176 protein-coding genes, 3 tRNA genes and 1 riboswitch are annotated in these 212,745 nt (G+C 73.8%); of the genes, 108 read left to right on the top strand and 71 right to left on the bottom strand.

Going from position 1 to position 212,745, the window contains the following annotated elements; translation table 11 throughout:
- A partial coding sequence (locus ACIQCH_RS09040) for an alpha/beta fold hydrolase (RefSeq protein ID WP_402579506.1) occupies nt 1-1,410 on the top strand: 1,410 nt, incomplete at its 5' end.
- 2 nt (nt 1,411-1,412) lie between these two features.
- Nucleotides 1,413-1,751 carry a hydroxyisourate hydrolase gene (locus ACIQCH_RS09035; RefSeq protein WP_402579504.1) on the top strand — a complete coding sequence of 113 codons (339 nt, stop codon included), beginning with the start codon at nt 1,413-1,415 and terminating at the stop codon, nt 1,749-1,751.
- Here the strand turns inward: ACIQCH_RS09035 and ACIQCH_RS09030 are convergent.
- The gene (locus tag ACIQCH_RS09030; RefSeq protein WP_402579502.1) at nt 1,738-4,881 is read right to left on the bottom strand and encodes a BTAD domain-containing putative transcriptional regulator; all 3,144 of its coding nucleotides are present in this window, start codon (nt 4,879-4,881) and stop codon (nt 1,738-1,740) included. The two genes, ACIQCH_RS09035 and ACIQCH_RS09030, sit on opposite strands and share 14 nt — an antisense overlap.
- A 256-nt stretch (nt 4,882-5,137) precedes the next feature.
- Here ACIQCH_RS09030 and ACIQCH_RS09025 point away from each other — a divergent pair, with 256 nt between their 5' ends.
- Nucleotides 5,138-6,373 (top strand): MFS transporter, encoded by a 1,236-nt coding sequence (locus ACIQCH_RS09025; protein WP_402579500.1) that lies wholly within the window; start codon nt 5,138-5,140, stop codon nt 6,371-6,373.
- A gap of 82 nt (nt 6,374-6,455) precedes the next feature.
- Here the strand turns inward: ACIQCH_RS09025 and ACIQCH_RS09020 are convergent, their stop codons facing one another.
- From ACIQCH_RS09020 to ACIQCH_RS09005, 4 genes are all read right to left on the bottom strand, one after another.
- Entirely contained in the window at nt 6,456-7,739 is a 1,284-nt protein-coding gene (locus ACIQCH_RS09020; protein WP_402579498.1) for a cation:proton antiporter, read from the bottom strand.
- 134 nt (nt 7,740-7,873) lie between these two features.
- Complete coding sequence (locus ACIQCH_RS09015) at nt 7,874-8,059, bottom strand: hypothetical protein (RefSeq protein ID WP_030206953.1); 186 nt, start codon at nt 8,057-8,059, stop codon at nt 7,874-7,876.
- Between the two features lie 108 nt (nt 8,060-8,167).
- A complete protein-coding gene (locus tag ACIQCH_RS09010; protein ID WP_402579496.1) occupies nt 8,168-9,094 on the bottom strand; it encodes a class I SAM-dependent methyltransferase in 927 nt (308 codons plus the stop codon).
- Nucleotides 9,091-10,368, bottom strand: a complete 1,278-nt coding sequence (locus tag ACIQCH_RS09005) for a cytochrome P450 (RefSeq protein WP_402579494.1) — start codon at nt 10,366-10,368, stop codon at nt 9,091-9,093. The genes ACIQCH_RS09010 and ACIQCH_RS09005 overlap by 4 nt, the downstream gene beginning before the upstream one ends.
- 507 nt (nt 10,369-10,875) lie before the next feature.
- Here ACIQCH_RS09005 and ACIQCH_RS09000 point away from each other — a divergent pair.
- From ACIQCH_RS09000 to ACIQCH_RS08955, 10 genes are all read left to right on the top strand, one after another.
- Complete coding sequence (locus tag ACIQCH_RS09000) at nt 10,876-11,244, top strand: hypothetical protein (protein WP_030206962.1); 369 nt, start codon at nt 10,876-10,878, stop codon at nt 11,242-11,244.
- 40 nt (nt 11,245-11,284) lie between these two features.
- A complete protein-coding gene (locus ACIQCH_RS08995; RefSeq protein WP_402579492.1) occupies nt 11,285-12,232 on the top strand; it encodes an ABC transporter ATP-binding protein in 948 nt (315 codons plus the stop codon).
- Nucleotides 12,229-13,125 carry an ABC transporter permease gene (locus tag ACIQCH_RS08990; RefSeq protein ID WP_402579490.1) on the top strand — a complete coding sequence of 299 codons (897 nt, stop codon included), beginning with the start codon at nt 12,229-12,231 and terminating at the stop codon, nt 13,123-13,125. Before ACIQCH_RS08995 ends, ACIQCH_RS08990 begins: the two co-directional genes overlap by 4 nt.
- Before the next feature lie 62 nt (nt 13,126-13,187).
- On the top strand, nt 13,188-14,474 hold the full coding sequence (locus ACIQCH_RS08985) for a cytochrome P450 (RefSeq protein ID WP_402579488.1): 1,287 nt from the start codon (nt 13,188-13,190) through the stop codon (nt 14,472-14,474).
- Complete coding sequence (locus tag ACIQCH_RS08980; RefSeq protein ID WP_402579486.1) at nt 14,467-15,753, top strand: flavin monoamine oxidase family protein; 1,287 nt, start codon at nt 14,467-14,469, stop codon at nt 15,751-15,753. Before ACIQCH_RS08985 ends, ACIQCH_RS08980 begins: the two co-directional genes overlap by 8 nt.
- A 4-nt stretch (nt 15,754-15,757) precedes the next feature.
- The gene (locus ACIQCH_RS08975) at nt 15,758-16,696 is read left to right on the top strand and encodes a Rieske 2Fe-2S domain-containing protein (RefSeq protein ID WP_402579484.1); all 939 of its coding nucleotides are present in this window, start codon (nt 15,758-15,760) and stop codon (nt 16,694-16,696) included.
- Nucleotides 16,693-17,565, top strand: coding sequence for an alpha/beta fold hydrolase (locus ACIQCH_RS08970; protein ID WP_402579482.1), 873 nt, complete (start codon nt 16,693-16,695; stop codon nt 17,563-17,565). Before ACIQCH_RS08975 ends, ACIQCH_RS08970 begins: the two co-directional genes overlap by 4 nt.
- An 82-nt stretch (nt 17,566-17,647) precedes the next feature.
- Complete coding sequence (locus ACIQCH_RS08965) at nt 17,648-18,589, top strand: hypothetical protein (protein WP_402579480.1); 942 nt, start codon at nt 17,648-17,650, stop codon at nt 18,587-18,589.
- Nucleotides 18,499-19,107, top strand: coding sequence for a VOC family protein (locus ACIQCH_RS08960; protein ID WP_402579478.1), 609 nt, complete (start codon nt 18,499-18,501; stop codon nt 19,105-19,107). The genes ACIQCH_RS08965 and ACIQCH_RS08960 overlap by 91 nt, the downstream gene beginning before the upstream one ends.
- Nucleotides 19,108-19,286: 179 nt before the next feature.
- Nucleotides 19,287-20,693: an NAD(P)/FAD-dependent oxidoreductase gene (locus tag ACIQCH_RS08955; RefSeq protein ID WP_402579476.1), complete on the top strand. Its 1,407-nt coding sequence runs from the start codon at nt 19,287-19,289 to the stop codon at nt 20,691-20,693.
- Between the two features lie 117 nt (nt 20,694-20,810).
- Here the strand turns inward: ACIQCH_RS08955 and ACIQCH_RS08950 are convergent, their stop codons facing one another.
- Complete coding sequence (locus ACIQCH_RS08950) at nt 20,811-23,324, bottom strand: AAA family ATPase (RefSeq protein ID WP_402579474.1); 2,514 nt, start codon at nt 23,322-23,324, stop codon at nt 20,811-20,813.
- 277 nt (nt 23,325-23,601) lie between these two features.
- Here ACIQCH_RS08950 and ACIQCH_RS08945 point away from each other — a divergent pair, with 277 nt between their 5' ends.
- From ACIQCH_RS08945 to ACIQCH_RS08920, 6 genes are all read left to right on the top strand, one after another.
- The gene (locus ACIQCH_RS08945; RefSeq protein ID WP_402579472.1) at nt 23,602-25,854 is read left to right on the top strand and encodes a TOMM precursor leader peptide-binding protein; all 2,253 of its coding nucleotides are present in this window, start codon (nt 23,602-23,604) and stop codon (nt 25,852-25,854) included.
- A gap of 84 nt (nt 25,855-25,938) precedes the next feature.
- Entirely contained in the window at nt 25,939-27,417 is a 1,479-nt protein-coding gene (locus tag ACIQCH_RS08940) for a SagB family peptide dehydrogenase (protein ID WP_402579470.1), read from the top strand.
- A gap of 24 nt (nt 27,418-27,441) precedes the next feature.
- Nucleotides 27,442-28,254 carry an HlyD family efflux transporter periplasmic adaptor subunit gene (locus ACIQCH_RS08935; RefSeq protein WP_402579468.1) on the top strand — a complete coding sequence of 271 codons (813 nt, stop codon included), beginning with the start codon at nt 27,442-27,444 and terminating at the stop codon, nt 28,252-28,254.
- Between the two features lie 4 nt (nt 28,255-28,258).
- The gene (locus tag ACIQCH_RS08930; RefSeq protein WP_402579466.1) at nt 28,259-30,547 is read left to right on the top strand and encodes an NHLP family bacteriocin export ABC transporter peptidase/permease/ATPase subunit; all 2,289 of its coding nucleotides are present in this window, start codon (nt 28,259-28,261) and stop codon (nt 30,545-30,547) included.
- Nucleotides 30,544-33,528 (top strand): NHLP bacteriocin export ABC transporter permease/ATPase subunit, encoded by a 2,985-nt coding sequence (locus tag ACIQCH_RS08925; protein WP_402579464.1) that lies wholly within the window; start codon nt 30,544-30,546, stop codon nt 33,526-33,528. Before ACIQCH_RS08930 ends, ACIQCH_RS08925 begins: the two co-directional genes overlap by 4 nt.
- Before the next feature lie 152 nt (nt 33,529-33,680).
- Nucleotides 33,681-33,869 carry a hypothetical protein gene (locus ACIQCH_RS08920; protein WP_402579462.1) on the top strand — a complete coding sequence of 63 codons (189 nt, stop codon included), beginning with the start codon at nt 33,681-33,683 and terminating at the stop codon, nt 33,867-33,869.
- Between the two features lie 83 nt (nt 33,870-33,952).
- On the opposite strand, the gene ACIQCH_RS08915 is transcribed toward ACIQCH_RS08920, so the two are convergent.
- A complete protein-coding gene (locus ACIQCH_RS08915; RefSeq protein WP_402579460.1) occupies nt 33,953-35,233 on the bottom strand; it encodes a M6 family metalloprotease domain-containing protein in 1,281 nt (426 codons plus the stop codon).
- 268 nt (nt 35,234-35,501) lie between these two features.
- On the opposite strand from ACIQCH_RS08915, the gene ACIQCH_RS08910 reads away from it, so the two are divergent.
- From ACIQCH_RS08910 to ACIQCH_RS08900, 3 genes are all read left to right on the top strand, one after another.
- The gene (locus tag ACIQCH_RS08910; protein ID WP_402579458.1) at nt 35,502-36,179 is read left to right on the top strand and encodes a TetR/AcrR family transcriptional regulator; all 678 of its coding nucleotides are present in this window, start codon (nt 35,502-35,504) and stop codon (nt 36,177-36,179) included.
- 273 nt (nt 36,180-36,452) lie between these two features.
- Nucleotides 36,453-38,003: an MFS transporter gene (locus ACIQCH_RS08905; RefSeq protein WP_402579456.1), complete on the top strand. Its 1,551-nt coding sequence runs from the start codon at nt 36,453-36,455 to the stop codon at nt 38,001-38,003.
- Between the two features lie 145 nt (nt 38,004-38,148).
- Entirely contained in the window at nt 38,149-38,937 is a 789-nt protein-coding gene (locus ACIQCH_RS08900; protein ID WP_402579454.1) for a dioxygenase, read from the top strand.
- Between the two features lie 11 nt (nt 38,938-38,948).
- Here ACIQCH_RS08900 and ACIQCH_RS08895 read toward each other — a convergent pair whose 3' ends face one another.
- Nucleotides 38,949-39,584 (bottom strand): Uma2 family endonuclease, encoded by a 636-nt coding sequence (locus ACIQCH_RS08895; RefSeq protein ID WP_402579452.1) that lies wholly within the window; start codon nt 39,582-39,584, stop codon nt 38,949-38,951.
- A gap of 502 nt (nt 39,585-40,086) precedes the next feature.
- On the opposite strand from ACIQCH_RS08895, the gene ACIQCH_RS08890 reads away from it, so the two are divergent.
- Nucleotides 40,087-41,085, top strand: coding sequence for an RNA polymerase sigma factor RpoD/SigA (locus ACIQCH_RS08890; protein ID WP_402579451.1), 999 nt, complete (start codon nt 40,087-40,089; stop codon nt 41,083-41,085).
- 79 nt (nt 41,086-41,164) lie between these two features.
- Here the strand turns inward: ACIQCH_RS08890 and ACIQCH_RS08885 are convergent, their stop codons facing one another.
- Nucleotides 41,165-42,166, bottom strand: a complete 1,002-nt coding sequence (locus tag ACIQCH_RS08885; protein WP_402579449.1) for a helix-turn-helix transcriptional regulator — start codon at nt 42,164-42,166, stop codon at nt 41,165-41,167.
- A gap of 61 nt (nt 42,167-42,227) precedes the next feature.
- Between ACIQCH_RS08885 and ACIQCH_RS08880 the strand changes: the two genes are divergently transcribed.
- Entirely contained in the window at nt 42,228-43,787 is a 1,560-nt protein-coding gene (locus ACIQCH_RS08880; protein ID WP_402579447.1) for an MFS transporter, read from the top strand.
- Between the two features lie 270 nt (nt 43,788-44,057).
- On the top strand, nt 44,058-45,080 hold the full coding sequence (gene pfkB / locus ACIQCH_RS08875) for a 1-phosphofructokinase (protein ID WP_402579445.1): 1,023 nt from the start codon (nt 44,058-44,060) through the stop codon (nt 45,078-45,080).
- Nucleotides 45,081-45,142: 62 nt separating this feature from the next.
- Here the strand turns inward: pfkB and ACIQCH_RS08870 are convergent, their stop codons facing one another.
- Both ACIQCH_RS08870 and ACIQCH_RS08865 read right to left on the bottom strand, forming a co-directional pair.
- Complete coding sequence (locus ACIQCH_RS08870) at nt 45,143-45,922, bottom strand: DUF6227 family protein (protein WP_402579536.1); 780 nt, start codon at nt 45,920-45,922, stop codon at nt 45,143-45,145.
- Between the two features lie 171 nt (nt 45,923-46,093).
- Nucleotides 46,094-47,131, bottom strand: coding sequence for a P1 family peptidase (locus ACIQCH_RS08865; RefSeq protein WP_402579443.1), 1,038 nt, complete (start codon nt 47,129-47,131; stop codon nt 46,094-46,096).
- Nucleotides 47,132-47,218: 87 nt separating this feature from the next.
- Between ACIQCH_RS08865 and ACIQCH_RS08860 the strand changes: the two genes are divergently transcribed.
- Nucleotides 47,219-47,866 carry a vitamin K epoxide reductase family protein gene (locus ACIQCH_RS08860; protein WP_402579441.1) on the top strand — a complete coding sequence of 216 codons (648 nt, stop codon included), beginning with the start codon at nt 47,219-47,221 and terminating at the stop codon, nt 47,864-47,866.
- Nucleotides 47,867-47,998: 132 nt separating this feature from the next.
- Here ACIQCH_RS08860 and ACIQCH_RS08855 read toward each other — a convergent pair whose 3' ends face one another.
- Entirely contained in the window at nt 47,999-48,409 is a 411-nt protein-coding gene (locus ACIQCH_RS08855; RefSeq protein WP_402579439.1) for a rodlin, read from the bottom strand.
- Nucleotides 48,410-48,590: 181 nt separating this feature from the next.
- Between ACIQCH_RS08855 and ACIQCH_RS08850 the strand changes: the two genes are divergently transcribed.
- Entirely contained in the window at nt 48,591-49,220 is a 630-nt protein-coding gene (locus tag ACIQCH_RS08850; protein WP_402579437.1) for a hypothetical protein, read from the top strand.
- 180 nt (nt 49,221-49,400) lie between these two features.
- A complete protein-coding gene (locus ACIQCH_RS08845) occupies nt 49,401-49,640 on the top strand; it encodes a chaplin (protein ID WP_402579436.1) in 240 nt (79 codons plus the stop codon).
- Between the two features lie 226 nt (nt 49,641-49,866).
- On the opposite strand, the gene ACIQCH_RS08840 is transcribed toward ACIQCH_RS08845, so the two are convergent.
- The 5 genes from ACIQCH_RS08840 to ACIQCH_RS08820 all read right to left on the bottom strand — a co-directional run bounded on the left by ACIQCH_RS08840 (nt 49,867) and on the right by ACIQCH_RS08820 (nt 53,312).
- The gene (locus tag ACIQCH_RS08840) at nt 49,867-50,211 is read right to left on the bottom strand and encodes a hypothetical protein (protein ID WP_030207059.1); all 345 of its coding nucleotides are present in this window, start codon (nt 50,209-50,211) and stop codon (nt 49,867-49,869) included.
- 199 nt (nt 50,212-50,410) lie between these two features.
- Nucleotides 50,411-51,760, bottom strand: a complete 1,350-nt coding sequence (locus tag ACIQCH_RS08835) for a chaplin (RefSeq protein WP_402579434.1) — start codon at nt 51,758-51,760, stop codon at nt 50,411-50,413.
- 127 nt (nt 51,761-51,887) lie between these two features.
- The gene (locus ACIQCH_RS08830) at nt 51,888-52,121 is read right to left on the bottom strand and encodes a chaplin (RefSeq protein WP_402579432.1); all 234 of its coding nucleotides are present in this window, start codon (nt 52,119-52,121) and stop codon (nt 51,888-51,890) included.
- Nucleotides 52,122-52,465: 344 nt separating this feature from the next.
- Entirely contained in the window at nt 52,466-52,876 is a 411-nt protein-coding gene (locus tag ACIQCH_RS08825) for a rodlin (RefSeq protein ID WP_402579534.1), read from the bottom strand.
- A gap of 175 nt (nt 52,877-53,051) precedes the next feature.
- Entirely contained in the window at nt 53,052-53,312 is a 261-nt protein-coding gene (locus ACIQCH_RS08820) for a chaplin (protein ID WP_402579430.1), read from the bottom strand.
- Between the two features lie 175 nt (nt 53,313-53,487).
- Here ACIQCH_RS08820 and ACIQCH_RS08815 point away from each other — a divergent pair, with 175 nt between their 5' ends.
- The 9 genes from ACIQCH_RS08815 to ACIQCH_RS08775 all read left to right on the top strand — a co-directional run bounded on the left by ACIQCH_RS08815 (nt 53,488) and on the right by ACIQCH_RS08775 (nt 64,867).
- Nucleotides 53,488-54,654 (top strand): DUF3344 domain-containing protein, encoded by a 1,167-nt coding sequence (locus ACIQCH_RS08815; protein ID WP_402579428.1) that lies wholly within the window; start codon nt 53,488-53,490, stop codon nt 54,652-54,654.
- Nucleotides 54,655-54,675: 21 nt separating this feature from the next.
- Complete coding sequence (locus ACIQCH_RS08810) at nt 54,676-55,857, top strand: glycosyltransferase (protein WP_402579426.1); 1,182 nt, start codon at nt 54,676-54,678, stop codon at nt 55,855-55,857.
- Nucleotides 55,854-57,425 carry an exopolysaccharide biosynthesis polyprenyl glycosylphosphotransferase gene (locus ACIQCH_RS08805; protein WP_402579424.1) on the top strand — a complete coding sequence of 524 codons (1,572 nt, stop codon included), beginning with the start codon at nt 55,854-55,856 and terminating at the stop codon, nt 57,423-57,425. The genes ACIQCH_RS08810 and ACIQCH_RS08805 overlap by 4 nt, the downstream gene beginning before the upstream one ends.
- A gap of 2 nt (nt 57,426-57,427) precedes the next feature.
- The gene (locus tag ACIQCH_RS08800; protein ID WP_402579422.1) at nt 57,428-58,882 is read left to right on the top strand and encodes an O-antigen ligase family protein; all 1,455 of its coding nucleotides are present in this window, start codon (nt 57,428-57,430) and stop codon (nt 58,880-58,882) included.
- Between the two features lie 158 nt (nt 58,883-59,040).
- Complete coding sequence (locus tag ACIQCH_RS08795; RefSeq protein WP_402579532.1) at nt 59,041-60,750, top strand: lipid II flippase MurJ; 1,710 nt, start codon at nt 59,041-59,043, stop codon at nt 60,748-60,750.
- The gene (locus tag ACIQCH_RS08790; protein ID WP_402579420.1) at nt 60,740-61,537 is read left to right on the top strand and encodes a polysaccharide deacetylase family protein; all 798 of its coding nucleotides are present in this window, start codon (nt 60,740-60,742) and stop codon (nt 61,535-61,537) included. The genes ACIQCH_RS08795 and ACIQCH_RS08790 overlap by 11 nt, the downstream gene beginning before the upstream one ends.
- Complete coding sequence (locus ACIQCH_RS08785) at nt 61,534-62,883, top strand: glycosyltransferase (RefSeq protein WP_402579418.1); 1,350 nt, start codon at nt 61,534-61,536, stop codon at nt 62,881-62,883. The genes ACIQCH_RS08790 and ACIQCH_RS08785 overlap by 4 nt, the downstream gene beginning before the upstream one ends.
- 8 nt (nt 62,884-62,891) lie before the next feature.
- Nucleotides 62,892-63,692: a lipopolysaccharide biosynthesis protein gene (locus ACIQCH_RS08780; protein ID WP_402579416.1), complete on the top strand. Its 801-nt coding sequence runs from the start codon at nt 62,892-62,894 to the stop codon at nt 63,690-63,692.
- Nucleotides 63,689-64,867, top strand: a complete 1,179-nt coding sequence (locus ACIQCH_RS08775) for a GNAT family N-acetyltransferase (protein ID WP_402579414.1) — start codon at nt 63,689-63,691, stop codon at nt 64,865-64,867. The genes ACIQCH_RS08780 and ACIQCH_RS08775 overlap by 4 nt, the downstream gene beginning before the upstream one ends.
- An 89-nt stretch (nt 64,868-64,956) precedes the next feature.
- On the opposite strand, the gene ACIQCH_RS08770 is transcribed toward ACIQCH_RS08775, so the two are convergent.
- Nucleotides 64,957-66,387 carry a glycoside hydrolase family 26 protein gene (locus ACIQCH_RS08770; protein WP_402579412.1) on the bottom strand — a complete coding sequence of 477 codons (1,431 nt, stop codon included), beginning with the start codon at nt 66,385-66,387 and terminating at the stop codon, nt 64,957-64,959.
- A gap of 212 nt (nt 66,388-66,599) precedes the next feature.
- Here ACIQCH_RS08770 and ACIQCH_RS08765 point away from each other — a divergent pair, with 212 nt between their 5' ends.
- The 4 genes from ACIQCH_RS08765 (at nt 66,600) to ACIQCH_RS08750 (ending at nt 72,159) form a co-directional block, all read left to right on the top strand.
- Nucleotides 66,600-68,027 (top strand): ATP-grasp domain-containing protein, encoded by a 1,428-nt coding sequence (locus ACIQCH_RS08765; protein WP_402579410.1) that lies wholly within the window; start codon nt 66,600-66,602, stop codon nt 68,025-68,027.
- A gap of 99 nt (nt 68,028-68,126) precedes the next feature.
- Nucleotides 68,127-69,404, top strand: a complete 1,278-nt coding sequence (locus ACIQCH_RS08760; protein ID WP_402579530.1) for an NAD(P)-binding domain-containing protein — start codon at nt 68,127-68,129, stop codon at nt 69,402-69,404.
- 417 nt (nt 69,405-69,821) lie between these two features.
- The gene (locus tag ACIQCH_RS08755; RefSeq protein ID WP_402579408.1) at nt 69,822-71,885 is read left to right on the top strand and encodes a SpoIIE family protein phosphatase; all 2,064 of its coding nucleotides are present in this window, start codon (nt 69,822-69,824) and stop codon (nt 71,883-71,885) included.
- Between the two features lie 106 nt (nt 71,886-71,991).
- On the top strand, nt 71,992-72,159 hold the full coding sequence (locus ACIQCH_RS08750; RefSeq protein WP_158939543.1) for a hypothetical protein: 168 nt from the start codon (nt 71,992-71,994) through the stop codon (nt 72,157-72,159).
- 9 nt (nt 72,160-72,168) lie between these two features.
- Here the strand turns inward: ACIQCH_RS08750 and ACIQCH_RS08745 are convergent, their stop codons facing one another.
- Entirely contained in the window at nt 72,169-72,627 is a 459-nt protein-coding gene (locus ACIQCH_RS08745) for a DUF6299 family protein (RefSeq protein ID WP_402579405.1), read from the bottom strand.
- A gap of 182 nt (nt 72,628-72,809) precedes the next feature.
- Between ACIQCH_RS08745 and ACIQCH_RS08740 the strand changes: the two genes are divergently transcribed.
- Both ACIQCH_RS08740 and ACIQCH_RS08735 read left to right on the top strand, forming a co-directional pair.
- Complete coding sequence (locus ACIQCH_RS08740) at nt 72,810-73,463, top strand: hypothetical protein (protein WP_402579403.1); 654 nt, start codon at nt 72,810-72,812, stop codon at nt 73,461-73,463.
- A 56-nt stretch (nt 73,464-73,519) separates the two neighbouring features.
- The gene (locus tag ACIQCH_RS08735) at nt 73,520-74,017 is read left to right on the top strand and encodes a DUF5949 family protein (RefSeq protein WP_402579401.1); all 498 of its coding nucleotides are present in this window, start codon (nt 73,520-73,522) and stop codon (nt 74,015-74,017) included.
- A gap of 104 nt (nt 74,018-74,121) precedes the next feature.
- On the opposite strand, the gene ACIQCH_RS08730 is transcribed toward ACIQCH_RS08735, so the two are convergent.
- Entirely contained in the window at nt 74,122-75,390 is a 1,269-nt protein-coding gene (locus tag ACIQCH_RS08730) for a cytochrome P450 (RefSeq protein ID WP_402579399.1), read from the bottom strand.
- 139 nt (nt 75,391-75,529) lie between these two features.
- Entirely contained in the window at nt 75,530-76,708 is a 1,179-nt protein-coding gene (locus tag ACIQCH_RS08725; RefSeq protein ID WP_402579397.1) for a low temperature requirement protein A, read from the bottom strand.
- Nucleotides 76,709-76,975: 267 nt separating this feature from the next.
- On the opposite strand from ACIQCH_RS08725, the gene ACIQCH_RS08720 reads away from it, so the two are divergent.
- Nucleotides 76,976-77,179 (top strand): hypothetical protein, encoded by a 204-nt coding sequence (locus tag ACIQCH_RS08720; protein ID WP_402579395.1) that lies wholly within the window; start codon nt 76,976-76,978, stop codon nt 77,177-77,179.
- 1 nt (nt 77,180) lies between these two features.
- On the opposite strand, the gene mscL is transcribed toward ACIQCH_RS08720, so the two are convergent.
- The 6 genes from mscL to ACIQCH_RS08690 all read right to left on the bottom strand — a co-directional run bounded on the left by mscL (nt 77,181) and on the right by ACIQCH_RS08690 (nt 83,148).
- Nucleotides 77,181-77,690: a large conductance mechanosensitive channel protein MscL gene (gene mscL, locus ACIQCH_RS08715; protein WP_402579393.1), complete on the bottom strand. Its 510-nt coding sequence runs from the start codon at nt 77,688-77,690 to the stop codon at nt 77,181-77,183.
- A 138-nt stretch (nt 77,691-77,828) separates the two neighbouring features.
- Entirely contained in the window at nt 77,829-78,374 is a 546-nt protein-coding gene (locus tag ACIQCH_RS08710; protein ID WP_402579391.1) for a hypothetical protein, read from the bottom strand.
- Nucleotides 78,375-78,544: 170 nt separating this feature from the next.
- Entirely contained in the window at nt 78,545-79,378 is an 834-nt protein-coding gene (locus ACIQCH_RS08705; RefSeq protein ID WP_402579389.1) for an S-methyl-5'-thioadenosine phosphorylase, read from the bottom strand.
- 193 nt (nt 79,379-79,571) lie between these two features.
- The gene (locus tag ACIQCH_RS08700) at nt 79,572-79,865 is read right to left on the bottom strand and encodes an FmdB family zinc ribbon protein (RefSeq protein ID WP_402579387.1); all 294 of its coding nucleotides are present in this window, start codon (nt 79,863-79,865) and stop codon (nt 79,572-79,574) included.
- Between the two features lie 67 nt (nt 79,866-79,932).
- On the bottom strand, nt 79,933-81,282 hold the full coding sequence (locus ACIQCH_RS08695; RefSeq protein WP_402579385.1) for an MFS transporter: 1,350 nt from the start codon (nt 81,280-81,282) through the stop codon (nt 79,933-79,935).
- Nucleotides 81,283-81,558: 276 nt separating this feature from the next.
- Nucleotides 81,559-83,148 (bottom strand): potassium/proton antiporter, encoded by a 1,590-nt coding sequence (locus ACIQCH_RS08690; RefSeq protein ID WP_402579528.1) that lies wholly within the window; start codon nt 83,146-83,148, stop codon nt 81,559-81,561.
- Nucleotides 83,149-83,341: 193 nt separating this feature from the next.
- Here ACIQCH_RS08690 and ACIQCH_RS08685 point away from each other — a divergent pair, with 193 nt between their 5' ends.
- Nucleotides 83,342-86,152: a penicillin acylase family protein gene (locus ACIQCH_RS08685; protein WP_402579383.1), complete on the top strand. Its 2,811-nt coding sequence runs from the start codon at nt 83,342-83,344 to the stop codon at nt 86,150-86,152.
- Between the two features lie 104 nt (nt 86,153-86,256).
- Here the strand turns inward: ACIQCH_RS08685 and ACIQCH_RS08680 are convergent, their stop codons facing one another.
- Nucleotides 86,257-86,856 carry a 5-formyltetrahydrofolate cyclo-ligase gene (locus ACIQCH_RS08680; protein WP_402579381.1) on the bottom strand — a complete coding sequence of 200 codons (600 nt, stop codon included), beginning with the start codon at nt 86,854-86,856 and terminating at the stop codon, nt 86,257-86,259.
- Nucleotides 86,857-86,939: 83 nt separating this feature from the next.
- On the opposite strand from ACIQCH_RS08680, the gene galU reads away from it, so the two are divergent.
- From galU to ACIQCH_RS08640, 8 genes are all read left to right on the top strand, one after another.
- The gene (gene galU, locus ACIQCH_RS08675) at nt 86,940-87,842 is read left to right on the top strand and encodes a UTP--glucose-1-phosphate uridylyltransferase GalU (protein ID WP_402579379.1); all 903 of its coding nucleotides are present in this window, start codon (nt 86,940-86,942) and stop codon (nt 87,840-87,842) included.
- A 4-nt stretch (nt 87,843-87,846) separates the two neighbouring features.
- Entirely contained in the window at nt 87,847-89,181 is a 1,335-nt protein-coding gene (gene glp, locus ACIQCH_RS08670; protein ID WP_402579377.1) for a gephyrin-like molybdotransferase Glp, read from the top strand.
- A 71-nt stretch (nt 89,182-89,252) separates the two neighbouring features.
- Nucleotides 89,253-89,732 (top strand): cyclic pyranopterin monophosphate synthase MoaC, encoded by a 480-nt coding sequence (gene moaC / locus ACIQCH_RS08665; RefSeq protein WP_402579375.1) that lies wholly within the window; start codon nt 89,253-89,255, stop codon nt 89,730-89,732.
- A gap of 119 nt (nt 89,733-89,851) precedes the next feature.
- Nucleotides 89,852-90,340, top strand: a complete 489-nt coding sequence (locus ACIQCH_RS08660) for a molybdenum cofactor biosynthesis protein B (RefSeq protein ID WP_402579526.1) — start codon at nt 89,852-89,854, stop codon at nt 90,338-90,340.
- 17 nt (nt 90,341-90,357) lie between these two features.
- Nucleotides 90,358-90,963, top strand: a complete 606-nt coding sequence (locus ACIQCH_RS08655; RefSeq protein ID WP_402579373.1) for a GNAT family N-acetyltransferase — start codon at nt 90,358-90,360, stop codon at nt 90,961-90,963.
- A gap of 152 nt (nt 90,964-91,115) precedes the next feature.
- Nucleotides 91,116-92,198, top strand: coding sequence for a hypothetical protein (locus ACIQCH_RS08650; protein ID WP_402579371.1), 1,083 nt, complete (start codon nt 91,116-91,118; stop codon nt 92,196-92,198).
- Nucleotides 92,199-92,335: 137 nt separating this feature from the next.
- A tRNA-Ala gene (locus tag ACIQCH_RS08645) sits at nt 92,336-92,409 on the top strand.
- A gap of 98 nt (nt 92,410-92,507) precedes the next feature.
- Nucleotides 92,508-93,242: a maleylpyruvate isomerase family mycothiol-dependent enzyme gene (locus ACIQCH_RS08640; protein ID WP_402579369.1), complete on the top strand. Its 735-nt coding sequence runs from the start codon at nt 92,508-92,510 to the stop codon at nt 93,240-93,242.
- Nucleotides 93,243-93,257: 15 nt separating this feature from the next.
- On the opposite strand, the gene ACIQCH_RS08635 is transcribed toward ACIQCH_RS08640, so the two are convergent.
- Complete coding sequence (locus ACIQCH_RS08635) at nt 93,258-93,779, bottom strand: GNAT family N-acetyltransferase (RefSeq protein WP_402579367.1); 522 nt, start codon at nt 93,777-93,779, stop codon at nt 93,258-93,260.
- A gap of 112 nt (nt 93,780-93,891) precedes the next feature.
- Between ACIQCH_RS08635 and ACIQCH_RS08630 the strand changes: the two genes are divergently transcribed.
- A complete protein-coding gene (locus ACIQCH_RS08630; protein ID WP_402579366.1) occupies nt 93,892-94,689 on the top strand; it encodes an exodeoxyribonuclease III in 798 nt (265 codons plus the stop codon).
- Nucleotides 94,690-94,720: 31 nt separating this feature from the next.
- On the opposite strand, the gene ACIQCH_RS08625 is transcribed toward ACIQCH_RS08630, so the two are convergent.
- Complete coding sequence (locus ACIQCH_RS08625) at nt 94,721-95,479, bottom strand: MerR family transcriptional regulator (protein WP_402579364.1); 759 nt, start codon at nt 95,477-95,479, stop codon at nt 94,721-94,723.
- A gap of 155 nt (nt 95,480-95,634) precedes the next feature.
- Here ACIQCH_RS08625 and ACIQCH_RS08620 point away from each other — a divergent pair, with 155 nt between their 5' ends.
- The 3 genes from ACIQCH_RS08620 to ACIQCH_RS08610 are packed head-to-tail and all read left to right on the top strand — an operon-like array spanning nt 95,635 to nt 99,010.
- A complete protein-coding gene (locus ACIQCH_RS08620) occupies nt 95,635-97,206 on the top strand; it encodes a flavin-containing monooxygenase (RefSeq protein ID WP_402579362.1) in 1,572 nt (523 codons plus the stop codon).
- Nucleotides 97,203-98,129: an alpha/beta fold hydrolase gene (locus tag ACIQCH_RS08615; RefSeq protein ID WP_402579360.1), complete on the top strand. Its 927-nt coding sequence runs from the start codon at nt 97,203-97,205 to the stop codon at nt 98,127-98,129. The genes ACIQCH_RS08620 and ACIQCH_RS08615 overlap by 4 nt, the downstream gene beginning before the upstream one ends.
- Nucleotides 98,126-99,010 carry an SDR family oxidoreductase gene (locus ACIQCH_RS08610; RefSeq protein WP_402579358.1) on the top strand — a complete coding sequence of 295 codons (885 nt, stop codon included), beginning with the start codon at nt 98,126-98,128 and terminating at the stop codon, nt 99,008-99,010. Before ACIQCH_RS08615 ends, ACIQCH_RS08610 begins: the two co-directional genes overlap by 4 nt.
- A gap of 175 nt (nt 99,011-99,185) precedes the next feature.
- On the opposite strand, the gene ACIQCH_RS08605 is transcribed toward ACIQCH_RS08610, so the two are convergent.
- On the bottom strand, nt 99,186-102,458 hold the full coding sequence (locus tag ACIQCH_RS08605; protein WP_402579356.1) for a S41 family peptidase: 3,273 nt from the start codon (nt 102,456-102,458) through the stop codon (nt 99,186-99,188).
- 262 nt (nt 102,459-102,720) lie between these two features.
- Between ACIQCH_RS08605 and ACIQCH_RS08600 the strand changes: the two genes are divergently transcribed.
- Both ACIQCH_RS08600 and ACIQCH_RS08595 read left to right on the top strand, forming a co-directional pair.
- Nucleotides 102,721-103,311: a TetR/AcrR family transcriptional regulator gene (locus ACIQCH_RS08600; RefSeq protein WP_402579354.1), complete on the top strand. Its 591-nt coding sequence runs from the start codon at nt 102,721-102,723 to the stop codon at nt 103,309-103,311.
- 151 nt (nt 103,312-103,462) lie between these two features.
- Entirely contained in the window at nt 103,463-105,685 is a 2,223-nt protein-coding gene (locus ACIQCH_RS08595; RefSeq protein WP_402579352.1) for an MMPL family transporter, read from the top strand.
- Between the two features lie 7 nt (nt 105,686-105,692).
- On the opposite strand, the gene ACIQCH_RS08590 is transcribed toward ACIQCH_RS08595, so the two are convergent.
- Nucleotides 105,693-106,097: an SsgA family sporulation/cell division regulator gene (locus ACIQCH_RS08590; RefSeq protein WP_402579350.1), complete on the bottom strand. Its 405-nt coding sequence runs from the start codon at nt 106,095-106,097 to the stop codon at nt 105,693-105,695.
- Between the two features lie 168 nt (nt 106,098-106,265).
- Here ACIQCH_RS08590 and ACIQCH_RS08585 point away from each other — a divergent pair, with 168 nt between their 5' ends.
- The 4 genes from ACIQCH_RS08585 to ACIQCH_RS08570 all read left to right on the top strand — a co-directional run bounded on the left by ACIQCH_RS08585 (nt 106,266) and on the right by ACIQCH_RS08570 (nt 110,242).
- Nucleotides 106,266-107,318: an energy-coupling factor ABC transporter permease gene (locus ACIQCH_RS08585; protein ID WP_402579348.1), complete on the top strand. Its 1,053-nt coding sequence runs from the start codon at nt 106,266-106,268 to the stop codon at nt 107,316-107,318.
- Nucleotide 107,319: 1 nt separating this feature from the next.
- The gene (gene cbiQ, locus ACIQCH_RS08580; RefSeq protein WP_402579346.1) at nt 107,320-108,081 is read left to right on the top strand and encodes a cobalt ECF transporter T component CbiQ; all 762 of its coding nucleotides are present in this window, start codon (nt 107,320-107,322) and stop codon (nt 108,079-108,081) included.
- Entirely contained in the window at nt 108,069-108,869 is an 801-nt protein-coding gene (locus ACIQCH_RS08575) for an energy-coupling factor ABC transporter ATP-binding protein (RefSeq protein WP_402579344.1), read from the top strand. Before cbiQ ends, ACIQCH_RS08575 begins: the two co-directional genes overlap by 13 nt.
- 191 nt (nt 108,870-109,060) lie before the next feature.
- Complete coding sequence (locus tag ACIQCH_RS08570) at nt 109,061-110,242, top strand: serine hydrolase domain-containing protein (RefSeq protein WP_402579343.1); 1,182 nt, start codon at nt 109,061-109,063, stop codon at nt 110,240-110,242.
- Between the two features lie 113 nt (nt 110,243-110,355).
- Here the strand turns inward: ACIQCH_RS08570 and ACIQCH_RS08565 are convergent, their stop codons facing one another.
- From ACIQCH_RS08565 to ACIQCH_RS08555, 3 genes are all read right to left on the bottom strand, one after another.
- Nucleotides 110,356-111,978, bottom strand: coding sequence for a penicillin-binding transpeptidase domain-containing protein (locus ACIQCH_RS08565; RefSeq protein WP_402579341.1), 1,623 nt, complete (start codon nt 111,976-111,978; stop codon nt 110,356-110,358).
- A gap of 196 nt (nt 111,979-112,174) precedes the next feature.
- Nucleotides 112,175-112,945 (bottom strand): hypothetical protein, encoded by a 771-nt coding sequence (locus ACIQCH_RS08560; RefSeq protein ID WP_402579339.1) that lies wholly within the window; start codon nt 112,943-112,945, stop codon nt 112,175-112,177.
- Nucleotides 112,946-113,212: 267 nt separating this feature from the next.
- The gene (locus tag ACIQCH_RS08555) at nt 113,213-114,955 is read right to left on the bottom strand and encodes a dolichyl-phosphate-mannose--protein mannosyltransferase (protein WP_402579337.1); all 1,743 of its coding nucleotides are present in this window, start codon (nt 114,953-114,955) and stop codon (nt 113,213-113,215) included.
- A gap of 61 nt (nt 114,956-115,016) precedes the next feature.
- On the opposite strand from ACIQCH_RS08555, the gene rsmI reads away from it, so the two are divergent.
- The 12 genes from rsmI (at nt 115,017) to ACIQCH_RS08495 (ending at nt 129,298) form a co-directional block, all read left to right on the top strand.
- Complete coding sequence (gene rsmI / locus ACIQCH_RS08550; protein WP_402579335.1) at nt 115,017-115,937, top strand: 16S rRNA (cytidine(1402)-2'-O)-methyltransferase; 921 nt, start codon at nt 115,017-115,019, stop codon at nt 115,935-115,937.
- A gap of 139 nt (nt 115,938-116,076) precedes the next feature.
- The gene (locus tag ACIQCH_RS08545) at nt 116,077-116,592 is read left to right on the top strand and encodes a hypothetical protein (RefSeq protein WP_402579333.1); all 516 of its coding nucleotides are present in this window, start codon (nt 116,077-116,079) and stop codon (nt 116,590-116,592) included.
- Nucleotides 116,593-116,694: 102 nt separating this feature from the next.
- The gene (locus ACIQCH_RS08540; protein WP_402579331.1) at nt 116,695-117,570 is read left to right on the top strand and encodes a TatD family hydrolase; all 876 of its coding nucleotides are present in this window, start codon (nt 116,695-116,697) and stop codon (nt 117,568-117,570) included.
- A gap of 410 nt (nt 117,571-117,980) precedes the next feature.
- Nucleotides 117,981-119,555 (top strand): ubiquitin-like domain-containing protein, encoded by a 1,575-nt coding sequence (locus ACIQCH_RS08535; RefSeq protein WP_402579524.1) that lies wholly within the window; start codon nt 117,981-117,983, stop codon nt 119,553-119,555.
- A 182-nt stretch (nt 119,556-119,737) separates the two neighbouring features.
- A complete protein-coding gene (gene rsmA, locus ACIQCH_RS08530; RefSeq protein ID WP_402579522.1) occupies nt 119,738-120,574 on the top strand; it encodes a 16S rRNA (adenine(1518)-N(6)/adenine(1519)-N(6))-dimethyltransferase RsmA in 837 nt (278 codons plus the stop codon).
- Nucleotides 120,571-121,485 carry a 4-(cytidine 5'-diphospho)-2-C-methyl-D-erythritol kinase gene (locus tag ACIQCH_RS08525; protein ID WP_402579329.1) on the top strand — a complete coding sequence of 305 codons (915 nt, stop codon included), beginning with the start codon at nt 120,571-120,573 and terminating at the stop codon, nt 121,483-121,485. Before rsmA ends, ACIQCH_RS08525 begins: the two co-directional genes overlap by 4 nt.
- Nucleotides 121,486-121,571: 86 nt before the next feature.
- Nucleotides 121,572-121,910 carry a hypothetical protein gene (locus ACIQCH_RS08520; RefSeq protein WP_402579327.1) on the top strand — a complete coding sequence of 113 codons (339 nt, stop codon included), beginning with the start codon at nt 121,572-121,574 and terminating at the stop codon, nt 121,908-121,910.
- Complete coding sequence (locus tag ACIQCH_RS08515) at nt 121,907-122,170, top strand: hypothetical protein (protein WP_402579325.1); 264 nt, start codon at nt 121,907-121,909, stop codon at nt 122,168-122,170. Before ACIQCH_RS08520 ends, ACIQCH_RS08515 begins: the two co-directional genes overlap by 4 nt.
- 121 nt (nt 122,171-122,291) lie before the next feature.
- A complete protein-coding gene (locus ACIQCH_RS08510) occupies nt 122,292-123,626 on the top strand; it encodes an acyltransferase family protein (RefSeq protein WP_402579323.1) in 1,335 nt (444 codons plus the stop codon).
- A gap of 27 nt (nt 123,627-123,653) precedes the next feature.
- Nucleotides 123,654-125,453: an ABC-F family ATP-binding cassette domain-containing protein gene (locus ACIQCH_RS08505; RefSeq protein WP_402579321.1), complete on the top strand. Its 1,800-nt coding sequence runs from the start codon at nt 123,654-123,656 to the stop codon at nt 125,451-125,453.
- 175 nt (nt 125,454-125,628) lie between these two features.
- Nucleotides 125,629-127,422 (top strand): PQQ-binding-like beta-propeller repeat protein, encoded by a 1,794-nt coding sequence (locus ACIQCH_RS08500; RefSeq protein ID WP_402579319.1) that lies wholly within the window; start codon nt 125,629-125,631, stop codon nt 127,420-127,422.
- 58 nt (nt 127,423-127,480) lie between these two features.
- A complete protein-coding gene (locus tag ACIQCH_RS08495) occupies nt 127,481-129,298 on the top strand; it encodes a PQQ-binding-like beta-propeller repeat protein (protein ID WP_402579317.1) in 1,818 nt (605 codons plus the stop codon).
- A 56-nt stretch (nt 129,299-129,354) separates the two neighbouring features.
- Here the strand turns inward: ACIQCH_RS08495 and ACIQCH_RS08490 are convergent, their stop codons facing one another.
- Nucleotides 129,355-129,801: a hypothetical protein gene (locus ACIQCH_RS08490; RefSeq protein ID WP_402579316.1), complete on the bottom strand. Its 447-nt coding sequence runs from the start codon at nt 129,799-129,801 to the stop codon at nt 129,355-129,357.
- 213 nt (nt 129,802-130,014) lie between these two features.
- Between ACIQCH_RS08490 and ACIQCH_RS08485 the strand changes: the two genes are divergently transcribed.
- From ACIQCH_RS08485 to ACIQCH_RS08475, 3 genes are all read left to right on the top strand, one after another.
- Entirely contained in the window at nt 130,015-130,731 is a 717-nt protein-coding gene (locus ACIQCH_RS08485; protein ID WP_402579314.1) for a response regulator transcription factor, read from the top strand.
- Between the two features lie 165 nt (nt 130,732-130,896).
- Entirely contained in the window at nt 130,897-131,874 is a 978-nt protein-coding gene (gene galE, locus ACIQCH_RS08480; protein ID WP_402579312.1) for a UDP-glucose 4-epimerase GalE, read from the top strand.
- A 552-nt stretch (nt 131,875-132,426) separates the two neighbouring features.
- Complete coding sequence (locus ACIQCH_RS08475; RefSeq protein WP_402579310.1) at nt 132,427-133,227, top strand: LuxR C-terminal-related transcriptional regulator; 801 nt, start codon at nt 132,427-132,429, stop codon at nt 133,225-133,227.
- On the opposite strand, the gene ACIQCH_RS08470 is transcribed toward ACIQCH_RS08475, so the two are convergent.
- Entirely contained in the window at nt 133,186-133,683 is a 498-nt protein-coding gene (locus ACIQCH_RS08470) for a MarR family winged helix-turn-helix transcriptional regulator (protein WP_030193845.1), read from the bottom strand. The two genes, ACIQCH_RS08475 and ACIQCH_RS08470, sit on opposite strands and share 42 nt — an antisense overlap.
- 130 nt (nt 133,684-133,813) lie before the next feature.
- Here ACIQCH_RS08470 and ACIQCH_RS08465 point away from each other — a divergent pair, with 130 nt between their 5' ends.
- Both ACIQCH_RS08465 and ACIQCH_RS08460 read left to right on the top strand, forming a co-directional pair.
- Nucleotides 133,814-134,692, top strand: a complete 879-nt coding sequence (locus tag ACIQCH_RS08465; protein WP_402579308.1) for a trans-aconitate 2-methyltransferase — start codon at nt 133,814-133,816, stop codon at nt 134,690-134,692.
- The gene (locus ACIQCH_RS08460; RefSeq protein ID WP_402579306.1) at nt 134,693-135,055 is read left to right on the top strand and encodes a VOC family protein; all 363 of its coding nucleotides are present in this window, start codon (nt 134,693-134,695) and stop codon (nt 135,053-135,055) included. It abuts the gene before it with no gap.
- A 132-nt stretch (nt 135,056-135,187) separates the two neighbouring features.
- On the opposite strand, the gene ACIQCH_RS08455 is transcribed toward ACIQCH_RS08460, so the two are convergent.
- The 6 genes from ACIQCH_RS08455 to ACIQCH_RS08430 all read right to left on the bottom strand — a co-directional run bounded on the left by ACIQCH_RS08455 (nt 135,188) and on the right by ACIQCH_RS08430 (nt 144,482).
- Nucleotides 135,188-136,975, bottom strand: coding sequence for an FG-GAP repeat domain-containing protein (locus tag ACIQCH_RS08455; RefSeq protein ID WP_402579304.1), 1,788 nt, complete (start codon nt 136,973-136,975; stop codon nt 135,188-135,190).
- Nucleotides 136,976-137,104: 129 nt separating this feature from the next.
- The gene (locus ACIQCH_RS08450) at nt 137,105-138,829 is read right to left on the bottom strand and encodes an FG-GAP repeat domain-containing protein (RefSeq protein WP_402579302.1); all 1,725 of its coding nucleotides are present in this window, start codon (nt 138,827-138,829) and stop codon (nt 137,105-137,107) included.
- Nucleotides 138,830-138,885: 56 nt separating this feature from the next.
- Nucleotides 138,886-140,619 (bottom strand): FG-GAP repeat domain-containing protein, encoded by a 1,734-nt coding sequence (locus ACIQCH_RS08445; protein WP_402579300.1) that lies wholly within the window; start codon nt 140,617-140,619, stop codon nt 138,886-138,888.
- 165 nt (nt 140,620-140,784) lie between these two features.
- Entirely contained in the window at nt 140,785-142,560 is a 1,776-nt protein-coding gene (locus ACIQCH_RS08440) for an FG-GAP repeat domain-containing protein (RefSeq protein WP_402579298.1), read from the bottom strand.
- Between the two features lie 252 nt (nt 142,561-142,812).
- Nucleotides 142,813-143,502 carry a TetR family transcriptional regulator gene (locus ACIQCH_RS08435; RefSeq protein ID WP_402579296.1) on the bottom strand — a complete coding sequence of 230 codons (690 nt, stop codon included), beginning with the start codon at nt 143,500-143,502 and terminating at the stop codon, nt 142,813-142,815.
- Nucleotides 143,499-144,482, bottom strand: a complete 984-nt coding sequence (locus ACIQCH_RS08430) for an acyl-CoA desaturase (RefSeq protein WP_402579294.1) — start codon at nt 144,480-144,482, stop codon at nt 143,499-143,501. Before ACIQCH_RS08430 ends, ACIQCH_RS08435 begins: the two co-directional genes overlap by 4 nt.
- Nucleotides 144,483-144,945: 463 nt before the next feature.
- Between ACIQCH_RS08430 and ppc the strand changes: the two genes are divergently transcribed.
- Together ppc and ACIQCH_RS08420 are read left to right on the top strand one after the other, a co-directional pair.
- Nucleotides 144,946-147,678 (top strand): phosphoenolpyruvate carboxylase, encoded by a 2,733-nt coding sequence (gene ppc, locus ACIQCH_RS08425; RefSeq protein ID WP_402579292.1) that lies wholly within the window; start codon nt 144,946-144,948, stop codon nt 147,676-147,678.
- Nucleotides 147,679-147,795: 117 nt separating this feature from the next.
- The gene (locus tag ACIQCH_RS08420) at nt 147,796-148,383 is read left to right on the top strand and encodes a Uma2 family endonuclease (RefSeq protein ID WP_402579290.1); all 588 of its coding nucleotides are present in this window, start codon (nt 147,796-147,798) and stop codon (nt 148,381-148,383) included.
- A 6-nt stretch (nt 148,384-148,389) separates the two neighbouring features.
- On the opposite strand, the gene pth is transcribed toward ACIQCH_RS08420, so the two are convergent.
- The 6 genes from pth to ACIQCH_RS08390 all read right to left on the bottom strand — a co-directional run bounded on the left by pth (nt 148,390) and on the right by ACIQCH_RS08390 (nt 153,496).
- Nucleotides 148,390-148,980, bottom strand: coding sequence for an aminoacyl-tRNA hydrolase (gene pth, locus ACIQCH_RS08415; RefSeq protein WP_402579288.1), 591 nt, complete (start codon nt 148,978-148,980; stop codon nt 148,390-148,392).
- Between the two features lie 117 nt (nt 148,981-149,097).
- Entirely contained in the window at nt 149,098-149,685 is a 588-nt protein-coding gene (locus tag ACIQCH_RS08410; protein ID WP_402579286.1) for a 50S ribosomal protein L25/general stress protein Ctc, read from the bottom strand.
- A 202-nt stretch (nt 149,686-149,887) separates the two neighbouring features.
- Nucleotides 149,888-150,865, bottom strand: coding sequence for a ribose-phosphate diphosphokinase (locus tag ACIQCH_RS08405; RefSeq protein WP_030193871.1), 978 nt, complete (start codon nt 150,863-150,865; stop codon nt 149,888-149,890).
- A gap of 134 nt (nt 150,866-150,999) precedes the next feature.
- Nucleotides 151,000-152,445, bottom strand: coding sequence for a bifunctional UDP-N-acetylglucosamine diphosphorylase/glucosamine-1-phosphate N-acetyltransferase GlmU (gene glmU, locus ACIQCH_RS08400; protein ID WP_402579284.1), 1,446 nt, complete (start codon nt 152,443-152,445; stop codon nt 151,000-151,002).
- Nucleotides 152,446-152,555: 110 nt separating this feature from the next.
- Nucleotides 152,556-152,626: transfer RNA gene (locus tag ACIQCH_RS08395), tRNA-Gln, on the bottom strand.
- Nucleotides 152,627-152,632: 6 nt separating this feature from the next.
- Nucleotides 152,633-153,496 carry a hypothetical protein gene (locus tag ACIQCH_RS08390; protein WP_402579282.1) on the bottom strand — a complete coding sequence of 288 codons (864 nt, stop codon included), beginning with the start codon at nt 153,494-153,496 and terminating at the stop codon, nt 152,633-152,635.
- 138 nt (nt 153,497-153,634) lie between these two features.
- Between ACIQCH_RS08390 and ACIQCH_RS08385 the strand changes: the two genes are divergently transcribed.
- Entirely contained in the window at nt 153,635-154,936 is a 1,302-nt protein-coding gene (locus ACIQCH_RS08385; protein WP_402579280.1) for a sensor histidine kinase, read from the top strand.
- A gap of 34 nt (nt 154,937-154,970) precedes the next feature.
- Here the strand turns inward: ACIQCH_RS08385 and ACIQCH_RS08380 are convergent, their stop codons facing one another.
- On the bottom strand, nt 154,971-155,477 hold the full coding sequence (locus ACIQCH_RS08380; protein ID WP_402579278.1) for an SUKH-3 domain-containing protein: 507 nt from the start codon (nt 155,475-155,477) through the stop codon (nt 154,971-154,973).
- A gap of 7 nt (nt 155,478-155,484) precedes the next feature.
- Nucleotides 155,485-156,090: a YwqJ-related putative deaminase gene (locus ACIQCH_RS08375; RefSeq protein WP_402579276.1), complete on the bottom strand. Its 606-nt coding sequence runs from the start codon at nt 156,088-156,090 to the stop codon at nt 155,485-155,487.
- Between the two features lie 279 nt (nt 156,091-156,369).
- Between ACIQCH_RS08375 and ACIQCH_RS08370 the strand changes: the two genes are divergently transcribed.
- The 3 genes from ACIQCH_RS08370 (at nt 156,370) to ACIQCH_RS08360 (ending at nt 161,208) form a co-directional block, all read left to right on the top strand.
- Complete coding sequence (locus ACIQCH_RS08370; RefSeq protein ID WP_402579274.1) at nt 156,370-157,347, top strand: SMI1/KNR4 family protein; 978 nt, start codon at nt 156,370-156,372, stop codon at nt 157,345-157,347.
- A gap of 10 nt (nt 157,348-157,357) precedes the next feature.
- On the top strand, nt 157,358-160,000 hold the full coding sequence (locus ACIQCH_RS08365; RefSeq protein ID WP_402579272.1) for an SUKH-4 family immunity protein: 2,643 nt from the start codon (nt 157,358-157,360) through the stop codon (nt 159,998-160,000).
- Nucleotides 160,001-160,320: 320 nt separating this feature from the next.
- A complete protein-coding gene (locus tag ACIQCH_RS08360) occupies nt 160,321-161,208 on the top strand; it encodes a cellulose-binding protein (RefSeq protein WP_402579270.1) in 888 nt (295 codons plus the stop codon).
- A 99-nt stretch (nt 161,209-161,307) separates the two neighbouring features.
- Here the strand turns inward: ACIQCH_RS08360 and ACIQCH_RS08355 are convergent, their stop codons facing one another.
- Nucleotides 161,308-162,132, bottom strand: a complete 825-nt coding sequence (locus ACIQCH_RS08355; RefSeq protein WP_402579268.1) for a hypothetical protein — start codon at nt 162,130-162,132, stop codon at nt 161,308-161,310.
- A 164-nt stretch (nt 162,133-162,296) separates the two neighbouring features.
- Entirely contained in the window at nt 162,297-163,784 is a 1,488-nt protein-coding gene (locus tag ACIQCH_RS08350; protein WP_402579520.1) for an MFS transporter, read from the bottom strand.
- 480 nt (nt 163,785-164,264) lie between these two features.
- Between ACIQCH_RS08350 and ACIQCH_RS08345 the strand changes: the two genes are divergently transcribed.
- Both ACIQCH_RS08345 and ACIQCH_RS08340 read left to right on the top strand, forming a co-directional pair.
- Nucleotides 164,265-165,053, top strand: coding sequence for an ABC transporter ATP-binding protein (locus ACIQCH_RS08345; RefSeq protein WP_402579266.1), 789 nt, complete (start codon nt 164,265-164,267; stop codon nt 165,051-165,053).
- Nucleotides 165,050-167,626 carry an ABC transporter permease gene (locus ACIQCH_RS08340; RefSeq protein ID WP_402579264.1) on the top strand — a complete coding sequence of 859 codons (2,577 nt, stop codon included), beginning with the start codon at nt 165,050-165,052 and terminating at the stop codon, nt 167,624-167,626. Before ACIQCH_RS08345 ends, ACIQCH_RS08340 begins: the two co-directional genes overlap by 4 nt.
- Nucleotides 167,627-167,681: 55 nt before the next feature.
- Here the strand turns inward: ACIQCH_RS08340 and ACIQCH_RS08335 are convergent, their stop codons facing one another.
- Nucleotides 167,682-169,982, bottom strand: coding sequence for a hypothetical protein (locus tag ACIQCH_RS08335; RefSeq protein WP_402579262.1), 2,301 nt, complete (start codon nt 169,980-169,982; stop codon nt 167,682-167,684).
- Nucleotides 169,983-170,080: 98 nt separating this feature from the next.
- On the opposite strand from ACIQCH_RS08335, the gene ACIQCH_RS08330 reads away from it, so the two are divergent.
- The gene (locus ACIQCH_RS08330; protein WP_402579260.1) at nt 170,081-170,413 is read left to right on the top strand and encodes a hypothetical protein; all 333 of its coding nucleotides are present in this window, start codon (nt 170,081-170,083) and stop codon (nt 170,411-170,413) included.
- A gap of 116 nt (nt 170,414-170,529) precedes the next feature.
- On the opposite strand, the gene ACIQCH_RS08325 is transcribed toward ACIQCH_RS08330, so the two are convergent.
- From ACIQCH_RS08325 to ACIQCH_RS08315, 3 genes are all read right to left on the bottom strand, one after another.
- Nucleotides 170,530-172,002: a DUF2079 domain-containing protein gene (locus ACIQCH_RS08325; protein WP_402579258.1), complete on the bottom strand. Its 1,473-nt coding sequence runs from the start codon at nt 172,000-172,002 to the stop codon at nt 170,530-170,532.
- A 94-nt stretch (nt 172,003-172,096) separates the two neighbouring features.
- Entirely contained in the window at nt 172,097-172,471 is a 375-nt protein-coding gene (locus tag ACIQCH_RS08320; protein WP_402579256.1) for a type II toxin-antitoxin system VapC family toxin, read from the bottom strand.
- Nucleotides 172,468-172,725, bottom strand: coding sequence for a type II toxin-antitoxin system Phd/YefM family antitoxin (locus tag ACIQCH_RS08315; RefSeq protein WP_402579254.1), 258 nt, complete (start codon nt 172,723-172,725; stop codon nt 172,468-172,470). Before ACIQCH_RS08315 ends, ACIQCH_RS08320 begins: the two co-directional genes overlap by 4 nt.
- Nucleotides 172,726-172,971: 246 nt before the next feature.
- Here ACIQCH_RS08315 and mfd point away from each other — a divergent pair, with 246 nt between their 5' ends.
- A complete protein-coding gene (gene mfd / locus ACIQCH_RS08310) occupies nt 172,972-176,502 on the top strand; it encodes a transcription-repair coupling factor (protein ID WP_402579252.1) in 3,531 nt (1,176 codons plus the stop codon).
- A 155-nt stretch (nt 176,503-176,657) separates the two neighbouring features.
- On the opposite strand, the gene ACIQCH_RS08305 is transcribed toward mfd, so the two are convergent.
- A complete protein-coding gene (locus ACIQCH_RS08305; protein ID WP_402579250.1) occupies nt 176,658-176,834 on the bottom strand; it encodes an antitoxin in 177 nt (58 codons plus the stop codon).
- An 87-nt stretch (nt 176,835-176,921) separates the two neighbouring features.
- Here ACIQCH_RS08305 and ACIQCH_RS08300 point away from each other — a divergent pair, with 87 nt between their 5' ends.
- The 3 genes from ACIQCH_RS08300 (at nt 176,922) to ACIQCH_RS08290 (ending at nt 180,064) form a co-directional block, all read left to right on the top strand.
- Nucleotides 176,922-177,632 (top strand): HNH endonuclease family protein, encoded by a 711-nt coding sequence (locus tag ACIQCH_RS08300; RefSeq protein ID WP_402579248.1) that lies wholly within the window; start codon nt 176,922-176,924, stop codon nt 177,630-177,632.
- A gap of 213 nt (nt 177,633-177,845) precedes the next feature.
- Nucleotides 177,846-178,517 carry a hypothetical protein gene (locus tag ACIQCH_RS08295; RefSeq protein ID WP_402579246.1) on the top strand — a complete coding sequence of 224 codons (672 nt, stop codon included), beginning with the start codon at nt 177,846-177,848 and terminating at the stop codon, nt 178,515-178,517.
- A complete protein-coding gene (locus ACIQCH_RS08290) occupies nt 178,514-180,064 on the top strand; it encodes a protein kinase (RefSeq protein ID WP_402579244.1) in 1,551 nt (516 codons plus the stop codon). The genes ACIQCH_RS08295 and ACIQCH_RS08290 overlap by 4 nt, the downstream gene beginning before the upstream one ends.
- A gap of 61 nt (nt 180,065-180,125) precedes the next feature.
- On the opposite strand, the gene ACIQCH_RS08285 is transcribed toward ACIQCH_RS08290, so the two are convergent.
- Both ACIQCH_RS08285 and ACIQCH_RS08280 read right to left on the bottom strand, forming a co-directional pair.
- A complete protein-coding gene (locus tag ACIQCH_RS08285) occupies nt 180,126-180,749 on the bottom strand; it encodes a hypothetical protein (RefSeq protein ID WP_402579242.1) in 624 nt (207 codons plus the stop codon).
- A gap of 148 nt (nt 180,750-180,897) precedes the next feature.
- Nucleotides 180,898-183,396 carry a YfhO family protein gene (locus ACIQCH_RS08280; RefSeq protein WP_402579240.1) on the bottom strand — a complete coding sequence of 833 codons (2,499 nt, stop codon included), beginning with the start codon at nt 183,394-183,396 and terminating at the stop codon, nt 180,898-180,900.
- A 158-nt stretch (nt 183,397-183,554) separates the two neighbouring features.
- Here ACIQCH_RS08280 and ACIQCH_RS08275 point away from each other — a divergent pair, with 158 nt between their 5' ends.
- On the top strand, nt 183,555-184,175 hold the full coding sequence (locus ACIQCH_RS08275) for a SurA N-terminal domain-containing protein (protein WP_402579239.1): 621 nt from the start codon (nt 183,555-183,557) through the stop codon (nt 184,173-184,175).
- A 170-nt stretch (nt 184,176-184,345) separates the two neighbouring features.
- Nucleotides 184,346-185,341 (top strand): nucleoside triphosphate pyrophosphohydrolase, encoded by a 996-nt coding sequence (locus ACIQCH_RS08270; protein ID WP_402579237.1) that lies wholly within the window; start codon nt 184,346-184,348, stop codon nt 185,339-185,341.
- A gap of 18 nt (nt 185,342-185,359) precedes the next feature.
- On the opposite strand, the gene ACIQCH_RS08265 is transcribed toward ACIQCH_RS08270, so the two are convergent.
- The gene (locus ACIQCH_RS08265) at nt 185,360-186,757 is read right to left on the bottom strand and encodes a globin domain-containing protein (RefSeq protein ID WP_402579235.1); all 1,398 of its coding nucleotides are present in this window, start codon (nt 186,755-186,757) and stop codon (nt 185,360-185,362) included.
- A gap of 330 nt (nt 186,758-187,087) precedes the next feature.
- Entirely contained in the window at nt 187,088-187,756 is a 669-nt protein-coding gene (locus tag ACIQCH_RS08260; protein WP_402579233.1) for a hypothetical protein, read from the bottom strand.
- Nucleotides 187,757-187,944: 188 nt separating this feature from the next.
- On the opposite strand from ACIQCH_RS08260, the gene ACIQCH_RS08255 reads away from it, so the two are divergent.
- From ACIQCH_RS08255 to ACIQCH_RS08225, 7 genes are all read left to right on the top strand, one after another.
- Entirely contained in the window at nt 187,945-189,198 is a 1,254-nt protein-coding gene (locus ACIQCH_RS08255; RefSeq protein ID WP_402579231.1) for a cytochrome P450, read from the top strand.
- Nucleotides 189,199-189,444: 246 nt separating this feature from the next.
- On the top strand, nt 189,445-190,557 hold the full coding sequence (locus tag ACIQCH_RS08250; protein WP_402579229.1) for a transglycosylase family protein: 1,113 nt from the start codon (nt 189,445-189,447) through the stop codon (nt 190,555-190,557).
- Between the two features lie 287 nt (nt 190,558-190,844).
- Nucleotides 190,845-191,017: riboswitch (cyclic di-AMP (ydaO/yuaA leader) on the top strand.
- A 3-nt stretch (nt 191,018-191,020) separates the two neighbouring features.
- The gene (locus tag ACIQCH_RS08245; RefSeq protein WP_402579227.1) at nt 191,021-191,719 is read left to right on the top strand and encodes a transglycosylase family protein; all 699 of its coding nucleotides are present in this window, start codon (nt 191,021-191,023) and stop codon (nt 191,717-191,719) included.
- Nucleotides 191,720-192,055: 336 nt separating this feature from the next.
- Nucleotides 192,056-193,342: a phosphopyruvate hydratase gene (gene eno / locus ACIQCH_RS08240; protein ID WP_402579225.1), complete on the top strand. Its 1,287-nt coding sequence runs from the start codon at nt 192,056-192,058 to the stop codon at nt 193,340-193,342.
- Between the two features lie 187 nt (nt 193,343-193,529).
- Nucleotides 193,530-194,006: a septum formation initiator family protein gene (locus tag ACIQCH_RS08235; protein WP_402579223.1), complete on the top strand. Its 477-nt coding sequence runs from the start codon at nt 193,530-193,532 to the stop codon at nt 194,004-194,006.
- Between the two features lie 76 nt (nt 194,007-194,082).
- Nucleotides 194,083-194,634, top strand: a complete 552-nt coding sequence (locus ACIQCH_RS08230) for a DUF501 domain-containing protein (RefSeq protein ID WP_402579221.1) — start codon at nt 194,083-194,085, stop codon at nt 194,632-194,634.
- On the top strand, nt 194,631-195,605 hold the full coding sequence (locus ACIQCH_RS08225) for an exopolyphosphatase (protein ID WP_402579219.1): 975 nt from the start codon (nt 194,631-194,633) through the stop codon (nt 195,603-195,605). Before ACIQCH_RS08230 ends, ACIQCH_RS08225 begins: the two co-directional genes overlap by 4 nt.
- Before the next feature lie 54 nt (nt 195,606-195,659).
- On the opposite strand, the gene ACIQCH_RS08220 is transcribed toward ACIQCH_RS08225, so the two are convergent.
- Nucleotides 195,660-195,929 (bottom strand): type II toxin-antitoxin system RelE/ParE family toxin, encoded by a 270-nt coding sequence (locus ACIQCH_RS08220; protein ID WP_402579217.1) that lies wholly within the window; start codon nt 195,927-195,929, stop codon nt 195,660-195,662.
- Nucleotides 195,926-196,198 (bottom strand): type II toxin-antitoxin system Phd/YefM family antitoxin, encoded by a 273-nt coding sequence (locus ACIQCH_RS08215; protein ID WP_134073792.1) that lies wholly within the window; start codon nt 196,196-196,198, stop codon nt 195,926-195,928. Before ACIQCH_RS08215 ends, ACIQCH_RS08220 begins: the two co-directional genes overlap by 4 nt.
- A 610-nt stretch (nt 196,199-196,808) precedes the next feature.
- Here ACIQCH_RS08215 and ACIQCH_RS08210 point away from each other — a divergent pair.
- Both ACIQCH_RS08210 and ACIQCH_RS08205 read left to right on the top strand, forming a co-directional pair.
- The gene (locus tag ACIQCH_RS08210; RefSeq protein WP_402579215.1) at nt 196,809-198,197 is read left to right on the top strand and encodes an NAD(P)/FAD-dependent oxidoreductase; all 1,389 of its coding nucleotides are present in this window, start codon (nt 196,809-196,811) and stop codon (nt 198,195-198,197) included.
- 124 nt (nt 198,198-198,321) lie between these two features.
- Entirely contained in the window at nt 198,322-199,812 is a 1,491-nt protein-coding gene (locus tag ACIQCH_RS08205; RefSeq protein ID WP_402579213.1) for a class I SAM-dependent methyltransferase, read from the top strand.
- 72 nt (nt 199,813-199,884) lie between these two features.
- Here the strand turns inward: ACIQCH_RS08205 and ACIQCH_RS08200 are convergent, their stop codons facing one another.
- Nucleotides 199,885-202,422 carry an ABC transporter permease gene (locus ACIQCH_RS08200; RefSeq protein WP_402579211.1) on the bottom strand — a complete coding sequence of 846 codons (2,538 nt, stop codon included), beginning with the start codon at nt 202,420-202,422 and terminating at the stop codon, nt 199,885-199,887.
- Nucleotides 202,423-202,493: 71 nt separating this feature from the next.
- Complete coding sequence (locus tag ACIQCH_RS08195; protein WP_402579518.1) at nt 202,494-203,255, bottom strand: ABC transporter ATP-binding protein; 762 nt, start codon at nt 203,253-203,255, stop codon at nt 202,494-202,496.
- Between the two features lie 416 nt (nt 203,256-203,671).
- On the opposite strand from ACIQCH_RS08195, the gene ACIQCH_RS08190 reads away from it, so the two are divergent.
- Nucleotides 203,672-203,754, top strand: a tRNA-Leu gene (locus ACIQCH_RS08190).
- A 115-nt stretch (nt 203,755-203,869) separates the two neighbouring features.
- Here ACIQCH_RS08190 and ACIQCH_RS08185 read toward each other — a convergent pair.
- A complete protein-coding gene (locus ACIQCH_RS08185; RefSeq protein ID WP_402579209.1) occupies nt 203,870-205,039 on the bottom strand; it encodes an FG-GAP repeat domain-containing protein in 1,170 nt (389 codons plus the stop codon).
- 223 nt (nt 205,040-205,262) lie between these two features.
- Here ACIQCH_RS08185 and ACIQCH_RS08180 point away from each other — a divergent pair, with 223 nt between their 5' ends.
- Complete coding sequence (locus ACIQCH_RS08180; RefSeq protein ID WP_402579208.1) at nt 205,263-206,114, top strand: Bax inhibitor-1/YccA family protein; 852 nt, start codon at nt 205,263-205,265, stop codon at nt 206,112-206,114.
- A 113-nt stretch (nt 206,115-206,227) separates the two neighbouring features.
- On the opposite strand, the gene ACIQCH_RS08175 is transcribed toward ACIQCH_RS08180, so the two are convergent.
- On the bottom strand, nt 206,228-206,458 hold the full coding sequence (locus ACIQCH_RS08175) for a DUF4287 domain-containing protein (protein ID WP_402579206.1): 231 nt from the start codon (nt 206,456-206,458) through the stop codon (nt 206,228-206,230).
- 103 nt (nt 206,459-206,561) lie between these two features.
- Here ACIQCH_RS08175 and ACIQCH_RS08170 point away from each other — a divergent pair, with 103 nt between their 5' ends.
- Complete coding sequence (locus ACIQCH_RS08170) at nt 206,562-206,894, top strand: hypothetical protein (RefSeq protein WP_402579204.1); 333 nt, start codon at nt 206,562-206,564, stop codon at nt 206,892-206,894.
- Nucleotides 206,895-206,930: 36 nt separating this feature from the next.
- Here ACIQCH_RS08170 and ACIQCH_RS08165 read toward each other — a convergent pair whose 3' ends face one another.
- The 3 genes from ACIQCH_RS08165 to ACIQCH_RS08155 all read right to left on the bottom strand — a co-directional run bounded on the left by ACIQCH_RS08165 (nt 206,931) and on the right by ACIQCH_RS08155 (nt 210,573).
- On the bottom strand, nt 206,931-207,737 hold the full coding sequence (locus tag ACIQCH_RS08165) for a hypothetical protein (protein ID WP_402579516.1): 807 nt from the start codon (nt 207,735-207,737) through the stop codon (nt 206,931-206,933).
- 405 nt (nt 207,738-208,142) lie between these two features.
- Nucleotides 208,143-209,363, bottom strand: coding sequence for an acetyl-CoA C-acetyltransferase (locus ACIQCH_RS08160; protein WP_402579202.1), 1,221 nt, complete (start codon nt 209,361-209,363; stop codon nt 208,143-208,145).
- 73 nt (nt 209,364-209,436) lie between these two features.
- Nucleotides 209,437-210,573 carry an SGNH/GDSL hydrolase family protein gene (locus ACIQCH_RS08155; RefSeq protein WP_402579200.1) on the bottom strand — a complete coding sequence of 379 codons (1,137 nt, stop codon included), beginning with the start codon at nt 210,571-210,573 and terminating at the stop codon, nt 209,437-209,439.
- A 136-nt stretch (nt 210,574-210,709) separates the two neighbouring features.
- On the opposite strand from ACIQCH_RS08155, the gene ACIQCH_RS08150 reads away from it, so the two are divergent.
- Nucleotides 210,710-212,098, top strand: a complete 1,389-nt coding sequence (locus ACIQCH_RS08150; protein ID WP_402579514.1) for a cystathionine beta-synthase — start codon at nt 210,710-210,712, stop codon at nt 212,096-212,098.
- Nucleotides 212,099-212,745 lie beyond the last annotated feature (647 nt).

Genomic DNA, 212,745 nt, shown 5'->3' with positions numbered 1-212,745 from the left:
ATCGCCCTCACCACCGTGATCGTCCGCGAGGACACTCCCGGCGACAAGCGCCTCACCGCCTACTACACCACGCACTCCGCAGCCGCGCACACCTCGGCAGACCTGCGCACGCACTGCCGCCGCCACCTGCCCGACTACATGGTCCCCAACCACTTCGTACACCTCGACAAGATCCCCACCACACCCAACGGAAAGGTCGACCGACGCGCCCTGCCCATCCCCACGCAGGCCGCCCCCACCACCACACACACCCCGCCCCGCACCCCGCTCGAAGCCACCATCACCGCCGTCTGGGCCGAGCTCCTCCAGTCCCCCGGCCTCGGCGTCCACGACAACTTCTTCGACCTCGGCGGCCACAGCCTCCTCGCCACGAAGACGGCCAAGCGCCTGCGCAGCACCGGCCTCGACGTCACCGTGCGTCAGATCATGCAGTGGCAGACGGTCGCCGAACTCGCCGCCGCCCTCGACGCGGGCGCGGACGGGACGGACGGGGCCGGGACCGACCCGCTCGTGTACCGGCTGTCCTCCGGGGAGGCGGACCCGGCACTGCCCAACGTGTTCTGCGTCCACGCCAGTGGCGGCACCCCGAACGCGTACGGGCAGCTGGCCCGCCTGCTCCGGGCCGACTGCACCACGTACGGCATCCAGGCCGTGGGCATGGACCGTTCCGAGCTGCCGCTGCGCGACGTCGCGGACATGGCCGAGCGGTACTGGAAGGCCATCCGCTCCGTCCAGCCCGAGGGTCCCTACCACCTCCTCGGCTGGTCGCTCGGCGGGGTCCTCGCGCATGAGATCGCCCGCCAGGGCGCGGCCGACACGGCCACCGTCTTCCTGGTGGAACCGCCGGTGCACGGGCCGCGTCTGGAGCAGAGGCTGCGTCCCGGCGTGGAACTGTACGGGCGGGCGGCCGGGCTCTGGGAACGCGGCCAGGAGGCCGACCCGTACACCCGTGAGGAGCTCACCGCCGAGCTGCGTCGCATCAGTGCACCGCTGGAGGTCCCCTCGGACGCGGTCGGCCTCGACGAGTGGCTCCCCTACGAGACGCTCGGGCTCCTCCTGGACGCGATGCTCCGGCACCGCCCCGGGGTGTCCGCGGCTCCGGCGGTGCTCTTCGTGAGCGACGAAGTCGCCCACAGCCGGGAGGGATCCGTGGTGAACGAGCGCGACCTCGCCGAATACCTGGACCACTGGGGGGCGCTCCACGAGAGCACTCCGCCGATGGAGCGGACCCCGGGCGACCACGGCGCGATGATGACGGAGCTGCCGGCCATCGAGAAGGTCGCCGAGGTCGTCCGGGCGACCCTCACCGGCTTCCGGCCGGGGACGGGGACGGGGACGGGGACGGAGGCAGGTTCCGGCGACGGCGACGGCGCCGGCAGCAGCGGCAACACGAACGAGCAGGTGGTCTGATCATGGTGAAAGTCATCGCCGAGGCGCTGGAGAGCGACCACGGGCACAGCGTCGTCGGCCTGCGGGCGCGACTGGAGACGTTGGTCGACGACGGGTGGGAGCTCCTCGCCGAGCGCAGCACGGACGGGACCGGCCGGATCGAGGAGTGGGGCGAGGCCCTCGCCCACAAGGGCCTCTACCGGATCGTCTTCGACATCGACCGGTACTTCGCGGGCCTCGGCACCACCCCGGGCTACCCCGAGGTGACGGCCACCTTCCGCGCCTCGGAGGAGGGGGTGGGGCACCGGCTGAGCCTGACCTTCTCGCCCCACCACTACGCGGCGGTGTTCACCTCCGAGTAGCCGCCCGGGCCGCCTCGTCGGCCTCGTCCGCCTCCGCCTCCGCGAGGCGGGCGAGGACGGGGCCGGCCACCTCGGGGGCCAGGGAGCCGGCCAGCTCCCGCAGCTCACCCAGGATCCGTCCGGCGGCCTCCGGGTCGCCGGCCAGCAGATGGGTGGTGCGCAGCACGGCCAGCGCCCGGGCCTCCTGGGCCGGGGTCTTCATGACCCGGAACAGCGGCAGGGCCCGTCGCAGATGGGTCACGGCCCGGTCGAAGTCCTCGGTGGCGAGCGACAGTTCGCCGAGCGCCACCAGGGTCCTGCCCATGACCAGCCGCTCGTCGCTGGTCTCGGCGAGGACGAGGGCGCGGTGCAGGGCCTCGGCGGCCTCCTCGAAGTCGCCGCGGTGGAAGCGGGCGGAGCCGATGCCCTGCAGGGCGTAGGCCTCCCCGGTGTGGTCGCCGATGAGCCGTACGACGTCCAGCACCTGGGAGAAGGACTCCAGGGCCTCGCCGTACTCGCCCCGCTCCAGGTGGCTTTGGCCCATCCGGTGCAGCACCTGGGCTTCGACGCGTCGGCCGCGGCCCTCCCGGCTGAGCCGCAGGGCCTCGTCCAGCAGGGGGCCGGCGGCGTCCTCGTCACCCGTGCTCAGCCGCAGCTGGGCCAGGTTGTGCAGGACGTAGGCCACTGCGACGGTGCCGTCCCCCTCCCGGAACACCCTGAGGGCGGACTCGTAGTGAGCGGCTGCCTCGTCGAACCGACCGTGCACGCGGGCCAGGTAGCCGAGGCCCCTGGAAGCGAGCGCGGCACCCGGCTCGTCGCCGATCTCCTCGAAGATCGCGGCGGACCGTTGGAAGCGGGTCTCGGCGCCGGCGAAGTCCTGCTTCGTCACGGCGAGCGAGCCCAGGGAATGGAGCAGGGCCGCCTGGCCGAGCCGGTCGCCGCCCCTACGGGCCGCCGCGAGGGCGATCTCATGGGTGTCGCGCCAGTCGTCCAGCCGTACGTGGGTCTCCAGGAACGTCACTGCGGTGACGGCGAGGCCCCAGCAATGCTCGGTGAGCCCCATCATGGCGGCCTGCCGGACACTGGGAAGCAGCATCTGGCGTTCCCGTGAGAACCATTGGAGAGGCTCGGCCAGGACCCGGTCCACGGTCCGGTCGGGCAGGGGATGAAGGGGAACGCCATGGCTGCGGATCAGCACGTCGCGCCCGTACTCGCGGTGCCTCGCCTCGGTCAGCAGGAACAGGAAGCAACCGAGCACCCGGGCCAGCGCGGCCTCGCGCTCCGCCACGCCCTCCTCGCCGACCAGCCGCTCGCGCGCGAACACCCTGATGAGGTTGTGCAGCCGGTACTGGCCGTGGCGGCCGGTGCCGGTACCGGCGGAGTCCAGCAGCTGGGCGTCGGAGAGCTCGTCGATCAGGTCGCGCACCACCGCCTCGGGCAGCTCCAGCAGCGCCATGCACGCCCAGACGGAGAACGGTCCCTCCTCGATGACCGCGAGCCGCCGGAAGAGCCGGCGCGCGTCCTCGCTGACGCTGTCGTACGTGAGCGAGAGGCTGGCCCGGATGCCCACGTCCGCGTACTTCAGTTCGTCGAGGCGGCGGGTCTCGTCCTCCAGCCGCTCCACCAGCTCGGTGATCTCCCAGTGCGGCCGGGCGGCCAGCCGGGCGCCCGCGATCCGCAGCGCCAGCGGCAGGTGGCCGCAGAGCTCGGCGAGCGCTTCGGTGGCCTCCGGTTCGGCCGCCACGCGATCGGGGCCGGTGATGCGGCCCAGCAGCTCGGCCGACTGTGCCGGAGGGAACGTGGTGACGTCGACGCGGACCGCACCCGCCAGGCTCCCGATGTGCCGGCGACTGGTGACGATCACGGCCGAGGTGGGTTTGCCCGGCAGCAGTGGCTTGATCTGGCTCTCACCGGCCACGTTGTCGAGGATGATCAGCATCCGGCGCTCGGCGAGCAGCGCCCGGTACATCTCGGCCCGCTCCTCCAGGCCGTCGGGGATCGCGGTGCCGCTGACGCCGAGGGCGCGCAGGAAGCGTTCGAGGACCTGGGCCGGGCCGACCACCTCGGGGGCGCCGCCGTGCAGGTCGGCGAAGAGCTGCCCGCCGGGGAAGTGCGCGGCGATCTCGTGCGCCACGTGGACGGCCATGGCGGTCTTGCCGACGCCCGGCTTGCCGACCACGGACACGATGGGCACCGCGAGCCGGGACTGGTCGTGGGAGGCGAGCAGCAGTCGGTCCCGGATGTCGGCGACCAGGTCGTCGCGGCCGGTGAAGTCGGCGATGTCGGCCGGGAGCATCTCCGGCACGACGGGTGCGGGAGCGGCCGCGGGTACCGGGGCGGGAGTGCTGCGGGTGCCCGGCGGGTCGAGGCGGGGGTCGGTGGCCAGGATGGAGTGCTCGAGCCGTTTGAGCCGGGGGTCCGGCTCCACCCCGAGCTCGTCGATCATCCACTGCCGGGTGTCCCGGTACACCTGGAGGGCCTCCGCCTGGCGGCCGGAGCGGTAGAGCGCCAGCATGAGTTGCCCGCGCAGCCGCTCGCGCAGCGGGAACTCGTCCACGAGGCCGATGAGTTCGCCGACCAGCGCGCTGTGATTGCCGAGCGCGAGCTCCAGTTGGACGCACTCCTCGGTGGCGGCGATCCGGTGCTCGGTGAGCTCGTCGGCGCCGGACCGGATGACCTCGCTGAACATGCCGCCCAGCGCGGCGCCCCGCCACAGTCCGAGGGCCTGCCGGTACGCCGCGGCGGCGTCCTCCCGCTGTCCCGCGTCGCGCAGCTTGCGCGCCCTGCCGACGAGGCCGCGGAAGTGCAGGGCGTCGAGGTCCTCCTCGGTCGCCCGCACCATGTACCCCTGCGGGTGGGTCGTGATGACGTCCGAGATGCCGTGGTTGCCGAACAGGCGGCGCAGGGACGAGACGCTGATCTGGAGCTGCGCCCGGGCGGTGGCCGGGGGCGCCTCCTCGTAGATGGCGCGGACGAGCCGATCGACGCTGACGACGCGGTTGGCGTCGAGGAGGAGCGTGGCCAGAACCGTCTGCTGGCGGACCCCGCCGAGGTTCAGCGGTGCGGAGTCGACGCTCGCCTCGAGCGGGCTCAGGATGCGGTAGCCGACCCGGGGCGCGTGCGCCCGGCGGTCGTCGTGGTGTGTGCCCATCACCGGTCGCTGCCCCACGTTTTCGAGTCCCCCCCAGGAATACGCGCAGGTCGACGGGAACTCTATGGATGTTTGAGGCAACCGGTCAACAGAGATCGACTATGGCGCCCACCTGCGACGCGGCACGCGCGAGCTCCCGGCGGGACGGCCTCACCCGTGATGTGACACCCCGTCGTGAACTGCCGGGCGTGCCCGAAATCCGATCATTGCGCACCGAATTCCGACCATTGTCGAAAGAACGATCAGAGGGGGAGACATGGCTGCCGACCTGGTGACCGCGCCGGCGTCCGAGGAGGCCGCGCCGCTGCGGAGGAACCGGGACTTCACACTGCTGTGGGGAGGCCAGACCGTCTCGCAGGTGGGCTCCGCGGTGTCCGTCCTGGCGTTCCCGCTGCTCGTGCTGTCGCTCCACGGGTCGGCCGTGCAGGCCGGCGCGCTCGGCACCCTCCAGGCCGTGATCCGGGTGGTCTGCCAGCTGCCCGCGGGGGCCTTCGCCGACCGCTGGAACAGGAAGCGCGTCATGCAGGTCTGCGACGCGTGCCGGGTCACGCTGTTCCTGGCCCTGGGGACCGCCGTACTGCTCGGATGCGCCCCGCTCGCGGCCGTCTTCGCGATCGCCGGTGCGGCCGCCGTCGCGGACGTGCTCTTCACGGCGGCCGAGACCTCGATCGTCAGCCAGCTCGTCCACCGGTCCCAGCTGCCGGAGGCGTTCGCCAAGAACGAGGCGCGCTCGTACGGGGCGTCGCTGGCCGGCCCGCCGCTGGGTGGCTTCCTCTACGCCGTGGGCCGGTCCGTGCCGTTCCTCTTCGACGCCCTGAGCTACCTCTGCTCCTTCCTCGCCGTCTCGTTCATCCGCAGGCCGGCCGACCCCCAGCAGGAGGACTCCGCCCCGACCTCGCTGCGCCACGACATGGCCGAGGGCGTGCGGCACGTCGTGGCGAGCCCGTTCCTGCGGGCCGTGATCCTCATGGCCGCCCCCGTCAACTTCGCGCTGAGCGGCGTCCAGTTCTCCGCCGTCCTCGTGCTCACCGACGCCGGCCACAGTCCTCGTACCGTGGGCCTTGCCCAGGGCTGCATCGCCGTCGGTGGTCTGCTCGGTGCCCTCGTCGCGGCCCGTGTGCAGCGGCTGCTGCCCTTCCACCGGCTCCTCATCGCCGCGGTGGCCGTGCTCCTGACGCTGGTCACCGCGAGCACGCTGCTGGCCGGCCGGACGTTCATGGTCGCGCCGGTCGCGCTGGGCCTGTTCCTGGCCCCCGCCGTGAACTCGGCCCTGTTCGGCAAGATCGCCTCGGTGACGGCCGCCCGCATCCAGGGCCGTGTGATCAGCGTCGTCGCCCTCTCCGCCACCGCGGCCGCCTCGATGGCCCCGGTGATCGTCGGCGTGGTCGTGGAGCATGGTGGCGGTCGGGCGGCCATGGCCACGACGGTCGCAGCGACGGCGCTCTCGCTGCTGGCGGTGCTCGCCTCCCGCCGCACCCTCAGGACGGCCTGATCCGCCCGCGCGGTGCGTGCGGAAGGCGAAGGGGCGGTGACCGGATCGGTCACCGCCCCTTCGCCGTGTGGTGCGGGGTGCGTCAGGGAGTCGTGGCCGGCTCGCGGGTGGGGGTGGGCGGGGCGGCAGGGGTGTCGGCGGTGGGGACGCCGGTGAGTTTGAGGAGGGGGCCCGTCATCAGGGTGGTGATCAGGGCCACCAGGGTCAGGATGGCGAACAGGGGGGCCGTCAGGAGGTGGGACTCGTGGCCGATCTGGAGGACGACCAGTTCCGTCAGGCCGCGGGTGTTGAGGAGGGCGCCGAGGCTGAGGGACTCGCGCCAGGGCAGGCCCGTGGAGCGGGCGGCCAGACCGGTGCCGAAGATCTTGGTGAGGACGGCCACGGCGAGGAGGGCGGCCAGGACGAGGACGGCGCCGCCGGTGAAGGTCAGGGTGGACAGGTCGACGTTCAGGCCGTAGCCCAGGAAGAAGAAGGGCAGCAGGACGGACTTCGCCGTGGTGGTGAGGGGGCTCGTGGCCGTCGTGGCGGCGGCGGAGGGGGGCCAGACCAGGCCGACCAGGAAGGCGCCGATCAGCTGGTGGACGCCGAGCGCCGCGGTGAGGGCCGCCGAGGCGCCGACCGCGCCGACCAGGGCGATGCGGAGGGTGGTCGGGTTCGCGGTGGCGGCGTGGCGGTCGGACCAGCGGGCGGCGAGCTTGCGTACGGGCCCCAGGTAGAGGGCGATCAGGGCGGCGACGGCGAGGGTGCGCAGGGCGGCGCCGACCGGGTCCGAGCCCTGGGCGAGGGCGAGGATCGCGGAGAGGGCGAGCCAGCTGCCGCCGTCCCCGATGGCCGCGGCCAGCAGGCTCAGCCGGCCCGGCCGGGTGCGGGCGATGCCGAGGTCGTCCAGCATGCGGGCGAGTACGGGGAACGCGGTGATGCTGACGGCGCACCCGACGAAGAGGACGAAGACGAGGGGCGAGAGGCCCGGCGGCGCGTACCGGTCGGCGAGCGGGATGGCCACCAGCGAGCCCGCCGCGAAGGGGATGAGGAGCGACGCCTGGCTGATGACCAGGCCCTGGCGGGCGGTGCCCCGTACGCGCAGCGAGCACAGTTCCTGACCGGTGGCGAACATGAAGACCGCCAGGCCGAGTTGGGCCAGGCCGTTGAACATCGGGAGGATCGCGGAGGGGAAGAGCCAGGCGGTGGCCTCGGGCGCCATGGAGCCCAGGAGCGAGGGGCCCAGGGCGATGCCGGCGATGACCTCGCCCATGACGCGTGGCTGGCCCAGGCGCGTGAACAGGGTCCCCGCGAGGTGGGACAGCGCCAGCACGACGGCCGCCCCGAGGAAGAAGTGACCGGTCGTGTCGAGGGTGAGCATGTTCATGCTCCGGGACTCCGTTCGTCCGTCGTGCGGCGTGCGCGTCGCGACGTGCGGGACGCGTCTCGTCCGTCGTTCCGCCGTTTCGCCGTGATCAACGCGCGGGGCCGGGTCCGGGCGCGGCCCCGGCCCCGGCGTGATCAGTGGCGGGGGCGGCGGCCGAGGGCCATGCCGGCGAACAGGAAGAAGACGCCGATGGCGCCGGCGATGACGGCGGCGGTGGTCTGCGCGGGCTTGTCACTGGCGTTCAGGACGGCGGTCACGACGCCCATCACACCGCTGATGTAGCAGAAGATCGTCAGGAAGATCTTGAGGTTCGGGTTCATGGGGTGATCGGTCCAATCGGTCTGGTGCTGATGCTGGGGCTGGTGCGGGTGGTCCGGAGCGGTGGGGGCGCAGGGGTAAGTACGCCGTCGGCCGGCCCGCCGGGCCGATCACGGTGCCACCGGAGCCCGGCCCGCGGCCGTGAAGCCGAGCAGCATGACGTAGGCGTCCGGGTCGGCGCGGAAGCGGTTCCAGCGGTCCGCCGCCAGGGCGAACTCCGGCAGCGTCACCACACCCGAGGCCACCAGCGGCTGCAGCCGGCCGGGGCCCAGGTGCGGGGCGAAGGCCTCGACCGGGTGGTCGTCGTTGGTGCTGGCGAAGGGGCGCAGCACGACGTCGGCGCAGCCGGCGGTGCGCAGGATCCGCGTCAGACGGCGGCCGAGGGTGCGGTCGCCGCCGGCAGAGGCCTGGGCCTGCGTCAGCTTGCCGTGGATGCCGGCCAGTTCGGGGTACGAGGGTTCGGCCAGGCCCCAGCAGGAGGCGTCCACCTCGGTGGCGACGAGCAGCCCGCCGGGCCGCAGGATGCGCAGTGCCTCGGCCAGGACGGCCTGCGGGTCGGCGAGGTGCTGAAGCACGTAGCGCAGCAGGACGACGCCGGCCGAGTCGTCGGGCAGCGGCAGGGCGGCGCCGTCGGCGACCACCAGTTCGGCGCCGGACCCGGCGGCGTGCGCCAGCAGGTCGCCGTCGATGTCGACCGCGGTGAGGGGGAGGGCGGGGAAGGCGGCGCGCAGGCGGCGGGTGACGGCGCCGGAGCCGGCGCCGATCTCGACGAGCGGGCCGGACCCCTCCGTCACGCCGAGCTCGCGCAGGATGCGCAGTTCGGCGTCGAAGGACAGCGCGGCCTGCGCCTCCAGGCGGGCCAGCTCGCCCGCCAGGCCGCCGGCGGTGGTGGCGGCCGGGTCGTACGAGCCGCCGACCGGTCCGCCGCCGGGCGTACCGACCCGTCCCGTGGCGGGTGTGTCGACCGGTCCGGTGGCGGTGTCCTGGTGGGTGCCGGTACCGGTGCCCCGGTCCGTGCGGGCGGGGGACGTGGTCATCGGTTCCTCGCAGTCATCCGCATGCCGTGCTTGGGGCGCAGGGTCACCAGCGCCTCCGGCTCCACCGTGAAGCCGGGTTCGAGTTCGAGCCGGGTCGCGCGCATCAGGACGGCCAGCACCAGCGTGGCCTCGACCATCGCGAGGTGCTGGCCGATGCAGATGCGCTCGCCGCCGCCGAAGGGCAGGTACAGGTGGTGGGGCGGGGCCCCGTCGGCGAACCGGTCGGGTACGTACTCCTCCGGCCGGTCCCAGTGGTCCGGGTGCCGGTGCAGGACCCACTGGCTGACGCAGACCAGCGCGCCGGCCGGGATCTCGTAGCCGTCGACGACGTCGGGGCCGACGGCGCGCCGCGAGACCAGCCACACCGGCGGGTAGAGCCGCATGGCCTCCTCGATCGCGCGCCGGCAGTGCACCAGGTCCGGCAGGTCGGCGGCGGTGGGGGTGCGGTCTCCGAGGACGGCGTCGATCTCCGCGCGGACCCGGTCGGCCTCCGCCGGGTGCCGGTCGAGCAGGTACAGCGTCCACGTCAGGGCCTTGGCGGTGGTCTCGTGGCCCGCCATGACCAGGGTGAGCACCTGGTCGCGCAGCGCCTCGTCGTCCAGCTCGCCGATCATCGCGTCCAGCAGCGAGGGCGAGGCGTGCGCGGCCCCGCCGCCCGCGGCCCGCCGCGAGGCGATCACCGTACGGGCGATCAACTGCAGGAACGTACGGGCCTGTACGTACCCCTTGCGGCGCAGCGCCGTGTCGATGGGATCCGGGTCCGGGTCGGGTACGTAGTGCCCCATGAAGCGGTTGGTCGCGTCCACGGCGCGGCCGAAGCCCTCGCCCGCCGCCCCCATGTCCACGCCGAGCACGGCGCGCGTGAGGATCGAGAGGGTCAGCGAGGTGAGGTGGTGCTCGACGGGCAGCGGGGTGCCGGACTCCATGGCCGGCCGCCAGCGCTCCAGCAGGGCCTCGGTCTCCTCGGTGATGATGCCGTCGAAGGTGGTGACGGCGGTGCGCCGGAAGGCCGGGGCGCACAGCTTGCGCTGCCGGGCCCACTCGTCGCCGTTGCTGGTCAGCAGCCCGTTGCCGAGCAGCGGGCGGAGCATCGCGTCGTCGGGGGTGTCGGCCTTGGTGTAGTTGGCGACGTTGTCCTTGAGCACGTGCCGGACCAGGTCGGGCCGGTGCAGCATGTAGATGCGCTCGCCGTCGCCGACGTGGCTGGTGATGTCGCCGTAGCGGCGGTTCATCTCCGTTACGAACGCCAGCGGGTCGGCACGCATCTCAGCCATGTCCACGGGTGCGTCGGGCCCCGGTGGGACGGTGCCCGCCGGTGCGGTGGTGGGTGTCACGTGAACCTCCGTGGATGGCTGGATCTTGGCCGGATTCTCAGTGGCTGAATCCGCATTACGTACGCCCCCTACGCAATGGCCGGTGCGTATGCCCGGCGCGTACGTACCGGCCGTCGGTAATTCCGTAATCCCCGTGGGAATTCCGGCGGGCGCGGTCCGGGCACGCGCCGGGAGGCGTCCGGCGTGAGAGCATGCTTGCGCGGGTGGGGGCAACCGACCTGCGGGCGCGGGTGGTTGGGCAACGATATCCGGGGGAGGGAATCGGCTCAATGCTTAGTCCGAGCGGCTCGATACTCACTCCCGGGCGGCCCGTTACTCACGATCGGACGGCCCGCGGATTACGTTCCTTTACGTCTTGGCGGCACGCTTCCGGTCATGTGAATCTTTTCCTCGTCGCCGGCACAACGACCGAATCGAATCCGCAGGAATCGTGAAAGGAGTGTTCACATGGCACTCGACCCGCAGCAGCGCGCTGAGTTCGTGAACGCCTACACCCGCGTTCTCATCAGCTCCTGGTCCGACGAGGCGTTCGCCGCCAAGCTCCGCTCGGAGCCGCGCACCGCGCTCGCCGAGTCCGGCATCGAGCTCCCCGCCGACGCCCAGGTCGTCATCGTGACCGAGGCGCCCGAGGGCCACGAGGAGGGCAACCTGGACGTCCAGGTCAACCTCTGGGAGCAGGGTCTGGCCACCGGCCGCTACGAGTTCCACATCCCGGCCAGCCCGACGGTCGACGCCGCCGAGCTGAGCGAGGGCGACCTGTCCGACGTCGCCGCCGGTTGCAACTACTGCTGCTGCCCCTGCTGCTGCTGCACCTGATCGGCGCCCCGCAAACATTCCCACTTCGCTGGAGCGTTCCATGCCCACTGCGCAGACGGCGCATCCGGTTTCCGTCCGCGGACTTTCCAAGCACTACGGTGACGTGCGGGCCGTGCGCGACATAAGCCTCGATATCCATCAGGGCGAGGTGTTCGCACTGCTCGGGCCGAACGGCGCGGGAAAGACCACGACCGTCGACATTCTGACGGGCGTGCAGCGGCGCACCGGTGGAGATGTGCGGGTCCTCGGCCAAGACCCGGCCGAGGACCCGCGGGAATGGCGGGCGAGAATAGGCGTCGTACCCCAGACGACCGGCGCCTACGCGGACCTCACCGTGAAAGAGGTCGTCAGGCATTTCGCCGCGATGTACCCGGCCCCGCTGCCGGTCGGCGAAGTGCTGGACATGGTGGGCCTCGGGGCCCTCCACAACCGGCAGGCCACGGCGCTCTCCGGCGGCCAGCAGCGCCGCCTGGACGTCGCGGTCGGCGTGATCGGCGATCCCGAGCTGATCTTCCTGGACGAGCCGACCACGGGCCTGGACCCGGTGGCCCGGCGCGAGGCCTGGGAGCTGGTCCGCTACTTCGCCGACCGCGGCCGTACGACCGTACTGACCACCCACTACCTCGACGAGGCCGAGGAACTGGCCCAGCGCGCCGGTGTCGTCATCGGCGGCCGGCTCGTCGAGTGCGGCCCCCTGGAGTCCCTCGGCGGCCGCGACCGCACCCCGGCCACCATCACGTTCCGCCGCTGCGAGGCCCTCGCGGACCGCGCCCTGCCGCCGCTGCCCCCGGGCACCGAGGTCGTGCCGGCCGGGAGGGTCACCGTCACGCTGCGCACCGCCGCGCCGTCGCGGGCCCTGGAGGTCCTGCTGCCCTGGGCGCGCGAGGCGGGCGCGCCCGAGCTCGCCGAGCTGCGCGTGCACCGGCCCACCCTCGAAGACATCTACCTGCACCTGATCGACAGGGAGAACAGGGAGACCGCCGCATGACCGTGACCGACGCCGTAGAGCCGGTGAAGCCGGCGGACCTCCGGCCGGCCGGACCCGCTCCCACCATCGTGGTCGTGAGGCCCCCCGCGCGCGGCGCCCGGGCGCTGCTGCGCGCCTGCGCGGCGCGCTCGTCCGTCGAGCTGCGCGCCTTCTTCCGCAACAAGCAGTCGCTCGTCTTCACCCTCTTCTTCCCGGTGATCCTGCTCCTCGTCTTCGGCTCGATCTTCGAGGGCAAGGTCGAGGGCACGAACGTCGACTTCCGCCAGGTCTTCATGGCCGGCGTGATCGCCGCCGGCGTCATGAGCACCGCGTTCTCGGGCCTGGCCATCAACGTGGCCATCGAGCGCGACACGGGCACGGTCCGCCGCCTGGCGCTGACCCCGATGCCCAAGTCCGCCTACTTCGTGGGCAAGCTGGTCCGCGTCGTGGTCACCACCGTCCTCGAGACGGTGCTGCTCATCGGCATCGCCGTGGCCGCCTTCGACCTGCCGCTGCCGTCCACCGCGGAACGGTGGAGCACGCTGGTCTGGTGCCTCGCGCTGGGTACGGCGGCCTGCGCGCTCGCCGGGACGGCGTACAGCGCCGTGATCCCCAACAGCCGGTCCGCCGCGGCGGTGGTGACCCCGGTCTTCATGGTCCTGCAGTTCATCTCCGGCGTCTTCTACCCCTTCGACAAGCTGCCGCTGTGGATGCAGAACACCGCCGCCCTGTTCCCCGTCAAGTGGATGGCGCAGGGCTTCCGTTCGGTGTTCCTGCCGGACTCCTTCACGGCGGTGGAGCCGGCCGGCTCCTGGGAGCTGGGGCGCATCGCGCTGGTGCTCGCGGCCTGGGCCGTGGGCGGTCTGCTGGCCACGATGCTGACGTTCGGCTGGCGCGGACCGCGGGTGCGCTGAGACCCCGCGCGCGGGTGGAGACCGCGCGCGGAGGACCGCGCGCCGACAAGGAGAACGCCTACATGACCAAGCCGACCGGGCTGCCCGCCCACCTGGCGCACCCCTTCAGCCCCGCCGGGCGGGTCGACCCGTACCCGGCGTACGACTGGCTGCGCGCCCACGAGCCCGTGCACCGCGACCCGATGACCGGCATGTGGCTGGTCACCGGGTACGAGGACTGCACGGCGCTGCTCAAGGACCCGGCCTTCTCCGCGGCCGCCGGGCAGCGCGAGCGGTCCCGGGACGACGACCTGCCGGTGTCCATGCTGACCACCGACGGCGCCGACCACGCCCGGCTGCGCGCCCCCGGCTCGCTGCTGCTCGGCACGGCCGCACTGGCCTCCGTCGCCGACGGCATCGCCGCCGACGCCGACGCCCTGCTGGAGCGGGCCGCCGCGCGCGGGGTGCTCGGCGACGCCGTCGAGGAGCTCGGCGCGCCGCTGGCCACCGCCGTCCTGGCCCGCCTGTTCGGCCTGGGCCCGCAGGACCACGGCACGCTGGCCCAGCTGGCCCGCGCCGCCTCGGTCAACCTCGACCCGCTCGCCCCGCCGCACGTCGCCCGCCTGGGCCGGGCCGCGATGGGCGAGCTGACGCGTTTCCTCGACGCGCACACCGACGCCCTCGTCGCCCGGGGCGCCGACGACAGCCCGCTCGCCCGACTGGCCGCCGACCCCCGGCTGACCCGCCGCGAGATGCTCGGCATCCTCGGCCTGGCCGTCGTCGGCGGGTGGCAGCCGCTCGCCGAGGCCGTCGGGAACGCCCTGTACTGGCTGCTGCCCCGCCCCGAGGCGCGCGAGGCGCTGCGCGCCGGCGGCCCGGACGCGGCCGAGACGGCCGTGGACGAGCTGCTGCGCCTGGAGGCGCCGATCCCGTTCACCGCCCGCGTCACCGTCCGCGACGCCGAGCTCCCGGGCGGCCGGATCCCCGCCGGGCAGCGGGTGCTGGCGGTGCTCGCCGCAGCCAACCGGGACCCCGCCGTCTTCGCCGATCCCGACGCCCTCGTGTGGGACCGCACCCCCAACCCGCACCTCGCCTTCGGCGGCGGCCCGCACTTCTGCCTCGCCGCCCGTCTGGTCAAGCAGTCCGGCGGGATCCTGCTCGGCCGCATCGTGCACCGCTTCCCCGAGGCGGCCCTGGCCGGCCCCGAGCCGCGCTGGGCCCCGACCCTCATCCCGCGCCGGCTCACCCGCCTGGGCCTGGACCTGGGTACGGACGCCAAGGCCACCGACTCGCCCGCGGCCGCCCCGACCCCGACCCCGACCGCGGCCGCCGCCCCGCCCGTGGACGCCCCGGAGGCCGCCCGTGCCTGACGTCGTCGTGATCGGGGCCGGGATCGCCGGCCTGGCCTGTGCCGCCCGGCTGGCGGAGGCCGGCACCGACGCCCTCGTCCTCGAGGCCCGGCCCCGCATCGGCGGCCGGATCCGCACGTTCCGCCCGGCCGACGGCGGGCCCGCCCTCGAACTCGGGGCGCAGATCGTCCACGGGGACCGCAACCCCGCCCACACCGTGCTCGGCCCGCAGCCCGCCGCCCCGCGCCCGGAGGCGGCGTACGTCGTGGCGGGCCGCGTCGCCCGCCCGATGGGCGCCCTCGCCCGCGGCGGTCACCCACCCTGGCTGCTGGAGGCCCGGCTCGCCGGCTACGCCCCGCAGCCGGCACGGGCCCCGGCCACCGGTGCCCCGCAGCCGCCGGCCCACGACGCCCCGCTGCCGGCGCCGGGCCCGACCGTCGGCGCCTGGCTGGCCGCCAGCGGCGCAGCCCCGGCCGAGGTGGCCACCGCGCGCGAGTGGGTCCGCCAGACCTGGGCCGCCGACCCCGACCGGCTCTCCGCCGCCGAGGTCGCCGCCGCCGTGCGCCAGGACCCCGGGGGCCGCGGCGAGTTCACCGTGCCCGGCGGACTGGACCTGCTGCCGGCCCGGCTCGCCGAGGGGCTGCGGGTGCGCACCGCCAGCCCCGTCCGCCGGATCGAGGCGGCCGCCGACGGGGCCGGCGTGCGACTGCTCACCGAGGACGGCGAGCTGACCGCGGGCCGCGTGGTCGTCGCCGTACCGCCCGCCGTGGTGGCCGGCGGGCTGCTCGGCATCGCCGGGCTCGGCCCGGAGCGGAGCGCCGCGGCCCGGACCCTGGCGCCCGGCGACGGCTTCTGCGCCGTGGTCACCCTGGACCGGCCCGCCCCCGAGACCGCCTCCGTCTTCGACGCCGACGGCGTCGGCGGGTTCCTCTCGTGCCGGCGCGGCCGGCCCGAGGTGCTGGTCGTCGCCAAGGACGCGGCCGCCGCGTGCGTCCGCGAGGCGGTCGGCTCCGCGACCCACCTCGGCGCGCTGCTGGCGGTGGCGCTGCCCTGGACGGCGGGGGCGGAGGTGCTCGGCGCCGAGACGGCCGACTGGGCGGCCGACCCCTACAGCGGTGGCGCCTTCTGCGCCCCGCGGCCCGGTGCGGTCCGGGCGGCCGGGGAGTGGGCGCGACCGCTGGACGGGCGGGTGTTCTTCGCGGGCGAGGCCGCGGCGACCGGCCGGGCGCTGCCCTGGCTGCAGGGGGCGTACGCCGACGGGCGGCGCGCCGCGGAAGAGGTTCTGGAAGCAAGGAAGTAGCGAGATGAACGTGCACTCGGGGTGGTACCTGGCCGCCTTCGCGTCCGAACTGGACGGCGAGGTGGTCCCGTTGGACATCGGTACGCGGCGGCTGGTGGCCGTGCGCGGCGCGGACGGGGAGCTGCGGGCGTACGACGCCGACTGCCCGCACCGGGGCGCGCACCTCGGCCACGGCGGCCGCGTGGAGCGCGGTTGCCTGGTCTGCCCGTTCCACGGCCGGCGCATCGGGCTCGGGGAGCCCGCGGGGGAGGGCAGCCGGCCCTGGGTGCGCGAGCACGAGGTGGTCGTGTGCGGCGACGCGGTGTTCGTGCGGCTGACCGACGGTCCCGAGGACGACCGCGGCATGCGGGCGCTGCTCAAGGAGCTGTCCGCGACCAAGCCGCTGGTCAAGGCCGTGGAGCAGCCGGTCGCCGCGGCCGCGGACCTGATCGTGGAGAACGCCTTCGACACGGATCACTTCACCGCGCTGCACAAGGTCCACCGGGTGCGCGGGATGCACCACCGCGCGGGTGCGCACGGCGAGCTGGTGATGGACGGCGAGTTCCCGATGCCGGCCTCGCCGTGGCGCGGCAAGGCCGCGGGGCAGGGGCAGGTCGCCGCGCCGTCGTACGTACCCCGCTTCCACGCGCGGGCGTTCAGCCCGGCCGTCGTGGTCACCGAGTTCGGGCCGAGCAGCGAGGTGCACGTCATCGTCACCGGTGCGGTGCCCGACGGGCGCGGCGGCTGCGTCGCGCGCGTCGCGGTGGGCGTGGGCGAGGGCCGCGAGGACCAGCTGCCGATGCTGATCGCCGGCAGCCGGCGGGCGCTGGCCGAGGACGTCGTCGTCTGGGAGCACCTCAACCCCCGCGTGACGCCCCGCTACGACGCCGCGGACGCGGCCGTGGTCGCGTACCGGGAGTTCTGCGCGGGCTTCACCGAGCTCGACCCGCAGGAGGCGTCGTGACGTGCCACGCATCCCGAGAGCCGCTGCCGGGCGAGCGCACCGGGGAGTGCGCGGGCCTGCGCACGTACGCGTACGGAACCGGCCCCACCGTGCTGTGGGTGCACGGCTACACCATGGACGCCACCCTCTGGCGTCCCCTGTGGCGCCTGCTGCCCGGCCTGCGCCACGTCGGCGTCGACCTCCCCGGTCACGGCGGCTCCGCGCCGCTGCGCCCCGGCACCACCCTGCCCGAGGTCGCGGAACAGGTGGCGGAGGTGGCCCGGGCCGAGGGGGCCCGGCGCTGGGTGGGCCTGTCCTTCGGCTCCACCGTCGTCCTCCAGATGGCCCTCGCGCGGCCGGACGCGGTCGACCGCCTCGTCCTCGGCGCGCCCACGCCGGCCGGCGGCCCGCCCGACCCGGCAGCGCGCAAGCGCTACATCGAGCTGCTCATGCTGCGCCGGATGCGCGGCGCGGCCGCCGCCGAGCAGCTGGCCGACCTGTGGATGGCCGCACCCCCGGACATCTTCAAGGGGACCGAGGACCACCCCGAACTCCGCGCGGAGATACGGGAGGTGGTGGCGCGTCACTCCTGGGCCGAGCTCTCCGACGGGTCGATGGCCGGACTCAGCGCCCACGTGCACACGGAGGACGCCCTGGCGGCCGTCACCGCTCGTACGTTCGTACTGACGGGCAGCGACGACATGCCCGTGTTCCACGCCAACGCCGCGATGTTGTCCCGCGTGCTCCCCGCATGCGTGGCTCAACTCGTACCTAGCGCAGGGCACTTGCCTCTACTAGAACAGCCATGGACCGTTGCCGCGCCACTGCTCGACCACCTTTCGGCGCCCCGGACCGACGACGGGCAACCGGTCGAACGCGCGCCCGTATAAAGTGATCAACCTAAGCAAAACGGGGGGCTGGGGGGACATGCCGGTATTTGCGCTGGAGTTCTTTGGGGCGATCCTCCAAGTGATGGGGGTGGTGGAGCAGGCCGACCTGTCGTTCTTCTTCGGACCCCATCTCTTGGAAGAAGGGGCGGGACTCGAACGGGCGGCACTCGTCGTGCATTTCGCCCAGCGGACCGGTTCGGGGGCCACCGGAAACGAGGTGCGGGTCGTCGACGGCGAGGGCCGACTGCTGCGCCGACTGCCCTACCACGGCATCGGCGGGATCCCGCCGGTGCTGCCGCCCTTCGCCGCCATGAACCAGCGCTACGCCGTCGTCCAGGCCGCCGTACTGACCCGGAAGGACAGCGTCGTCGCGCTCGTCGGCGGTATCGGCTCGCCCCGCAACTCGGTGGCCCTCGCCCTCGGCGGGCGCGGCTGGCGCATGGTCTCCGCGCAGTACCTGGTCGTCGACCGCGTCACCGGCCACACCCTGCCCTTCCAGCTGCCGCTCGCGCTGCGCGGCCCCGCCCTGGAGACGGCCCGCGCCGCCGGCCTCGTCGACGGCTCGCCCGACGTGCGGCCCGCCCGGTCGCCGCTGACCGGTGACTTCGTCCGGGTCCGCCCCGAGCGGCTGATCGAGACCGTGGGCATCGGGGAGCGGCTGGGCCCGGCCACGCTGGTGCGGCTGTGCACCACCGGCGGCCAGCGGTGCCACCTGGAGGAGCGGGACTTCGCCCTCTCGGTGTGGCCGCCCGACGCCGGCGCCGATCCCGCGTTCGCCGTCGCCCCGCGCCTGCGCCTGCTGCTGCCCGAGTCCGGCGGGGCCGAGGAGGCCGCCGACCTGCTCGACGACCGACTGACCGTGCTCACGAAGGGAGCCGTGCCGTGCCCCGCCGTACCGCCTACACCGAGGGAACGCCCTGCTGGGTCGACCACGTGGGGGTCGACCCCACCGGTGCAAAGGACTTCTACGCTGCTGTCTTCGGCTGGGAGTTCCGACGCGAGGGCGGCCGCGGCTACCACCTGATCCTGCTCGGCGGCGAGATCGTCGGGGGCCTCGGGCCGAGCCCGGCGGGCCCCCGGTTCGGCTCGGCGTGGAGCGTGTACCTCGCGGCCAAGGACCTCGACGCGGCCGGGCGGCGGGCCGAGCAGCACGGTGCCCGCCTCCTGGTCCGGGCCGTCCCGGCGGGCGGGAACGGCCGGCTCAGCCTCGCCGTCGACCCGGTCGGCGCCCCCTTCGGGCTCTGGCAGGGCGCCCATGACGAGGGCGTGGTCCTCGTCGACGAGCCCGGCGCCCTGACCGGCGCCGCCCTGCAGACCCCCCGGCCGGAGGAGTCGGCCGCCTTCTATCACGGGGTGAGCGGTACGCACCCGGCGACCGAGCGGGCGGACGCACCGCGCTGGGTGCCGAGCTTCGGGGTGACCGACGTCGGCGCCTTCGAGGACCTCGCCCGGGCCGCGGGCGCCCGGAGCCCGGCGCCCGGCCTGCTCGCCGACCCCTGGGGCGCGGCGTTCGCCGTGACGGAGCTCCCCGCCGCCGGTTAAGCATGCGGCGGGATACGTAATTCCGTTACTGCGCATCTCCGCCTGTTCATCCGAACTCACCTACCGTGCAAGGGTTTCTCCCGGAAGAAAAACCCCCGCTGCGACGAATTCCCCGGCCGACCCGGCCGCGCGGAATGCGGCGGATTCCACCGGGGGAACGGGTGGGGAAAGGTGAACCGATGGCATCCGAGATCGTGGTCATGGGCGGCGGGCCGGCAGGCTCGATCGCCGCGGCGCTGCTGGCCCGGCAGGGCGCGCGCGTGAAACTGCTGGAGCGCGCGCATTTCCCCCGCTACCACATCGGGGAATCCGTGGCGACCTCCTGCCGCTCCATCATCGAACTGGCCGGCGCCCTCGACAAGGTGGCCGAGCGCGGCTACATGGTCAAGGAGGGCCTCCTGCTGCGCTGGGGCGCCGAGCGCGACTGGGTGGTGGACTGGCCCGAGATCTTCGGCACCACCGCCCAGACCTCCTGGCAGGTCGACCGCGCGGACTTCGACGAGGTCCTGCTGCGGCACGCCGCCTCCCAGGGCGTCGAGGTCATCGAGGGCGCCCAGGCCCGCAAGGTGCTCTTCGAGGACGGCCGCGCCGCGGGCGTGGAGTGGACCCACGAGGGCCAGGAGCACACCACCCGCGCCGACCACGTCATCGACGCCACCGGCCGCGCCGGCCTGATCTCCGTGCGCCACCTCGCCAACCGCACCCCGCACGACGTGTTCCGCAACGTCGCGGTCTGGGGCTACTACAAGGGCGGCGAGCTGCTGCCCCGCACCCCCAAGGGCGGGATCAACGTCATCTCCGCGCCCGAGGGCTGGTACTGGGTCATCCCGCTGGCCGACGACGTGTACAGCGTCGGCTTCGTGACCCACCAGGACCACTTCCTCAAGCGCAAGCAGCGGTACGCGGACATGGAGTCCCTGTTCCTCGACGCGGTGCAGGAGTCGGAGACCGTTCGCGACCTGGTGGCGCACGGCGAGTTCCAGCACGACGTCCGGGTCGAGCAGGACTTCTCGTACACGGCGGAGAGCTTCTGCGGGCCCGGCTACTTCCTCGCCGGCGACTCCGCCTGCTTCCTCGACCCGCTGCTGTCCACCGGCGTCCACCTCGCCATGTACAGCGGGATGCTGGCGGCCGCCTCGATCCTCGCGCAGGACGCGGGCGAGGTGACCGAGGAGGAGGCGCTGTCCTTCTACGAGTCGCTCTACCGCAACGCGTACGCCCGCATGTTCTCGATGGTGGCCGGCTTCTACGAGCAGTACCGCGGCAAGTCCACGTACTTCTGGCTCGCCCAGCGGCTCGCCCGCGGCCGCCACCCGGAGCTGATGAACCAGCGCCCCGCCCCCGAGCCGATGCGCTCCGCGCCCGACAGCGAGGCCTTCGCCGCGCTCACGGCCGGCGTCCTCGACCTCGACGACGCGGCGCGGGCGGGCGGCGCGACGCCGCTGCCGCAGGACGTGCTGGCCGCCCGGATGTCCCGGCAGCACGACCTCGACAGCCACGACGCGGCCACCGGGCTGTACCTGAAGACCACTCCGCGGCTGGGCATCGGCCGGGCCGGCCGGGCCGCGGAGACGGCGCACGCCTGAGCCCCCGAGGGCGGTGCGCACGGGTGGGCGGGGCCGCAAGGCCCCGCCCACGACCGGATCGGGGGGCGTCGGCGTACGTCCCCCCACGGGAGAACGGAGCATCCGGACCCCATGCGATCAGACCAGTACCTCCACCTCCTCGCCGAGCGCCCCGGCGAGCTCGTGCCGGCTGTGGATGCCGAGCTTGCGGTAGATGCGGCCCAGGTGCGTGTCGACCGTGCGCTTGCTGAGGAACAGCTTCTCGGCGACCTCCAGGCTGGAGCAGCCGCGTACGACGAGCCCGGCCACCCGCAGCTCCGCGGGGCTGAGCAGGGTCCGCTCCGGCGCCGGGGCGGCGGGCCGGTCCGTGCCGGCCGGCTCCTGCGGCGCGCCGTTCAGGATGGTCTCGGCGGCCGAGACCTCGCCGAGCGCAAGGTACGACTGCGCGGCCTGCGCCCGCCACGTCACGCACGCGGGATTGGTGATGCCGCGCAGCGCGAGCCGGTGCCCGCAGTCCAGGAACAGCCCCACCGCCTCGGCGTGCCGGCCGCGAGCCGCGGCGACCGTGCCGTGCGCCTGCAGCGAGAGGGCCTTGATGAACGGGTGGGCGTCCCCGGCCGACGGTTCGTCGGCCAGCAGCGCCGCCGCCTCGCCGACCTTGCCCAGCACCACCAGGGCGCGGGCGGCGCTCGAAACCGCCGCGCAGGCCAGTGCCGACGTGCCCAGCCGACGGGCCAGCCGCAGTGCGGTCTCGGCGTCGGCGAGCGCGGAGGTCGCCTCGCCCCTCCGGTGGTGGATCTCGCCGCAGATCAGGTGGCCCAGCAGCACGCTGGCCAGGTCGTCGGCCGCCCGCGCGGTGCTGATCAGCCGGTCGGCCAGGACGGCCGCCACGCCGAGGTCGCCGGTCCAGGTCAGTGCCAGCGCGGCGCCCACCAGGCCGGCCGTCGTGGCGGGCGCCGCCCCGTCGGCCGCGCTGCTGGGGCCGGCCGCGACCCGGTGGGCCATCCGGCGGGCGGTGCCGAAGCGGCCGCTGGCCGCCGCGGCCGCGGCGAGCGCCCCGCCGAAGGAGAGCGCGGCCGTGTCCCAGGGGACGCCGGCGGCCAGTCGGGCAGCCCGGCGCAGCCCCGCCCGGTGCCCGGTCAGCAGGCTCTGGGCGGTCAGCCGCAGCAGGTGCTCGCGCGGCGGCGCGGCCAGCGCGGCCAGCTCGCCGCAGACCCGGACGAAGGGCTGGGCGCCCTCGACGCGGGCGACCAGCGCGGGGGAGGCGAGCCGGGCCAGCGCCTCGGCTCGCCGGACCGGGCCGAGCGGGCTGTCGGCGGCCGCCGAGGCCTGCCGGACGCAGGCGTCCAGGTCGCGGTGCAGCTCGACGGCCCCGAGCCGCACGGTCAGGTCGAGAAACGATTCAGCACGCTCCTGCGCGTCCTCGTCGGCGCCGTCGCCCGGCTCGTCCAGCAGGGCCAGCGCCCGCCGCAGGTAGCGGGCCGCGGACTCGTGGTCGCCGACGCCGGCCGCCTGGGCGCCCGCGCCGCGCAGCACGTCGAGCCCCCACCCGCAGCCCGCCTTGAGCAGGTGCTCCGCGGTCTGCCGGGCCGGCGCGCCCAGGCGGGCCAGGACGGCGGCCGCCCGCCCGTGCAGCTCCAGCCGCTCGTGGGCGGGCACCCGGGCCAGGACCGCCGGCCGTACCGCGCAGTGCGCGAACCGGGCGGCCGGGCCGGCCTCCAGGAGCCCGGCCCGGACGAGCGTCTCGCGGGCCTGCTGCTCGTGCACCTCGCCGCGCTGCGAGAGCGCCCCGCACACGGCCGGGTCGGTGTCGGGCCCGAGCACGGCCAGCTGGGTCAGCAGCTCGCTCGCGGCCGGGTCGTCCTCGTCGAGCCAGGCCAGCACGGTCTCCGACAGCGCCTGCGAGCCGATCGGCAGCACCTGGTCCGGGTCGGGTGCGCCCGGCGGCACGTGCGTACGGCGCAGCCGCGTCACCAGGTCGTGCAGGACCAGCGGGTTGCCGTGCGCGAGGGTGTGGCAGAGCGCGGCCAGCTCCTGGTCGACCGGGCTGTCGAAGGAGCGGTCCACCAGTTCGGTCGTGCAGGTCTCGCACAGCGGCTCCGGCCACAGGCGCAGCAGGTACGGCAGCGGGCCGAGCTCGTCCGTCACCTGCGCGGCGGCGCTGGCGGGCAGCGTGGCCACCAGCAGGACCGGCAGGTCGTCCAGCCGGCGCGCGATGTAGGAGAACCAGCGCAGCGAGGGCTCGTCGGCGTAGATCAGGTCGTCGACGAGGATGGCCACCGGCCGGTCCACGGCCAGCGAACGGGTCGCGCGCAGCAGCGTCAGCAGCGCCTCGTGGGTGGGCCGGCCCTCCTGCTCGGGACCGGGTACGGGCGCCTCGCCGCCGACGGCTCCGCCGAGCACCGGGTCGAAGAGCTGGCTCACCATGCTGTACGGGAACTGGCTCTCGCTGGGATGGCAGCGCGCCCGCAGGACCAGGGTGTGAGGGGGAAGCATCCCGGGAATGGCGTTCAGCAAAGCGGACTTGCCGATACCGCGCGTCCCGTGCACGGTGGCCACGGTCGGGCGTCCCAGGGCGAGTTCGTCAACGGCCTCCCGGAGAAGTGCTGTCTCACGTTCACGGTGGTACAGGTCCCCGTTGGGTGAATGCATTGGGTCAATGTCGCATTCCGTAGGGTGCAGATCAAGCCAATGGACGTGACCTCGGGCTCTGTTGGTTCCCGCGGTAACCCTGGTAGCCGGACTGTTCAACTCCGCACCATCCGCCGTACGCCCGACAGCTTCTCGATACGTACGAATCGCGGCCTCCCGGTACGTATTTCAGGGTTGCTCTGCGTATCAGGTGAAGCATTTACCCCCGGCTGTCCCCGTGTTTGGGTGGGGAGCGTGATGCCACGTCAGGGCTGATCGTGAGAACAGAGGGGGACAGATGGAAAAGCCGCGGCTCAAGGCCCATTTCCACGTCGAGGTGCTGGACGGGGAGCGGGTCTTCCTCTATGCGGAGGGCCAGGACTACCTGGTGCCCGGCAAGGCGGCCGCGGCGGTGGTGCCGTACCTCGACGGACGGCACACCGTCATGGAGATCGTGCAGGCGCTGGCCGGCACGCTGCCCATCCCCGCCGTGTTCCAGGCGATCACCCGCTTCAAGGCCGCCGGGCACCTGGCCGAGGGCCGTCCGGACCTGCCGGAGGGCACCCTCGCCTACTGGGACGCCCTCGGCATCGACCCCGCCGCCACCCTCGGCACCGCCCCGGTCACCGTCTCCGCGGCGCCCGGCGTGGACCCCGAGCCGGTCCTCGCCGCGGTGCGCGCGCTCGGACTGGCCGCCCGTACCGGCGCGTTCGACGAGGTCCCCGAGGAGGGCGTGGCCGTCGTCCTCGTCGACGACTACCTCGACCCGGCGCTCGAGCGCCGCAACGAGCTCCAGCTGGCCGCCGCCCGGCCCTGGCTGCTGGCCCGCACCGGCGGCGTCGCCCCCTGGATCGGCCCCTTCCTCGACCCGGACCACACCGGCTGCTGGTCCTGCCTGGCCCAGCGCCTGTCCGGCAACCGGCAGTTGGAGCGCTACCTGGCCGGCAAGCGCGGCGAGACCGTGCCCCGCCACCCGGCCCTCGCCGGCATCGCGGCCGGCCCGCTGGCCGCCGCCGGCCTCATCGCCGCCGAGGCCGCGCGCATCGCCGCCACCGGCGAACCCGGCGCCCTGTGCGGGCAGATGGTCACCCTCGACCTCGCCACCCTGACCACCGAGCGCCACCGGCTGATCCGCCAGCCGCAGTGCCGCTCCTGCGGCAACCCCGCCCTGGTCAGCGAGCGCAGCCCGAAGATCGTCCTGGCGCCGGAGGAGGCCCGCCACACCAGCGACGGCGGCTACCGCGTCACCAGCCCCGAGGCCACCCTGGCCCGCCTGGAGAAGCACATCAGCCCCTACCTGGGCGCCATCACCAAGCTGACGTCGCACACCCCCGAGAACAACACGCTGACCTACAGCTTCGCGGCCGGCCACAACTTCGCGATGGTCAACGACAGCATGGACCTGCTGCGCCGCAACCTGCGCGGCCAGAGCGGCGGCAAGGGCCGCTCCGAGATCCAGGCCAAGGTCAGCGCCGTCTGCGAGGCCATCGAGCGCTACGTCGGCGTCTGGCGCGGCGACGAGCCCGTGCTGCGCGCCGCCTACCAGGACCTCGACCCGAAGTCGGCCGTCCACCCCAGCCGCCTGCTGCACTTCTCCGAGGCGCAGGTCGCCGGCCGCGAGCAGTGGAACCAGGACCCCGCCAACCGGCTGCACAAGGTCCCGGACCCGTTCCCCGAGGACGCCGCGATCGACTGGACCCGCGGCTGGTCGCTCACCCACGACGAGGAGCGCCTGGTCCCGGCCGCCTACTCCTGGTACGGCCACCCGGACCTGAAGGACCACTTCTTCTGCATCGCCGACTCCAACGGCAGCGCCGCCGGCAACACCCTCGAGGAAGCGATCCTGCAGGGCCTGTGCGAGCTGACCGAGCGCGACGCCGTCGCCCTGTGGTGGTACAACCGGCTGCGCCGCCCCGCCTTCGACATGGACTCGCTCCAGGACCCGTACGTCGACCAGCTGCGCGCCTACTACGACGCCCAGGACCGCGACCTGTGGATGATGGACCTCAGCTTCGACCTCGGGATGCCGGTGTACGTCGCCGCCTCCCGGCGCCGCCACAGCGTCGAGGACGTCATGGTCGGCTTCGGTGCCCACCCCGACCCGCGCGTCGCCGCCTTCCGGGCCCTCACCGAGCTCAACCAGTTCCTGCCGATGATCGAGAACCGCGACGCCGACGGGAACACCGCCTACCTCGTCGACGACCTCGAGACCATGACCTGGCTGAAGGAGGCCACGGTCGAGAAGGAGCCCTGGCTCCTGCCCGACCCGGACCTGCCCGCCACCAAGGTCGGTCCGCCGGCCGGCTTCGACCTCGCCGCCCGCATCCGCGACCAGGTCGACCGCATCAGGGAGGCCGGCTCCGAGGTCATCGTCATCGACCAGACCCGCCCCGACCTCGAACTCAACGTCGTCAAGGTGATCGCCCCCGGCCTGCGCCACTTCTGGCGCCGGGTCGGTCCCGGCCGGCTGTACGACGCCCCGGTCCGTCTCGGGATCCTCGACGAGCCCACCGCCGAGGCCGACCTGAACAGCTGGAACGTCTTCTTCTAAAGGCGCCCCACCACCCGTCCGACCCGCGGGCCAGGGCTTGCACGCACTCGCCCTGGCCCGCGCCCCTACCCCAGGGCTGGAGCCATGACCAGTACGACCATCAACCCGGGCGGGGCGCCGGAGACCGCTGCCGGCGCGTACACCCTCACCAGCCGGCTGGCCCGGGGCGCGGCCTTCGAGGACGGCCGCATCACCACCCGCTCCGGCGGCTCCGTGGCCCTGAAGCTCACGCCGGGCGCGACCGCCGCGCTGCACGCCCTCGCCAAGGACGACCAGGACGAGGCCGCGGTCACCGCCCACGTCGTGGCCCACGACGGCGAAACGGGCCTGCTGCGCTGGCAGATGCTGCGCGCCCGGCTGGAGGCGGCCGGCCTGCTGGAGCACGCCGTGACCGGCCCCGACGGCTCGACCTTCGCCCGCCTGGTCACCGTGGGCCGCGGCGGCACCACCCTCAGGCCCGCCCCGCGGGGCCCCGTACGCGTCAGCCGGCACGCGCTCCTCCTGCCCGCCGACGGCACCCTCGCCCTGCGCGCCCCCGGCAGCCCGCTCGCCGTGGAACTCGGCACCGCGGCCGCCGCACTGCTCCCGGCCCTGACCACCTGGACCGACCCGGCCGACCGGGTCCCCGCGCCGCTGCTGCGGCTGCTGGCCACGGCCGGCGCCCTGGCGCCCGGAGGCCCCGACGCCGATCCCGAGGCCGAGGACCGCGGCAGCCTCCAGTGGGACCCGCTCGACCGGGCCTTCCACGCCCGCACCCGCACCCCCGCCAGCGCCCCCGGCTACGGCGGTACGTACCCGCTCGGCGACCGCTTCGCCCCCGAGCCGGTGGCGGCGCCCGTCGGCGACGGACCCCGCGTCGCACTGCCCGTACCCGACCTCGAGGAGATCGTCTCCCGGGACCTCACCCTGACCGAGGCCATCGAGCGGCGCACCTCCGTCCGCGCCCACGACCCCGCGGCCCCGATCACCCTCGCCCAGCTCGCCGAGCTGCTCTACCGGACCGTCCGCATCCGCTCCACCTTCACCGGCAGCGACGGCCAGGAGCTCGCGGACCGCCCGCTGCCCAGCGGCGGAGCCGTCCACGAGCTGGAGGTCTACCCGCTGGTGACCCGGTGCGAGGGCCTGGAGCCGGGGCTCTACCGCTACGCGCCCGACCGCCACGAGCTGGAGCTGGTCGCCGCCCCGGGCCCGGCCACCGGCGCCCTCGTCAAGGAAGCCCGCGACGCGACGATGATGCAGGACGACCCGCAGGTCGTCCTGCTGGTCGCGGCCCGCTTCGGCCGCGTCATGTGGAAGTACGAGACGGTCGCCTACCCGCTCGTGCTCAAGCACGTCGGCGTGCTCTACCAGACCGTCTACCTCGTCGCCACGGCCATGGGCCTGGCGGTGTGCGGCCTCGGCGGCGGCGACACCGCCGCGTTCGCCGCCGCGAGCGGCCGCGACCCGCTGCTGGAGGGCACCGTCGGCGAACTCGTCCTCGGCAGCAGGCCACCCGCCGAGCCCGCCGGGGGCACTCCCGCGCAGACCACCACCGAGGGCAGCAGACCCTCCATCGACGACTGACGGCAGGAAGAGGGGGGAAGCACCGTGAAGTTCCGCTACCAGGCGCTGCAGCGCAAGCGCGAGCCCGACGAGCTCGACGCCGCCGTGATGCTCGCGGCACCACGCGGCTGGATCGCCGTCTTCGTCGTCCTCATCGTCATGGCCGGCGCCGTCGGCTGGGCCCTGGTGGCCCGGCTCGACGTCACCGTCGACGCACCGGGCGTGCTCACCCACCCCGGCGGCACCAGCCAGGTGCAGAGCCCGTACACCGGCATGGCCAAGGAGCTGCTGGTGCGCCCCGCCGAGGAGGTCAAGGCCGGCCAGGCCATCGCCCGCCTCACCGACCCGGCCGGACAGGTCCGCACGATCACCAGTCCGTTCACCGGCAAGGTCATCAGCGCCCCGCTCAACACCGGCCAGTACGTCCGCACCGGCGCCACCGTCGCCACCGTCGAGCGCACCGACCTGCCCGAAGACCGCCTCGTGGCCCTGGTGTTCGTACCGGCCGAACGGGCGGCCCGGCTGGTGCCCGGCCGGCCCGTCGACCTGTCGGTGTCCACCGCGCCCCCGGCCGCCTTCGGCCTGCTGCGCGGCCGCGTCACCAGCGTCGACCCCTACCCGCTCACCCGCGAGGCCCTCGCCGCCATCGTCGGCGGCGACCTGGCGGTCGACAACTTCGACCACGGCCAGGCCCCCCGCCTCGTCACCGTCGACCTGATCCCCGACGCGGACTCCGCCTCCGGCTACGCCTGGAGCTCCGCCAAGACCCCGCCGGTCCGGCTCGGCTCGCAGACCACCGTGTCCGCCTCGATCGAACTGCGCAGCCAGTCGCCCTTCGACCTGGTGCTGGGGCGCTGAGCCCATGAGCGACACGAAGACCCGGCCCGCCGAGACGACCTCCCGCCGCGAGGCCCGCCGCCGCAAGCGGGGTGCGGCCCGCACCCGCCGCTGGGCCCGCCGGCGCGCGCACCGCGTGCCCACCGTCCTCCAGATGGAGTCGGTGGAGTGCGGGGCCGCCAGCCTGTCGATGATCCTCGCCCACTACGGCCGGCACGTCCCTCTGGAGGAGCTGCGCGCCCTGTGCGGCGTCTCCCGGGACGGCGCCAAGGCCAGCTCCGTGCTGGCCGCCGCCCGCTCCTTCGGGATGGTCGCCCGCGGCTTCCAGGCCGAGACCGACCAGCTCGCCGAGAAGCTCCGGACCGGCCCGGTCATCATCTTCTGGGCCTTCCAGCACTTCATGGTCGTCGAGGGCATCACCACCCGCTTCGGCCGCACCCAGGTCGCCGTCAACGACCCGGCCGCCGGCCCCCGGCTGATGGAGTGGTCCGAGTTCGACTCCGGCTACACCGGCATCGTCCTCACCTTCGAACCCGGCCCCGACTTCACCCGCGGCGGCCGCCGCAGCTCCACCGCGGCGGCCCTCGTCGACCGCCGCCTGCCCTCCGGGCGGGCGCTCCCGCTGGTCCTGCTGGCCAGCCTGCTCCTGGTCGTACCGGGCATCATCGGCGCCGCGTACTCCCGGGTCTTCGTCGACCGGGTGCTCACCTCGGACTCGCCCACGGCCGTGCTGCCGCTGGCCGCCGCGATGGCCGTCACCGCCCTGATGGTCTTCGTCCTGACCTCCGTGCAGCAGCACTACCTGCTGCGCATGGAGATCCGCACCGGCCTGGTGGCCTCCGCACGGTTCTTCCGACACCTGCTGCGGCTGCCCATCGAGTTCTTCCTGCAACGCCGCCCGGCCGAGGTGGCCAAACGCGTGGCGAGCAACGACACCGTCGCGATGATCCTCTCCCGCGACGTCGCCGCCACCACCATCAACCTCGTCCTGGTCGTCTTCTACGGCGGCCTGATGATCCGCTACGACGTCCTGCTCGGCGTCCTCGGCCTGTCCACCGCCGCCCTCAACGTCCTGGTCCTGCAACTCGTCGCCCGCTCCCGCAAGGACGCCGTCGACGCGCTGCGCGCCGACCGCGGCAACCTCGTCGGCACCACCTTCGCCACCCTCTCCACCATCGAGTCCGTCAAGGCCACCGGCGCCGAGCCCGACGCCTTCACCCGCTGGGCCGGCTTCCTCGCCAAGGTCACCACCGCGCAGCAGCGCCTCGGTCAGACCACGGCGGTCCTGACCGTGCTGCCGCCCCTGCTGGCCGTGGTCAACATCGGCGTCCTGCTGCTCGTCGGCGGTCTGCGGGTGGCCGACGGCGCGCTGAGCATCGGCATCCTCGTCACCTTCCAGACCCTGCTCGCCGCCCTCAGCCGCCCGGTCACCCAGCTCACCAACCTGGGCAGCCGCCTGCAGGACATGAACGCCGACCTCAAGCGCATCCACGACGTCGAGAAGTACCCGCAGGCCCGCTGCTTCGAGCCCGGCCTCGAGCGCCCCGACGACGACGCCCCGGTGGGCCGGCTCGGCGGCGAACTCGCCCTGCGCGACGTGACCTTCGGCTACGGCCCGCTGGCCGACCCGGTCGTCACCGGCCTCACCCTCACCGTCAGCCCCGGCTCGCGCACCGCGATCGTCGGCGGCTCCGGCAGCGGCAAGTCCACCGTCGGCCGCCTCGTGACCGGCCTGTACGAGCCGCGCTCCGGCCAGGTGCTGATCAGCGGCCGGCCCCGCGACGAGGTGCCCCGCACCGTCCTCGCGGCCTCCATGGCGTACGTCGACCAGGACGTGGCCCTGTTCGCCGGCACCGTGCGCGACAACCTGACCCTGTGGGACGACACCGTCCCCGACGAGGTCGTCCTCGCCGCCCTCCAGGACGCCGCGGTCTTCGACGAGGTCATGTCCCGCCCCGGCGGCCTCAACGCCCGCGTGTGGGAGCACGGCAGCAACTTCAGCGGCGGCCAGCGCCAGCGCCTGGAACTGGCCCGCGCGCTCGCGGCCCGCCCCACGCTGCTCGTCCTCGACGAGGCCACCAGCGCCCTCGACCCGGCCACCGAGCGCACCGTCATGGACAACCTGCGCCGCCGCGGCTGCGCCTGCCTGATCATCGCCCACCGGCTGTCCACCGTCCGCGACGCCGACGAGATCATCGTCCTCGACCGCGGCACGATCGCCGAACGCGGCAGCCACGACGAACTCCTCGCCGCCCAGGGCCCCTACGCCGCGCTGTTCGAGTCCAGCCGCTCCGAGGAGAAGGACACACTATGACGACGCCCCTCGCCGCGGCCGCGCCGGCGCGGACCGTGTGCCTCGACGACCCCGGGACCCTGCTGTACGTGGAGTCGGGTGCGGCCGACCTGTTCGCCGTGGACCGCGGCGCCGACGAGGCGGCGGCCCCGGGCTGCGAGGTGGACGAGGGCCACGGCCGGCGCTACTTCCTGTGCCGGGCCGAGGCCGGGATGCTGGTGGTCTGCGGCACGGCGGACGACAGCCGGCACACGGTCGTCGCCCGCCCCGTCCTCGACGCCCGCCTCACCACCCTGCCGCTGTCCCTGCTCGACGAGGTCCGGCAGGGCCGGGCCACCCTGCCCCAGCCCGCCACCGGCGGCGCCGGACTCGACCACGCCCGCGTCCTCGACGGTCTGACCGCCGGACTCACCGCCCTCGCCGAGGCACTGCCCGGCGCCCTGCCGCCCCGCCAGTTCACCTCGCTGGCCACCACCGGCAGCACGGAGCTCGACGCCGGCGGCGTCGCCCGTTCCGTGGACGGCGTGCGCTTCGTGCGCGTGGAGTCCGGCCTGCTCGAGCAGGGCGACCCGGCCACCGAGGGCGGCGCCCCCGGCGCCGACGCGGACGCCGGCACGGGCGCACTGGCCCCGGTCGGCCCCGGCGCCGAGCTGGTGCTCACCGAAGGGGACTGGCTGCGGGCCCGGGAGACCTCCCGGCTGGCCACCGCCTCCCTGCTGGACGTCTACCGGCAGGGCCGGCTGACCGCCGCGCTCGCCGAGCACGCGGCCCGGCTGCGCGCCACCGTCGACCACCGCATCGCCCACCACCGGGCCCGCGAACGCGCGGAGCTGGCCGCCCGCCGGGACCAGGACGGCAAGGTTCTCGCCCTGGCCGTCCGCAGCTTCGACGCGGTCCTGCACGACACCGGTACCCGGGTGCGGCTCGCCGACGTCGCCGCCGACCCGCCGCTGCTCGCCGCGGTGCGCCTGGTCGCCTCCCGCCAGGGCTTCTCCGTCCGGCCGCCGGTCCGCGGCCGGGGCCGCGGCCGCGTCGTGGACGACCTGCGCGCCATCGCCCTGGCCTCCGGCTTCCGCACCCGCGGCATCCGGCTGGAGGGCCGCTGGTGGACCGGCGACCTCGGTCCGCTCCTCGGCTACCACGTCACGGGCCGGCCGGTCGCGGTGCTACCGCTCGGCCACGGGTACGTCATGGTCGACGACGGCGAGGTCGTCCCGCTCACCGCCGAGACCGCGGCCCGGCTGCGGAACACGGCCGTGGCCCTGTACCGGCCGCTGCCCGACAAGGTGCGCGACGTCCGCGGCCTGCTGCGGTTCGGCTTCTCGCCGTCCCTCGGGCACGGCCGGGACCTGGCCCGGTTCGCCGCCACCGGCGTGCTGGTCGCCCTGCTGGGGCTGATCATCCCGGTGATGACCGGCAAGGTGCTCGCCGAGTTCGTCGCCGACGCCGACCGCAACCTGATCGTGCAGGGCTCGCTCGTCGTCATCGGCTCCGGCCTGGTGACGGCCGCACTGTCCGTCGTGCAGAACCTCGCGGTGCTCCGCCTGGAGAGCCGCTCGGGCGCCGCCATGCAGGCCGGCCTGTGGAACAGGCTGCTGTCCCTGCCCGCCGCGTTCTTCACCCGCTACTCCACCGGCGAGCTGGGCACCACCGTGCTCGGTGTCACCGCGGCCCAGGAGCTGCTCTCCGGCATGCTCACCACGGCCACCCTCGCGCTGCTGACGGGCCTGGCCAACCTGGTGCTGGTCTTCTGCTACGACCTGACGCTGGCCTTCGTCGCCACCGGCCTGACCGCCGTCGGCATCGGGTTCGCCGCGGTGGCCGGCCGGCTCCAACTGCGCTGGGCGAGGCGCGAGTACGTGCACGAGCAGGCCATGTCCGCGATGGTCTTCCAGATGCTCACCGCCATGCCGAAGCTGCGGGTGGCGGCGGCCGAGGAGCGCGCGTTCGCCGAGTGGACCCGGCTGGCCGCCCGCGGCCACGGCCTGTCGGCGCGGGTGCGCCGGGTGCAGAACTCCGTGACCACCTTCAACGCCGGTTTCCCGCTGGTGTGTTCGGCCGTGGTGTTCGCGGTGACGGCGGGGCCGCTGCACGGCGAGGTGCCGCTCGCCACGTTCCTGCCGTTCTTCGCGGCCTTCAACCTGCTGCTCTCGGCGGGCCTGCAGTTCACCGCCTCCGCGGTCACCGCGGTGGGCACCGTGCCCATGCTGGAGCGGCTCGCGCCGATCCTCGAGGCGGAGCCGGAGAACGACGGCACCAAGGTCGACCCCGGCGACCTGTCCGGCCGCATCAAGGTCTCGCACCTGTCGTTCCGGTACGGCCAGGACGGCCCGGTCGTCCTCGACGACATCAGCCTCAGCGTGCACCCGGGCGAGTTCGTGGCCGTCGTCGGGGCCTCGGGCAGCGGAAAGTCCACCCTGCTGCGGCTGCTGCTGGGCTTCGAGTCCCCGCTGTCCGGCAGCGTCCTGTACGACGGCCAGGACCTCGCGGAGCTCGACGTCTCGGCGGTGCGCCGGCAGTGCGGCGTGGTGCTCCAGAACGGCGCGCTGCAGGCCGGCGACATCCTCGCCAACATCGTCGGCACCAGCGGCCACACCCTCGACGACGCATGGGCGGCGGCCGAGATGACCGGCCTCGCCGACGACATCCGGGCCATGCCGATGGGCATGAACACCGTCCTGTCGGAGGGCACCAACACCCTCTCCGGCGGGCAGCGCCAGCGCCTGATGATCGCGCGGGCCCTGGTGGCCCGGCCCCGCATGGTCTTCTTCGACGAGGCGACCAGCGCCCTCGACAACCCCACGCAGGGCCTGGTCGCCGAGAGCACCCGGCGGCTGAACGCCACCCGGGTCGTCATCGCGCACCGGCTGTCCACCGTCGTCGACGCCGACCGCATCGTCGTCATGGACCGCGGCAGGATCGTCCAGCAGGGCACGTACGAGGAGCTGATCGCGGACGCCGACGGTGTCTTCGCACGTCTGGCGGGGCCTCAGATGTCGTGACCGGCAAGGTAGTCGGCGGCATCCGCAATCCGGCGTACCGTACCTCGAGGCCGGTTGCGGATGAGATGATCCGACCGGACCTCACATGTCCACCCCCCCGTGCCCACGGCGCTCCGACCGGCGCCGGGCACCTCACGAAGAGCAGGGAAACCATGTCGCAGGCTCCCAAGTCCGCCCTCTCCAACCTCAACGTCGTGCTGCCCATGGTGTACGCGGCGGCCATCGTCGTCTCCGCCGCCTTCGGAAACGGCAAGGTGACCGGCGTGGTCGCCGCGGCCGGGGGCATGCTGCTCGGCGCGTTCTACGCCTTCCGCGGCCGCAACCGCGACTCCGGCGTCTGACGGGTGGCTCCACGCCGCGCGGCGCGCCCGGCGGGCCCCGACGGGCGGGCCCGCGGGGCGTACGTGCTCGGCGCGGGGCGGCCCTACGGTCGCGTGACGCGGACCTGATAGGCGCCCGTGCGCAGCTGGCCGACGACCGAGACGGAGATGCCCGCGTCGTCGTCCTGGAAGGTCTCGCCGGGCGAGAAGGTCGCGTCGGACAGGTCCGCGTGCACGTTCGGCCGCCGGGTGCAGCCCCCGCTGCCGCGGGTGCTGTCGGAGACGGTGACGGGGCCGTGGCCGGTGTCCACGTCGGAGTCCACCTTGTAGATCAGCACGCCGGGCTTGCACACCTCCTCGTCGTTGCCGGCCGGGGTGCGGACCTCGATCGCGTACCCGGCCTTGTCGGAGACCGGCACGAACGCCAGCTTCTTGCCGCCCCCGACCGCCAGGGGCGAGAGCACGTGGTCGCTCACCCCGGGCTTGGAGGCGCAGCTGATCTGGCTGCTGTCGAGCCAGCCCAGCTTCCACTTGTGCCAGCCCAGCAGGTCGTTGTTGGCGCCCCAGTCCTCGCTCATGATGTCCCAGTGCCCGACCGCGCCCCCGCCGTCCGAGGTGTAGAGGTCGGGCAGTCCGAAGACGTGCCCGTTCTCGTGGGGGAGGACCCGGAAGCCGGTCTCGCGGTAGGACCCGGAGCCGTCGTCCTGGCGGCTGTACACGAAGGACGTGTTCGCCAGCGGCACCCCGTCGGCCACCGGCGCCTCGGCGTTGCCGGAGAAGGTCACGGAGAGCACGGTGTCCAGTGCGGAGGGGCCTGCGTTCGGGGTCACCAGGACGTTGACCAGGTCGTACCGGCTGAAGTCCACCTCGGGGTCGGCGGCCGCGACGATGTGCTGCACCAGCTGCCGGTACCCCGGGTCGTACGGGGAGCCGCGCTCGATCCCGTACGCGGCGAACGGCATCGGCATCCGCAGCCAGGTCCGTATCGGCGCCTCGGCGTGGTAGACCAGCCGCCCGTACGAGCTGGTGCGGAACCAGTTCGCGGTCTGCGGGAAGAACTCGGCCAGCCGGTCGGCCGCCGCGCCCTCCCCCTTGGCGTCCGGGAAGTCGATCATCAGGTTGAGGGCCCGGACCTCGCCCGTGGAGCGCGCGTACCCGGGGGCCGTGGGCAGCCCCTCCGACATCTGTACGCCCATGGCCCCGGAGATCCGACAGGGCGCGAGCCCGGCCTCGGCCTGGGCGGCGGAGACCGGCCCGGAGGCGGAGTGGGTGCGGGAGCTGAAACCCGTGCTCGCGGTGGCGGTGACGCCGAGGGCCAGCGCCGTCAGGCCGATGTAGGCCCTGGTGCGGCGGTGCCGGCATATGCCGTGACGGGTGTGCGCCATGCGATCGCCCTCGGGGTCCCGGGGCAGCCGGCCTGGCCCGGGCTGCACTCTGTGCGATCACCCTCTGCCGGGACGTCGGGGTGCGCCCGTCGGGGGAGGCCGAACGAGGAACGCCTGTGACTCAGGTCACACGAGCGGATGAAATAACCGGGGACGCCCTCCCCGTTTGCACCTACGTCGCCGGAAAACGGGGACGCCCTCCCCGCTTCGGCGGGACGGGGCCCGGCCATCGAAGGCCGGACGGAACGAGAGGAAAGCAGGGACCGTGATGGGCGCGACAGACGTGATCGACACGACGGGCACCGCCCGGCGCGTGCCGCGCCCGCGCGCCGACGCCGTGCGCAACCGCGAGCGGATCCTCGCCGCGGCCCGCGAGGCGTTCGTCGAGCACGGTGCCGACGCCGTCCTCGACGACATCGCCCGGCGCGCCGGGGTCGGCAACGCCACGCTGTACCGGCACTTCCCGGACCGCGCGGCCCTCGTCCACCACGTCGTCCTCTACGTGATGGACCAGGTCGCCGAGCGGGCCGAGGAGGCGCTGGCGGGGGAGTCCGACTCCGCCGCCGCCCTGGACCGCTTCGCGCACGCCGCCACGGACGAGCGCATCGGCGCCCTCTGTCCCATGCTCTCCGGGGACTTCGACCACCTGCACCCCGAACTGCTCGCCGCGCGCGACCGGTTGGAGGTCCTGGTGACCGAGCTCATGGAGCGCGGGCAGCGGGACGGCTCGATCCGCCCCGACGTGGCGGCCGGCGACCTGATGATGGCGCTCTCCCAGCTCAGCCGGCCGCTGCCGGGCACCGCGTGCCCGCAGGTCGACCGGTACGCGCACCGCCACCTCCAGCTGTTCCTCGACGGCCTGCGCGCCCCGGCGCGCACCGCCCTCCCGGGGGCACCGGCCACCCTCGACGACCTCAGGAAGTACCGGACGGACACCGGTGCCTGACGGCCGACGTCACAAACCGCGCGCCTGAAGCGTCATCTCTTCACGGACACCGCAGGCACGCGACCCAGCACGTCCCGCACGGCAGCACCTCCCGCACGCCAGCACACCGAGCACCTCCCGCACACCGGCACACCGAGCACGTCCCGCACGTCCCGCACAGCAGTCACGCCGGCGCGTCAGGCGAGCCGGCACCCCAGCTCCACCGAAACGTCAGGTACACCAGCCCGGCCGCCGCGCCGTCCGGGCTGCCACGCATCACGAACGGGGAACCCCATGCCCAAGTCCGCCGAGTCGGCGGCGCTCGCCCAGCCGACGGCCGATCCGAGCCGCTGGAAGGCGCTCGTCTTCATCGCCCTCGCCCAGCTGATGGTCGTCCTCGACGCGACCATCGTGAACATCGCACTGCCCTCCGCCCAGCAGGACCTGGGCATCTCGGACGGCAACCGGCAGTGGGTCATCACCGCCTACGCCCTCGCCTTCGGCGGTCTGCTCCTCTTCGGCGGCCGCATCGCCGACCTCTGGGGCCGCAAGAACACCTTCATCACCGGCCTCCTGGGCTTCGCCGCCGCCTCCGCACTCGGCGGCGCCGCCACGGGCGAGGCCATGATGCTCGGGGCCCGCGCCCTCCAGGGCGCCTTCGGCGCGCTGCTCGCGCCGGCCGCCCTGTCGCTGCTGGCCGTCATGTTCACCGACGGCAAGGAGCGCGCCAAGGCCTTCGGCATCTACGGTGCCATCGCGGGCGGCGGCGGCGCCGTCGGCCTGATCCTCGGCGGCTTCCTGACCGAGTACCTCAACTGGCGCTGGACGTTCTTCGTCAACATCCCGTTCGCGATCGTGGCCGCCGTCGGCGCCTTCCTCGTCATCCGCGAGCCCGCCGGCGCCCGCAACCGCTCCTCCCTCGACATCCCGGGCGTGGTCCTGTCCACCCTGGGCCTGGTCTCCCTGGTGTACGGCTTCACGCGCGCCGAGTCCGACGGCTGGAACGACCCGGTGACGCTGGGCCTGTTCGTGGCCTCCGCCGTGCTGCTGCTCGCGTTCGTGTGGACCGAGTCCAAGGTGCGCTCGCCGCTGCTGCCCCTGCGCGTGATCACCAACCGCAACCGCGGCGGTGTCTACCTCTCGCTGGGCCTCGCGGTCATCTCGATGTTCGGCCTGTTCCTCTTCCTCACCTACTACCTGCAGGTCGTGAAGGGGTACTCCCCGGTCAAGACCGGCTTCGCCTTCCTGCCGATGATCGCGGGAATGATCACGGGCTCGACCCAGATCGGCGCCCGCCTCATGACCCGGGTCGCGCCCCGCTACCTGATGGCGCCGGGCTTCCTGCTGGCCTCCCTCGGCATGCTGCTGCTGACCCAGATCGAGGTCGGCTCCTCGTACCCGGCGCTGATCCTGCCGGCCCAGCTGCTGCTCGGCCTCGGCATGGGTACGGCCTTCATGCCGGCCATGTCGCTGGCGACCATCGGGGTCGACCCGGCCGACGCCGGTGTCGCCTCCGCCATGGTCAACACCTCGCAGCAGGTCGGCGGCGCGATCGGCACCGCCCTGCTGAACACCATCGCCGCGTCCGCCACCACCGAGTTCCTGGTCTCGCACGCCGCCGAGGCCTCGCGCGGCAAGGAGGCCGCGACGGCGGTCCAGGCCCAGGCCATGGTGCACGGCTACTCGTCCGCCATCTGGTGGGCGGTCGGCATCCTGGTGACCTCCGCGGTCATCGCGTTCACCTTCATCACCACGGGTCGCCCGCAGCCGGGCCCGGCCGTCGCCGGTTCGGACGGCGCGGCGGGCGCGGAGGCCGAGACCCCCGTCCCGGTCATCGCTCACTGACCTCGCGTCCCCCGGGACCCGGGCCCCGGTCGCGCACGCCGCGCGGCCGGGGCCTTCCCGTACCTGCCCCACCCCCGGCCGCATCCGTTCAAATTCGAACGAAAAACTCCTTCAAATTTGAACCATTCGGGGTTACGCTCGAAACATGACCACGCCCAGCCCGGCCCGCATGCCCGCCCTGTACCTCAGCCACGGCGCCCCGCCCCTGGCCGACGACCCGGTCTGGCCCGGCGAACTCGCCGCCTGGTCCGCGGGCCTGCCCCGCCCCCGCGCGATCCTCATGGTCTCCGCCCACTGGGAGGAGGCCCCGCTCGCCCTCGGCGCCGTCGAGCCCGTTCCGCTCGTCTACGACTTCTGGGGCTTCCCCGAGCACTACTACCGCGTCCGGTACGACGCCCCCGGCGCGCCCGAGCTCGCCGAGAGCGTGCGCAAGCTGCTGCGCGCCCCCGGCACGCCGGTGCAGGACATCCCCGACCGGGGCCTCGACCACGGTGCGTACGTCCCGCTCGTCGAGATGTACCCCGACGCCGACATCCCGGTCCTCCAGGTGTCCATGCCCACCCTCGACCCGCAGGCCCTGATGGACATCGGCCGCCGGCTCGCCCCGCTGCGCGACGAGGGGGTCCTGATCGTCGGCAGCGGCTTCTTCACCCACAACCTGGCCGCCCTGCGCCACGCCGGCGGCGTGCCCGGCTGGTCGGCGGAGTTCGACGCGTGGGGCCGCGAGGCGCTCGCCGCCGCCGACGTCGACGCCCTCCTCGACTTCGAGCACCGCTCCCCGGCCGGCCGCCTCGCCCACCCCCGCACCGAGCACTTCGCCCCGCTGTTCGTCACCCTCGGCGCCGCCGACGCCGCCGGCGACCTCACCGCCCACCGCGACGTCATCGACGGCTTCTGGATGGGCCTCGCCAAGCGCTCGCTCCAGTTCGGCTGACGCCGATCCCCTCACGCGGAGGCGTTCCGCGCGGGCCCGGTGATCTCCTCCCCGATCGCGAAACCCTTGGCGGGGCCCTCCGGGATCACCACCTCGCGCCCGTACTGGACGCGCACCTCGCCGGCGTAGACGGCCTCGCCCGGACTCGGGGCGGTGAGTACGCTCACCGTGCCGTGCCCGTCGTAGTCGTCGATCAGCACGTAGACGGGGATCCCCGCGCGGGCGTACTCGCGTCGCTTGCGCGCTCGGTCGCGCGTCGTGCCGTCGTGTCCGGGGGAGACCACTTCGACGACGAGGCGGACGGCTGATGCCTTGATCCCGATGCCGTCCTCGGTGGCGTCCTCTTCCTCGTCCTCCAGGGCGACGAAGAGGTCCGGAATCCATGCCTTGCGGCCGTGGATCACGTTCATGTCCTGGAAGGCGGCGTATTCTCCGCCGCCGAGGAAGGCGTCAACGGCCCGGCGCAGGCGATTGACGATCCGACCGTGCGAGTAGCGACCCGTGGGCGACACCTCGATGAACCCCTCGATGATCTCGGCGCGGTAGCCCTCGGGGAGTTCCATGGCCCTCCATGCCTGCCACAAGACCTCATCCAGTCCGTCGTGGGGCGACTCCGCCTCCGGAGCCTCGTGGGCGAGAGCGGTCATGGGTGCAACACCTCCTCCTCGAAGTCTGGGCGTCGGCAGCCCGGTGACACAAGCGACGCCCTGACGCTAGGGAAAAGTCGCTGCATATGCCGGAGGAATGTCTTCCCGTCATTCGAAAGGGTGGCTCGAGCCGCTGTCCGGGCAACCGAACCGGGCGGCGGAGCGTCTCCGGGGGTGAGGGTGTGGCGCCGTGGGTACGCGAGGGTGGTCACGCGGGGTGTGACGGCGGTCTCGCGGGGTCGCCGTCGCTGACGCGGACCGGGCGGCCGCCCGCCGCCCAGGGGCGTCCTGACCTGCGGATCCGTCGTCGGCGGCCGGGTCGGGCGCAGTCGACCGCGGGGCGCGGCGGGCAGGATACTGCAAGATCGCGAAATTCGGGACGCCGCGTGGGAATTCTGTCCCGATTGCGGTCGTTGTCTCCTTCGGATGCGGGGCGCTCGCGAGAGGGTCCCGACAGCCGCACGAGCCGCACCGCGACCGAACTCATCGCAAGGGAGCACGCATGGCAACCCGCGCCGTCGCCCGTCGTCAGTCCGACACGGCCAGCACCGGTACCTCCGGCACCGTTCGCGCCGTCAGCGGGGAGATCGCAGACCGCGACCTGGTCGGCATGTACCTGGACGAGATCGCGCGCACCCCGCTGCTCGACGCCGCGAAGGAGGTGGAGCTCTCGCAGATCATCGAGGCGGGCGTGTTCGCCCGGCAGATCCTCGACGGCGAGCTGGAGAGCGCCTCCGCCGGCGCCACGCACGAGGAGCTCCGGCAGCTGGCCGCCGCCGGTGACCGGGCCAAGGAGGTCTTCATCCGGTCCAACCTGCGCCTGGTCGTGGCGGTCGCACGCCGCTACCCGCGCAGCGGACTGCCCCTGCTCGACCTGATCCAGGAGGGCAACGCCGGCCTGGTCAGGGCCGTGGAGAAGTTCGACTACACCAAGGGCTTCAAGTTCTCCACGTACGCCACCTGGTGGATCCGCCAGGCCATCACCCGCTCCATCGCCGACCAGTCCCGCACCATCCGGCTCCCCGTCCACCTCGTCGAGGAGCTCGGCCGGATCCGCCGCGTGCAGCGCGAGTTCAACCGCGAGCACGGCCGCGACCCGGAGCACGCGGAGATCGCCGCCGAGCTCGGCTCCACCGAGCAGCGGGTGGGCGACGTCCTCGACTGGGCCCGCGACCCGGTGAGCCTCAACATGTCCGTGGACGACGAGGGCGACACCCAGTTCGGCGACCTGCTGGAGGACACCTCCGCGATCTCGCCCGAGCAGTCGGTGCTCTCGCTGCTGCGCACCGAGGAGCTCGAGGACCTGATCGGCAAGCTCGACGACCGCACCGCCTCGATCATCAAGATGCGGTACGGCATCGACGACGGCCGCGAGCGGACCCTGACCGAGGTCGGCAAGGAGCACGGCCTGACCCGCGAGCGGATCCGCCAGATCGAGAAGCACGCGCTGCTCGAGCTCAAGCGGATGGCCCGCGACACGGGCTTCGACGCCGCCGCCTGACGCCGCGGGGCGCCCACCCGGTCCGCGGGCGCCCGCCCGTGCACTCCCCCGCCCGCCCACCCTCCCCACCCGCGTGCGCTCACGCTCCCGGCACGGCATCCGCGCCGCCGGCCACCGCCGCGGCGCTGAGGCGGGCGCCGAGCACCGCGGCGGCGTCCGCCAGGACCGCCGGGGAGCGCACCTCGAACGGCACGCCCGCCAGCGCCAGCCGCATCGCCACCCAGTCGGGCTGGTCGGAGGTCGTGAACCGGAGCCGGCTGCGCCCGGGATCCCCGGGCTCCGGCTCCGGCGTGCCCACCCAGTACGGCACCACCGCGGCCACCCGCTCCGCCGGCGCCCCGAACACGACCTCCGCCCCGTACGGCGCCTGCCCCCGCCCCGACCGCATCGCCCGCTCCACGAACGCCAGCGCGTCCCCCATGGGTAGCTCCCGCGCCGCGAACCGGGCCCCCGTCGCGAACGGCTCGCGCACCCGGTCCACCCGGAAGGTCCGCCAGTCCGCCCGCTCCAGGTCGTACGCCACCAGGTACCAGCGGCGCCCCGTCGAGACCAGGCGGTACGGCTCCACCAGCCGCTTCGAGCTCCGCCCGTCCCCCGCCTCGTAGGCGAACCGCAGCCGCTCCCGCCCCGTCGCCGCGGCCGCGATGGCCGTGAGCGTGCGCGGGTCGATGCTCGCCCCGTCGCCGCGCGACAGCGCCGACGTGGCGGACTGCAAGGTGCTCACCCGGTGCCGCAGCCGCGACGGCAGCACCTGCTCGAGCTTGGCCAGGGCCCGTACGGACGCCTCCTCGACGCCCTCGATCGCGTGCCCGGCGCCGGCCCGCAGCCCCACCGCGATCGCCACCGCCTCCTCGTCGTCCAGCACCAGCGGCGGCAGCGCGGCCCCCGCCACCAGCCGGTACCCGCCGACGGCACCCTTGGACGCCTCCACCGGATACCCCAGCTCGCGCAGCCGGTCGATGTCCCGCCGGATCGTGCGGGCGCTCACCCCGAGCCGCTCGGCCAGCTCGCTGCCGGGCCATTCCCGGGGCGTCTGCAGGAGGGACAGCAGGGTCAGGAGCCGTGCGGGAGTGTCGGTCATGGACCCATTCTCGCGGTAAATAGGTCACGATCTGACCTACTGCCGGGCTAGCGTTCCTCCCATGACCAGCACCCACAAGGAACAGCAGCCCGCCGCGCCCGGGCCCGACCGCGATCCCGCCGACCCCATAGCAACCGCGGCCTCCGCCGACCGGCGCCGCTGGTTCGCCCTGGCGATCGTCATGACCGCGGCGTTCATGGACCTCGTCGACGTCACGATCGTCAACATCGCCCTGCCCAGCATGCAGGCGGACATGGGCGCGTCCGACACGGCGATCCAGTGGATCACCGCGGGCTACGCGCTGGCCTTCGCCGCAGCCCTGATCACCGGCGGCCGCCTCGGTGACATCTACGGACGCAAGCGCCTCTTCCTCGTCGGCATCGCGGGCTTCACCGCCGCCTCCGCGCTGTGCGGCCTGGCCGCCAACCCCGAGATGCTCGTCGCCTCCCGCCTCCTCCAGGGCGGCATGGCGGCCATGATGGTCCCGCAGGTGCTCGCGATCATCCACGTCACCTTCCCCGCCGAGGAGCGCGGCAAGGTGTTCGGCATGTTCGGCGCGATCGTCGGCCTCGGTGCCGTCTCCGGCCCGATGCTCGGCGCACTGCTCACCGAGTGGAACCTCTTCGGCCTCGAGTGGCGCCCGATCTTCCTGATCAACCTGCCCGTCGGCATCGCCGGTCTGCTGCTCGGCGCGAAGTTCATCCGGGAGTCCAAGGCCCCCGTCGCGCTGCGCCTCGACCTCGTCGGCGTCGTCCTGGTCAGCCTGGGCCTGGTCATGCTGATCTACCCGCTGACGCACGGCCGCGAGGCCGGCTGGCCGACGTGGGGCTTCGTCTCGATGGGCGCCACGCCGCTCGTCTTCGCCGCCTTCATCGCGTACGAGAAGTACAAGACCCGGAAGGACGGCTCCCCGCTGGTCGAGCTCTCGCTCTTCCGCATCAAGAGCTTCGCGGGCGGCATCGCGGTCCAGCTGACCTTCGGCATCGCGACCGGCATCTTCTTCCTCTGCTGGACGCTGTACATGCAGCTCGGCCTCGGCTGGACCCCGCTGCACGCCGGTCTGACGGGCATCCCGTTCTCCCTGGCCGTCTCGGCCGCGGCCGGCCTGTCGGTGCAGAAGCTCGTGCCGCGCTTCGGCCGCGGGGTGCTGCAGGCCGGTGCGCTGGTCATGGCCCTGGGCGTGCTCCTCTACATCTGGGAGGCCAACCGCTACGGCCTCGGGATCGCCTCCTGGCAGATGGCGCTGCCGCTGGCCGTGATGGGCGTGGGCATGGGCCTGATCGTGGCGCCGCTGACCGACGCCGTGCTCTCCGAGGTGCCGCGCGAGCACGCCGGCTCCGCGTCCGGGCTGATCAACACCACCGGCCAGATGGGCAACGCGCTCGGTCTCGGCCTGGTCTCCGTCGTCTACTTCACGATCGTCGACGACCGGCTTCCCGAGGCCGGCCCCGCCCTGGCCTTCACGGACGCCTTCGAGAACGCGCTCTGGTACGTCATCGCCGTCCTCGCCGTGATCTTCGCGGTGATGTTCTTCCTCCCCCGCCACCAGCGCCGTCCCGCCCCCGAGTCGGCCGACGCCCCGCTGGACGCCGCGGACACCCCCACGAAGGTCCCGGCGTAACCGCCGCCGGCGAGGCTGGAAGCGCCCCTTCGCCGCCGGGCCTGGAGTTGCCCGCGGCGGGGCGACTCCAGCCCGCGCGGCGTTCGGGACGGGCCGGAATCCAGCCCGCGCGGCGTTCGAGCGCCCCCGGTGCGCAGCGCCGGGGGTTCCCGGGCGGAACCCGAGCCGACCCACCGGCGACACGGCCCCCCGGCGCCCCCACTGGCGGCGCACCGGCGTCACGGAGACGCTGGGGCAGGAGAAGCCCACCGGCACGGGAGCCGCACACGCATGATCCTCACCGTCACGCCCAACCCCTCCCTGGACCGCACCTACGAGGTGCCGGCCCTGACCCGTGGCGCCCTGCACCGCGCCACCGCCGAGCGGGTCGAGCCCGGAGGCAAGGGCGTCAACGTCTCCCGCGCCGTCGCCGCCGCGGGCGGCCGTACCATCGCCGTCCTCCCGCTCGGCGGTGCCCCCGGCGCGCTCGTCGGGGAACTCCTCGGCGCCCAGGGCATCGACGTGACCGCGGTGAGCGTCGCCGGCAGCACCCGCTCCAACATCGCCGTCGTCGAACCCGACGCCACCCTCACCAAGATCAACGCACTGGGTCCGGAGCTGACCCCCGTCGAGGCCGCCCTGCTCCTCGACACGGTGCGGGCCCAGGCGCCCGCCGCGGACTGGATCGCCTGTTGCGGCAGCCTCCCGCGCGGCCTGCCGCATGAGTGGTACGCCGACCTCATCGCCTGCGCCCATGAGGCGGGCGCACGCGTCGCACTGGACACCTCGGGCCCCGCGCTGCTGGCGGCCCTCCCGGCCGGGCCCGACCTGGTCAAGCCGAACGCCACGGAGCTCGCGGAGGCGGTCGGCCGCCCGCTGGCCACCGTGGGCGAGGCGGCCGAGGCCGCGCGCGAGCTCCGGCACCGGGGCGCCGGGGCGGTGCTCGCCAGCCTCGGCGCCGCCGGCCAGCTGCTCGTCGACGCGACGGGCACGTACTACGGGTACGCCCGCGTGGGCACCGTCCGCAGCGTCGTCGGCGCCGGCGACGCGGCCCTGGCCGGCTTCCTGCTCGCGACCGCCGCCCCCGCCGCCGCGACCGCTACCCCCGCCACCGCCGGGACCGACACCGGGCCCGCCGGACCGGGGCCGGGCTCCGGCCCGGCCGCACTCGCCTCCGCCCTCGCGCACGGCGCCGCCGCGGTCGGGCTGCCGGGCAGCGCGATGCCCACTCCCGCCGACCTCGACCCGTCCGCCGTCACCGTCGTGACGACCCCGGACGACGTCCCGGCAGACCGCCCCCTACCGGACCACTGACCCGCACCGCACCCGCACCCGCACCCGCGAGCACCAGCACCACCCCTCGCCCCGCCAACCCCCTACCGCACCCGGGCCCGCACCTCCATCGCCTCCCGGGCCGCCCGCTCGCTCGCGTAGACCTCGCACATGTGCCGCCCGTCGGGCGTGGCCGTGTGCTCCACCTCCCACAGGCTGCACTCCGTACCGTCCAGCAGCACGAAGGCGTGCTCGTACAGCGTGAACCCGGCGTCGCGGCCGTCCGACAGGCACTGCCGGCTCCCGAAGGCCTGCGTGATCTGGTGCGCGTAGGCCGAGGTCAGCAGCCGGGCGACCGCGGGCCCCGGCCGGTCCGCGTTCTCCGCCCGGCGCAGGACCCGGCGGGCGTGGTCCGCCGAGTCGTCCACCGCGTACGTCCGGCGCTGCCGCGGCAGGGTCGGCCGCGCGAACAGGGCGCCCAGCACCGCCAGATCGTGCTCCGGGCCGTCGTCGTCCGCCAGCGCCGCGTACGACGCGAGCTCCGCCGCCGAGAGGTCGTACTCCTCGCCGAACAGCCGGTCCACGGCCAGGCCCAGCTCCTCCTTGTCCGCGAACACCTCGTGCCGCAGGGCGCTCGCCCCCGGCGCGCGGTGGGCCAGCTCCCACAGCGAGACCGCCTCGCCGTCCGCCAGCAGGTAGGTGTGCCGGTACGTCTCGTGGTGCAGCCCGGTGACGGAGCTGTGGTGCGAGGAATGCAGCGCGGAGCTGTGGGCGAGCGCCGTGCCGATGCGCTCGACCAGCTGGTCGGGGAGGTCGAAGGAGTTCAGGGCGCGGCCCAGGAGTCGCTCGAGGTGGGCCTCGGTTGTCTCGTACGGATCGCTCAACGTGGTCTCCAGGCCGTCGCAGCTAGTCACTTCGCGGATGCTCAACGTAGCCCCTGGGGCCGACATCCCGCCCGGGTAATCGAAAGACGTACGGCGCCCCCGCCGGGTTCCCGCCACCCGGGCGCACCGTCCCGGCCACCGTCGCCGCAGGTCGCCGCCCCGCCGCCGGCGTCAGTACAGGTCCCGGTACGCCGGGAACACCCCGCCCGGCCCGTCCACCCCCTCGGCCGCCAGCACCGCCCGCACCACCGCCCGCGCCAGCACGTCCGCGCCCGCCGCGAGCACCGCGTTGTACTCGTCCAGGTCCTCCGCCGGCCGTTCGCCGGCCGACAGGGCGAAGACCGTGTCCCCGTCGTGCATCAGGTGCACCGGACGCACCGCCCGCGCCAGGCCGTCGTGCGCGGTGCCCGCCACCTTGCGGGCCTGCGCCCGGGTCAGCCGGGCGTCCGTGCCGACCACGGCGAGCGTCGTGTTCAGCGGCGGCCGCACGAACCCGGCGGCGCGCTCCCGCGTCTCCTCCCGGGCCCGCTCCAGCCGGGCCAGGGCCGCCGCGTGCACCGCCTCGGCCGGGTACGCGATCCGCCCTTCGTGCAGGCGCCCGTACAGCACCCCGGTCGCCGGATCGAGCACCGAGCCGACCGCGTTGACGACCACCAGCGCGCCCACGGTCGTCCCGGACGCCAGCCGCACGCTCGCCGACCCGGTGCCGCCCTTCAGTCCGCCGGCCACCGCCCCGGCGCCCGCGCCCACCGAGCCCTGCGCCACCCGCGCGCCCACGGCGGAGGCGGCCGCCGCCGTCACCGCGGCCCGCCCCAGGGCGGCGTCGGGCCGGGCCCGCCAGTCGCCGCCGCGGCCGAGGTCGAACAGCGCCGCGGCGGGCACCACCGGCACCACCTGCCCCGGCTCCGGTCCGACCGGCACCCCTCGCCCCTGTTCTTCCAGCCAGGCCATCACCCCGGAGGCCGCGTCCAGTCCGTACGCGCTGCCGCCGGTCAGCACCACCGCGTCCACCCGCTGCACCAGGGCCAGCGGGTCGAGGGCGTCCGTCTCGCGGGTGCCGGGCCCGCCGCCGCGCACGTCCACGGCGGCCACCGCGCCGCCCTCGGGCGCGAGGACCACCGTGGTCCCCGACAGCGCGCCCGGCCCGGCCAGTTCGGCGTGCCCGACCCGCAGCCCCGCCACATCCGTCAGTGCGTCTACTCGGTCCATGCGTCATCCGTACCAGTTCTCGTCAACTTCGGCCCCGACGCGCAGGTTTGGCGGGGGTTCATCATGGAATGCGGGAGTATGAGGTGCATGGCAACGAACACGACAAACGAGGCCATCCCGCGCCAGCAGGGCCGGCCCCGCACCCGACCCGACAGCGAAGAGCCTCCTGCGGAACGGGGGTTGGCCTGGCTGCTGGCCACCACCGGCGCGGCCGGGGTACTGGCCTCCTGGGTGATCACCCTCGACAAGTTCCTGCTGCTGGAGGACCCGGACTTCAAGCCGGCCTGCAGCCTGAATCCCGTGGTCTCCTGCGGCAGCGTCATGCAGAGCGAGCAGGCCGCGGCCTTCGGCTTCCCCAACCCGATGCTGGGCCTGGTCGCGTACGGCGTGGTCGTCTGCATCGCCGTGGGGATGCTGGCCGGCGCCCGCTACCGGGGCTGGTTCTGGCTGGGCCTGTCCGCCGGCCAGCTCTTCGGGACGTCCTTCTGCGCGTGGCTCATGTTCCAGTCCCTGTACCGGATCAACGCCCTGTGCCTGTGGTGCTGCCTGGCCTGGGTGGCGACCCTGCTGATGTTCTGGTTCACGCTCGCCCGGAACGTCCGCACCGGGGTGCTGCCCGCTCCGCGCTGGCTCCGGGGCTTCTTCGGGGAGTTCCCCTGGGTCGCGCCGGTCCTGCACGTCGGGGTCATCGGGATGCTGGTCCTGACCCGGTGGTGGGACTTCTGGACCAGCTGAACCGCCCGTCCCCTTCCCCCGCTCACCCTCCTTCCCCCACAACGACGGGACCCCCGGCGGCTGGCGGCCGCCGGGGGTCCTGCACGTCGCTCCACGGGCGTCACGGGCCCGGACGGGGAGAGGGAGCGGAGATCAGCTGCCCACAGCGCCGTTGCCGGAGAGCACCGGGATGTTGTCCAGGATGTGCGAGAGCGGCTCGTCGCCCTTGGCCTGGGTGGAGTTCTCGGTGCACTGCTGGGTCTGCGGCGCGGACAGGACCGGGATGTCCTGGACACCGACGTTGAGCAGGGCGACCAGCGACTGGGCGTTGACCTTGGCCGGGATGCCGATGCAGGGCTTGTTCAGGGTGCCCTGGACGACGGAGAGCTGCGGGCTCTGGTCGCCGGCGGTCTTCTGGTTGCCGTAGATCTGCTGGGCACCGTTGCCGTTGACGGTGTTGATCCCGTTGTCGTTGCCGATGGCCATCGCCGGGGCGGCGACGGCGGCGCCGGCGCCGACCACGGCGGCGGTGGCGGCGGCGGTGGCCATAATCTTCTTGAGCATGGGGTGATCCTTTTGTCGCACGAGTGCCCGCTAGTGGAGCGCCCTGATCAACTGGGCCCGGCGGGGGTTGGTTCCGCTGCTTCACTCAAACGGCCCGTGCGCATTGCGCTCGGTAGACGCGGATCTCACGGTGGGTGATGGGGGATTCGTCCCGATCCCGCAGTCCATCGAAGGAACACCCATGCACCCCAAGAAGGCGCCCCGCGTCCTGGTCCCGTCCGCGCTGTGCGCCGCCCTGTTGTTCGGCGCGGCCGCGCCCGCGGGCGCGGCGTCCGGTGACGACTCCGCCGCCGCGTTCCGCAGCCGCCTCACCAACTCCACCGCCCACCAACGCCTGACGGCCGACGCGGTCCACCAACGCCTCGCGGCCGTACGGGAGGTGGAGGACCGGATCGAGCGGCGGATCGAGCAGAAGGCCGACGAACGCCCCGAGCGGAGTGCGGAGGACCGGTCGGCGGCGGCCGTCCAGGCCGGCCCGATCGACGACCTGCTCGCCGGCCTGACGAAGACCCTCGGCGACCTGCTCGGCTCCCTCACCGGCCTGCTCGGGGGGATCAAGCTCCCGGCGATCGAGCTGCCGAAGCTGCCCGATCTGCCCATCGAGCTGCCGAAGCTCCCGATCGAGCTGCCCAAGCTCCCCGACCTCCCGGTGGAGGTCCCGAAGCTCCCCGTCGACCCGCCCGCGCTCCCGGACCTCCCCGTCGATCCGCCGAAGCTCCCGGACCTTCCGGTGGACGTCCCGGACCTTCCGGTGGACCTCCCGGAACTGCCGGTGGAGGCGCCGGCCTTGGAGGTGCCCGAGCTCCCGTGAGCCCGCCCGGTCGCGGGCTCCCGGACCGGCTCCGGAGCCCGCGACCGGGCACGCGGTTACGACAAATGGGCTGAACAGGGCGAGTTGTGGACCGACCCGTGTCGTTTCGCCGCGCCGCACCGTTTCGCTCGGTGTGAGCCCCGGATCGGGGCGGATCATCGAACAGAAGGTGCACTTCCCATGAACTCTGCCAAGAAGGCCGCTCTGGTCCTGGCCTCCGCCGGTCTCGCCGCGGGTGCGGCCGCCGGCTCCGCCGTCGCCGACTCCCAGGCGGATGGCGCTGCCGTGGGGTCCCCCGGCGTGCTGTCGGGCAACCTGGTCCAGGTCCCGGTCCACGTCCCGGTCAACGTCTGCGGCAACTCCGTGAACGTCATCGCGCTGCTGAACCCGGCCTTCGGCAACGTCTGCGTCAACGACTGACGCAGCGGCCCGCTCGGCTCCCCGAGGCGCCCCCGGCTTCCGGCCGGGGGCGCCTCGACGTGTGCGGGGGGTGTGCGCGTACGGGTACGGGAGGCCGCGCCCGCCGTCGTGCCGGGGACGGCCCGGGGGGTGACGCGCCTCCGCCCGCGCCGCCGGTGGGGTCCGGGCGGCGCGGGCGGAGACGGGGGAGCGGAGCGGGGAGCGGAGCGGGGAGGGAGGCGTGGGCTCAGCCGCCGTTGACGTGCAGGCCGCCGAGCATGGGGGCCACCGCGGGCAGGGTGTCGGTCGCGCCGGAGACGGCGCCCATGACCTTGTCGGGGGCGTGGTTGCGGAAGTCGTTCACGCCCTCGACGCCCTGCACGGCGGAGTTGACCGCGGAGCCCTGCTCGGTCACGGCGTTCTCGAGGTGCAGCGGCAGGTCCGAGGTGGGCGCGGAGGCGGCGGCGAGGACGTCCATCGCCCCGCCGTTCAGGCTCATGGGGGCGGGGCCGTCGGCGGCGAAGGCGGGGGAGGCCGCTCCGAGCGCGGCCACGGAGCCGGCGACGACAGCGGCGACCTTCGAGAACTTCATTTCGAATCCCTTTCTCCGGCGGCGACCGTCGCGCCACTCTCGTCCTGCTCAACGATTCCTCCGCACAACGGAAACCCCGTCGCCGTCGGTTTCTTGCGGGACGCTCGGACATGCGCTCGGGCAAACGCTCGGCCGGAGAATCCCAGAGGGATCTCCGGCCGATATTTCTTAGTTTTTTCGATTCCCCCGATTACCTCTCCTACGCCGACATGCTCCGGGAGCGCCGGTACAGGACGGCGCCGCCGAGCAGCAGGCCCGCGCTCAGCGCGGCCGCGGGCACGAGCGGCCCGCCGGCACCGGTGGCGGCGAGGACGGGCACCTGCCGGGCCGGCAGCGGGGCCGGGGCGGGGGAGGGGGCCTCGGGCGCGGGCGCCGGGGCGGCGGCCGGGGGGCTCACCGGGGCCGGTGCGGGCGCCGGGGTGAGGTCGACCGGGCGGTCCTCCTCCGGGTTGGCCGGGGGCTGGTCCACGGCCGGCGCGGCCGGAGCCGGTGCGGCCGGGGGCGCCTCGACGACCGGGGCCGGGGCGGGCGCGGCCGGCGCCGGCGGTACCACCGGGGGAGCCGCCGGGACGGGAGCCGGGAGCTCGGCCGCCGGGGCCGGCGCCGGCTGGGCCGGTGCGGGGGCCGGGAGCGGCGCGGGGGCCGGGACGACCGGGGGCAGGTCCTCCTGGTGGCCCTGCCGCGGCCGCGGCTCGGGCACCTCGTGGGGAGCCGGGGCCGGGGCCGGGGCGGGGAGCGGCGTGGCCTCGTGCACCGGCGGTGCCGGGTGCGGCTTCGGGGCCGGGTGCGGCTTGGCCGGGACGTGCGGCTTGGGCCGGGGTCCGGCCTCGTGCACCGGTGGTGCCGGGTGCGGCTTCGGCCCGGGCTGCGCGTGGGGCTTGGGGGCCGGGTGCGGCGTGGGCTGCGGGGGGACGTGCGTCGCGGGCCGGGGCGGCGGGGCGCCTTCCTCGTCGCAGTCCTCGTCGTGGCCGCCGTAACCCGGGCCGCGGTCCTCCTCGGCGCCGGGGCCGTACGCCCCCTCGTCCCCGTGCGCGTGGCGGCCGGGTCCCGCGGGGCCGCGGTCGGCGTGGCGCCCGTACCCGGGTCCGCGGTCCTCCTCGTACCGCCCGCGGTCCCCCTCGCCGCCGTCGGGGCGGCGGTGCCGGCCGCGGCCTGGTCCGGCGTCCTCGTCGTGCGAGGGCCGCAGGTAGCGCTCGTAGTCCCGGGCCTCGGGGGCGAGGTGGCGCTCGTAGTCGTATCCGCCGCCGTAGCCCTCGCCGCCGCCGTAGTAGTGGTGGTGGACCTCGTGGCCGGAGCCGTTCTCGCAGTGGTTCCCGAACGAGGGGTTGAGGGCCCCGCCCGGGTCCACGGTGTTGCCGCACACGTTCGGGGAGAGCGTGACGGGTACCGAGACGGCGTTGCCGGACAGTACGCCCGGGGAGTGCGAGGCCTCGGCGGTGGCCGCCGGGTGCGCGAACGCGACCCCGGTGCCGAGGGAGAGCAGACTTGAGGCCGCCGCGGCGGTGAGTACGCCCTTGCTCAGTACTTGTCGGCTCAGTACCTGTCGCATGGGTCCTTCCCTGTCTACCGGCGCGCGGCCGGTGCGGTAATTCAAGGTGGCCTCGGAGTGCACCGCCGTGCACTCCGAGGCCACCCCGAGGAGGTTCGCCCTAGTGGGCGGCAGACGCGGCGTTGCGTCAGTCGTTGAGGCAGACGTTGCCGAACGCCGGGTTGAGCAGCGCGATGACGTTGACGGTGTTGCCGCAGACGTTGATCGGGACGTGGACCGGGACCTGGACCAGGTTGCCGGAGAGCACGCCGGGGGAGCCGACGGCCGCACCGTTGGCCTCGGAGTCGGCCATCGCGGGGGCGGCGGCACCGGCGGCCATCAGGACACCGGCGACGACGGCGGCTGCCTTCGTGAGCTTCATTTTCTGTCCTTTCCCGCAGCGGTGTTCACCGCATACACGACCCTCGTGCTGCGCACACAGTTTCCTGTCCGTACAACACCACTGCGAGCTGAGTAACGAGCTGTCCGTGAAAAAGAAACCGAGAATCCTGGGCGGGTCGCGGGGCTTTCACTCCAATGCCTCCGTGAAAGGATCCTGAAGAAACCTTCCGGAGGATATCCGCGTCGGTTTTCGACGGTTATTCGCGGGCGTCGGCGGAGTCGGCGCGGGGGTATTCCACCGGTGGGCGGCGGGGCCGGCGCGCAGACGACGAGGCCGCCGCGACCCGGAGGGTGCGGCGGCCTCGTGGCGCGGGGCGGTCGGGACTAGCTGTTGACCGCGCCGTTGCCGGAGAGCACCGGGATGTTGTCCAGGATGTGCGAGAGCGGCTCGTCGCCCTTGGCCTGGGTCGAGTTCTCGGTGCACTGCTGGGTCTGCGGCGCGGACAGGATCGGGATGTCCTGGACGCCGACGTTGACCAGGGCCAGGACCGACTGCACGTTGGCCTTCGCCGGCAGGGCGACACAGGGCTTGTTGAGGGAGCCCTGGATCAGCGCCATCTGCGGGCTCATGTTCCCGTACGTGGCCTGGTTGCCGTAGACCTGGGAGGCGCCGTTGCCGTTCACGGTGTTGACGCCGTTGTCGTTGCCGATCGCCATCGCCTGCGGGGCCATCGCAGCTCCGACGCCCACGACCGAAGCCGCGACCGCCGCCGTGGCCATCATCTTCTTGATCACTGTCATCCCTTTTCTGAGGATTGCCCGGTACAGGAGCATCCGGATCAACGGTCGGCGCCTGGTTTGGGTTGCGACCCTTCACTCGTTCGGCCGAGCGCCCCCGGGTGCCCGAGGGTCGGATCCGGTCGCGCCGACCGCGTGGGGCCCGGTGGGGCCGCCAAGTGGGGCGCGGGTCCTAGGCGTTGACGCAGGTGTTGCCGAACGCCGGGTTGAGCAGGGCGATGACGTTGACGGTGTTGCCGCAGAGGTTGACCGGGACGTGCACCGGGACCTGGACCAGGTTGCCCGACAGGACGCCGGGGGAGTGGGCCGCGGCACCCTGGGCGAAGGCGCCGTTGCCGCCCTCGCCGTGGGCGGAGGCCAGGCCCGCCCCACCCATGATCATCGCGACGCCCGCGACGGCCAGGGTCGAGGTGCGGATCAGCGTCTTCTTCATCTCGGTTTTTCCTTTCGGTTCGAACAATGGTGCACCCGCATAACGACGCTCGACCGTCAAGGGTGCGCACCGTCGCCCGAAAGGCCGTACAAGCGAGTCCGACGTGATTTCCACCCCGATTTCTGACAAAGTGCACTCCTGTTTTGTCGCCTTGATCGAAATTGGAGACCGGGTCATGTCGGAGGCTTCGAAGTCGACGGGGCGCGGGACCTTCCGCACCCTCGGCACGCTGTCCGGCCTGGGGCTTTCCCTCGCCCTTCCGGCCGCCACAGCGGTCTCGGCGCCGGCGGAAATGCCCGAGATTCCATTCACCCACCGTTACCAGGCGGTCCAGCACGGCGGATTCGTACGGGCGTCCAACTCCGGCATCAGCTGCTGGCGCCGCGTCGATCCCGACGTCGAGCCCTGCGCCGACGTCAGACGCGGCGCCGCCGCGGTCAACTCGAACTTCGACATGCTCTACAGCGACGTCGACCGGGACCCGAACACGTACAACGCGACCCGTGCCGAGCTCCTGCTCCCGCCCGGCGCGCGGGTCACGTACGCCCGCCTCTACTGGGGCGGCAACCTGCGGGTCGGGGAGCAGAAGCCGCCGGAGGACAACGGCCGGGTCCTGGTCGCCGAGCCGGGCGGCTCGTACAAGGACGTGCTGGCCGACACCAAGGTGGGCCACCGCGACGGCGACGAGAGCGACGCCTACCAGGCCTCGGCCGACGTGACCCCCCTGGTGCGGAGGTTCGGCGGCGGCCTGTGGACGGTGGCGCAGCTGAACATCGCCAAGGGCAGCTCGGACGTGGGTGCCTGGGGCGGCTGGACCCTCGTGGTCGCGTACGAGAAGGCCGACGAGCCGCTGCGCCAGCTCTCGCTCTGGGACGGGTTCACCGCCCTGGGCGAGGACCCCGAGGCGGACGTGGACGCGGGCGACGACGATGACCTGGACGCGGACGACGCCCGGCCGGCGGACACCGGCCGGACGGTCGAGCTGACCGGTCTGGACGTCCCGGCGCGGGGCGCGGGCCGGGTGGGGGTGGTCGGCTACGACGGGGACCGGGGGGTGCGGGGCGACTCGCTGACCGTGACGGCCAGTAGCGGTCGTCGAACGAACATCGGCGACGCCGAAAACCCGTTCAACGACGTACTGAATTCCACGATCACGGATTTCGGGCGTTCTGTTTTCAAGCGACAGCCAGATTATATGAACAATCTCGGATATGACGCGGACGTCTTCGACCTCGGTCCCGCGCTGTCCGAAGGCGCCCGCAGCCTGCGCTTCAGGTTCGGTGCGGAAAACCAGGGTCAGTTCCTCGGCGTGCTCTTCGTACAGGCAGACGCGCGCCGCTGAATCGTACGGAGACCACTCCACGTGCAGTCAGACCACGCGACCGACGGCGCCAGCCCGACGGTCCTCCACCTCGTCCAGCCCGTGGAGGGCGGAGTGGCCCGGGTCGTCACCGACCTGGTCCGCGCCCAGACCCGGGAAGGCCTCCGCGCCGTCGTCGCCTGCCCGCCCGGCGGCACCCTCGCCGACACCGCGCGGGAGGCCGGGGCCGACGTACTGACCTGGCGGGCCACCCGTGGCCCCGGTCCCACCCTCGCCACCGAGACCGCGGCGGCCGCCCGCCTGCTGGCCCGGGTACGGCCCGACATCCTGCACGCCCACAGCGCCAAGGCCGGCCTCGCCGGCCGGCTCGCGGCCCGCGGCCGGCCGCGCACCGTCTTCCAGCCGCACGCCTGGTCCTTCGACGCGGTCAGCGGCACCACGGCCGCCCTCGCCCTGCGCTGGGAGCGGATCGGCGCCCGCTGGGCCGACCGGGTGCTCTGCGTCAGCGAGTCCGAGCGGCGCGAGGGCGAGTCCGCGGGCATCGCCGGCCGCTGGGCCGTGATCCGCAACGGCGTCGACCTCGACCACTTCCGGCCCGGTGACGGCGACGAGAAGGCCGTCGCCCGGGCCGGACTGCCGCTGCTGTCCCGCTCCGCACCCCAGGGGCAACTCGTGGTGTGCGTCGGCCGGCTGTGCCACCAGAAGGGCCAGGACCTCCTGCTGCGCGCCTGGCGAGAGGTGACCGCGACCGCCCCGGGCGCCCGGCTCGTCCTGGTGGGCGACGGCCCCGACGCGCTCCGGCTGAAGCACGCGGCCCCGCCCGGCGTGCTCTTCACGGGGGCGGCCGCCGACATCAGGCCGTGGCTTCGGGCCGCCGATCTCGTTGTACTGCCGTCGCGCTGGGAGGGCATGGCGCTCGCCCCGCTCGAAGCCATGGCCTGTGGCCGCCCGGTCGTGGTGTCCGACGTCAGCGGGGCCCGCGAGAGCCTGCCCCCCGGCCAGGCGCCCCTGTGCCTCGTGCCGCCGGAGGACCCGACGGCCCTGGCCAAGGCGCTCGGCCGGCTGCTGGCCGAACCGGAGCTGCTCGACTCGCTGGGGCGCCAGGCCCAGGAGCACGCGCGTGCGGAGTTCGACGTACGGCGGACCACCGCCGCGGTCACCGGTCTGTACCACGAACTGCTGGGCCTGCCCCGGCTCTTGAACCAGGAGCGCAACAGCCGATGACGATGGAGAGCGCACACGCGCCGCACGCCGGGCGGAAGGGCGCCGCACCCACGGCCCTCCGCCGCTCGGCGACCTCGATCCACCCGCCGCGCCGGCCCCGGGCCGAGCGGGTCCGCCCGGCCGTGCGGCCGCGGCGGACCCGCCGCCACCCCGGCGCGGCACCGCTGCTCGCCGTCGACGTGCTGGCCGCCCTGGCCGGCACCGCCGCCCTGCCCGCCCTCGCCCCCGCCGGCGGGGCCGCGGACGCCCTCACCACCGGCCCGCTCGCCGCGGCCGGCCCGCTCGTGCTCGCCGGTCCGGTCGTCGCGGGCCTGACGGTGCTGCACGCCCGGGCCGGGCTGTACCGGCCCAGGCTCGCCCCCTCCGCGCTCTTCGAACTCCCCGCCCTGCTGGGCCGGTCCGCCGTCGTGTGGTGCGCCGCGGCCGCCGCCGTCGCCGCGGCCGCCCCCCGCCACGCCCTCGGCTGGGCCGCGCTGGCCACCGCCGTCTGCCTCCAGGTCGTACTGACGTGCGCGGGACGCGGGTTCGTCAACCAGCTGCGCCGCCGGGCCGCGGTCCGCCACCCCCGTTCCACCCTCGTCGTCGGCCCGCTGGCCGGCGCCCGCCAGGTGGCCACCGCCCTCCAGGGCCGGCAGGAGTACGGGCTGCGCCCGGTCGGCCTCGCCGACCCCGGCCAGGACCCCGAGGCCGCCACCGGCCCGCTCCCGGTGCTGACCAGCCACGAGGACGTCCGCCGCGCGGTGATCCAGAACGCCGTCCGGGTCGCGGTCTTCACCCGGCCCCCCGAGGCCGACGAGCGTACCGCGGCCCTGCTGCGGCTCTGCCACGACCACGGCTGCCGGCTCTGGCTCGCCGACCCGGCCGGCACCGCCCGGGTCACCGGCATGCGGGTGGCCCGGACCTCCGGAGGCGCGGACGGCCCGGCCGGTGCCGACCACGTGTGGGGCTACGCCGCCCAGCTGCTGCTGCCCCGCCCCGCCCGGCCCGTGGAGCGCGCGGTCAAGCGCCTCATGGACGGCCTGCTGGCGCTGGTCGCCCTGACCCTGGCAGCGCCCCTGATGGCCCTGTGCGCGGCGGCCGTACGGCTCGCCGACGGCCCCGGGGTGATCTTCCGGCAGGAGCGGGTGGGCCTGTACGGGCGCCCCTTCACCCTGCTGAAGTTCCGCACCCTGCGCGCCGACGAGCACGAGTCCGCCACCCGCTGGACCGTGGCCGGCGACCGCCGCATGAGCCGGGTGGGCAGCTTCCTGCGCAAGTCCTCCCTCGACGAGCTGCCGCAGCTGTGGAACGTCGTCCGGGGTGACATGAGCCTGGTCGGCCCGCGCCCCGAACGCCCCTTCTTCGTCACGAAGTTCGCCGACGTCCACCCCGGCTACGAGGCCCGCCACCGGATGCCCGTCGGCATCACCGGACTGGCCCAGATCAACGGCCTGCGCGGCGACACCTCCATCGAGGACCGGGCCCGCTTCGACAACCACTACATCGACACCTGGTCGCTCTGGCAGGACCTGTGGATCCTGGCCCGCACGGCGGCCTCCTTCTTCCGCTTCCGCCTGGGAGGCAGCTGACCATGAGCGCCCCGCCCGGGGTGCGGCTCGCCGTCAGCGGCGCCGCGCCTCTCCCGTACCCGCCGCACACCCCGGCCGCGCCGTTCGCGCCCCTCGCGCGGCTGCTGCGCCGGCACTGGCCGCTGCTGCCGCTGGCCGCCACCGTGCTCGCGCTGGTCGCCCCGGTGCCGGCCGGCGACGCCACCGCCTCCGGCAAGGTCGGCCCCGCCGACGCGGCGTCCCTGCTGCTGGTCCTCGTGTGCGCCGTGCAGGCCCTGCGCGGGCGGGTACGGCCGCTGACCCCGGCGGCCGGGCTGTTCCTCGCGCTGCCCGCGGTGGGGCTGGCGGTGGCCACGGTCACGGCGGGGGACCCGTACGCCGCGCTGCCCGGCTTCGTGCGCTACCTGCAGGTGTTCGTGCTGGTGCCGGGGGCGATCGTGCTGCTCGTCCGCGATGGGTGGGAGTTCCGGGCCGCCGCCGGTTGCTTCGCCGTCCTCGCGCTCGTCCAGGGCGGCCTCGGCGTCGTCCAGTACGCGACCCGTACCGGGGCCTCGTACCAGGGCGAGAACATCCGCGCGGTCGGCACCTTCGGCCCCGGTGACGTCATGGGCATGGCCACCGTCGTCGCGTATGGGCTCGTCGCCGCCGCGGCGCTGGCGCTCGCGCCGGGCACCCCGCGACGGCTGCGGACCCCGGCGGCCGCGGCCGCCGGGGCGCTGGTCGTGCCGCTGGTGCTGTCCTTCAGCCGGGGGGCGTGGATCGCCACCGCGGCCGCCGGGCTGGTCGTCATGCTGCTCGCCGGCGTGCGACGGGCGCTCGCGGTGCTGGCGGCGCTGGTGGCGGCCGGGGTCGTGCTGGTCGGCGGGCTCGGGGTGGGATCCGAGATGGTGGCCGAGCGCCTGACCAGCATCACGCAGGTCAGCTCCGCCCCCGACCAGTCCGTCACCGACCGGTACACGATGTGGGCCGCCGCGGGGTCGATGTGGGCCGAGCGGCCGACCGCCGGGGTCGGGCTCAAGGGCTTCCCCGCGAACCGGGACGCGCACTCCTCGCTCGGCCTCTCCTCCGGCAGCGACACCGCCGGCGCGGGCCAGGCGTTCATGCGCCAGCCGCTGCTGTCCCCGCACAACATGTACCTGCTCGTCCTGAGCGAGCAGGGGCTCGTCGGCCTGACCGCACTGGTCGGCGGCTGGGCCGCGGTCCTCGCCGCCGGCATCCGGCGGGCGGTGCGGCCCGACCCGGGCGCGCGGGCCGTGCGGGACTGCGGACCGGTGGCCGTGGGGCTGCTGGTGTGGCAGCTGACGGACTTCCTGTACGCGGACATCGGCGGGCCCTCGACCGTGCTCACCGGCGTCGTCATCGGCCTCGCGGCCTGGTGGGCCCTGGGCTCCGCGGGTGGCTCCGCCCCGGGTGGCGCCGGCTCCGCGAAGCCGACCCGTGCCGCCCTTCCGGCCCCCGAAGGCGCGGCGGTCGCGTGACGGAGACCGCGGCGCCGGTCCCGGGGGCCCCGCCCCCGGACCCCCGCGCCTCACACGCCGGCGGGGCCGGATTCACCCCCGCCGGCGGTGCCGGGCCCACCCCCGCCGGCGAGGGCGCGTTCCCCGCCGCGGGCGTTCCCGCGCCCGAAGCCCCGGGCGTGGTCGCCCGCGGCGGGCAGGCGGGCCCCGGCTCCGTGCCACCGGGCGTGCTCCCCGGCCCCGCACGCCACGCGGCCCACCCCGTACGACCGGCCGCCGCGCCCGGCGAACCCGGCGGCCCGCGCCTCGGACGGTTCCTCGCCAAGGCCGCCGCCGTCACGGCCGGCCTCACCGCCGCCGGGGCCGTGCTCGGCCTGCTGCGCGACCAGACCATCGCCCACCTCTTCGGCGCCGGCCACGACAGCGACGCCTTCCTGATCGCCTGGACCGTCCCGGAGATGGCCTCGACGCTGCTGATCGAGGACGCCATGGCGCTGCTCATGGTGCCCGCGTTCAGCCACGCCCTGGCCCGCCGGGCGGCCGCCCGCAGCAGCCTGACCCGGCGCGAGGCCCGCGCCCAGGACCCGGTCCGGCTGCTGGTCGGCGCCACGCTGCCCCGGCTCGCCGTGCTGCTCGCCGTGGTGGCCGTCGTGCTGATGGCCGCGGCCCCGCTGGTCGTCGCCGCGCTCGCCCCGGGCCTGCCCGACCCCCGGCTCGCGGTCCAGTGCACCCGCCTGACCGCCCTGACCGTGCTCACCTTCGGCATCGCCGGCTACTTCAGCGCCGGACTGCGCGCCCACCGCTCCTTCCTGCCCCCGGCCGCGATCTACGTCGCGTACAACACGGGCATCATCGGCACGATGCTCGCCCTGCACGCGGCCTGGGGCGTCCGGGCCGCCGCGGCCGGGGTCGCGGTCGGCGGCGCGCTGATGGTGCTGGTGCAACTCCCCGGCTTCCTGCGGCACGTCGGCCTCGTCCGGCCCCGCATCGGCCGCCGGGCGCGCGCGGCGCGGGACGGCGCCCGGCCCACCCTGCTGGCCCTCGGCACCCTCGCCCCCGTCATCATCTTCGCCGTCTCGCGCCAGTCCCAGGTCCTCGTCGAGCGCTTCCTCGCCGCCTCGCTCCCGCCCGGAGCCATCTCGCACCTCAACTACGCGCAGAAGGTCGCGCAGATGCCGATGGTGCTCTCCCTGATGATCTGCACCGTCACCTTCCCGGTCGTCGCCCAGGCCATGGCCGGCGGCGAGCGCGAGAAGGCCCGCCGCCGCGTCGAGCAGGACCTGGCCCTGGCCTCCCTGGCCGTCCTCATGGGCACCGCCCTGGTCATCGGGTACGCCCCCCAGATCATCGAAGTCCTCTTCGAGCGCGGGGCGTTCACCCACTCCGACACCCTCGCCACGGCCTCCGTCATGCGCGTCTACGCCCTCGGGCTGCTCGGCCACTGCCTCGTCGGGGCCCTGTCCCGGCCCTTCTTCTCCACGGCCAGACCGACCTGGTTCCCGGCCGCCGCGATGGCCGCCGGGCTCGTGGTGAACATCGCGGCGGGGGCCTTCGCCGTGGGCCGGTGGGGCACGTACGGCATCGCCGCCGGCAACGCCGCCGGCATCTCCACCACCGCCGCCCTGCTGCTCTACGGCATCGGCTCGCGGGTCATCGCCATCCAAGTGCGCCGGGTGGCCGTCAGCCTCGCCCGGCTCTCCGTGGCCGCCGCGGCCGCCTGCGGCACCGGCTGGCTGGCCGGACCGATGATCCCCAGCCCGCTCCTCAGCGCGGCGCTCGGCTGCCTGCTCGTCCCGGCCATGTTCATGGCCGCCGGCACGGCCATGCAGGCACTCGACGTCACCTCCCTGCCCGCCACCATCACCCAGAGGTTCCGTCATGTCCGCTGACACGGCGACACCCAGCGCCTCGCGCCCCGTCCCGCCCGCCCGCACCGGCGGTCGGACGCCCCGGACACCCAGGACCCCCTGGGTGCTCATGTACCACTCGGTCGCCGAGTTCACCGACCCCGCCGAGGACCCGTACGGCATCACCGTCACCCCCGCCGCGCTGGAGGGCCAGCTGCTGTGGCTGCGCGCCCGCGGGCTGCGCGGGGTCTCCGTCGGCGAACTGCGGGCCGCCCGCGCGGCCGGCGGCGGCGCCGGGCTCGTCGGGCTGACCTTCGACGACGGCTACGCCGACTTCGTCACCCAGGCGCTGCCGCTGCTGCGCCGGTACGAGTGCACGGCCACCGTGTACGTGCTGCCCGGCCGGCTCGGCACCGACAACGTGTGGGACCCGCTCGGGCCGCGCAAGGCCCTGCTGACGGCCGCAGGAGTGCGTGCGGCGGCCGCCGCCGGACACGAGATCGGCTCGCACGGACTGCTCCACCAGGACCTGGTCGGCGCCGCCGACGACGTCCTCGCGCAGGAGCTGGGCGGCAGCCGCGAGGCGCTGCGGGCGCTCACCGGCACCGCCCCGGAGGGCTTCTGCTACCCGTACGGCGCGGTCGACCGGCGCGTCGCCGAAGCGGTGCGCGCCGCCGGCTACGGCTACGCGGTGGCCATCGCCCCGGGCCGGCTGGCAGGGCCGTACGCGATGCCCCGGACCCACGTCAGCCAGGCCGACGGCGCGGCGCGGCTGGCCGTCAAGCGCCTGCGGCACCGCGCCCTGTACGTACGGGGGGCCGCGGGGTGAAGGTCCTGCACATCATCACCGGCCTGGGCGTGGGCGGCGCCGAGCAGCAGCTGCGGCTGCTGCTGCGGCACCTGCCCCCGGAGGTCCACTGCGACGTGCTGACGCTGACGAACCCCGGCCCGGTGGCCGAGGGGCTGCGGGCCGACGGGGTGCGGGTGGTGCACCTGGGGATGGCCGGCAACCGGGACCTGCGGGCGCTGCCGCGGCTGGTCCGCTTCATCCGGGCCGGCCGCTACGACCTCGTGCACACGCACCTGTACCGGGCCTGCCTGTACGGGCGGCTGGCCGCCCGCCTGGCCGGGGTCGGGGCCGTCGTGGCCACCGAGCACTCGCTGGGGGAGCGCGAGATCGAGGGCCGGCCCCTGACCCGCGGGGTCCGCTCGCTGTACCTGGCCGGGGAGCGGCTGGGCGCGGCGACCGTGGCGGTCTCGGACACCGTGGCCGCCCGGCTGCGGGACTGGGGCGTGCCGGGACCGCGGCTGCACGTCGTACCCAACGGGATCGAGGCCGTCCGCTTCCGCTTCGACCCGGCGGCCCGGCGGGCGGTCCGGGACCGGTACGGGCTGCCCGCCGACGCGTTCGTGGTCGGCGGGGTCGGGCGGCTGGTGCCGGGCAAGCGCTTCGACGTCCTGGTGCGCGCGGTGGCGGCGCTGCCGGGGGCGCGGCTGCTGCTGGCCGGGGCGGGCCCGGAGCGGGCCGCGCTGGAACGGCTGGCCGACCGGCTGGGGGCGGCCGACCGGGTCGTCCTGCTGGGCGAGTGCGACCAGCTGGGCGGGGCCGCGCCGGCCGGGGCCGGGGCGGCCCCGGGGGTGCCCGCGCTGCTGTCCGCGCTGGACGTGTTCGTCTCGCCCTCCCGCGAGGAGGCCTTCGGCCTCGCGGTCCTGGAGGCGCTGGCGGCCGGGCTGCCCGTGCGGTACGTGACCTGCCCGGCCATCGACGACCTGGCGCCCGAGGAGGCCCCGGCCGCCCGTCGGATCGGTCCGGAGCCCGGCGAGCTGACCGCGGCCCTCGCCGAGGTGCAGGCCGCCGCCGGCGCGGGCCGGCCGGCCCCGCCGCCCGTCGTCCGCCGTTACGACATCGCCCACAGCGCCGAGTTGCTCCTCGGCGTCTACGCCCGCGCCCTGGCCCCGCGCGGTGCCGTGCCGGCGCGGGCCGCGGGATCCGGCACCCGCCCGCAGCCGACCGCGACCGCGCGCCGGCCGGCGCCGACCGCGCCGGGCCCGGTCCCCGCCCCGCTGCGGGGGGAGCCGGCCCCCGCCCCCGTCGCGGCACCGGCGGACGGCGGCCCGTACGACCGGAACCGACCGCACCACCCGACGCACCCGCAGAGCCCGTTTTCGAAGTGAGGACCGACATGGCCGACCAGAAGAGCCCCGACACCCCGGCGACCGCGAGGGAGGGCGGCGCCCGCCGGGGCCACAGAGCGCGCCGCCGGCTGCTGCTGCCGCCGCCCGCCTGGTGGCCGCTGCCCGCCTGCGCCCTGCTGGGCCTGGTGGCCGGGGCGACGTACGGGCTGGTCAAGGCCCCCGAGTACGCGGCCACCAGCTACGTGGTCGCGGTCCCCGACGAGGACACCGAGCCCGCCACCGCCCTCGGCTTCGCCCAGGCCTACGGCCGGATCGCCACCAGCGCCTCCACCCTCGCGTACGCCCAGCCGCGCGCCGGGATCCCGGCGGAGCGGCTGCGCACCCAGGTCCGGGCCGAGACCTCGCCGGACTCCCCGATGATCGCCATCACCGGGACCGCGGGGACCGCCGCGGAGGCGGCCGACGTCGCCAACGCCGTGGCCGACGCCCTCTCCCTGAACAGCAACCAGGCGGCCAAGAGCACCGGCGTGCAGCTGCTGCTCTTCAACCAGGCCGTGCCGCCCACCGAGCCGGCCTCCGCCTCGGCCAAGCTCAGCGGGGCCGTCGGGCTCTGCGCCGGCGGCCTCGTCGGCGGCCTGGTGCTGCTCGTGAGGCCCGGCGGCCGGCGCCGCCCGCAGGACGGCCGTGACGAGGAGGCCGCGGCCCCGCAGGAGCCCGGCGCGCCCGCCCCCGTCACCGGGGTCACCTCGCTGCCCGCGCCGGCCCACGGCGAGGCCGCCACGGCGGCCGCGGCCGCCGCCGTGAAGGAGGCCGCGAAGGAGAAGAAGGAGAAGGAGTCCGTGCGATGAGGGAGAGCTCCGCGGCGGCCCCGGCCCGGGCCGGGGCCCGGGAGCTGTCGGTGACGCTGTGCCGCGACCCCCGGCAGTTCGCCGGGCTGGAGGAGCAGTGGAACCGGCTGCTGCGCGCCTGCCCCACCGCGACCCCGTTCCAGAGCCACGCCTGGCTGCACTCCTGGTGGCTGTCGTACGGCAAGGAGGGCCGGCTGCGGATCGTGCTGGTCCGGCGCGGCGGGGAACTCGTCGGCGCGGCGCCCCTGATGCTGGTGCACCGGCCGCTGCCGCTGCTGGTGCCGCTGGGCGGGGAGATCACCGACTACTGCGACGTGCTGGTGGCCGCCGAGTACGCCGACGCGGTGGTGCCGGCGCTGGCCCGCGGGCTGCACCGGGCCGCGCGGGGCGCGGTGGTGGACCTCCGCGAGGTGCGCCCGGGGGCCGCCGCCGAGGACCTCGTACGGCACTGGGAGGGCGTGCACCGCACGCTCGCGGACTCCTCCTGCGCGGAGTTCCCGGTGCTGCCCTTCGACGACCTGGTCAAGCGGATGCCGACGGCGGGGGCCCAGCGCACCCGGGCCAAGGTCCGCAAGATCGAGGCGCTGGGCATCGAGGAGCACCCGGTCTCCGAGCACGAGGTGCCGGCCACCGTACGCACGCTGCTCGACCTGCACGAGAAGCAGTGGCGCGGCCGCGGCGTGACGCCCGAGCACCTGCGGCCCCGGTTCGCCGAGCACCTGACCCGGGCCACCCGGCGGATGGTGCGGGCGGGGGACGCCCGGCTGACGGAGTTCCGGCTGGACGGGCGGGTGGTGGCGGCGAACGTGACGCTGCTGTCGGCCGGGCTCAGCGGGGGCTACCTGTACGGGGCCGACCCGGAGCTGCGGGCCCGCAAGGTGGACGTGGTGACGATGCTGCTGCGGCACGAGGCCCAGCACGCCCACGCCCGCGGGCAGGAGGTGCTGAGCCTGCTGCGCGGCAGCGAGCCGTACAAGAACCACTGGCGGCCGGAGACCGTGGTCAACCAGCGGTTCCTGCTCGCCCGCTCCTCGCACCTGCCGCTGCTGCGGCTGCACGAGTCGCAGGTGTCCGGCCGCGAGCGGGCGGTCGGCGCGCTGCGGGAGGCGCTGCCCGCCGCCCGCGACTGGCGGGCGCGGATCAACGACTGGCGGGCCGACGGGGCGCGGCGGTGACGCGCCGCCCGCCGCGGACGCGGCCGGGGCGCCGCCCCGGACCGGGCGCGCACCGCGGGCCCGTCCGCGGCGGGCCGGCGGGCCGGCGGCTAGTAAGGCCACCAGGCGTCGGAGGCCTTGTCCCAGTCGTCCACGGTGGGCCAGTCGGTGTCCCAGCCCTTCTCCCAGCCGGAGCCGTCGTTCCAGTCCCCGTTCCAGCAGACCTTCTGGTTGCCGAGGAAGTTGCTGAGCCACTCGCTGCCGAAGTCGAGCGGTACGCACCACTCGTCGTTCGGCGTCGGCTCCGGGACGGGGTCGGGGGTGATGTCGGGCTCGGGCGTGGGCTTCGGTGTCGGCTTGGGCGTGGGCTTGGGCGTCGGGACCGGGGTGAGGTCCGGCTTCGGCGTGGGCCTGGGCGGGACCACCGGGGGCGTGAGGACGGGCGGCGTGACCACGGGGGGCGTCACGACCGGAGGGCTTACCACGGGCGGAGTGACGACCGGCGGGGTCACGACCGGCGGGGTCACGACCGGCGGGGTGACCACCGGCGGGGTCGGGACGGTCGGCTTGGACATCATGTCCCGGAACACCTGTGCCGAGCGCGGGTTCTGCTTGCACTGCCAGACGCCGTGCGGGCAGTAGTCGGTGATGGTGTGGTAGACCGGCTCGTGCTGCTGGATCCACTCGAGCATGCGCCGCATGTACACGGGATTGTCGCCGTGCCGGAACAGCCCCCATTCCGGGTACGAGATGGGTTTGCCGTGCGCCTTCGCGAAGTCCACGTGCTGCTGGAGCCCGTACGGCTGGCTGACCTGCTCGTCGAAGGTGCGGCCGGGCGCCTGGTCGTACGAGTCCATCCCGACGATGTCGACGACGTCGTCGCCGGGGTAGCACCTGGTCCAGCCGATCGCGTCGGTGCCGCGGTTCGGGGTGAAGTCGAAGCGGAACCGCTGCCCCTCGACCGATCGCATGGTGGTGACGATGCGCCGCCAGTACGCCTTCCAGTTCTCCGGGTCGGGTCCGCACCGGTGGGTGTAGGTGATGCCGTTCATCTCCCAGCCGAGCACGACGACCGCGTCCGGCACGCCCACGTCGACCAGGCGCTCGGCGAGCCTGCGGAAGTGGCCGTCGAACTCACCCTGTGCGCCCGCCCGGATCAGCCCGGCCACCTGGTAGTCCGGGACGCCCGCCTCGTTGCGCTCCTGCATGGGCACGTTGAGCACGAACAGCCGGTCGGACTTGGCCTGCCGCCACTGCGCCCAGTCCTCCAGGAAGGTCGGGGCGCCCTCGATGTTCGACCAGGTGTCGCCCGGCAAGTAGGTGTGCCCGACGCGGAGTTCGGCGCCCCCGAGCCAGCGGGAGAGGTCCTTCATGCGCTCCACGCCCGGCGAACCGTAGTGGAGATAGGCCCCCACGGCGGTGCCGGAGGCGTTCGGAGGCCCGTCGTCGGACGGTGCGGCGACGGCGGCGCCGGTGGCGAGCAGGCCGGCCGTGACCGTGCCGATGCAGGTGCTCGCCAACCTGCGGCGTGGATGGGGCATGGCGTCTCCCGGACTTCGTGGACGGATGCGGCCTGGGTCGGTGCACGGGGCGCCCCGCGCGGGGCGGGCGCGGTGCGGCCCGAAGCGGTGCGCTTGGCAACGACGTTAGGCATCTCATGTGACTAATGGCCTGTCTGATGCCCCGTTGGTAGGCCATTCGCGACTGCCAACCGCCCTTGCTTGGTCCGACTAGGTGAAAGACCTCCGGTGACATGCCCCCGTTCCTTGCCGAAGTGCCCGCCCTGCTGCTCAGGCTCGACCGCAACCCCTTCCACCACGGCACCCTCGGGGCCGTCCGGTCCCTGGGGCGCGGCGGGGTCGAGGTCCACGCCGTGGTCGAGGCCGGCGGCGGCCCGGTGGCCCGCTCCCGCTACCTGCGCGCGGTCCACCGCGGACCGCAGGGCGAGCCCACCCCGGCGGCCCTGACCGACTGCCTGACCGGCATCTCCGAGCGCATCGGGCGCCCCGCGGTCCTCTTCGCCATGGACGACCTGAGCGCGATCACGGTCTCCCGCATCGCCCCGCTGCTGGCCGGTCGCTACCTGGTCCCCGCGCAGCCCGACGACCTCCCCGCCCGGGTCGCGGACAAGGCGGAACTGGCCGCCCTCTGTGCGCGCTGGGGGGTCGGACACCCGGAGACCGTGGTGCCCGGCAGCGGGGCGGAGGCCGCCGAGGCCGCCTGGCGGCTCGGCCTGCCGGTGGTCGCCAAGTGGAGCCGCCCCTGGCTGCTGCCCGCCGGGCGGGGGCTGCGCAGCACGACCCTGCTCGGCTCCGCGGCCGCCGCCCGCCGGCTGTACGAGCGCCACGAGGAGGCCGGCAGCCCGCTGCTGCTCCAGCGCTACCTGCCCGGCGGGCCCGGCACCGACTGGTTCTTCCACGGCTGCTTCACCGACGGCGGGCGTCCGCTGCTGGTGGGCTCCGGCCGCAAGGAGCTGTCCTGGCCGGTACGGACCGGGCTGACCGCGGTGGGCCGCTGGCTGCCCGACCCGGCGGTCGAGGAGGCCGGGCTGCGGCTGGCCGAGCGGTTGGGCTACCGGGGCATCCTCGACCTCGACTTCCGCCGCGACGCCCGGGGCGGGCTGCGGCTGCTGGACTTCAACCCGCGGCCGGGCGCCCAGTTCCGGCTCTTCACCGACACCGCGGGACTGGACGTCGTACGCGCCCTGTACCGGGATCTGACGGGCCAGCCGGTGCCGGCGCGGCAGGGCGGGCCGGGGCGGCTGTTCGTGGCCGAGAACTACGCCCTGCTGGCCGCCCTGACGGCCCCTCGGGCGGCGGCGGAACCCTTCGGGGCCGGACCGGCGGCGCCGGGTCCCGACGTGGCGGATCCGGTCGGCGTCCGTCCCGCCGGCGTCCGTCCCGACGACGTCCGTCCGGTCGGCGTCGGTCCGGCCGGCGCGGGGCCCTCGGAAGCGACCGGTCCCGTCGAGGCCGCCTGGTTCGCGGCCGACGACCCGCTGCCCTTCCTCGCCATGGCGGGCGCCTTCCTCGGGCGCGGGGTCGACAAGGGGCTGCGCCGGGTGCGCGGCCTGCTGCGCGCGGTGCCGGCCCAGGGCGTCCGGACCGGGCGAGCCGGGGCGAGGACGCCGGAGCAGCGGCGCGCCACCGGTGCCGCGGCCTCCCCGCCCGCCAAGGTGTGACTCCCCGGCCCCGCCCCACGAGTCCCGCTTTCCCCCACGAGCCCCAGGGACGGCATGAACCGAACGCAACGCACCCCCCGCACCGACCGCACGCAGCACATCGACGACCTGGTGGTGATCGGCGCCGGCCCCTACGGGCTCTCGATCGGCGCCCACGCCGCGGCCGCCGGACTCGACGTCCGGGTGCTCGGCCGCCCCATGGCCTCCTGGCGCGACCACATGCCGGAGGGCATGTTCCTCAAGTCCGAGCCCTGGGCGTCCAACCTGTCCGACCCAGCCGGCCGGCACACCCTCGCCGCCTACTGCGCCGGCCGCGGCCTGGCCGCCGAGCACGGCCACCCGCTGCCCATCGGCACCTACGCGGACTACGGACTGTGGTTCGCCCGGCACTCCGGCCCCGAGGTCGAGGAGCGGACCGTCACCGCCGTCGCCCCGCACGGCGACGGCTTCCGCATCAGCACCCTCGAGGGCGCCCCGCTGCTGGCCCGCACCGTGGCCCTGGCCGTCGGGATGCTGCCCTTCCGGCACTACCCGCGCGCCCTGCGACCGCTGCCCGCCGAGCTCTGCTCGCACAGCACCGGCCACCGTGACCTGGCCCGCTTCCGCGGCCTGGACGTCACCGTCATCGGCGGCGGCCAGGCCGCGATGGAGACCGCCTGCCTGCTCGCCGAGCTGGGCGCCGAACCCCGGTTGGTGGCCCGGGCCGGCCGGCTGAACTGGAACACCCCCGTCAAACCGCTCGCCCGCGGCCTGCTGCGCACCCTGCGCGACCCGCACAGCGGCCTGGGCACCGGCTGGCGCAACTGGGCGTACGCCGAGCTGCCCGGAGCCGTCCGCCGGCTGCCCGCGGGCCGGCGGGAGCTGATCGCCGCCACCGCCCTCGGCCCGGCCGGTGCCTGGTGGCTGCGCGAGCGCTTCGAGGGCCGGGTCCCGGTGCTGCTGGGGCACCGGCTGCACGACGCCGCCGCGGTCGGGGACCGCACCCGGCTGGCGCTGACCAGTGCGGCCGGCGACCCCGTCGTGCTGGACACCGGGCACGTCATCGCCGCCACCGGCTTCGTACCGGACCTGGCGCGGCTCGAACTGCTGGACCAGGGCCTGCGGGGCGCGCTGCGCCGGACGGGCCGGGGCGGCACCCCCGAGCTGAGCGCCGGGTTCGAGTCCTCGTGCCCCGGGCTGTTCTTCGCAGGGCTCGTCACGGCTCCCTCATTCGGCCCTTCCATGCGATTCGTGCACGGCGCGGGCTTCGCTGCGGGGAGACTGGTAAGAGGAGTAAGGCGGCGCCTCGCCGGCCGGGGCGCGCAGCCCGGTACCTCCGGAGCCGGCGCGGCCGCGCTGGCACCGGAGGCCGGACACCCGAAGTCGTTCATGGGGTGAGAGGGGTCCGCCATGAGCCCGGAGCGAGCACAGGGCAGGGGCTGGGTGCGCATCCCGGCCAGCCGGGTGGAGCCGGCGGCGGATCCGGGACCGCCCGGCCCGACTGCGGACCCGTTGGGGTACGGGTACCCGCCCGGCCCCCTGGAGTACACCCGTACGCCAGGGCCCCCGCCGGGCCACCGGTACCCGCCCGGCCCTCCGCCGGGGTACCCGTATCCGGCCGCGGCTCCGCCCGGGTACCCGTACCCGTCCGCCGACCGGGAGCCGGACGGCCAGCCGCCGGTGTACCTGTCCCTCGTCAGGCGGTGGCGGGAGGCCGGGCTGACCCTTCCCGGGCATCCTGACGAGGAGTGGGAGCGGCTGATCTCGCAGCCGTGCTGGCCCGGTCACTGATCCCGGCGTCCGAAGGGAGTCCCGATGGAGACCGAACCGGGGGGGCCCGGGCCGGCGATCGGTCCCGGTGACCGGCTGGCGCTGAACAAGATGGGCAGCTTCGACCTCGACCTCGACCGCGGGCACCTGGACCTCGACCCCGGCGGACTGGCCGTGTTCGACCTGGAGCCGGAGGAGTTCGACAACACCCCGGACGGCCTCGGCCTGCGCATCCCGCCCGAGGACAACGCCCGGCTGAACGCGGTCGTGCAGAACGCGCTGACCTCCGGCGAACGTTCGTACGGCTCGTACTTCACCGTGCAGCGGCGCGACGGCACCGAGCAGTGGACCCACACCCAGGGCACGATCCTGCGCGACGACCAGGGCCGGGGGCGCCGGATCGTCGGCATCGTCCGCAACGCCACCGCCGAGCTCGCCCACTCCACCCTGCTGCGCAAGCTCGAGGCCGCCCGCGCCAAGCAGACCACCATCGTGCAGCGCACCACGGAGGCGCTGTCCCGGGCGGTCACGGTCGACGACGTGACGGCCGCGCTCACCGGGGCGGGCGCCCTGGAGCGGCTCGGCGCGGACGGCCTGGCCCTCGGCCTCGCCGAGAACGGCACCATGAAGATCATCGCGTTGAGCGGGGAGTCCCTGGAGATCCTCGACGAGCGCCGCTTCACCCGCCTCGACGGGTCCCTGCCGCTCTCCCAGGCGGTCCTCAGCCGCAAGGCCCGCTTCTCCACCTCGCTGACCGCCCTCGCCGAGGAGTTCCCGCTGCTCGGCGACTACCTCCGGCGCATCAAGTACGACGCGGCCGCCTACCTGCCGCTGATCGCGCAGGACAAGGCCATCGGCGGGCTGGTGCTCTTCTACCGGCGGCGCACCGAGTTCAGCCCCGAGGAGCGGAACCTGTGCCTGGGCCTGGCCGGCATCGTCGCCCAGTCGCTCCAGCGGGCCCTGCTCTTCGACCAGGAGCGCGAGTTCGCCACCGGCCTGCAGGCCGCCATGCTGCCGCGCCGGATCCCCGAGATCAGCGGCGGCGAGATCGCGGTGCGCTACCACTCGGCGTGGAGCGGCCGGGAGGTCGGCGGCGACTGGTACGACGTGATCTCCCTGCCCCGGGACCGGGTGGGCCTGGTCGTGGGCGACGTCCAGGGCCACGACACGCACGCCGCCGCGATCATGGGGCAGCTGCGGATCGCCCTGCGCGCGTACGCGGGGGAGGGGCACCCACCCTCGACCGTGCTGGCCCGGGCCTCCCGGTTCCTCGCCGAGCTCGACACCGAGCGCTTCGCGACCTGCACGTACGCCCAGGTGGACCTCGAGACCGGCGGGGTGCGGGCGGTCCGCGCGGGACACCTCGGCCCGCTGATCCGGCACACCGACGGGCGCACCGGCTGGCCCAACCTCCGTGGCGGCCTGCCGCTGGGCCTGGCCTCGGTCTTCGAACAGGAGGAGTTCCCCGAGACCCGGCTGGACCTGGTGCCCGGCGAGACCCTGGTGCTGTGCACCGACGGGCTGGTCGAGGAGCCGGGTACCGCCATCACCGCCGGCATGGACGCGCTCGCGCACGCCGTCCGCAGCGGTCCCCAGGAGGCCGGGGCGCTCGCCGACCACCTCTCCGACCGGCTGTGGGAGCGCTGGGGCTCCGGTGACGACGTGGCCCTGCTGGTGCTGCGCCGGGCCCCCGACCCGGGCACCCACCGGGCGCCGCGCATCCACCAGTACGTCCACCAGGCCGACCCCGAGGGCCTGTCCGAGGCCCGCTACGCGCTGCGCCAGGCGCTGCGCGACTGGGGCATGCCGGAGCTCGCCGACGACGTCGAGGTGGCGGCCGGGGAACTGCTGGTCAACGCCCTCCTCCACACCGAGGGCGGGGCGGTGCTGACGATGGAGGTGCTGCCCGAGCCGGTGCGCCGGATCCGGCTGTGGGTGAAGGACCGCTCCAGCGTCTGGCCGCGCCGCCGCTCGCCGGGCGAGGCGGCCACCACCGGGCGCGGGCTGCTGCTGGTGGACGCGCTGGCCACGCACTGGGGCGTGGAGTCCCGCGGGGACGGCAAGGCGGTGTGGTGCGAGTTCCAGGCGGCGCCGGTGGAGGGGATGTAGCGCAGGCTCCCGGCGGGTCGTCACCCGCTGGGAGCAGTGCCGGTCACGCCGGGTTGTGGGGATCCGTACGCGGGGTGACGATCGGCCGTGTGGAAGGGATACAGCCATGCGGTGGATGAGCAAGGGGGCCGTGCGCGGGATGCTGCTGGCCCTGGTGGTGGCCGGCGGGATCCCGGCCCTGGCCGCGCACACGGCCGGCCGGGCCCCGCACGGGCCCGGCTGCCGCTCGGTGGCCTACATGTCCGTCGTGGGGCTCGGGCCGGACTGCCGCTGACCGGAGGGCTCAGTGCGCGCGGTGGTCGACGAGGTCGACGCTCTCGCGGCCGCCCGCCAGCGCGTGCGGCAGCGGCAGCCAGCCGCCCGAGGCCTCCAGCGTCATCAGGTGGGCGTCCACCTGGGCCCGGCCCGCGTGGAAGCCGAGGTCGACGTCGCCGAGCGGGTTGACCGGCCCGCTCGACTCCCACGCGTGCTCGACGCCGTCGCACACCGCGTCCGTGCCGCCGAAGCCCAGCTGCGTGCCGTCCTGCACGAGGCTGCTCGAGACGAAGACCCCCCGCAGGGGTGACGCACCGGAGCAGCGGTAGGTGCCGGAAAGGGTGACCGTGCCGTCCTGCGCGATGTGCACCTGGTCCCGTACGGAAATCTCACCGGAGAACGCGGCGGCCGTCGCCGGCGAGGTGAACGGCACGGTGAAAGTCGCCAGGGTGGCCAGGGTCAGGAGCGCGAGCTTTGAAATGCGCATGATGCCTTTTGCTGCCTTCCGGGTGTGGGGGTACGGCGGTTCGGCGCCGTCGAATCGAATTGTGCTGATGGTGCCCGCCGAACTCACTCGCCGTGACCCGTGTCGGCCCGTGTCGGTGTGTGCATTTCCGCGTACGGCCGCGTGAATATGGCCGCAAAGAATCCCCCGGAAGGGACCCCTCCATGCGTCACGCCCCGCCCGTATCCCTGGCATCCCTGGCACCGCTCGCCCTGTTCCCGGTCCTGCTGCTCGGGACCGCCGCGTGCCAGGGCGCCCCCGAGCGCGCCGCGCGCGAGGCCCCCGCCGCCCCCCGCGCGTCCGGGGACGACGACGCCCGGGGCGCGCTCCCGGCCGCGGCAGGCGCGGGGGACCGGGTGGCGGCGGAGGCGGCCGCCGGCCCCGCCGGCCCCGGCACGCTGCGCAAACCCGCCCGGCTGGGCGACGCGGTGACCTTCAGCGGCAAGGCCCTCGGCCGCCATCTGCGGGCCGTCCTCAACGCCTTCGTCGACCCGGCCGTCAGTGCCTCGAAGGGCCACGCCCCCGCCAAGGGCAAGCGCTGGGTGGGCGCCGGGATGACCTTCTCGAACATCGGCGGGGACGCCTACGGACCCCTCGGCCGCATGTGGGCGATCGACGGCGACGGCGGACGCCACCCGGCCGTGCCCACCGGCGAGCTGACCACCGGGAAAGCGCTCTCGTTCGCCCCGCTCGGGGTGGGCGAGCAGGCCGAGGGATGGGTGGTGTTCGAAATTCCGGAGAACGTGCGCGTCGTCCAGCTCCAGTACCGCGATGCGAACACGGCGGCGAATTCCGGAGAAGGTTTCTGGCAGGTATAGCCCGAGGGGGTGAAGGGTCGAAAGGGCCCCCCGGAAAGACCACTAGGGTGCGGCGCATGACTTCGACTCACACCGAATCCCAGGTCCGGCGGAACCAGCTCGGCACCCTTTCCGCCCTCACGTGGATCGGCGACCCCGAAGAGGGTCACGACATGCCCTACCTCCTCGCCTATTCGCTCGGTGACGGCGAGGGCGGCCACGAGGCGGGCGAGGCGGCGGCGCGCTCGCTGCTGGAGGAGATGGGCCTGCCCATCGGCGACGTCGTGCTCGACGGCACCCGTACCCCCAGCCTGCCCCTGACGGTCCTGGTCGAGGCCGAGCAGGCCGCGCTGACCATGCCGGGGCTCAACGTCCAGTGCTCGGCACCGCCGGAGTGGGTCAAGGCCGCCGACGACCACGGCCAGGTCTACTTCCTGTTCGCCACCCGCCCCTGGCCCGAGGCCGTGCCGGGCAGGCCCGTCACCCCCGAGATGCTGCAGGCCTTCGCCGGCGACGAGGCGGTGCTCACCAGCAGCGCCCACGTCGTGCTGCCGGTCACCAAGCTCCGCAAGTGACGCGGCCCCGCTGAACCCCGTACGGCTCCCGGTACGGGCGGCCGCCGCCGGGCCCCCAGCCTGCCCGGCGGCGGTCGTGGGACGCCCTGCGGACGTCGGCGGGCTCAGGTCCCGGTGGGTGCCTCGCCCGGTACCGAGAACGCGAACCGCAGCGAGCGGACCCGGTTGTCGAAGTTGGAACCCGCCAGGTCCGGCAGGCCCACCGCCCGCAGCCCGACCGGGCGGGTCAGCAACTCCCGGAACAGGGCCTTCATCTCCACCCTCGCCAGGTGCGCGCCCAGGCAGAAGTGCGGTCCGCCGCCGCCGAACCCCAGGTGCGGGTTGGGGTTGCGGGTGATGTCGAAGGCGTCCGGGTCGGGGAAGACGTCCCCGTCGCGGTTGGCGGAGGCGTAGTAGAGCACGACCTTGTCGCCGGGCGCGTACGTGCGGCCGCCCAGGGTGTGCTCGCAGGTCACCGTCCGGCGGAACTGGATGATCGGGGTCGAGTGCCTGATCATCTCGTCCACCGCCCCGTCGGCGTACCGCTCGAAGTCCGACAGCAGCAGCTCGCGCTGCTCGGGGTGGTCGGTGAGCAGGCTCAGGCCGTGCGTGATGGCGTTGCGGGTGGTCTCCACCCCGGCCACCATCAGGAGCGAGAAGAACGCGCCGAGCTGCCGGGCCCCGAGGGCCTGCCCATCCACGTTCGCGCACACCAGCGCGGAGATCAGGTCGTCCGCCGGGCGGCGGCGCCGCTCGCGGCCGATGCCGGCGACCATGCGCTGCATCCGGGCCAGCGCCCGCAGCCCGCGGCCGGGCATCCGCAGCCGGGCGGTCAGGCCCCGCTCCACGCCGATGTTCTCGGAGGCGTGGTCGACCCGGTCGGCGATCTCCCGCCGGAACTCCTCCGGGATGCCCATCATGTTGCAGATGACCTCCAGCGGCAGGCGGGAGGAGACGGCCGAGACGAACTCGTCGGGCCGGGCGTCCAGCATGTCGTCCACGATCCGGGCCGCCACCTTGTGGATGTCCCGCTCCGCCTCGGCCAGCAGCCGGGGCGTGAAGGCGCGCGAGACGACCCGGCGCAGCTGGGCGTGCTCGGCCCCGTCGAGGTTCACCATCGAGTCGCCGAACAGGGCCCGCACCCAGCGGGCCGGCTCGGGCGTGGTGACCCCGGGGGCGGACGCGAACACCTTCGGCAGCCGGCTGGCCTCCTGGACGTCCGCGTGCCGGACCAGAGCCCAGTGGCCGCGCTCGGGTCCGCGCCACGAGGCCGGCCGCTCGCGGAAGTGGACCGGTGCGTCGAGGGCGCGCAGCCGCGCGAACTCCCTGAGCTGGTCGGCCGGGGGCTGCTGCCAGAACGCCGGATCGGCGAGGTTCCCTGTCACGGCCGTCATCCTCACGTGCCCCGCGGGCGGTTGGGCTCCGTACGGGGGGCTGGCCGGCCAGATTCCCACCAACGTGTGAGGCGCCGGGCGTTCAAGCGACCCGCGGCGTTCGAGGGGGCGTGCGCACCGGGTCGTTGCGAAGACACCCCTAGAGGTGCAGGTCCGCCGTGCGGGGATCGCCGCGCCGGGAGCGCTCGGCGAGCGCCACGCCCGTCGCCACCGTCAGAGCGGTGACGAGCCCGGTCGCGAGCACCGCGGCATCGCCCGCGAACGTGCAGGCCAGTACCGCCGCCGCGGACACCGGGAGCAGGAGCTGCTCGACCGCTCCGCGCTTGAAGTGGCGGGAGTGCAGCAGCCATACGGTCGCCAGGTAGAGGGCCGTCGGCACGGTCATGGCGGCGGCCGCGGCGGTCGCGGAGATGTGCGCCTTGCCCACCGCGTGCTCGACGGCCACCTCGATGCCGGCGCCGATCGCCGCGGCGGAGGCGAAGATCACGTAATGGCCGTAACCCCAGGGGATGGCCTCGCGGTTGCCCCTCAGCCGCTCGTGCACGGGCGCCGCGAAGTAGATCCACCACGCGGCGAAGACGGTCAGCAGGCCGCCGCCCGCGACGGGCAGGAGCTCTCCCAGCGCCTCGTGCTCCTCCACGGCGGACTGCACGGCGACGGTCGCCGCGGCGATCGACTCGCCGAGCACGATGATGGTGAACAGGCCGTACCGCTCGGCGATGTGGTGCGGGTGCCACTGGGTCTGGTGGCCGCGCTCGGCGATGACCGGCACCGACAGCTCGGCCAGGACCATGACCAGGAAGAGCCACCGTTTCGACGACTCGGGCACCGCCAGCAGCGCCACCCAGCCGAGCTGGCAGACCACCAGGCCGACGGCGTACGTCAGGGCCGTGCGCCGGGCGGGCCCCTGCTCGCAGGCGGCGGCCCGCAACCACTGGGCGGTGAGCGCGACCCGCATGATCAGGTAGCCGATGACGGCCACGGTCCAGTCGTTGTCGTTGAACGCCTGTGGCACTCCGGCGGAGTAGACGAGCACGCCCGCGATCTGCACCAGGGTCGCCACCCGGTACGGCACGTCGTCGACGTCGTAGGCGGAGGCGAACCAGGAGAAGTTCATCCAGGCCCACCACACGCCGAAGAAGACGAACAGGTAGCCGGTGATCCCGCTGCCGGGGTGGCCCTCGACCAGCGCGTGCACCAGCTGCCGGCCCGCCGACGCGACGGCGACGACGAAGCACAGGTCGAAGAACAGCTCCAGCGGCGTGGCGGCGCGGTGCTCCTCGTGGCGGCTGCGGGCGGTCATCGGTTGGTACGCCATAGCGCACAGCACACCAGACGGCGCCCGAACCGGCACCCCGAACCGGCACCGCGCGGACCACCGCACGTCCCGGCGTCCGGGGGACGAACGCACCGCCGCGGCACCGGACAAGGTCCCGTCCGCCCCGCGGCGTTCGCCGCACGCACCCGCCGACCCCCGAGCACGTCGCCGCCGCCCGCGAGGTCTCCGCCGCACACGGCCCGTAATCCGTCCGAGGTCCGCACGCTCCGATCCGATCCGCCCGGCCCCCGGCCGTACCCTGGAGGCATGAGCAGCACCGCCCCGGACCCCGGACCGCACCCCTCGACGCCCGAGCCCAGGCCGAAGCCCCGGCCGACCCTGGTCTTCGACGACCCCCTGGACCGGCAGTCCTCGGACGACACGGACCGGGGGTGGGGGGAGCGGCCCTCCGCCGACAGCGCCGCCGACCTGGCGCGCTTCCTCGACGAGAAGCCGCCCCACCACCTCTGAGTCAGTCCACGCTCGGACGCGCCGCCGGAGCGCCGTCGACCTGCGCGGTGGTGTGGCCGTTGCGCTGCGCCACCAGGTGGTCGCGGATGTCCTTGAGGACTTCCAGCTCGGTGACCTCCACGATCTCCTTCACGCCCTCCTTGGCCTTGCGGCGCTGCTCCTGCCGCGCCAGGTACTTCGACATGGGCAGGACCATCAGGAAGTAGACCACCGCGGCCGTGATGAGGAACGTGAGCGCCGCGTTCAGCACCGTTCCCCACAGGATGTTCACGCCGATCGGGTCTCCGGTCTTCGGGTCGATCCCGCAGGGGCCCTTCAGACACGAGGAGTAGACGTCCAGGCTCTTCGTGCCGATCGCGCCGACCAGCGGGCCGATGATGCCCTTCACCACCGAGTTCACGATGTTCGTGAACGCCGCGCCGATGACGACCGCCACCGCCAGGTCGACCACGTTGCCGCGCATCAGGAAGGCCTTGAACCCCGCCAGGACGCTGACCTTCTTCTCGCTCACCACTGAACCTCTCTTCCTCTGTGTCGCTGGTGCATGACACCCAGCCGGAATCAACGGTTCCGAAAACTACGGCAGTCGAACCGAGCCCTGTCCAATCGAGGCACTCAGCACGGTGACTCGACTGACCCTGTGTGCGAATCAGCACAGTGTCACCGCCAGCCGGGCCACCGCAGCCGCACCCACCAAGGCACGCGCGGTCCCGCGCGGCACCGACAGCACCACCAGCGCCCCGCCCTCCGGGCCACCCTCCTCCGCTTCCGGGACGCGCGCGACCCGGGCGCCGGCCGCCACCAGACGCGGCCCCTCCCGCTCCCGGCCCGGCTCGCCCGCCGCGACCACGTCCACCCGGTCCCCGGGCCGCAGCAGCCGCACGGCCGCCGCGTCCGCGATCCGCACCGGTGCCGACACCAGCCGCTCGGCGGCCGGCGCCACCGCGGGCGGTGGGGCGGGCGGCGGATCTCCGCGCGAGGCCCGCGCCTGCGGCCCGCCCGCCGCGAGCACCGCCGCGGTCACTGCGAGCCCCACCGCCCCCGCCCGGCGCCTGCGCCGCAGTGCCCTGCGCAGTCGGTCGCGGCCGCCGCCCCGGACCCGCAGGGGCTCGAACATCGGCACCCCGCGGGGTGGGGGACACGTCACCGAAGGTGTGGAGGGGAACGAGGAGGAAGGGGAACCGGACACGGACATCGCGAACACCGCCGATCGTCGTCGCAAGGCAAAGGGCCTGCCCCGGACACCGCGTCCGGGACAGGCCCCACGTTCGACGAAACCGCACGGGCCCCGCCCCGGCCTGTGGACAACCCACGGCCTGTGGACAACGCCCTCACCCTCAGGAGCGAACGGTCGGCGAGCGCCCGCTACGGCAGCTCGATGCCCAGGTCCCACCCGTCGTGCGCATGCGTGCACAGGCACGCGCGGTCCTCGTTACGCGGCAGCGCCTCCACCGCGTCGAACAGCACCGACCGCAGCCGACCGATGTTCTCCCCGAACACCTTCAGCACCTCGGTGTGCGAGACGCCCTCGCCGGTCTCCGCCCCCGCGTCGAGGTCCGTGACCAGCGCCATCGACGTGTAGCAGAGCCCCAGCTCGCGGGCGAGCACCGCCTCCGGGTGTCCGGTCATGCCCACCACCGACCAGCCCATCGCCGCGTGGAACCGCGACTCGGCCCGGGTGGAGAAGCGCGGCCCCTCGATCACGACCATCGTGCCGCCGTCCACCGCTTCCCAGTCGCGCCCCCGCGCCGCCTCCAGCGCGGCCTGTCGGCCCACCGGGCAGTACGGGTCGGCGAAGGTCGTGTGGACCACGTTCGGGATGCTGCCGTCGGGCAGCGGCTCCCCGTCGAAGAAGGTCTGCGCGCGGGACTTCGTACGGTCGACCACCTGGTCCGGCACGAGCAGCGTGCCCGGACCGTACTCCGGCCGCAGGCCGCCGACCGCGCACGGGCCCAGCACCTGGCGCACGCCCACCGAGCGCAGCGCCCACAGGTTGGCCCGGTAGTTGATCCGGTGCGGCGGCAGGTGGTGCCCCCGCCCGTGCCGCGGCAGGAACGCGACGCTGCGGTCCGCGATCCGTCCGAGGTAGAGCGCGTCGCTGGGCTTTCCGTAGGGCGTCTCGACCGTCAGCTCCGAGACGTCCTCCAGGAAGGAGTAGAAGCCCGAGCCGCCGATGACGCCGATCTCTGCATGCACCATGCCGTTCACCCTAGCGGGGGAACGCCGCGGTCCGGTCGTCGGGAAAGTCGTGGAAGTCGCGAAAGCCCGGAACGCCGTGGCCCCGGCGCCCCCGCGCACTCCCGCGGCCCCCGCACCCCGCAGGCCCCGTGCACGCCGAAGGCCCCGCCGTCCCGGAGGACAGGCGGGGCCTTCGCAAGGCGTGGTGCGCGGGTCAGGCCGCGGAGCTGCTGCTCGAAGCGCTCGAAGAGCCGGAGCTCGACGTCGAGGCCGTGGTGGTGCTCGACGAGGACGACGCGGGCTTCGAGGCCGGCGTGCTGCTCGACGACGCGCCGCGGCTGTCGTTGCGGTAGAAGCCGGAGCCCTTGAAGACGATGCCGACCGCCGAGAACACCTTCTTGAGGCGTCCCTTGCAGTTCGGGCACTCGGTCAGGGCGTCATCGGTGAACTTCTGCACCGCCTCGAGGCCTTCGCCGCACTCGGTGCACTGGTACTGGTAGGTCGGCACGAATTTCCTCCTGGCACTCTGACTCGATGAGTGCTAACGACGTTCCATGGTGACGTATTCCGACCGTTCAGTCCACCGTCACCGGCACGCGGTGACCGACACCACGCTCGGCGGACCGCTGCACGGCCCGCACCGCGACCGGCTCCGCGACCGGCTCGGCGGCCGTCGGCGCCGATGCGCCCACGATCCGGCTCGGCGCCTTGGGCGCCAGCTTGGCGCGCAGCGCCAGCAGGGTCACCAGGGCCAGGCCGGTGGCCGCCAGCGGCACCAGGAAGCCCGCGCCGGACCCGTGCGCGTCGGCCAGCCGGCCCGCCACGGTCACGGCGACGGCCTGGCCCAGTGCGACGGCGCCGGTCAGCCAGGTGAAGGCCTCGGTGCGGGTCGCGGCCGGCACCAGCTTCTCGACCAGCGTGTAGCCGGTGATCAGCGCCGGGGCGATGGACAGGCCGACCAGCAGGCCCAGGCCGCCGAGCAGGACGGCGGAGTGCGCGGTCCACAGCAGCGAGGCGGCCGCGGTCAGGGCGGCGTAGCCCAGGATCAGGCGGCGGCGCGGGCCGATCTTCCAGGCGATCGCACCGCAGGCGATGCCCGCGATCATGTTGCCGGCCGCGAAGACGCCGTACAGCACGCCGTTCATGCCCGGGTTGCCGATCTCCTCGGAGAACGCGGTCAGCGAGACCTGCATGCCGCCGAAGACCGCGCCGATGCCCAGGAACGCGACGATCAGGACGCGCACGCCCGGCACGGACAGCGCCGAGGCGTGCTTCTCACCGGTCGCGGCCGTCCGGCCGACCGGCTTGGGCTGGGTGGCGCGCTGCGCGGCGAACAGCAGGCCGCCGAGCAGGGTCAGGGCGGCCTCGGTGGCCAGGCCGGCGGCCGGGTGCACGCCGGTGCACAGCGCGGTGGCCAGGACCGGGCCGACGACGAAGGTGAACTCGTCCGTCACGGACTCGAAGGCGGCGGCGGTCGCCAGCAGCGGCGAGCCCGGCTCCAGGCGCGCGGCCCAGCGGGTCCGCACCATGGGGCCGACCTGCGGCACGGACATGCCCGCGGGTACGGCGGCCAGCGCCAGCGCCCACAGCGGCGCACCCAGCAGCGCGAGCGCGGTCAGCGCGCTCACGGCGGCGGCGTGCGCGAGGACGCCCGGGAGCAGGACGGCGCTCTGGCCGAAGCGGTCGGCCAGCTTGCCCATCTGCGGGGCGAACAGGGCCATGGAGACACCGGTGACGGCGGCGACGATGCCGGCGCTGCCGAACGAGCCGGTGGTGTGCTGCACGAGCAGGACGATGCTGATCGTCAGCATCGCGAACGGCTGCCGGGCGGCGAACCCCGGGAGCACGAAGCTGAGGGCGCCGGGCGTGCGCAGGAGTTGTCCGTAGCCCGGACGGGACGTCTCGGTCGTGACCGCGGATGCCACGGCCTTGCCTTTCTGCCGCCTGGTAGAGCCCCCCGGCTGCGACGGCGCCGCTTTGTGAGCGGTGCCCGTATGCGGGAGCCCCGAGAGCTGTCCTCATGCGCAGAACCGAGTGATACCTGGGCCCACCACTGCGGGAGGAGGGCCACGGCCGCCGAGCGGTCGCGCCAGCTCTGCGTCAGGCAGAGTTGGTTCGATATAGGTGTGCCCCCATGGTACAGGCACATGGCACACCGTGCCCTTGTGATTCCGCCGACAAATGGGCAGCTTCACCTAGGATTAATGGGTTGTTCGCCTGTTCCGGCCTCTAGATCCACCGGAATTCGAGACTCCGCCACCGTTTTCGTTCCCTCCGGTGCCCAGCCAGCCGGCCAGCTTGCCACCGCGTGCCACCGCCCGCAGCCTGGCTTCGGCCGCGTCCCGTACCGGATCGGTGGCCACCACCAGCAGCTCGTCCCCGCGCCGCAGCACCGTCGCCGGCAGCGGAACGAAGCTCTTGCCGTCCCGCACGACCAGCGTCACCGAGGCCCCGGCCGGCAGCCGCAGCTCGCTGACCTCGACGCCGTGCATCCGCGAGCCCTCGGGGATGGAGAAGGAGAGCAGGTGCCCGCGCAGCCGCTCCAGCGGCGCCGACTCGATGCCGAGGTCGGTCGGCGCGCGGTCCGTGCCGAGGTCGAGCTTGCGGGCCAGCCAGGGCAGCGTCGGCCCCTGCACCAGCGTGTAGACGACGACCAGCACGAAGACGATGTTGAAGACCCGGTCGCTGCCCTCGATCCCGGTCACCAGCGGGATCGTGGCCAGGATGATCGGGACCGCGCCGCGCAGACCCGCCCACGACATCAGCGCCTGCTCGCGCCACGGTATGCGGAACGGCAGCAGGCTGACCATGACCTCCAGCGGCCGCGCCACCAGCGTCAGCACCAGTCCGACCAGGACGGCCGGCCAGAAGTCGTCGACCAGCTCGTGCGGGGTGACCAGCAGGCCGAGCAGCACGAACATGCCGATCTGGGCGATCCAGCCCAGCCCGTCGGCGAACCCCCGGGTGGCCGGCCAGTGCGGCAGCTTCGCGTTCCCGAGCACCATCGCGGCCAGGTAGACCGCGAGGAAGCCGGACCCGTGGGCGATCGCGCCGGCGGCGTACGCCACCACGGCGATGGCCATGACGGCGATCGGGTAGAGGCCCGAGGCCGGCAGTGCCACGTGCCGCAGTCCGTACGCGCCCAGCCAGCCGACGGTCAGGCCGATGGCGGCGCCGATGGTCAGCTCCAGGGCGATCTTGCCGACGAGCACGTACCACTCGTCGACCGGTCCGACCGCGGCGAAGGCCACGACCAGGATGACCACCGGAGCGTCGTTGAAGCCCGACTCGGCCTCCAGTACACCGGTCACCCGCGAGGGCAGCGGCACCTTGCGCAGCACGGAGAAGACCGCCGCCGCGTCCGTGGAGGAGACCACGGCGCCGATCAGCAGCGCCTGCCGCCAGTCCAGCCCGACCAGGTAGTGCGCGCCCGCGGCCGTCACGCTCACGCTGACCGCGACGCCGACGAGGGAGAGCGAGCCGGCGGCCGGCAGGGCCGGCCGGATCGTGTTCCACTTCGTGCCCAGACCGCCCTCGGCGAGGATCACCACCAGTGCCGCATAGCCGATGACCTGCGTGAGCTCCGCGTTGTCGAAGATGACCCCGCCGATGCCGTCCTGTCCGATGGCGACGCCCAGTCCCAGGTAGATGAGCAGACTGGGTAGGCCGCTGCGTGACGAGACGCGCACGGCCGCCACGGCGACGAGCAGGACGAGCGAGGAGACCAGCAGGAGCTCGTTGAGCTGGTGGACGGTCAGCGGGCAGTCCTTCCCCCGGGTCGGTCGCCGGATCGTTTCACCGGCGCGACGGCGTGGCCTAGTACTTCGTTACCTTACCTAATCTTTGACGATTTCTTGACTGGATTGCCACATTGTGAAACGCCAGTTCGAGGAACTGCCTGACACCGCGTCCGAACGGGCGGGGTGCTGCGCCTAAGGTTGCTCCCAGCACTCCCAGGACCACCCTGCCCGACGAAGGACAGCGATGCCCGCGAACGAATCCGCCCCTTCCGCCAAGAAGAAGGGACGACGCGCCCGTCTGATCGTGCTCCTCCTGGTCCTGGCGCTGCTCGCGGGGCTCGGCTACGGCGCGTACTGGACCGTGGACAGCGTCCGTGCCTCCGCCCCGCAGACCGCCGGGACGATCCAGCTCAAGGGGCTGGCCGGCCAGGTCGAGGTCAAGCGCGACGACCACGGCATCCCGCAGCTGTACGCCGACAACGACGAGGACCTCTTCCGCGCACAGGGCTTCGTGCACGCCCAGGACCGGTTCTGGGAGATGGACGTGCGTCGCCACCTGACCTCCGGTCGCCTGTCCGAGATGTTCGGCGACGGCCAGGTCGAGACCGACGCCTTCCTGCGCACCCTGGGCTGGCGCCGGATCGCGCAGACCGAGTACGACACCAAGCTCTCCCCCCAGACGAAGAAGTACCTCCAGGCGTACGCCGAGGGGGTCAACGCCTGGCTGAAGGGCCGCTCCGGCAAGGACCTGTCCGTCGAGCACGCCGCCCTGAAGCTGAGCGACGACTACCAGCCCGAGGCGTGGACCCCGGTCGACTCCGTGGCCTGGCTCAAGGCCATGGCCTGGGACCTGCGCGGCAACATGCAGGACGAGATCGACCGCTCTCTGATGACGAGCCGCCTCACCAAGGAGCAGATCGAGGAGCTCTACCCGCCCTACCCCTTCGACCGGAACCGTCCGATCGTCGAGGGCGGCGGCGTCGACTCCGCCACCGAGAAGTACGACCCCAAGGGCGGCTCCGGTTCGGGCTCCGCCTCGGGCTCGGGCTCCGGCGCGGGCTCCTCCGCCACGGGCAGCTCGCTCGGCGGCGCCGGCCTCGGCCTGCGCACCCAGCTGTCCTCGCTGTCCGAGGCCATCGACAAGGTCCCGGCCATCCTCGGCCCCAACGGCAGCGGCATCGGATCGAACTCCTGGGTCGTCTCCGGCAAGTACACCGCCACCGGCAAGCCCCTGCTCGCCAACGACCCGCACCTCTCCCCGCAGCTGCCCTCCGTCTGGTACCAGATGGGCCTGCACTGCCGCACCGTCTCCGCCGCCTGCCAGTACGACGTCGCCGGCTTCACCTTCTCCGGCATGCCCGGCGTGGTCATCGGCCACAACCAGGACATCGCCTGGGGCATGACCAACCTCGGCGCCGACGTCAGCGACCTCTACCTCGAGCAGGTCAGGCCCGACGGCTACGTGGTCGACGGCAGGACCGTGCCCTTCCGCACCCGCGAGGAGGTCATCAAGGTCGCCGGCGGCGCCAGCAAGCGGATCACCGTGCGGACCACCAACAACGGCCCGCTGATCTCCGACCGCAGCGACGAGCTCGCCACCGTCGGCGAGCGCGCCCCGGTCTCCGCCTCCGCGCCCGACCGCGGCAACGGCTACGGCGTCGCGCTGCGCTGGACCGCGCTGGACCCCGGCAAGTCCATGGACGCCGTCTTCAAGCTCGACCGCGCCAAGGACTTCCAGGAGTTCCGGGCCGCCGCCCGCGACTTCGAGGTCCCCTCGCAGAACCTGATCTACGCCGACAGCAAGGGCGAGTACGGCAACATCGGCTACCAGGCACCCGGCCGCATCCCGGTGCGCGGCGCCGGCGACGGCAGCGTGCCGGCCCCGGGCTGGGACTCGAAGTACAACTGGAAGAAGTACATCCCGCAGGACGAGCTCCCCTGGGACCGCAACCCCAAGCGCGGCTACATCGTCACCGCCAACCAGGCCGTCATAAAGAGCGCCGCGCCCCTGGCCGGCGAGGCCGACGAGGACGGCAAGAACACCGCCGCCGGGTACCCGTACCACCTCACCACCGACTGGGGCTACGGCGCCCGCAGCCAGCGCATCAACGACCTGATCGAGGCCAAGCTGAAGGACAGCGGCAAGATCTCGACGGACGACATGCGCACCATGCAGGCGGACAACAGCAGCGAGATCGCCGCGCTCCTCACGCCCATCCTGGCCAAGCTGCCCGTCTCGGACCCCTACGTCCGCGAGGCGCAGAAGCTGCTGGAGGGCTGGAACTACACCCAGGAGCCGGACTCCGGCGCGGCCGCCTACTTCAACGCGGTCTGGCGCAACATCCTCAAGCTGGCCTTCGGCAACAAGCTGCCCAAGGAGCTGCGGGTCGAGGGCAGCTGCCTGAGCGTCCGCGCCGCGGACAGCAGCGGCCCGGCCGACGACCTGTCGGAGCTCGTCCAGGAGTGCGGCGAGCGCAGCGAGGACTCGGCGCAGCCGGACGGCGGCGACCGCTGGTTCGAGGTGGTGCGCCGCCTCGTCAAGGACGAGAAGTCCGAGTGGTGGCACACCCCGGCGACCCGCCTCGACAAGGAGACCACCACCCGCGACCAGCTCTTCGCCCGCGCGATGAAGGACGCCCGCTGGGAGCTGACCGCCAAGCTCGGCAAGGACGTCAGCACCTGGAGCTGGGGCCGCCTGCACCGGCTGACCCTCAAGAACCAGACGATCGGCACCGAGGGCCCCGGCTTCATGCAGTGGCTCCTCAACCGGGGCCCGTGGAACCTCGGCGGCGGCGAGGCCACCGTCAACGCCACCGGCTGGAACGCGGCCTCCGGCTACGGGGTCACCTGGGTCCCGTCCATGCGGATGGTCGTCAACCTCAAGGACCTGGACAAGTCCCGCTGGATCAACCTGACCGGGGCCTCGGGGCACACCTACGACGGCCACTACACGGACCAGACGGAGCTCTGGGCCAAGGGCGAGCTGCTCGACTGGTCCTTCGGCAAGGCGGCCGTGGACAAGGCGACGAAGGACACGCTGGTCCTCAAGCCGTGAGGCGGCCGCCGCGCACCGGTCCGGAGCGCGGCGCACGCCGAGACGCCGACGCCCGGCGGAGGGACCCCCTCCGCCGGGCGTCGGCGCATTGTGCACCGGTGCCTTCAGAAGCGCCGGACGCCCGACGGCGTCGCCACGGCCTGCACGGGGTGGTCGTGCGGTTCCTCCGGGACCCGCGCGAGGACCTCGTCGTCGTAGAGGAGCACCACCAGCGGCGGCCGGGCCCCGGCCGCCGCCAGGCGCGCGAGCACCCGGTCGTACGAGCCGCCGCCCCGCCCCAGCCGCATGCCCCGGCCGTCCACCGCGAGCCCGGGCAGCAGCACCGCGTCGGCCCCGGTCACCGCGTCCGGCCCGAGGCGCGGCCCGGCCGGCTCCAGCAGCCGCATCTTGCCCGGATGCGCGACCTCGGCGAGGCTGCCGGGCCCCTCGTACGCGGCCCAGTCGAGGTCGTTGTCGGGAAGCAGTACGGGCAGCAGCACGCGACTGCCGCGCCCGCGCAGCGCGTCGAGCAGGGCCCGGGTACCGGGTTCGGTGCCGACGGAGACGTACGCCGCGACGGTCCCGGCCCCGGCCAGTTCGGGCAGGCCGAGGGCGCGCTCGGCGATCCGCTCGGCCGCCTCGGCCGCCGCGGCGGGGGTCAGGGCGCGGCGGGCGGCGAGCAGTTCGCGCCGCAGGTCCGCCTTGGCGGAATGATCGCTGACCACTGGCTCGTCAACCCTTCTCGAATCGGCCGCACATCAACCGGAACATAACGTTCAGCACATGTGCAGCGGCTATCGTGCGCCCCATGACTCAGTCGCACCATGTGATCACCAAGGCTGTCATCCCGGCCGCCGGGCTCGGTACCCGGTTCCTGCCGGCGACCAAGGCCACCCCCAAGGAGATGCTGCCGGTCGTCGACAAGCCGGCGATCCAGTACGTGGTCGAAGAGGCCGTGGCGGCGGGGCTGGACGACGTGCTGATGATCACGGGCCGCAACAAGCGGCCGCTGGAGGACCACTTCGACCGCAACTACGAGCTGGAGTCGGCCCTGCAGGCCAAGGGCGACGACGACCGGCTCAAGAAGGTCCAGGAGTCCAGCGACCTGGCGACCATGCACTACGTCCGCCAGGGCGACCCGCGCGGCCTGGGCCACGCGGTGCTGTGCGCGGCCCCGCACGTCGGCGACCAGCCCTTCGCGGTCCTCCTCGGCGACGACCTGATCGATCCGCGCGACCCGCTGCTGTCGAGGATGGTCGAGACCCAGGGCCGCACCGGCGGCAGCGTCATCGCCCTCATGGAGGTCGACCCCGCCCAGATCCACCTCTACGGCTGCGCGGCCGTGAAGCCCACCGAGGACGAGGACGTCGTCCTGGTGACGGACCTGGTCGAGAAGCCGGGCCCCGGCGAGGCCCCCAGCAACTACGCGATCATCGGACGGTATGTCCTGAACCCCGCGGTGTTCGCCATACTGCGGGAGACCGAGCCGGGCCGCGGCGGCGAGATCCAGCTGACCGACGCCCTGCAGAAGCTGGCCGCCGACGAGACCGTCGGGGGCCCGGTGCACGGGGTGGTCTTCAAGGGCCGCCGCTATGACACCGGGGACCGGGGAGACTATCTGCGGGCCATCGTCAGACTCGCGTGCGAACGTGAGGACCTGGGCCCCGAGTTCCGGACCTGGCTTCGCAGTTACGTCACCGAGGAGATGTAGCACCTTGAGCAGCACCGCACCGCAGGACACCGGCGCCGGCCCGCAGCGGCTCTGGTCGGTGGACGAGCACCTGGCGGACATCCTCGCGGCCGTCCGCCCCCTGGAACCGATCGAGCTCCAACTGCTCGACGCCCAGGGATGCGTCCTCGTCGAGGACGTCACCGTGCCCGTCGCCCTGCCGCCCTTCGACAACAGCTCCATGGACGGGTACGCCGTCCGGGTGGCGGACGTCGCCGGGGCGAGCGAGGAGTTCCCCGCGGTGCTGACCGTCGTCGGCGACGTCGCGGCGGGCAGCGGCGAGCTGCCCACCGTCGGCCCCGGCGAGGCCGCCCGGATCATGACCGGCGCGCCGCTGCCGCCGGGCGCCGAGGCGGTCGTCCCCGTCGAGTGGACCGACGGCGGCACCGGCGGCGGCGCGGCCACCGGCATGACGGCCGCCAGCCAGGCCCCCGAGGGCGCCGAGGGAGAGGTCCGCGTGCACCGCGCCGCCGAGGCGCGGGCGCACGTCCGCGCGCGCGGCAGCGACGTGCGGGCCGGCTCCCTCGCCCTCGAGGCCGGCACCGTCCTCGGACCGCCGCAGATCGCCCTGCTCGCCGCCGTCGGACGCGGCACGGTCCGGGTCCGGCCCCGCCCGCGCGTCGTCGTCCTGTCCACCGGCAGCGAGCTCGTCCAGCCCGGCGAACCGCTCACCGAGGGCCGGATCTACGACTCCAACAGCTTCGCCCTGGCCGCCGCCGCCCGCGACGCCGGCGCCATCGCCTACCGCGTCGGGGCCGTCGCCGACGACGCCGACGGCCTGCGCGCCACCATCGAGGACCAGCTGGTCCGCGCCGACCTGCTCGTCACCACGGGCGGCGTCAGCGTCGGGGCGTACGACGTGGTCAAGGAGGCCCTGTCCGCCGTCGGCGACGAGGACGAGCCCGGCGGCGGCGTCGACTTCCGCAAGCTCGCCATGCAGCCCGGCAAGCCGCAGGGCTTCGGCTCCGTCGGCCCCGACCACACCCCGCTGATGGCCCTGCCCGGCAACCCGGTCTCCTCGTACGTCTCCTTCGAGCTGTTCGTCCGGCCGGCCATCCGCACCCTGATGGGCCTGCCCGACGTCAGCCGGCCCAGCGTCCGCGCCGTCCTGAAGGCCGACCAGGCGCTCACCTCCCCGGCCGCCCGCCGCCAGTTCCTGCGGGGGGCGTACGACCCGGCCGCGGGCACCGTCAGCCCCGTGGGCGGCTCCGGCTCGCACCTGATCGCCGCGCTGGCCCACGCCGACTGCCTGCTCGTCGTACCCGAGGACGTCACCTCCGTGGAGCCCGGGGCCGAGCTGGAGGTGGTCCTGCTCGGCTGAACCCCCGTCGGTGCGGGTACCGTGTCGCCCACACAGGCCCTTGCGGGGCCCGGACGGGAGCGGCACAGCACATGAGTACCGAGAGCAAGCTGACCCACATCGACGAGGCCGGTGCGGCCCGCATGGTCGACGTGTCCGAGAAGGCCGTGACCACCCGCACGGCGCGCGCCAGCGGGCGCGTGCTCGTCTCGCCCCGGGTGATCGAGCTGCTGCGCGGCGAGGGCGTCCCCAAGGGCGACGCCCTCGCCACCGCACGCATCGCCGGGATCATGGGGGCCAAGAAGACCCCCGACCTGATCCCGCTGTGCCACCCGCTCGCGGTCTCCGGCGTCAAGGTCGACCTCACGGTCGCCGACGACGCCGTGGAGATCCTGGCCACCGTGAAGACCTCCGACCGCACGGGCGTGGAGATGGAGGCCCTCACCGCCGTCGCGGTCGCCGGGCTCACCGTCGTCGACATGGTCAAGGCGGTCGACAAGGGCGCGGTCATCACCGACGTCCGGGTCGAGGAGAAGACCGGCGGCAAGTCCGGCGACTGGAGCCGGTCGTGACCCCCCGCGGCGCCGAGGTGCACAGCCACAGCCACGGCCCCGTCCCGGCCGTCGGGAGCGAGCCCCCCGTGGCCGGCGAGGCCTGGGCCGAGCAGCCCCCCGCCGAGCCCGCCCGGGTCATGCGCGCCCTGGTCGTGACCGCCTCCAACCGCGCCGCGGCCGGCGTGTACGAGGACAAGGGCGGCCCGCTGCTCGCCGAGAGCCTCGCGCGGCTCGGCTTCGACGTCTCCGGCCCCCGCGTGGTGCCGGACGGCGACCCGGTCGAGCAGGCGCTGCGGGACGGCGTCGCGGCCGGCGTGGACGTCATCCTCACCACCGGCGGCACCGGCATCTCGCCCACCGACCGCACCCCGGACGCCACCGCCCGCGTCCTGGACTACGAGGTGCCCGGCATCCCGCAGGCCATCCGTGCCGAGGGCCTGGCCAAAGTGCCCACCGCGGCCCTGTCCCGCGGCCTGGCCGGCGTCGCCGGCCGCACCCTGATCGTCAACCTGCCCGGCTCGACCGGCGGCGTGCGCGACGGACTGGCCGTACTGGAGCGGATCCTCCCGCACGCCGTCGACCAGATCCGCGGCGGCGACCACCCCAGACCGGGGAGCCCGAGCTGAACCGCCCCTCCTGGCCCGTGGTGCTGGCGGACGGCGACGTCGTCCTCCGGCCGATAAGGCTGCGCGACCAGCGTGCCTGGCGCGAGGTCAACCGCCGCAACCGCGAGTGGCTGCGCCCGTGGGAGGCGACCATCCCGCCGCCCGCGCCCTGGGGTCCGGTCATCCAGCGGCCCACCTACCGGCAGATGGTCCGCCACCTGCGGGCCGAGGCCACCGCGGGCCGGATGCTGCCCTTCGTGATCGAGTACGAGGGCCGGCTGGTCGGCCAGCTCACGGTCGCCGGGATCACCTGGGGCTCCATGTGCGCCGCCCACGTCGGCTACTGGGTCGACCAGGACGTGGCCGGCCGCGGTGTCATGCCCACGGCCGTGGCCCTCGCCGTCGACCACTGCTTCCGCACGGTCGGCCTGCACCGCATCGAAGTGTGCATCCGCCCCGAGAACGGCCCCAGCCGGCGGGTGGTGGAGAAACTCGGATTCCGGGAGGAGGGGCTGCGGCCCCGGTACCTGCACATCGACGGCGCCTGGCGGGACCACCTCGTCTTCGCGCTCACCGCCGACGAGGTCCCGGAGGGCATGCTGCACCGGTGGCACGTGGCCCGTCCCGGCACCCCGCATAAATAAAAAATCTGTTCGAATTACGGTCGGCCGGATTCCGATTCACCCATAACCTGATCCGAAGAATCACAAAAAAAGTCGGTGATATCAGCCGGATCGTGCGACACACCGGCCCAATTGGCGGATGCGGTCGCCCGGACCCCTCTACCGTGTGGGGTGTGAGCAGCAGCGGCCTCATCTACGCAGTCATTGTCGGGGCCTGGGCCGCCTACTTGGTGCCGATGTGGCTCCGGAGGCAGGACGAGCTGAACGAGGCCCGTCCGACGGAACGCTTCTCCACCGCCATCCGGCTGCTGTCCGGCCGGGCGGGGATGGAGCGCCGTTACGCCAAGGACCTGCGTGAGCGCGGCGAGGTGGCGGAGCCCCGCGTGGAGCCGGACGCCGTCACGGAAGCGATCAGTTCCGTGGACGTCGACGTCCGGGACTCCGTCGTGCCCCCGACCCGGCCCGAGTCGGCCGTCCTGACGGCCGAGCGGGCCCGGCGCATCCAGCGCACCAAGGTGCTGGCCCGACGCCGCCGCACCACGGCGCTCCTCTTCCTCGGCTTCACCCTCGGCGCGGTCGTGGCGGCGGTGGGCGGACTGCGGTTCCTGTGGGCCCCGGCCGCCCCGGCCGTCATGCTCAGCTCGTACATCGTCTACCTGCGGGTGCAGGAGCGGCGGCGGTTCGCGTTCACGATGGACCGGCGCCGGGCGGAGGCGGCCGCGCAGCGGCTCCGCGAGAGCCGCCGGCACCCCGGCCCGGACGTCGAGCCGGGCGACGCGCCCGTACGGTCCGCCGAGCCCGAGCCGGCGCCCGCCGTCTCCCCCCAGGAGGCCGGGCGGCGCGCACTGGTCGAACAGACCGACCACGCCGAGTGGGTGGACCAGCAGCGCGAGCGCGGCCGCGGTCCGGCGCGCGGCGACAGCTGGGAGCCGGTGCCGGTGCCGCTGCCGACGTACGTGACGGCCCCGGTGGCCCCGCGCGCGACCGGCCCGTCCGTGGCGGACGGCTGGAGCCCGGCCCGCTCCTCGACGGCCGAGCCCACCGACCCGCGCCTGAAAGTGCGGCCGGGCAACCCGCCCGGCACCGCTCCGGCGAAGGGCGGCCCGCAGCCGACCGGTGCCGCGCAGCCCGGAGAGCCGGGGGCCGCGCCGGGCCAGCAGCGCCCCGCGCCCCCGCGCCGCCCGCGCGACCGCGGCCGCACCCCGCTCTTCGACCAGTTCGACCCCGACAACCGCCCCCGCGCCGCCAACGAGTGACACGGCGCCCCGCTCCACCCGGCCCCCGCCGACGGCTCCCCGCCGCCGCGGGGGCCCTTCGTCTCCCGCTCGATGACCTGCGGGGGAGCGGATTTTGGAGCCGCGCGGATCACCTGCTAATGTTTCACACGTCGCAAGGGCCTGTGGCGCAGTCTGGTAGCGCACCTCGTTCGCATCGAGGGGGTCTGGGGTTCAAATCCCCACAGGTCCACAAACGACAGTTCTCGGATAGCTACCGGGAAACGTCACGAGATCCCGCCGGTCGAAAGACCGAGCGGGATCTCGGCGTTTCCGGGGCCGGAGGGTGCTGTGGAGGACACGGCGGGGCTGCAGGCGGAAGTGGCCGCCGCGGCGGAGCGGTTCGCGGCGGCCGCCGCGGGGCTGACCGACGCGGACGTGCCGGCGCCGGTGCGGTTGCCCGGTTGGACCCGGGGGCACGTGGTCGCTCACGTCGCGGCGGCGGCGGACGCCTACGTACGGCTGCTGCGCGGCGCGCGGGGGGTGGCCGCACCCGGGCCGGCGCCGGAATCCGACCGGGGGCCCGCCGGGGCCGTCGGGGCGCCGGCCGCCGAACTGGCCGCACACGTGCGGCGGGCCCTGGACGGCTTCGGGCGCGAGGCCCGGGCGATGCCGCAGCGGGCGTGGGCCGTGCCGGTGACCGCGCTGGCGGGGTACCGGCACCCGGCCTGGTTCCTGCTGCGCCGCTGCCAGCGCGAGCTGGAGACCCATCTCGTCGACCTGGACGTGGGGTACGGCACCGCCGACTGGCCCGCGGGCTACGTCGGCTGGGCGCTGGACGGCACGGTCGCCGCCCTGCGCGCCCGGGGCTTCGCGGTCCGGGCCGTGGCCGCGACGGACCTCGGGCGGCGGTGGGAGCTCACACCGGGCGGCTCCCCGGGGCCCGTGGTCACCGGGCGCGGACACGCGTTGCTCGGCTGGCTCAGCGGGCGTGCGGGGACGGACGGGCTGGTGGTCGAGCCGGCGGGCGGCGTGCCGCCCGTTCCGCCGCCGTGGCCGCAGGCGCCGGTGCCCGGCTGGGGCTGACGCCCCGGGGCGCGGTCAGGAGCCGGGCTGCGCCAGGGGCTTCGCCATGCAGCGGCTGGAGTCGTAGAAGCGGTAGTAGCCGAACTTGTCGCAGAAGTCGTAGCCGCTGGAGAGGTAGAGGGTGATGGCCTCGGGCTGCTGGTCGCCGGTCTCCAGGACCATGCGGACGCGGCCGGCGGCGCGGGCGGAGTCCTCGAGTTCGGAGAGGATGCGGCGGGCCAGGCCGAGGCCGCGGGCGCCGGGCACGACGTACATGCGCTTCAGCTCGGCGTCGCCGTCGGAGTAGCCCTCCTCGTTGCGCTCCTGGGCGCGCCAGCCGCCGCTCGCGACGGGCTGGCCGTCCGCCTCGTCGTACGCCAGCAGGTACTGCCCGTTCGGTGCGGCGAACATCGTCGGGTCGAGCGGGGTCTCGTCGCCCTCGCCGTCGTAGCGCTCGGCGTACTCCAGCTGCACCTGGTCGTTCAGACGCACCGCGTCGGGGTGGTCGTACGTGCTGGGACGGATGGTGATGTTCCGGCGGCGGGTCTCCTGAGGCATTCGAACATCGTACTGAGGGGCGATCGGGTCGGCCCGAGGGCTGAGACGGCCCCCCTTCCCCGGAGGCGCGCGGGTAGGCTGCACCCGTTTTGCGCTATCTGGGGAGCTTGTGTTGCTGACTGTGACGACCGTCAACGTGAACGGCATCCGCGCGGCCGCCAAGAAGGGCCTGGTCCCGTGGCTGGCCGGGACCGACGCCGACGTGATCTGCCTGCAGGAGGTCCGGGCGGAGGCGGGCCAGATCCCCGACGAGGTGCGCGACCCCGAGGGCTGGCACACCGTGTTCGCCCCCGCCGCGGCCAAGGGCCGGGCCGGGGTCGCCCTCTACACCCGCCGGGCGCCCGAGCGCGTGCAGGTCGGTTTCGGCAGCGACGAGTTCGACGGCAGCGGCCGGTACGTCGAGTGCGACCTGCCCGGCGTCACGGTCGCGAGCCTCTACCTGCCCTCGGGCGAGGCGGGCACCGAGAAGCAGGACGAGAAGTACCGGTTCATGGGCGCGTTCCTGCCCTACCTGAAGGGCCTCAAGGAGCGTGCGGCCGCCGGCGGCCGCGAGGTCGTGGTCTGCGGCGACTGGAACATCTGCCACCAGGAGGCCGACCTCAAGAACTGGAAGACGAACCGCAAGAGCGCCGGCTTCCTGCCCGAGGAGCGGGAGTGGCTCGGCCGGGTGTACGAGGAGGCCGGGTACGTCGACGTGGTCCGGGCCCTGCACCCCGAGCAGGCGGGGCCGTACTCGTGGTGGTCCTACCGCGGCCGGGCCTTCGACAACGACGCCGGCTGGCGCATCGACCTCCAGGTCGCGACCCCCGGCCTGGCGGCCAGGGCGGTCAAGGGCTTCGTCGAGCGCGCCGAGACGCACCCCGAGCGGTGGTCCGACCACGCCCCGGTGACGGTCGTCTACGACCGGTAGGCCGGCCGGGGCCGGGGCCCGACCGAACGCGTCAGGAGCCGGCTGCGGGCGGCCTGAGGCGGCGGTCCATCGCCATGGACAGCTCCGCCTCCACCACGCTCTTCGCCAGCGGCCGCAGCCGGTCCACCGCCTTCGCCAGGGACTCCGGGTCCGCCGGGCCGTCGGCCGCCGCGCCCGCGGTGGCGGCGTGGGTCGCGATCAGGTCCGTGAACAGGGTCGCCAGCGCTTCGGCGTGCTCGCGCACCCGGCGGCCGGTCTCCAGGACGACCGCCAGCGGGACCCCTTCGCGCACCAGCGCCGAGGACACGTCCAGCAGGCGGCGGCTGACGTGCACGATCTCGTCGCCGTCCACGGCCAGGTAGCCGAGGTCCAGCGAGGCGGCCAGGTTCTCCGGCGTGACCTCGCCCTCGAAGTAGTCCGCGAGCTCCTCGGGCGTCAGCCGCACCGGGGTCTCCTCGGACCAGCCGAGGCCGTCGCCGTCCAGGCCGAGCAGTTCGCCGAGCTGGTTCACGTCCCGGCCGTTCTCGAAGGCCGCGGTCAGCTCCGCGATGCCGCCCAGGGTGTGGCCGCGGTCCAGCAGCGCGGCGATGGTGCGCAGCCGGGCCAGGTGGTGGTCGTCGTACCAGGCGATCCGGCCCTCGCGGCGGGGCGGCGGCAGCAGCTTGCGTTCCCGGTAGAAGCGCAGCGTGCGCACCGTGATCCCGGCCGCATCGGCCAGCTCCTCCGTCCGGTACTCGCGTACCGTGCCCCTGGGCTCCGCGCCGCCGGGTTCCGCCTCATGTTCCGACACACCCGCAGCCTAAGCGGTCGCGGGCCGGGCCAGGGCAGTCCCGTACCGCCGGTAACTTTCCGGCGCGGACCCCCTACCCATGAGTACGGAGCTGCTCTACGCTCCATCGTGCCAGTGATTGCTGGCAGAGTCGCGGACTGCGGGAGGGCGGCGGCATGGCCGAGCGCGAGCACGTACGAGTGGCGGTTGTCGGATCCGGATTCGGAGGCCTCGGGGCCGCGGTGCGGCTGCGCCGCGAGGGCATCACCGACTTCGTCGTCCTGGAGCGGGCGGACTCGGTCGGCGGCACCTGGCGCGACAACAGCTACCCGGGGTGCGCCTGCGACGTGCCCTCGCACCTCTACTCGTTCTCCTTCGCGCCGAACCCCGACTGGCCGCGCACCTTCTCCGGCCAGCCGCACATCCGCGCCTACCTGGAGCACGTCGCCGACACCTTCGGGCTGCGTCCGCACATCCGGCTGAACCACGAAGTGCGGATGATGCGCTGGGACACCGAGGAGCTGCGGTGGGAGATCGAGACCGCCGGCGGGGACTTCACCGCCGACGTGGTGGTCTCGGCGACCGGACCGCTGTCGGACCCCAAGATGCCCGACGTCCCGGGGCTGGACACCTTCCCCGGCAAGGTCTTCCACTCCGCCCGCTGGGACCACGACTACGACCTGCGCGGCAAGCGCGTGGCCGTGATCGGCACCGGCGCCTCCGCCATCCAGATCGTCCCGGCCGTCGCCGGGGACGTGGCCCGGCTGACGCTCTTCCAGCGCACCCCGCCGTGGGTGCTGCCGCGCACCGACCGCGCGATCAGCGGGCTGGAGCGGTGGCTGCACCGGCAGCTGCCGTTCACCCGGGCCGCCCGCCGGGGGCTGCTGTGGGGCATCCGGGAGCTCCAGGTCGGCGCCTTCACCAAGCACCCCAACCAGCTCGGCTTCATCGAGGCCCTGGCGAAGAAGAACATGGCGCGGGCGATCAAGGACCCGAAGCTGCGGGCCGAGCTCACCCCCGACTACCGGATCGGCTGCAAGCGGATCCTGCTGTCGAGCGAGTACTACCCGGCGCTGGCCCGCCCCGACGTCGACCTCGTGGCCTCCGGCCTGAAGGAGGTCCGCGGCTCGGTGCTGGTGGCCGCCGACGGTACCGAGACCGAGGTCGACGCCGTCATCTTCTCGACCGGCTTCCACGTGACCGACATGCCGATCGCCGACCGGGTGGTGGGCGCCGAGGGCCACACCCTCGCGGAGGCCTGGAAGGACGGGATGCAGTCGCTGCGCGGCGCGACGGCCGCCGGCTTCCCGAACTGGATGACGATCATCGGCCCGAACACCGGCCTCGGCAACAGCTCGATGATCCTCATGATCGAGTCCCAGCTGAACTACATGGCCGACTACGTGCGCCAGCTGAACGTCCTCGGCGGTCGCGTGGCCCTGGCGGCCCGGCCCTCGGCCGTGCACACCTGGAACCGCAGGGTGCAGGCCCGCATGGAGCGCACCGTGTGGAACACGGGCGGCTGCACGAGCTGGTACCTCGACGCGAACGGGCGCAACACGACGGTGTGGCCCGGCACGACGGGCGAGTTCCGGCGCGAGACGCGGGCCGTGGACCTGGGCGAGTACGAGATCCAGCGCGTCGGGAAGCGGCTCCCGGCCCAGGCGTCCGCGGCGAAGCCGGCCGCGACCGCCGCGACCGCCGCGACCGCCGAGGCCGCCAGGACCGCCGAGGGGAGCGCCGCGTGAGCCGCCGTCCCGCCCACGTCACCGAGGGCCCCTACGCCCCGCCCGCCCCGGCCCGCGAGCTGACCGCCGTCTCCGCCGACGGGGCCCGCCTGCACGTCGAGGTGCACGGCCCCGAGACGGCCCCGGCCGTCGTCCTCGCCCACGGCTGGACCTGCTCCACCGCGTTCTGGGCCGCCCAGATCCGCGCGCTGTCCGCCACCCACCGCGTCATCGCGTACGACCAGCGCGGCCACGGCCGCAGCCCGGCCACCCCCGGCCGCTACAGCACCGACACCCTCGCCGACGACCTGGTCGCCGTCCTCGGGGCGGCCCTCGCGCCGGGCGAGCGCGCGGTGGTGGCCGGCCACTCCATGGGCGGCATGACGGTCATGGCCGCGGCCCGCCGGCCCGAGTTCGCCGAGCACGCCGCCGCCGTCCTGCTGTGCAGCACCGGCAGCGCCCGCCTCACCGACGAGGCCAAGGTCGTACCGGGCCCGGCCGGCCGGGTGCGCTCCCGGCTGACCCGCGCCGTGTTGGGCTCGCGCGCCCCGCTCGGCCCGGTCACGCCGGTCGGGAAGAAGGTCCTGCGGTACGCCACCATGGGACCCGGCGCCGCACCCGCGCGGGTCGAGGCCTGCGCCCGGATCGTGCACGGCTGCCCGACCCCGGTCCGGCACGGCTGGTCCGAGGTGCTGGCCGAGCTCGACCTGGACGCCGGGGTCAAGGCCCTCGGCGTACCCGCCGCCGTCCTGGTGGGCACCGCCGACCGGCTCACCCCGGTCGTGCACGCCCGCGGCCTGGCCGCCGCGCTGCCGCGCTGCGTGGGCCTGACCGAACTCGCGGGCATGGGCCACATGACGCCCGTCGAGGCCCCCGAGGCCGTCACCCGCACGATCGCCGAACTCGCCGCCGAGTACGTACCCGCCAAGGAGGAGACGCCGTGAGCGCACGCAGGAGTCTGGAAGGCCAGGTCGCCGTCGTCACCGGCGCCGCGCGCGGGGTCGGCGAGCTGCTGGCGCGCAAGCTCTCCGCCCGCGGCGCCCGGATCGCGCTCGTCGGCCTGGAGCCGGAGGCCCTCAAGGAGGTCTCGGAGCGGCTGCACACCGACAGCGACCACTGGCACGCCGACGTCACCGACCACGCCGCCATGGCCCGGGTCGCGGAGGAGGTCAAGCAGCGCTTCGGCAAGGTGGACATCGTGGTCGCCAACGCCGGGGTCGCGGCGGGCGGCCCGTTCGTCGACTCCGACCCGGACGCCTGGCGCCGCGTCATCGAGGTCAACCTGATCGGCGGGGCGGTTACCGCCCGCGCCTTCCTGCCCGTCCTGATGGAGAGCCGGGGCTACTTCCTCCAGATCGCCTCGCTGGCCGCCATCACCCCGGCGCCGATGATGACCGCGTACTGCGCCTCCAAGTCCGGGGTCGAGGCCTTCGCGCACAGCCTGCGCGCCGAAGTGGCCCACAAGGGCGTCCGCGTGGGCGTGGGCTACCTGTCGTGGACCGACACCGACATGGTGCGCGGCGCCGACCAGGACGACGTCATGCGCGAGCTGCGGCAGCGGCTGCCGTGGCCGGCGAACCGCACGTATCCGCTGGGCCCGGCCGTGGACCGGATCGTGGCGGGCGTCGAGCGGCGCTCGGCGCACGTGTACGCGCAGTGGTGGCTGCGCGGGATGCAGCCGGTGCGCGGCTACCTGCCGGGGCTCATCGGAACCGTGGGCCAGCGCGAGGTGCGGCGCTTCGACGGGCGGATGGGCTCGGTGCGCACCGGGCTGGTCGGGGCCGGCGGGGCCGCGGACGAGCAGGAGCGCTCCCCCCGCGCCTGACGGGCGGCCCGGACGTGCGGAAGGGGCGCGGCCGTTCCGGAACGGCCGCGCCCCTCGGCGCGCGTGCGTACGGGACCGGTAGCAGTCGGTCCCGGCTCCGAAGAGCCGGTCCCCAGCCTGGCACGGGGGCGTGCGGCACGCATCTCGATCAGTGACGCCCGGTGGTGCAGCCTCCTCAGGCTCGCGGCGGCAGCTTCGGACGCCGCCGGTCGGGTACGTCGTCGTAGCCCGGCGGCACCGACGCGGGATGCTGCTCGAGCAGCTCCAGCGCCAGGTGGACGGCGTCGTCGAGCTGTGCGTGCCGCCCCTCGGCCCAGTCGAGCGGGGTGCGCTCTATCTCCAGGTCCGGCTCGACGCCCCGGTTCTCCACGGACCAGCCGTACGCGTCGAACCAGGCCGCGTTCATCGGGACGGTGATCACGCTGCCGTCGCCGAGGGTGTGCCGCCCCGTCATGCCGACCACCCCGCCCCAGGTCCGCTGGCCCACCACGGGGCCCAGGCCCAGCAGCCGGAAGGCCGCGGTGATCATGTCGCCGTCGGAGGAGGTGGCCTCGTCGGCCAGGGCCACGACCGGCCCCCGGGGGGAGTTGGAGGCGTACGACACCGCCTGCGCGTCGCGGGTGAGGTCCCAGCCCAGGATGCGCCGGGTGAGCTTCTCGACGACCAGCTCGCTGATGTGGCCGCCGGCGTTGCCGCGCACGTCCACGATCAGGGCGGGCCGGGAGACCTCCATGCGCAGGTCCCGGTTGAACTGGGCCCAGCCCGAGCCGCCCATGTCCGGGATGTGCAGGTAGCCGCAGGTGCCGCCGCTGACCTCGCGGACCACGGCCCGCCGCTTGGCCACCCAGTCCTGGTAGCGCAGCGGCCGCTCGTCGACGAGCGGCACGATCGCCACCCGGCGGGAGCGGCCGGTGCCCTCGGCCGGCTGGAAGGTGAGCTCGACGGTGGTGCCGCCGGCGGCCGCCAGCAGCGGGAACGGGCCGGCGACCGGGTCGACCGGGCGGCCGTCGACGTGGGTGAGGACCGCGCCCTCGCGGATGCCCATCCCGGCCAGCGGCGAACGGGCCTTGGAGTCGGAGGAGTCGCCGGGCAGGATCCGCCGCACCACCCAGGCGCCGTCGTGCGGCATCAGGTTGGCGCCGAGCAGGCCCATCGCCCGCTGGTAGTGCGGCGGGCCCTCGTTGCGGCGGGCGGGGGAGACGTACGCGTGCGAGGTGCCGAGCTCGCCGAGCACCTCGCGCAGCAGGTCGGCGAACTCGTCCGGGGAGGCGACGCGTTCGACCAGGGGCCGGTACTGGGTCAGCACCCCGGCCCAGTCGATCCCGCACATGTCCGGCTCCCAGAAGTACGCGCGGATGAGCCGCCCGGCCTCCTCGTAGGCCTGCCGCCACTCGGCGGCCGGGTCCACCTCGTGCAGGATCCGCCGCAGGTCGAGGTAGACGGTGGAGTCACCGTCGCCGGACTCGGTGGCGGGCACGGCCTTGAGGTCGCCGTCGTCGGCCACCACCAGCCGGGAGCCGTCCCCGCTGACCGAGAACCAGTCCAGGTCGCCGACCAGTTCGGTCTTCCGTGCCTTGGTGATGTCGAAGTGCTCGAGGCTCGGCTTGCCGGAGACGTCGGCGGGGTTCGCGAAGGTCTCGCCGAGCGCGCCCGAGATGGGCCAGCGCATCCACACCAGGCCGCCGCCGCTGACCGGATAGAGCGCGGAGTACTTGGAGGCGGTCACGGGGAAGGGGAAGACCCGGTTCTCCAGGCCCTCGATCTCGACCGTCACCGCGCCGTCGGCGCCCTCGTTCTCCGTCGGGTCCAGACCGCCGGCCGCCGGCCGGCCGTCGGGCAGCAGCGCGAAGGGCGAGGGCGTCGCGGAGGAGAGCGGGACGAGGTACGGGCGGCAGCCGAGCGGGAAGGACAGGTCGCCGGTGTGGACGTCGTACACCGGGTCGAAGCCGCGCCAGGAGAGGAAGGCGAGGTAGCGGCCGTCCCGGGTGAAGACCGGGTTCTCGTCCTCGAAGCGGCCGTTGGTGACGTCCACGACGACGCGTGCGCCGGGGCCGGCGATGCGGGCCATCTTGATCTGGCGCAGCGAGCGGCCGATGCCCGGGTGCGACCAGGTCAGCCAGGCGCCGTCGGGGGAGAAGGACAGGTCGCGGACCGGCCCGTTGGTGGACCGGATCAGCTCGCTGACCTCCCCGTTGGAGTCCTCGGTGGCGTCGAGGAGCAGCAGCCGGCCGTCGTGCGAGGCGATGGCCAGCCGCTCCCCGTCCGGGTCGGAGACCAGCTCCTGTACGCGCCCCAGGTCGCCCGAGGCGAGCCGGCGCGGCTCCCGGTCCCCGCTGGCGCGGGGCAGGTAGGCGATCTCGATCGCGTCCTCGCCCTCGGCGTCCGTGACGTACGCGACCTGGCCGGCCGAGCCCAGCATCTCCGGCAGCCGGACCCGGACCCCGGGGGTGTCCGCGATGGTGCGGGCCGGGCCGTCGCGGTGGGTGAGCCAGTACAGCGAGCCGCGGACCACCACCGCGCTGGCCCGTCCGGTGGTGTCCACCGAGACGGAGTCGACGTGGCTGGCGGCCGGCACGGAGTAGGTGCGCCGGCCGGTGCGCGCGCCGCCGAGCCGGACCGCGAGCCTGCGCGGTCCGGCCTCCGGCGCGAGGGAGTCGACCAGCCACAGGTCGCCGGCGCACTGGTAGACCACGCGGCGGCCGTCGCTGGAGGCGTGCCGGGCGTAGAACTCGTCGTGGTCGGTGTGCCGGCGCAGGTCGGTGCCGTCGGGCAGGCAGGAGTAGAGGTTGCCGATGCCCTCGTGGTCGGAGAGGAAGGCGATCCGGCCGTCGACGAACATCGCGCAGTCGAGGTGCCCGCCGATGTCGGGCAGCAGCCGCTCGCCGTGCAGCCACAACCGGCCCGTCGCGCCGCCGCGGTAGCGCTTCCACGCCGCGGGTTCGTGCGGCGGCTTCCCGGTCAGCAGCAGGGTCCTGCGCTCCCCGTCGAGCTCTCCGACGGCGATGTCGGAGACCGGGCCCCAGGGCAGGCGCTTGCCGGGGCTGCCGTCGGTCGCCTGGGTGTAGGCCCACGAGTAGTACGAGAAGGGCTGGCCGTGCGAGGAGACGGCCAGGATGTCGCTGTGGCCGTCCTCGTCGGGCGGGGTCCAGCCGCAGACCCGGGTGTCGGTGGAGCCCCAGTAGGACAGCCGCCGGGCCGTGCCGCCGGCCGTGGGGACCAGGTGGATCTCGGGGTCGAGGCTGCGCCAGGTGGTGAAGGCGATCCGGCTGCCGTCCGGCGAGAAGCGGGGGTGGCCCACGCGGGTGCGGTCGACGGTGAGCCGCCAGGCCCGGCCGGGTGGCTCCCCCTCGGGGACCAGCGGGGAGACCCACAGGTCGTCCTCGGCGGTGAAGCACAGGAGGTCGTCGTGCAGGTGCGGGAACCGGAGGTACGCGAGGTCGTGGCTCACCCCTAAATGCTTTCCGCGCCCGGGGGGCCCGGCAACTCGTACAGGCGAACGCGAGGGGGCGCGGGCGGGGGCGCGCGGGGGCGCGTACGGAGCGGAGCCGGGACGCGGTCCCGCCGGAGACGTGACGGAGCCCACCTCGAGAACGAAACGAAACGGTTTCGTTTCGCGGGTGCCCGGGAGTATCGTCGTACGCGTACGGAACGGTTTCGTTCGGCTCGCCGGACGGACCGCAGGACGGTCGGAAGGACAAGGAGTCCGGAAGATGGCGGACACGGGCGTCGCGCGGCGCAGCCGGATCACCCCCGAGCGGGAGGCCGAGCTGCACGAGGCCGTGCTCGAGCTCCTGCGCGAGGTCGGTTACGACGCCCTGACGATGGACGCCGTCGCCGCCCGTACGAAGTCCAGCAAGGCGACCCTCTACCGCCAGTGGGGGAGCAAGCCGGAGCTGGTCGCGAAGGCCCTGCGCTGCACCCAGCCGGTCTCCCTGCGGGAGATCGACACGGGCACGCTGCGCGGCGACTTCGCGGTCATGGTCGAGAACTCCGACGACGCGCAGATGGCCAAGGACACCGCGCTCATGCGGGGCCTGGCCCATGCCGTCCACACGAGCCCCGAGCTGCACAGGGCGCTCCGCGAACTGCTCATGGAGCCCGAGATCACCGGCCTGAACGTGATGCTGCGACGGGCCGTGGACCGGGGCGAGGTGGCCGCCGACTGCCCCGCCCTCGCCTACGTGCCGCACATGCTCATCGGCGCCTTCATCGCGCTGCCGCTGATGGAGGACCGGTCCCCGGACCGGGCGTTCCTGGCCGACTTCATCGACTCCGTGGTCTTCCCCGCCCTCGGCGTCTGACACCGCGGCGTCCGGCACCACGCCGGCCGCACCGCACCGACCGCACGTCCCGCACAAGCCCCATCAGGACCACCTGACACGCCGCTCTCGTCGTCGGGCCGGATTCCGCATGCCCTGATCCACACCACGACCGGAACGGGAGACCCATCTCGTGGCCACCTTCCTCTACCGACTCGGCAGGGGCGCCTTCCGGCGCCGCCGCCTCGTCGCCCTCGTCTGGGTGGCGCTGCTCGTGCTCGCCGGCTTCGGCGCGGCTTCGGCGGCGACCCCGACCTCCAGCTCCTTCTCGATGCCCGGCACCGAGGCCCAGAAGGCCTTCGACCTGCTGGAGAAGCGTTTCCCCGGCTCGCGCGCCGACGGCGCCACCGCCCGCGTGGTCTTCAAGGCCCCGGCGGGCAGGAAGATCACCGACCCGGCCGAGAAGGCACAGGTCGAGAAGGCGGTCGCCGACCTCAGGTCCGGCTCGGACCAGGTCGAACGCGTCGTCGACCCGTACCAGGGACAGGCGGTCAGCCAGGACGGCACCACCGCCTACGCCCAGGTCACCTACAAGGTCAGCGGCATGGAGCTGACCGACGAGACCCGTGAGGCCCTCAAGGGCTCCGGCAAGGCCGCCCAGGCGGCCGGCCTGAAGGTCGAGATCGGCGGCGACGCCCTCATGGCCGTCCCCGAGAGCGGCCCCGGCGAGGTCGTCGGCGTGGTCATCGCCGGCATCGTGCTGGTCATCACCTTCGGCTCGCTGGTCGCGGCCGGGCTGCCGCTGCTGACCGCCCTCCTCGGCGTGGGCATCGGCGTCTCCTCCATCACCGCCCTGGCCAACGTCCTGGACCTCGGCACCACCACCTCCACCCTCGCGATGATGATCGGCCTGGCGGTCGGCATCGACTACGCGCTCTTCATCGTCTCCCGCTACCGCGCGGAGCTCGCCGAGGGCCGCGAGCGCGACGAGGCGGCCGGCCGCGCCGTCGGCACCGCCGGATCCGCGGTGGTCTTCGCCGGCCTCACGGTGGTCATCGCCCTCGTGGGCCTGGCCGTCGTGAACATACCGATGCTCAGCAAGATGGGCTTCGCGGCCGCCGGCACCGTGGTCATCGCCGTCCTCGTCGCCCTCACCCTGATCCCGGCGATGCTCGGGTTCGCGGGCCGCCGCGTGCTGCCCATGGGCACCAAGAGCAGGCTGTTCGGCGGGGGCCGGGCGAAGGCCGCCGCGGCCGCCGAGAAGCCCAACATGGGCACCCGCTGGGCCCGCTTCGTCCTGCGCCGCCCGGTCATGGTCCTGCTCGCCGGCGTCATCGGCCTCGGCGCCATCGCCATCCCGGCGGGCAAGCTGGAGATGGGCCTGCCGGACGACGGCTCGCAGCCGGTCTCCACGACCCAGCGCAAGGCCTACGACATGCTCTCCGACGGCTTCGGCCCGGGCTTCAACGGCCCGCTGCTGGTCGTGGTCGACGGCGGCAAGGCGGTCGCGGACAAGACCGTGAACGACATCAAGGGCATGCCCGGCGTCGTGGCCGTCACCCCGCCGACCATGAACAAGGCCGGCGACACCGCGATGATCACCGTGGTGCCGAAGGACCGCCCGTCCTCCGCCGCCACCGAGGACCTGGTCCACACGATCCGCGACAAGAGCGGCGACGACGTCCTGGTCACCGGCCAGACCGCGATGAACATCGACTTCTCGCAGAAGATGAACGACGCGCTGCTGCCCTACCTGGCGCTCGTCGTCGGGCTCGCCTTCCTGCTCCTGATGGTGGTCTTCCGCTCGGTGCTGGTCCCGCTCAAGGCCGCCCTCGGCTTCCTCCTCTCGGTGGTCGCCGCCCTCGGCGCGGTGGTCGCGGTCTTCCAGTGGGGCTGGCTGGGCTCGCTCTTCGGGGTCGAGCAGACCGGTCCGATCATGAGCATGATGCCGATCTTCATGGTGGGCGTGGTGTTCGGACTGGCGATGGACTACGAGGTCTTCCTCGTCACCCGCATGCGCGAGGCGTACGTCCACGGCGAGCGGCCGGGCCAGGCCATCGTCACCGGCTTCCGGCACGGCGCCCGGGTGGTCGTGGCCGCGGCGGTCATCATGATCGCGGTGTTCGCGGGCTTCATCGGCTCCAGCGAGCAGATGGTCAAGATGATCGGCTTCGGCCTCGCGGTGGCGGTGTTCTTCGACGCCTTCGTCGTCCGCATGGCGATCGTCCCCGCCGTCCTCGCCCTGCTCGGCCACAAGGCCTGGTGGCTGCCGCGCTGGCTGGACCGCCTGCTGCCGAACGTGGACGTCGAGGGCGAGGGGCTGCGCAAGCACCTCGGCGACGACGCCTCCCACGCCGCCGGCCAGGGGCAGACCGACCCCGACGCCGACCCCGAGCGGGAGCTGGTCCGCGCCTGACCCCCGCTCAGCGCTGAACCGAAGGCCCGGCCGCACTCTCCTGGTGCGGCCGGGCCTTGTACGTGGGGCCGGGCGCGTACGTGCGGCGCAGGAAGCGGCGCAGCGCCGGGGTGTCGAACTGCACCACCGCCACGCCCTCGGGGGAGTGGAACTCCACGATCGTCTGGACCCGTCCGCACGGCCACACCCGCACGTCCCCGCTGCCGGTCGGGGACTGCAGCCCCGTCTCCAGCAGGGTGCGCGAGAACACCCACTCGTTCTCCGACCCCTCGGGCGAGAGGCCCGCGGGGAAGACCACCCGTACGGCCAGCGGCTCCGTGGGCAGGAAGCGGAGCGCCACCGGGATCGTGCGGTACAAGGGGTCGTCGGTGACGACGCGGCCGCGGACTCGCTCTTCGATGGGAGAACTCACGGCCCGGACTCCTCACGTTCGCGGCATTTGTCCCCAATGTCGCATATTTTGGCGCCGGCGAACGTAGGGTTTTTGGTATGTGGACGCTCTTGCCACCTCTTTGCAGGTAGGTCCTATCATCGAGCGTTGCCCAGCCGGGCGACACCGATCAGGAAGCGGAGCCCCCACATGCACGTCCCCGACGGATTCATCGACGCGCCGGTCTCCGTGGCCGCCGGAGCCGTGGCCGCCGGAGCCGTGGCGGTCAGCCTGCGCGGTGCGCGCCGTGAGCTCGACGAGAAGGCGGCCCCGCTCGCCGGGCTGGTGGCGGCCTTCATCTTCGCCGTGCAGATGCTGAACTTCCCGGTCGCCGCCGGTACCAGCGGACACCTGCTGGGCGGCGCCCTGGCCGCGATCCTCGTCGGCCCGTACACCGGCGTGCTCTGCGTCTCCGTGGTCCTGCTGATGCAGGGCGTGCTCTTCGCCGACGGCGGCCTGACCGCCCTCGGCGTCAACGTCACCACCATGGGCGTGGTGACCGTGGTGGTCTCCTACGCCGTGTTCAAGGGCCTGGTCAAGGTCCTCCCGAAGACCCGCCGCTCGGTGACGGCCGCCGCCTTCACCGGCGCACTGCTGTCCGTGCCGGCCGCCGCCGGATTCTTCACCCTCCTCTACTCCATCGGGGGCACCACCGACGTGCCCGTCGGCAAGGTGCTCGCCGCGATGGTCGGCGTGCACGTCCTCATCGGCATCGGCGAGGCCTTCATCACCGCCCTGACCGTGGGCGCCGTGCTGGCCGTCCGACCCGACCTGGTGCACGGCGCCCGGGGCCTGACCGCCCCGCTCAAGCTCCGGGTCGGCGGCGAGTTCGTGGACGCCCCCGCGGCGGCCCCCGCCGTCCCGGCCGTCGCCCGCTCCACCGGGAAGGTGTGGGCCACCGGCCTGGTCGCCGCCCTCGTCCTGGCCGGCTTCGTCTCCTTCTACGCCTCCGCCAGCCCCGACGGCCTGGAGAAGGTCGCCGCCGACAAGGGCATCGACAGCAAGGTCGAGCCGCACGCCGCCAAGGACTCCCCGCTCGCCGACTACGGCGTCAAGGACATCGCGAACGCCCGCCTCTCCGGCGGCCTGGCCGGTGTGATCGGTGTCGGCGCCACCGTCGTCGTCGGCTCCGGTGTGTTCTGGGCCGTGCGTCGCCGTCGCGACGACGGCACCCCCGCCGCCGCCAGCTCCTCCGCGGCCTGACATGGGTGCGGGTCACGCCCACCAGCTGTTCCGGCGCGGAGACTCCCCCGTCCACCGCCTGCCGCCGCACTGCAAGCTCGCCGCCGTCTTCGGTTTCGTCGTGGTGGTCGTCGCCACCCCGCGCGAGGCGGTCTGGGCCTTCGGCCTGTACGCCGTGCTGCTCGCCGGGGTCGCGGCGGCGGCCCGCGTCCCCGCCGGCTTCGTGCTGCGCCGGATGCTGATCGAGGTGCCGTTCGTCCTCTTCGCCGTCCTCATGCCCTTCGTCGCGCAGGGCGAGCGGGTGGAGGTGCTCGGCACGTCCCTGAGCGTCTCCGGCCTGTGGGGCGCCTGGAACGTCCTGGCCAAGGGCACGCTCGGGGTCGCCGCCTCGGTCCTGCTGGCCGCCACCACCGAACTGCGCGAGCTGCTGCTCGGCCTGCAGCGCCTGAAGCTGCCGCCGCTGCTCGTCCAGATCGCCGCCTTCATGATCCGCTACGGCGACGTGATCACCGACGAGCTCCGCCGGATGTCCGTCGCCCGCCGCTCACGAGGCTTCGAGGCGCGCGGCGTACGCCACTGGGGAGTGCTGGCCAAGACGGCCGGCGCCCTGTTCATCCGCTCCTACGAGCGTGGCGAGCGGGTGCACCTGGCCATGGTCAGCCGGGGCTACACCGGGACCATGCCGGTGATCGACGACGTGACCGCCTCGCGCACGCAGTGGGCGTACGCGGCCGCACTGCCCGCCGCGGCCGCCGCCGTGTGCGTGATGGGATGGACCCTGTGACTGCCACCGACGCCCCGACCGGCACCGACGCCCCGGCCGGCACCGCCCCCTCGCTGGAGGTCGCCGGCCTCGCCTTCGCCTACCCCGACGGCCACCAGGCCCTCTTCGGCGTCGACCTCACGGTCGGCCGCGGCGAGCGGGTGGCCCTGCTCGGCCCCAACGGCGCCGGCAAGACCACCCTGGTCCTGCACCTGAACGGCATCCTGGGCGGCGGGGTCGGCACCGTGAAGGTGGCCGGCCTGCCCGTCGAGAAGCGCCACCTCGCCGAGATCCGCCGCCGCGTCGGCATCGTCTTCCAGGACCCCGACGACCAGCTCTTCATGCCCACCGTGCGCGAGGACGTCGCCTTCGGCCCGGCCGCCGCCGGACTGCGCGGCGCCGAGCTGGAGGCCCGCGTGCGCGCCGCGCTGGAGCGCGTCGGCATGGCGGAGTACGCCGACCGGCCCCCGCACCACCTGTCCTTCGGGCAGCGCCGCCGCGTCGCCGTGGCGACCGTGCTGGCCATGGAGCCCGAGATCCTCGTGCTCGACGAGCCCTCCTCCAACCTCGACCCGGCCTCGCGGCGCGAGCTGGCGGACGTCCTGCGCTCCCTCGACGTGACCGTGCTGATGGTCACCCACGACCTGCCGTACGCGCTGGAGCTGTGCCCGCGCTCGGTGGTGCTCAGCGAGGGCGTGATCGCCGCCGACGGCCGCACCCAGGACCTGCTGTGCGACGACGCGATGATGCGCGCGCACCGGCTGGAGCTCCCGTTCGGCTTCGACCCGCGGTCCGTCACCGTCGCCTAGCGTCCGGGGCCGGGTCCCGGTCCCGACCGATCCGACCCGGAGTCTGAGATTCCGATTCCCGGACCCGGAAGCAACGCGGGTCGTTTCACGTTGCACCATGTTGGTCGGCGCCGGTCGGGTCCGGTCGACGCCGGACGGATCGGACGGCACCCTCCCCGGGTGCCGGTGGTAGCACAGCGAGGAGCAGGAACGTGGAGGGCGAGGTCCAGGGCTTCGTGGCGGACGGGTACGAGCCCGTCAGGGACGCCTTCGTACGCAACTTCACCGACCGGGGCGACCGCGGCGCCGCCGTCACCGTCTACCGGGACGGCCGCCCGGTCGTCGACCTCTGGGGCGGCATACGGGACGCGGACGCGCCGGCCGGGGCGTCCGCGCCGTGGGTCGAGGACACCGCGCAGGTCGTCCGCTCCGCCGGCAAGGGCGTGGCCGCCGCCGTCCCCCTGCTCCTGCACGAGCGCGGGCTGCTCGACCTCGACGCGCCCGTGGCCGAGTACTGGCCCGAGTTCAAGGCGGGCGGCAAGGAGCGGGCCCTGGTCCGGCACCTGCTGTCCCACCGGGCCGGCGTCCCGGCGCTGGACCCCGGGCTCACCCCGGAGCAGGCCGTGGACGGCACGTCCGGGCCGTGCGCGGTCGCCGAGCAGACCCCGTTCTGGGAGCCGGGCACCGACCACGGCTACCACGCGCAGACCTTCAGCTGGTTGCTCGGCGAGCTCGTGGAGCGCGTCACCGGCCGCTCGCTGGGCCGCTGGCTGGCCGAGGAGGTGACCGGCCCGCTCGGCCTGGACCTGTGGATCGGGCTGCCGGCCGACCGCGTCCACCGGGTCGGCCGGGTCGCGGCCGTCGAGCCGCCGCCGGTGGCCGCGGGCGGCCTGAAGACCCGGCCCCGGCGCAACGTCACCGCGGCGTACGACGACCCGGCCTCGCTCACCCGCCGGGCCTTCGCCGCGATCGACCCGCTCCCCGACGAGAACGACCCCGGCTACCGGGCCGCCGAGCTGCCCGCATCCAACGGCATCGCCACCGCCCGCGCCCTGGCCCGCTTCTACGCGGCCACCTTCGGCGAGGTGGCGGGCGGCCACCGGCTCTTCGCCCCGGCCACCACCGCCCTGGCCGGGCAGGAGTTCGCTGCGGGCCCCGACCGGGTGCTGGTCGTGAACACCCGCTTCGGGCCGGGCTTCATGCTGCACGGACCCGCCTCGCCGCTGCTCTCCCCGGCCTCGTACGGGCACCCGGGCCGGGGCGGCTCGCTCGGCTTCGCCGACCCGGACGCCGGCATCGGCTTCGGCTACGTCACCAACGCGCTCGCCAAGTCCGTCACCGCCGACCCGCGCGCCCAGGCGCTGATCCGCGCGGTGCAGGCGGCCACCGCCTGAGGGCTGAAGGCCGGCCACCGCCTGAAGGCCGGCCACCGCCTGAGGGTGGCCGCGGCCGGCGGCTCGGCCCGCGGGCGGGGCGGAGCCGTCCCGCCCCGGGGGACGTCATGGCGTCACCCCGCCTTGAGCACCGCCGCCACCAGCGGTCCCGCGGCCTCGCCGCCGTGGCCGCCGCCCGCGACGTAGGCCGCCGCGGCCAGGTCGCCGCCGTATCCGGTGAACCAGCTGTCCGGGTTCACCCGCCCGTCGACCTCCGCCGACCCGGTCTTCGCGCCCTTCGGCCCGGGCACCCCGGCCATCGCACCGGCGGCCGTGCCGCTGACCGCGGTCTGCCGGAGCAGCTGCCGCAGCTGGGCGGCGACCTCCGGCTTCATGGTCCGCTCGGCGGTGGCGACCGGCCGGTGGTCCCAGTCCGCGGGCACCAGCACCGGCTGGCGGAACACCCCGGTCTTGGCGGTGGCGATGACGGAGGCGACCGTCAGCGGGTTCATCCGGACCCGCCCCTGCCCGATGTACTCCGCGGCCGCCTCCGCGCCCGCGACCTCCGGCACGTCGCCGTCGAAGCTGGCCACGCCGGTGTGCCACTCCAGACCCAGTCCGAAGACCTCGCGGGCCTCCCGCGCCAGCGCCGCGTCGTCGTCCACCGCCTTGATCTTCTTGATGAAGGCCGTGTTGCAGGAGCGGGCGAAGGCGGTGCCGAAGCTGGCGCCGGACAGCGAGAAGCCGCCCTGGTTGCGGAAGGACTTCCCGTACCAGGACACCGTCGCCGGGCACTCGGCCGGCCCGTCGGCCGTCACCAGGCCCCGGTCCAGCAGCATCTCGGCCGTCACGATCTTCAGGGTGGAGCCCGACGGGGTGGTGCCGAGCATGGCCGCGTCGAAGCCGTCCGTACGGTGGTTGGCCACCGCCAGCACGTCGCCCGTACTCGGGCGGAGCGCCACCACCGAGGCGTCCTGGTACCGGAGCGCCGCCCGCTCGGCCGCCGCCTGGAGCCCGGCGTCCAGCACCGTCCGGATCGAGCCCGGCCGGCCGGGGTCCACGGTCAGCAGCGTCCGCTTCGGCGCGTCCGCGAGGGCGGGCTCGATCCACAGCTCCGTGCCGCCCTTGCCGCCCGCCCGGGGGGCGTACCGGGCCCGCAGCTCGTCCAGGATCCGGCGCAGCGACGGGTACGCGTCGGCGGTGAGCTCCTTGCCGTTGCGGTCCGTGATCCGCACCGGCGGGGCGTCGGGGGTGCCCGTCCGCAGCTTCTCGTCCCTCCGCAGCTGCGGGTGCAGGACCGCGGGCTGCCAGTCCACCAGGGGCTTCTTCGAGGTGAGGCCGCGCACGACCGTCAGCGAGGAGGCGTACGCCAACGGCTTGCTGTGCCCGTCGTACGAGACCTCCGCGCGGACCGTGAACGGGACCAGGGCGCCCCGGGGCGTGCCCGGGGTGATCACCGCCCGGGTGATGTGCGCCTTCGTGCGGTAGTCGGCGACCGCGTACTGCGTGGCCTCGGGGTCGTTCGACAGGTCCGCGGCGGCGCGGGCGTCGCCCGCGGCCCATGCGGCGAGGAACGCCTTGGCCGTGGTCAGCGTCTCCGCCGCGGTCGGCGGGCCCGATCCGACCTCCGCGGCCGTCGCCGTCGCCGCGCCGCCCTCCCCGGCGTCCCCCACCATCGCGTACATCCCGTACCCGGCCCCGCCCGCCATCGCCAGGAACACCCCGACGGCGATCGCGCCCTTCGTCGCACCCCGCATCCCACGCCCCTCCCCAGAGCACTTTTGAACGCGCTCAAAATAAGCGGGAGGCCCGTCCCGTGTCTTGAGTACCCGTACTCAGACCCCCGGACTCGGCCGAAAACCATCGGTCGGGTGGGGACGGGACGGGCCGCTGGGCGGTGCCGGGGCGCCTATCGGGGCGGCCGCCGGGCCGTCCGGCGCGTGGCGTCGCGCTTCAGGCCTTCGTCTGCCATTTGCACGTGAGGTTCGCGTTGCGCTCGACCGCGTACCGACCTACCTCTGTCGCGCCCTCTACGGGTCCGGTGAGACCGGGGGCGGGCCCCGCATTGAGCTTCGTCAGTGCGCTGTCGGCGGAGGGCGGGAGCAGGAATACGTAGATCCAGAAGCGCTTGCCGTCGTCCCGCTTGTCCGCCCCCACCCCGAAGGTCGCGGTCTGCCAATCGGTCTCCCCCTCGACCTGCGGCGCTCGCTGAAGATTGGAGAGTCCGTTCAGGGCTGGTGCGCCATCGGCGTCGTAGGTGTTGGTCACCCAGAGTCCGTATCCGCTAGGGATCTTCCCGGTGCCCGAGACCGTGATGCAGCTGTCGACCTCGACCGTGACGCCGGGGCTGACGGCTCCCCCTCCGATCTTGGTGACTTTGATCTGTCTGGCTGATGCCTTCGGGTCGTCGACGCTGCTGGCAGGGTTTCGTGAAGCGTTGCCCGATTCCGTGGGCCAGACGCCCGGCCACACCAGGACGGCGGCGGCGGCGAACAGGGCTCCCACGGTCCCCGCCAGCAAAAGTCGTGCACGTGTTGGATGTCTGGTCGGGTCGGCCCACACCCAAGTGAAGAAGACGCTCGCTCCGCCCAGGACCAAAGCGGCCGCCGTTCCGAGCCAAGCGGGGATGTCCCCGTAGATGTTTGCCGCCAAGGTGGCTGCGGCGAAAAGGGCCGCTGCCACCTGAGCGCCAGCGCTGACCCTGTCGGTTGTTGATGTGCTCACAGTCGCGGTTCTAGCGATCGGCGGCCGTGGGCCGCTGGGGAAACATGAACCTGTGGCGCTCGCGTGACGAAAGCGCTACTGATCATCTCGAGTCAAGGCAAAAGTGATATGAGCCTCTCAGGGGTGACCGGTGGGCTCCTGACCAGCGAGTTCGTCGTCGGGCGGGGGCGGCGGGGCCTGCAGGCCGTCTCTCCAGGAGGCCCACAAGGACCAGCGACAACCAAAACGACCCCGGCGCCATGGGCGCCGGGGTCGACCTCTGGGCTGCTAGACCCAGGTGTCCAGCCACATGCGGGCGCGCCAGTCGTCCATCGGCATGGTCTGGCCGGTGTAGACGGGCCAAAAGTAGATGAAGTTCCAGACGATGAGCAGGACCAGGACGCCGGCGCCCACCGCGCCGAGCGTGCGGCGGCGCTCGGACGAGCCGGGCGGGCCGAGGAGGGCGCCGACCATCATCGCCACCGCCAGGCACAGGTACGGGACGAACACCACCGCGTAGAAGTAGAAGATGGTGCGCTCCTGGTAGTTGAACCAGGGCAGGTACCCGGCGGCCACGCCGCAGGCGATCGCGCCCGCCCGCCAGTCGCGCCGGAAGAACCACCGCCAGAGCACGTACAGGAGCGCGAAGCAGGCCGCCCACCACAGCAGCGGCGTGCCCAGGGCCAGCACCTCGCGGGCGCACTTGCCGGTCTCGGTGATCGGGCAGCCGTCGGTACCGGGCGCCGGGGACTCGTAGAAGTACGACACCGGGCGGCCCAGGACCAGCCAGCTCCAGGGGTTCGACTCGTAGGTGTGACCCGTGGTCAGGCCCACGTGGAACTTGTAGACCTCGGTCTCGTAGTGCCACAGGCTCGTCAGCCAGTCGGGCAGCCACGCCACCCCGCCCTGCTCGGCCGACCAGTCGCGGAAGTAGCCGCCCTTGCCGTTGTCCGGGCTGAGGATCCAGCCGGTCCAGGAGGCGAGGTACACGCCGATCGCCACCGGCACGGTGGACGCGAACGCCGGCAGCGCGTCCCGCTTCAGCATCGCCAGGTACGGCGCCCCGGCACCCGCCACGCGGCGCGCGGCCGCGTCCCACAGGACCGCCAGCACCCCGAAGAACGCCAGCACCACCAGGCCGTTCCACTTCGTGCCGAACGCCAGGCCCAGGCACACGCCGGCCAGCAGCCGCCACGGCCGCCACCCCAGGCGCAGGGTCTCCGCGACCTGCGCGTCCGGCCGCACCCGGCCGTCCGCGTCCACCGGCAGCGCCGCCGCGAGCCGCCGGCGGGCCCAGTCACGGTCGATGAGCAGCGACCCGAACGCCGCCAGCACGAAGAACATCAGGACCAGGTCCAGCAGCGCGGTCCGGCTCATCACCAGGTGCAGGCCGTCCACCGCCAGCAGCAGGCCCGCCAGGCAGCCCAGGAAGGTGGACCGGAACAGCCGCCGCCCGATCCGACACAGCATCAGCACGGACAGCGTGCCGAGCAGCGCGGTCATGAACCGCCAGCCGAAGGGGTCGAGGCCGAACAGCCACTCGCCCGCACCGATCACCCACTTGCCCACCGGCGGGTGCACGACGTACCCGGGGTCCAGCGGCAGGGCCACCCCCGACGGGTCGGCGATGATCGCCTTGTCGACGTCCTTGGGCCAGTTCAGCTCGTAGCCCTTGTGGATGACGGCCCAGGAGTCCTTGGCGTAGTACGTCTCGTCGAATATCACCGCCTTCGGGCTGCCCAGGCGCCAGAACCGCAGGGCCCCGGCGACCAGCGCCACCAGCAGCGGACCCACCCAGGCCAGCAGGCGCGCGGTCCGTTCCCCGGCGCCGGCGGACATTCCGAACACCGCCCACAGCCGCGGCGAGGGCTGCGCGTACGGGGGGACCAGTCGTGTCCGGACGTCGGCGGCCGGGGCGGCCGGCACGTACCCGAACCGGCGCAGCCGGCGCGGCCAGGCAGGCGTCTCGTCGCCGGCGGGGGCGGACAGGGCCCCCGCGGGGCTGGGCTGAGGCGTCGCGGTACTGGTCACCGGGTCATCGTAGGGAACACATCTGTGTGAGACCGCTGTTCCGGGCTGCGAGGATGGACGGGTGACAGATCAGCAGCCGCACACCAGCAGCCACCAGCCGAGCTCCGCCGGAGTGCTCGTCCTCGCCGGAACCCCCATCGGGGACATCGCGGACGCCCCGCCGCGGCTGGCCGCCGAGCTGCAGGGCGCCGACGTGGTGGCCGCGGAGGACACCCGGCGGCTGCGCGGTCTGACCCGGGCCCTGGGCATCCACACCTCCGGGCGGGTCGTGTCGTACTTCGAGGGCAACGAGTCCGCCCGCACCCCCGAGCTGGTCGAGGCGCTGGAGGGCGGCGCGCGCGTGCTGCTGGTCACCGACGCCGGCATGCCCTCGGTCTCCGACCCCGGCTACCGGCTCGTCGCGGCGGCCGTCGAGAAGGACATCAAGGTCACGGCCGTGCCCGGCCCGTCCGCCGTGCTGACCGCGCTCGCGCTGTCCGGACTGCCCGTGGACCGGTTCTGCTTCGAGGGCTTCCTGCCCCGCAAGGCCGGCGAGCGGCTCGGCCGGCTGCGCGAGGTGGCCGAAGAGCGCCGCACGCTGGTCTACTTCGAGGCCCCGCACCGGCTCGACGACACCCTCGCCGCGATGGCCGAGGTGTTCGGCGCCGACCGGCGCGCCGCGGTCTGCCGTGAGCTGACCAAGACCTACGAGGAGGTCAAGCGCGGCCCGCTCGGCGAGCTCGCGCAGTGGGCCGCCGAGGGCGTACGGGGCGAGATCACCGTGGTCGTCGAGGGTGCGCCGGAGACCGGGCCGGCCGAACTGGACGCCGCGGAACTGGTGCGGCGGGTCCGGATCCGCGAGGAGGCCGGGGAGCGCCGCAAGGAGGCCATCGCGGCCGTGGCTGCGGAGGCAGGTCTACCCAAGCGCGAGGTCTTCGACGCGGTGGTGGCGGCAAAGAATGCGGCTGAAAAGAGCCCCCAGGACGGTAAAGGGCTAACCTGAAAAGCAAAGATCAGACCGCGCACCGGGCACTTTGGGCATGAACGGCCCAAAGTCCGTCCATGAGTCGACAGGGCCTGATGCGCTCCAGCCGGAACAGGCGTCCACTGGCCAGTGACACCAGCGGACCAGAGGAGCTGGCATGAGTGAGATCGCAGACACCCCCGTCCCCGCTTCGGCCCCCACCCGCCCGGTCACCGGCGCCGGCATACAGATCGTCCGCGAGGCGTACTCCTTCGCCTGCATGCGCTGCGGATACGGCTGGGAGCAGTCGTTCGACATCGAGCACCACGTGGACGGGAAGGGCCAGCCGTTCCTCATCTACACGATCGACGGCGAGCGGGTGCCCTCGCCGCTGTCCAACCCCACCTGCCTGAACTGCGGCGGGCACGTGGTGCGCATCATGCGCGAGGGCCAGGTCTCCTCGGTCCTGGGCACCCTGGACCGGATCTACCACGACCGCAAGATCGCCCCCGGGATCGCCGGCCCGGTGCCCGCGACGCACGAGCGGCGCGCGGAGCACCACCACGAGAAGCGCCGGTCGAACCGGCCCGCGGAGCTGCACGAGGCCCCCGGCCCGGTGCCGGTGACGAGCGAGGACCGCGGGGAGCGGCGCGGTCTGCTGGCCCGGCTGAAGGGGCTCTTCCGCTCCTCGTGAGCGGCCGGGTGCGCCCCGGCGCACGTCGACGCGGCCTCCCGGGGGCCGCGTCCGTCGTTGCGGGCACGGGTCGCGTCCGCCGTTCCTCATAAGATCGGCCGTATGAGCGCAGACCCGAAGGACGCCCCGCCGCCGCTGCCCGAACCGCTGCGCGTGCCGGTGGCCGACTCGCACACCCACCTGGACATGCAGTCCGGCACCGTCGAGGAGGGCCTGCGCAAGGCCGCCGCCGTCGGGGTGACCACGGTCGTCCAGGTGGGCTGCGACGTGAAGGGCTCGCGCTGGGCCGCCGAGACGGCCGCCGCCCACGCGAACGTCCACGCGGCGGTCGCCCTGCACCCGAACGAGGCGCCCCGCATCGTCCACGGCGACCCGGACGGCTGGTCCCGCCAGGGCGCCCGCCCGGCCGGCGGCGACGCGGCCCTCGACGAGGCGCTGGCCGAGATCGAGCGGCTCGCGGCGCTCCCGCACGTCAAGGCCGTCGGGGAGACCGGTCTCGACTACTTCCGCACCGGGCCCGAGGGCATGGCCGCCCAGGAGCGGTCCTTCCGCGCCCACATCGAGATCGCCAAGCGGCAGGGCAAGGCACTCGTCATCCACGACCGGGAGGCGCACGCCGACGTGCTGCGCGTCCTGCGCGAGGAGGGCGCCCCCGAGCGGACCGTGTTCCACTGCTACTCCGGCGACGCCGACATGGCCAAGGAGTGCGCGGAGGCCGGGTACTTCATGTCCTTCGCCGGCAACGTCACCTTCAAGAACGCCCAGCACCTGCGCGACGCGCTGGCGGTGGCGCCGCTGGAACTCGTCCTGGTCGAGACGGACGCCCCGTTCCTGACCCCGGCGCCGTACCGCGGACGGCCCAACGCGCCCTATCTCATTCCGGTCACGGTGCGCGCGATGGCCGCCGTGCGCGGGATCGGCGAGGACGCGATGGCCGAGGCACTGGGCGCCAACACCGCGCGGGCGTTCGACTACTGAGCGGACGTTCGGCACTCTCCGTGGTCGCGCCGCTTTGGTGAGTGACCGCCGCTCCGCTAGTGTCCCGTGCCCGTCCCCGCCGCCGGGCGGGGGGCCAGGACCGGTGGGAGCGCGTCGTGACCGATGGGCAGGGCAGTCATCGAGCCCCTTCCGGGCCCCCGCGGCACTCCGCGCCGTTCGAGGGCCCGGACGGGCTGAGCCCCGAGTGGTTCGCCGCGGCCGAGACCCTCGCGGCCGTGCCGTACGACGGCCGCGGCGGCCCCGGCGTGCCGTACGAGGACCCGTACGCCCCCGCCTACGAGGTGCTGGCACCGGGCACGGGACGCCGCCGCCGCGCCGAAACGGGCGGGCCCGGCAGGCCGGCCGACCCGGTCGTGCCGGTCGTGCCGGGGCCGGCCACCGCGGCGGTCGTGCCGGGGCCGGCCTCCACCGCGCCGGACGCGGGCCGGTACGCGGACGCGCCGGGCGCCCGCGGGGGCGGATACGCGCCGCCGCCGTACGAGGTCGGGTACGACCCCGCCTTCGCGGACGCCCACGACGCCCGCAGCACCGCGTCCGCCGGCGAGGACGCGTACGACCATGCGCTCGCCCCCGGAACCGGACGACGTCGCGCGGCACCGGCCCCGCCGGCCCCGGACGACGGGCCGGACCCCGGCACCGCTCCCGCCGCCGGGCCCCCGCCGGGGTCCGGCACCCGGCGCGGCAGACGGCGCGCCGCAGCGGCCGGCGAGGGCCCGGCGGCCGTGCCGGCGCCCCGCTCCGGAGCCGACCGGCGGGCCGCCCGCCGCCGCCGCGCCGCCGCGGGCGGCCCCGCGGGTGATCCGGCCGCCGGTGCCGGCGTCCCGGCCGACGGCGCGGGCGCCCGCCGGGCGGCCCGGGCCGCCGCCCCCCGCGGCGAGACGTGGCGGCGGCTGGTCCCGCAGGCCCTCGTCGTCGCTGTCCTCGCCGGCGGCACCTCCGCCTTCGTCGCCAGTGACAAGGCGATCCGCCTCACCGTCGACGGCACCCCCCGCACCCTGCACACCTTCGCCGACGACGTCGGCGAGCTCCTCGCCCAGCAGGGCGTCGGAGTCGGCGACCACGACCTCGTCGCCCCCGCCCCCGGTGACGACCTCGCCGACGGCGACGAGGTCGTCGTCCGCTACGGCCGGCCCGTGCTCCTCACCCTCGACGGCACCCGGCGCCGGGTGTGGACCACCGCCCGCACCGTCGAGGCCGCCCTGCGCCAGCTCGGCATCCGCGCCGAGGGGGCGTACCTGTCCGCCGCCCGGACCGCCCCCATCACCCGCGACGGCATGACCCTGAGCGTGCGCACCGAGCGGACCGTCACCTTCCTCGCCGACGGGCGCGAGCGGACCGTCCGCACCAACGCCGCCACCGTCCGCGAGGCCCTCGAACAGGCCGGCATCACCCTCCAGGGCCAGGACACCACCTCCGTGCCGCCCGCCTCCTTCCCCCGCGACGGCCAGACCGTCACCGTGCTGCGCATCACCGGCACCCGGGAGGTCCGCGAGGAGCTCGTCCCCTACGCGACGGAGCGGGTGGAGGACGACGTGCTGTTCGCCGGCACCGAGGTCGTCGACCGGGCCGGACGGCCCGGCGCCCGCCGGGTCACGTACACCCTGCGCACCGTCAACGGCGTCCGGCAAAAGCCGCGCCGGGTCGCCGAGGAGGTGATCCGCGAGCCGGTCACCCAGAAGATCCGCGTCGGCACCCGCCCGCTGCCCACCTCCGTCGCCGGGGCCGACGGACTCGACTGGGGCGCCCTGGCCCACTGCGAGTCCGGGGGCCGGCCCGGCGCGGTCGACGGCTCCGGCACGTACGGCGGGCTCTACCAGTTCGACGTGCAGACCTGGCAGGCCCTCGGCGGCAGCGGGCGCCCGCAGGACGCGCCCGCCGGCGAGCAGACCTTCCGGGCCAAGAAGCTCTACGTGCAGCGGGGGGCGAGTCCGTGGCCGCACTGCGGCCGTAGGCTTACCCGGTGAGCACCGCAGAGCACCAGCCCGACACGCACGACGCCACGAGCGGCGAGGTCACCACGGAGGACGTCACGACGGACGACGTCACCACGGACGACGTCACGACCGGCGAGGCCACGGCCGACCAGGCCGCGAGCAGCGCCCCCGCGGGCGACGCCGCCGGCGACGCCCTCCTCGGCCCCGCCGACATCCGCGAACTGGCCGCGGCGCTCGGCGTCCGTCCGACGAAGCAGAAGGGCCAGAACTTCGTCATCGACGCCAACACCGTGCGCCGCATCGTGCGCACCGCCGACGTGCGCCCCGAGGACACGGTCGTCGAGGTCGGCCCCGGCCTGGGCTCGCTGACGCTCGCGCTGCTGGAGGCGGCCGACCGGGTCACCGCCGTCGAGATCGACGACCTGCTGGCCGCCGCGCTGCCCGCCACCATCGCGGCCCGCATGCCCGCCCGGGCCGAGCGGTTCGCCCTCGTCCACTCCGACGCCATGCACGTCCAGGAGCTGCCCGGCCCGCCGCCCACCGCGCTGGTCGCGAACCTCCCGTACAACGTCGCCGTACCGGTGCTGCTGCACATGCTCGACCGCTTCCCGAGCATCGAGCGCACCCTCGTCATGGTGCAGGCCGAGGTCGCCGACCGGCTCGCCGCCCGCCCCGGCAACAAGGTCTACGGCGTGCCCTCGGTCAAGGCCAACTGGTACTGCGAGGTCAAGCGCGCCGGGGCCATCGGCCGCAACGTGTTCTGGCCCGCGCCCAACGTCGACTCCGGCCTGGTCTCGCTGGTGCGCCGCGCCGAGCCCGTCAAGACCACCGCCACCAAGGGCGAGGTCTTCGCCGTCGTCGACGCGGCCTTCGCGCAGCGCCGCAAGACCCTGCGCGCCGCCCTGGCCGGCTGGGCCGGCTCCGCCGCCGGCGCCGAGGCCGCCCTCGTGGCCGCCGGGATCTCCCCGCAAGCCCGCGGCGAGTCCCTGACCGTCGAGGAGTTCGCCCGCATCGCCGAGCACCGCCCCGTGCCGGAGGGCGCCCTGTGAGCGCCACCGGTTCCGCCGGCGTGACCGTACGGGTCCCCGCCAAGGTCAACGTCCAGCTCGCGGTCGGCGCCGCCCGCGCCGACGGCTTCCACGACCTGGCCAACGTCTTCCTCGCCGTCTCCCTCTACGACCGGGTCACCGCCACCCCCGCCGCGGAGCTGCGCGTCACCTGCGCCGGCCCCGACGCCGACCAGGTGCCGCTGGACCGGACGAACCTGGCCGCCCGCGCCGCCGAACTCCTCGGCGCCCGGCACGGCATCGAGCCCCGCGTCCACCTGCACATCGACAAGGCCATCCCGGTCGCCGGCGGCATGGCCGGCGGCAGCGCCGACGGCGCCGCCGCCCTGCTGGCCTGCGACGCCCTGTGGGGCACCGGCGCGTCCCGCGAGGAGCTCCTCGACATCTGCGCCGAGCTCGGCAGCGACGTGCCCTTCAGCCTCGTCGGCGGCGCCGCGCTCGGCACCGGCCGCGGGGAGCTGCTGACCCCGCTGGAGACCGGCGGCACCTTCCACTGGGTCTTCGCGATGGCCCACGGCGGACTGTCCACCCCGGCCGTCTTCCGCGAGTTCGACCGGCTCGCCGAGGGCCGCGACATCCCCGTGCCCGCCGCCTCCCAGGACCTGCTCGACGCCCTGGCCAAGGGCGACACCGAGGGCCTGGCGGCCGCGCTCGTCAACGACCTCCAGCCCGCTGCCCTCTCGCTGCGGCCCGAGCTCGCCGACACCCTCGCCGCGGGCCGGGCGGCCGGCGCACTGGCCGCCCTGGTCTCCGGCTCCGGCCCGACCACCGCCTTCCTGGTCCCCGACGCCGATTCCGCCGCCCGGGTCGCCGCCGCCCTCGCCGCCGCCCCCACCGTCCGCACCACCCGCACCGCGACCTCCCCGGCCCCCGGCGCCACCGCCGTCGCCTGACCCCGTCCCTGCCCGGCGCGGCCGCCCCCGGCGGCGCCTGCAGGGCTAGGCTGGCGACACCCAACGCGCATACGGGAGGCGCTCCGATGACCGAGCACGCAGCGTCCGGCGGCCCGCTGATTCCGATGCCGGCGCTGACACCGGCGGCCTTGCGGGCAGCCGTGGCCCAGATCGCCCCTGCCCACCTGCCCGCCTTCGTGGAACACCTGGACCGGGCGGCAGAGCAGAGCACGATCGCTCCCTTGCGGGCGTTCCTGCAGTGGTGGGGCGAGTTCGTGGCGGTCCAGCGCCATCCCGCCCGCGCATCCCGCCTGCACGAGTTGGAGGCCGCCGCAGCCCAGGCCGCCGACCGCGACACGCTGGACGCCGCGGTGGCGGAGATCCAGGAGATCCTGGCCGCGGCTCGTCGGGAGGCCGCTGCGTGAGCGACGCCTGGGGATGGCACTACAACCCCGATGCCGTGCACGTCGTGGGGGGTGTGCCGGCGGAAGTCGCCGCCGAGGTGGAACGCCTCGCCGAGCAGCCGGCCGTTCCGGGCAGGGATGCCGCCGACGTGGGGCGAGGTCCTGTGGGAGGCGGCGGCCTGCGCACCCTCGACCTCTTCGGAGGCCGCGGCTTCATGATGTTCCCGGCGCCGGAGCGGCTCCGGGAGATCTCCGTGGTCCGTGTGGTCTGGCTGGGCTGACACGCCCGCCCGGTCCGGTCACGGCGCCATCGGCGGCGCCGGGGCGCGCGTGCGGGTACTCAGGGCGAACTGAGTACGCGGGCCCTGCCGGGGGACCGGCGGCGCCCGCGACGGTGGGGGCATGCGACACACCGCCGCCGAACTCGCCGCCGCCACACCGGGGAACCGCGACCGCTACGTCGACCTGCTCCGGGTCGCCTCGCTCGGCACGGTCGTGCTCGGGCACTGGCTCATGGCCGCCGTCACCCCCGACGGGGTCGGCAACCTGCTCGCCGTCGTGCCCGGCCTGCAGCTGCTCACCTGGGCGCTCCAGGTCATGCCCGTGTTCTTCTTCGTCGGCGGGTTCTCCCACGCCCTGTCCTACCGCTCGCTGACCCGGCGACAGCCGCACGCGCCGGTCTACGCCGCCTTCCTGCGCGCCCGGCTCCGCCGGCTGCTGCGCCCCACGCTGGCGTTCGTCGTGGTGTGGGCCGCGGCGGCCCTCCTCGTCCAACTGGCCGGGGGCGGCGGCGGACTCACCGGCGCCGCACTGCGCCTGGTGACCCAGCCGCTGTGGTTCATCGGGATCTACCTCGTGATGGTCGCCCTCACCCCACCGCTGCTCCGCATGCACGAACGGCACGGCTGGGCGGCCTTCTGGTCCCTCGTGGCCGCGGCCGGCGCGGTGGACGTGCTGCGGTTCGCCGTCGGCGTGCCGTACGTCGAGTTCCTGAACTTCGCGCTCGTCTGGCTCGCGATACACCAGCTGGGCTTCCTGCGGGCCGACCGCCCGGAGCCCGGCGGCTGGGGCAGGGTGCCCGCGACCCTGGCCCTGGGCGGCCTGGCCGCGGCCGCGGTGCTGGTCGCCGCGGGCCCGTACCCGCTCTCCATGGTCGGCATGCCCGGCGAGAAGATCTCGAACATGGCCCCGCCGACCTTCGCGCTCCTGTGCCACGGGCTCTGGCTCGTCGGCGCGGTCGAGCTGCTGCGCGGCCCCGTCACCCGCCGGCTGGCCGCCCCGCGGCTGTGGCGCACCGTCGTCGCCGCCAACGGCGTCGCCATGACGGCCTTCCTGTGGCACCTCACCGCCATGCTCGGCGTCTACGGGGCCCAGCTCGCGCTCGGCCTGCGGCTGCCCCGCCCCGCGACGGCCGCCTGGTGGGCCCAGGCGCCGGCCCGCCTGATCGCCGCCGCCCTCGTCACGACGCTCCTCGTCGCGGCGTTCCGCGTCTTCGAGCGGCCCGCCCCCGCGGCCCCCACCCCCTCGTCCGGCCCGGTCGCCGCCGCCGGCATCACCCTGTGCCTCCTGGGAGTCCTCGGGCTCTCGCTCACCGGACTGGGCGGTCTGCTGCAGGGACACAGCGCCGTCCTCGTCGCCGTACCGGTCACCGCGCCCGTCGCCATCGGGATGGTGCTCCTCGGCTGGCTGATGGTGGAGCGGACCGGGGGAGTGCGGAGCGTTAGGCTGAGGGGCTGATCGATCCCCCTTACCTGGAGCGCGTGGATGGCCGTCAATCTGGTCAATGTCGAGGCAGTCAGCAAGGTGTACGGCACCCGTACCCTGCTCGACGGCATCTCCCTCGGCGTGTCCGAGGGGGACCGGATCGGAGTCGTGGGCCGCAACGGCGACGGCAAGACCACCCTCATCCGCATGCTGGCGCGCCTCGAGGAGCCCGACACCGGGCGCGTCACCCACAACGGCGGACTGCGGTCGGGCGTGCTGACCCAGCACGACTCGCTCGACTCCAGCGCGACCATCCGCCACGAGATCATCGGCGACATGGCCGACCACGAGTGGGCCGGCAACGCCAAGGTCCGCGACGTGCTCACCGGCCTGTTCGGCGGCCTCGACCTGCCCGGCTTCGGCCAGGGCCTCGACACCGTCATCGGCCCGCTCTCCGGTGGCGAGCGCCGCCGCATCGCGCTGGCCAAGCTCCTCATCGCCGAGCAGGACCTGCTCGTCCTCGACGAGCCCACCAACCACCTCGACGTCGAGGGCATCTCCTGGCTGGCCGGCCACCTGCAGGTCCGCCGCAGCGCCCTCGTGTGCGTCACCCACGACCGCTGGTTCCTCGACCAGGTCTGCACCCGCATGTGGGACGTTCAGCGCGGCGCGGTCTACGAGTACGAGGGCGGCTACAGCGACTACGTGTTCGCCCGCGCCGAGCGCGAGCGCATCGCCGCCACCGAGGAGACCAAGCGGCAGAACCTCGTCCGCAAGGAGCTCGCCTGGCTGCGCCGCGGCGCCCCCGCCCGCACCAGCAAGCCCCGCTTCCGCATCGAGGCCGCCAACGCCCTCATCGCGGACGTGCCCGAGCCCCGCGACCGCAGCGAGCTGATGCGCTTCGCCGGCGCCCGGCTCGGCAAGACCGTCTTCGAGCTGGAGAACGTCACCGTCGAAGCGGGCCCCAAGACCCTCCTCAAGCACCTCACCTGGCAGCTCGGCCCCGGCGACCGCATCGGCCTGGTCGGCGTCAACGGCGCCGGCAAGACCTCGCTCCTGCGCGCCCTGGCCACCGCCGCCCGCACCGAGGGCGAGACCCAGCCGGCCGCCGGCAAGGTCACCGTCGGCAAGACCGTGCGCCTGGCGTACCTCTCCCAGGAGGTCGGCGAGCTCGACCCGTCCCTGCGGGTGCTGGAGGCCGTCCAGCGCGTCCGCGACCGGGTCGACCTCGGCAAGGGCCGTGAGATGACCGCCGGTCAGCTGTGCGAGCAGTTCGGCTTCACCAAGGAGAAGCAGTGGACGCCGGTCGGCGACCTCTCCGGCGGTGAGCGCCGCCGCCTGCAGCTGCTGCGCCTGCTCATGGACGAGCCCAACGTCCTCTTCCTCGACGAGCCCACCAACGACCTCGACATCGAGACCCTCACCCAGCTGGAGGACCTCCTCGACGGCTGGCCCGGCTCGATGATCGTCATCAGCCACGACCGGTACTTCATCGAGCGCACCACCGACACCGTGATGGCGCTGCTCGGCGACGCCAGCCTGCGGATGCTGCCGCGCGGCCTCGACGAGTACCTGGAGCGCCGGGCCCGCATGATCGAGGCGGCCGCCCCCGCGCCGGCCCCCGCCGCGCCCGCGAAGGAGAAGACGGCCGGCGACCAGCGCGCCCAGAAGAAGGAACTCCAGAAGATCGAGCGGCAGCTCAACAAGATCTCGGACCGCGAGACCAACCTGCACGCCCAGATCGCCGACAACGCCACCGACTTCGAGAAGGTCGCCAAGCTCGATGCCGAGCTGCGCGAACTGATCGGCGAGCGGGACGAGTTGGAGATGCGCTGGCTGGAGCTGGCCGAGGACGTCTAGTCCCGGTACGGGCGTTGGCGCCGGCCCGGACGGCCGCCCGCCCCGATAACGGCCGAGTCACGGCCCGGTCCGCCCTTGGGAACAGGGGTGCGAACGGGCCGTTCGTCGTCGGTGCCGGGTGGTAGAAAGAGTGGCCTCCCCCCACCCGCCCGCCCGACGCCAGAGGTACGCGCTGATGACCACGCCGCCCCATCAAACCCCCGGCGGCTTCGGTGCCCCGCAGCAGCCGAACCAGCCGCCCCAGCAGCCGAACCAGGCGCCTGCGCAGCCGAACCAGCCGCCCCAGCAGCCCGGTTACGGCTACCCGCAGCCGGGCCAGCCCGCCCAGCCCGCCCAGCCCGGCCCGTACGGCCAGCCCGGCCCGTACGCCCAGCCGCAGCCCGGCGCGTACGGCGCCCCGCAGGGCCCCAACCCGTACGCCCAGCCCCAGCCCGGCCCGTACGGCGCCCAGCCCCAGCCGAACCCGTACGCCCAGCAGCCCGCCGGCCCCTACGGCCAGCCCCCGCAGCCCGGCCCCTACGGGGCCCCGCCGGTGCCCCCGGCCGGCGGCGGCACGCCGCGCAAGAAGCTGACGGCCATCATCGCCGCCTCCGTCGTCGGCGTGCTCGTCATCAGCGCCGGCGCGTACTTCGCCTTCGGCCGCAACGGCGACGACCCCAAGAAGCCGGTCGCGCAGAACAGCTCCGACGCCAAGCCCTCCGCCTCCCCGTCCGTCGAAGAGGGTGACGGCAGCGGTGACGGCGGCGAGAACAGCAAGGACCTCAACGCGGGCCGCAAGCCCGGCGAGGACAAGGTCCTGTGGCTGAAGATGAACGAGCAGGACGTGCCCGGCGACGGCGCCGACGCCAGCGGCATGTGGGTGGCCGGCGACACCGTCGCCAAGGTCGCCTACAAGACCGTCAGCGGCTACTCCGTCAAGGACGGCCGCCGCACCTGGTCCGTGGTCCTCGACGGCGAGATCTGCGGCGTCCCCCGCCAGACCACCGCCGACCACAAGGTGGTCGTGGCCTTCAAGAAGGCCAAGAACTGCAACCAGCTGCGCCTGATCGACCTGGCGGCCGGCACCGCGGGCTGGACCAAGGAGGTCCCGCGGGAGGGCCTGTTCGACATCATGACGAGGCCCGGCCTGGCCATCCACGGGGACATCGTCACCGTCGCCCGCAGCGGCCCCTCCAGCGCCTTCAAGATCAGTGACGGCAGCAAGGTGTGGGCCCGCGCCGAGGGCAACTGCCTGCCCGACGCCTACGCCGGCGGCAGCAAGCTCATCGGCTCCGCCACCTGCACCCCCGCGAACGGCACCTACGAGGACCGCCAGGAGCAGCTGGAGGGCACCGACCCCGCCACCGGCAAGCCCACCTGGACGTACAAGCTCCCCAAGGGCTGGCGGATCAACAAGATCTACTCGGTCGACCCGGTCGTCGCCGACCTCGACAACTCCAAGGCCAAGAAGCGCGCCGTCGTCATCCTCCGGGCCAACGGCACGCTGCGCTCCCAGCTGTCCTCCAAGGACGACTTCCAGGCCTCCTGCGGCTGGTCGGTCCTCAACCGCGACCCGCAGAACTGCATCGGCGCCGTGGTCGACGGCGACACCTTCTACTTCCCGACCACCGGGAGCGGGAGCGGCGGCAACGACAACGCCGTCGTCGCGTTCAACCTCGACACCGGCAAGGAGAAGTGGCGCGCCAAGGCCTCCGAGGGCCGCCGGCTCGTGCCGCTGAAGGCCGAGGGCGGCAAGGTCTACGCCTACAGCAAGCCCACGTTCGACAAGGGCGGCGAGGTCGTCGCGATCACCCCGGGCGGCGGCAAGCCCCGCGCGGTGCTGCGCAATCCGACCCCGGCCAAGGACGTCGAGGACTCCTTCTACGACCCCGAGATCCAGTACGTGGACGGCCGCCTGTTCATCTCCGTGACGCGTCTGCTCGGCAAGGACGACGCGCAGGAGAAGCTGATGATCGTCTTCGGCAAGTGACCCGCTCAGAGCCGTACGCGAGCCCCGCCGACGCCGCCCACCGAGAGGTAACCACGCCATGAGTACGCCGCCCCAGCCGCCCGCCGACGGGTTCGGCGCGCCCCAGGAGCCGCCGGCCGGCGGCTTCGGCGCCCCCGTCCCGCCGCCGGGCCACCAGCCGGGCGGGCAGCCCGAGGCGCAGCCCGGCTACGGCTACCCCCAGCAGCAGCCCGGCCAGCCCACCCAGCCGGCCCAGCCGAACCCGTACGGTCAGCCGAATCCGTACGGCCAGCCCACGCCCGCGTACGGCCAGCCGCAGCCGAACCCCTACGGCCAGCCCACGCCCGCGTACGGGCAGCCCCAGCAGCCGAACCCGTACGGCCAGCAGCCCGTCACCCAGCCGATGCACACCGCCGGCGCTCCGGCCCCCGGCCGTCCCCCCAAGGCCCCCGGCGACGGCGCCAAGGCCCGCGTCGCGATCGTCGTCGCGGCCGTCGTGGCGGTCGCGGCCATCGTCGGCGGCGGCCTCTGGCTCGTGCAGGACAAGGAGGGCGGCCCCGAGGGCGGCGACTCCGACCGCAAGAACTCCGCCGCCCCCAAGCCGGGGGGCGGGGACGCGGACGCCCCGGCCGGCCCGGCCCTGGAGAAGGCACCCTCGAACCCGGCGGCGCGCATCGCCTTCTCGGTCCCGCAGCCCAAGGTCGACGACGTGGTGAAGGTCGAGGGCTCGTGGCTCACCGACTCCACCTACGCCAAGAGCGGGATCCGCAAGATCGTCGGGTACGACCCGGTCAAGGGCACCGAGAAGTGGACGATCCCCCTCCCGGGGCAGGTCTGCGCCGCGTCGAAGCACGTGGTCGACGGCAAGGCCGCGATCGCCTTCGAGCCCGCGCCGCGGAAGGACAAGAACTCCTACCAGGACTGCTCTGAGATCGGTGCGATCGACCTCGTCAGCGGCAAGCTCCTGTGGAGCCACTCCGCGCACGCCGGTACCAGCGACAAGAAGGCGCGGTTCAACGAGGTCACCGTCGGTGGCTCCACCGTGGCCGCGGGTGGCACCGACGGCGGCGCCGCCTGGTCCCTCGCGGCGGGCAAGCAGCTCTGGCTGCCGAAGTCCGACGCCGACGCGTGCTACGACCTCGGCTACGGGGGCGGTTCCACGCTCGCCGCGGTCCGCAAGTGCGGGCAGCCGGGCGCCCAGTACATCCGGATCCAGCTGCTGAACCCGGAGTCGGGAGCGCCGCTCTCGACGTACCGGATGGCGCCGGGCATCGAGTACGCCACCATCCTCTCGACCCGGCCGCTGCTCGTCGGCGTCGACAGCGGCGACCAGAGCAAGTCCAACGGCATCAACGACATCTTCTCGATCGACGGCAAGTCCGGGCAGCTCCGGGCGCGCATCCCGCTGAACCCCGACTCCTACGAGATCAACTGCGACGAGACGGAGGTGGAGTCGTGCTCGAAGTTCGCGGTCGGCAACGGCCGCCTCTACGTCGCCACCAAGGAGCACGACGGCAAGGAGAAGTACCACACCACGAACGAGATCGTCTCGTTCGACCTCGGCACCGGCAAGGCCACGACCGACCGGTCCGACGCCGGTGAGGGCTACGTCATCACTCCGCTGCGCATGGACGGCCCGAACGTCCTGGCCTTCAAGGAGGCCTCGTTCGGAAAGGCGAGTCAGATCGTCAGCATCGCCGGCCCGGAGTTCAAGCAGACGGTGCTGCTGGCGAACCCCGTCGAGAAGGGCATCACCGGGGTCGAGTCCTCGTTCTCGCTCGACTACGCCGAGATGCGCTACTCGGCGGGCCGCCTGTACCTCTCCCAGATCCTGATCAGCAAGCCGTACTCCGCCAACGAGGACAAGTACCTCGCGGCGGCCTTCGTCGTGGGCTGACGCGCATCGCCGCGCCCGCGCGGGGGTGCCCCTCCATGGGGGCACCCCCGTCGTGCTCAGCCGGACACCCCGGAGTCGTCGGCGGGGTTCTCCATGATCTTGGAGCGCAGGCAGCTCGACGCGACGCCGTTCTTGAACTTGCACATTTCGAAGAAGGCGTAGTACGGATACCGTCCGCCGTCCGCGTAGGTCGTCCACTGGCCGGACGCCGACCCGGGCTCCACGAACCGCCACCGGTAGAGGACGTGGCCGCTGCCGTACTCGACGCCGATGCGGATGCCGAGCGTGTAGCCGTCCGTCAGTTTGTCCTCGAGGTGGATGGCAATCGGGTCGATCTTGTAGGGGTGGACCGTCCAGCCCATCTGGACGCGGGCGTAGCCCCAGGACCTGTCGAGGTCCGCCCGGGTGGCCGCGACGCTCCCGGCGGCCGTCGACGGAGTGGCGAGACCCATGACCGCCGCGAATGCCGCTGTCGCCGCGATCAGAGTGCTCTTGAGACGCATGATGCCGCCCGTAATTCAGAGTGATGCCCGTTATGGCAGTCGAACAATAGCGCGGTAAGACGCCTGCCCGTGATCGCTAACCAGGCCTTTGGTGTGCACATTTGAGTCCCCGTCGGCTTCGTCTTCGGCCTTCCGGGGGCTTCTGGGCGGTAACCGGCGCGCAGCGTCGAACAAGCGTGTAGCTTGCCGGGGCAAAAGGGTAGGGGGCACCTGATGGGTGTAAGGGTCATGGTGGTCGACGAGCACCGGCTGCTCGCCGAGGCGCTCGCCTCCGCGCTGAAGCTGCGCGGGCACCGCGTGCTGGCCGCCGCCGCGCCGGCGGCCGGGGCCGCCGAACTCGTCATCAGCCGCGCCCCCGAGGTGTGCCTGCTGGGCACCGCCACGCCCGCGGAACCGGGTGTCTTCGATCCGGTGGTGCGCATCAAGCGGGAGCGCCCGCAGATCGCCGTCGTGGTCCTCGGCCCGGTGCCGAGCCCGCGCGGGATCGCGGCCGCCTTCGCCGCCGGCGCCTCGGGGTACGTACGCCAGGACGAGCGCATCGAGGGCGTCGAGCGCGCCCTCGCCAAGGCCCGGGCCGGCGAGGCCGCGGTGTCCCCGCAGCTCCTCCAGGGCGCCTTCGCGGAGCTCCTCAACCCCGCGGCGGCCCCCGACGACGAGGGCAGCCGGCTGCTGCAGCTGCTGACCCCGCGCGAGGTCGAGGTGCTCGTGCGGGTGGCCGAGGGCGAGGACACGCGGGTCATCGCCGCGGGCATGAGCATCGCGCCGAGCACCGCCCGCACGCACGTGCAGCGGGTGCTGATGAAGCTCGGGGTCGGCTCGCGGCTGGAGGCGGCCGCGCTGGCCGCCCGTACCGGGCTGCTGGACCGCGCCGGGACCGCGCCGCTGCCCCCGGCCCCCTCGATCCCGCTCCAGCCCGGTCCGCGCGAGTGAGCGGTCCCCGCACGTGAGCCCCCGCTCGTGGCCGGCCCGAAGGCCCGTCCCCCGCGGGTGACGTTCCCGTACCGGCGTTGACGGACACAGGCCCCGCACAGCCCGGTCTGGCATCGTGGCGCCGCGAGTTCCACCACACCCCCCCTGCGAGAGGCAGCGAGCAAAGTGAGCAAGTACCTGGTCACGGGCGGCGCCGGCTACGTCGGCAGCGTGGTCGCCGCGCACCTGCTGGAAGCCGGCCACGAGGTGGTCGTCCTGGACGACCTGTCCACCGGTTACCGTCGCGGAGTGCCCGCGGGCGCGGCGTACGTCGAGGGCCGGATCCAGGACGCCGGCCGCCACCTGGACGGCTCCTTCGACGCGGTCCTGCACTTCGCGGCCTCCTCGCAGGTCGGCGAGTCGGTGGCGAACCCCGGCAAGTACTGGGACAACAACGTCGGCGGCACCCTGGAGCTCCTGGGCGCCATGCGGGCGGCGGGCGTGCGGACGCTGGTGTTCTCCTCCACCGCCGCCACCTACGGGGAGCCCGCCGAAGGGCTGCTGACCGAGGCGTCGGTGACCTCGCCGACCAACCCCTACGGCGCCTCCAAGCTCGCCGTGGACCACATGATCGCCGGCGAGTGCGCCGCACACGGCCTGGCCGCCGTCTCGCTGCGCTACTTCAACGTGGCCGGCGCCTACGGGGAGTACGGCGAGCGCCACGACCCCGAGACCCACCTCATCCCGCTGATCCTCCAGGTGGCCCTCGGACAGCGCGCGTCGGTCTCGGTCTTCGGCGACGACTACCCCACCCCCGACGGCACCTGCGTACGCGACTACATCCACGTGGCCGACCTCGCCGAGGCCCACCTCTCCGCCCTGGAGGCGGCGACGGCGGGCGAGCACCTGGTGTGCAACCTCGGCAACGGCAGCGGCTACTCGGTCCGCGAGGTCATCGAGACCGTCCGCAAGGTCACCGGCCGGGACGTCCCCGAGGTCACCGCTCCGCGCCGGCCCGGCGACCCCGCGGTACTGGTCGCCTCGGCCGCCACGGCCCGCGAGCGGCTCGGGTGGACCCCGCGTCGCTCCGACCTCGCCGCCATCGTCACCGATGCCTGGGAGTTCGCCCTCCGCCGCGAGGCCGAACGCGCCGACGGCGCATAGGCGTCGCACCGGCCGGCGCACGGCCGTTGCGCCCGGCGCACGTTGCCGCGCCCCCGTGCGACCCCCCGGCAGGGAGTGACCGCGGGGGCGCTCGTCGTCGCAGGGTCCAGGCGCACGCGCCCGGTGGTGCGCCGGGGCCGCGCACCCTGCGCGGGCGCCCGTTGCGTACACGCCGCGTGATGCGACCCGCGTGCACCCATACACCGAACAGGGGGCGGTTTTCGGCCATGTCGGAGGTTTGCCGAACGTCCGGTTCCGCCCCCACTGGGCGAACTCCCCGTGCCGTCCTTCGGAGTTCCGTGTGAGCACCGACCAAAGAGACGGAGAAAACTTCCGGGATTCGGCCAACTCCGGGGCCCCGCCCCCGTACGCTGATGAGCGGCACCGGTGGGGGCCGGTGCTGATTCAGGGGTCGAGACAGTCGGGTACGACGTCCGGGCCGGGGTAGCAGTCCAGTTGCGGCGGCGGCCGTGACACCGGACTGCGGAACACCCAGCTCCGTTCCGGGCGTCGTACCCGCGCCGGTCCGTTCCCCGACCCTTGGGGGTGTCTGTGGTTCGTATCCGGGTCCTCGTGGTGGACGATCACCGCATCTTCGCCGAATCGCTGGCCGCGGCGCTCGCGGCCGAGCCCGACGTGGACGTGTCCGCGGCCGGCAGCGGTCCGGCCGCCTTGCGCTGTCTCGACCGCGCTGCGGCCGAGGGGCGCAGGTTCGACGTGCTGCTGGTGGACGCCGACCTCGGCGCCGCGGCCGGGTCCCCGCCCGGCGGCGGTGCGGCCGTCCGCGTCCCCGAGCCGAGCGGCGGGCCCTCGCCCGGCCCGCGCTGGGAGGGGCCGCCGGACGGCATCGCGCTGGTCGCGAGCGTGCGCGGTGCCCAGCCCGCGGTCCGTACGGTCGTCCTCGCCGAGCGCGACGACCCCCGCCGGGCGGCGCTGGCCCTGCAGGCCGGGGCCTCCGGCTGGGTGGCCAAGGACTGCTCGCTCTCCCGCCTGCTCGCCGTCATCCGCGGCGTGCTGCGGGAGGAGACGCACCTGCCGCCGGCGCTGCTCACCGGCGTCCTGCGGGAGCTGACGGCGGCCCGCAAGCACCGCACCGACAGCGAGCGCCTGGTGGAGTCCCTGACCCCGCGCGAGCACGAGGTGCTGCGGTGCATGGTGGCCGGGCTCAACCGCAAGGACGTGGCCGCGCGCCTCTTCCTCTCCCCGCACACCGTGCGCACGCACATGCAGAACGTGCTGGGGAAGCTGGGCGTGCACTCCACCCTCGCCGCCGTGGCGCTGGCCCGGCGGGCCGGCGTGCGGCCGGTGGAGCTACCCGGGGATGTTGTCGAACGGAGCGGTCAACTGGCGTAGCAGTCCCGCCAGTTCCGTGCGCCGCTCGCGCGGGAGCCGGGCCAGGATGGCCCGCTCCTGGGCGAGCAGGCCGGCCAGGGCCTGGTCGGCGCTTTCGCGACCCTCGGGGGTGAGGCGGACCAGGACGCCGCGCCGGTCGCTGGGGTCCGGGAGGCGCTCGACCAGGCCCTTCTTGGCGAGCCGGTCGATGCGGTTGGTCATCGTCCCGGAGGTGACCAGCGTCTGCGTCAGCAGCTGGCCGGGGGAGAGCTGGTAGGGGGCGCCGGCGCGGCGCAGCGACGTGAGGACGTCGAACTCCCAGGGCTCCAGGTTGTGCTCGGCGAACGCAAGGCGACGGGCCCGGTCGAGGTGGCGGGCGAGCCTGCTGACCCGACTGAGCACTTCGAGCGGTTCCACGTCGAGGTCAGGGCGCTCCCGACGCCATGCCGCGACCAATCGGTCGACCTCGTCCTCCATGCCGATCAGTGTAAGGGGTCTGTCGATGTGAAGTCTCTTGACGTCAAGATATATTTTCGACGACCATGGGGCATGGAGGGCCCGGAACAGCTTCCGCTTTAGCTCGCCCAGCCAGTAGGGAGGCTCGAACATGCATTCCGATACCGCGCCGTCCACGAGCTCCGCAGCGACCACCAGGGTCGCGGCCCCCGCGCCGCCCGTGTGGGACCCGCAGCAGTACCTGCGGCACGCGGACCACCGCACCCGGCCGTTCACCGACCTCCTCGCCCGGATACCGGAGCTCCCGGCCCCCGCCGACCGCCCGCTGCGCATCGCCGACCTCGGCTGCGGCCCCGGCAACGTCACCGTCCTCCTCGCCGACCGGTGGCCCGAGGCCCGCATCACCGGCTTCGACCTCTCGCCCGAGATGCTCGCCCGGGCCGACCAGGAGTACGCCGGCCCCACCAAGGGCGGCGGCACCCTCGACTTCCGCCGCGCGGACCTCGCCCGCTGGGTCCCCGACGAGCCGTACGACCTGATCGTCTCCAACGCGGCCCTCCAGTGGGTGCCCAGCCACCCCGGATCGTTCCCGGCCTGGGTCAACGCCCTGCCTCCCGGAGGCACGTTCGCCTTCCAGATCCCCGGCAACTTCACCTCCCCCAGCCACGCCCTGCTCGCCGCCCTGTGCGACACCCCGCGCTGGCGCGACCGGCTCGCCGGCCACGGCGCCCGCTACATCCACCTCCTCGAACCGGCCGAGTACCTCGCCCGCCTCACCGAACTCGGCTGCACCGCCGACGTCTGGGAGAGCACCTACTACCAGTTGCTCCAAGGACCCGACCCGGTCCTCGACTGGGTGAAGGGCACCGCCCTGCGCCCCGTCCTGACCGCCCTGCGGGACGACCCCGCCGCCACCGAGCACTTCCTCGGGCAGTACCGCGACCTACTGCGCAGCGCCTACCCGCCCGGCCCGCGCGGCACCGTCTTCCCGTTCCGGCGGATCTTCGCCGTCGCCCGCAAGGAGGCCTGAATGCTCGTCGCCGTCGACCACGTCCAGCTCGCGGCACCGCCGGGGTCCGAGGACCTGCTGCGCACCTACTACACCGAGGTGCTGGGCATGACCGAGGTCCCCAAACCCCCGGTGCTCGCAGCGCGCGGGGGGTGCTGGTTCGCGGCCGGCCCGGTGCAGCTGCACCTGGGCACCGAGGCGGACTTCCGTCCGGCACGCAAAGCCCACCCCGGTCTGAGAGTCCGGGAGATCGAGGCGTACGCCCGACGCCTGGAGGAGCGCGGGGCCAAGGTGGTCTGGGACGACGACCTCCCCGGCCACAAGCGCTTCTACTCCGAGGACCCGGTCGGCAACCGGCTGGAGTTCCTCGAACCGCTCGACTGACGGGCGGGCCCCTCGGGGCGGCCCGCCCATCACGGTCCGCAGGGCCGGGCACACGACGGCGCCCCGGCACCGGAACCCTCCGGTGCCGGGGCGCCGCCCCGCGTACGGGCCGCGCGGCCCGTACCCCACCCCTCAGATCAGGAAGCGGTACGCGCCCCAGCCGCCGCCCACCCGCGTGCGCGGCCCGAACGCGGCCGTCCCGCGGTGGCCGGTGGCCGCGTACCGCCACAGGACGCCCGCCCGGTCGCGCGCCACCAGGTCGGCCCGGCCGTCCCCGGTGAGGTCCCCGGGTCCGGCCAGCGCGTCGTACCCGCCCCAGCCGGAGCCCACCGGCACCCGCCCCGCGAACGGCGCGGCCGCCGAGCCGGTGCCCGCGTACAGGTACAGCCGGCCGGAGCGGTCCCGGGCCAGCAGGTCCGCCCGCCCGTCACCGGTGCAGTCGCCCGCCCCGGCCAGCGCGTCGTACCCGCCCCAGCCGCCGCCGACCCGGACCGGGGCGCCCAGCTTCGACGCGGAGGCCCCGTCGCCCGGGTACAGGAACAGCCGGCCGGCCGCGTCGACGCCGACCAGATCGCCCCGGCCGTCGCCGGTCAGGTCGCCCGGGCCGGCGGTCAACCGGTACGTCCAACCCTGCGAGGCCAGACCGTCGTCGACGTACAGCCGCGCGTCCTGCAGCAGGACCAGGCTGGCGCGGCGGCGGTCGTTCATCGCGGCGGCGTAGTACAGCCGCGTCCCGGCGGGCAGCGGCTGCGACCCCTCGTCGATCTCCCGGCGCGGGGTGAACCGCCCGTCGGCCAGGGACCGGTACGTGAACCGGCGGCCGTCGTGGGTGACGCCGAGCACCTGGTGCTTGCCGTAGTCGCGCACGCCCCCGCCGCCGGGCATCAGGTCCGCGTACTGCCAGTCCGCGCCGTAGCTCCCGCGCGGCCCGAACCGCCCTCCGCCGGTGGAGAGGTACCACCAGGTCCGGCCCGTGCCGTCGCGCGCCAGCAGGTCGGCGCGGCCGTCGCCGTCCAGGTCGTCCGCGCCGGCGATCTCGTTGTACGCGTTCCAGCCCGGCCCGACCTTCACCCGGGTCCCGAACGGCACGGTCGCCGAGCCCGTACCCCGGTAGAAGTACAGGTCGCCGGCCAGGGTGCGGGCCAGCAGGTCGCCGGTGCCGTCCCGGTCGAGGTCGCCGGCGCCGACCAGCTGGTCGTACGCGCCCCAGCCGCCGCCGACCCGGATCCGGCGGTCGAACGGGTCGGAGTCGACGCGCCCGTTGCTCCGGTACAGGAAGAGGTCGCCGGCCGGGGTCCGGCCGAGCAGGTCGGGGCGGCCGTCCCGGGTCAGGTCACCGGGGGAGAGCACCTTGTTGTACGCCTGCCAGCCGGTGCCGGACCAGCGGCGGCCGCCGGTCGACCGGCCGCCCGCGCGGACGCTCACCAGGGACAGCCGGCCGGTGACCGACAGGGTCAGCAGCTCGGGCCGCCCGTCGCCGCCCAGGTCGCCGACGGGCACCAGGTCCTTGAAGACCTCGGCGGCCGGGTCCCCGGGGTCGCTCCCGGCGACCCGGAGCTCGACCCGCCCGCCCCCACGGGACGGGAACCACTGCACGTGCTCGTCGACGCCGCGGTACAGGACGTCGCCGAGCCCGTCGCCGTCGTAGTCGTGCAGGGGGCGGGCGGCGCGGGTGGCGTACGGGGCCGGGGCCGTGCGCGGGGCCGCCGCGGTCGGCCGCGGCGCGCTCCCGGTGGGGCCGGCGGAAGCTGCGGTGGCGGAGGACGGGGCGGCGGCCGAGGCCGCGGCGGCGGGAGCCGGGGCCGGCACCGGCGGCCCGGCGGCGCCGGCCGGCGCACTGCCGAGCAGGGTGCCCGCGGACAGGGCGAGGGCGGTGCAGGTGGCGAGGCGGGCCAGCCGCGTGGGGCGCGTGAAGGACAAGGGTCCCCCCTGGGACGGAACGGCCCGGACCGGGACGCGGCCCGACCGGGAGACGGTCGTCGGGCCGGGCCCGCGGGCCCGGCCGTCCGGACGGTGCGTCCGGCCGGTCGGCCCCGCGCGGTACGCGGCCTAGTACACGCCGGTGTACACGTTCCAGCCGCCGCCGACCAGGGCGCGCGGCGCGAAGGTGGCCGTACCGGTGTGGCCGGTGGCCGGGTAGCGCCACAGGCGGCCGGAGCCGTCGCGGGCCACCAGGTCGGCGCGACCGTCGCCGGTCAGGTCGCCGGGCGAGGCGAGCTGGCCGTAGGCGCTCCAGCCCGTGCCGATCGTGCTGCGCTTGGCGAACGGCACGGCGGCCGAGCCGGTGCCCCGGAACAGGTACAGCGTGCCGCCCTTGCGCGCGACCAGGTCGGCGCGCCCGTCGCCGGTGACGTCACCGCCGCCGACCAGCGCGTCGTAGGCGTCCCAGCCGTTGCCGACCTTCACGGGGGCCTTGAAGACATCACGGGAGCCGGTCCCCGGGTGCAGCCAGAGCCGGCCCGCGGAGTCACGGCTGAGCAGGTCGCCGCGGCCGTCGCCGGTCAGGTCGCCGGGGCCGGACACGAGCCGGGTGCCGGCGGGCAGCCCGGTCGTCGGCCGGGCGGTGCTCGGGTACGGGATGGAGACGGTGCCGTCCGCCTTGGTCTCCAGCGGGGTGCCCCAGTTGAACGCGTCCAGCCCGGCCGCGTAGGTCAGCTTCGAGGAGGCGGCCAGGGGCGCGTACCGGGTCGCGTCCTTCGGGAAGAAGGCACCGTTGGTCTTGCCGACGTACTCGTACAGCTTCCCGTCGGTGCCCCGGGCCTGGATGCTGTGCTTGCCGAGGTTCGGGGTGATGCCGGAGCCGAAGAAGAACTCCGCACCCTCCCAGCCGGTGGCGGCCTCCCGGCGCGGGGCGAACCGGCCGCCGCCGGTGGACAGGTACCAGTAGACCTTGCCGTTGAAGGCGCGGGCCAGCATGTCGGCCCGGCCGTCGCCGTCGACGTCGTCGACCGCGGTGAGCTGGTTGTACGCGTTCCAGCCGGGCCCCACCCTGGTCCGGGCCCGGAACGGCGTCGCCGCCGAGCCGGTGCCCTTGTAGACGAACAGGTTGCCGGCGAGGGTGCGGGCCACCAGGTCCGCGACGCCGTCGCCGTCCAGGTCGCCGGTGCCGACCAGCTGGTCGTACGCGTCCCAGCCGTTGCCCACCTTGGTCCGGGTGGCGAAGGGCTGGCCGGTCAGCCTGCCGGTGCCCTTGTACAGCCACATCTCGCCCGACGGGGTGCGGGCGAGCAGGTCGGGGTGGCCGTCGCGGTTGAGGTCGCCCGCGCCGACGACGCGGTTGTAGACCTGCCAGCCGTACCCCGACCAGGTGGGCGCGCCCGCGCCCTTCGTGGTCGTCGGGTGCAGCGAGAGGCGGCCGTCGAAGGACAGCGTCAGCAGCTCGGGCCGCGAGGAGCCGCCCACGTTGCCGACCGCGATGACGTCCCGCACGGTCTCCAGCGTGTCGTGGTGGATCGTGAAGTCCGTGGGCCGGCTGCTGCCGTCACCGGTGAGGTACGTGCCGCAGAAGCCGTGGACCCCGCGCCAGACCCAGTCCCCCCAGCCGTCCCCGTCCAGGTCGAGGCGCGGCTTGGCCCGGGTGCCGGCGTAGGTGGTGACCGACCGCCCTGCGGCGCGCGGCAGTTCGAAGGCCGGCCGGTGGCCGGCGGCGGCGGACGGCGCGGGCCGGCCGTCGGCGGCCGTGGCCGGGGTGGCCGACAGCAGGGTGCCGGCGGCGAGGGCGAGCGCCGTGCAGGCCGCGATTCTGGCCGGGCGGGTGGAACGGACGAGCGACACGGGTCCCCCCAGGGACGAGAAGTGGTCGGAAGAAGTGGTCGGTGTGGGTGTGCCGGCTAGTACAGGCCGGTGTAGGCGTTCCAGCCGCCGCCGATCAGGGCGCGGGCCGCGAACGTGGCCGTACCGCCCCTGCCGGTGGCCGAGTAGCGGTAGAGGGAGCCGGCGGCGTCGCGGGCCACGAGGTCGGTGCGGCCGTCGCCGTCGAGGTCGCCGGGCGAGGCGAGCTGCGTGTAGCCGCTCCAGCCCGTGCCGATCGTCGTACGGCCGCCGAACGGGACCGTGGCCGAGCCGGTGCCCGGGAACAGGTACAGCGTGCCGCCCGAGCGCGCGATCAGGTCGGGCCGCCCGTCACCGGTGACGTCGCCCGCGCCCACCAGCGCGTCGTACGCGTCCCAGCCGCCGCCGACCCGCTGCTTCTCCTTGAACGCGGTGCCCGAGCCGTCCCCCGGGTGCAGCCACAGCGCGCCGAAGCCGTCGCGGCTGAGCAGGTCGCCGCGGCCGTCGCCGGTGAGGTCGCCGGGGCCGGCCACGACCTTGGTCATGTCCGGGATGCCGGCCGCCAGGCTGGTCCCGCCGTTGCGGTGGAACCACACGGTCGCGGCCCGGGTCTCCACCGGCGTGGCCCAGTTGATCTTGTCCAGGCCGGTCGCGGCCAGCAGCCGGGAGCCCGCCACGAAGGGGTACGGGGCCTTGGTCCGGCCGGCGAAGGTGCCGTCGGCGCGGACCAGGTACGTGTACGCCGTGCCGTCCGCGGCGCGCGCCAGCAGCGTGTGCCTGCCGTACCCGGGCGTGATGCCGGCGCCGACGACGAACTCGATGTCCTTCCAGCTCACCTCCCCGTCCAGGCGGGCCCCGAACTTCCCGCTGCCGGTGGACAGGTAGAGGTAGACGCGGCCCGCGTAGGTGCGGGCGAGCAGGTCGGTGCGGCCGTCGCCGTTCAGGTCGTCGGCGGCGATGATCTGGTTGTACGCGTTCCAGCCCGGGCCGACCTTCACCGGCCTCGCGAACGGCACGGTCGTCGAGCCGGTGCCCCGGTAGAAGTACAGGTCGCCGGTCGTCGTGCGGCCCAGCAGGTCGGCGATGCCGTCGCGGTCGAGGTCGCCGGAGCCCACGAGCTGGTCGTACTGGCCCCAGCCGGTGCCCACCCTGACGCGCGGGGCGAACGGCTGGCCGGTCAGCGTGCCGTTGCCCCTGTACAGGAACAGCTCGCCGCCCGGGGTCCGGGCCAGCAGGTCCGGACGGCCGTCCTTGGTGAGGTCGCCCGCGCCGATGACGCGGTTGTAGACCTGCCAGCCGTAGCCCGACCAGGTCGGGGCGCCGGCGCCCTTGGCCGTGGTGGGGTGCAGCGAGAGGCGGCCGTCGTAGGACAGGGTCAGCAGCTCGGGCGCGGCGGTGCCGCCCGCGTTGCCGACCTGGATGACGTCCTTGACCGTCTCCTGGGTGTCGCCGTGGATCGCGAACGGCTGCGAGCTGTCGCTCGTGGAGCCGGACAGCAGCACCTGGCTGGAGCCGTCGACGAAGCGCAGCAGCTGGTCGCCCTGGCCGTCCCGGTCCAGGTCCAGCCGCGGCTTGGCCGCCACCGTCGCGTACGGCACGGGCGTGCGGGCTCCGTCCGCGCCGAGGTGCGGTCGCGCCACGGCGTGGCCGGCGGGCCGGCCGGGGGTCCGGTCGACGGCCGCGGCCGGGCCGGCCGACAGCAGGGCGCCGACCGACAGGGCGAGGGCGGTGCAGGCCGCGAGGCGGGCCAGGTGCCGGGGGCGGGCGGCCCGCGGCGGACGGGGGTCGTACATGGGTCCCTCCAGGGACGGGGTTGGTGCGGGTGGTGCAGGGGTGAAGCGGGGGTGGGGGCAGCGGTGGGAGCGGGGGTGAAGGCAGCGGCGAAGGCAGCGGTGCCGACAGGGTGTCAGGCCGCGCGCCCGGCCGGAGTGTCCGGCCGGGCGCGTGTCGACGGGGGGTCAGGCCAGGTTCGCGTAGTCGCCCCAGCCGGTGGCGATGCGGACGCGCGGCGCGAAGGCCGCGGTCCCGCCCCGCCCGGTGGCCGCGTAGCGGTAGACGGCACCGGCGGGGTCCCGGGCGATCAGGTCGGCGCGGCCGTCGCCGTCCAGGTCGCCGGGCGCGGCGAGGTCGGCGTACCCCGACCAGCCGGGGCCGACCAGCACCCGCGCCCCGAACGGGGTGGCCGCCGAGCCGGTGCCCGGGAACAGGTACAGCCGTCCGGCGGTGTCGCGGGCGACCAGGTCGGTGCGGCCGTCGCCGCTGACGTCCCCGGCGCCGACCAGCCGGTCGTACGCCCCCCAGCCGGTGCCGACCCGCACGGGCGCGCCGGCCGCCAGGCCCCGCCCGTCGCCGGCGTGCAGCCACAGCGTCCCGGCGGAGTCGCGGGTCAGCAGGTCGCCCTTGCCGTCGCCGGTCAGGTCGCCGACGCCCAGCAGCAGCTTCGCGTCGGTCCAGGTGCCGGTGACCGGGGTGTCCGTCTCGTAGTTGTGCACGCCCGTCGAGCTCAGCTTCAGCAGCCGCGCGTCGTCGCCGACGTCCAGGCCGGCGGCGAAGACCGGGCGGCCCGACCAGGTGCCGTCGAACCCGGCCGGGCTGCGCGGGCGAAACGTTCCGTCGGCCAGTTCCAGGTACTCGTACAGCTTCTTGTCGGAGCCGAGCGCGAGCACGCTGTGCTTGCCGTAGTCCGGCACGCCGCCGTGCCCGACGACGAAGCGCAGCCCGTGGCCGCCGGTGCCGTACTTCGTACGCGCCGCGAACACCCCGCTGCCGGTGGAGCGGTAGAACCACAGCGTCCCGTCGAAGGCGCGCGCGACCAGGTCGGTGCGGCCGTCGCGGTCGACGTCGTCGGCGGCGACCAGCTGGTTGTACGCGTTCCAGCCCGGCCCGACCTTCACCCGGGCCCTGAACGGCGCGGTGGCCGAGCCGGTGCCCTTGTAGAAGAACAGGTCACCGGCGAGGCTCTTGGCGACCAGGTCGCCGATGCCGTCGCGGTCGAGGTCGCCCGCGCCGACCAGCTGGTCGTACGCGCCCCAGCTCGGGCCGACCCACACGCGCGCCCCGAACGGCTCGCCGGTCAGCGCCCCCGTGGACCGGTACAGGTACAGGTCACCGCCCGGTGTGCGGGCCAGCAGGTCGGGCCGGCCGTCGCGGGTCAGGTCGCCGGCCGCCAGGACCTTGTTGTACGCCTGCCAGCCCGTGCCGTACCAGAGGCGGCGGGTGGTGCCGTACGGGCCGTCGGCGCCGTACAGCGCCAGGGTGCCCCAGGCCGACAGGGTCAGCAGCTCGGGCGCCGCGCTGCCGCCCAGGTCGCCCGGTGCCAGGACGTCCTTGGACACCTCGGCCATGTCCGGGGCCTGAATGTTGAAGTCCACCGTCTCGTGCGTGCGCGACAGGGTGGCGGCCACCCGGCCGTCCACGTCGCGCACCAGGTCGTCCGGCAGGCCGTCGCCGTCGAGGTCGAGCCGCGGCCGGGCGCCCGCGGCGGCCGCGGCGGAGCCGGCGGGTGCGCTCGACCGGCCGGTCGCCCCCGCGGCCGGCCGCTTCGGCAGGCCGAGCCGCACCTCGGGCAGCCCGGAGCCGGCGGCGCCCGATGGGCCGGTGGCGGTGACGGCGGCCGGAGCGCCGGCGGCGGAAGCGGTGGTGGCGGACGCGGTGGTGGCGGGCAGCAGGGCGCCCGCCGACAGGGCCAGCGCGGTGCAGGCCGCCAGGCGGCCCACCCGCGCGGCAGCACGCACGGAGTGCCGCGAAAAGATCAAGGGTCCCCCCCCGGGACGTGGATCAGGTGTCCCGACGCTAACCCCGCCGCCCCGCGAAAAAGAAGCGGTTTCTCGTACAACCTTTTCGGCCCGTGCGGTCCGGTCCGAGCGGCGACGTCGCAGGTGGGGGGCGTGTCCGCCGCCGCCGACCCGCGCCGGGGAACGGGCCGGAACCACCCCCCGCCCCGAACGCGCGACGGGGCCCGGCACACAGCCGGACCCCGTCGTCGGTCAGTTCTTGCGGTGCCCCACCAGCCGAGGCTTCGCCTCCAGGCCGTCCAGCCCGTGCCAGGCCAGGTTCACCAGGTGCGCCGCCACCTCGGCCTTCTTCGGCCGCCGCGTCTCCAGCCACCACTGCCCGGTCAGCGCCACCATGCCCACCAGCGCCTGCGCGTACAGCGGCGCCAGCTTCGGGTCGAAGCCCCGCGCCTTGAACTCCAGACCCAGGATGTCCTCGACCTGCGTGGCGATGTCGCTGATCAGCGACGCGAACGTACCCGTCGACTGCGCCACCGGCGAGTCCCGCACCAGGATGCGGAAACCGTCCGTGTAGGCCTCGATGTAGTCGAGCAGCGCGAACGCGGCCTGCTCCAGCAGCTCCCGCGGGTGCCCGGCCGTCAGCGCCCCGGTCACCATGTCCAGCAGCTGGCGCATCTCCCGGTCCACCACGACCGCGTAGAGCCCCTCCTTGCCGCCGAAGTGCTCGTACACCACCGGCTTGGAGACCCCGGCCTTCGCCGCGATCTCCTCCACCGACGTGCCCTCGAAGCCCTTCTCCGCGAACAGGGCGCGACCGATGTCCAACAGCTGCTGCCGGCGCTCCGCGCCGGTCATCCGGACCCGTCGGCCACTGCGCCGCGGTTTGTCGCTGCTGGAGGAAGGGGAGGATGTACCGCCGTCGATCGCCACGTCCCCCATCATGCCGCGTTCGCGGTCCTGTCCCTGCGCCGGGAGTCGATCCGGGCCTCGGACGGCCACCGCACGTCGGAGGCCCACCCCGCCAGCTCGAACCAGCGGATCAGCCGCGCACTGGAGTCGACCTGGCCGCGCAGCACCCCGTGCCGGGCCGACGTCGGGTCCGCGTGGTGCAGGTTGTGCCACGACTCACCGCACGACAGCACCGCCAGCCACCACACGTTGCCGCTCATGTCCCGGGACCGGAACGGCCGCTTGCCCACCGCGTGGCAGATCGAGTTGATCGACCACGTCACGTGGTGCAGCAGCGCCACGCGCACCAGCGAACCCCAGAAGAACGCCGTGAACGCCCCCCACCACGACATCGTCACCAGACCGCCCACCAGCGGCGGGATCAGCAGCGACAGCACCGTCCAGAACGCGAAGTCCCGCGAGATCCGACGGATCACCGGGTCCTTGACCAGGTCCGGCGCGTACTTGTCCTGCGGCGTCTGCTCCTCGTCGAACATCCAGCCGATGTGCGCCCACCACAGGCCCTTCATCAGCGCCGGCACCGTGTCCCCGAACCGCCACGGCGAATGCGGGTCGCCCTCCGCGTCGGAGAACTTGTGGTGCTTGCGGTGGTCCGCCACCCACCGCACCAGCGGCCCCTCCACCGCCAGCGAGCCGGCGATCGCCAGGGCGATCCGCAGCGGCCGCTTCGCCTTGAACGAACCGTGCGTGAAGTACCGGTGAAAGCCGATCGTGATCCCGTGGCAGCCCAGGAAATACATGAAGACGAGCAGGCTCAGATCCAGCCAGCTCACCCCCCAGCCCCACACCAGCGGCACCGCCGCCAGCAGCGCCACGAACGGCACCACGATGAACAGCGCCAACGCCAGCTGCTCGACCGACCCCTTCTTCTCACCGCCGCGCGTGGCGGTGGAACCCGGCGGCCCGCCGGCCGCCCCGCGCGACTCTTCGATCACGTCCGGGCTGGTGGTCATGAGGCATCCCCTGAAGGGTGAGAAGTCGGTGGGTACCGGGTACGGACCTACGGCCCCGTAACCTACGGCAACGTAAGTATCCCAGCGCCGCAGCGCCCGGCAAGAGGGACACCCGGGTCCCGAACCGGCGCACGGGCGCACACCCCGCCGATGCTCGCCGCGCCGACACCCCAAACCTCCTCCGCCCCCCGCCACCACCCCCCGCGCCACCCCGCCCGACCCGCCCCAGCGGCACCCCCGTCCGGCCCGCCCCTGGCCGGAACCCACCCGGACACCATGGCCACCACGTGGACACCTTGACCGGGCCACCAGCGAAGACCCATATCCTGGGTCCCGTCGGACAGCGCGGTCCGCACGAGCAGCCCGGGAGCTGCGCACGCACCAGCGGTCACCGCCGCGCGCTCGCGCCCCGGAAACCTCACCTCCCAGTAGTAGCGCTCGAACACTGCAAGGAGCCGCACCTGTGAGCAGTGCTGACCAGACCACCACCGGCAACGCAGAGCTGCGCGCCGACATCCGCCGCCTCGGCGACCTCCTCGGCGAGACCCTCGTACGCCAAGAAGGCCAGGAACTCCTCGACCTCGTCGAACAGGTGCGCGCCCTCACCCGCACCGACGGCGAGGCCGCCGCCGCCCTCCTCGGCGAGACGGACCTCGACACCGCCGCCAAGCTGGTGCGCGCCTTCTCCACCTACTTCCACCTGGCCAACGTCACCGAACAGGTGCACCGCGGCCGGGAGCTGCGCACCCTGCGCGCCGCCGAGGGCGGCCTCCTCGCCCGCACCGCGGACATGCTCAAGGACGCCGACCCCGAGCACCTGCGCGAGACGGTCAAGAACCTCAACGTCCGCCCCGTCTTCACCGCACACCCCACCGAAGCCGCCCGGCGCAGCGTCCTCAACAAGCTCCGCCGCATCGCCGCGCTCCTCGAGGAGCCCGTCAGCGGCGCCGGCGACCGCCGCCGCCACGACCTGCGCCTCGCCGAGAACATCGACCTCGTCTGGCAGACCGACGAACTGCGCGTCGCCCGCCCCGAGCCCGCCGACGAGGCCCGCAACGCCATCTACTACCTCGACGAGCTGCACGCCGGAGCCGTCGGCGACGTCCTGGAGGACCTCGCCGCCGAGCTCCAGCGCGTCGGCGTCGACCTCCCCCCCGGCACCCGCCCCCTCACCTTCGGCACCTGGATCGGCGGCGACCGCGACGGCAACCCCAACGTCACCCCCGACGTCACCCGCGAAGTCCTGATCCTCCAGCACGAGCACGGCATCACCGACGCCCTCGAGCTCGTCGACTTCCTGCGCGGACTGCTCTCCAACTCCGTCCGCATCGCCGGCGCCAACGAGGAGCTCCTCTCCTCCCTCCAGGCCGACCTCGAACGCCTCCCCGAGATCAGCCCCCGCTACAAGCGCCTCAACGCCGAAGAGCCCTACCGCCTCAAGGCCACCTGCATCCGCCAGAAGCTCCTCAACACCCGCGAGCGACTGGCCAAGGGCACCCCCCACGAGGACGGCCGCGACTACCTCGGCACCGCCGAGCTCCTCGCCGACCTCACCCTCATCCAGACCTCCCTGCGCGAACACCGCGGCGCCCTCTTCGCCGACGGCCGCATGGACCGCACCATCCGCACCCTCGCGGCGTTCGGCCTCCAGCTCGCCACCATGGACGTGCGCGAACACGCCGACGCCCACCACCACGCCCTGGGCCAGCTCTTCGACCGCCTCGGCGAGGAGTCCTGGCGCTACGCCGACATGCCGCGCGACTACCGCCAGCGGCTCCTCGCCAAGGAGCTCCGCTCCCGCCGGCCGCTCGCACCCACCCCCGCCCCCCTCGACGAGGCGGGCCAGAAGACCCTCGGCGTGTTCTTCACCGTCAAGGACGCCTTCGAGAAGTTCGGCCCCGAGGTCATCGAGTCCTACATCATCTCGATGTGCCAGGGTGCCGACGACGTCTTCGCCGCCGCCGTCCTCGCCCGCGAGGCCGGCCTCATCGACCTCCACGCCGGCTGGGCCAAGATCGGCATCGTGCCCCTCCTGGAGACCACCGACGAGCTCCGCGCCGCCGACGTCATCCTCGGCGACATGCTCTCCGACCCCTCCTACCGCCGCCTCGTCGCCCTCCGCGGCGACGTCCAGGAGGTCATGCTCGGCTACTCCGACTCCTCCAAGTTCGGCGGCATCACCACCAGCCAGTGGGAGATCCACCGCGCCCAGCGCCGCCTGCGCGACGTCGCCCACCGGCACGGCGTCCGCCTGCGCCTCTTCCACGGCCGCGGCGGCACCGTCGGCCGCGGCGGCGGCCCCTCCCACGACGCGATCCTCGCCCAGCCCTGGGGCACCCTCGAAGGCGAGATCAAGGTCACCGAGCAGGGCGAGGTCATCTCCGACAAGTACCTCGTACCGTCCCTGGCCCGCGAGAACCTCGAACTGACCGTCGCGGCCACCCTGCAGGCCTCCGCCCTGCACACCTCACCGCGCCAGTCCAGCGAGGACCTCGCCCGCTGGGACGCCGCCATGGACACCGTCTCCGACGCCGCCCACGCCGCCTACCGGCGCCTCGTCGAGGACCCCGACCTGCCGGCGTACTTCTTCGCCGCCACCCCCGTCGACCAGCTCGCCGACCTCCACCTCGGCTCCCGGCCCTCCCGCCGCCCCGACTCCGGAGCCGGCCTCGACGGACTGCGCGCCATCCCGTGGGTCTTCGGCTGGACCCAGTCCCGCCAGATCGTCCCCGGCTGGTACGGCGTCGGCTCCGGCCTCAAGGCCCTGCGCGAGGCCGGCCTCGACAGCGAACTGGAGGAGATGACCACCCGCTGGCACTTCTTCCGCAACTTCCTGTCCAACGTCGAGATGACCCTCGCCAAGACCGACCTGCGGATCGCCCAGCACTACGTCGACACGCTCGTCCCCGAGCACCTGCGCCACGTCTTCGAGCTCATCAAGGCCGAGCACGACCTCACCGTCGCCGAAGTCCTGAAGATCACCGGCGGCGAGAAGCTCCTCGACGCCCAGCCCGTCCTCCAGCAGACCTTCGCCGTCCGCGACGCCTACCTGGACCCCATCTCCTACCTCCAGGTCTCGCTCCTGGCCCGCCAGCGCGCCGCCGCGGCCGCCGGCGAACCCGCCGACCCGCTCCTGGGTCGCGCCCTGCTCCTCACCGTCAACGGCGTCGCCGCGGGCCTCCGCAACACCGGCTGACCCGGACGGTCGAACGAACGGCCGGTCTCCGCGCCCGTCACACGATGTGATGACGGACGCGGACACCGGCCGCTACCGTTGGTTCCCAAGACCGGAATGCCGTCCATGGGAGCAACCATGACCGCCGAGCCTGGACACGACTGGTCGCGGCCCCCGCTGGACGGGTACACCGTGGACGATCTGCTGACGCTGCCGGACCTCCCGCGCCACACCGAGCTGATCGACGGGAGCCTGGTCTTCGTGAGTCCACAGCGGTTCATCCACGCGGACCTGATCGACTTCCTCGTAGCCCGGCTACGCAGGAGCGCCCCCCGGCACACGAGGGTCGCGCGGGAGATGACCGTGGTGATCGACAAACGCAACGGACCCGAGCCGGACATCTCGGTCGTACGCCGAGAGGCCTGCACCAGCCCCATGCAGACCCATTTCTACGCGGCTGACGTCCTGCTCGCCGTCGAGGTGGTCTCGCCCGAGTCCGAAGCCCGGGACACCCAGACCAAGCTGCACAAGTACGCAGCCGCCGGCATCCCGAACTACTGGATCGTCAAGATCGAGGGCGACAGCGCGATCGAACCGGTCGTGTACGTCTACGAAATGGACCCCCACACGCGCGCCTACGTGTGCCAGGGGATCCACACCAAGCCGTTCAGCATCGACCGGCCCTTCGCCGCCGACATCGACTTCGAAGGGCTCGACGAGCTGTAGCGGCCGTCAGGAGTTGTACGACGACTGCGCCCGCTCCAGACCCTCCAGCACCAGGCACTCCACCGCGTCCGCCGCCCGGTCCACGAACCAGTCCAGGTCCTTGCGCTCCGTCGACGAGAAGTCCTTCAGCACGAAGTCCGCCACCTGCATCCGGCCCGGCGGACGCCCGATGCCGCACCGCACCCGGTGGTACTCCGCCCCGAACGCCTTCGTCATCGACTTCAGACCGTTGTGCCCGTTGTCCCCGCCACCGATCTTCACCCGCAGCGTGGCGTAGTCGATGTCCAGCTCGTCGTGCACCGCGACGATCCGCTCCACCGGCACCTTGTAGAAGTCCTTCAACGCGTTCACCGGCCCGCCCGACAGGTTCATGAACGACTGCGGCTTGGCCAGCACGATCCGCCGGTTCGCCGGACCGGGCGGACCGATCCGCCCCTCCAGCACCTGCGCCCGCGCCTTGTGCGCCTTGAACTTGCCACCGATCCGCTCGGCCAGCAGGTCCGCCACCATGAAACCGATGTTGTGGCGGTTGCCGGCGTATTCGCCGCCCGGGTTCCCCAGCCCGACCACCAGCCAGGGGCTCGACTCGTCCGACATTCCTGCTCGCTCCTCACATGGGACGACCGCCGTCCCGCTCCAGTGGAGCGGGACGGCGGTCGGTCGGCAACGTGACGGGAGGCCGGAGCCTCCCGGTCAGCGGGGCGACGCGGAGGCTCAGGCCTCCGCGCCCTCCTCGACACCCTCGGCGGCCGGCTCCTCGGCCTGGGCGGCCAGGACCTGCAGGACGACGGCGTCGGCCTCGGTCACCAGGGAGGTGCCCTTCGGCAGGGCGAGGTCCTTGGCGAGGACGGAGGCGCCGGCCTCCAGGCCCTCGACGGAGACCGTCAGGGCCTCGGGCAGGTGGGTGGCCTCGGCCTCGACCGAAACGGTGGCCAGGACGTGCTCCAGCAGGTTGCCGCCGGCGGCCAGCTCGCCCTCGGTCTGGACCGGGACCTCGACCGTGACCTTCTCGCCCTTCTTGACGGCGAGGAAGTCGACGTGGTCGACGGTGCGCTTCAGCGGGTCCTTCTGGACGGCCTTCGGGATGACCAGCTCGGTGCCGTCGCCCGCGATGTCCAGGGAGATCAGGACGTTCGGGGTCTTCAGCGCCATGGTCAGGGCGTGGCCCTCGACGGACACGTGCTTCGGGGCCTCGCCGTGGCCGTAGATGACCGCGGGGATCTGCTTGTTGCGGCGGGTGGCGCGGGCGGCACCCTTGCCGAAGACGGTGCGGAGCTCGGCGGAGAGCTTGACCTCGGACATGTTCACTCCTCGTGGGGTGACGGAAACGGACGACGGTCACCCGGCCAGTACTACGGCCTGCTACGAAGAGCGCGTCGATAACGGAGCGCCGGCACCCTCGAAAACAAAAGGTGCGGCCTCCCTCGCCGAGCAACTCGCAGAGTCTACCCGGCGGGGAGGCCGCACCTCAAAAGGATCTATCCGGAGACGATCCGCAGAACGCCTACTGCTGCTCCTCGAACAGGCTCGTCACCGAGCCGTCCTCGAAGACCTCGCGCACGGCGCGGGCGATCGTCGGGGCGATCGACAGCACCGTGATCTTGTCGAGCTCGAGGTCCGACGGGTCCGGCAGCGTGTTCGTGAACACGAACTCGCTCACCTTCGAGTTCTTCAGACGGTCCGCGGCCGGGCCCGACAGGATGCCGTGCGTCGCCGTCACGATGACGTCCTCGGCGCCGTGCGCGAACAGCGCCTCGGCCGCCGCGCAGATCGTGCCACCGGTGTCGATCATGTCGTCCACCAGGACGCAGATCCGACCCTTCACGTCACCCACGACCTCGTGGACGGTCACCTGGTTGGCGACGTCCTTGTCGCGACGCTTGTGCACGATCGCCAGCGGCGCGTCCAGCCGGTCGCACCAGCGGTCCGCCACCCGCACGCGGCCGGCGTCCGGGGACACCACCGTGAGCTTCGTGCGGTCCACCTTCGCGCCCACGTAGTCCGCCAGCACCGGCAGCGCCGACAGGTGGTCCACCGGACCGTCGAAGAAGCCCTGGATCTGGTCCGTGTGCAGGTCCACCGTCAGGATCCGGTCCGCACCCGCCGTCTTCAGCAGGTCGGCCACCAGACGCGCCGAGATCGGCTCGCGGCCCTTGTGCTTCTTGTCCTGACGGGCGTACCCGTAGGACGGGATGATCACGGTGATCGAACGGGCCGACGCGCGCTTCAGCGCATCGATCATGATCAGCTGCTCCATGATCCACTTGTTGATCGGAGCCGTGTGGCTCTGGATCAGGAAGCAGTCCGCGCCGCGCGCCGACTCCTGGAAGCGGACGTAGATCTCACCGTTCGCGAAGTCGAAAGCCTTGGTCGGCACCAGGTTGACACCCAGCTGGTGCGCGACCTCCTCGGCCAGCTCGGGGTGGGCGCGGCCGGAGAAGAGCATCAGCTTCTTCTCGCCGGTCGTCTTGATCCCGGTCACAGCACTGTCTCCTCAGACGTGTTGAAGCTGCTCGCCCCCGCGCGCGTCCGTCCCGCGCACGGCAAGCCAGCCGAATTGCGTGCACCTATCACGGTACGCCGACTCCGGCGTACCTGTTTCCGGACAGCCTGTCCTCAGGCCCCGTCCACGCCCTCCTCGGACGCCGACTGGGCCGCCTGCGCGGCCGCACTGCCCGGACGCTTACGAGCCACCCAGCCCTCGATATTCCGCTGCTGGCCGCGTGCCACGGCCAGTGCGCCGGGCGGCACATCCTTGGTGATGACCGATCCGGCCGCCGTGTAGGCGCCGTCCCCGATCGTGACCGGAGCCACAAACATGTTGTCCGAACCCGTCCGGCAGTGAGAGCCCACCGTGGTGTGGTGCTTGCTCTCGCCGTCGTAGTTCACGAACACGCTCGCCGCGCCGATGTTGCTGTACTCGCCGATCGTCGCGTCACCCACGTACGACAGGTGCGGGACCTTCGTCCCCTCGCCGATCTGCGCGTTCTTCATCTCCACGTACGCGCCGGCCTTCGACTTCACACCCAGGTCCGTACCCGGACGCAGGTACGCGAACGGGCCCACCGTCGCCTTCGCGCCGATCACCGCACCGTCCGCCACCGTGTTGTCCACCCGCGCGCCCGCGCCGACCGTCGTGTCCTTCAGGCGCGTGTTCGGGCCCACCTCGGCGCCCTCCGCGACGTGCGTCGCACCCAGCAGCTGCGTACCCGGGTGCACCAGCGCGTCCTGGCCGAAAGTCACCGTCACGTCGACCAGCGTGCTCACCGGGTCCACGATCGTCACGCCCGCGAGCATCGCCCGCTCCAGCAGGCGCGCGTTCAGCAGCGCACGGGCCTCCGCGAGCTGCACGCGGTTGTTGATGCCCAGGATCTCGCGGTGGTCCCCACCGACCGAGGCGCCCACCCGGTGACCGGCCGCGCGCAGGATGCCCAGCACGTCGGTCAGGTACTCCTCGCCCTGGCTGTTGTCGGTACGGACCTGGCTCAGGGCCGAGGTGAGCAGCTTGCCGTCGAACGCGAACACGCCGGAGTTGATCTCCCGGATCGCGCGCTGCTCGTCGGTGGCGTCCTTGTGCTCCACGATCGCCGTCACGGCGCCGGTCGTGTCGCGCACGATGCGGCCGTAACCGGTGGAGTCCGGCACCTCGGCCGTGAGCACGGTCACCGCGTTGCCGTCGGCGGTGTGGGTCTCGGTGAGCGCCCGCAGCGTCTCGCCGGTCAGCAGTGGCGTGTCCCCGCAGACGACGACGACCGTGCCGTCGACGGTGCCGCCGAGCTCCTCCAGGGCCATGCGCACGGCGTGGCCGGTGCCGTTCTGCTCGCGCTGCACGGCGGTCCGGGTGCCGGGGTACGCCCCTTCGAGGTGGGCCGTGACCTGCTCGCGGGCGTGGCCCACGACCACGACGAGGTGCTGCGGGTCCAGCTCCCGGGCCGCCGACACGACGTGACCGACGAGCGTGCGCCCGCAGATCTCGTGCAGAACCTTGGGAGTGGCCGACTTCATGCGGGTGCCCTCACCCGCTGCGAGGACGACGACGGCTGCCGGGCGATTGGCGCTCACGGGTGTGCCCTTCGGCTTTTCGGGGGTGGACCACCAGAGGATACCGGGGTGCCACCTCCCCGTAACGAGCGCGGGTCCCGACCGGTAGGTCAGGACCCGAACTTAGGTTGCTCCCGGGGGAGGACTCGAACCCCCATAAGTGACACCAAAAGACACCGTCTTGCCCTTAGACGACCCGGGATGGCTGCTATGTCCGTTTCCGTTGATCGGCTTCGGATGCAGCCCCTACTATGCCGCACCATGCACCTTCGATGCGACGGTACAAGTCGCATCCGGATGACACTCGAACGACCAGGCAGCCTCGATAGGCGTCACCGGTGTTCTTCCGGACGGTCTTCGGGTTGTGCCTCTTGAGCGTGGTCTTCTGCAGCTCGGCGGGCTCGATGCCGACGAAGTCCGCCCAGAACCGCTCCGCCCCGGCCACGTCGGCCGATTCGTGGATCATCACGCGGAAGGCCAGTCGCTCCGGGGCGATCTCCAGAAGCTTCAGCCACGCCAGGTAGACCTGGATGACGTCCGGGTCGCTGTTGATGAAGGTCACGGCTTCGCGGCGCTGGTACGGCTTGCTCTTGCTTCCCTCGGCCCAGTAGAGGGCGACCCCGGCGATGTACAGCTCGCGGTCGCTCAGGGTGCCCACGGCGTCCCGGGCCGCCGTCACGGCTGCTTGTCGCGCAGCCTCCCTCATCGGTCCCTCATGGGCCCACCGTTTGCGTGCGGCGTCCCGGCCCTGTTCCTCCGGCGTGCGGTGATCCACCTTCGGCAGGTCCCGGACCCACAAGGAGATGGAGCTCTTCGAACAGCCCAGTTCGAGCTGGATCCGGTCGTAGGTCATGCCCTGGAGGCGGAGCTCGCGCGCGCGGGCGCGGAGGTCGTCCCTGGCGTTGGGGCGCTTGGTCCATTCCGGGGCGGGTTCTCCTCGCACGAGCCTGTGCAGAAGGTCGTGGTTGTGGACACCCAGGCGGTCCCGGATCTGGCGGAGCGAGAGGCCCTCGCGGCGGAGGGCGACGGCTTGGGCGCGGAGGCCTTCGAAGTCGGCGTACTTGCTGGGCATGGAGTCACGGTCGGGGTGGACGGAGGAGTTCCGGGGGGAAACGGGCGGGGTTCGCTCGTTCGTGCGAGGAACGGCATGTTCCGGGGGCGGGCCCTAATAGGGAGGGAGGGCGGGAGGGGGCGATCGTAGGGTGGCGGCATGACCGGTACGGGGGAGCAGCAGGTGGGGGCGGGGCGGGACGGGCCCCTGTGGTGGGGGCGGCGGCGGAGTGCCGTGCTGGACGTCGGGCTCGGCGTCGTGTCCGCGCTGGAGTGCGGGCTGGAGGGGGTGGCCTTCGCGGGGGAGGCGGGGCTGCCGGTTCCGGTGGGGGTGGTGTTCGGGCTGCTGGTGGGCGCGACGCTGGTGCTGCGCCGGCGGTGGCCGGTGGCGGTGGTGCTGGTGGCCGTGGCGACCACGCCGGCGGCGATGGGGTTCCTGCTGGCGGTGGTCGGGCTGTACACGCTGGCCGCGTCGGAGGTGCCGCGCCGGATCACGGGTCTGCTGGCGTCGATGTCGCTGGTGGCGACGTTCGTGGTGACGTACGTGCGCATGCGGGGCGAGGTGGAGGCGGACCGGTGGTACGTCCCGGTCGTCTCGCTGTTCATGGCGGTGGCGCTGACCGCGCCGCCGGTGCTGCTCGGCCTGTACGTGGGGGCGCGGCGGCGGCTGATGGAGAGCCTGCACGAGCGCGCGGACTCGTTGGAGCGGGAGCTGTCGCTGCTCGCGGAGCGGGCGGAGGAGCGGGCGGAGTGGGCGCGCCGGGAGGAGCGGACCCGGATCGCGCGGGAGATGCACGACGTGGTGGCGCACCGGGTGTCGTTGATGGTGGTGCACGCGGCGGCGCTGCAGGCGGTGGTGGGGAAGGACCCGGAGACGGCGGTGCGGAACGCGGCGCTGGTGGGGGACATGGGTCGGCAGGCGCTGACGGAGCTGCGGGAGATGCTCGGGGTGCTGCGGTCGACGGAGTCGGTGGCGCGGTCGGCCGCGGCGCCGTCCCCGGTGCCGGTGGTGGCGGCCGTGCCGGTCGCGGTGGTCGGGCCGGTGGGGGAGGAGGGGCCGTCGCTGGGTGCCCTGGAGGCGCTGGTGGGGCAGTCGCGGGCGGCGGGGATGGTGGTGGAGCTGGAGGTGCACGGGTCGGTGCGGTCGTATCCGCCGGAGGTGGAGCAGACGGCGTACCGGGTGGTGCAGGAGGCGCTGACCAACTGCCACAAGCACGCGTCGGGGGCGCGGGTGCGGGTGCGGTTGGCGCACCGGGAGCAGGAGGTGGCGATGCAGGTGGAGAACGGTCCGTCGGACGCCGCCGTGGCGGACGCGGGCCTGCCGAGTGGCGGGAACGGCCTGGTGGGGATGCGCGAGCGGGTGCAGGGCCTGGGCGGGGTGTTCGTGTCGGGGCCGACGGAGGCGGGCGGCTTCCGGGTGTCGGCGGTGCTGCCGGGTGCGGGGGTCGGCGGGGCGCCGTAGGGCGGTCTCGGGTGCGGGTCGGCGGGGCGCCGGGTCAGCCCGTGGTGAGGCGGGTCGGCTGCAGGCCGGTGAGGAGGGTGGTGAGGGCCTCGTCGATGCCGGCGCCGAGGTACCAGTCGCCGGTGTGGTCGATGGAGTAGACGCGGCCTTCGGCGTCGAGGGCGAGGTGGGCGTGGCCGTCGCCCTCGACGCCGAGGGGGGCGACGGTGGTGCCGAGGGCGCGCCCGAGGTCGGCGAAGGTGCGGGCGAGGTGGAGCCCGGTGAGCGGGTCGAGGGTGAGGGCGGCGGGGGCTATCTGGCGGCCGGGGGCGGGGGTGCTGACGCGCAGGCCGCCGAATTCGGCCCAGGCTTCGACGGCGGCGGGGAAGACGGTGTGCCGGTGGCCGGCGGGGGTGGTGTGGTCGCGGAGGGCGTCGGCCCAGTACTCGGCCTGCTTGATGTCCCAGCGTCCGGGGGCCCAGCCGGCGGCGCGCAGTGCGGAGTCGACGGTGACCGGGAAGCGGGTCGCCGAGGACCGGTCGTAGGAGGCGGAGGCGGCCATCGGGCGGTCAGCCCTTCTCGTTGTCTGCGGGGGCGGTGAGGTCGACGGGTCGTACGCCGAAGTGGGTGAGGAGGGCGTCGCAGGAGCGGCAGGGGGGTGCGTAGGTGCCGTGCAGCGGGTCGCCGTCCTCGCGGATGCGGCGGGCGGTGAGGCGGGCCTGCTTGAGGGAGCGGCGGGCCTCGCCGTGCGTGAGGGGCTTGCGGGAGGCGCGCCGGCTGCGGCCGGCCTCGACGGCGGCGAGGTGGCGGGAGAGGAGCAGGGCCTCGGGACATCGGCCGGTGTGGCGGTCGCGCTGGCCGGTGGTGAGGGTGTCGAGGAAGTCCTGGACGAGGGGGTGGAGGGCGGGTGCCCGGTCGCCCTTGGCGGCGGTGGAGGTGAGGGTCTCGCCGCGGACGGACAGGGCGGCGGCGACGGTGGGGAGGATGCCGTCGCGGCGGTGGAGGAGGAGGGGCGGCCGCAGGCCGTTGTCGCTGCTCCAGTTGCGGCGGGGGTCGCCGGTGCCGTTCGCGGTGGGCGCCGTGTCGTCGGCGTCGGCGTCGGCGCCGCCGGTGGTGCCACCTGTGGCGCCGCGGGCGTCCTGTGCTGCGCGTAGTACTCGTGTGACCGTCTGCATGGTGCTCGTCGTCCCTCCCCGTGGCCGCGGCGTCGGCCGCTGTCGCGCACGCCCCCGTGCTGCGGGGACAGCCTGCCAAATGTCCGGCGTCATGCGGAAGCTGGGTCGAATATTCGTATCAATTCGGATTATCCCGGCGGCGGGCGGGTCCGGTGGTGCTAGGGGTGCGGTCCGGGGGGCGGACGGGAGCCTTCCGCGGAGCGTACGGGGAGGGTGGCGCTCTTGCCGTACGGCTTAGGCTGTGCGGAACCACGCCAGATCCAGCAGGGGGCTACCGCCATGACGACAGGTCGGCTCGGGCAGCATGCCGCGCCACCCAACGCCGCGTACGCCGGTCAGGTCGTGCACTTCCCGGACCCGGTCCGGCGTGCCCGCCATCCTGAGGGCGTGCGGATGGACGGGGAGGGTCGCCCCGACTTCTCGCCGTACGCGCGCGCGGCCGTGGAGATCGCCGATCCGCCGGAGGGTTTCGGCGTCGACGAACTGCGGCTGACGGACTACGTGTCGGCGAACGCCGCGCAGCACGCCGCGGGCCACGAACTGTGGGGCACGCTGCCGGCGGTGGCGACGCCGCACGGTTGGACCTGGCACCACAAGGCCGGTACGCGCCGGTTGGAGCTGGTGCCGGTGGACGTGAAGGTGCTGCTGCGCCACCACGCCGGTCTGGCGAGCGCCGTGGTGGACCAGGACAAGCGCGGGACGCGGCCGCTGCAGGAGGTGCGTCCGGTGCACCTGGACCTGCCGAAGTCGGTGGTCTCGGTGTCGGAGCAGCAGGTCCTGGGGGTCGAGGAGGACCTGGGCTACCGGTTGCCGGAGGCGTACCGGACCTTCTTGAAGGCGGCGGGCGGGTGTGCGCCGGTGGGCGTGGGTCTGGATCCGGAGCTGGGTCTGCTGGTGGACCAGCCGTTCTTCACGGTGCGTGAGGAGGCGGCGGTCAACGACCTGGTGTACGTCAACAAGTGCCTGCGGGACCACCTGACGAAGGACTACCTGGGCGTGGGTTTCGCGCAGGGCGGTCTGATCGCGGTGAAGGTGCGGGGCTCGGAGACGGGTTCGGTGTGGTTCTGCCCGTACGACGACGCGCGCGACCAGGACGGCCTGTCGGTGCAGGAGCGGGTGGAGCGGCTGCTGCTGCCGTGCGGTGCGGACTTCGACGCGTTCCTGGAGCGGCTGGCGGGCAACCCGCCGGAGTTGGAGAACGTGGCGGGTCTGATGGTGGACGGCGGCTTCGCGCGTGTTGTCCCGGTGGAAGGGTGAGGACGCGGCGATGGTGACGTTCGCGCAGGCGCAGGAGCGCGCGGAGGAGTGGGTCAACGGTGACGTGCCCGCGTACCAGCACCGGGAGGTGCGGGTGCGGGAGTTCGGGCTCGGCTTCGTGGTGTGGGCGGAGGACCGTCCGGGGGTGAACTCGGGCGGTGGCCGGCAGCGGCTGGTGATCGCGCGCGACAGCGGCGAGGTGACGCTGTGGCCGGGGCTGCCGGTGGGTGAGGTGATCCGCCGGTACGAGGAGCAGTACGGGTCGGTGCCGGCGCCGGCGGCCGAGGTGTCGGTGCCGCCGCAGCGGATCGACTCGGAGGCGACGTCGTTCATGCTGACGCCGCCGGAGTGGCTGGAGGAGGCGGGGACGCCGGCTTCCGGGACCGCGCCCGCTGCCGGTCCGGTGGGCGGTCCGGTGGGCGGGTCGGTGCCCGAGCCGGTCGCCGCGGCGACCGCGGATCCGTACGCGGACCTGGGTCGGTCCGACCGGGGTTACGCCGACCAGGGCTTCGGCGACCAGGGTTCCGTCGACCCGGGTCACGCCGGCCGGGGCCCGGACGTGCCGGGGGCGGAGCCGGGTGCGGCCGCGTCCGGTCCGGTGGCCGGCGGGTCGGGTGCCTCGGGCGCTCCGCGTGCCGGCGGGTCGCTGCGGCTGTCGTCCTCGGGTTCCGCCGGGTCGGGTCCGGCCGTGCCGCCGGTGCCGTCCGGCCCTCCGGCGGGTGCTCCGTCGGGCGCGTCCGACGGGGACGGGCTGCCGGGGACCGTGGTGCTGGGTGCGGTGGACGCCCCCGACGCCCCCGCCTCCGCCCCGCAGGGCGGCGCCGGGGTGCCGGGGCCGACGGCCGACGGCGGGATTCCGGCCGGGGCCACGCCGTGGGCGGGCACCGACACCAACTCCGGTTCGGACGACGCGTCCGTACCGCTGCCCAAGACCGTGTTCGCGCCCCCGCTGTCGGGTTCGGACCTGGACGACGCCCCGGGCCGGCGGGTCGAGCCCGAGGCCAAGACCGCGCTCATGGCGGGCGGCAGTCAGCTGCCCAGGACGACGGTGGCGCCGGTGATCGGTGCCGGGTCGCGTCCGGAGGAGAGCGCCGGGGCGGCCGCGGACCGGGCGCCGGTGACCCCGCCCGTGACCCCGGCCGGGCCGCCGGCGCCGTCCGGTGGCGACGCGCACTACGCGGCGACGATGCTGGCGGGCCCCGGTGTGGTCCCGCCGCCGGGTCCGCCCGCGCCGCCCGGTCCGCCGACGCCTCCGGGTCCGCCCGGTCCGCCGGCCGGACCCGGTGGGGACGCGCACCACGCGGCGACGATGCTGGCCGGCCCCGGTGTCGTACCGCCGCCCGGTCCGCCGGCGCCCCCCGGCCCGCCCGGTCCCCCCGCGCCTCCCGGCCCGCCCGGTGCGCCCGGTGGTGACGCCCACCATGCGGCGACGATGCTGGCCGGCCCCGGTGTGGTCCCGCCGCCCGGTCCGCCGACGCCTCCCGGTCCGCCCGGTGCGCCCGGCGGCCCCGGTGGGGACGCGCACCACGCGGCCACCATGCTGGCGACCCCCGGTGTGATCCCGCAGCCGCCCGCCCCGGTGCCCGGCGCGCCCGTGCCGCCGCCCGGCGGTCCGGTGCAGGCCGGCGGTCCGGTGCCCGGTGGTCCGGTGCCGCCCGCGCCGCAGCCCGGTGTGCCGGTGGTGGGCCCCGGCTACCAGGCCGTACTGCGCTACCGCGCGCCCGACGGCTCCGAGCAGCAGATCATCCGGCGTTCGGCGCCCGGCACCCCGCACCCGGAGTGGCAGATCCTGCACGAGCTGCGGGCCATGAACGTGCCCCCGCAGCAGGTGCTGGAGCTCCACACCGAGCTGGAGTCCTGCGAGCTGCCCGGCGGCTACTGCGCCCGGATGATCCGGGAGACGTGGCCGCAGGTGCGGATCACGAGCGTGGCGCCGTACGGCCAGGACCACGCGGGCCGGCAGGCCGGCATGCGGCACCTGCTCACGCACCAGGGCGAGCTGCACCAGGTCGCGGACGGTCCGGCGCGCCCGGCCCCGCAGCGCGTGCCGCTGCCGGGCGGGATCCAGACGCAGCCGGCGATCCCGATCGAGGCGATCGGGCAGGAGCTGGCGGCGGCGTTCGGCCCGCAGGGCGTGTTCCGGTACGACCAGCGGGCCGTGTCCCGCCAGGGCGTGCCCGAGATCGTGGCGCAGACGCTGGTGTGGGCCGGTCTGCCGGTGGACTTCGGACCGTTCTTCTGGGCACAGGCCGTGCCGGGGCAGCCCGTGCCGACGCTGGCGGAGCTGGCGGCGCAGCGCGGCGTCCAGCCGGCTCCGGACGCGGCCTCGTACCTGGTGGTCGGCAGCGACTTCGGCAAGGCGCTGTGCGTGCAGTACGGGACGGCGAACATCGTGGCCGTGCCCGTCGAGGCCGGTCCGGGCGGCACGGCGGTGCCGCCGCAGTTCGTGAACTCCTCGCTGCCGCAGTTCGCGCGGTCGATGGCGATGCTGGGCAGCATGTGGCGGCTGCGGATGCACCTGACGCCCGAGCAGGCGGGGCGCTGGACGGTCGACTTCCAGGCGCAGCTGGCGGCCCTGGACGGGGCGGCGCTGGCGTCGCCGGAGAGCTGGTGGTCGGTGCTGCTGGAGCAGATGTGGGACGGCTTGCTGTAGGCGGCGGGGCCGCTCCGGCGGTCCGCCCGCCGTGCTCGCTCCGGGCCGCCGACCGGCCGATCGGCTGAACGCCCGGCCCGGACGGGTGGACGACGGTCGGGTCGGGTCCTTCGGGACCCGGCCCGGCCGTCGTCGTTTTTCGGGCGCGGGTGGCGTGTTGCGGCACGGCGAATTCCGGCTTCTGCTCTCAAATGACGCATCCTTGACCGGGAGAGGCGGCGGAGCGTCGCGCGATCAGCGGATCTCCGCACGACACGTTCCAGCCGTTCGCGCCGTGCGGGCTGGACGAGGCGCACGACCCGGCCGAGAGGGGCTTCCAGATGAGCGCAGCCGTGCCACCGCAGGGGTTCGCGACCGTACGCGGTCGCGGCTACCGCCCCGACCGGGTCGACCGGTACCTCGCGCAGCTCGGTGCGAGCCGGGACGAGGCCTGGGAGCGGGCGGCGCGGCTGACGGTGCTCGCGCGGCAGATGGAGGAGGAGGCCGAGCGGCTGCGGGAGGCGGTGGCGCGGCTGGCCCCGCAGACGTACGAGGACCTCGGCGAGCGGGCGCGGCGGATCCTGGCGCTGGCGGAGGAGGAGGCCGAGGCGGTACGGGCGGCCGGCCGTGCGGACGCGGCGGACGAGCGGGCCGACGCGGAGGCGTACGCGCGGCGGGTGGCGGACCTGGCTCGCGAGGACGCGGTGGCGGTGCGCGACCAGACGGAGGTGCGGGCCCGGCAGGGACTGCTGCGGGCGCAGGGGGAGGCGGACGAACTGCGGGGCGCGGCGCGGGCGGACGCGGAGGCGTGGCGCGCGGAGGCGACGGCCGCCCTGGTGGACATGCGGCGGCGGGCGGACGCGCTGCTTTCGGAGCAGGAGGGTGAGCACGCCGAGCGTCGGGACGCGGCGGAGCGCGAGCTGGCGGGCCGGACGGCGGAGCTGGACGTGCGGGAGGCCGAGCTGGCCCAGTACGCCCAAGGGCGGCTCGCGGAGGCGCGGCGGGCGTACGCGGCGGCGGAGGAGACGGCCCGGCACGGGCAGGAGGACGCCGAGGCGCGCGGCGCGGAGCTGTTGGCCGCGGCGCGGGTGCGGGCGGAGCGGGTGGGGCGGGAGACGGAGCGGGTGCTGCGCGAGCACGCGGAGGCCCGTGAGGAGGTGCAGGCGCACATGGACCACGTCCGCAGCAGCCTCGCCGCCCTCACGGGCCGTGCCCCCGCCGAGGGCTGACGGCGCTTCCGGTCCCGCAGCGGGTGCGGCCCGTCCGCACCTGTTTTTTGCGGGCCGTTCCCGGTGCGGGCCGGTGCCCCGCGGGGCCGGTCCCTCGTCCTACGGCCGGTAGGCGAAGGGTTCGCTGCGCAGACCCGTCGGGGTGGTGACGGTGACCGTCGTGGGTGCCGCGACGCGGGGGGCGGGGACGAAGAGGCGGCCCCGTACGAGACGGGCCTCCACGGGGGCGGCGTCGCCGATGGTGACCCGGGTGTGCTCGGGGAAGGAGCCGCCCTCGATGACGAGGCCGGGCTGCCCGGCGGCGTCCCCGCCGGACTCCTGGTACGAGACGCCCGTGACCACCGGGTTGGGGCGCGGGGTGGTCTTGTTGGCGAGGTACGCCCCGGCCGGCGCCGCGGTGAGCACCCATATCTCCCCGGGAAGCTTCGGCAGTCCGGGCGCGACGTCCATCGCGAAGAGCACCACCACGTACAGCATCGCGACGCCGTTGAAGAGGACGTACTGCAGGTCCATGAGGTCGGTGCGGCCGGAGTCGCTGCTGACGGCCTCGCGGAACCGGGCGGCGCCCGGGTTGGGCATCTTGGTCATGGTGCCGCTCTTGAGGCGTCCGCCGACCACGGCCTTGGCCAGGAGCAGGGCCGCGAACGGCCCGCCGAGCAGCTCCAGGTAGGTGGGGCTGAGGGCGGCGAGGGGGCCGGCCTTCCCGTCGGGCGGGGTGAAGTAGGCCAGACCCTTGCCCGTGGCCACCGCGTACGCGAGGAGGACCAGCAGCATCCAGACCAGCACCACGGTCCAGGCGAGCGCCAGGATCAGGGACGTGGAGATGCGCCCGTCCTTGCCCGTGACGACCCCGGGCCGCTTCCCTATGACCAGTGCGGTGCCGAGCAGGCCCAGCAGCCCGACGCCCGTGATGACCGCTTCCATGTCGTCCCCCGATGCTCCGTCAGTCCCCGTCTCCCGGCGGCCGGTTCGCTCCCCCGTCCCGGATGCCGGTCCCGGTCCTCGGTCCGGGCTCCCCCATTCTCCGTCCCCCGCACGGCCGTTCGCCGAACCCCCGACGGGCCCTCACAGAACCCTGACGGCATCCCCTACCCGTCCCGGTGCTCCGGTAGGACGGGGAAGCGGCGCGGGGCCACCAGGAGCAGGACCAGCAGGGCCAGGACGGCCGCCACGGCGGCGCCGAGGTGGACGTACGTCACGGCGCTCGCGACGGCGTCCCGCAGGTAGGCCGCGGCCCGCTCGGGCAGCGTGCCGGGGCTCGCGAGGGCCCGGGCGACGCCGTCGAGGTGCGCGGGCAGGCCGGGGACGGGGGCGTCGGCGAGCCGGGCGGCGATGGTGGCGTTGGCCACGGCGCCGAAGAGCGCGGCGCCCACGCTCTGGCCGACCTGGCGGCAGAAGAGGACCGACGCGGTCGTGGTGCCGCGCTCCGCCCAGCCGACGGTGGCCTGGACGCCGACGACCAGGGGCAGCTGGAACAGCCCGAGGGCCGCACCGAGCAGCAGCATGATCAGGGCCGGCTGCCAGGGCCGGGCGTGCTCGGGCAGGAACGGGAACGCGCACAGGATCAGGGCGGCCAGCCCGATGCCGAGGGCGGCGGTGTTGCGGAAGCCGATGCGCCGGTACACGTGCTGGCTGCAGGCGGCGCTGATGGGCCAGCTGAGGGTCATCACGGACATCACGAGGCCGGCGGACACCGGGTCGAGCCCGAGGACCGACTGCGCGTAGGTGGGCACGAAGACGACCGGGGCGACCATCAGGAGCCCGAGGGCGCCCATGGCGAGGTTGACGGCGGCGATGGTGCGGCGGCGCCACACCCAGCCGGGCAGGATCGGTTCCTCGGCCCGCCGTTCGACGAGCACGACGACCACGGCGAGCACGGCGCTGCCGCCCAGCAGTGCCAGGGAGGGGGTCGACAGCCAGGGCCAGGCGACCCCGCCCTGGACGAGGGCGGTCAGCAGCAGGCCGCCGCAGGCGAACACCGCGAGGGCGCCGGGCCAGTCGATCCGCGGGCGGCGTCCGCCCGCACCCGGTGCCGGGGCGGCGGCGCCGGCCGCACGTCCGGGTTCGGTGAGCCGGTGGGCGACGAGCCAGAGGGCGAGCCCGCCGATGGGGGCGTTGATGAGGAAGATCCAGCGCCAGTCGGTGGAGGCGGCGAGCAGTCCTCCGACGGCCGGGCCGGCCACGGCGGAGACGGCCCACACGGTGGAGAGCCGGGCCTGGATGCGGGGCCGTTCGCGCAACGGGTAGAGGTCGCCGGCGAGGGTCTGGACGGTGCCCTGGATGGCGCCGCCGCCCAGGCCCTGGACGACGCGGAACGCGATGAGGGCGGCCATGTTCCAGGCGGCGGCGCACAGGAGGGAGCCGACCAGGAACAGGCTGATGCCGAAGAGGAGGACGGGCTTGCGTCCCAAGGTGTCGGAGAGCTTGCCGTAGACGGGGAGGCTGACGGTGACCGCGAGCAGGTAGCCGGAGAAGAGCCAGGAGAAGACGGCGAAGCCGCCCAGGTCGCCGACGATCTGGGGGACCGCCGTCGAGACGATGGTGCTGTCGAGGGCGGCGAGCGCCATGCCGAGCATGAGCGCGGCCGCGACGCCCTTGGGCCGGGCGGCCGCCCCGTCCGCCGCGCCCGTGTCGGCGCTCGCGCCGGTGGTCGTGCCCGCGGTCGTCCCGTGCGCGGTCCGTTCCTCGTACTCCCCTGTGTCCACCGGGCCCCCTCGCAAGGTCGCTTCACTGTGCACCTATTTCCGCGAAACACCTTCTCACCGCGGCCCGCCCCGGCGGTATCCCCGAGACCCGGTCGTCCGCAGGGTGGACAACCCCTAGGGGGAGGTCCGTAGGAGGGGCGAGGGAAGGGTCGTCCCGGCGGAGGAGGTGGCCGGGCCCACGAGGTCCTTAACTGGTTCCTACGAGGGTTCGCGCCACCAGGGGGGTGGGGCCAGCCCCCGTACCGATACGCCGACCGGCACCAGCGCGCGCACGGGGCGGCAGGACAGAGACTCGTGACCGGAAGAAGCCCGGTGGGTCCGAGGCAGACAGTGCGACAGAGGAGAAGAACCGTGACATCGGCTGTGACCATTCCCCGGCACGGGGGTACGGACGGAAGGTCTGCCGTGGCGGCGCGGGCTCGGCAGGTCGTCAAGGCGTACGGCGCGGGCGAGACCCGCGTCGTCGCCCTCGACCACGTCGACGTGGACATCGCGCGCGGCCAGTTCACCGCCATCATGGGCCCGTCCGGCTCGGGCAAGTCCACGTTGATGCACTGCCTGGCCGGCCTGGACACCGTGACCGGGGGCAAGATCTACCTGGACGAGACCGAGATCACCGGCCTGAAGGACAAGAAGCTCACGCAGCTCCGCCGGGACCGGATCGGCTTCATCTTCCAGGCGTTCAACCTGCTCCCCACGCTCAACGCGCTCGAGAACATCACGCTCCCCATGGACATCGCCGGCCGCAAGCCGAACCGGGAGTGGCTGGACCGGGTCGTGGAGACCGTCGGCCTCGCCGGGCGCCTCAAGCACCGTCCCACCCAGCTCTCCGGCGGCCAGCAGCAGCGCGTGGCGGTGGCCCGGGCGCTCGCCGCCCGCCCCGAGATCATCTTCGGGGACGAGCCCACCGGAAACCTCGACTCCCGGGCCGGCGCCGAGGTCCTCGGCTTCCTGCGCCGCTCGGTCGACGAACTCGGCCAGACCATCGTCATGGTCACCCACGACCCGGTCGCCGCCTCCTACGCGGACCGGGTGCTCTACCTGGCCGACGGCCGGATCGTGGACGAGATGCACGCGCCCACCGCCGAACAGGTGCTGGACCGGATGAAGGACTTCGACGCCCGGGGGCGGACGTCGTGACCGTCCTCAAGACCTCGCTGCGCAGCTTCCTCGCCCACAAGGGCCGCATGGCCCTGTCGGGCATCGCGGTACTGCTGTCCGTCGCCTTCGTCTGTGGAACGCTGGTCTTCACGGACACGATGAACGCCACGTTCGACAAGCTGTTCGCGACCACGGCCGCGGACGTGACCGTCTCCGCCAAGGCCGCCGCCGGCGACGAGGAGAGCATGCGCCGCGGCCGCCCCGACACGATCCCCGGCGCGGTCGTCGCCAAGGCCGCCGCGGCCCCCGGGGCCAAGTCGGCCGAGGGCAGCGTCGTGTCGCTGGCCGTCACCGTCGTCGACGCCCGCAACGAGAACCTGGGCTCCAGCACCGGCGCCCCCACCATCGCCGCCAGCTGGAACGACCAGGAGCTGCGCTCGATGGAGGTCAGCTCCGGGCACGCCCCGCGCGGCCCCACCGAGGTGATGGTCGACGCCGACACCGCCGACAAGCACCACCTCGCGCTCGGTGACGAGATCCGCACGATCGCCGTCACCGGTGACTTCCGCGCCCGGATCTCCGGCATCGCCACCTTCAAGGTGACCAACCCCGGCGCCACCCTCGTCTACCTCGACACCGCCACCGCCCAGCGCGAACTGCTCGGCGGCCCCGACCGGTTCACCAACGTCAACGTCACCGCCAAGGACGGCGTCACCGACGAGCAGCTCAAGCGGGACGTCGACCGGGCGCTGGGCGCCGGGAGCTACAAGCTCCAGACCGCCGCCGAGGCCGCCGACGCCGGCCGCAAGGACGTCGGCTCGTTCCTCGACGTCATGAAGTACGTGATGCTCGGCTTCGCCGGCATCGCCTTCCTCGTCGGCATCTTCCTGATCTTCAACACGTTCTCGATGCTGGTCGCCCAGCGCACCCGCGAGATCGGCCTGATGCGCGCCATCGGCGCCGGCCGCGACCAGGTCAACCGCTCCGTGCTCGTCGAGGCCCTGCTGCTCGGCGTGTTCGGCTCGGTCCTGGGCGTCGGCGCGGGTGTCGGCCTGGCCGTCGTCCTGATGAAGCTCATGGGCCAGATGGGCATGAACCTGTCCACCGACGACCTCACGGTCCTGTGGACCACCCCGGTCATCGGCCTGGCCCTCGGCGTGGTCGTCACGGTCCTCGCCGCCTACCTGCCCGCCCGCCGGGCCGGCAAGGTCTCCCCGATGGCCGCCCTGCGCGACGCCGGCACCCCCGGCGACCGCAAGGCCGGCTGGGTGCGCGGTCTGATCGGCCTGGTCCTCACCGGCGCCGGCGGCGCGGCCCTGTTCGCCGCCGCGGCCGCCGACGAGGCGGCCCAGGGCTCCCTCTGGCTCGGCCTGGGCGTGGTGCTCAGCCTCATCGGGTTCATCGTCATCGGCCCGCTGCTGGCCGGCGTCGTCGTCAAGGCGGTGTCGAGCGTGGTCCTCAAGCCCTTCGGTTCCGTCGGCCGGCTCGCCGAGCGCAACGCGCTGCGCAACCCGCGCCGTACCGGAGCCACCGCCGCCGCCCTGATGATCGGCCTGGCGCTGGTGGCCTGCCTGTCGGTGGTCGGCTCCTCCATGGTGGCCTCCGCCACCGACGAGCTCGACCGCTCGGTGGGCGCGGACTTCATCATCCAGTCGCCCGCCGGCCAGCCGCTCATGCCGCAGACCGAGAAGGCCGTACGGGCCACCAAGGGCCTCGACCACGTCACCGCCTACCGCGGCCTCGAAGCGACCGTCACCACCCCGCGCGGACACACGGCCGAGGAAGAGCTCAGCGTCACCGACCCGACGTACCCGCAGGACGTCCGCCGCAAGATGACCGCGGGCGCCCACCAGGACGCCTACGGCCCCGGCGCGATGTCGGTCGGCTCGGACTACGCCACCCAGTACGGGATCAAGGCCGGCGACACCCTCAAGGTCGCCTTCAAGGACGGCCGGACCACCTCGCTGAGGGTCGCCGCCATCACCACCGACGAGGGCAACCTCGACAAGGGCGTCATGTACGTCAGCACCGCGACCGCCGAGGCGAACGTCCCGGCCGACCGGCTGCCCCGCCCCTTCATGCTGCTGGCCAAGGCGCAGGACGGGCAGGCGGACGCGGCGTACACCGCGCTCAAGCACGAACTGGCCGCGTACCCGCAGTACAAGGTGCTCGACCAGACCGACTACAAGCAGACCCTCAAGGACCAGGTGGGCCAGCTGCTCAACATGGTCTACGGCCTGCTCGCCCTCGCGATCATCGTCGCGGTGCTCGGTGTGGTGAACACCCTGGCCCTGTCGGTGGTCGAGCGGACCCGCGAGATCGGCCTGATGCGCGCCATCGGCCTCTCCCGCCGCCAGCTGCGCCGCATGATCCGGCTGGAGTCGGTGGTCATCGCCCTCTTCGGCGCGCTGCTGGGCCTCGGGCTCGGCATGGGCTGGGGCGCGGCCGCGCAGAAGCTGCTGGCGCTGGAGGGCCTGCAGGTCCTGGAGATCCCGTGGCCGACGATCCTCACGGTCTTCGTGGGCTCGGCGTTCGTGGGCCTGTTCGCCGCCCTGGTGCCGGCCTTCCGGGCCGGTCGGATGAACGTGCTGAACGCCATCGCGAGCGAGTGACGGGCCCTCTGTGAGGGCGGGGACGGGCGGGGGCCGTACGGGGCCGCCGCCCGTCTCACGGCTCCCCGGGCCGTTCGATGCCGAAGCGCCGCCTCGCCAGCTCCAGGCCGTCCCGGTGCACACCCACCTGCGCCCACGAGAACGCGAGCTCGCACGGTTCCCGGTCCAGCCTGCGCAAGGTGAGGGTGGCCGGGGCGTCCGTCTGCGGGACGGGTGCGGGAAACGGCGCCTTCGGCCCCAGCCCGACCCGCGGCCCGTCGTCGTTCGGCAGGACGAACGGCGCCGCCGGACGATCGCCCATCCGCAGCGTCACCTCCACGGCCGCCCCGGGGCAGCCGCCGGCTCCCACCAAGCCGCTCCAGCCCGTGAGGGAGCGTTCGTCGGACTCGGGCAGTTCCAGCGTCGCGCGGCGGGACGCGCCCGGCGGCAGCTGCCACCACCAGACGTCGTTGGCCCTCGAGCAGTAGCCCTCGCAGAGCGGGGGCTCGATGTCCGGCCGGTCCCCGGAGCGGAACGACAGCAGGTCGACCGGCCCGTCGCCGGTGGTGACGTGGTCGACGGCGAACAGCAGCATCAGCGCCAGCAGGGCCTGGAAGGCACTGGGCAGCACCGGCAGCAGGTACCTCCAGCGCCGTGCGGCCGTCTTTCCGCGGTAGACCGAGCGGTGCGCCGGCGTGGGCCCGCCGCTCAGCTGCTCCTGGACCCGGTGGTGACGGAACCGGTGGACCGCACCGGTCTGCCGCAGCACACCCAGCTCGTGGGCGGTGCCGAGGAACTCCCAGAACCGCCAGGGCAGCCGGCCCGTCAGCCAGAGCCACGTACGGGACACCTGGTACGTGCCCCAGGCCGACCCGATCAGGGTGACGACGCCGCTGACCGCGCCGACGCGCGCCCCGAAGCCGAAGGCCTCCCAGGGCGTCGCACCCAGCACGAACCGCAGCCAGCCGCCCACGGCCGCCCCCATGAACGCCCCCACGGCCAGGGCCGACAGGGCGCCGATGAGCGCGTACTGGCGGAGCACGCCCCGCGGACCGCGCAGGACGTCCTCGGTGACGTACGCCTGGGTCAGCGTGTGCCGGACGACGAAGTGCACGCCGGTGCCGCCCAGGCCGCAGAACATCGTGATGAACAGCGTCTCCCGCGCGCCGAACAGCAGATAGAGGAACCAGCCGTACGAGCAGGCGAACAGGGCCCCCAGCACGCAGCCGGTGACCTCGGAGTGGACCTGCCACCAGGCGAAGTCGAACGTCTCGTCGCGCCGCATCTGGCCGGCGACGGTGGCCAGGTAGCGCCGGGCCCGGGCCGGGGCCAGGCGGGGGACCGCGGCGGCGAGGTCGGCGCAGACGGCCGGGAGGTACACCGCGAGCAGGTGCGACTCGATCTTCTCCGGCTGCCCGAACCTCTCCTCGTCCAGCAGCTCCCCGGGGTCGGTCGAACCCGCCTGGTAGGCCGTGCGGGCCAGGTACAGCATCAACGGCGAGGACAGGGCGGTGGCCAGGGGCGAGCCGGGTGTGCCGTGCAGGGCTTCGAAGACGGGGTCCCAGCGGCGGTCACCGGCCACCACCGACTGCTCGAGGTAGGCGATCGCGTCCCGCGGCGCCACGCGGTCGAGTTCCACGACGGCCGCCCGGGTGAGGTGGCGGCCGCTCTCGCGCACGCTCGTCTCGTACTCGTCCCCCCGGCAGGTGACCAGCAGCGGGAGCCCGTCGGTGACGGCCGCGTCGATCGCCTCGACCGCGGCGGCGTGCAGCGCCGGGGGCAGCTCGTCCAGGCCGTCGAGGACGGGCATCACCCGGTTCTCGTCGAGGAGCGCCCGCGCGGTGTCCGCACGGGCGCGGCGCCTGCCGGGGCGGGGGCCGGACCGGCCGCCGCCCGCGCCGAGCTCCCGGATGCGCTGGGCCATCCACTCCCGCAGCCCGACGGTCGGCCGCCAGGAGGACAGGGAGAGGAGCAGGGGCACCGGCTCGCCCGGCTGCCACGTCTTGAGGAGGTCCCAGGCCAGCAGCAGCGCGAGGACGCTCTTGCCGGCGCCCGGCGGCCCCAGCACGACGAGCTGGCGCCGGGGCAGGCTCCGCAGGAACTCCGGCACCTGGTCCACGTCGCCGGACAGCGGCAGGCTCCCGGCGTCGACGCCGAGCGCCCGCTCCGGCGCCCGGACCGGCCGTCCGGTGGGGGAGAAGCGGACCGGGATCCGGCCGGGGTGCTCCAGCCTCAGCCGGGCGATCTCGGTGTGGAGGCGGCCGCGGACGGCGCGGCGGAGCTCGTGTGCGGCGCGGTCGGTGTCGGAGACGACCTCGCCGTTCGTGATGTGGATCTGGGTTTGGAAGACACGCTCGGCCTCCACGTCCTTGAGCACTTGCTTCCATCCACCGCGCATGCGCGTCCCCCCGTGGTACAAGTGGCCGGAGCGTGGATCCGGCTGGCAATGCTACGTAAACCAGGGGGAGTTGCGTGATGACAATGGTGCGAAGGCGCATGCTGGCGGCCGCCGGGACGATCGTGGTCGGGGCCGTCGTGAACGTGACGACCGGCATGCTCACGCAGAAGTGGACGCTGGCCTGGTGGCTCTGCACGGCCGTGGTGGTCCTCGTGGGTGCCGCCCTGCAGGCGTGGCTGACGGCGGCGGACCGGACGGCTTCCGGGAGCCCCGGCGCCGGCCGTCGCCAGGACCTCGAGGACCTCGAGGTCGACGGCGGCTCGGTGACGCAGCGGATGGCCGGGCCCGGGGAGCAGGCCGCGAGGCGGCTCAGGGTCGCGGGAGACGTCAACCAGGAGCAGACCGGGTAGACCTGCCCGCTGCCCGCTGCCCGCTGCCCGCTGCCCGCTGCCCGCTGCCCGCTGCCCGCTGCCCGCTGCCCGCTGCCCGGGAAGGACCGGACGGAGCGGTCGCGGCCCCCGTCCGCTCAGTCGGCGCGCTTGAGCAGGACGTACCCGTCGGTGCGGTCCACCAGGGTGTAGCGGGCGTGCGGGTGGAGCTTCTTCGCGTACTCGACCGGCGGGCCGGCCCAGCCGTCGCCGTTGTCCAGCGCGATCCAGTCCGGTACCACGCCCTTGGTGCCGCCCACCCAGAAGACCCGGCAGCGCGATACCAGGCGCGCTATCGGGCCGACGTCCGACTCGACGCTCGCCCCGTCCGGGATCCGGGCCAGGAGCTCCTCGACCCGGGCCACCTTCTCGCTCCTGCGGTACGTCGCCGGGTCGGTCAGCGCCGACAGCGGCTGGTACGGGGTCAGGGCGAGCGCGGCCGCGGCGACGGCGGTGGGCAGCTGGAGGGCGTACGAGCGCAGCCACGGCCGGGGGCTGCGGCGGGTCAGGTCGATCGCGTCGGCCAGCGCCAGCACCAGCACCGGCATCAGCACCGCGCTGTAGTGCCAGTCGGTGGACCAGTAGTGGTCGTCGTGGGAGAGGAACCGCCAGCCGATCGTCGGCAGCGCCGCCAGCACCAGCGGCGAGCGCAGGGCGAGCAGGCCGGTGGTGGGCACGAGGATCCACAGCAGCGTGCGGACCTTGGTGTCCCAGCCGTCCAGGGGCCCGCCCTCGCCGAGCTTGTCCCAGTAGCCGTAGCCGCCGGAGGTGTTGAAGGCCGGGATGACGACGGTGAACGCGAGCACGGACACCAGCAGCCCCAGCGCCGCCGTCAGCAGCGCCCAGCCCGCGGTCCGGGAGGACGTGCGGAGGACCCGGTACGCCACGACCAGGGCGATCGCGGCCGTGGTGACGCCGAGGTCCTCCTTGACCAGGCACAGCGGCAGCGCCCACCACAGCGCCGCCTTCCAGCGGCGGGCCAGCAGCGCCTCCAGGGAGAAGGCGATCAGCGGGACCGCGAAGCAGATCTCGTGGAAGTCGAAGTCGACGGCCCGCTGGACGCCCCAGGACAGCCCGAAGGCCGCCCCGATCGCCAGCCCCCGGGCCCGCCCCAGCAGCCGGGTCGCGGCCCGGGTGACCGGGACCGCGGCGAGCGCGAACAGCAGGGCCTGCGCCACCAGCAGGGTCACGGGGGAGGGGAAGAGCCGGTAGAACGGCGCGAGCAGCGCCGTGATCGGGCTGAAGTGGTCGCCGAGGATGTGGCTGCCGGGGCCCTTGAGATCGGCCACGGGCGCCTGGAGGTGCGCGTAGCCGCTGATGGCCTGCGTGAAGATCCCGAGGTCCCAGGAAAGGGTCTCCATCCGCCGGTAGCGGAGCAGGGACTGCAGGGCGTACGCGACGAACAGCACCCCGGCCAGCGCGTACGGGACCCAGTCCCGGCGCGCCCGCGCGGGAGCCGGACCCGCTCCGCCCCCGCGGGGCCGGGGTATGCGGAAGCCCGGCCCCGGCGGCGGGGCGGCCGTGGGGTCGGCGGGCGTGGCCGGCGCGGTGGTGCGCGGCGGTGTCGTCATGGCGGTGGTTCCTGGGGTCATCGGGCCGGATCCCGGCAAACCGGCCCCTCCGACCTTAGGACGGGTCACCGACGGCAGAGGTTGCCGCCCCCCCTCACACCGGCATGACGGGCACGTCGTACAGAGGGATGGACTTGTCCCGGGTCACGAGGGTGAGGCCCTCGGTCTGCGCCTGAGCGATCAGCATCCGGTCGAACGGGTCTCGGTGGTGGAAGGGGAGCTGTGCCGCGCGGATGCCGTGATGGCCGGTGATCGGCAGCGGCCTGAGCTGGCAGTCCCGTGCCCGTTCCGGCAGGTCCTCAGGCCCCTCCAGCTTCCCCAGGGCCTGCTTGACCGTCAGCTCCCACGGCGTCACGGCACTCACATGGGCCAGCGACTCCGTGTCGAGGAGGTCCTTGATCTCGTCCGAGAGCTGGGGGGAGTCCAGCAGCCACCACAGGACGACGTGGGTGTCGGCGAGGAGCTTCACTCGTCGTCTCCCAGTCCGAAGGCCTCGGCGAACCCGGAGTCGTCGGACATGTCGTCGAAGTCGTCGTGGAGGAGTACGGGCTCGGTCAAGGACCCCCGCGCCGTTCGGCGGACCTTGTGCGGGAGCGGGATCACCTTCGCGACCGGCTCGCCGGACTTGCTGATGATCACTTCTTCGCCGGTGGCGACGATTTCGAGGATCTTGGAGAAGTGCGTCTTCGCCTCGTGGACGTTGTACTGCCGGGCGGCTTCCATCGCGACCTCGCAGCGAGGGATGGACTAGGTGCTGGACTTAGGCTAGCCAGGGAGGGGTGGCGGCGACCAGCTCCCTCACCCCCTGAGTGACCGCAATCCCTCGCGCGGGTGATCGCCCCCGGGCGTACGCTGGGAGCGCGCCGGCGCAGCCGGCACCCCCGGCCCGTGAGACGTGTCGGGTCCTTCGCGTTGCCCATTTCTCGGACAGTTCCCCACTCTCGGACACACCGGACGGAAAGCCCTTTCATGAGCCTGCACGGTCTGCTCGACGCCGTCATCCAGGACCCCGCGCTCGGCGAGGCCGTCAAGGCGGCCGCGGACGGCCACCGGATGCACGTGGACCTGGTCGGCCCGCCCGCCGCGCGGCCCTTCGCCATCGCCGCCCTGGCCCGCAGCGCCGGCCGCACGGTGCTCGCCGTGACCGCCACCGGCCGCGAGGCCGAGGACCTGGCCGCCGCCCTGCGCTCCCTGCTGCCGCCCGACGAGGTCGTGGACTTCCCCTCCTGGGAGACCCTGCCCCACGAACGCCTGAGCCCCCGCAGCGACACCGTGGGCCGCCGCCTGGCCGTGCTCCGACGCCTGGCGCACCCCTCCAAGGACGACCCGGCCGCCGGGCCGGTGAGCGTCGTCGTGGCGCCCGTACGGTCCGTGCTCCAGCCGCAGGTCAAGGGCCTGGGCGACCTCGTGCCCGTCGCGCTGCGGCAGGGGCAGGGGGTCGACCTCGGCGAGGTCACCGAGGCGCTGGCGGCGGCCGCGTACGCGCGCGTGGAGCTGGTGGAGAAGCGCGGCGAGTTCGCCGTGCGCGGCGGCATCCTCGACGTGTTCCCGCCCACCGAGGAGCACCCGCTCCGCATCGAGTTCTGGGGCGACGAGGTCGAGGAGATCCGTTACTTCAAGGTCGCCGACCAGCGCTCCCTGGAGATCGCCGAGCACGGCCTGTGGGCCCCGCCCTGCCGCGAGCTGCTGCTCACCCCCGAGGTCCGGGAGCGCGCCGCCGCACTCGCCGAGGCCCACCCCGAGCTGGGCGAACTCCTCGGCAAGATCGCCGAGGGCATCGCCGTCGAGGGCATGGAGTCCCTCGCACCCGTCCTGGTCGACGACATGGAGCTGCTGCTCGACGTGCTCCCCGAGGGCGCCATGGCCGTGGTCTGCGACCCCGAGCGCGTCCGCACCCGGGCCACCGACCTGGTCGCCACCAGCCAGGAGTTCCTCCAGGCCTCGTGGGCGGCGACCGCGGGGGGCGGCGAGGCGCCCATCGACGTCGGCGCGGCGAGCCTGTGGGGCATCGCGGACGTCCGCGACCGGGCCCGCGAGCTCGGCGTCATGTGGTGGTCGGTCTCCCCGTTCGCCGCCGACGAGGAACTGTCCGACGAGACGCTGAAGCTCGGCATGCACGCCCCCGAGACCTACCGCGGCGACACCGCCCGGGCGCTCGCCGACACCAAGGGCTGGCTCACCGACGGCTGGCGCACCGTCTACGTCACCGAGGGCCACGGCCCCGCCTCCCGCACCGTCGAGGTGCTCGGCGGCGAGGGCATCCCCGCCCGCCTCGAGGCCGACCTCGACGGCATCCAGCCCTCCGTGGTGCACGTCGCGTGCGGCGCGATCGACAGCGGCTTCGTCGACCCCGGCCTGAAGGTCGCGGTGCTCACCGAGACCGACCTGACCGGCCAGCGCACCGCCACCAAGGACCTCGGCCGGATGCCGGCCCGCCGCCGCAAGACCATCGACCCGCTGACCCTCCAGGCCGGCGACTACATCGTCCACGAGCAGCACGGCGTCGGCCGCTACCTGGAGATGGTCCAGCGCACGGTCCAGGGCGCCACCCGCGAGTACCTGCTCGTCGAGTACGCCCCCGCCAAGCGCGGCCAGCCGGGCGACCGCCTCTACATCCCCACCGACCAGCTGGAGCAGGTCACCAAGTACGTCGGCGGCGAGGCGCCCACCCTGCACCGGCTCGGCGGCGCCGACTGGACCAAGACCAAGCAGAAGGCGAAGAAGGCCGTCAAGGAGATCGCGGCCGACCTCATCAAGCTGTACAGCGCCCGCATGGCCGCCCCGGGGCACACCTTCGGACCGGACACCCCCTGGCAGCGGGAGCTGGAGGACGCCTTCCCGTACGCCGAGACCCCCGACCAGCTGTCCACCATCGCCGAGGTGAAGGAGGACATGGAGAAGTCGGTCCCCATGGACCGCCTGATCTGCGGCGACGTCGGCTACGGCAAGACCGAGATCGCCGTCCGCGCGGCCTTCAAGGCCGTCCAGGACGGCAAGCAGGTCGCCGTCCTGGTCCCGACGACGCTGCTGGTGCAGCAGCACTTCGGCACCTTCTCGGAGCGCTACAGCCAGTTCCCGGTCAACGTGAAGGCGCTGTCCCGCTTCCAGACCGACACCGAGGCCAAGGCCACCCTGGAGGGGCTGAAGGAGGGCTCGGTGGACGTGGTCATCGGCACCCACCGCCTCTTCTCCTCCGAGACGAAGTTCAAGGACCTGGGCCTGGTCATCGTCGACGAGGAGCAGCGCTTCGGCGTCGAGCACAAGGAGCAGCTGAAGAAGCTGCGCGCCAACGTCGACGTGCTGACCATGTCGGCCACCCCGATCCCGCGCACCCTGGAGATGGCGGTCACCGGCATCCGCGAGATGTCGACGATCACCACCCCGCCGGAGGAGCGCCACCCGGTGCTCACCTTCGTCGGCCCGTACGAGGAGAAGCAGATCGGCGCGGCCGTCCGCCGCGAACTCCTGCGCGAGGGACAGGTCTTCTACATCCACAACCGCGTCGAGTCCATCGACCGGGCCGCCGCCCGGCTGCGCGAGATCGTGCCCGAGGCGCGGGTGGCCACCGCGCACGGGCAGATGGGCGAGAGCCAGCTGGAGCAGGTGGTCGTCGACTTCTGGGAGAAGAAGTTCGACGTCCTGGTCTCCACGACGATCGTCGAGTCCGGTATCGACATCTCCAACGCCAACACCCTCATCGTCGAGCGCGGCGACACCTTCGGCCTCTCGCAGCTGCACCAGCTGCGCGGCCGCGTGGGCCGTGGCCGCGAGCGCGGGTACGCGTACTTCCTCTACCCGCCGGAGAAGCCGCTGACGGAGACCGCGCACGAGCGGCTCGCCACCATCGCCCAGCACACCGAGATGGGCGCCGGCATGTACGTGGCCATGAAGGACCTGGAGATCCGCGGCGCCGGCAACCTGCTCGGCGGCGAGCAGTCCGGCCACATCGCCGGCGTCGGCTTCGACCTGTACGTGCGGATGGTCGGCGAGGCCGTGGCCGACTACCGGGCGTCCCTCGAGGGCGGGGTGGAGGAGGAGCCGCCGCTGGAGGTCAAGATCGAGCTGCCGGTGGACGCGCACGTCCCGCACGACTACGCGCCCGGCGAGCAGCTGCGCCTCCAGGCCTACCGGGCCATCGCCTCCGCGAGCTCCGAGGACGACGTCACGGCGGTCCGCGAGGAGCTCACCGACCGCTACGGCAAGCTGCCCGAGCCGGTGGAGAACCTGCTGCTGGTCGCCGGGCTGCGGATGCTGGCCCGGGCCTGCGGGGTCGGCGACATCACCCTCCAGGGCAACAACATCCGCTTCTCGCCGGTGGAGTTGAGGGAGTCCCAGGAGCTGCGCCTGAAGCGGCTCTACCCGGGGTCGGTCATCAAGGCGGCCGCCTCGCAGGTGCTCGTACCGCGGCCGAAGGCCGGGAAGATCGGCGGCAAGCCGCTGGTCGGGCGGGAACTGCTGGCGTGGACGGGCGAGTTCCTGGCCCAGATCCTGGGGTCGTGACGTACCCCGGGGTCGCGAAGGCCTCGGGGCATTGAGCAGCGCCCCGGCGGTGACGGCGTCACCGCCGGGCACGCGCGACCGCGTGCGACCGCGTGCGACCGCCCGCGGACCCCGACGGGTCCGCGGGCGGTCGTGTGTCGGTGCGTGCGAGGGGGCTACCTGTTCGGGTCGTCGTCGATCCCGAGCTGCTTCTCGACCTGCTGCTGGGCCTGGTCCACCTGCTCGGTGTACTTGTTGCCCGTCCGGTCGTTGACCTGCTTCTCGGCGGCGTCGGACAGCTTCTTGCCGTGCTCGCCGCGGAGCAGCTCCCTGGCCCGGTCCATGATGCCCATGCACGAACTCCCTTCGGTGCCCCTTTGGTCACGCTACGCCCCATTGGGGTGATTCGCTCGCCGGCGGTCCCCCTAGGATCGGGACCCATGCGCCGCGTCCTCGCCCCGTCCGCCGCCGTCCTGCTGGCCTCCGCCGTGCTCCTGACGGGCTGTACGAGCACTCCGCCACCCACGGACCGGGCCCGGGGACCCCGGGCCGCCGCGGGCGCGTTCGCGGCCGTGGACGCCCTGGCCGTCAAGGGCCGCGCCCCGAGGACCGGCTACTCCCGCGACGCGTTCGGCACGGCCTGGCTCGACACCGACGCCAACGGCTGCGGCACCCGCGACGACATCCTCAAGAGGGACCTCACCGGCACGCGCTTCAAGGACGGGCACTGCAAGGTGGCCTCCGGCGTGCTGGAGGAGGACCCGTACACCGGCCGCCGGCTGGAGTTCGCGCGCGGCCGCTCCGCCATAGACATCGACCACGTGGTGGCCCTCTCCGACGCCTGGCAGAAGGGCGCCCGGGGCTGGGACCGCGGCAAGCGCGTGGCGTTCGCCAACGACCCGCTCAACCTCGTCGCCGTCGACGCGGCCGCCAACCGGGGCAAGGGCGACGGCGACACCGCGACCTGGCTCCCGGCCAACCGCGCTTATCGCTGCCCCTACGTGGCCGCGCAGGTGGCCGTGAAGGCCAAGTACGGGCTGTGGGTGACGGCCGCCGAGCGGGACGCGATGAAGCGCGTCCTCGCCGGCTGCCCGGACCAGACGCTGCCCGCCGGCGGCAACCCCACCACCCCGCCCGCCCGCTTCCGCTGACCCCCGCACGGCGTCCGCGCGGCCCCGGACCGTCCACGGACCGGTCCGGGTCCGTCCGTCCCTTCTACGGGCGGTACCGTCACCACCGCACCAACCAGGCAACGGTTCCGCACAACCCGGGAGCCACCGGCCGGACCGGTGTATACGCTCAAGGCCTGCCCGGGCGTGTCCGCGCCCCGACGACCAGGCCCCACCAGCCCACAGGAGCAGTCCATGCACGGCCCCGGCTACCCGCAGCAGCCGCCCACGCCCCCCGCCCGGCCCGCCGACGGCGCCGTGGTGGCGCTGCGCGTGCTCTTCGTGGTCCTGCCGCTGCTCAGCTGCGGGTTCCTCTCCTGGGCCACCACCCTGAGGGCCGCGATCGTCTCCCGCCACCAGCGCACCTGGGGCGTGTTCGTCGGCGTCCTCGCCCTGAACATCCTCTTCCTGGTCCTCATCGCCAAGGACCCGACCGACGACCTCAGCACCTGGTACGGCAACCTCGCCATGGTCGGCTCGCTCGCCTCCGCCGCGGGCTCCATCGCCCACTTCCTGTACGTCGACATCCGCGGCCGCGCCGACGCCCCGGGCTGGTCGCCGTACGCCCGGCCGCCGGTGGTCTCCCCCGTCCAGCAGCCGTACAACGGCCAGGGCTACGGCTACCCGCCCACCCAGACCACCCGGCCCGCGCACCAGGCGCCGCTGCCGCAGCCGCCGCTGAACCAGCAGCCGCCCGTCGCCCAGCCGCCGGTGAACCAGCCGCCCGTACCGCCCCAGCCGCAGCGCCTGGGCCAGGTCCGCGCCGAACTCGACGAGCTCAGCGAGCTGCTGCGCCGCGAGAGCGGCGGCCAGCACCCCGGCATCGACGAGACCCGCGACGGCGGCCCGCAGGGGTCGGGCCGGTGAGCGACCGCGTCATCGCCGGCCGCTACCAGCTCGCCACCATCCTCGGCGAGGGCGGCATGGGCCAGGTGTGGACCGGCTACGACCAGCGCCTCGACCGCCGCGTGGCCGTCAAGCTCCTGCGCCCCGACAAGGTCTCCGGCGGCAGCGCCGGCTCCGCCGAGGCCGAGGAGATGCGCCGCCGCTTCACCCGCGAGTGCCGCGTCACCGCCCAGGTCGACCACCCGGGCCTGGTCACCGTCCACGACGCCGGCAGCGACGGCGAGGACCTCTACCTCGTCATGCAGCACGTCGAGGGCTGCGACCTCGCCGACCACCTCGCCCAGCACGGCCCGTACCCGTGGACCTGGGCGGTCTCGGTCGCCGCCCAGCTGTGCGGGGTGCTCGCCGCCGTCCACGCGGTGCCGATCGTCCACCGCGACCTCAAGCCGCGCAACGTGATGGTCGGCCCCGACGGCACCGTCACCGTCCTCGACCTCGGCGTGGCCTCCGTCATGGACGCCCCCGACACCACCCGCCTCACCCAGGTCGGCGTCCCCATCGGCAGCCCCGCCTACATGGCCCCCGAGCAGGCCCTGAGCGGCGCCGTCGGCCCGTACACCGACCTGTACGCGCTCGGCGTGCTGCTGCACGAACTCCTCAGCGGCAGCGTGCCCTTCGCCGGGGCCACCGCCCTCGGCGTGCTGCACCGGCACCTGAGCGAGGCGCCGGTCCCGCTGCGCCAGCTGCGCCCCGACGTGCCGCCCGCGCTGGAGGCCCTCGTGCTGCGGCTGCTCGCCAAGGAGCCCGAGGCCCGGCCCTCCTCGGCGCAGGACGTGTACGAGGCGCTCGTCCCGCTGCTGCCCACCCACGGCCGGCCCGCGGAGTCCCTGGACCCGACCCGCCCCTTCCTGCGCCCGCACGCCCCCTGGCCCGACCGGGCCGGCTCCGCCCCGGCCACGAGCACGCCCGCGGCGCAGCCCGCCCCCGCGGACGACCGCCCTCGCACCGACATCGCGGCCGAGGTCGACCACGTCCGGCGCCTGCTCGACGAGGGCCGCCTCACCCAGGCCGCCGACCTGCTCGGCAACCTGCTGCCGGTGGCGGCCTCCCAGCACGGCGAGTACTCCGCCGTCGTGCGCTCGCTGCGCAAGCAGTACGCGGCCACCCTGATGGACGACGGCCAGTACCGGCGCGCCCTGCCCGAACTGCGCCGGCTCGCCCAGGACTACGCGGCCGACACCGGCACCGGCAGCGGCCAGCACAAGGCCCTGCGGGTCCGCTACGAGATCGCCCAGTGCCTGGAGCAGCTCGGCGAGGCCGCCGCCGCCCTCGCCGAATACCGGTCGCTGCTGCCGTACTTCGAGAACCAGTACGCCAACTCCGACCGCGAGCTGCCGCTGGAGATCCGCCGGCGCATCGGCCACCTGCTGCTGTCCCTCGGCGACCGCCCGGCCGCCCGCGACACCCTCGGCCGCCTCCTCTTCGACGCCGAGCGCCTGCACGGCCCCCACCACCCGTTCGCGGCCGAACTGCGCAACACCGTGCACTGGCTCAGCCAGGTGCCGTAGGGGGTGCGGCGCGGAGGCCGGCCCGGCCGACCTCCGCCGTCGACGCCCGACGCCCGACGCCTCAGTAAGAGCCCTTCCAGATCTTGAGCTTCAGGCGGACGTAGCCCTGCTGCAGTCCGCCCTCCTTGAACTCGACCAGGCTGACCAGGCCGGTCTTCGACAGCACACAGAACCGGAAGCCCGGCTTCATGTCGGAGATCTCCACCTTCTCCTGGAAGCGGGTCACGGCGCTGCACGTCTCATAGGTGCCGCTCTCGTTCCGGTTCAGCACCACGAGCTGGGTTTCCTCCTCGGCCCACAGGCCGGCCGACCACCGGTACAGCTCCCGCTTCTTCTCGTTCTTCCTGACCGGCCGCAGCGGGTCGTCGTCGAGGCTGAAGCCGTAGTCCTCGGCCACGTCCACGGTCGCCGTCTTGAAGACGTCCGAGGGCGCCCCGCCCGCCGAGGGGGAGGGGCTGCCGGAACCGCCGTCCGACCCGCCCGATCCGGACGCGCCCCCCGCCCCGCCCGCCGGCGCCGTGACGGTGGCCGTCACGGTCGTGGTGGCCGTGACCGTCACGGTGGCGGCCACGCGCTCGGCGGTCGGCGAGGCGACCACCGCCGGCAGCCCGAAGAAGCCGAGGACCAGGCCGATGAGGCCGGTGAGGGCGGAGATCCAGCCCGCCACCTCCCCGAAGACGCGCATCGTGCCCCGTGGCCCCTGGTCGGGCCCCGCCTCGGACGGCGGCTCCGACGGCATCGGCGGCGGTGGCGGTGGCGTGCTCGGTGTCGCGGTCATGCATCCCCCCGTTATCGGCCACCCACGGGCCGAATCGGCGGGGTCATTGTGTCCGTCAGGACCTCCGGTGACGCCGCACGTGCCGGAACCTGACCGGAATCCGCCCCCGGGCGGCCAGGCCGCCGAGGACCAGCAGGGCGGCCGCCCCCGCTCCGGCCCCCGCCCGCAGGCCCGGCGGGCGGAAGGTGCAGGAGACGGTCGTGCCCTTCACCGGGGTGGCGACCAGGCCGAGGTAGGAGGACGCCGGGGCGCCGTCGCAGCGCCAGCCGGCAGTGCGGGGGACGGCCAGGACGGCCGTGCCCCGGCTGCCGGGCGGGAGGTCGGCGCGGACGCCGTCGTCGGTGACCGAGACCCGGACCGCCCCGGTCGCGCGGAGCCGGGCGACCGCGGCCGCCAACCGCTCCCGGTCCAGGCAGCCGAGCCGCCACTCCCGGGGGGCGGCCGGCTCGAAGACCACCCGGGCGGCCGCGCCACCGGGCGAGACCCCGAGCGGCTGGAGCGCCGCCCGGTACCGCGGCCGCCCGCCGATCAGGCGCACCGACGGCCCGCGGGAGCCCAGCCGGACCCGCCCGTCGTGGTCCGGCGCCCACAGGTACGTCCCGGTACCCGCCCGGCACACCCCGCCGACCGGGTCCTCGTACACCCGCGCCCCCAGCAGGAGTTCCTGGTTGCGGAAGGGGGACGGACCGAAGCGGCCCGGATCGGCGTCCGGCCGTACGGTCACCAGCGGTGGCACCGCCGTGCGCGCCACCGCCGTGCCCCGCACCCGGGCGCCCACCGCGAAGACCGCGTCCGTGACCGGGTTGTCGAGGCTCTGCACGCTCCGCCCCCGCGAGGTCCAGCCCGCACCCAGCGCCGCCATCGTGCGCGTCAGCACGGCGGGGGTGTGGCTGCTGTAGTACGCCCCGCCCTCGCCGCCGAGCAGCAGCGGATCGTTCCCGGAGAACTGGTCGCGCCCCGGATCGGTGCGGTACGCCGGCCAGCCGTCGGCGGCGGCGACCGCGGCGGCCCGCGCGCCGTGCGCCGCACCCCAGGCGGGGTAGTCGTCCAGCCGCCCCAGCCGGGCCCGGTCCGCGTAGGCCGTGGTCGCCGCGGCCTGCCCGGCCAGCGAGCCGGCGAGCAGCACCGCCGCCACCACCGACCGGCCGGGGCGCCGCCCGCGGCCCGCCGCCCGGGCGAGCAGGAGGCCGCCGGCCGCGGCCCCGAGGCCCGCGCCGAAGAGCGGCAGGCTCCACGCGCTGCGCAGGGGGCTGCCGGCCGCCGCGGCCGCGAGCGCGGTCAGCACCGCGCCGCCGCCGAGCAGCGCGCGCGGCGCGGGCCAGCCGTGCGCGACCGCCGCCCAGGCCGCCATGACCAGCACCCCGGCGAGCACGAAGGTCTGCCGGTACGGGCTGCCGTTGGGGGTCTGGAAGACGTGCCAGGCCAGGTGCGCGGGCTCCCACTGGAACGACAGCGCCACGGCCACCGCCAGCGCCGGCCAGGCCCACCGCTCCCGGCCCGGCACCCCCCGGTGGAAGGCCAGGGCGGCGGCGAGCAGCAGCGTGCCCGTCCCCGTGAACACGGCCGGGGTGAAGAAGTCGTACGTCGCCGGCAGCGCGCGGGCGAACACGTCCGCCCACCCGGCCGCCCGGAAGGTCGCCTCCATCCCGGGGTAGGCGTGCCGGGACCCGAGGAAGACCGGAACCAGCACCGGCGCGGCCAGCGCGATGCCGAGCAGCGTCCGCCCGGCGGCCCGCGCGAGCACCCGGGCGGAGCCCCGCACGTACCCCCGCACGAACCCCCGGACACCCGCGGACGCGGGGACGGTCAGCGCGAGGCGGACCAGCAGCACCAGGCCCGCGCCCAGCGTGGCCATGTACGCGGTGTAGAAGTTCGCGGTCCAGGCCAGCGCCACCACCAGCGGACCGAGCAGCGGTCGGCGCCCGCGCAGCGCCCACTCGCCGGCGAGGCAGAGCAGGGGGAGGGCGATCAGGCCGTCCAGCCACATGGGGTTGTACGCGGCCTCGGTCACCGACCAGCCGCACAGCGCGTACGAGGCGCCCAGGACGGCCGCCGCCCAGCCCCGCCCGCGGCCCCGGTGCTGGGTGCGCAGCAGCCAGGTCATCGCGGCCGCCGCCACCGCCGTCTTCAGGACGCAGACCACGTACACGGCCAGGTCGATCCGGTCGCGCGGGAAGAGGGCGACGAGCGGGGCGAAGGGGCTCGTGAGGTACGTGCCGAGGTCCGGCAGGAAGGCGGTGCCGTAGCCGGACTGCCAGTTGAGCAGCAGCCCGCCGGCGGCCCGGCCGTGCAGCAGGTCCCACAGGTGTGCGTGGAAGGGGATGAACTGGTTGTTCAGGTCGTTGACGGCGCGGTGGTGCGGCCCGAAGGGGAAGACCCGCGCCACCGCGTCCCCGGCGACGACGGACAGGGCGGCGAGGAGTCCGGCGAGGACGGCCGGGCGGACGCCGGTACGGGCCGGGCGGGCGCCGGTACGGGGCGGCCTCCCGGGGTCGGCGGTCACCGGGACCGGGCTGACTCCGGTACGGGGAAGGGGACGTTCCGTTGTCGACATGGTGGGGGAGAGACTGCCAACCCCGTGCGCCGAGGCGGTGAACGCGACTGAACGGCCAGGGAATCGTTGGTCGAATCGGTAGCTGAGATCAGCCCCGACTCCCTACCATCGATCACCGCACGGCTTGTGCATGGACGCACAATCTCCGGGAGGCTCCCTTGCACCGTCGCACAGCGCTCTCCGTCTCCGCCGCCCTGCTGGCCGCGGCCCCCCTGCTCACCGCGTGCGCGAGCGACACCCGCGCCGGTACGGCGGCCGTGGTCGGCGGCGAGCGGATCGCGACCTCCGCGCTGCAGGCCCAGGTCAAGGACGTCCGCGAGGCGCAGAACCGTTCTCCCCAGGCCGCCGACCTCATCGGGAACTCGGCAGGCCTGGAGCGCGCCAAGCTGAACTCGATGATCCAGAGCCTGGTGCTGGAGAAGGCCGCGAAGAACGCCGGGCTGACGGTCACCACGAGGGAGATCGAGGACGCCCGCGCGGCCGACGTGCAGCGGCTGGGCGGCGAGGAGCAGTTCGAGGCGATGGTCCTCCAGCAGGCCTCCATCGCGCCCGACCAGATCGACGCCGCTGTCCGGGACCGGCTCATCGTCGGCAAGCTCGGCGACAAGTACGGGCACGATCAGATCATCGGACCGGTCACGGCCGCGGCGAAGCAGCTCGGGGTCAAGGTCAACCCGCGCTACGGAGCGTGGGACGCGTCCAAGATCCAGCTCGCCGCGGTGAAGACGCCGTGGATCACCCAGCGCACGGTCCCCCGGGAGGCACCCCGCCCGGCGTGACGCCCGCGTCCCCGCCCGCGACCTCGGCCGGCCGGCCTCGGGCCGCCCTCACCCCGTACCTCCCGCGACCTCGGCCGCCCGGCCGCCCTCAGGGGTCGGTCAGGGGCCGGTCAGGGCCGCGTCAGGGCAGCCGGGCGGGGCCGGCCGGTCCGGCGGGGTAGGTTCGAAGGGTGACTGACACGACCGCCACCACCACCGACCCCGAGGCGACCGGCACCGGCCGCATCGTCCTGCTCACGACCAGCCACCGGGTGGCTCCCGGCCTGCTGTCCTGGACCGCCTGGGAGGCCCTGCGCGGCGCGGACCGGGTGCTGTGCGCCGACCCGGGGCACCCTCAGCTGCCGTACCTGCGCGAGGCCGGGATAGCCGTGGAGGAGGCGTACCTCGACGCCCAGGAGCTCGTGGCCGCGGCCGCGGGCGGCCGGACGGTCGTCGTGGTCCCCGGTGGCGAGGGCGACCGCCGCCTGACCGACGGGCTGGCCCGCATGGCCGGCTCCGGACGGGTGTCCATGCCCGACCTGGAACTGCTGCCCGGCTCGTACGACCTGCCCGGCGCCCGCCTCCTGGACCTCGTCCAGGTGATGGACCGCATCCGGCGCGAGTGCCCCTGGTCCTCGCTGCAGACCCACGAGGGCCTGGCCAAGTACGCGATCGAGGAGGCGTACGAGCTCGTCGAGGCCATCGAGGACGGCGAGCGGCACGAGCTGCGCGAGGAGCTCGGCGACGTGCTGCTCCAGGTCGTCTTCCACGCGCGCATCGCCGAGGAGGACGCCGAGGAGCCCTGGTCCGTCGACGACGTGGCCGGGACCATCGTGGAGAAGCTGATCCACCGGCACCCGCACGTGTTCGGGGACGCCACCGCCGAGACCCCCGAGGACGTCAAGGCGCACTGGCTGCGGACCAAGGCCGCCGAGAAGCAGCGGGATTCCGTCACGGACGGCATACCCCTGGGCCAGCCGGGCCTCGCGCTCGCGGCCAAGCTCGCCGGGCGGGTGCGCAGCGGCGGCGTGGACGTGGACCTGCCTGAGGGCGAGGGGATCGGGTACGAGCTGCTGGCCCTCGCCGCGCGCGCCGACGCGGAGGGCGTCGACCCGGAGACCGCGCTGCGGGCGGCGGCCCGGGCGTACCGGGACGCGATCCGCGCCGCCGAGGGCGTCGACGCGTAACCCCCGGACCCCGACCGCTCAGAAGGGGCAGGCCCCGTCCCCGGCCCCGTCCCCGGCCCCGTCCCCGGACCCGGCCCCGGACCCGTGACCGGACCCGCCGGAGGGACCGGCCCCGCCGCCGGACGGTCCCGGACCGGGGCCGAACTCGGGGCCGAGCCCGGAACCGGGGCTGATCCCGGGCGGCGTCCGGTGGGCGTCGGCCGAGGGCGGCCGCGGCGCACGGTCGGCCGGGTTGTACCAGTGCGTCCGCGGCCGGTTCAGGAACCACTCGCCGAAGCCCAGGGGCCGGACCCGCTCGCCGCCCGAGGCCGCCGGTACGGCGTCGTAGAAGATCCGTGCCGGGTCCGCGCCCAGGTCCTCCAGCAGGGCGGCGGTCTCGTCGATGAACAGCGACGGCCCGCTGAGGTACACGTCCTGCTCCCGCCACAGCCCGCGGGTGGCGAGTGCGGTCGCGAGGCGGTCGGTGGCCTGGTTGCGGTGCTGGCCGGGAGCGGGGGTGATGTACGTGACGGTGAGCCAGCGGCACTGCTCCTGGAGCCGCTCGATCAGCGGACGGTCGTAGAGGTGCGGTTGGTCGCGGGCCACGACGAACAGCCGGATGTCCTGCTGCGGCGGGTTCTCGACCAGCTCCTCCAGCATGGCCCGGACCGGTGCCCAGCCCGTGCCCGCCGCGATGAAGCTGACCGGGCGGTTCGCGTCCCGGCGCAGGGTCATCGCGCCGCCGGCCGCGCCCAGCCGCAGCCGCTCGCCCGGCTGCGCCTCGCGGACGAGGTGGTTGCTGAGCCGGCCGCGCTCGATGCGGCTGATGTGCAGGTCGACGGTCAGGTCGGCACGGGGCGCATTGCCGATCGAGTACGTCCGCCACGTCGTCGGCACCCGCTCGCTGCTCACGCTCACGTACTGCCCGGAGGAGTAGGGGAGGCGCCGGTGCGGCAGCAGCGTGAGCACGGCTATGTCCCGGCCGTACTGGAGGTGCCGCACGATCTCGGCGTCCCACCAGGCCGGGTCCGTGCTCTCGGCGGCGCCGGCCGTCATCACGTCGGCGATCACCTGGTACGCCTCGCCCCACGCCTTCTCCACCGCGGGGGTCCAGGCCTCCCCGGCCGCCTCGGCCAGTGCGGCGAGGAGGCTGGTCCCCACGGCGGCGTAGTGCTCGGCGCCGACCAGGAACTTGCGGTGGTCCCGCCCCAGGTCCCGCAGGTACGGGACGAGGGACGGGTCGTCCAGGTGCGACACGACGTGGGTGAGCGCGGCGAAGAGCCGGTCGCGCTGCCGCTCCATGTCCTCGAATCCGGGAGGGAACATCTCCCGGATCCCCGGGTTGTGCCAGAACAGGTGCGAGTAGAAGTACTTGACCGCGTGCTCGGCGCGTCGCTCCACCACCGCGAAGCTGCTCTTCAAGATCCTCACATCCACCAACCGAAAGTAGGAATGTGAGACTCGGTCAGGTCAAGGTCCGTCGTATCTACGGACAGCCTTAGGCATACCCGCGCATATGCCTAAGGCCTACCTGTGGGTACGCGGGGCCGGGTCCGACGGGCGCTCCGCCGCACCGCCCCCGATACCCCTGATGAGGGCCCCGGGCGCCGTTCGGTTGCCTCCCCGGACGGTCCTTTCCGCCCGTGCGGCGCGCTGGATCGGTTGTCGTCTACAGCTATACCGGTGCGGTAGCCGGTGCTCCCCCCACCGCAGTACCCACCACCCCCTCCGATGGCTGACCTCCGGTCGTCCTCGCCCCGTCCGCCCTCACTTCAGGTCGAAGCCGCCGGCTATGAGGTACAGGTCCGGACTGTCCGTGGAAGGGGCCTCGCACCGGGCGGCGACGGGCGGGGCCTCCCGGGAGTCGGGGACGCCGGTCCAGGCCACCCGGCTGCGGCCCTCGGCGTCGCGGTGGAAGCCGAGCGCGACCTCCGGGTGCCACCCCGCCGGGAAGTGCGGCTGCTCGGCCCCCGGCGGGACGGTGTACGTGACCGAGTCCGCGGTGCCGGTGAGGACGGCGTCCTCCCCCTTCCCGACGAGGCAGTCGACCCTGATCTCGGCCCGTACCGTGCCGGTCCACCGCCCGTTCTCGCGGAACGCGTGCTGGACGGTCACGTGACCCCATGACATCGCGGGCGTCGGCCGAGCCGCGCCCGGCCGCGCGACGGAGTGCGCGTCGACGCCCAGGGTGATCGACCCGTCCGGGTCGGGCGCGGGGCCCCGCAGGGCGAGGCGCCCCCAGCCGTGCAGGCTGGTGCTCGCCCGCAGGCCGACGTGGGATCCACGCGCGGCCGGAGCGGCGGTGGCGGAAGAGGCGACAGAAGCGGCGGGGGAGGCAGGAGCGGCAGGACCGGCGGAAGCGGCGGAGGCCGCGGTGACGGGCACGGCGACCACGGCGGCGGTGGCCAGCGCGATGCCCGTGAGGAACGTACGCATGATCGGACCTCTATTCCTGTGCGGAGGCGGGTCGGTTCGATCCCGCTGCACCCACGCTCGCAGCCGCCCCACCCCCACCACGTCCCCCGCGAGAGGGGACCGCCTCCCCCGCCCGGGGGAGGGCCCGTCAGCCCGCCGCGGCACCGCCCGGGCGGTGCGCGCCCACCGGGCCGACTAGGGTCGGGCGCATGCAGGACCAGCCCTCCGCCCAGACCCCGCCCGAGCTCTTCACCTGGGAGTTCGCCACCGATCCGTACCCCGCCTACGCCTGGCTGCGGGAGCACGCGCCGGTGCACCGGACCCGGCTGCCCAGTGGCGTCGAGGCCTGGCTGGTCACCCGCTACGCGGACGCCCGCCAGGCCCTCGCCGACCAGCGGCTCAGCAAGAACCCCGCGCACCACGCGGAGCCCGCGCACGCCAAGGGCAAGACCGGCATTCCGGGCGAGCGCAAGGCCGAGCTGATGACCCATCTGCTCAACATCGACCCGCCGGACCACACCCGGCTGCGGCGGCTGGTGTCGAAGGCGTTCACGCCCCGCCGCGTCGCGGAGTTCACGCCCCGCGTGCAGCAGCTGACCGACCAGCTCATCGACGGCTTCGCGGCGAAGGGGGAGGCGGACCTCATCCACGAGTTCGCGTTCCCGCTCCCCATCTACGCCATCTGCGAGATGCTCGGCGTACCGCGCGAGGACCAGGACGACTTCCGCGACTGGGCGGGCATGATGATCCGCCACGGCGGCGGGCCGCGCGGCGGCGTGGCCCGCTCGGTCAAGCAGATGCGGAGCTACCTGGTCGACCTGATCCACCGCAAACGGGACGATCTGGGCGACGACCTGATCTCCGGTCTCATCCGGGCCAGCGACCACGGCGAGCACCTCACGGAGAACGAGGCCGCCGCGATGGCCTTCATCCTGCTCTTCGCGGGCTTCGAGACGACCGTCAACCTCATCGGGAACGGCCTGCACTCCCTCTTCATGAACCCCCGCGAGCGCGACCGGCTGCAGGCCTCCCTCGCCGCCGGCGAGACGGACCTGCTGGCCACGGGCGTCGAGGAGCTCCTCCGCTACGACGGCCCGGTCGAGCTCGCCACGTGGCGGTTCGCCACCGAGCCCCTGACCCTCGGCGGGCAGTCGGTCGGCACCGGCGACCCGGTACTGGTCGTGCTCGCGGCGGCCGACCGCGACCCGGCGCGCTTCGCCGAACCCGACACCCTCGACCTCGCCCGCTCCGACAACCAGCACCTCGGCTACGGCCACGGCATCCACTACTGCCTCGGCGCGCCGCTCGCGCGCCTGGAGGGGCAGACCGCGCTGGCCACGCTCCTGACGCGCCTGCCCGACCTGCGACTCGCCGTCGAGCCGGCCGAACTCCGCTGGCGGGGCGGGCTCATCATGCGCGGGCTGCGCACCCTCCCGGTCACCTTCACGCCGGAAGGAGCGTGACGGTTCCCTTAAGGAAGATTTCCCTCCGGAAACCGGCCCGAGGGGCGCCGTGCGCCGCGCCGGGGGGACGTAACGGGCTCAACTGGGCGCCGATAGACGGCCCGTAGGGATTCCGACACGGAGCGGAACTGAGCATTCCTCAGTTTCGTGATCTCAACGTGATCTGCGCTGCATCGACTTGTGACATCCGTTCGAACCCGGCTAGGTTCGCGGTCGCCCCCTTGCCGCCACGAAAGGCCCTCACGCATGCGCTCCGGTAACGGCCGCCACCGTCGGCCCCGCCAGGCCCCCGCGATCGTCGTCACGGCTGGAGTCACCGGCTCCGCCCTCGCGCTGCCGCTGCTCGCGGCCACCAGCGCCTCCGCCGCCGACACCACCACCTGGGACAAGGTCGCCGAGTGCGAGAGCGGCGGCGCCTGGAGCGCCGACCTCGGCAACGGCTTCTACGGCGGACTGCAGTTCACCCAGGAAGTCTGGGAGGGCAACGGCGGCCTCGCCTACGCCGCCCGTGCCGACCTCGCCAGTCGTTCGCAGCAGATCACCGTCGGCGAGCGGGTGCTCGCCGCCCAGGGCCCGTCGGCCTGGCCGATGTGCGCGGGCCCGGCCGGCCTGACGAAGGGCGGCCCGAAGGCCAAGGTCGACGCCGGCCTGGAGGACGAGGGCAAGCCGGTCACCCCGGCCCCGGTCCGCCCCGACCAGGGCACGGAGACCCCGGCCGAGCCGACCGAGCCCGCCGCCCCGGGCACCCCGAGCCCCGGCGCCACCACGCCGACGACGCCCTCGACGCCGACGACGCCCGCGACCCCGGGCGGTCCGACGGACCCCGCCTCGCCGTCCGCGCCCACGACGCCGGGGACTCCCGGTACCCCCGGCACGCCGGGCACGCCGGGCACGCCGGGCACGCCCACCGTCCCCGGTACGCCCGGTACGCCCGGTACGCCCGGCACCCCCGACGTCCCGACCGGCACCCCGGGCACCCCCGGCACCCCCGAGACCCCGACCGGCACCCCGTCGGACCCCGGCCAGACCGCCGACGGCGCCACCGGCAAGCACCGCGGCACCCCGGCCCTCGAGGGACCCGGAACCGAATCGGACATATTCGCCGCAACGGGACGTCACGCCGCGAATGATGACCCGGGTGCAGCTGACGGCGCGTCCGGGAACGACGTCTCCACCCTTACGGAGACCACCACCGACCCGACGTACACCGTGCAGCCCGGCGACAGCCTCTCGGAGATCGCGGACGAGAAGGGCCTCAAGGGCGGCTGGGATGCCCTCTACAAGGCGAACGAGCAGCTCATCGGGGATGACGCGGACCTCATCAAGCCGGGACAGAGCCTCCACCTCGGGCAGAAGTAGGGGCAGTTCGGGCGCAGTCGGGACACCCGGTACGCGTTGAATGTCCGGGTTTGGCGCGAGTGAGACATGAGTCTCAGGCCGTCAACTGGCGTGTTGCGTCCGGGAGGTGTGCGCAAGCCCCCTCCCACCTGCGCAAACGCCGGTTCCCGGAAGGCAAGTACGAGCGGTTTCTCCCCGATGTCCCACCTTGAACATCGGGGAGACCTCTGCCTACGGTCTGACCGCTCGCCACCGCGAGCCCCTTCGACCGCACGCCGAGTCCTGCCACCGGACGCAAGGGAACAGTCGACGCGTAAGCGCCGTAGGCAGGAGCGGGGGACCCAAGATTTTTGCCGGGCCCGGCCGTTGAGAGACGGTCACGGAACCGGCTAGGGGTGAAGCCACGCGCTAGGTCGCGAGGCCGGGCAACTCACTCGCCCGAACCCGACAGCTCACCTCGCAGGCGTCGGTGAGGAGACCTTCCATGCTGTCTTCCAGCAAGGGCAAGCACCGCCGTGCGTCCAAGGCCGCCCGTACCGCCGCCCTCGTCGGCGTCGCCGGTGCGGTCGTCGCCGCTCCGCTGATGGCCGCCGGTTCGGCCAGCGCCGCCACCGCTTCCGAGTGGGACCGCGTCGCGCAGTGCGAGTCCGGTGGCAACTGGTCCATCAACACCGGCAACGGCTACTACGGCGGCCTGCAGTTCTCCGCGTCCACCTGGGCGGCGTACGGCGGCACCTCCTACGCCCCGCAGGCCAACCAGGCCTCCAAGTCCCAGCAGATAGCCGTGGCCGAGAAGGTTCTGGCCGCCCAGGGCAAGGGTGCCTGGCCGAGCTGCGGCGTGGGCCTGTCCGGCGCCTCCTACAAGGGCTCCGACGGCTCCACGTCCACGAAGTCCTCCAAGAGCTCCAAGTCCTCGAAGTCGACCGCGAAGAAGAGCACCCGCTCCTCCGAGTCGACCCCGACGACCCGCTCCGCCCGCACCTCCGAGGCCCCGAAGCCGGCGTCCTCCGGCGTCATCAAGAAGGGCGACGGCTCCTACGAGGTGAAGGCCGGCGACACCCTCGGCACCATCGCCGACGCCCAGCAGGTCAAGGGCGGCTGGGAGAAGCTCTTCGAGCTCAACAAGGACATCGTCACCGATGCCGACCTGATCTACCCGGGCCAGATGCTGAAGCTCTCCTGACCGGAGCCGAAGCCCTCTGAGCGGCTCTCGAAGCTCTCCTGAGCGGAGATCTGCTCACCCGGTGCAAGCACGTCCGCCCGGCGCGTCCTCCCCCCGACGCGCCGGGCGGACGTATGTTCGGCGCAGCCCGGGGGTCCCCGAAAGGCCGTCAGGGCCTCCGGAGTGCTCTTGATCAAGGGCCGTATGTCCTGGAAGGCGGGTATTCAGCCCCTTTTTCGTCCCAGGACCCGGGCGGTCGGCTGGCCGATGCCCCGGAGCCGGTTAGGCTCTAGTCCGGCTGGGTCGGTCCCACGGCCCAGGCGCCACCGCACACCTAGCGTCACATCCCAGAAGGAGATGCTCGTGCCGTCCATCGACGTCGTCGTAGCCCGGGAAATCCTGGACTCCCGAGGCAACCCCACGGTCGAGGTCGAGGTCGGCCTCGACGACGGCAGCACCGGCCGTGCTGCCGTTCCCTCCGGTGCCTCCACCGGTGCGTTCGAGGCCATTGAGCTCCGCGACGGGGACCCGAACCGCTACCAGGGCAAGGGCGTCGAGAAGGCCGTCCTCGCCGTCATCGAGCAGATCGGCCCCGAGCTGGTCGGCTACGACGCCACCGAGCAGCGCCTGATCGACCAGGCCATGTTCGACCTGGACGCGACCGACAACAAGGGCTCGCTCGGCGCCAACGCGATCCTCGGCGTCTCCCTGGCCGTGGCGCACGCCGCGTCCGAGGCCTCGGACCTGCCGCTGTTCCGCTACCTCGGCGGCCCGAACGCGCACCTGCTGCCCGTTCCGATGATGAACATCCTGAACGGCGGCTCGCACGCCGACTCCAACGTGGACATCCAGGAGTTCATGATCGCCCCGATCGGCGCGGAGTCCTTCTCCGAGGCCCTGCGCTGGGGCACCGAGGTCTACCACACCCTCAAGTCCGTGCTGAAGTCCAAGGGCCTGTCCACCGGCCTCGGCGACGAGGGCGGCTTCGCCCCGAACCTGGGCTCCAACCGCGAGGCCCTGGACCTCATCCTCGAGGCCATCAAGCAGGCCGGCTACGCCCCGGGCAAGGACATCGCGCTCGCGCTCGACGTCGCCGCGTCCGAGTTCTACAAGGACGGCAAGTACAACTTCGAGGGCCAGGCCCGCTCGGCCGCCGAGATGACCGAGTACTACGAGGAGCTCGTCTCCGCGTACCCGCTCGTCTCCATCGAGGACCCGCTGTTCGAGGACGACTGGGCCGGCTGGAAGGTCATCACCGACAAGCTCGGCGCCAAGGTGCAGCTCGTCGGTGACGACCTGTTCGTCACCAACCCCGAGCGCCTGGCCCGCGGCATCGAGGAGGGCACCGCCAACGCCCTGCTCGTGAAGGTGAACCAGATCGGTTCCCTGACCGAGACCCTCGACGCCGTCGAGCTCGCCCAGCGCAGCGGCTTCAAGTGCATGATGTCGCACCGCTCCGGCGAGACCGAGGACGTCACCATCGCCGACCTGGCCGTCGCCACCAACTGCGGCCAGATCAAGACCGGTGCCCCGGCCCGCTCCGAGCGCGTCGCCAAGTACAACCAGCTGCTGCGCATCGAGGAGATCCTCGACGACGCCGCCGTGTACGCCGGCCGCAGCGCGTTCCCGCGCTTCAAGGGCTGATCCTCCGGTCATCCCCAGAGGTCGCTAGAGCCTCCGTACGTCCCCGCACTCGGTCCCGTACCGTGTGCGGGGACGTACTGCGTCATACGTACTGCGTCGCGCACGGACGCACACGTGCCCGCACGGACGTACGCGTACGCGGGCGCGCACGGACGACGGACCACGGGGAGCAGGGGAGGCGGCGCACATGTCCGGGAACCGGGACCGGTTCTCCACCGCGACCAGGCTGCGGCAGCTCGGGGAGCGCACCGCGGCGCACGTCTACCGCTCGCAGTCCCGGCGCCAGGTGCGGCGCAGTCGGCTGACCGGGCGCGCGGCCCTGCTGGTCCTCGTCCTCTGTACCCTGGTCGTCGCCCTCGCGTACCCGATGCGCCAGTACGTCTCCCAGCGTTCGGAGATCGCCGAGCAGCAGCAGGAGGCCGACCGGGCGCGCCAGCGCCTGGAGGAACTCCGGGACGAGAAGGCCCGCTGGCAGGACCCGGCGTACGTCGAGCAGCAGGCGCGCGAGCACCTGCACTACGTGCGACCGGGGGAGACCGGGTACACCGTGGCCGACCCGGAGGCCGAGGAGCGGCGCCGCGCCGAGACGGGCGAGGCCGACCGGCCCTGGTACTCCAACGTCTGGGACGGGGTCGACAAGGCCGACCGCCCGGACGACAACTGAGACCGCCGACGGCCGGCACCGAGCACCGCCGACCGTCGACGACCGCACACGACAACTGAGAGACATCACTTCAGGCATGGAAACGCCCCCGCCCCAGACCGAACGGACCGAGCCCACGGACGCGGACGTCGCCGCGTTCAAGGAGCAGCTCGGCCGCCCGCCGCGCGGGCTGCGCGCCATCGCGCACCGCTGCCCGTGCGGCCAGCCGGACGTGGTCGAGACGGCCCCGCGGCTGCCGGACGGCACGCCCTTCCCGACGGTGTACTACCTGACCTGCCCGCGCGCCGCCTCCGCCATCGGCACCCTCGAGGCCAACGGCGTGATGAAGGAGATGCAGGCCCGGCTCGGCACCGACCCGGAGCTGGCGGCCGCCTACCGGGCCGCGCACGAGGACTACATCGCCCGCCGCGACGCGATCGACGTGCTGGAGGGGTTCCCGAGCGCCGGCGGCATGCCCGACCGGGTCAAGTGCCTGCACGTGCTGGTCGGCCACTCGCTGGCGGCCGGCCCGGGCGTGAACCCGCTCGGCGACGAGGCCCTGGCGATGCTGCCCGAGTGGTGGGCCAAGGGTCCGTGCGTGACCCCCTGCGGGGAGCAGGGCACCGACGAGGAGAAGGAGTCCGAGTGACCCGGGTCGCCGGAATCGACTGCGGTACGAACTCCATCCGCCTGCTGGTCGCCGACGTCGACCCGGCCACGGGAGAGCTGGTCGAGCTCGACCGCCGGATGATCATCGTCCGGCTGGGCCAGGGCGTGGACAAGACCGGCCGGCTGGCCCCGGAGGCGCTGGAGCGCACCTTCGCCGCCTGCCGCGCGTACGCGGCCGTCATCAAGGAGCTGGGCGCGGAGAAGGTCCGCTTCGTGGCCACCTCCGCCTCGCGCGACGCCGAGAACCGGGACGAGTTCGTCGCCGGCGTGCTGGACATCCTGGGCGTCGAGCCCGAGGTGATCAGCGGCGACCAGGAGGCCGAGTTCTCCTTCACCGGTGCCACCCGGTCGCTGGCCGCCGCGGGTCGTTCGGACCTGGCGACGCCGTACCTGGTGGTCGACATCGGCGGCGGCTCGACCGAGTTCGTCCTCGGCGCGGAGCACGTGCGCGCCGCCCGGTCGGTCGACGTGGGCTGCGTCCGCATGACCGAGCGCCACCTGGTGGTCGACGGTACGGTCACCGACCCGCCGACCGAGGCGCAGGTCGCCGCGATGCGGGCGGACATCGAGGCGGCCCTCGACCTGGCCGCCGGGACCGTCCCGCTGGGCGAGGCCCGCACGCTGGTGGGGCTGGCCGGTTCGGTCACCACCGTGGCCGGGATCGCGCTGGGGCTGGCGGAGTACGACTCGGAGAAGATCCACCACTCCCGGATCCCGTACGAGCAGGTGCGTGCGATCAGCGAGCGGATGCTGACCGCGACGCACGACGAGCGGGCGCGGATCGGCGTCATGCACCCGGGGCGGGTGGACGTCATCGGGGCGGGGTCGCTGGTGCTGCTGGCGATCATGGAGCGCATCGGTGCGACCGAAGTCGTCGTGAGCGAGCACGACATCCTCGACGGGATCGCGATCTCGGCCGCGGAAGGGGTCGAGGTCGACGGGAGCCGCTGAACGATGGCGCTCCGGTCGGGCCCGCTGACCGGAGCGCCGTCATCACCGTCGGACTCAGATGGTGCGGTAGATGTCGCGCCGGTCGCCGACCTTGACGACGAGGACGACGAGCTCACCGTCCAGGACTTGATAGGCGATCCGGTGGTTGCCGACCCGGAGCCGGTAGAGGCCAGACGGTCCGGTGAGCTTCTTGACGTCGGCGTCCTCGCGGTACGGATCATCTCCCAGCGCGGTCAGTGCGGCGAGGATGCGCATTGCGGCTGGTTTGTCGATCGCCCGGAGCTGTCGTTGCGCCGCCGTGGTGAACCGGAACGCGTACTTCACGCCGCTCCGTCACCCCGCTCGCTGAACAGGTCGGCCAGCAGCTCGGCCATGGTCACGGTCGGACCGCCTTCGGCCAGCACGGCCTCCGCCTCGCGGGCGAGCAGTTCGTCCGCCGCTTCTTCGAGCGCGTTGAAGTCCGCGATGGGGACCAGGGCGGCCACCGGAGCGCCGTTGCGGGTGATGATGGTCGGCGCGCCCTGCTCCGCCCGGTTGATGTGGTCTGCGAGATGGGCGCGGGCCTCGCGCACGGTCACGGCATTCTCACTCATGACGGCAGTGTACGCGCGCATGTGTACACGCGCCGGTCCGGCGCCGAACAGGTGCGGGTTCACCGGGAATGCCGGACGGGATCGCGATCTCGGCCGCCGCGGGCGCCTGAGGGCCGTCGGAGTCGTGCCGTGAGGGGTCCGTGCGCGGGCCCCTCACGCGTCTCCGGGCGGGCCCGACCGGGTGGATCGGGGGGTTCCGGAGGTCGGGTACAGGGGTTTCGAAGGTCACTTCGGGGTTCTGAGAGGGCCATGACAGGGTCGTCGGCGCCGTCGTCCGCAGAAACTTCGTGAAGTTCTTCACAAGGAAAAAGGGTCCGGCGGGGGTCCGGAAGGGCCCTTCGGCTCTCTCCGGAGGCCCGGCGGCCCCTTTCGTGCGATGCGAACAGCCTACGGGATCCGTTTCGTTCGGATGAACAACAGCTCTGGTTCAGCTGTCCGTCGGCCGTGAGGTCCAGCTCAGCGGGGGTGTACAACGTGTTCCGTTACACCGTGGTTCCCGTGCGGCACCATGACCTGGGTCACGTGGGCGGCGCAGTGTAGCAGAGGGGCTATCGGTTCTTGTGAAGGGGCTCACGAGCATCCCCCTACTGGGTGCTGGATACTCGATGGCATGAGCACCACGGAGCGTCCCCGGATCCTCGTAGTAGGCGGTGGGTACGTAGGCCTGTACGCAGCCCGGCGCATCCTCAAGAAGATGCGCTACGCGGAGGCGACCGTCACGGTCGTCGACCCGCGGTCGTACATGACCTATCAGCCCTTCCTGCCCGAAGCCGCCGCCGGCAGCATCTCGCCGCGCCACGTCGTCGTCCCGCTGCGTCGGGTCGTCCGTGGTGCCGAGGTCCTCACCGGCCGCGTCACCAGCATCGACCAGGACCGCAAGGTCGCCGTCGTCGCGCCGCTCGTCGGCGAGGCGTACGAGCTGCCCTTCGACTACCTGGTGGTCGCGCTCGGCGCCGTTTCCCGCACCTTCCCGATCCCCGGCCTCGCCGAGCAGGGCATCGGCATGAAGGGCGTCGAGGAGGCCATCGGCCTGCGCAACCACGTCCTCGAGCAGCTCGACAAGGCCGACTCGACCACCGACGAGGAGGTCCGCCGCAAGGCGCTGACCTTCGTCTTCGTCGGCGGTGGCTTCGCCGGTGCGGAGACCATCGGCGAGGTCGAGGACATGGCCCGCGACGCGGCGAAGTACTACACCAACGTGAAGCGCGAGGACATGCGCTTCATCCTGGTCGACGCCGCCGACAAGATCCTCCCCGAGGTCGGCCCCGAGCTCGGCAAGTGGGGCAAGGAGCACCTCGAAGGCCGCGGCATCGAGATCTACCTGTCCACCTCCATGGACTCCTGCGTCGACGGCCACGTCGTGCTGAAGAACGGCCTCGAGGTCGACTCCAACACGATCGTGTGGACCGCCGGTGTGAAGCCGAACCCGGCCCTGGCCCGCTTCGGCCTGCCGCTCGGCCCGCGCGGCCACGTCGACACCGCCCCGACCCTCCAGGTCCAGGGCAGCGACTACATCTGGGCCGCCGGCGACAACGCCCAGGTCCCGGACCTCGCCGCCCGCAAGGCCGGCGTCGAGAACGCCTGGTGCCCGCCGAACGCCCAGCACGCGCTGCGCCAGGCCAAGGTCCTCGGCGACAACGTCGTCTCCGGCATGCGGGGCTTCCCGCAGACGGAGTACAGCCACGCCAACAAGGGCGCGGTCGCGGGCCTCGGCCTGCACAAGGGCGTCGCGATGATCGTCATGGGCAAGATGAAGATCAAGCTCAAGGGTCGTCTCGCCTGGTACATGCACCGTGGCTACCACGGCCTGGCCGTGCCGACCTGGAACCGCAAGATCCGCGTCTTCGCCGACTGGACCCTCGCGATGTTCCTGAAGCGCGAGGTCGTCTCCCTGGGTGCCATGGAGACCCCGCGCGAGGAGTTCTACGAGGCGGCCAAGCCCGCCCCGGCGCCGGCCGCCGCCGCGGCCGCCCCGGCCGAGAAGGCCAAGGCCTCGTAAGTACGACCCCGAAGGGGCCGCCTGCCATCCGTGGTGCAGGCGGCCCCTTCGGCGTGCCCGGGGGCATGAGAGGGCGGGCGGCGGGGTACGCGATCTCGATGGGAGTTTCCCTGGGAGGTGTGCCATGACCGGTGCCGCGTCGCGGCTGACCGATGCCATCGGAGTGCTCTTCGGCGCCCCGCCGCCCGTCCGGATCCGGGCCTGGGACGGCAGCGAAGCCGGTCCGGCGGACGCGCCGGTCCTCGTCGTACGGCAGCGGCGGGCGCTGCGCAGACTGCTGTGGAAGCCCGGGGAGCTCGGTCTGGCGCGCGGCTGGGTGGCCGGCGAGCTGGAGGTCGACGGCGACCTCTACGAGGCCCTGGAGCGGCTCGCGGGCCTGCTGTGGGAGCGGGATCCGGCCGCGGGCCGGAAGGCCTCCCTGCGCGATGCCCAGGTGCGCGGCGCGCTGCGCGACCTGGTGGCGCTGGCCGGGCCGCTGCCCCCGCCCCCGCCGCCGGCCGAGGAGGCTCTACGGGGCTCCGGGGCGCTGCACACCCGGCGCCGCGACCGGCAGGCGATCAGCCACCACTACGACGTGGGCAACGACTTCTACGCGCGGGTCCTGGGCCCGTCGATGGTGTACTCCTGCGCCTACTGGAGCCCGGGCGGCACCCTGGAGCAGGCCCAGTACGACAAGCTCGACCTGGTCTGCCGCAAGCTCGCCCTCGCGGAGGGCGACCGGCTGCTCGACGTCGGGTGCGGCTGGGGCTCCATGGCACTGCACGCGGCCCGCGAGTACGGCGCCCGGGTCACCGGCATCACGCTGTCGCGGGAGCAGGCCGCGTACGCCCTCAAGAGGGTCGCGGGGGAGGGGCTGGCCGACCGGGTCGAGATCCGCGTCCAGGACTACCGGGACGTCAGGGACGGCCCGTACGACGCCGTTTCGTCCATCGGCATGGCCGAGCACGTGGGCGCCGAGCGGTACCGCGAGTACGCCGGGGACCTGTTCGGGCTGCTGCGGCCGGGCGGCCGGCTGCTCAACCACCAGATCGCCCGGCCCCCGGAGGCGGACGAGGCGGCGTACCGCGTCGACGAGTTCATCGACCGGTACGTCTTCCCCGACGGCGAGCTCTCGCCGCTCGGCAGCACCGTCGCCGAGCTGGAACGGGCCGGCTTCGAGGTGCGGGACGTGGAGTCCCTGCGCGAGCACTACGCGCTGACGCTGCGGGCCTGGGTGGCCAACCTGGAAGACCACTGGGACGAGGCGGTCCGGCTGGCCTCGCCCGGCCGGGCCCGGGTCTGGCGGCTGTACATGGCCGCCTCGGCCCTCGGCTTCGAGCACGGCCGCCTGGGCGTCAACCAGGTCCTGGCCGTGCGGCAGGCCGAACGAGGGGTGTCCGGCCTCGGGTTGCGCACCCGCACCTGGAACACCGCCGCCCCGGAAAGCGGTTCCGAACCGGCCGCCGGGGGACCCGGACCCGCCGGGCTCCCCGACCTCGCCGTCGAGGGCCCCGGTCCCGGCGGGGGCTCGTTCGGGCTCGCCGAGTTCGGGGAGGCCGTCGAGCCCGTGCCCCCGGGCGGACCCGGGGTCCCCGCCGGGGCGGAGGAGCCCGTGGCGGAGGCGCCCGGCTACTGACCCCGACCAGGCCGCAGGGCCGGACGCGTCGCATGCGTCCGGCCCTGCGGGGCCACGGGTCCCCCCGCCGACCTACTCGGTCTTGATGGCCGTCAGCATGTTCAGCCGCGCCGCGCTGCGCGCCGGCCACATCGCCGCCAGCACGCCCACGACCGCCGCCAGCAGCAGGAAGACGCCGATCCGGTCGAACGGGATCACCAGCTCGTAGCCGGGGATCGAGTTCTTGAAGGTCTGGCCCAGCGCCCAGGCGAGGAACGTGCCCAGGCCGATGCCGAGGACCGCTCCGAAGAGGGAGATGACCACGGCCTCCAGCCGGATCATGTTCTTGACCCGGCCGCGGTCGAGACCGATCGCCCGGAGCATGCCGATCTCCTGGGTCCGCTCGTAGACCGACATCGCCAGGGTGTTCACGACGCCCAGCACCGCGATGATCAGGGCCATGCCGAGCAGGCCGTACATGATGTTCAGCATCAGGTTGATGATGCCGCCCTGCTCGTTGCGGATGTCCGTCTTGTCGGCGACGCTGATCGCCGGGTTGGAGCCGAGGGCCTCGACGACCTTCTGCTCGGCGGCCTTGGACTCGCCGCCGGCCATCTTGACGTACACGTTCGGGATGAACGGCCGCTCGGTGTGCTCGAGGATCAGCTCGTCGGACAGCACGTACGGGGAGACGAACTCGTTCTCCTTGTAGACCGCGCCGACCGTCAGCGTGGTCTTCCTGCCGTCCTCGTACTCGGCGGCGAAGGACTTGCCGACCGTCAGGCCCGCCTTGTCGGCGGTCTTGTCGGCGACGGCGACCTCGCCCTCGGCGAGGGAGGCCAGCGAGCCGTGGGTGACGTCGAGGGCGAGGACCTTCTCCAGCGCGCCCGGGGTGACGCCGGAGGCGGCCTTGTACTCGTCGCCGATCTTGATGTTGCCGGCGATCTGCGGGGAGACCGTGGCACCCGGGATCTGCCGCAGCGGCTTGAGGACGGCCTTGTCGAGGGTGTCGTGGTTGGCCATCGAGACCATGTAGTCGGCCTTGATGTTGTCCGTCGTCATGCGGTCCACGGCCTGGCCGACGGTGACGCCGAGCACGGTCAGTCCGGTGACCAGGGTCAGGCCGATGGTCAGCATGCCCGCGGTGACGCCGGTGCGGCGCGGGTTGCGGACGGCGTTCTGCGAGGCGAGCGAGCCGGCGACGCCGAACACCTTGGCCAGCAGCGGCCGGACGGTGGCGATCAGCGGGCGGGACAGCATCGGGATGAGCACGGCCACGCCGATGAGGGTGAAGAACGCGCCGCCGCCGATGGTCCAGCGGCCGTCGCCGCCCTGGGAGGCGCCCAGGAAGATCAGGCCGATGCCGAGGGCGGTCAGGACGCCGCCGACGCTGTTGAGGACGATCAGGGACTTGCCGGTGGTCGGCAGGTGCGCGCTGCCCATGGCGGCCACGGGCGGGATCTTGGCGGTGCGGCGGGCCGGCAGCCAGGCCGCGAGCATCGTGATCACGATGCCGACGACCAGCGCGATGATCACTGTGTTGGGGGCGATGACGACGTCGCCGGCCGGGATCTTGGCGCCGAAGGAGTCCATCGCGGAGCGCAGCGCGACCGCGAGGCCGACGCCCACGCCGAGGCCGGCCGCGGAGGCGGCGAGGCCGACGAGGAACGCCTCGGTGAGGACCGAGCGCTTGACCTGGCGGCGGGTGGCGCCGACGGCGCGCAGCAGGGCCAGTTCCTTGGTGCGCTGGGCCACCAGCATGGTGAACGTGTTGTAGATCAGGAAGACGCTGACGAAGAGGGCGATGAGGCCGAAGGCCAGCAGGCCCTGGTTCATGCCGGCCATGCCCTGCTCGATGTTGCGGGCCTGCTCGTCGGCGAGTTCGGCGCCGGTCTGGGCCTTGGCGTTGTCGCCGATCAGCGGCTTGACCTTCGACAGCAGGGCGTCGGCGGAGGCGCCGGCCTTCGCCGCGACGGAGACCTCGTCGTAGTAGCCGGGCTGGAGGTAGAGCTTCTGGGCCACCGGGGTGTCGAACAGGACCAGGCTGCCGCCGGCGTTGACCGCGCCGTCCTCGGTGGTGAAGACGCCGGAGAGGGTGTACTCCTTCACCGGGCCGTTGGTGGCCACGCGGACGGTGTCGCCGGTCGAGTAGCCGCCCTTGCGGGCGGTGTCCTCGTCGAGGGCTATCTGGCCGGCCGCGGACGGGCCGGTTCCGTCGGTGAACGCGTAGCGCGGGTCCTTGCCGTCCTTGACGGGGGCGAAGTTGGCGCCGGTGTTGGCCCAGCCGTTGCCGATGAGCTTGCCGTGCTTGTCGGCGACGCCGGCGAAGCCCTGCACGCGGCCGGAGACGGACTCGACGCCGTCCAGTGCGGCGATCTTGTCGACCGTCTTCTGGCCGAGGCCCGGCTCCGCCTTCTTGCCGGAGGCGTCGCGGACGCCGGGTCCGTACGAGGTGACGGAGACGGCCACGTTGTCGTAGCTCTTGCGGGACTGGTTGGAGAGGGCCTTGCCGACGGTGTCGGTGAAGACGAAGGTGCCGGAGACGAAGGCGACGCCGAGCATGACGGCGAGGACCGTCATGAGCAGTCGGGCCTTGTGCGCGAGGACGTTGCGCAGGGCTGTACGGAACATGGTGGGTGCGTCCAGGAAGTCTTGGGGTGCGGCTGAGGGGGCTCGTGGCTTCTCGGGGGAGGCCGGGGGCCTCAGCTGGTCCGGCCCTTGGCGTCGAAGGCCTTCATGCGGTCGAGCACGCCGTCGGCGGTCGGGCCGTACAGCTCGTCGACGATGCGGCCGTCGGCGAGGAAGATGACGCGGTCGGCGTACGAGGCGGCCACCGGGTCGTGGGTGACCATGACGACCGTCTGGCCCAGCTCGCGCACGGAGTTGCGCAGGAACCCGAGGACCTCGGCGCCGGAGCGCGAGTCGAGGTTTCCGGTGGGCTCGTCACCGAAGATGATCTCGGGGCGGGAGGCCAGGGCGCGGGCCACGGCCACGCGCTGCTGCTGGCCGCCGGAGAGCTGCGTGGGGCGGTGGGAGAGGCGGCCGGACAGGCCGACCATCTCGATCACCTTGTCCAGCCACTGCTTGTCGGCCTTGCGGCCGGCGATGTCCATGGGGAGCGTGATGTTCTCCAGCGCGGTCAGGGTCGGCAGCAGGTTGAACGCCTGGAAGATGAAGCCGATCTTGTCGCGGCGCAGCTGGGTGAGCTGCTTGTCCTTGAGGGAGCCCAGCTCGGTCTCACCGATGCGGACCGAGCCGCTGGAGAAGGTGTCGAGGCCCGCGACGCAGTGCATGAGCGTCGACTTGCCGGAGCCCGAGGGGCCCATGATCGCGGTGAACTGGCCCTGGGCGAAGTCGACCGAGACCCGGTCGAGCGCGACCACCTGGGTCTCGCCGTGGCCGTACACCTTGGACAGCTCCGTGGCGCGGGCGGCCACTGCGGTCGCACGGGGGGAGAGGTTCATGGTGGTCACGGGGTGCTCCTGTTCGGGCCGGATGCGCCCTCTGGGGGCGCGGTCTGCGGGACCCTTCCATCGTCGCCGGGGGAGACGCCCCTGGGATCAGCCGGCGAGGCCAATCCGGGGCCCACTGGAGTCTGACCGGACCAGCGGCGGCATCCTCCTTTGGTATGACGCCGCGAGCGGCGGCCCGCCGTGCGGGCGGGGGGTGGCCCGGGGTGGCGCAGGGGGAGCGAAATCCCGTCATTTCGCATGCGGCGAGGGGGGCCTGCCGTATCGTCCGGACCGCGCCTTCTCTCCCCTGACACTCCCTCAAGCGTCAATAAAATCAGACAACATCGGGTTGATCTTCGCCTGTTGGGAGGAGTCTTCCGGTTAGGCTCACCTTCTGCGTTCAAGGCTTTCGCGGAGCCGTACGCCTTGCCCGGATGGTGGAATGCAGACACGGCGAGCTTAAACCTCGCTGGCCTACGCGGCCGTGCCGGTTCAAGTCCGGCTCCGGGCACTTCCCTTCACCTCTCGAGGGAGAAGAACTCCGCGCACTCGACGGATAAAACCGGAGGGGCGACCTGTTTCCGGATTCGAAAACAGGTCGCCCCTCCGGTTTATTTGCGGAGCGCTCAGAAAATTCCCGTGACGGTGGTGGCCCAGCCGGCCGTTCCGGCCAGCAGGGGGTCGCTCGGGGCGGTCCTTCCGCCCGGGTGGAACAGCAGGCATCCGGTCACGCAGGTGGTGGTCCTCCGGGTGCCGTCCGCGTCCACGTACCGCACCGTGCGGGCGGGGTCGGCCGGCGTGGTCGCCCAGAAGTCGCCGTACGACCGGCCGGCCGTCGGGCGGAACTGCCGGTACGGGACCGCCGGGCCGCCGGCGGGGTCCGTGTAGCTGCCGGTCACGACCCGGCCCTGGACGTTGCCCGCGGAGGCGAGGCGGGGGCGCTCGGCCGCGGAGAAGCCGGCGGTGGCGTACGGCGTGCTGCTGCCGAGGGAGTAGGCGCCGCGGGTGATGCGGCCCGGCCGCAGCGCGAGCCGTCCGGTGGACTCGTTGCGGGTGACGAGGTCCTGGACGCCGTCGCCGTTCATGTCGCCCATGCTCAGCACGGTGGTGGAGCGCCAGCCAGTGGCGCCGAGGCGGACGGGGGAGCCGAGGTCGAAGGGCCTGGTCTGATCGGCACTGCCGTCCGAGCGGGTCCGGCCGCGGAACAGGGTCAGGCCCGCGTCCGTGCAGGTCGCGTCGGCGCACTCGCGGACGAGGAGGTCGTTGCCGCCCCTGTACCCGTACGCCGAGCCGCCGTCGAGGTCCCCGGGGAGGAGCAGCTGGCGCACCCGGGACCAGTCCTGGTCCGCGCCCCCGGCCGACGGTCGGACCAGCTCCTGCTTCGTCCGGCCGAACGGGGTGCCGAGGCCGCTGTTCGGGTAGAGGTAGAGCTTCCTGCCGCCGGCGAAGCGCACGACGTAGTCCTCGTACCCGTCCGGGCCGCCGCCCCCGATCCCGGTGAAGTCGCCGCCGTGCGCGACGAGCGCGCCCTTCCAGCCGGACGTGCCGATGGTCCTGGCGGCCCCGAAGCGACCGGTCCCCTTGCCCGGGTGGAGGCGGAGCCCGCCCTTCGCGTCCGTTGCCACGACGTCGGCGTAGCCGTCGCCGTCCAGGTCGCCGTGGAGGTCGTGCAGGGCCCGCCCGGAGGCGGGGGTCCGGCCCGGGGCGTAGACGAACTGCGGCTGCTCGGCCCGCAGCAAGATCTGGGTGACGGAGAGGTTGCCGGAGGTGTCGTACGCCGCGACGGCGAGCCCCATGGACGGCGTAATCGGTGCAGGTCGGGGGCCCTATGGGGGGCTTGTCGGGATTCGTCGGACACGTCGTCGGCCGTCGCGGGCAGGGGGACGCAGAACCGTGATCTGACCGAAACCCATCGGTCGCAGGTGGCGGGGAAAGATCCTCCCTCAGCAGTAGGGTGGATCCTTTGCTAACACATTACTCTTGACGCAAGGCCGCGCACGGTGGCCATGGAGGAGTGAGATGAGGAGCAGCAACCCGGTCTTCTCGCGACGGGGGTTCAGCCGCGACAACGGCTACGCCGGCTTTGAGGCGCAGCACGTGCAGGCCGGGACCGCGACCAACCCGTACGCGACCAACCCCTACGCCGCCGACCCGGCGACGGGCCTGCCGCAGGCCCCGGCCCGCGCCGGCGTGATGACGATCGACGACGTCGTCAGCCGCACGGCGCTCACGCTCGGCACGGTCATCCTGACCGCCGTCCTGGCGTGGACCCTGCTGCCCGTCGACGCGGCGAACCTGAACAAGTCGTACGGGATCGCCGTCGGCGCCGCGCTCGTCGCCTTCGTCCTGGCGATGGTCCAGTCCTTCAAGCGCAAGCCGACGCCGGCGCTGATCCTGGGCTACGCGGCCTTCGAGGGCGTGTTCCTGGGCGTCATCAGCGCCGCCACCAGCACCTACATCGGTGCGGGCGTGGTCATCCAGGCCGTGCTCGGCACCATGTGCGTGTTCGCGGCCGTGCTCTTCGCGTACAAGATGCGCTGGATCCGCGTGACCCGCCGCTTCTACGGCTTCGTCATGGCCGCGGCGCTGGGCTTCGTGCTCCTGATGGTCGCCAACTCGCTGTTCGCCCTCTTCGGCGGCGGCGACGGCCTCGGCTTCCGCTCCGGCGGCCTCGGCATCGTCTTCGGCATCATCGGCGTCGTCCTCGGCGCCGCCTTCCTCGCCATGGACTTCAAGCAGGTCGAGGACGGCGTGACGTACGGCGCCCCGCGCGAGGAGTCGTGGCTGGCGGCCTTCGGCCTCACCATGACGCTGGTGTGGATCTACCTGGAGCTGCTGCGGCTGTTCCAGATCCTTTCCGGCGACGACTAGTCGTACCGGCCCCCTGAGGGGCGCCCGGCCCTCCGAGGGCCGCCCGGCGTACGAAGCCCCCGCGAGCTCGGCTCGCGGGGGCTTCCGCGTTGGTGGAGCGGGAGTCCTTTCGGCTAGCCCAGCTTGCGGGCGGCCCGTCGCAGGTCGTACTCGTGGATGATCGCCTTCGCGTGGCCGTAGGACAGCTCGTGCATGGAGCGCAGCCAGCTGACCTTCTCGTCGAAGTTGGTGAGGGAGGGGCCCTCGTCGACGGTGCGCAGCCAGTCGGCCATGTCACGACCGGTCGCATCGGGGATGCGGGAAAGCATGTTCCGGTGGGTTTCCTCGGAGAACTCTTGGGACATGGGCGCCTCCGGACGCATGTGACGAGCCTGGTTCTCTTTACGTCACGGTGCCCGAGCATTCGCCTGTTGGCAACACTGCCGTGCGGGCGCGTAGGGTCGCGGCGTGCTCGATACCTCACCGCTGACCGATGCCGTGGAACGCTTCGCCGACCGGCTCCGAGCCGCTCCGCAGAGCCGTCTCCAGCGCGGCGCCGCCGCCGACGGGCTGGCACTGGCCCGGGAGCTCGCCGTACGGGCGCAGCGCCTGGAGGGCGCGGACGGGGCCGTGGCGCCCCGGGAAATGCCCGACGAGGGGGTCTTCGTGGTCGGCGATCAGGTCGCGGTGGCCGGCGCCGACCTGGCCGAGGCGCTCAGGAACGCGGGAACGGCCTCGCCCGGGATGGTGGACGAGGCCGTACGGCTGGTCGCGGAGGCGGAGCGGCGGGCACTGGCCTGAGCGCGCGGCCCGGGCCGACCGGGCCGCCCGGGGCGGTCAGAGCGAGGCGATGACGCGGTCCGCGAGGATGTAGACGTTGTTCTCCGGGTCGTCCGCGTCGCCGCCGCACGAGAACGTCAGCGCGTACGCGCCCGAGATCCCCGAGCCGCCCAGCAGCACCGGCGCCGTGCCGGACCGCAGGGCCTCGGCGAGCCGCTCCGCGGTCTCCCGGTGGCCCGGGGTCATGCACAGCGTGGTGCCATCGGTGAACACGTACACGTCGAGCGTGCCGAGCGGGCCCGGTCGGACGTCCGCGAGGGCGGTGCGCGCCTCCGCGAGCTCCTCCAGACGGCTCACGGTGCGCTCGTGGTCGGCGTGCGGGGACGGCTGGACCGGGACGAAGTCGGGGTGCGAGGGGTGCCGGCGGCGGGCCGCGGCGAGCTCCGGGGAGTCCTCGGGGTACTCCGGGTCGGCGGCGTCCTCCAGGAGCGGCTCCAGGCCCACCAGGTCCGCCTGGCGGGGCAGGAACACCGGGTTCTCCTCGCCCAGCGCCGGCAGCCCGCCCAGCAGGGACGGCGCGTCGGCCGCGTCGCGGGCCTCCTGGGCCGCCCAGAACGCCCGCGCCTCGGCGAGCTCGCGCTCGCGCTCCTCGGCCAGGGCCTCGGCGACGGCGGCCCGTATCTCGGCGGCGGGGCTGTCCGCGGCGTGCCGGGCGTGCGGAACCGTCGCACCGCGGGCGTGCGCGGTCGTCGCGAGGTCGGTCCGCAGGGCGGTGACCTGCTTGCGCAGCCCGTGGACGGCGTGCAGCGCAGCAGCGCCCACGGCCGTCGCGGCGGCCGTGGTCAGCAGCAGGACAAGAGACATGGCGCTCACTGACTAACTCCTGATGTGTTCCGATCCCCCGACTTCCTACATCAGCTTGTCCCGACCTGGGAATGGCGTGCAGTGCATTACGTCACGAAATGGACAGGGCGTTCGTCACAGCAGAACCACCCGTCTAGCGGTTGACCTGCAAAAATGCCGAACCCCCGGGACGTAGGTCACATCCTGGGGGAAATTCGGTCACAGGTCGGCCGCGACGGGGTTGGAACCGCCGCGGCTGCGAAGGCTCAGGCGGTGGCCGGTACGGGCACCCAGGCGGCAGGATGCCCGTACGGCAAACGATTCCTCAGCTCAGCCGCTCGATGACCTTGGTCGCGCTGAGCCTCGCCACCGCTGCGGGCAGGTGCCGCCCTCCTTCGTCGGGCGACCCCTACCCTCCGCTAAGGCTCAGCTCAGCCGCTCGATGACCATGGCCATGCCCTGGCCGCCGCCCACGCACATCGTCTCCAGGCCGAACTGCTTGTCGTGGAACTGGAGACTGTTGATCAGCGTGCCGGTGAGGCGGGCGCCGGTCATGCCGAAGGGGTGGCCGACGGCGATCGCGCCGCCGTTGACGTTCAGCTTGTCGATGTCGATGCCGAGGTCCCGGTACGAGGGGATCACCTGGGCGGCGAAGGCCTCGTTGATCTCGACCAGGTCGATGTCGCCGATGGTCAGGCCGGCCCGCTTCAGGGCCTGCTTCGACGCCTCGACCGGGCCCAGGCCCATGATCTCGGGGGACAGGCCGGAGACGCCGGTGGAGACGATGCGGGCCAGCGGGGTCAGGCCCAGCTCGCGCGCCTTGGTGTCGCTCATGATGACCAGCGCCGCGGCGCCGTCGTTGAGCGGGCAGCAGTTGCCGGCGGTGACCAGGCCGTCGGGGCGGAAGACCGGCTTCAGGCCCTGGACGCCCTCCAGCGTGACGCCGGCGCGCGGGCCGTCGTCCTTGCTGACGACCGTGCCGTCGGGGAGCGTCACCGGGGTGATCTCGCGCTCCCAGAAGCCCTTCTTGATGGCTTCCTCGGCCAGGTTCTGCGAGCGGACGCCGAACTCGTCCATGTCCTGGCGGGTCACGCCCTTGAGGCGGGCCAGGTTCTCGGCGGTCTGGCCCATCGCGATGTACGCGTCCGGGATCAGGCCGTCCTCGCGCGGGTCGTGCCACGCCGAGCCCTCGGACTGGGCGACCGCGGCCGTACGGGCCTCGGCGTCCCCGAAGAGCGGGTTGTGCGTGTCGGGCAGGCCGTCGGAGCTGCCCTTGACCGAGCGGGAGACCATCTCGACACCGGCCGAGATGAACACGTCGCCCTCGCCGGCCTTGATGGCGTGCAGGGCCATGCGGGAGGTCTGCAGGGAGGACGAGCAGTAGCGCGTGACGGTGCAGCCCGGCAGGTGGTCCATGCCCATCTGCACGGCCACGATGCGGCCGAGGTTGTGGCCCTGCTCGCCGCCGGGAAGGCCGCAGCCGAGCATCAGGTCGTCGATCTCGCGCGGGTCCAGCTCGGGGATCTTGGCGAGGGCGGCCTGGACGATCGTGGCGGTGAGGTCGTCCGGACGGAGGTCCTTCAGGGACCCCTTGAAGGCGCGGCCGATCGGTGAGCGGGCTGCGGAAACGATGACGGCTTCGGGCATCACACGGCTCCAGGGGATGCGGTACGGAATCTGGCAGGACCGCAGGTGAAGTTACCGGTCCGTACGGGCCTTTTCACGGGCGAGGTGGTGTGACGCCCGCCGCATCCGTCCCGGTGGGGGGTGCCGCAACGACGTCCCGTGCCGGGCCGCCGGGTGCTTCCACGCCGTCGTGCGACGCGTCGACGGGGGGTGCGGTCGGTGCGTCCGGCGGTGCTCCGGACGGCGCCTCGGCCCGGGCCAGGGCCGGGACGCGCCGCCGGCGCCGGTGCTTGAGCAGCGCCCACGGGGCGCGGGCGCCCGTGACCTCGGTGCCGGCGACCGAGGCCGCCGCCGAGGCCGCCTGCGCGACGGGCAGCATGTCCTCGTTCCGCGTGGTGTCGAGGGCGTCCGCCCCCGGCCACAGCCCGAGCGCCGCGCACACCGTCGGCAGCATGGCCATCGCCGCGGTCGCGTACCCCTCCGCCGACGGGTGGTACGCGTCCGGCCCGAACATCTCCCGCGGGTTGGCCTCGAACTCGGGACCCAGCAGGTCTCCCATGGACACCGTACGCCCGCCCTGCTCGACGACCCCTATGGTCTGGGCGGCGGCCAGCTGCCGCGACACCCGCCGGGCGAGCCACCGCAGCGGCTGGTAGACCGGCTCGATCGTGCCCAGGTCGGGGCAGGTGGCGACGGCCACCTCCGCCCCCGCCGTGCGCAGCCGCCGCACCGCCGCCGTCAGCAGCCGCACCGACTGCGTCGGCGGCATCCGGCGCGTCACGTCGTTCGCCCCGATCATGATCACGCACACGTCCGGCACGTACACGGACGGCTCCTCCAGCAGCAGTCGCACCTGCCGGTCCAGGTCGTCGGACATGGCCCCGGACAGCGCCACGATCCGCAGGTCGACCGGCCGCTCGGCGACCGCCGCGAGCCCCGAGGCCAGCAGCGCTCCGGGGGTCTGGCCGGCCCGGCGCACCCCGAGCCCGACCGCCGTGGAGTCGCCGAGCATCGCCAGCCGCAGCGGTCCGGCGTCACCCGGGGTCCCGAACTCGGTGCCGTACCGGCCGTCCGCGCGCGGCGGATCCTCCTGGCCGGTGCCGATGGTCTGCTTCGCGAGCTGGGCCTCCGCGAGCAGCAGTCCGAAGGCCGCCGCGCCGAGCAGCCCGATCCCGCCACCGCCGTACGCCGCGCCCGCCGCGATCCGGCGTGCTGTCCTCGCCCTCGACACCGCTTCGCCACCTCCTCCTGGTGACCCGGCCGTACACGGCTCTACCTGCCCCGTACTGCCGGTCGGCCAATCACTTTCCGCATAGTCTGGCGACACCTCCCGGAGAACCCGTGGAGTCCCCTCCTTGGAGAACATGGTGCAATTCCACGACTCGATGATCAGCCTCGTCGGCAACACCCCGCTGGTGAAGCTCAACCACGTGACCGAAGGCCTTCAGGCGACGGTCCTCGCCAAGGTCGAGTACTTCAACCCTGGCGGGTCCGTGAAGGACCGCATCGCGCTCCGCATGATCGAGGCCGCCGAGCAGAGCGGCGCGCTGCAGCCCGGCGGCACCATCGTCGAGCCGACCAGCGGAAACACCGGTGTCGGACTTGCGATCGTGGCCCAGCAGAAGGGCTACAAGTGCATCTTCGTGTGCCCTGACAAGGTCTCCCTCGACAAGATCAACGTGCTGCGTGCGTACGGGGCCGAGGTCGTCGTCTGCCCGACGGCCGTGGACCCGGAGCACCCGGACTCCTACTACAACGTCTCCGACCGCCTCGTCCGGGAGACGCCGGGGGCCTGGAAGCCGGACCAGTACAGCAACCCGAACAACCCCCGTTCGCACTACGAGACGACCGGTCCCGAGCTGTGGGAACAGACCGAGGGGAAGATCACTCACTTCGTCGCGGGCGTCGGCACCGGCGGCACCATTTCCGGCACCGGCAACTACCTCAAGGAGGCGTCCGGCGGCAAGGTGAAGGTCGTCGGCGCCGACCCCGAGGGCTCGGTGTACTCCGGCGGCTCCGGCCGCCCGTACCTGGTCGAGGGCGTGGGCGAGGACTTCTGGCCGACCGCGTACGACCGGAGCGTGGCCGACGAGATCATCGCCGTGTCCGACAAGGACTCCTTCCAGATGACCCGTCGCCTCGCCAAGGAGGAGGGCCTGCTGGTGGGCGGCTCCTGCGGCATGGCCGTGGTGGCCGCGCTGCGCGCCGCCGAGGGCCTGGGCCCGGACGACGTGGTCGTCGTCCTGCTGCCGGACAGCGGCCGCGGCTACCTCAGCAAGATCTTCTCGGACGAGTGGATGGCCGGTCACGGCTTCCTCGAGGAGGCCGGCCCGGCGGCGCGCATCGGTGACGTCCTCGCGGACAAGGAGGGCGGCAGCATCCCGTCCCTGGTGCACATGCACCCCGAGGAGACCGTCGGCGAGGCCATCGAGGTGCTGCGCGAGTACGGCGTCTCGCAGATGCCCGTGGTCAAGCCGGGCGCCGGCCACCCGGACGTGATGGCCGCCGAGGTCATCGGCTCGGTCGTGGAGAAGGAGCTGCTGGCGGCGCTGTTCGCGCAGCGGGCCGCCCTGAGCGACCCGCTGGAGAAGCACATGAGCGCGCCGCTGCCGCAGGTCGGCTCCGGCGAGCCGGTGTCGGACCTGATGGCCGCGCTGGGCGAGGCCGACGCGGCCATCGTGCTGGTCGAGGGCAAGCCGACCGGTGTGGTCAGCCGCCAGGACCTGCTGGCCTTCCTGGCCAAGACCGCGAAGTAGCCGCGCCGCCGGGGCTCCCCCGGTACGGGTGCCGCCCGTGCCGGACGCCCCGGTACGGGTGCTGCGCGTCGCGCAACCGGTACGAACGCGACACGTCACGGCAGCACGCGCTTAACAACGCTCCGGCACAGTGGTGGTCGTCGGCAGGGCCCGCCAGGGCCCGGCCGGCCCACGCACGGCGCCAGGGACCTCCGGAGCGGCTCCCGGAACTCCATGGCCGCCACGGACGCGAGACCGGCCCTGACCCGGCCCGTGTCCTCGCGGGGACCGCCGCCGTCCCGATCTCCGGGCCCGCCCGGAGGTGCGGTGGTCCCCGCCACATCCCTCCCCGCCGCATCCCCTCCCCGCCGCACCCCCTGCGGCCTCCGGCCCCGCCCGCGGCTGCGCCCGGGCCGTCCGCGGGCTGACCGCCGCTTGCCGTCCTGCATAGATGCATGCAGAGTGCTGCGTGAGTGAATGGACGGGAGGGGCGGGATGAGCGGGACCACGGCCGGCCGGGGCGGGAACGCGGCCGGTACCGGCGGTGACGGGGGTACGACCGGCACGTCCGCGGCCGGGGGGGGGGCCCCCCCCCCCCCCCCCCCCCCCGGGGCCCCCCCCCCCCCCCCCCCCCCCCCCCCCCCCCCCCCCCCCCCCCCCCCCCGCCC

It is taken from the genome of Streptomyces sp. NPDC093225 (assembly GCF_044753805.1).
Lineage (GTDB): Bacteria > Actinomycetota > Actinomycetes > Streptomycetales > Streptomycetaceae > Streptomyces.
The sequence above is the reverse complement of the archived record's forward strand: the minus strand, read 5'-3'. Positions and strand labels throughout refer to the sequence as shown.

Excerpts from the sequence above, each read along its gene's own strand:
- ACIQCH_RS09035 (WP_402579504.1), top strand. The coding sequence starts at position 1,413 with ATGGTGAAAGTCATCGCCGAGGCGCTGGAGAGCGACCACGGGCACAGC.
- ACIQCH_RS09030 (WP_402579502.1), bottom strand. The coding sequence starts at position 4,881 with ATGGGCACACACCACGACGACCGCCGGGCGCACGCGCCCCGGGTCGGC.
- ACIQCH_RS09025 (WP_402579500.1), top strand. The coding sequence starts at position 5,138 with ATGGCTGCCGACCTGGTGACCGCGCCGGCGTCCGAGGAGGCCGCGCCG.
- ACIQCH_RS09020 (WP_402579498.1), bottom strand. The coding sequence starts at position 7,739 with ATGAACATGCTCACCCTCGACACGACCGGTCACTTCTTCCTCGGGGCG.
- ACIQCH_RS09015 (WP_030206953.1), bottom strand. The coding sequence starts at position 8,059 with ATGAACCCGAACCTCAAGATCTTCCTGACGATCTTCTGCTACATCAGC.
- ACIQCH_RS09010 (WP_402579496.1), bottom strand. The coding sequence starts at position 9,094 with ATGACCACGTCCCCCGCCCGCACGGACCGGGGCACCGGTACCGGCACC.
- ACIQCH_RS09005 (WP_402579494.1), bottom strand. The coding sequence starts at position 10,368 with ATGGCTGAGATGCGTGCCGACCCGCTGGCGTTCGTAACGGAGATGAAC.
- ACIQCH_RS09000 (WP_030206962.1), top strand. The coding sequence starts at position 10,876 with ATGGCACTCGACCCGCAGCAGCGCGCTGAGTTCGTGAACGCCTACACC.
- ACIQCH_RS08995 (WP_402579492.1), top strand. The coding sequence starts at position 11,285 with ATGCCCACTGCGCAGACGGCGCATCCGGTTTCCGTCCGCGGACTTTCC.
- ACIQCH_RS08990 (WP_402579490.1), top strand. The coding sequence starts at position 12,229 with ATGACCGTGACCGACGCCGTAGAGCCGGTGAAGCCGGCGGACCTCCGG.
- ACIQCH_RS08985 (WP_402579488.1), top strand. The coding sequence starts at position 13,188 with ATGACCAAGCCGACCGGGCTGCCCGCCCACCTGGCGCACCCCTTCAGC.
- ACIQCH_RS08975 (WP_402579484.1), top strand. The coding sequence starts at position 15,758 with ATGAACGTGCACTCGGGGTGGTACCTGGCCGCCTTCGCGTCCGAACTG.
- ACIQCH_RS08965 (WP_402579480.1), top strand. The coding sequence starts at position 17,648 with ATGGGGGTGGTGGAGCAGGCCGACCTGTCGTTCTTCTTCGGACCCCAT.
- ACIQCH_RS08955 (WP_402579476.1), top strand. The coding sequence starts at position 19,287 with ATGGCATCCGAGATCGTGGTCATGGGCGGCGGGCCGGCAGGCTCGATC.
- ACIQCH_RS08950 (WP_402579474.1), bottom strand. The coding sequence starts at position 23,324 with ATGCATTCACCCAACGGGGACCTGTACCACCGTGAACGTGAGACAGCA.
- ACIQCH_RS08945 (WP_402579472.1), top strand. The coding sequence starts at position 23,602 with ATGGAAAAGCCGCGGCTCAAGGCCCATTTCCACGTCGAGGTGCTGGAC.
- ACIQCH_RS08940 (WP_402579470.1), top strand. The coding sequence starts at position 25,939 with ATGACCAGTACGACCATCAACCCGGGCGGGGCGCCGGAGACCGCTGCC.
- ACIQCH_RS08930 (WP_402579466.1), top strand. The coding sequence starts at position 28,259 with ATGAGCGACACGAAGACCCGGCCCGCCGAGACGACCTCCCGCCGCGAG.
- ACIQCH_RS08925 (WP_402579464.1), top strand. The coding sequence starts at position 30,544 with ATGACGACGCCCCTCGCCGCGGCCGCGCCGGCGCGGACCGTGTGCCTC.
- ACIQCH_RS08920 (WP_402579462.1), top strand. The coding sequence starts at position 33,681 with ATGTCGCAGGCTCCCAAGTCCGCCCTCTCCAACCTCAACGTCGTGCTG.
- ACIQCH_RS08915 (WP_402579460.1), bottom strand. The coding sequence starts at position 35,233 with ATGGCGCACACCCGTCACGGCATATGCCGGCACCGCCGCACCAGGGCC.
- ACIQCH_RS08910 (WP_402579458.1), top strand. The coding sequence starts at position 35,502 with ATGGGCGCGACAGACGTGATCGACACGACGGGCACCGCCCGGCGCGTG.
- ACIQCH_RS08905 (WP_402579456.1), top strand. The coding sequence starts at position 36,453 with ATGCCCAAGTCCGCCGAGTCGGCGGCGCTCGCCCAGCCGACGGCCGAT.
- ACIQCH_RS08900 (WP_402579454.1), top strand. The coding sequence starts at position 38,149 with ATGACCACGCCCAGCCCGGCCCGCATGCCCGCCCTGTACCTCAGCCAC.
- ACIQCH_RS08895 (WP_402579452.1), bottom strand. The coding sequence starts at position 39,584 with ATGACCGCTCTCGCCCACGAGGCTCCGGAGGCGGAGTCGCCCCACGAC.
- ACIQCH_RS08890 (WP_402579451.1), top strand. The coding sequence starts at position 40,087 with ATGGCAACCCGCGCCGTCGCCCGTCGTCAGTCCGACACGGCCAGCACC.
- ACIQCH_RS08885 (WP_402579449.1), bottom strand. The coding sequence starts at position 42,166 with ATGACCGACACTCCCGCACGGCTCCTGACCCTGCTGTCCCTCCTGCAG.
- ACIQCH_RS08880 (WP_402579447.1), top strand. The coding sequence starts at position 42,228 with ATGACCAGCACCCACAAGGAACAGCAGCCCGCCGCGCCCGGGCCCGAC.
- pfkB (WP_402579445.1), top strand. The coding sequence starts at position 44,058 with ATGATCCTCACCGTCACGCCCAACCCCTCCCTGGACCGCACCTACGAG.
- ACIQCH_RS08865 (WP_402579443.1), bottom strand. The coding sequence starts at position 47,131 with ATGGACCGAGTAGACGCACTGACGGATGTGGCGGGGCTGCGGGTCGGG.
- ACIQCH_RS08860 (WP_402579441.1), top strand. The coding sequence starts at position 47,219 with ATGGCAACGAACACGACAAACGAGGCCATCCCGCGCCAGCAGGGCCGG.
- ACIQCH_RS08855 (WP_402579439.1), bottom strand. The coding sequence starts at position 48,409 with ATGCTCAAGAAGATTATGGCCACCGCCGCCGCCACCGCCGCCGTGGTC.
- ACIQCH_RS08850 (WP_402579437.1), top strand. The coding sequence starts at position 48,591 with ATGCACCCCAAGAAGGCGCCCCGCGTCCTGGTCCCGTCCGCGCTGTGC.
- ACIQCH_RS08845 (WP_402579436.1), top strand. The coding sequence starts at position 49,401 with ATGAACTCTGCCAAGAAGGCCGCTCTGGTCCTGGCCTCCGCCGGTCTC.
- ACIQCH_RS08840 (WP_030207059.1), bottom strand. The coding sequence starts at position 50,211 with ATGAAGTTCTCGAAGGTCGCCGCTGTCGTCGCCGGCTCCGTGGCCGCG.
- ACIQCH_RS08835 (WP_402579434.1), bottom strand. The coding sequence starts at position 51,760 with ATGCGACAGGTACTGAGCCGACAAGTACTGAGCAAGGGCGTACTCACC.
- ACIQCH_RS08830 (WP_402579432.1), bottom strand. The coding sequence starts at position 52,121 with ATGAAGCTCACGAAGGCAGCCGCCGTCGTCGCCGGTGTCCTGATGGCC.
- ACIQCH_RS08820 (WP_402579430.1), bottom strand. The coding sequence starts at position 53,312 with ATGAAGAAGACGCTGATCCGCACCTCGACCCTGGCCGTCGCGGGCGTC.
- ACIQCH_RS08815 (WP_402579428.1), top strand. The coding sequence starts at position 53,488 with ATGTCGGAGGCTTCGAAGTCGACGGGGCGCGGGACCTTCCGCACCCTC.
- ACIQCH_RS08805 (WP_402579424.1), top strand. The coding sequence starts at position 55,854 with ATGACGATGGAGAGCGCACACGCGCCGCACGCCGGGCGGAAGGGCGCC.
- ACIQCH_RS08800 (WP_402579422.1), top strand. The coding sequence starts at position 57,428 with ATGAGCGCCCCGCCCGGGGTGCGGCTCGCCGTCAGCGGCGCCGCGCCT.
- ACIQCH_RS08790 (WP_402579420.1), top strand. The coding sequence starts at position 60,740 with ATGTCCGCTGACACGGCGACACCCAGCGCCTCGCGCCCCGTCCCGCCC.
- ACIQCH_RS08780 (WP_402579416.1), top strand. The coding sequence starts at position 62,892 with ATGGCCGACCAGAAGAGCCCCGACACCCCGGCGACCGCGAGGGAGGGC.
- ACIQCH_RS08775 (WP_402579414.1), top strand. The coding sequence starts at position 63,689 with ATGAGGGAGAGCTCCGCGGCGGCCCCGGCCCGGGCCGGGGCCCGGGAG.
- ACIQCH_RS08770 (WP_402579412.1), bottom strand. The coding sequence starts at position 66,387 with ATGCCCCATCCACGCCGCAGGTTGGCGAGCACCTGCATCGGCACGGTC.
- ACIQCH_RS08765 (WP_402579410.1), top strand. The coding sequence starts at position 66,600 with ATGCCCCCGTTCCTTGCCGAAGTGCCCGCCCTGCTGCTCAGGCTCGAC.
- ACIQCH_RS08755 (WP_402579408.1), top strand. The coding sequence starts at position 69,822 with ATGGAGACCGAACCGGGGGGGCCCGGGCCGGCGATCGGTCCCGGTGAC.
- ACIQCH_RS08750 (WP_158939543.1), top strand. The coding sequence starts at position 71,992 with ATGCGGTGGATGAGCAAGGGGGCCGTGCGCGGGATGCTGCTGGCCCTG.
- ACIQCH_RS08745 (WP_402579405.1), bottom strand. The coding sequence starts at position 72,627 with ATGCGCATTTCAAAGCTCGCGCTCCTGACCCTGGCCACCCTGGCGACT.
- ACIQCH_RS08740 (WP_402579403.1), top strand. The coding sequence starts at position 72,810 with ATGCGTCACGCCCCGCCCGTATCCCTGGCATCCCTGGCACCGCTCGCC.
- ACIQCH_RS08735 (WP_402579401.1), top strand. The coding sequence starts at position 73,520 with ATGACTTCGACTCACACCGAATCCCAGGTCCGGCGGAACCAGCTCGGC.
- ACIQCH_RS08730 (WP_402579399.1), bottom strand. The coding sequence starts at position 75,390 with ATGACGGCCGTGACAGGGAACCTCGCCGATCCGGCGTTCTGGCAGCAG.
- ACIQCH_RS08725 (WP_402579397.1), bottom strand. The coding sequence starts at position 76,708 with ATGGCGTACCAACCGATGACCGCCCGCAGCCGCCACGAGGAGCACCGC.
- ACIQCH_RS08720 (WP_402579395.1), top strand. The coding sequence starts at position 76,976 with ATGAGCAGCACCGCCCCGGACCCCGGACCGCACCCCTCGACGCCCGAG.
- ACIQCH_RS08710 (WP_402579391.1), bottom strand. The coding sequence starts at position 78,374 with ATGTCCGTGTCCGGTTCCCCTTCCTCCTCGTTCCCCTCCACACCTTCG.
- ACIQCH_RS08705 (WP_402579389.1), bottom strand. The coding sequence starts at position 79,378 with ATGGTGCATGCAGAGATCGGCGTCATCGGCGGCTCGGGCTTCTACTCC.
- ACIQCH_RS08685 (WP_402579383.1), top strand. The coding sequence starts at position 83,342 with ATGCCCGCGAACGAATCCGCCCCTTCCGCCAAGAAGAAGGGACGACGC.
- galU (WP_402579379.1), top strand. The coding sequence starts at position 86,940 with ATGACTCAGTCGCACCATGTGATCACCAAGGCTGTCATCCCGGCCGCC.
- moaC (WP_402579375.1), top strand. The coding sequence starts at position 89,253 with ATGAGTACCGAGAGCAAGCTGACCCACATCGACGAGGCCGGTGCGGCC.
- ACIQCH_RS08660 (WP_402579526.1), top strand. The coding sequence starts at position 89,852 with ATGCGCGCCCTGGTCGTGACCGCCTCCAACCGCGCCGCGGCCGGCGTG.
- ACIQCH_RS08635 (WP_402579367.1), bottom strand. The coding sequence starts at position 93,779 with ATGCCTCAGGAGACCCGCCGCCGGAACATCACCATCCGTCCCAGCACG.
- ACIQCH_RS08620 (WP_402579362.1), top strand. The coding sequence starts at position 95,635 with ATGGCCGAGCGCGAGCACGTACGAGTGGCGGTTGTCGGATCCGGATTC.
- ACIQCH_RS08600 (WP_402579354.1), top strand. The coding sequence starts at position 102,721 with ATGGCGGACACGGGCGTCGCGCGGCGCAGCCGGATCACCCCCGAGCGG.
- ACIQCH_RS08585 (WP_402579348.1), top strand. The coding sequence starts at position 106,266 with ATGCACGTCCCCGACGGATTCATCGACGCGCCGGTCTCCGTGGCCGCC.
- cbiQ (WP_402579346.1), top strand. The coding sequence starts at position 107,320 with ATGGGTGCGGGTCACGCCCACCAGCTGTTCCGGCGCGGAGACTCCCCC.
- ACIQCH_RS08575 (WP_402579344.1), top strand. The coding sequence starts at position 108,069 with ATGGACCCTGTGACTGCCACCGACGCCCCGACCGGCACCGACGCCCCG.
- ACIQCH_RS08565 (WP_402579341.1), bottom strand. The coding sequence starts at position 111,978 with ATGCGGGGTGCGACGAAGGGCGCGATCGCCGTCGGGGTGTTCCTGGCG.
- ACIQCH_RS08545 (WP_402579333.1), top strand. The coding sequence starts at position 116,077 with ATGAGTGAGATCGCAGACACCCCCGTCCCCGCTTCGGCCCCCACCCGC.
- ACIQCH_RS08540 (WP_402579331.1), top strand. The coding sequence starts at position 116,695 with ATGAGCGCAGACCCGAAGGACGCCCCGCCGCCGCTGCCCGAACCGCTG.
- ACIQCH_RS08520 (WP_402579327.1), top strand. The coding sequence starts at position 121,572 with ATGACCGAGCACGCAGCGTCCGGCGGCCCGCTGATTCCGATGCCGGCG.
- ACIQCH_RS08510 (WP_402579323.1), top strand. The coding sequence starts at position 122,292 with ATGCGACACACCGCCGCCGAACTCGCCGCCGCCACACCGGGGAACCGC.
- ACIQCH_RS08505 (WP_402579321.1), top strand. The coding sequence starts at position 123,654 with ATGGCCGTCAATCTGGTCAATGTCGAGGCAGTCAGCAAGGTGTACGGC.
- ACIQCH_RS08500 (WP_402579319.1), top strand. The coding sequence starts at position 125,629 with ATGACCACGCCGCCCCATCAAACCCCCGGCGGCTTCGGTGCCCCGCAG.
- ACIQCH_RS08495 (WP_402579317.1), top strand. The coding sequence starts at position 127,481 with ATGAGTACGCCGCCCCAGCCGCCCGCCGACGGGTTCGGCGCGCCCCAG.
- ACIQCH_RS08490 (WP_402579316.1), bottom strand. The coding sequence starts at position 129,801 with ATGCGTCTCAAGAGCACTCTGATCGCGGCGACAGCGGCATTCGCGGCG.
- ACIQCH_RS08485 (WP_402579314.1), top strand. The coding sequence starts at position 130,015 with ATGGGTGTAAGGGTCATGGTGGTCGACGAGCACCGGCTGCTCGCCGAG.
- ACIQCH_RS08470 (WP_030193845.1), bottom strand. The coding sequence starts at position 133,683 with ATGGAGGACGAGGTCGACCGATTGGTCGCGGCATGGCGTCGGGAGCGC.
- ACIQCH_RS08465 (WP_402579308.1), top strand. The coding sequence starts at position 133,814 with ATGCATTCCGATACCGCGCCGTCCACGAGCTCCGCAGCGACCACCAGG.
- ACIQCH_RS08460 (WP_402579306.1), top strand. The coding sequence starts at position 134,693 with ATGCTCGTCGCCGTCGACCACGTCCAGCTCGCGGCACCGCCGGGGTCC.
- ACIQCH_RS08445 (WP_402579300.1), bottom strand. The coding sequence starts at position 140,619 with ATGTACGACCCCCGTCCGCCGCGGGCCGCCCGCCCCCGGCACCTGGCC.
- ACIQCH_RS08435 (WP_402579296.1), bottom strand. The coding sequence starts at position 143,502 with ATGATGGGGGACGTGGCGATCGACGGCGGTACATCCTCCCCTTCCTCC.
- ACIQCH_RS08430 (WP_402579294.1), bottom strand. The coding sequence starts at position 144,482 with ATGACCACCAGCCCGGACGTGATCGAAGAGTCGCGCGGGGCGGCCGGC.
- ACIQCH_RS08420 (WP_402579290.1), top strand. The coding sequence starts at position 147,796 with ATGACCGCCGAGCCTGGACACGACTGGTCGCGGCCCCCGCTGGACGGG.
- pth (WP_402579288.1), bottom strand. The coding sequence starts at position 148,980 with ATGTCGGACGAGTCGAGCCCCTGGCTGGTGGTCGGGCTGGGGAACCCG.
- ACIQCH_RS08410 (WP_402579286.1), bottom strand. The coding sequence starts at position 149,685 with ATGTCCGAGGTCAAGCTCTCCGCCGAGCTCCGCACCGTCTTCGGCAAG.
- ACIQCH_RS08390 (WP_402579282.1), bottom strand. The coding sequence starts at position 153,496 with ATGCCCAGCAAGTACGCCGACTTCGAAGGCCTCCGCGCCCAAGCCGTC.
- ACIQCH_RS08385 (WP_402579280.1), top strand. The coding sequence starts at position 153,635 with ATGACCGGTACGGGGGAGCAGCAGGTGGGGGCGGGGCGGGACGGGCCC.
- ACIQCH_RS08380 (WP_402579278.1), bottom strand. The coding sequence starts at position 155,477 with ATGGCCGCCTCCGCCTCCTACGACCGGTCCTCGGCGACCCGCTTCCCG.
- ACIQCH_RS08375 (WP_402579276.1), bottom strand. The coding sequence starts at position 156,090 with ATGCAGACGGTCACACGAGTACTACGCGCAGCACAGGACGCCCGCGGC.
- ACIQCH_RS08370 (WP_402579274.1), top strand. The coding sequence starts at position 156,370 with ATGACGACAGGTCGGCTCGGGCAGCATGCCGCGCCACCCAACGCCGCG.
- ACIQCH_RS08365 (WP_402579272.1), top strand. The coding sequence starts at position 157,358 with ATGGTGACGTTCGCGCAGGCGCAGGAGCGCGCGGAGGAGTGGGTCAAC.
- ACIQCH_RS08360 (WP_402579270.1), top strand. The coding sequence starts at position 160,321 with ATGAGCGCAGCCGTGCCACCGCAGGGGTTCGCGACCGTACGCGGTCGC.
- ACIQCH_RS08355 (WP_402579268.1), bottom strand. The coding sequence starts at position 162,132 with ATGGAAGCGGTCATCACGGGCGTCGGGCTGCTGGGCCTGCTCGGCACC.
- ACIQCH_RS08350 (WP_402579520.1), bottom strand. The coding sequence starts at position 163,784 with ATGCTCGGCATGGCGCTCGCCGCCCTCGACAGCACCATCGTCTCGACG.
- ACIQCH_RS08330 (WP_402579260.1), top strand. The coding sequence starts at position 170,081 with ATGACAATGGTGCGAAGGCGCATGCTGGCGGCCGCCGGGACGATCGTG.
- ACIQCH_RS08325 (WP_402579258.1), bottom strand. The coding sequence starts at position 172,002 with ATGACGACACCGCCGCGCACCACCGCGCCGGCCACGCCCGCCGACCCC.
- ACIQCH_RS08315 (WP_402579254.1), bottom strand. The coding sequence starts at position 172,725 with ATGGAAGCCGCCCGGCAGTACAACGTCCACGAGGCGAAGACGCACTTC.
- mfd (WP_402579252.1), top strand. The coding sequence starts at position 172,972 with ATGAGCCTGCACGGTCTGCTCGACGCCGTCATCCAGGACCCCGCGCTC.
- ACIQCH_RS08305 (WP_402579250.1), bottom strand. The coding sequence starts at position 176,834 with ATGGGCATCATGGACCGGGCCAGGGAGCTGCTCCGCGGCGAGCACGGC.
- ACIQCH_RS08300 (WP_402579248.1), top strand. The coding sequence starts at position 176,922 with ATGCGCCGCGTCCTCGCCCCGTCCGCCGCCGTCCTGCTGGCCTCCGCC.
- ACIQCH_RS08295 (WP_402579246.1), top strand. The coding sequence starts at position 177,846 with ATGCACGGCCCCGGCTACCCGCAGCAGCCGCCCACGCCCCCCGCCCGG.
- ACIQCH_RS08285 (WP_402579242.1), bottom strand. The coding sequence starts at position 180,749 with ATGCGCGTCTTCGGGGAGGTGGCGGGCTGGATCTCCGCCCTCACCGGC.
- ACIQCH_RS08280 (WP_402579240.1), bottom strand. The coding sequence starts at position 183,396 with ATGTCGACAACGGAACGTCCCCTTCCCCGTACCGGAGTCAGCCCGGTC.
- ACIQCH_RS08260 (WP_402579233.1), bottom strand. The coding sequence starts at position 187,756 with ATGCGTACGTTCCTCACGGGCATCGCGCTGGCCACCGCCGCCGTGGTC.
- ACIQCH_RS08255 (WP_402579231.1), top strand. The coding sequence starts at position 187,945 with ATGCAGGACCAGCCCTCCGCCCAGACCCCGCCCGAGCTCTTCACCTGG.
- ACIQCH_RS08250 (WP_402579229.1), top strand. The coding sequence starts at position 189,445 with ATGCGCTCCGGTAACGGCCGCCACCGTCGGCCCCGCCAGGCCCCCGCG.
- ACIQCH_RS08245 (WP_402579227.1), top strand. The coding sequence starts at position 191,021 with ATGCTGTCTTCCAGCAAGGGCAAGCACCGCCGTGCGTCCAAGGCCGCC.
- eno (WP_402579225.1), top strand. The coding sequence starts at position 192,056 with ATGCTCGTGCCGTCCATCGACGTCGTCGTAGCCCGGGAAATCCTGGAC.
- ACIQCH_RS08235 (WP_402579223.1), top strand. The coding sequence starts at position 193,530 with ATGTCCGGGAACCGGGACCGGTTCTCCACCGCGACCAGGCTGCGGCAG.
- ACIQCH_RS08230 (WP_402579221.1), top strand. The coding sequence starts at position 194,083 with ATGGAAACGCCCCCGCCCCAGACCGAACGGACCGAGCCCACGGACGCG.
- ACIQCH_RS08215 (WP_134073792.1), bottom strand. The coding sequence starts at position 196,198 with ATGAGTGAGAATGCCGTGACCGTGCGCGAGGCCCGCGCCCATCTCGCA.
- ACIQCH_RS08210 (WP_402579215.1), top strand. The coding sequence starts at position 196,809 with ATGAGCACCACGGAGCGTCCCCGGATCCTCGTAGTAGGCGGTGGGTAC.
- ACIQCH_RS08205 (WP_402579213.1), top strand. The coding sequence starts at position 198,322 with ATGACCGGTGCCGCGTCGCGGCTGACCGATGCCATCGGAGTGCTCTTC.
- ACIQCH_RS08200 (WP_402579211.1), bottom strand. The coding sequence starts at position 202,422 with ATGTTCCGTACAGCCCTGCGCAACGTCCTCGCGCACAAGGCCCGACTG.
- ACIQCH_RS08195 (WP_402579518.1), bottom strand. The coding sequence starts at position 203,255 with ATGAACCTCTCCCCCCGTGCGACCGCAGTGGCCGCCCGCGCCACGGAG.
- ACIQCH_RS08185 (WP_402579209.1), bottom strand. The coding sequence starts at position 205,039 with ATGGGGCTCGCCGTCGCGGCGTACGACACCTCCGGCAACCTCTCCGTC.
- ACIQCH_RS08180 (WP_402579208.1), top strand. The coding sequence starts at position 205,263 with ATGAGGAGCAGCAACCCGGTCTTCTCGCGACGGGGGTTCAGCCGCGAC.
- ACIQCH_RS08175 (WP_402579206.1), bottom strand. The coding sequence starts at position 206,458 with ATGTCCCAAGAGTTCTCCGAGGAAACCCACCGGAACATGCTTTCCCGC.
- ACIQCH_RS08165 (WP_402579516.1), bottom strand. The coding sequence starts at position 207,737 with ATGTCTCTTGTCCTGCTGCTGACCACGGCCGCCGCGACGGCCGTGGGC.
- ACIQCH_RS08160 (WP_402579202.1), bottom strand. The coding sequence starts at position 209,363 with ATGCCCGAAGCCGTCATCGTTTCCGCAGCCCGCTCACCGATCGGCCGC.